Here is a 188,061-nt window from a genome sequence, read left to right as displayed (position 1 = left end):
GAAGGATAAGGTAGCGGCGAAAAAAACCGGAAATCTTCTCGACACACTCTTCGGCCCTGCCGAAACACAAGGGCCGCCAACAAGCGGCCTTTTTGCGTAAGTAAGATCAGACAAACAACGGGATTTTGCGCACGCAAAACCCGGATAAAGCGGATAAATCCCATACGGATTTACCGCGATGGCGCGGGGTGGAGCAGCCCGGTAGCTCGTCAGGCTCATAACCTGAAGGCCGCAGGTTCAAATCCTGCCCCCGCAACCAAATCTCATAACAAAAGCCCGCCCGGAGAAATCCGGCGGGCTTTTGTGCGTTCTAAAGGCACGGAAAACCGAGCAAAGCCGGCGCGAAACTCAACCTCGCTCCTGTGACCCAATGACATCGCGCAGGATGGCATTCAGCGCCAACGGGCGCTCCAGCGAGAGATAAAAGTCGGAAGCTAAAACCGCTCCAGCATTCTCTTGAGCGTCGCGTTCTGCACGCGGAGCTGGTTCGCCAACAATTTTCGAAGGCGACTGTTTTCCGCATCAAGTGCGGCCAGTTCTTCGAGAGACGTCGTTGGCGTCGATCTCGGTTGTGGATCCGAGTCTTTGCCCACGGATGCCAAAGCGGTAGTCGGCGCCGGGCGGGAAGCTTTCTTCCTGGACGTCTGCTTTGGTGCGCTGCGGGTCTTGGGGACCAAGAGCGGGGCGGACGCGGAATCTGCGACTTCGTCATCCGACTGTGCGCCAGCGACCGGGTCAGCCACAGCATGGGCCGGATCGGAGGCTGTCACGACGGCCGGTTCTTCAACGAAACTCGGAACATCAGCATCAGCGGCGTGATCAGTACCACCGTTGCCACCCAATTCCCGGTGGCCGAACAGATGTGCCGATTCGGTCTCAATCTCGCGCGCGAGGGTCTTGAGATCGGTGTTTCCCCATATCGAACCCGTTGGCACTTTTGGCTGACGGCGGCCGGATTTGAACTCAACAACGAACCTGCGTTGTGGCGTTTTCATATAGTTTGAACCCAATGTGGATCGAAGTGCTGCGGCAAGTGTGGTTGCACAAAGTCAGGTGCTTGAATCACAGCCGACCGCTAAAGGAGCAGTGGAGCCACAGCGCTCAGCGTGTGGCTTCTCCCTGCCTCAATCGATGCCGAGCTTCTTGCGCAACTCGGCATTCTCCGCGCGCAACTTTTCCGCCAAGAGCTTTCGCAGCTTCTGGTTCTCGGCCTCGAGCTGCACGAGTTCGGCAAACTCGTCGCCGGCCGAAGCGGATTTGCTGCTCGGCTGATCATCCGCCTTCAAGCTACCCTTCCAGTTATAGTAGGTTTGCTCGGATATTCCGGCACTTTTGATCGCATCTTTCATCGTACTCGCGCCGTCAGCGACCTGTGCCCCGATCTGCCTGAGCTTCTCGAGTTTTTCTTGTTCGCTGAATTTTCTGGACTTGGCGGAGGGCTTTGATGCTGTTGCCTTCGAAGTCGCGCTCTTCGTTTCCCCGGCCGCTTTTTGACGTTTTGCTGTGCTTCGCTTTGCGCGTTCAGGTGTGTGCACAGTCGCTGAGCCCTCGGCAACCAGGGTGGCTGGCGTCGTGTTTTCTTCAGGCATTAGTAATCCTTTTTTTAAGATCGTCCTTTTTTCAACCGAGTGAAGGCCAGAGTCAACACGACTCGCCGGCCGATTTTCGATGCCGATCCAATAGGGTATACGAATTGCCTCGTCGTTCTCGCAGCTGTTGTCGGTGCAGCTCGGCCCGATATCCGCGGGGATCCATATTCACGCTCGCCGTCTAGGCTTCAACTCCACTGCAGGCCTGGCAGTCGTCGATGGTGCGGGAGTTTCCCGCCCCATCGACGGCAGGGTTCAAGACTGAGGCATCGATGGCTGCTTTGCGCCTATGCTTTATCCAGGACTGACGTGACGGCCTCGGCCGCCGCTTTGACGACAATGTCGGCCTCGTCCATGGTGAGGCAAAGCGGTGGCGCAAAGCCGAGGATATCGCCTTGAGGCATGGCGCGGCCGATGACGCCGCGCTCAAGCAGGGCGGCCGCCACTTGCGGGCCGATCTTCTTCGCCGGATCGAAAAAGACCCGGTCGTCCTTGTCCTCAACGAACTCGATTGCGGCCATCAGGCCATCGCCACGCACCTCGCCCACATGCCTGTGATTGGCGAGCGCCTTCGTCAATTCCGCGCGGAAGTAGGCGCCGGTGCTGCCGGCGTTTTCGACCAGTCCCAACTCGTCGATCAGTTCGAGATTGGCGACACCCGCGGCCGCGCAGATCGGATGGGCGGAATAGGTCCAACCGTGGCCGATCGCGCCCAGTTCGTCGGAGCCTTGCACCAGCACCTGCCACATCTTGTCCGATACGATCGTGCCGGAAAGCGGTGCGTAGGCCGAGGTCAGACCCTTGGCGATGGTGATGAGGTCGGGCTTCATGCCATAGTGGTCGGATCCGAACATCGTGCCGAGACGCCCGAACCCGGTCACCACTTCGTCGGCGACGAGCAGGATGTCGTATTTTTCGAGCACGGCCTGGATCTTCTGCCAGTAACCCTTCGGCGGCGGCACGATACCGCCCGTACCGAGGATCGGCTCACCGATAAAGGCGGCGATCGTCTCCGGGCCTTCGCCCAGGATCATTTCCTCAAGCTTGTCGGCGCAATATTGCGAGAACTGCTCTTCATCCATCGAGCGATCCGGGCGGCGGAAGAAGTAGGGTGCTTCCGTGTGCAGGATCGGTGCGCGGGGCAGGTCAAAGGCGGTGTGAAAGAGATGCAGTCCGGTCAGCGAGCCCGTCATGACGCCCGAGCCGTGATAGCCGCGCCAGCGAGAGATGATCTTCTTTTTGTCCGGCCGACCGAGGATGTTGTTGTAGTACCAGATCAGCTTGATGTTGGTCTCGTTTGCATCGGAGCCTGAAAGACCGAAATAGACGCGGCTCATGCCCTCCGGCGCGCGGTCGATAATCATCTTCGAGAGCGTGATCGAGGCTTCCGTGCCGTGGCCGACATAGGCGTGATAGTAGGCGAGATTCTTCGCCTGCTCGGCGATCGCGTCGGCGATCTTCTGCCGGCCGTAGCCGACATTGACACAGTAGAGACCGGCAAACGCATCAAGGCTCGTTCTGCCGCTGGTGTCGGTAATGTACACGCCTTCGCCGCCGCCGATCACCCGGGTCGGTGTTTCGCCGCGCGCATGCATGCCCATATGCGTGGAGGGGTGGAAGAAGTGATCACGGTCCCAGGCGCTGAGTTCGTTGCTTTTTTCGAGCATGGTCTTTCCTTTCGCGTATGAAGTGTGGCGCGCGTTCAGGCGGCCGTGTCGATGCAGAGATATTTGAGTTCGGTGAAGGCCTCGATGCCGTGGCGCGAGCCTTCGCGGCCAAGGCCCGACTGTTTCCAGCCGCCGAAGGGGATCGGTCCGCCGGTGATTTTCACCCGATTGATCGCAACCATCCCGTATTCCAAAGCTCGCGCAAGACGCATCTGGCGTGCGCCGTTCTCGGTGACGACATAGGCGACGAGGCCGTATTCGGTGTCGTTTGCCCGGGCGATCACTTCGCTCTCGGTGTCGAAGGCGGAGACGGCGGCAACCGGGCCGAAGGTCTCCTCACGCATGATCAGCGCTTCGTTCGGTACATCCGTCAAAAGGGTCGGCTCGAAGAACAGAGGGCCTGCCTTGTGGCGCTTGCCACCGGTGAGGCGCTTTGCGCCGCGTTTCAACGCATCGGCGACCTGTTCTTCCACCTTGGCGATGGCACGCTCGTGCATCAGAGGACCGATCTCGGCGTCTGGGTCGAGGCCCGAGGCAACCTTCAGCGCTTCGATGCGAACCTGAAACGCCTTGGTAAAGGCCGCAACGACGGGCCGTTCGACATAGATGCGGTTGGCGGCGAGGCAATCCTGGCCGGAGGTCGCGAACTTCGCGGCGACGGCGATGTCGGCTGCCTTCTCCACATCGGCGTCGGCGAAGACGATCAGCGGCGCATGGCCGCCGAGTTCCATGACCAGCCGCTTCATGGTCTCCGCGCATTGGCCTGCAATCAGCTTGCCGATCTCCGTCGAGCCGGTGAAGCTCATGGCGCGAATGCGCGGATCGGCGTTCATGCGGCCGACGATGGTGGCGGCGTCTCCGGTCACCACATTGAAGACGCCCGCGGGAATTCCGGCCCGTTCGCCGAGTTCGGCAAGGGCGAGTGCCGAAAGCGGTGTTTCGCTGGAGGGATGCGCAACCACCGTGCAGCCAGCCGCGAGCGCGGCAGCGGCCTTGCGTGTGATCATGGCGGAGGGGAAGTTCCACGGCGTCACGATCCCGACGACACCGAGCGCCTCGCGCCGCACGATCATCTCGGCTCCGGGCAGATGGCTGGTGACGCTTTCCGCATTCAGCCGCTTTCCTTCCTCCGCGTACCATTCGATGAACGAGGCCGCGTAGTCGATCTCGCCGCGGGACTCGGCAAGGGGCTTGCCCTGCTCTAGGGTCATCAAGAGGGCAAGATCCTCGCGCGCCTCCAGCATCAGGTCGTGCCATTTGCGCAGGATCGCGGCGCGCTGCTGCGGCAGCATGTTCCGCCAGGCGGAAAGCGCGTCGGCTGCTGCAGAGGTAGCCTCCTCTGTCTGCTCAGCATCAAGTGCCGCGACCCAGGCAAGCGTCGCCGACGAAGCGGGATCTGTCACCTTGAAGCTTGCACCGTCACGCCCGGAGATCCACCGACCGCCGACATAGGCGAGTTCCCTGAGCAGATGAGGATCGGCAAGGCGGGCAAGCGCGTCGTGAAAGGTCGTTCGGGCAAATACGGCGGTCATTGCGGCCTCCTCCTGTTGTCTGGAGGAAGTCTGCCAGAGGGCGCGCGACAGATTGTCTATTGCCGGGGTGGCCACCAGAGACTTTGGCCAAAGGTGGGGGCGGCCGTAGACAATCTCTCTATTCGGAGGCGGGAAGCAATGTCTCCAGCGGAAGCACGGTCTCCTCCTTCACCGTCTTGGTGACGATGTAGGTGAAGTAGCGGTCGATGCCGAGTTCGCGGTCGAGCAGGCTGTCGACAAGACGCTGGTAGGCGTCGATGTCGGGGGCCATGATCTTCAGGATGTAATCGACGCCACCGCCGACCGACCAGCAGGCCACGATTTCCGGCGTTGTCGCGACAGCGCGTTCGAAACGCTCGAAATCCACTTGCCGATGGTTGGCAAGCGTCACCTCCATCATGACGCTGGCAACAGGCGCAACGCGTCTGACGGCAACGCGTGCGTGATAGCCTGCGACGATGCCCGCCTTCTCAAGTTTGCGCAGGCGCAGCCAGCAGGGCGTTGGTGAGAGCCCCGCCCGTTCCGCCAGCGCCAGCTTGGTGATGCGCCCGTTCTCCTGGATCGCCTCCAGGATACGCAGGTCGATGGCGTCGAGTTTCATTCAGGGCGCCCTCCGGGCGGGGATCGTGTCAAAGTGGAGGAAAAGACAATGGGAAACCATTTTGGCGTTGTCAATTGAACTGATTTTTAGCACTGTTAAAATCATGACAAATTGGCGACCCGACATATCCCAGTTGCGCCGGCCGGCTTATCTCTCTCTCGCCGAACAGATCGCTCGCGCCATCCAGGAAGGGCACTTGCCGAACGGGACGCGCCTTCTGCCCCATCGCAAGCTCGCCGACGACCTGAAGCTTTCCGTACAGACCGTCAGTCGTGCCTATGACGAACTGATCCGACGGGGGCTCATTTCCGGCGAAATCGGTCGCGGCTCCTTCGTGCAGACAAGGCCGAAAGAGCCTGAGCCGCCCTATCTGCCCGAGCGTCTTGGCGAGCTTGTCGACCTTTCGATCCTCAAACCCGTGTGCGAACAGCTGCATCTGGAGCGCATGCGCGGAGCCTTCGGCTGGCTGGCGGAAAACCTTCCGTCGAGTTCGGCGCTTTCCTTCCGGCCCAACATGGTTTTCCCTCGCCATCGCAATGTCGCAGCCGAATGGCTGTCGCGTTGTGGACTGGATGTGTCTCCGCTCAATATCAGCCTCACCAATGGCGCCACCTCGGGCATGACAGTGGCGCTGATGAGCGTTGCTCCGCCAGGCTCGACCGTTGCGACGGAAGCGATCAGCCACCACACGCTCGTGCCGCTTTCCAGCTATCTTGGCCTTCATCTCGAGGGCTTGCCGATCGATCGCGAAGGCATGATCCCCGAGGCGCTGGATGAGGCCTGCCGCACGGGCGTCATCCGCGCCGTCTTTCTCCAGCCCTCGGTGATCAATCCGACCGCGGCCTTGATGGGGCCCGAGCGCCGGCAGGCGCTTGCCGACGTCGCACGCCGTCACGATATCGCGATCATCGAGAACGACATTCTGGGGCCGCTTGTGGAAGGTCGCGCACCGCCGATTGCGGCCTATGCCCCGGAGCGCACCCTCTACGTCACCAGCTTCACGAAGATCACGGTACCGGGCCTGCGCATCGGCTATCTTGCCGCCCCGGATCGTTATGTCGCAGCGGTTGCCAACCGCCATCTCGTCTCCAACTGGATGGCGACGCCCTCAATCGCCGAGATCGCGACCCTCTGGGTCAGCGACGGCACGGCGATGGAACTTGTCAATTGGCAGCGCCGGGCACTTGGCGTTCGTCACGCGATCGCCGAGGAGGCGCTCGCAGGCTTGCCCTATTATACCCATCCACAGAGCTTGCATGTGTGGCTGCCGTTGCCGGAAGGGCATACGGAAGACGGCTTCGTATCCCAGGCGCGTCTGCGCGGTGTGGCGATAGCGCCCGGCTCTTCGTTCCGCACGGCCGACCAGGGCTGGCAGCCGGCGGTGCGCATCTCGCTCGGCTCGACCACCGAGCAGGAATTGCGCACCGGCCTTGGCATTCTTGCCTCACTCGCCAGCGGAAACCCGGAAGCGCTGTTGCTCGCGATTTGAGTGATCTGCCTTGCAAATGGGCGATGTCAGAATAATTGTACTGATATTATTATTGACATTGACATGATTTTGATTGCCGCGCATCGTTGCGCCATCACTTGTCTCAATAGGGAGAGACATGCATGGCAGCGCCGATCATCCGCATCGACAACATCACCAAACGCTACGGTCCCTTGACCGTACTCGACGGTCTGTCGATGGACGTGCTGCCGGGCGAAAAGCTGGCGCTGATCGGTCCGTCCGGATCGGGCAAGACAACGATACTGCGCATTCTCATGACATTGGAGGCGATCAGCGCCGGCCATATCGAGGTCGACGGCGACCAGCTCTATCACATGCCGAAGAACGGCAGTCTCGCGCCGGCCGATGACCGCCATCTGCACAAGATGCGCGAGAAGATCGGCATGGTCTTCCAGCACTTCAATCTCTTCCCCCACAAGTGCGTGCTCGACAATGTCACGCTGGCGCCGATGCTGACGAAGGGCATGGCGAAGGCCGCGGCGGAGAAGCGGGCGATGGAGCTTCTCGACATGGTGGGCATGGCCGACAAGGCAAAGAGCATGCCGGCGCAATTGTCCGGAGGACAGAAGCAGCGCGTTGCGATTGCCCGGGCGCTGGCTCTTTCGCCAAAGATCATGCTGTTTGACGAGGTGACCTCGGCACTTGACCCGGAACTGGTCGAAGAAGTGCTGAATGTCATGCGCAAGCTCGCGGTCGAAACAGACATGACCATGCTGCTCGTCACGCATGAGATGGGCTTCGCCCATGATTTTGCCGACCGCATTCTCTTTTTCGACCGCGGCAAAATCGTCGAGGAGGGCAAGCCCGACGAGATTTTCCGCGCACCCAAGCAGGAACGCACGCAGACCTTCCTGCGCAAGATCATCGCGGCAGGGCACCGCGTCTGAGCGGCTTTGCCGCCCGGAAACAAGGCTCCAAACAAAAACCAGGGACAGCCAGAGGAGTTCGCAACTATGAGCATGAGAACCTTTTTGACCATAACCGCCAGCACGGGCGCCCTGGCGGCAATGCTCGCCGCAGCACCAGCCTGGGCCGACGGCAAGCTTGAGGAACTGAAGGAACAGGGTTTCGCCCGCGTTGCCATCGCCAACGAGCCGCCCTTTACGGCAGTCGCCGCCGACGGCAAGGTTTCCGGCGCGGCTCCGGACGTTGCACGGGAGGTCTTCAAACGCCTCGGGGTCGAAGACATCGTCGCCTCGATCTCGGAATACGGTGCGATGATCCCGGGCCTGCAGGCCGGCCGCCACGACGTCATCACTGCCGGCCTCTTCATGAAGCCGGAACGGTGCAACGCCGTTGCCTATTCAGAACCGATCCTGTGCGACGCCGAAGCCTTCGCGCTGAAAAAGGGCAACCCGTTGAAGCTGAAAAGCTACAAGGACATCGCCGATAATCCAGACGCAAAGATCGGTGCGCCAGGTGGCGGTACGGAAGAAAAGCTCGCACTTGAAGCCGGCGTCCCGCGCGACCGCGTTATTGTCGTGCCGGATGGCCAAAGCGGGCTGAAGATGCTGCAGGACGGCCGTATCGACGTCTATTCGCTCCCGGTGCTTTCGATCAACGCTCTTGTCTCCAAGGCGAACGACCCCAGCGTCGAAGTCGTGGCACCAGTTGAAGGCGCTCCAGTCTATTGCGACGGCGCGGCCTTCAAGAAGGGTGAGGAAGCCTTGCGTGACGCCTTCGATGTGGAACTGGCAAAGCTCAAGCAGTCGGGTGAGTTTGCCAAGATCATCGAGCCCTATGGTTTCTCGGCCGCAGCCGCGATGTCGACGACCCGCGAAAAGCTCTGCGCCGCCAAGTAGGAACAGCAACAATTAGGCCTCTTCCCGAGCTGGGGAGAGGCAATCCACTCCCTCGTAGTTGGAAGATCGATGACCGACTGGTCTGGTTACATAGGGCTGATCCTTGAAGGCGCGCTGGTGACGCTTGAGCTTACCGTGCTCGGCTCGATGCTCGCCGTCGTCATGGCATTCGTCGCCGGTCTCGGGCGCGTCAGCCGCTTTCTCGTGGTTCGCGCGCTTGCCACCACCTATATCGAGTTTTTCCGCGGCACGTCGATCTTCGTTCAGCTTTTCTGGGTCTATTTCGTGCTGCCATTCGCCGGCGTCACCCTGTCGCCGCTTCAGGCCGGCGTGCTGGCGCTGGGACTGAATGTGGGAGCCTATGGGGCGGAGGTCGTGCGCGGCGCCGTCAAGGCGATCGGTCGCGAGCAACGCGAGGCCTGCATCGCGCTCAATCTCTCGCGCTATCAGTCGATGCGTTACATTATCCTTCCGCAGGCGCTGCCGTTGATGCTCCCGACCTTCTGCAACAACGCGATCGAGCTTTTGAAGGGCACGGCCGTCGTGTCGCTGATCTCGCTCACCGACATGACCTTTCAGGCCCAGGTGGTCCGCGCCCAGACCGGCAGCACGCTCATTCCTTTCGCAACGATCCTCGTACTCTACTTCCTGATGGCGCTCGCCATCTCCAACGGCATGCGCTGGCTGGAACGCCGGGTAACGCGCGGCCTTGATGGCGTGAGGACCTGACGATGGAATGGGATTGGAATTTCGTCTGGGAAATCATGCCGACCCTTCTTGAGGGCCTGAAGATCACCATTCTGGCGACCGTGTTCGGCGCAGCACTTGCCGCCGTCATCGGCCTCGTCTTTGCCATCCTCCGCATGACCGCGCCCAGGCCGATTGCGAAGGCCACGGGCTTCATCGTGGAGTTCATTCGCGGCACGCCGCTTCTGGTGCAGCTCTACTTCATCTTCTTCGTGTTGCCGGATATCGGCATCCGCCTGCCGGCAATGCTCGCCGGCATCATCGGCCTCGGGCTTCACTATGGGACCTATGCGGCCGAGGTCTACCGCGCCGGTATCGAGAACGTGCCACGCGGCCAATGGGAGGCGGCCAAGGCGACGAACCTCACCGGCCGCCAGACCTGGATCCACGTCATCCTGCCGCAGGCTATCCCGCCGATGATCCCGGCGCTCGCCAACTATCTGATCGCCATGTTCAAGGAGACGCCGCTGCTTTCCGCCATCACCGTGCTCGAGCTGATGAACCAGGCGAAAAGCGTCGCCAACAGCAGCTATCGTTATATCGAGCCGATGACGCTAGTCGGGGTCTTCTTCCTGATCATGAGCCTGATTTCCGTCGTCTTCCTGCGCTGGCTGGAAGAACGCTACGCCCGGGTGGAGGAACGCTGATGCAGACGCTCGACCTTACTCTCGCCTCGCGCATGCCGAAGCTGGATGAGCGTCCGCTCGAAAAGCGCGTCGGGCTGATCATCCTTGCGACCGACCACACCACGGAAGTGGACTTTCAGCGTATGGTGGCAAGCGAGCGGATCGGCGTCTACACAACGCGCATTCCTTACGCGAACCCGGTGACGCCGGAAAACCTGCGCGCCATGCAGCCCTCGCTGACCTCGGCGGCCGCGCTCATCTTGCCGGACGAGCCCCTCGACGTCGTCATGTATTCCTGCACCTCCGCCTCCGTCGTCATAGGCGACGCGGAAGTGGGAGCGGCCGTGCGTGCCGCCAAACCGAATGCCGCCGTCGTCACGCCGACTGCGGCGGCCGTCTCTGGTCTCAAGGCGTTCGGCGCCAAGCGCATTTCGGTGCTCACGCCCTATACGATCGAGACCAGCAAGCCGATGGCCGACTATTTCCTGTCCCTCGGCTTCGAGATCGCCCGTTTCACCTGCCTTGGACTTAACGACGACCGGGAGATGGCGCGCATTTCTCCGGACGAAATCGTTGCCTTTGCGAGGCAAGCGACTGCACCCGATAGCGACGCACTCTTCATATCCTGCACGGCTGTGCGCGCGGCAAGCGTCGCGGCAGAGATCGAGGCCATCATCGGCAAGCCTGTCGTTACCAGCAACCTCGCCACCGCTTGGGCGTGCCTGCGCCTCTGCGGCAATGAAACCGCGCGGCCGGAACTCGGTCGCCTCATGACGCTTGCCTATTCGGACCGGTAGCGATGTCGAACCTTCCCGTAACATTGGCGGATATCGAACAGGCGGCCCGGCGCATCGACGGTCGGGTCTTGAATACCCCTCTCGTATTTTCCGCGTCGCTCTCCGAACGCTGCGGTGTTCCTGTCGGCCTCAAGCTCGAACACCACCAGACGACGGGCAGCTTCAAGCTTCGCGGCGCCACGAATGCCGTGCTCTCGCTGACGCCTGAGGAGCGGGCAAGGGGTGTCGTCGCTGCCTCGACCGGCAATCATGGTCGGGCGCTCGCCCATGCCGCCAGGACTGAAGGTTCGATTGCGACAATCTGCATGTCCAGGCTTGTGCCCGACAACAAGGTGTCGGAGATCCGCAGGCTCGGCGCCAATGTCCGGATCGTCGGCAAATCGCAGGACGAGGCGCAGCTTGAGGTGGATCGCCTGGTTGCTGAAGACGGTCTCGTCATGGTGGCACCCTTCGATAATCGGGTTGTCGTTGCCGGCCAGGGCACGCTCGGGCTGGAGATCCTTGAGGCGATGCCGGACGTGGCGACAGTGCTTGTGCCGCTTTCGGGCGGTGGGCTTGCGGCGGGTGTCGCCGCGGCAGTGAAAGGGCGGTCACCGAAGATCCGCGTCATCGGTCTCACCATGGAGCGAGGGGCCGCGATGAAGGCGAGCCTTGACGCCGGAGGGCCGGTTGCCGTCGAGGAGGTGGCGAGCCTTGCCGACTCCCTCGGTGGCGGCATCGGCCTCGATAACGCCGTGACCTTCGAAATGTGCCGGGCACTGCTCGACGACGTGATCCTGCTTTCCGAAGACGAGATCGCCGTCGGAATGCGGCATGCGTATTCCCAGGAGCGCGAGGTGATCGAGGGGGCAGGGGCGGTCGGCATCGCAGCTCTGCTTTCCCGCCGGCTTGGCGGGCTGGATCGGCCGGTGGCAGTTATCCTCTCCGGCCGCAATGTCGACATGGACCTGCATCGGCGGGTCATCAATGGCGGGGTCGATCCGCTGGCGGAGGCAGCGGCATGGCCACGATGAAGATTCTCACCGAGGCAGAACTGACGCGCATCGTTCCGCTTGATCTTGAAGCGATTGCCTGTGTGGAAGACGCGTTCCGCGCGCTTGCTACCAAGGCGGTCGCCATGCCGCCGATCCTGAGGCTCGACATTCCCGAAGCGCGCGGTGAGGTGGACGTGAAGACGGCTTACGTGCCCGGCCTCGATGGTTTCGCCATCAAGATCAGTCCTGGCTTCTTCAATAACCCGAAGATCGGCCTGCCGAGCACCAACGGCCTGATGGTGCTGCTTTCGACGAAGACCGGCCTGGTAGAGGCGGTGCTGCTCGACAACGGTTACCTGACGGATGTGCGCACAGCGGCCGCCGGCGCCGTCGCGGCTCGGCAGCTTTCGCGCCCGGATGCCACGGTCGCCGCCATCTTCGGCGCCGGCATGCAGGCAAGGTTGCAACTCGAGGCCTTAAGCCTCGTGCGGCCGATCCGCGAAGCGCGCATCTGGGCAAGAGACGTTGCAAAAGCAAAGGCCGCCGCAGCGGACATGACGGTGAAGCTCGGCTTTCCGGTTCGTGCCGAGGCCGACGGCCGCGCCGCTGTCGATGGCGCCGACATCATCGTCACCACCACGCCGTCCGAAACACCGGTGCTTCGGGCCGACTGGCTCCAGCCTGGCCAGCATGTCACGGCCATGGGGTCGGACGCCGAGCACAAAAACGAGATCGAGCCCGCCATTGTCGCCGGCGTCGGCCTCTACGTCGCCGACAGCCTCAAGCAGACGCGCAGGCTCGGCGAACTCCACCATGCCATCGAAGCGGGCCTCGTGACGGAGGGCACGATCTTCCCCGAACTCGGCGAGATAATCGCCGGGCGCAAGCCGGGCCGTAGCAGCCCCGAGCAGATCACCGTGGCGGACCTGACCGGCACGGGCATTCAGGACACGGCCATCGCAACGCTTGCTGCCGCCCGCGCGGCTGCGACGGGCACCGGCACGATCTTCGAGAGTTGAGACCGGCTTTTCGCCGGGTATAGAGGAAAAACCGATGAAACAAGCGAACCTGAAGTTCTCACTTCCGGAGTATGAAACGCGTCTTCAAAAAACGCGGAAAGCCATGGAGGCCAAGGGCATCGACGTGCTGATCGTCAGCGATCCGTCGAACATGAACTGGCTGACCGGCTATGACGGCTGGTCCTTCTACGTGCACCAATGTGTCGTCGTGCCGCCGACGGGCGAACCGATCTGGTACGGCCGCGGCCAGGATGCCAACGGCGCCAAGTTCACCGCCTACCTCAAGCATGAAAACATCATCGGCTATCCGGACCACTATGTGCAGTCCACCGAGCGCCACCCGATGGATTACCTTGCGGCCAAGCTTGCCGAACGCGGCCTCGACAAGCTGACGATCGGCGTGGAGATGGACAATTACTGGTTCTCCGCCGCCGCCTTCGCGTCGCTTGTGAAGCACCTGCCGAACGCCCGCTTCGTCGACGCGACCGCCCTCGTAAATTGGCAGCGCGCGGTCAAGAGCGAGGCGGAAATCGGCTACATGCGCAACGCCGCAAGGATCGTCGAAAAGATGCATGAGCGCATCTTCGACAAGATCGAGGTCGGCATCCGCAAATGCGATCTGGTCGCGGAAATCTATGATGCCGGAACCCGTGGCGTCGACGGCATCGGCGGCGACTACCCGGCAATCGTGCCGCTGTTACCCTCGGGCGTGGAGGCTTCTGCGCCACACCTGACCTGGGACGACCGGCCGATGAAGACAGGCGAGGGCACCTTCTTCGAGATTGCCGGCTGCTATCACCGCTACCACGTGCCGCTTTCGCGCACCGTCTTCCTCGGTAAACCGACGCAGGCCTTCATCGACGCGGAAAAGGCCACGCTGGAGGGCATGGAGGCAGGCCTCGAAAAAGCGCGACCCGGCAATACCTGCGAGGATATCGCCAACGCCTTCTTCGCCGTGCTCAAGAAGTACGGGATCGTGAAGGACAACCGCACGGGCTATGGCATCGGCGTTTCCTATCCGCCGGACTGGGGCGAGCGCACGATGAGCCTGCGACCCGGCGACCGCAGCGAACTGAAGCCGGGCATGACCTTCCACTTCATGACGGGGCTTTGGCTCGAGGACATGGGCTTCGAGACCACGGAAAGCATCCTGATCACCGATAGCGGCGTCGAGTGCCTCGCCAACGTGCCGCGCAAGCTTTTCGTGAAGGATTGAACCATGCGGGAAGCAACGCTTCGTCCGTCGCCGATCAGTTCTACGGTCGATTTTTCGGCCGAAGGCGTTCATCACGGTTTTCTGCGTCTGCCTTACAGCCGCGACGATTCCGCCTGGGGCTCGGTAATGATCCCGGTGGCGGTTGTGAAGAACGGGGAGGGGCCGACGGCCCTTCTCACCGGCGGCAACCACGGCGACGAATATGAGGGGCCGATTGCGCTCTTCGATCTCGCCCGCACGCTGAGGGCCGAGGACGTCACGGGTCGCGTGATCATCGTGCCAGCGATGAACTATCCGGCCTTTTTGGCCGGCGCCCGCACTTCGCCGATCGACAAGGGAAACATGAACCGCAGTTTCCCGGGCGCGCCGGACGGCACTGTGACCCAGAAGATTGCCGACTATTTCCAGCGCACGCTGCTACCGCTTGCCGATATCGTGCTCGACTTTCATTCCGGCGGAAAGACGCTCGATTTCCTGCCCTTCTGCGCCGCCCACATCCTGCTGGACAAGGCACAGGAGGAAAAATCCTTTGACCTCGTCAGGGCATTCGGCGCCCCATGGTCTATGAAGATGCTGGAGATCGATGCCGTCGGTATGTACGACACGGCCGCGGAGGAGATGGGCAAGGTTTTCATCACCACCGAGCTTGGCGGCGGCGGAACGGCGACGGCGAGGAGTGCTGCCATCGCCAAGACAGGCGTTTCTAACGTGCTGAAGGCGGCGGGCATCTTGAAAGGCACTGTCGAAAGCGCAGAAACCACGTGGCTCGACATGCCGGACGGAAACTGCTTTTGCTTTGCCGAGGACAGCGGCCTTATCGAGCCGTTCGTCGATCTCGGCGACCAGGTGAAGAGCGGGCAAGTCGTGGCGCGCATCTATCCGATCGGCCGCACCGGCGCCGAACCGCTGGCCATCAGGGCAAAGATGGACGGCGTCCTCGTCGCCCGCCATTTTCCCGGCCTCGTCAAATCAGGCGATTGCGTCAGCGTGCTGGCAACCATTGTCACTGCTTAACGCTTACGCACCACCGGCGGCCGTGGCTCGCAAGCCATCGCCCCCTCGATGGGGAAGTCCGCGCTCCCGTCGACAAGGCGTGAGCTGGATTTCTAACGCACCCTGCGGAATTGGCTGACGTCAAAGCCGGCCAGTTCTCTCCAGGCGTGCTCGAATTTCGAACTCGCAGATTGCCAGGGTGGCATGGCCCGCCTGGCAGTTACGCGCGCCAGGACAACGCCACCTGCGCGTTCGACAGTCACGATGACGCTACGGTGCCTGTCGTCTTCCGCGATCCCGTCGGCGATCGACCTGCCATTGGTCACCGCCTGACTGTCATTGGCGTGAAACGCCCCATGGTCATCGCGACTGATCCTGCCGGACAGGTGAATATGAAATAGGTATCGGGGCATGTTGCCACTCGAGCAATGATTGCTTTTTCTACTTCTTAGCAGTCTTGCTGATCTATTGCGCGTGACAGTTGCGTGACATGCCTTGTGAGACGTGACGCGAAGCGCGCGGCCCTATTGCGCATTCATAGGATTTTCGATGACCGTGACCGCATGGCGCGGTCGTCCCGGTCGACGGTGGCTGGTTGGCGCGATGAATTGCGTCGCTGCCGTCCGGGTGATGATCAGGCCGGTGCAGCGGTGAGCCTGCGGGCAATGTCGAAAAAGGCGCTGACCAGTTTTCCGTTGCTACGCTCGCGCAAGCAGATGAGTGCTTCGTCCATCAGCATCTCGGGCGCGTCGATCTCGATGGGAATGAGGCGGCTGTCCTGGCCGAACTCTGCCGACGATACGAAGCCGACGCCGCCGCCAGCGGCGACGATCTCGCGCACCGCCTCGCGACCTTCGGCTTCGATGAGCGGCGTCAGTTGCACGCCGCATTGCTGCGACATCGTTTCGAGCTTTTGGCGCGTCTTGGAGCCTTGCTCGCGCATGACCAGGGGGTGTTTCACGAGTTCGGCGAAAGTCACCTTTTTCTTGCCTTGCAGCGGGTAGTCGCGGCTCGCAAAGGCGATGATTGGCGTGGAGTTGAGTTTCAGAATGTCGAAGTCGCTCGACTGCGGGATCTCGCCGAGAACGCCGATGTCCGCTTCATAGGCGTGCAGGCTGGTGATGACGGTTTCGGTGTTGCCGGAATCGATAGAGACCTGGACGGTCGGATAGGTGCGCCGGAAGGCGGCAAGGATATGCAGCAGGTGGTGGGCGGCATCGGCAACGATCCGCAGTTTTCCCGCTCTCAGTGCCCGTGATTCCGACAGGAGATCGAGCGCCTGCTGCTCGACGTCGAACATGCGGCGGGTGACTTCCAGGAGCTGTTGGCCGGCCTGGGTCAGCGTCACCTGCTTCTTGTTACGGTTGAAGAGGAGGACGTCGTACTCCTCCTCGAGCTTGCGCACCTGGTCCGAGACCGCCGGCTGGGTGAGGAAGAGCGCTTCGGCGGCACGCGAGAAGCCGCCGTGGATGGCGACGTTGTGAAACGCGCGGAGCTGGACGTAGCGCATGCGTACGGCGCCTCTTTGAATAGATTTGATCGATGGTTTGATTAAAACGAACGATTTGATTTATGTAAAGCGGGCGCGGATAGTTTTCGGATTCCACCTCTATCCGGAGCGCGCCTCATGAACCTCCCGGCCGTCGTCCTCGAGCTCGCCGCCGCCACCGTCCTCCTGCTCTACGCCGTCAGCCTCGTGAAAAAGGGTGTCGAGGCAGCGGCAGGCGACATCGTCGCGTGCACCGTCGGCGGCGCCGGTGGACGACCGCGTGCGGCCATCTGCGGCTGCGCCGTTGCCATTGCGCTGCAGAGTTCGACCGCGGTCGCCATGCTTGCCGCCGGTTTTGCCGTCAGCGGTGCGCTGGCACTTGATACGGGCCTGGCGGTGCTGCTTGGCGCCGATCTCGGCTCGGCGCTCGTCGTCAAGATCCTGTCCTTCGACCTGCATTGGCTGGCGCCGCTTCTGATCGCCGTTGGCGGTCTCGCGCATCTGAAGGCATCGACCCGCAAGGCGGTGGAGACCGGGCGCGCCCTGCTCGGCATCGGTCTGCTGCTGCTCTCGTTGCAGATGATCGGCCATGCGACGCAGCCGCTCTCGCAGAGCCCGATTCTGCCTTCCATCGTCGCTTTCATCGGCAAGGATGCCTTGACCGTGATGATCCTTGCCGCCGTCTTCACCTGGGCGCTGCACTCCAGCGTGGCGGCGATCCTGCTTATCCTGACCTTTGCCGTGAAGGGCATCGTGCCCCTGGAGGTCGGCATTCCCCTTGTGCTCGGCGTCAACGTCGGCGGTGGGCTCATCGCACTGTGGCTGACCCGCGGCCTGCCGGTCGAAGGCCGACGCCTGCCGCTTGGCAACCTCCTCTTCCGCGCCCTGTTCGGTGCTGCGATCTTCGGCCTTTTTTCGCTGCATTCTCCGTTCGACTGGCTGCCCGGGGAGACCGTGGCGGGCAAGCTCGTCAATCTGCATGTGCTCTTCAACGCTGCTCTGGTGCTAGTCGGGGTGATCTTCTGCGGCCCGATGGCGCGCCTCGTTCGGTTGCTGATGCCGCAGGCCGCCGGTGCCAATGACCGAGCGGCTCATGTGAGCGCCCTTGACCCATCGCTGATCGACAAACCGGCGCAGGCGCTCGCGGCCGCGGCACGCGAGGTGCTCCACATGGGCAATCTCATCGCCCGGATGCTGGAGCCCGTCATGACGGTCATTCACGCGCCGACACCGCAGGCGGTGAAGGTGCTCAGAAGCATCGACGGCGACATCCACGTGGCCCATAGCGCGATCAAGCTCTACATCGCCGCCGTCAACCGCGGCATCCTCACCGAAGACCAATCGCGACGCGGCATCGAACTCACCGAAGCGGCGATCCATCTCGAATATGCCGGAGACGTCGTCGCAAAGAGCCTTCTGCAAATGGCCGAGGAGCGGCTTGCGGGCGCAGGCACCTTCTCGCAGGAGGGATGGCAGGAGCTCACTTTGCTGCATGCGGCCGTGTCGTCCAACGTCAGGCTGGCGGCCAATCTTCTCGTCTCCCCGGACCCGGTGATCGCGCGCGAAATGGTTCGGCAGAAGGAACATGTGCGTCGGTTGGTCGAAGAGAGCAGCAAATGCCATCTGGAACGGCTTCGGCAAGGCATCGCGACCAGCATCCTTTCGAGCGACATGCACCTGGAGATCGTTCGGGCGCTGAAGGAGGTCAATTCGCTGGTGACGACCATGGCTTATCCGCGCCTGCGTGAGAGTGGCGACCTTCTGGAAAGCCGGCTGGTGCCGGCCGCCTAGATGTATAATTTCTATCGATAGATTGATACAAAAGAACGATTTTACAGATAGATCTTTCCGCCCCATTGTCGTTCTCGAACACGCCAACCGCGAGGACGGACAATGCCAAACACCGCTTCTGAAAGAACCATCGCGCCCCTGGAAACGCCAAGGCTGGGCGAGCCTTATCTCCTGACCCCCGGTCCGCTGACCACGGCCTATCAGGTCAAGGAAGCCATGCTACGGGACTGGGGTTCCTGGGATGGCGATTTCCGGGCAATGACCGCCAAGCTCCGCCAGGAACTGCTGGAGATCGCCGGCGATACCAAGGGCGAGTACGATTGCGTGCCGATGCAGGGCAGCGGCTCGTTTTCGGTCGAGGCCATGCTCGGCAGCTTCGTCCCGAAGGACGGCAAGGTGCTGGTGCTGATGAACGGCGCCTATGGCAAGCGCATCGCCCAGACGCTTTCCTATCTCGGTCGTGACCATGTGACGATCGACAAGGGTGACTACATGCCCCCGCGCGGTCCGGAGGTTGCAGCGGCACTCGATGCCGACCCTGCTATCACCCATGTCGTGGTCGTCCATTGCGAAACGAGTTCCGGCATCCTCAATCCACTGAAGGAGATTTCCGACACGGTCTACTCCCGTGGCCGCAAGCTGCTCGTCGACTCTATGAGCGCCTTCGGCGCAGTGCCGGCCGGTATTGGCGATTTCCGCTACGAGGCGATCGTTTCTTCCGCCAACAAGTGCATCGAGGGTGTGCCCGGCTTCGGCTTCGTCATCGCCCGCAAGAGCGAGCTGGAGGCCGCAAAGGGGCGCAGCCATTCGCTCAGCCTCGATGTGCACGCGCAGTGGGACTACATGAACAAGACGGGCCAGTGGCGCTTCACGCCGCCGACCCACGTGGTCGCGGCCTTCCTGGAAGCCTTGCGCCTGCATCGGGAAGAGGGCGGAGTCGCCGGTCGTGGAGCCCGCTATGCCCGCAACCGCGACGTCATGGTCGCTGGCATGCGCGAGGCCGGCTTCGAGACGCTGCTTGCCGACCAGTGGCTGTCGCCGATCATCGTCACCTTCTTCAGCCCGGCGCATCCCGCCTTCGCCTTCGATCGCTTCTACGACCTGATGAAGGACAAAGGCTTCATCATCTATCCGGGCAAGCTGACCGTGGTCGACAGTTTCCGCGTCGGCTGCATCGGCCGCATGGACGAGCATGTCATGCGCCGCGTGGTCGATGCCGCCCGCAACTCACTCTCCGAAATGGGCGTCGACAGCGCCGCTCCCCCGGCCGTCGCCCTTGAAGAACGCCGCCGTCTCGCCGCCTGAACTGAGGAAATTACGATGAACAAAATGTCCAAGATCACCGTTACCGCCAACCGCCGCACCTATCCCTGGCCGAATGTCCCGGCCATTGCCATCTGCCTCGACGGCTGCGAGCCGGCCTATCTCGACGAAGCCATCAAGGCCGGGCTGATGCCGACGCTCGAGCGCATCCGCAAGACCGGCACGGAGCGCACCGCGCTCAGCGTCATCCCGAGCTTCACGAACCCGAACAACCTTTCCATCGCCACCGGCCGTCCGCCGGCGATCCACGGCATCTGCGGCAACTATCTTTACGAACCGCAGACCGGCAACGAAGTGATGATGAACGATCCGCGCTTCCTGCGCGCGCCGACGATCTTCAAGGCGTTCTACGATGCCGGTGCGAAGGTCGCCGTGGTGACGGCGAAGGACAAGCTCAGGGCGCTGCTCGGCCACGGGCTCAAGTACGACGAGGGCAGGGCGATCTGCTTCTCGTCTGAAAAGGCGGACAAGACGACCAAGGCGGAAAACGGTCTCGACAATGCCTCGGCCTGGCTCGGCCGTCCGGTGCCGGAAGTCTATTCGGCCGATCTCTCCGAATTCGTCTTTGCCGCCGGCGTCAAGCTGCTCAAGGAATTCCGCCCAGACGTCATGTATCTGACGACCACCGACTATGTGCAGCACAAATATGCGCCGGGCGTTCCGCAGGCGAATGCCTTCTATGAGATGTTCGACAAGTACCTGACCGAACTCGACGCGCTTGGCGCGGCCATCATCGTCACGGCCGACCACGGCATGAAGCCGAAGCACAAGGCGGACGGTTCGCCTGACGTCATCTATGTGCAGGACCTGCTCGACCAATGGCTCGGCAAGGACGCGGCCCGCGTCATCCTGCCGATCACGGACCCTTATGTCGTGCATCACGGCGCTCTCGGTTCGTTTGCCACGGCCTACCTGCCCGAAGGTGCGGACAAGGAGGAGATCATCGAGCGGCTGCAGGCGATCGAAGGCATCGATGTCGTGCTTTCCCGCCCGGAAGCCTGCGTACGCTTCGAGTTGCCGGACGACCGGATCGGCGATCTCGTGCTGATCTCGTCGGAGAACAAGACGCTCGGCACCAGCGAACATCGCCATGATCTGGCGGCACTGAACGAACCGCTGCGCTCGCATGGCGGCCTGACCGAACAGGCGGTGCCGTTCATCGCCAACCGCAAGCTGCCCGAATTGCTGACATCCGCATCGCTGCGCAATTTCGATGCGTTCTACTACGCGCTCGTCGCCGCAGCCCAGACAGCACACTAGGGAGGGAGCGATGACCAAGGTGGAAACGGCATTTGCAATTCGCCACGAGCCCATGCGCATCGCCGGCAAGGCGGTCGATACCGAGGGGCGCGTCGAGGTGCGCTATCCCTTCAACGATGCCGTCATCGGCACGGTGCCGGCCGGCAGCGCCGAGCATGCCCGCAAGGCCTTCGAAATCGCGGCTGCCTACCAGCCGAAGCTGACGCGCTACGAGCGCCAGCGCATCCTGCTCAAGGCCGCGGACCTGCTCGTTGCCCGCAAGGAGGAGATTTCCGATCTGATCACGTTGGAGCTCGGGATCTCCAAGCAGGACTCGCTCTACGAGGTTGGCCGTGCCTTCGACGTGCTGACGCTTTCGGGGCAGATGTGCATCCATGACGACGGCGAGATCTTCTCCTGCGACCTCACCCCGCACGGCAAGGCGCGCAAGATCTTCACCACACGCGAACCGCTCAACGCCATTTCGGCAATCACGCCGTTCAACCACCCGCTCAACATGGTGGCGCACAAGGTGGCGCCGGCGGTCGCGACGAACAATTGCGTGGTGCTGAAGCCGACCGAGCTGACGCCGATGACGGCGCTGATCTTCGCCGACATTCTCTATGAGGCCGGCCTGCCACCGGAAATGCTCTCGGTCGTGACCGGCTGGCCCGCCGATATCGGCATGGAGATGATCACCAATCCGAACTTCGACCTCATCACCTTTACCGGCAGCGTTCCGGTCGGCAAGCTGATCGCCGCCCACGCCCATTACAAGCGGCAGATCCTGGAGCTCGGCGGCAATGATCCGCTTATCATCCTCAACGATCTCTCGGACGCCGATCTCGCCAGGGCGGCGGATCTTGCCGTTGCCGGCGCGACGAAGAATTCGGGCCAGCGCTGCACGGCGGTAAAGCGCATCCTTTGCCAGGAAAGCGTTGCAGATCGTTTCGTGCCGCTGGTGCTGGAGCGGGCGAAAAAACTGAAGTTCGGCGATCCGATGGATCGCGCGACGGACCTTGGCACGGTCGTCCATGCCAAGGCTGCGGAAGTCTTCGAAAAGCGGGTGCACCGGGCAGCGGAAGAGGGGGCAGAGATCCTCTACGATCCCGGTCGCAAGGGCGCCCTCCTGCCGCCCATCGTCGTCGACCGGGTCAAGCATTCGAGCGAACTGGTGATGGAGGAAACCTTCGCGCCGATCATACCGATCGTGCGCGCACCGGATGACGACGACGCGCTGATCGCGCTCTCGAACTCGACCGCCTTCGGCCTCTCGTCCGGCGTCTGCACCAACGACTTCCGGCGCATGCAGAAGTACATCGCGGGCCTCAGGGTCGGCACGGTCAACATTTGGGAAGTGCCGGGCTACCGCATCGAGATGAGCCCCTTCGGCGGCATCAAGGATTCGGGCAACGGCTACAAGGAAGGCGTCATCGAGGCGATGAAGAGCTTTACCAACGTCAAGACCTTCTCCTTGCCATGGTGATCTGACGCGCTTCCCCCGCAGATTCACCCCTCTGGGAGCTGCCATGGCGGCTCCCTTTTTTATTGAACGCCGGACGGTCGCGGCAGCTCGTTTCCCGCGCAATCGTCGATCTGCCTCTTCGTTTTGCAGGTCGAGCGACATTCTCCTGGGTGTTGCTGATGGCTTCATCGTCTGCCTGCCGGTTTGCCTCGTTTTGCGGCAGAGCATCCATAATTTTTATCTTCTGAACGATAAGAATAATAAATTTTACTTACCAGAAACCGCTGCGCAGAATGGTTCTCGAAGCCGATCACAACAGGGCAGCAGCAAGATTGCCCGCCGTGCTTCCCCGGTATTTCCAGGACTTCAGAGGAGAACTTCAACATGAACAGACGCATGCTCATCATGCTTGCCAGTGCTGCTTCCGCCGTGCTTCCCGCCGTCGCTTTTGCTGAAACCCAGCTGACTGTCTACACCGCCGTCGAGGCCGTCGACCTTGACCGCTACAAGGCGACCTTCGAGAAGGCGCACCCGGATATCAAGATCAACTGGGTGCGCGATTCCACCGGCGTCATGACGGCAAAGCTGCTCGCCGAAAAGGACAATCCGCAGGCCGACGTGGTCTGGGGGCTTGCCGCCACCTCGCTCTTGCTCCTGAAAACCGAAGGCATGCTCGAGCCCTACAAGCCGGCCGGCGTCGAGGCGCTCGACCCGAAATTCGTCGACCAGGACACGCCGCCGAGCTGGGTCGGCATGGACGCCTATGTTGCAGCCCTTTGCTACAACACGGCGGAAGGCGAAAAGCTTGGCCTCAAGCCGCCGACCAGTTGGAAGGACCTGACGAACCCCGAATACAAGGGCCATGTGGTGATGCCGAACCCGGCATCCTCAGGTACCGGCTTCCTTGACGTCTCGGGCTGGATGCAGATGTGGGGTGACGAGAAGGCCTGGGACTTCATGGACAAGCTCCACCAGAACATCTCCGCCTACACCCATTCCGGTTCCAAGCCGTGCAAGATGGCAGGTGCCGGCGAGGCAGTGATCGGCGTGTCCTTCGAGTTCCCGGGCGCCAAGGCCAAGAGCGCGGGTGCACCGATCGACATCATCTTCCCCGCCGAAGGTTCGGGCTGGGAGGCGGAGGCAACTGCGATCATCGCCGGCACGGCAAATCTCGAAGCCGCCAAGACCCTTGTCGACTGGTCGGTCACCAAGGAAGCCAACGAGATGTACAATGCCGGCTATGCCGTCGTTGCCTATCCGGGCGTCGCCAAGCAGGTCGAGCACCTGCCGGACGACATTGCATCCAGGATGATCGTCAACGATTTCGAGTGGGCCGCCAACAACCGCGCGGCAATCCTCAAGGAATGGCAGAAGCGTTACGACGCCAAGTCTGAGCCGAAGAGCTGAGCCTGATCGGCCGGGCGCAGCGCGATTGCGCTGCGCCCGCTCGCATTCTCCTGAGATTCCTCAAGCCAGCGGAGCTTGCAGATGAGGCATGCCCTGTCGATCGAACCGACACCAACCAGCCGTTCGCTGACTGCCGATTACGCGGCGACGGACACCGCCCCCTATCTGCAGATTTCGGACCTGTGGAAGACCTATGGCGATTTCGTCGCGCTGCGCGATATTTCGCTCTCCATTGCAAGGGGCGAGTTCATCTGTTTCCTCGGCCCCTCCGGCTGCGGCAAGACTACGCTGCTTCGGGCGATTGCCGGTCTCGATCTTCAGACCAAGGGCACCATCCTGCAGGACGGGCGCAACATCTCGACACTGCCGGCCTCGAGCCGCGATTACGGCATCGTCTTCCAGTCCTACGCGCTCTTCCCCAACCTGACCATCGAACAGAACATCGCCTTCGGCCTGGAAAACACCGGCCGATCGAAGGCTGGCGTCGCGTCGAGGGTCGCCGAACTCCTGGAAACGGTCGGCCTTTCTGCCCATGGCAAGAAGTATCCGGCGCAGCTTTCCGGAGGCCAGCAGCAGCGCATCGCGCTTGCCCGCGCCATCGCCATCTCGCCGGGGCTCTTGTTGCTAGACGAGCCGCTGTCGGCACTCGACGCCAAGGTCCGCGTGCATCTTCGCCATGAGATCAAGGCGCTGCAGCGAAAGCTCGGCGTCACCACTATCATGGTGACGCACGACCAGGAGGAGGCGCTCGCCATGGCCGACCGGATCGTCGTCATGAACCACGGCGTCATCGAGCAGGTCGGCTCGCCGACCGAAATCTACCGTCATCCCGAGACGCTGTTCGTCGCCGACTTCATCGGTGAGACCAATCAGTTCGAAGCGCGCGTGCTTGGAGATGGCGAAGTCGAGATCGGCCACTCTGCCTTTTGCTGTTCGACGGAGGATTTTTCCGCCGGCCATGCGGCAACGGCGGTCGTCCGCCCCGTCGACATCATTCCCCACGGAGCGGATGCCCATGCCGTCAACGCCAGCGACCGGCCGGCCACACCGCAGAACCTGATCGATGCCGAGGTTCGCGAGATGGAGTTCCTCGGCATGTTCTGGCGTACGCGCCTGACGGCACCCCGTCTCGGCGAACGCACGCTGGTTGCCGACTTCTCCGTCAACGCGGTCAGACGCCTGCGGATCGAAACCGGCGGCGCCATCCAGGTGGAGATACCGCGCGAGCGCCTGCTGCTCTATCCGAGGGGTGCCGGACGATGAACATGGTTCTGGAAGCACCCCACCTTCCCCTGATCGGCAAGCGGCTGCGCCAGGAGTCCTCCAAAGACGATCGCATCAAACTCGGCTTCATGGCGGTCATCGGGCTTTATCTGGTGGTGGCACTCGGCGCGCCGCTCTTTGTCATGCTGTCGAAGTCGCTTTCGACCTATCGGTTCGAGCTCTCATCCTTCGAGTTCCAGGTGAGCGACGAGTCCGGTGCGAACTGGGGTCCAATCGCTAGCGCCGAAGACCTGAACCGTACACTCGCTGCCGTGACGGAAGCCGAACTGTCGGTGAGTTCCGACGGGCGGCTTGCGGCCACGAAGTTCTTCCCGGAGTTCAAATTCCGCAGTCCCGTCCATTACCGCATTCGCGGCACGACTGACGATGCGGCCTTCCTGGTGGGCTCCACGCTGGAGAAGGGCACGGAATGGCGCGAATACGATTCCGGCACGTTCCGGCGTGTTGTGCTCCGGCCTGCGCGCAGCCTCGGCTTCGAGAATTTCAGCACGTATTTCTCGACGCCAGCCCTTGCCCAGTCGATCTACAATTCGGTGCTGATGGCGGTCATCAGCACCGTGTTCACGGTCGCGATCGCCTTTACGCTGGCCTTCGGCCTGACGCGAAGCTGCATGCCGTTGAAGGGGCTCTTTCGCGGCATCCTGACGATCCCGATCCTCGTCCCCTCGCTGCTGCCGGGCATCGCGCTCGTCTATCTCTTCGGCAATCAGGGGGTCTTCAAGGATTGGCTTCTCGGCTATTCCATCTATGGACCGATCGGCATCGTCATAGGCTCGATCTTCTTCACCCTGCCGCATGCCTTTCTGATCATCCTGACCGCCCTTTCCGTGGCTGACGCCCGGCACTACGAGGCCGCGGCTTCGTTGAAGGCCAGCAAATGGCGCACGTTTACAACGGTCACGGTGCCCGGCGCGCGCTACGGGATCGTCTCGGCGGCCTTCGTCGTCTTCACGCTTGTCATCACCGATTTCGGCTTGCCCAAGGTGATCGGTGGGCAATACGGCATGCTCGCGGTCGACATCTACAAGCAGGTGATCGGCCAGCAGAACTTCGAGATGGGAGCCGTCGTCTCCGTCATCCTGCTCGTGCCGGCGGTGCTTGCCTTCTACGTCGACCAGCGCATGCAGAAGCGGCAGGTGGCGCTCCTGTCGGCCCGCGCCGTGCCCTACACGCCCAAACGCAATGCTCGCACGGATACGCTCTGCTTTGCCTTCGCCTGCCTGGTCAGCCTGTTCATTCTCGGCATGATCGCCATGTGCCAGATCGCAGCGGTCGTGAAATTCTGGCCCTATGACCTGACGCTAACAGCGAACAACTTCGCCTTCGACCTGATGGATGGTGGCGGTTGGGCTGCCTATGGCAACTCGATCCGGCTTGCCCTGCTGACGGCGCTCTTCGGTTCGGTCGTCGTCTTTGCCGGCGCCTACATGGTCGAGAAGGCCGATGGCTTCCGCTTCGGCCGTGGCCTGTTTCACTTCCTCGCAATGATGCCGATGGCGGTGCCCGGCATGGTGCTCGGCCTTGCCTATATCTTCTTCTTCAACAACCCGGCCAATCCTCTGCACCCGATCTACGGCACGATGACGATCCTGGTCGTTTCGACCGTGACGCACTTCTACACCGTCGCGCACCTGACCGCGTTGACGGCGCTGAAGCAGATGGACCCGGAATTCGAATCCGTCGCCGCCTCGCTAAAGCAGCCCTTCCACCGGCTGTTCTTTCGGGTCACGGTGCCGGTCTGCCTGCCGGCGATCCTCAACATCGCGATCTATCTCTTCGTCAATGCGATGACGACCGTTTCGGCGGTGGTGTTTCTCTACTCGACCGATACGAAACTGGCGTCGGTTGCCGTGCTCAACATGGATGACGCCGGCGACATCGCGCCGGCGGCCGCCATGGGCATGATGATCTTCTACACCAATGTTGCCGCCAAGCTTGTCCACGCGCTGATCTCGCGCGGCCTGCTCGCCCGCACCCAGGCCTGGCGTTAACCGACTTCGGCCCATCGCAAAGCGCCGCCTTCTTCGCTCTGAAGAGGGTGGCGCTTTTTCCGCGCCCCTCCTTAAGCCACCCGAAGCTCCGCCATCACAGCCTTGCGGCCGCTTCCGGCGCGCAGGCGCTCCATCTCGTTGAGACGCGAACGCTGCGGCGTAAGGCCGTAGCGTTCGCGGTAGGTGCGGGAAAAGTGCGAGGCGGTGGAAAAGCCGCAGGCGACTGCAATCTCGATGACCTGAAGGGACGAGGTGAGCAGCAGCAGGTGGGCGCGCTCCAGCCGCAGGTCGAGATAGTAGCGCGCCGGCGTGCGGCCCATTTCCCTTCGAAACAGGCGCTCGATCTGGCGCCGGGACAATCCGGTCGATGGTGACATGTCGGCGAGCTTCAACGGCTCGGCAAGATTTGCCTCCATCTTTTCGATGACACGGATCAATAGCGGATTGTCGATACCGAGGCGCGCCTGCAGCGGCAGGCGCTGGCGCTCGCCGGTCTCGCGCAGCCGCTCACAGAGCGCTGCCTCGCAGATACGGGTGGCCACGTCCCGACCAAGGTCCGCTTCGATGATGTGCAGGAACATGTCGAAGGGCGCGTTGCCGCCGGCGCAGGTGTAGATCCCGCCGTCGATTTCGAATGCGGTCTGGTGCGCGTCTGCGACGAAGAACCGTTCGGAGAAATCGGGAAAGTGTTCCCAGTGGACGGCGCAGCGACGCTCATCAAGCAGCCCCGCACGCGCCAGGCAGTAGACGCCGCCGCCAAGCCCGGCGAGGCACGCATTGCTGCGCGCGCCTGATCGCAACCAGGCCTCAAGGGCCCTGTCGGCCGGCGGCTTCGTGCGGCCGCCGCAGACGACGATGAAGCCCGTGTCAGCACGACGGACAAATCGGGTGCGTTCGGCCGAGAGCGGCGCCGCTGCCGGGATGCCTGTGCCGCAGGATGAGATGGCAGGTTCGCCATCCGCCGTTACCAGGTGCCAGTCGTATATCGGGCGGCCGACAACGTCATTGGCAAGACGCAGCGCTTCGATCGCTGCGGAGAAGCCATGCAGGGCGAACCCATCGAGAAGGTAGAAGGTGAAGTGGCGGGCCTGTGCACATGCCTGTTGCATTGTCTCTTCCTGATCACGAAAGGCTTCAACTTGGTACGAGTTGGAAAGAATAGTTACATTATGCAACATATATGACCGTTGCCAATCCCGATCTCGCTCAGATTCGAAGAATTTTGCGCCGAATGATGGAGTTAGGTTACCCTTGCGCCTGCGCTGAGGCGTGGACTGGGGTTGCGGCTTGTCAAATGGACAAAAATGGACACAGATAGTCACATGTCAGAACAACAAAACGCTCGCGCTCTTGCTCCCCGTCGTCACGGCGAAATCCTCAGGCGTCTTGCAGCCGATGGTACCGTCGGTATTACCGAGCTTGCGGACTTCTTCGATGTTTCGCGTCAGACCATCAGGCGCGACCTGAAGCTTCTTGCCGATCGCGGCCAGCTCGATCTTGTCCATGGCGGCGCCACCCTGTTCGAGCCGACCGAGGCAGCCTTTGTCGAGCGGCGGGAGGAGAATGCCGGGCCAAAAGCGCTGATCGGCCGTGCGGCAGCAGGGCTCGTGCGCGACGGCATGGTGATCTTCCTTGATTCCGGCACGACGACGCTCGCTGTTGCCCATGCTCTGTCCGGGCGAAAAAACCTAACGATTTGTACGACTTCGTTATCGATCGCGCTTTTGATGTGCCGACAGCCACAGGTGCGCGTCCATATGCTCGGCGGAGAAATCGATCCGGATGAAGAAGCGGCCATCGGTATCGATGCGCTCGAGGCCATCAGCCATTTCCGTGTCGATGTTGCGTTCCTGGGCGGCGGCGGATTGTCGCCGGATGGCGAGGTGACCGACTTTACCCGCAGTGGCGCCGAACAGCGCTCGCGCATGGTGGCAACGGCGGCCAAGGCCTATTTCGTCCTCGACAGTTCCAAATTCGGACGACTGACTCCGCTTCGCATTCCGCGGTTCGAAGCGGCGGCCGGAGTGATTGTCGACCGGCATCCGCCGGAGGCGATCCGCGAGGCGCTTGAGCGCAAAGGTCCAGCCTTGGTCGTCGCAGAATTGTGAAATGTAATATTTTGTAACTTTATGTCTTGTTCTTTGCTCGCGTTTTGTTACCGTGCGGCCTTCCATGGGTTCGGGAGGTCGTTTCATGGCACAGGAATTTCCAACACACGCACAGGTCGTCATCGTCGGTGGCGGTATCATCGGCTGCTCGGTCGCCTATCACTTGACCAAGCTTGGCTGGAACGACGTCGTTTTGCTGGAGCAGGGTCAATTGAGCGGTGGCACGACCTGGCATGCGGCCGGTCTCGTCGGTCAGCTGCGCAGCCACGCCAACATGACGGGCCTGATCAAATACTCGACCAAGCTCTATAGCGAGCTGGAGTCCGAAACCGGACTTGCCACCGGCTGGAAGAATTGCGGCTCGCTCTCGGTTGCCCGCACGCAAGACCGCATGACCGTGTTGAAACGCACGGCCGCCTCGGCCCGTGCACAAGGGGTGGCGATCGAGGTGATCTCGCCGAAGGAGGCGCAGGACCTCTGGCCGGTCATGGCGATCGACGATCTCGTTGGCGCCGTCTGGCTGCCGGGCGACGGCAAAGCCAATCCGACAGACCTCACGCAATCGCTGGCCAAGGGCGCACGCAATCGCGGCGCGCGGGTGATCGAGCGCGTCCGAGTGACCGGTATTTCGACCAAGAACGGCGCCGTCACCGGCGTCGAAACCGATCGGGGCGCCATTGCCGCCGAGATCGTCGTCAACTGCGCCGGGCAGTGGGCGCGCAAGGTCGGCCAGATGTGTGGCGTCACCGTGCCGCTGCACTCGGCCGAGCACATGTATATTGTCACCGGCCGCATCGAGGGCGTGCATCCGGATCTGCCTGTCATGCGCGATCCTGATGGATACATCTATTTCAAGGAGGAAGTCGGCGGGCTCGTCATGGGCGGCTTCGAGCCGGAAGCCAAGCCCTGGGGCATGGCCGGCATTCCCGATGATTTTGAGTTCGCGCTTCTGCCTGACGATTGGGACCAGTTCGAAATCCTGATGCACAATGCGCTGCAGCGCGTGCCGCAGCTTGCGACGTCAGAAGTGAAGAAGTTCTACAATGGCCCGGAGAGTTTTACTGCGGACAACAACTTCATTCTCGGCGAGGCGCCGGAACTGAAGAACTTCTTCGTCGGCGCAGGCTTCAATTCCATGGGCATTGCCAGCGCCGGCGGGGCCGGACGGGCGCTTGCTGAGTGGATCGTCAACCGCGCGCCGACCATGGATCTTTGGCCGGTCGATATCCGTCGCTTCGCCGGCTTCAACAACAATCCGCGTTGGCTGCACGATCGCGTCAAGGAAACGCTCGGTCTGCACTATGCGATGCCCTGGCCAAATCGGGAGCTCGATACGGCGCGCCCCTTCCGCCGCTCGCCTCTCTACGATCGCCTTGCCGCCAAGGGCGCCTGCTTCGGCTCGAAAATGGGATGGGAACGGGCCAACTGGTTTGCCGCACAAGGCGAGCGCCCGGCGACCGAGTATTCCTTCGGTCGGCAGAACTGGCATCAAGCGGTCAGGCGCGAGATGAAGGCGACGCGCGAGGCTGCCGGCATTTTCGACCAGACCTCCTTCGCCAAGCTGCTTGTCCAGGGGCGGGATGCGGCAGCAGCGCTCAATCGCATCTGCGCTGCCGACATCGACGGCGAGATCGGCCGTTCCGTCTACACCGGCCTCTTGAATGCCCGGGGCGGCTACGAGAGCGACCTGACCGTCATGCGACTTGCCGCCGATCGTTTCTTGCTGATTACAGGTTCGGCCCAAGCGGTGCATGATGCGGACTGGATCCGCAAGAACCTTGCCGCGGACGCCCACGTGACGTTGACCGACGTGACGTCGTCCTATGCAGTCCTGGCGCTGATGGGGCCGAAGTCGCGCGACATTCTCGCGAAGCTCACCTCGGCCGATATCTCGAACGAGGGCTTTCCCTTCGCGACCATTTGCGAGATCGATATCGGCTACGCCACGGCCTTTGCCAACCGAATGACCTATGTTGGTGAACTCGGGTGGGAACTGATCGTGCCGACAGAATTCGCCGTCGGTGTTTACGAGGCGCTGCACGAGGTCGGTCGCGCGTTCGGCCTCATGGATTGCGGCTACTATGCGCTTGAGGCGTTGCGGCTGGAGAAGGGTTATCGCGCCTGGAGCCGGGAACTGACACCCGACATCAACCCCTACGAGGCCGGTCTTGCCTTTGCTGTTGCTCTGGGAAAACCCGACGGCTTCGTCGGCCGCGATGCGCTCGTGGCTGCAAAGACCAAGGGCACGCCGTCGCGTCGCATCGTGCAGCTTACACTCGACGATCCGTTGCCGATGCTTTGGGGCGGCGAACTGATCCTGCGTGCGGGAAAACCGGTCGGCGAGGTCCGCTCTGCCGCCTACGGTCACACGCTCGGGCGTTCGGTCGCGCTCGGACTGCTTGAAAACCCTGGAGGCGTGGACAAAACCTTCCTCGAAGGGGAGCGCTTCGAGATCGATCTTGCCGGCGTTCGTTATGCCGCGACGGTGCATCTGGCGCCGGCCTACGATCCGCGTGCGCTGAAGGTCAAGATTTAGACCACCGTCCGCGACACGGCGAATTGCGCGTGTTGGACTTTCCGCGAGCCTGTCTAGGCGGGCTCGCGTTCCAGCAGGAGCTTTGCCGTCTGCCAAAGATCTTCGACCCTGCGGCTGCGCGTTGCAGCGTGACGGTAGAGGCGAATTTCGAGGTCGAGATTCCAGCCCCGATCCGCGGAAGCGGGTACGAGAGCCCCGGCATCGATCGCGTCACGGGCAAGGCTTTCGGGCAGCCAGCAAACGCCGGCACCTGTCATGGCCATGTTCATCAGCCCTGCGCTGATCGTGTTTTCATGCGTGGTGCGACGCCGAAAGGGCGGGCGCCGCAGCATGAGACGCGAAAGGGCGACACCGAAGAAGGAATTGAACCCGTAGCTCAGATAGGGAATGGAGAGGCGCGGCTGCGCCACGGCCCGGTCGAGGATGTGCAGTCCCGCTAGCGTGCCATCGGGGATGGAGACCTTTGCCGCGGCGAGCGGGATCAGCCGGTCATGGGCGATCGTCAACGACGAGAATTGTGCGCGGTCGAGATGGAACGGCACCTCCGAATGCGCATAGGTCAGGAAGAAATCCGCCTCGTCGCCGATCAGGGCATCAAGGTTGGCCTCGATGCCGCCGCGGTCGGGCATCAGCGAGGTGCGCCACCTGCATTTTCCAGCAGTTTGAGCCAGCCCGGGAAGATCGTTACCGTCAGCGTATGGAGCGCGGCAAAGCGGATGAGGCCTTCTTCGTGCGACGGGCGCAGCGACTCGCGTGCTGCATAGAAGGTTCGGATTGCCTCCTGTGCTATGGGCAGGAAACTGCGGCCTGCCGACGTCAGTTCCGCCGGCATGGTGGCGCGGTTGATCAGTGTTGCGCCGAGCCAGCGCTCGAGCTGTTTGATGCGACGGCTGAAGGCAGGCTGAGTCACGTTGCGCAACTCGGCAGCGCGCGAAAAACTCGATGTGTCGGCAAGCGTCACGAAGTCCTCCAGCCACTTGATCTCCATTCCCAGATCTCCCCTGCGTTGCAGCTGAGGGGATCATAAGTCCTTGGAAAGATATCGCTATGCCGATATTGCATCAGCCTTTGCTAAAAGCGAATTAGCCAAACCCCGACAAACCTTCCACGTTGCACCCAAGGCAAACAGTTCTGATTTCGAGGCAGCGAGGAGGCTCACGAAATCAAGCTGATAACAAAAGGGGGATTGTTAATGGCCTTCCAGCTTCACGCTGATCTTATTCTGCACAACGGCCGTATCTGGCGGGGCAGGGAGGAGGGGACCAGCGAAGCCGTTGCCATCTGGCAGGGCAAGGTTCTGGCAACCGGCAGCGATGCCGAGATGGCGAGCCTCAAGGGGCCGCATACCGAGGTGATCGATCTCCAAGGCCGTTTTGCCAGCCCCGGTCTCATCGACAATCACTTGCACCTGATTTCCACCGGCATCACCATGGGCTGGGTCGATGCGACGCCTGCCGCCGCGCCGACGCTTGCCGGCCTTATGGAAAAGCTCGCCGAACGCGCCGCCGCCACGCCGAAAGGCGCCTGGGTGCGGGCGCGGGGCTATGATCAGGTCAAGCTCGATGTCGGCCGGCATCCGACCCGCGAGGAGCTCGACCGCGCCGTGCCGGATCATCCCGTGCTCTTGACGCGCGCCTGCGGCCATGTGGCCATCGCGAATTCGCTGGCGCTGAGCCTGGCCGGTGTCACCGAGGCGACGCCGGTGCCGGACGGCGGCGTGATCGGCACCACGGACGGGCGCCTCAACGGGTTCCTGGCGGAAAACGCGCAGAACCTCATCAAGACGGCCATTCCCGAGGTGACGACGAAGGAGTTGATCGACGGCATCGAGCGGGCCGGGCGCTATCTTCTGTCGCTCGGTATCACCAGCTGCATGGATGCGGCAGTCGGCCAACTCGCCGGCTTTGCCGAAATCCAGGCCTATGAGATGGCCAAGCTTTCCGGACGCTTGCCGGTGCGCGTCTGGTTGACGCTGCTGGGCGATCCCGGCGTCTCGATCGTCGAGGATTCCTGGCGGGCGGGGCTTATTTCCGGCGCGGGTGACGACCTGTTGCGCGTCGGTGCCGTGAAGATCTTCCTCGACGGCTCGGCCGGCGGGCGCACCGCCTGGATGTCGAAGCCCTATCTTGGTGAGCCCGACAATATCGGCGTACAGATGCTGCCGGATGCCGACGTCGAGGCGATCGTCAAATCCTGCCACGACCGGGGTTATCAGATGGCCTGCCACGCGATCGGCGACGGCGCGATCGAGCAGTTGATCACCGCCTACGAAAAAGCGCTGGCCGCCAATCCCGATCCGGATCGGCGTCATCGCATCGAGCATTGTGGCTTCTCGAGCCCCGAGCAGGATCGGCGCATGAAGGCGGCCGGCATTCTGCCGGCGCCGCAGATGGCCTTCATCCACGACTTCGGCGACAGCTACATCTCGGTGCTCGGCGATGAGCGCGGCAAGGCGTCCTACCAGATCGGCACCTGGATGCGCATGGGCCTCAAGCCCTCGACAGGCTCGGACTCGCCGGTCTGCTCGCCCGACCCCTTCCCGAACCTTCACGCCATGATCACGCGCAAGACCGGCAAGGGCACCGTGATGGTGGAGACGGAGAAGCTGAGCCGCGAGGAAGCGTTGCAGGCCTACACGGAGTACGGCGCCTATTCGCAGAAGGCCGAGGGCGTGAAGGGCAAACTGGTGCCGGGCCAATGGGCCGATATTGCCGTCTTCGACAACGACCTGCTGGAAGCACCGGCGGACACCATCCTCTCAGGCACGCGCTGCCTGATGACCCTGCTTGCAGGCCGCGTCGTGCATGACGCGCGCTGACGGCCTGCCGGACTGACCAACACAAAGCCGAAAACGGCACGAGAGGGAAAACAGCATGCTGAAAAGATTGACATTGGCCGCAATGCTCGGCCTCGGGGTGGCAACCGGAGCGCTTGCCGCCGGCGAGCGCCATGGGGGAACACTCGTCTTCACCGCCCCATACGGCTCGAGCTTCGCCACGCTCGACGTTCAGGCAAGCCCGAACACGCAGGAAGAATTCATCACCCAGGCGATCCACCGCGCCCTCTACAGCTGGGATTCGATCCAGAACAAGCCGGTGTTGGAACTCGCGAGCTCGGAAGAGGTGTCCGAGGACGGTACGGTGCACACCTATCGCCTGCGCGACAATGCCGTCTTCCACAACGGCAAGCCGCTGACGGCCGACGATATCATTTACAGCTACAAGCGCATCGCCAACCCGAAGAACGCCTTCCCGGGTGCAAGCTATATTGCCGTCATCAAGGGTGCGGATGAGTTCATCGCCGGCAAGGCCGAGGAGATTTCCGGTCTGAAGAAGATCGACGACCACACGCTGGAGATCACCTATACCGGACCGATCAACCCCGGCTTCCCGCTGATGCAGAACACCACGGTGATCTATCCGTCGAATGTCGAGGATGAATCGAGCTTCGCCAAGACCCCCGTCGGCCTCGGCGCCTTCGTCTTCAAGGAACACGTGCCGGGTTCGCAGGTCGTCGTCGAAAAGTTCGACAAGTACTACGAGGAGGGCAAGCCCTATCTCGACCGCATCAACATCGTGCTGATGGCCGAGGACGCCGCGCGCGACGTCGCATTCCGCAACAAGGAAATCGATGTCTCCATCCTCGGGCCTACCCAGTACCAGGCCTATCAGGGTGAGGACGCGCTCAAGGACCACCTGCTCGAAGTCGCCGAGGTCTATACGCGCAACATCGGCTTCAACCCGGCCTTTGAACCCTTCAAGGACAAGCGCGTCCGCCAGGCGATCAACCATGCGATCAACGCGCCACTGATCATCGAACGGCTCGTCAAGAACAAGGCCTACCCGGCTTCCGGCTGGCTGCCGCTTTCTTCGCCGGCCTTCGACAAGGACAAGGCGCCCTACGCCTTCGATCCTGAGAAGGCCAAGGCTCTCCTTGCGGAAGCAGGCTATGCCGATGGCTTCGAATTCGAAGTGACGGCGAGCCCGAACGAAAGCTGGGGCGTGCCGATTGTCGAAGCCATCCTGCCGATGCTGAAGAAGGTCGGCATCACCGTGAAGCCGAAACCGGTCGAAAGCTCGGCGCTTGGCGATGCCGTGACCTCGAACAACTTCCAGGCCTTCATCTGGTCGAACCTGTCCGGTCCCGACCCGCTCAATGCGCTGCGTTGCTTCTATTCCAAGACGGCGCAGTCGGCCTGCAACTACGCGAGCTATTCGAGCCCGGATTTCGACAAGCTCTATGAGGCGGCCCAGCAGGAACGCGACCCGGCCAAGCAGGGCGATCTGCTTCGCCAGGCCAACAACATCGTGCAGGACGATGCGCCGGTCTGGTTCTTCAACTACAACAAGGCGGTCATGGCCTACCAGCCCTGGATCCACGGCCTTGTCCCGAACGCCACGGAACTGGCGGTCCAGCCCTATGACGAGATCTGGATCGACGACACGGCTCCGGACGCACGCAAATAGCCCTTGAGAGGTTCGGGGCGGCTTCGGCCGCCCCACACATCAGTTGTCCCACCCAGCCGGGTGGCCAAAATGGAACCGCTCATGCTTCGTTTTACCCTGCGCCGCAGTCTGCAGGTCGTCCCGACGATCGTCGTGGTGGCGTTGCTGATCTTCGTTATCTTCTCCGTCGTCCCCGGTACCTTCGCGGCCAGCCTCTTTGCTGACGGCAAGCGCGCCGCCGATCCGCAGATGATCGCTCGCCTCAACGAGGAGTTCGGTCTGAACAAGCCGCTGATGGAGCGCTTCGTGACCTATGTCACGGATCTCGCGCAGTTCGATCTCGGCACCAGTTTCCGCACGCGCCAGCCGGTCATCGACCTCATCGGTGACCGCATGGGCGCCTCGCTTCAGCTGGCCGTTGCCGCCATGGTCTTTGCCATCGTCGTCGGCGTGCCGCTCGGTTTTCTTGCCGCACTCAGGCCCGGTTCGATCCTCGATACCGTGACGATGATCGGCGCGGTTTCGGGCCTCTCCATGCCGCAATTCTGGCTCGGCCTTTTGATGATGTACCTCTTCGCGCTGCAACTGAACTGGCTGCCCAGTTTCGGCTATGGCGACGGCTCGTTGCAGAACCTGATCCTGCCGGCCGTGACCCTCGGCGTCACACCGCTGGCGCTGCTTGCGCGCACCACGCGGGCCGGCGTGCTCGACGTGTTGAACGCCGATTTCATCCGCACTGCCCATTCCAAAGGCATGAGCGAGGCGAAGGTGGTGCGCTGGCATGTGGCCCGCAATGCGCTGGTGCTGATCGTCACCACGGTCGGCCTGCAGTTCGGCTCGCTGATCGGCCAGGCGGTCGTCATCGAAAAGCTGTTCGCCTGGCCCGGCATCGGTTCGCTCCTGGTCGACAGCGTGGCGATCCGCGACATTCCCGTGGTGCAGGGCACGATCCTCGTCATCGTGCTGTGGTTCCTGATCATCAATACCGCCGTCGATCTGGTCTATGCCGCGATCGATCCGCGCATCAAGCAGGAGTGACGCCCATGCGCCTCGGCTTCAACTTCTGGCTCGGTGCGACGCTGACGGCGCTGGTCATCTTCGCCGGTCTCCTTGCCCATTGGATCGCACCCTTCGACCCGGTGCTCGATGCGGACCTGATGAATTCCGAACTGCCGCCGGACGCCACCTTCTGGTTCGGCACGGACGCGCAGGGACGTGACGTCTATACCCGCATTCTCTACGGCGCGCAGATCTCGCTGACCGTCGGCATCGTGTCGCAGGTGATCAACTCGATCATCGGCGTCACGCTCGGCATGACGGCCGGCTATTGGGGCGGCTGGTGGGACGACCTGGTCAACGGCCTGACCAACGTCATGCTCGCGATCCCCTCACTGATCTTCGCGCTTGCCGTGATGGCGGTGCTCGGCCCCGGGCTGCCGTCGCTTTTGATCGCGCTCGGCCTCACCAACTGGAGCTGGACCTGCCGCATCGCCCGGTCTTCGACGCTGTCGCTGAAATCGCAGGGCTACGTGCAGGCCGCCCAGACGCTGGGCTATGGCGACCTGCGCATCATGTTCACGCAAATCCTGCCGAACATGATGGGGCCGATCCTCGTCATGGCGACGCTCGGCATGGGGTCGGCGGTGCTGTCTGAGGCGGCGCTCTCGTTCCTCGGGCTCGGCATCCAGCCGCCGTTTCCGAGTTGGGGTTCGATGTTGACCGATGCCCGCCAACTTATCCAGCTCGCCCCCTGGGCGGCGCTCTTTCCCGGCCTTGCCATCTTTCTTTCGGTGCTCGGCTTCAACCTCCTCGGCGATGGACTGCGTGACAGCCTCGATCCGCATATGAGGACGCGCAAGCCATGACCGCGCCGCTTCTCGACATCAAGGACCTCCAGCTTGGCGTTTCGCTCGGCCGTTCCAGCCACCATCCGCTGCTGAAGGGCGTCTCCTTCCAGATCATGCCCGGCGAAGCCTATGGCCTCGTCGGCGAATCCGGTTCCGGAAAATCGGTCACATCGCTTGCCGTCATGGGCCTTCTGAAACGGCCTCTCGCCGTCACCGGCGGTGAGATACTGTTCAAGGGGCAGAACCTGCTGGCACTGCCGAAGCGTGAGATGCGGCGGCTGCGCGGCAACCGTATCGCCATGATCTTCCAGGAGCCGATGACGGCGCTGAACCCGCTTTCGACGGTCGGGCGACAGATCGCCGAGATGTTCGTGTTGCATCAGGGAAAAAGCTGGGCGGAAGCCGAAAAGCTCGCCGTCGAGGCGCTCGGGAACGTGCGCGTGCCCAATCCTGATCGGCGTGCGAAGAACTACCCGCACCAGATGTCCGGCGGACTGCGCCAGCGGGTGATGATCGCGATGGCGCTTGCCTGCAGTCCGGACCTGTTGATCGCCGACGAGCCGACGACGGCCCTCGACGTGACCGTGCAGGCCGAGGTGCTGCGCCTGATCAAGGAACTCTGTGCGGCACGCGGCACGGCCGTTCTCTTCATCAGCCACGACCTCGGCGTCATCGCCAGCATCTGCCAGCGCGTCGGGGTGATGTATTCGGGCTGCCTCGTCGAGGAGAACGAGACGCGGGCGCTCTTTGAAAGCCCGAAGCACGAATACACCCGCGGCCTGCTCGGCGCTCTGCCGCGCCTTGGCAGCCGCAGCGAACAGGGGCGGCAGCGGCTCGTCGATATCGACAGCATCATCGACGACCGCTCCAAGCTGACGGAAAGCCGCTTCATCACGCCCCGTGAAATGGAAGGGAGCCAGCCATGACCGCTCCGCTGCTAGAGGTGGACGATCTCCACGTCCGTTTCCCGATTTCCGGCGGTGGTCTGCTCGGCAAAGGACGACGTACGCTCCACGCCGTCAACGGCATCAGCTTCGAGCTCGCCAAGGGCGAATGCCTGTCGATCGTCGGCGAGTCCGGTTGCGGCAAGTCGACGACGGCGCTCTCCATCCTCGGCCTGCAGGAACCGACCGAGGGCATGATCCGCTATCGCGGTCAGCCGCTGGCGGGGCCTGGCGCGCCGCACCGGATGGACCGGGCGAAGGCGGTGCAGATGGTTTTCCAGGATCCCTATGCCTCGCTCAACCCGCGCCAGTCCGTGCGCACTTCGCTCGCTGCACCGCTGCGCCTGCACGGTGTTGCCGCCGCCTCGGAAATCGAGGGCCGCATCGAGGCGATGCTGAAGAATGTCGGCCTGACGCCCGAACAGGCCGGGCGCTATCCGCACGAATTCTCCGGCGGTCAGCGTCAGCGCATCGGTATTGCCCGCGCGCTGATCCTCGAGCCTGAAATCGTCGTGCTCGATGAACCGGTCTCTGCCCTCGATGTGTCGATCCGTGCGCAGATCATCAATCTTCTGCTCGACCTTCAGGAAAAGCTCGGCCTGTCCTATCTGATGATCAGCCACGATCTGAGCGTGGTGGAGCATATGAGCGACCGGGTGTTGGTGATGTATTTCGGCGAAGTCGTGGAAGAGGGCGGCTGGCGCGAGATTTTCGAAGCACCCACTCATCCCTACACGCGCCGGCTGATTGCCGCCATTCCCGATCCGGATGCGGCACTGAAGCCGGCGGCGAGGCAGGCGGGCGACGCCGCCGTGCCGCACCTTGCCGGCCGCAGCTTCGTTTCCGATGGCAGCACCGCGCCGGATGTCTTTACTGCCCCCGTGCGATCCGAGCTGATCGAGATCGGCCGAAACCATCGGGTTCGGATGGCTGTGGCCTAACCGATGGCATGTGTTGAGCGAAGCCCCGTTCCGCCCTGCGGTAAAGATGGGCTAGGTTGCTCGATGTCCGAACGTGGAATCTTTGAAATCTAGGATGAGCCAATGAAACGCATGCCGAAGATCGCCGTGATCATGGATGAAAACACCAGTGCGGGTGGCGGGCGCTATGACGTCTCGAGAAACTACTTCTCCGCTCTGCGCCGCGCCGGCGCCTTTGCCTTCGGCATTCCCTATATCCCTGACATCGTCGACCAGGTCGTCGAGGAGTTTGACGGGTTCCTAAGCGTCGGCGGCCGCATCAACTTCCCGAAAAGCTGGTATGTCGAAGGTGACCAATCCCAGTATCCGTCCTCGGATCGACTGGCCGTCGACATGGCATTGATGGAGAGCTTCCTTGCGCGCGACAAGCCGGTGCTCGGCATCTGCAACGGCATGCAGATGCTCGGCTGCCTCAACGGTTGCCGGATGGTTTCCGATGTCCATTCGTCGTGGCCCGGCGCGCTCAATCACGACCAGGCCAATTTCTCGCATGACGTCAGCATCGTCGCCGGCACCAGAATGGCCGAGATCCTTGCCGTCGAAACATTCGCCGTGAACACGTTTCATCGTGAGGCGATCGTCGAGGTCTCCGATGCCGTGACCGTGACTGCCCGAGCCCCCGATGGAGTGGTCGAAGCGATCGAGGTCGCCTCGCAGACCTTTGCCATGGGGCTGCAATGGCACCCTGAAATGCTGGATGCGGACAGCCATCCGGGCGCTCGCGTTTTCGAAGCCTTCGTCGAGGCGTCAAACCGGCACCTTCGATAACCTGCTCCACGGCCTTGTTGCGCTCTTCCGGAAGCACATTTTGCCGTCTCGCGATTGACGTTGGCGGCGCCAGCAAATAGGGCCAAGCCGAGAGGCGTGCCGAACGCCGGCAGACAGCAACAGGAGTGTAGAGTGAGCGAACCGACCGTAGCAGAGGCAACAGATCGCATTTACGCATCGCTGCAGGCAGACAATGCCGACATCGATCTTCATATCGCGACGCTCAAGGCAGCATTGACGCGGGCTGGTTTGAAAGAGGCCGTCTTCGATCCGACCAGGCTCGTGCAAAACAACCGTTCCGGACGGAAGCTGATGCAGGCATACTTTCGGCAGCGCGGCGTAACGGTGAAATTCTCCGCTTAAGGATGTCTTCACTCAGATAGGCCGCGGCAAGGCGGCCTATGGCCTATGAGGTGGCTTGGTCCATGTGGAGCGGTCGGCGAACTAACCCGGCCGAACCTCTCGGCGCGCGACCCTTTCAATCGGTCATCTCGCACGCAATCGGCCCCTGGCCGCATTTGTAGCCGCGTCTGGTAAGCGCACCACGTTCGCGCTTCAGCCCCGCGCTTTGGCGATGGCGTCCTTCAGTCCTTTTTCATCCAGAACGCCGGGAATGATCGCCGAGCCGATGACGAAGGATGGCGTGCCAGCGAAATTGAAGGCGAGTGCCTGGCTGTAGTTGCGGTCGAGCAGTCCGGAAATCTTGGCATTATGCGTGTTCACGGCTGCGGTCAGCTCTTTCATCGAAAGACCTGCGCCGATCAGCGCTTTCTCGATGTCGTCCTGCGACAGCCTCGCCTTGGTCTTCATCAGTGCTTCCATCGCCGGCTGGTACTTGCCGATCTGGGCGGCTCCAAGCACCGCTTGCGCGGCAAAGACAGAGGCCTCGCCCAAGATCGGCCAGTCCTTCAGCACGAGCCGCACGTTGCCGTCGGCCTTGACCACCTTTTCGACCGTCGGATGCACTTTCTTGCAGTAGGGGCACTGATAGTCGAAGAATTCGACGATCGTGACATCGCCCTTCGGATTGCCGAGGACAGGCGCGTCCTTGTCGAAAAACACTTCCTCCTTACTCAATTGCTGGGCGAAGGATGGTAGGCCTCCGACAAGCACGGCGGCGGCGGTCGTGACCGTGGCGGTCAGAACGGTTCTGCGGGTGAGCATCAGATTTCTCCCTGTGCGAATGGGGTGACGCCGAAAGCGACGGCGCGTGTGGCGATGGCAAGGACCATGCCGCGCAGGCAAACGGCGGAAGTCGGAAAGGCTGGAGCAATCATTCTGTCTGCTTCCTGTCCTCAGATGAAAAGGCGGCGAGCCGCTCGGCGATTGCCTCGCGCGAGATTTCGCCGAGATGTGTCGCGGCGAGCGTACCGTCCGGATTGATGAAAAGTGTGGCGGGAAGGCCGATCGCGCCGTAGTGCCGGGATAGGTCCGAGAAAGGATCGAGAAGGATGGTTTCCAGGTCGACGCCGGTTTGGCGCAGATAGGATTCTATCGCAGCGCGGCTTTCGCCTTGGTTCGCGAAGAGGAAGTCGACCTCGGGATTGCCTTCCGCCATCCCCGCCATCATCGGCATTTCCCGCCGGCAGGGCGGACACCAGCTTGCCCAGAGATTGAGAACCGCCGGCCGGCCCTTGCGCTCGGCGATGGCAAGGGTCTCGTCCCGTGCGAGCACAGCATAGGACGTTTCCGGCGCACGGGGTGCCGCGCCGCTATCGGTGAGTGTTGTAACGACGACCCAGACGAAGAGGCCGGCAGCGAGCGGCAAGATCGCCCAAGGTGCGGCTTTTGGTGCTCTTCGCCAGAGGATCACCACGGCGAGGAGAACGCCGAGGAGGCCGCCTGTCGGGGAAAAGCCGCCCTGCCAGATGGCGAGAACGCGCAACGGCTCCTGCAGGAAGCTCTCGGCATGGGCGAGCACATGCCCCGCCCGCGCGCCGACAACGCCCAAAAGTGTGGCCGCCGTCGTAAAGTTGCCAAGCCGGTTGTCGACGCGCGCAGCAAGGAGAGAACCGATCAGCATGAACACGACCAGGCCGACGATCACCGAAAAGCGATCGGCAGAGAAGGCGAAGGGACCAATCGCGATGGCGTTCATTGCGCACCACCCTTGGCGATCCGTGCCGCCTCCGCAAGCGAGCCGGCCGTGATTTCGCCGACGAGGCGCGTACCGGGCGCCTCCTCCTTGCTGCGGTCGAAGAAGATCATGGTCGGCGGGCCGACGACGGCAAGTGAGCGCATCAGCGCGCCGTTCTCCGCATCGAGGGTGGTGACGTCGAGGCTTGCCAGCCGGACGCCGTTGAGGCCGGCAACGACATCAGGCGCCGTCAGCACGGAGCGTTCGATCGTGCGGCAGGTGACGCACCAGTCCGCGGTGACATAAACCAGGGTCGGTTGCCTGTCGGCGGCTGCGGTGTCGAGAAGGCTGGAGAGTGCACCGGCCGAGCCGACCTTGGTAAAGTCCGACTTCTGAATGGTGGCCGTCTGCCCAACGCTCGCTGCCCCCTTGAGCGGACCGAGCGGAGTGAGCGGATCGCTGGCTCCAAGGCCGAAGCCCACCAGCAGGAGACTGCCCCAAATGAGCGAGACGACAGCGGTCAAGCGCGCCAGCACGCCATAGCCGCGCGTCGGGCGCAGCCCGTCGAAAGCGCCCGCGTAGATGCCGAAAGCAAGGGCCAGCACGGCCCAGGGCAGGAGGAGGAATCGCTCCGGCACCAGTGGCGTCACAAGCCAGATCGCCGTTCCCAGAAAGGCAAAGCCGAAGACGTGCCGGACACGTTCCATCCACGCGCCGGTGCGCGGCAACGCCCGGCCGCCGATCGTTGCCATGATGATCAGCGGAATGCCCTTGCCAAGTCCAAGCGCGAAAAGGGCGAGTGCGCCGACCGCAATGTCACCGGTCCGGGCAATGTAGAGGAGAGCGCCGGCGAGCGGCGCGGTGACGCAAGGGCCGATGAGGAAGGCGGAGGAAAGACCGAGCAGGGCGGCAGCACCGACCGAACCGCCCTTCTGCCGGCCGCCGCTTAGGCGGTTGCCGATCGCTGCCGGCAGCTTGACCTCGAAGAGCCCGAAGCTGGAGAGCGCCAGCAGCACGAACAGTGCCGCGACCACGCCGATTGCGACGGGCGATTGCAGCATGATCTGCAGGTTCTGCCCCGACCATGCGGCCGCGATGCCAAGGAGACCGAAGGCGGATGCCAGAGCCAGCACATAGGCGGATGCGAGCACGAAACCGCGTCCTGCGGTCAGTCCCTTTCCCTCTCGCGCGAGCATGGCCGCGACGATCGGATACATCGGGAAGACGCAGGGCGTGAAGGCGAGCAGCAGTCCGAAGCCGAGGAAGCCGGCAAGAAGCAGCGCAAGCCCGCCCCCGGTCATCAGCCGATCGACCGCCGTCTCGCCGGCGTCAGCTGCGATGGAAAACCCTGTATCCGGTGCTTCCACGGGGCGTGCGTCCTTGGCAGGTGCAAAGGCAAAGCCACCCACCGGCTTGCTGATGGTCATCGCGGCGGTATCGATTGTCCGCGTTGTCGGCGGATAGCACAGCCCACCATCCTGGCAGCCCTGATAGGTGAGGCGAACGGTCCGAGGCGCATCGGCGACCCAGGCCGAAGCGCTCCGATAATAGACCTCGGTCGTGCCAAAGCCTGGGTCGTCCTTGACCGTGCCCGGTTCGGTCTGCAGGACGATCGGTTGCTTGCCCTCATCTTCTGCTGCCAGGAAGTCCCTGTAGAGATAGTAACCGTCGGCGATCCTCCATGTGATCGCCAGCCGGCCGTCGTCCTGCCTGGCGATTGCAGGCACGAAGGCCTCATCCATCGGCAGGGGCGCTTCGAGCGCCCGGGCCGGCAGGATCGCCGCAATCAAAACCCAAACCAGTGCCAGCAGACTTGCTTTCCGCATCGTTCTTGCGTCCTCGTCTTCATACGAGGGCGGAGCGATCAAGCCGCTACCTTAAGGCAGCCTTAAAATGACGGATCGGGCAAAAGGATGGGAAAGGGCCGCGCAAACTGGATGCGCGATCCAATGCCCTGAGACGGTGTGGTGTTGGAGATGGGTTGAGCTCGCTAGCAGGCTTGCGTCGACGACGATCTCGCGCTGTAGTTTAGTGTCGGCGACGGGTTCGCTGGACGAGATTGAGAAGTGATTATTAGGTGACCTCCATTCCTTTCAAAGGCGCAAAAATCGCTTTGCTCCACCAAGGGCAATTGATCGCCTATCAGCGTGACAACAAGCCGGAAATTCCGTTTCCGGACATGTGGGACCTCCCCGGCGGTGGGCGCGAAGAGGATGAAAGTCCGCTGGAGTGCGCAATCCGGGAGACCCGCGAAGAATTCGACATCGTGATCGATCCGAAGTGGATCGTGTGGGAACAGCACTATCCAGCCGCCACCCCGACGGAGCCCGGAAGCTATTTCTTCGTTGCCGAGCTTGAAGATGGCTTCGGGTCGATACGATTCGGCGACGAGGGCCAGCAATGGGCCCTCATGTCCATTGCCGAATTCCTGGGCCACCCAAAGGTCGTTCAGAGCTTGAAAAACAGATTGCGCGACTACCTTGTGAAAAACACGTGATCTGATCTTTCAACGCCGCTTTCGCACACTTGCGGCTATGTGCAGGCAACGCTGGATTTCCACTATTCGGATCGCCGCCACCGATGCAGCAAGGGTCAGTCCGTCAAGACCTTGGCGCTGACTTTCTCCAGAGTCGGGTTGTCGCGGACACTGCGGTCGGTCACCAGAACATCGACCGCCGAGAGCGGGGCAAATTTGTAGGCGCCGACGGTTCCGATCTTGTCAGGTGTCGCGATCGCGACCACCTCGGCAGACACCTGCAGCATCGCGGCTTTGACCGCCGCTTCGTCATAGCCGGCGGTGGTCAGTCCGTACTCCTCATGGAGACCATGAACGCCGATAAAGCAGATGTCCGCGCTCAGGGCGTGGATCTGCTCGAGGACACGCGCGCCTAAGGTCATCTGGCTCCGCTTGTCGAAGACCCCGCCGAGGAGGATGACCTCGAGGTTTCGGTGTTCGGCTGTCGCCGTCGCAATGGTTGGGCTGTTGGTGATGACTGTTGCCCTCAAGTCCAGTGGCAGATGCTTGGCAAGCTCGAGATTGGTGGTCCCGCCATCGATCATGATGATCTGATCGGGCAGAACGATCTCGGCGGCGATGCGTGCAAGCTTCGTTTTTACGTCCCTGGCAATCTTGTATCGCCCCTGAAAGGGTTGTTCACCGGGCGTCACCGGGAGGGCAGCGCCATGAACGCGCTTGATCAGGCCGTCGGCTGCGAGTTCCCGAAAATCGCGCCGTGCCGTGTCCTCCGACAGCGAGAAGCGCTCTGCCAAGTCGGCGGTGGAAAGTCGGCCCTTTGACTGCAGTTCAGCAAGAATGAATTTACGGCGCTCGTCCGGGGTCGATTCCAATTTCTTTGCTCCATCCAGATTGCACGATTGTACGTATTCGTGCATATACAGGAATCACAAGATCTCAACAAGGATTATGTGATGAGCGCTTTGGCTATCAAAGGAAATGTCGTCCTCCCGAACAGGGTTCTGGAAAACGCGGTGGTCGAATGCCGCGGTGATCGCATTGCGAACGTTGCGGCCGATTGGGAAATTGGCGAGACCGCGACCGTACTCGACATGTCCGATCACTTTATTTGCCCTGGTTTTGTCGATATCCACATCCATGGGGCCGCGGGCGCAGACTACATGGATGGCACGGCTGAAGCGGTAAGGGCGGTCAATCGCGCCCATGCGCGACATGGCACCACCTCGGTGTTCCCGACAACGACCACCGGATCGTTCGAGCAACTCAATGCGATGATCAAAGCGTGCGAAAACGTGCATTCGAATTGGTTGCCCTCGGATGGTGCCCGGATCGCCGGCGTGCACTTCTACGGTCCCTATTTCGCCGAGGACAAGGTTGGGGTCCATTCTAAGGAAGGCCGCCGGGATCCCGTTCGGGAAGAGTACGAATACTTCCTGACCAAGGAGATCGTCCGGATCGCGACATGCGCATCCGAGCTGCCAGGCGCGCTCGAGTTTTTCGAGTTCGCGCGCCAGCAAGGCTGCTTCATCACCTGCGGCCACTCGAATGCGGCATGGGGCGAGTTGGAGGCGGCGTTCGCGCTTGGCATGCGGCATGTCGATCACTTTTGGTGCGCAATGAGCTCCGTGTCGTCGTTGCGGCAGCGCTTTGGCACGCCGATGCAGGCGGGCATGGAACAATATGTTCTCATGAACGACGAGATGAGCACCGAGGTGATCGCTGATGGCATCCATCTCTCCGACGATCTCTTGCGCTTCGCCTTCGAGATGATCGGCCCGCAAAGGACCTGCCTGGTTACGGACGCGAACCGCGCCATGGATGCGCCTCCCGGCAAGTACAGGTTCGGCTCGGAAGATGACGGCACCTGGGTGTTCAGCGACGGCAATTCGGTCAGAGGCGCCGATGGAAGCCTTGCAAGTTCCATGCACGGGATGGACCGGATGGTTCGAACGATGGCGCATGCCGTCGGACGCGATCTGCCTTCGGTCATTCGGATGGCGTCGCTGACGCCGGCGGAACTGGTTGGCGCTGCCGGCGACATCGGAAGCATCGAGACGGGCAAGATGGCGGACTTCGTGGTGCTCGACCGTGATCTCAACGTGAAGTCGGTGATCATCGGGGGTGTCGTTGCCGTCGGCGATGGTGCAAGCCTCGGGCAACAGATCTGATGCGGGCGCCCGAAGTCGCTCTAGGCATCGATGTCGGCGGCACCAAGACGCGCTGGATGATCGCTCACGACGGAGTCCTTCGGGCCGATCATCAGGTTTCGACGGTTGCCTGGAGGCACGCCAGCTACTCCGACGAGGATTGCCTTCGGTTGAAGCGCCTCGTGGAGGCGACCTTCGATGGGGTTACGCCGTCGAAGGTTGTCATGGGGGCGAACGGCTGCAACGACGAACAGGCACTCCGCCGTTGCGAGACCGCGCTTCGTGATGTGACGGGGTGGAACATCCGGGTCGTGAACGACGCAGAGCTGCTTGCGGCTGCAGGCCATGGGCGAGGCATTTCGCTCATTGCCGGAACGGGGTCCATTGCTGTCGCGAGAGACCGCGCCGGCACGCTGATATCGGCCGGCGGCTGGGGATGGCTCATTGGCGATGACGGCGGCGGGGCCGGTTTGGTTCGGCGCGCCCTTCAGGAGGCACTCGCCGCCGAGGATCTTGGAATGCCGGATCGCCAGCTTTCGCAGGCGCTGATGGAGAGCCTGACGATCCCAAGACTTCTGCGCGCGAACGAGCGGTTGGCGGAGGCGCCGTCTGCGGCTTCCCTGGCATGCCACGTACCGGCGATCTTCGAGGTTGCAGCACGTGGCTCCAGGATCGCCGGGCGCGTTCTGGAGGACGGAGCGTCCAGTCTTGCAGATCTGGTCGGCAGGCTTCACCGGCGTGGGGCACCCGGCCCGGTTTTTGCCGGAGGCGGCCTATTGGAAAGCCAGGCCCGGTTCTTCAGCCATGTGAGCCGCCTGATCCGGGAGCGATACGGCCTCATCGTGTTTCTCGTGCGTGATCCGCCTGTGGTCGGCGCGCTGAAGCTGGCGGGTGGGTGTGGCGCCAGGCACTCGTGAATGCTCGCCGAGCATTGGTCTTGCTTCTTAAGCTGCTGGGAGAGCGGGTGGGGAGATCACTCTCCGGTGGCACTGCGGTCGGGTGTGGCGATCGACCACGCCGAACAGTCGCGCTTGATCGACTGGCGTCTCTAGAGACATCGACATTTGTTCGAAGTCTCACTTGTGCCGGACGAGCACTTTCTGGGCGGCGGGTCGGCGCTCTTCGATCGGGCAGTTGGAGAGGGTGCCGGCCCTTCGAGAGCAAAGGCCAAGCGATCATGGGCATTCAGTCGGCTCACCTGCTGATGAGCACCGGCCCTTCGGCCGGCGCCCAGACTTTATTGCCTGTATTTCCTAGTGGGTTGCACCCGATCCGCCGGCTGCGACGATCGCGAAGGGTTGTCCTTCGACTGCGATCGTGCGGGTTTCCTTCAGGGTATCCGTGTCGATCAGGCGCACCAGGCTCTGGCGCGGATCGGTGATGGCGAGGTGGTTGCCGGCGACGGCCAGGCGGGGCCTTGCGTCGCGCCAGTGACCGTCTTTGCTGTAAGGTTCCGTGACGGTCTCCGATTTGGTGATCACGCCATCCACGACGTCGAGCAGGTGAAGCTTGCCGTCCTCCGTTAGGACGTAGGCGTTGCGTGACTTTGCCGGATCGAGGATGAAGTCGACCCGCCGCAGCGGCAGTTCGACGAGGCGGTAGGGTTCCTTCGCGTCGGCGTCGATCAGCACCACCTTGTCCTCTCCGTAGTTCCCAAGGAAGAACTGCATCGAGGTGCCGCCGAGCAGGGTCGAGACCTTGCCTTCCGGCAGCTTGTCGCCATAGGCGAGCATCTCGAGCTTGGGGCCGTCGAGCCCGCCCGGACGCGCGACCAGGACACCCTCGGCGCAACCGAAGGCGACCAGACGTGCGGACGTTGCTTCACCGTGGAGCCCCGTGCAGGTTGCGACATCGCCGACCTGCTTGCCTTCCTTGTCGAGGACGCGCAGACCCAGGCGAGGAGGAAGCTCGCCTTCCTTGACCGGGGCTTCGAGGTTCGGGACCGAAACGAGAAGATGGTTGCCGGTCGAGACCGCGACGCCATGGTGTGCGGCGGTCGTGTCGTAGGCCTTGAGTTCCGCCTTGCCGTCCAGAAGCGCGCTTTCGCCAAGCAGATCGAACTTGCCGCCGCGGTCGTAAAAGATGGCGAGATCGTCACCATGGGCAACCACGTGGCCCGGCTTTTGTCCGCGGATCGTCGTCTCGAGAAGCCTTGGTTCCTTGACTTCGATGTCTCGGTGCTCGCCGTGATCGGAAAGGGCGATGCCGGTGTCGATGGCATGGATCAGGTTCTGTTCGCCCTGGACGGCAAAGACCGTGCGCCCGGTATCGCTCAGCGAAAGGGCGGCGTAGCCCTCAAGGTCGAAACGGCCGATTTCCTTGTCCGTTTCCAGATCGATGGCGCGGACCACGGGCTTGGTGTGGTCGGCAATGAACATACGCCAGGTCTCGCGCTGCTGTTCTTCCTCGGCATGGGAGGCCAACGGAAAGGCGAGGGTCGCAAGAATGGTCGTGGCAAAAAGCGCGGGCAAACCGGAGCGGGACATAAAATCTCCTATAATGTAATAACGTAACATTCGTTGTGTTATAGCGTTACGTTTCTCTTGTCCAGCGGCAACAACCTGGCGTTTGCATCGGCGTCGGCGAGGACGGCATAGGCGGTTCGCCGTGAGTTCTGCGGTGACCTTGACGTCAAGGACGGTGAGGCTTGGTCGCGCCAAAGCGATGGTCACTTTGTGACTTCGCCTGTGGATGGCGGATGGCGGCCTGTCTTGCCGCCATCCGCCGAAACGTTTGGTTTATTGTTGTGGATTTTGCCGATCTTCCTGGAAGGGCGGGGCGGCGAGACGGACCCAGACCCACCATAGGGCCGCGCATCACGGATGCGGTCGCCAAACGCGGCGGGATCCGGTTATCCTGTTACTTTGCTGCGCCCTCGCTCAAAGGCAGTTTGCTCCCCTGACGCTGCGGCAGGCGGCTGTTCAGAACGATGTAGGCGACAAGGCCGATCACCAGGCCCCAGAAGGCCCCGCCGATGCCGAGCAGCTTGATATTGGCGGCGGAGGCCAGGAACGTGACGAGCGCCGCTTCACGGGAGGCCGGGTCGGTTGTCGCTGCCGCAAGGCTGCCCCCGATCGTGCCAAGCAGGGCAAGGCCCGCAAGCGTGGTGATGAAGGTTGCCGGAAACGCCATGAACACGGCGGCAAGCGTGACGCCGAACACGCCCACGAGCACGTAGAAAAAGCCCGCAGCGATACCCGCGATCCAGCGCCTGGACGGATCCTGATGGGCCTCCTTACCGGTGGCGATCGCCGCCGTGATTGCCGCGATGTTGAAGGCGTGCGAGCCGAAAGGCGCCATGATCAGCGAGCCGAGGCCCGTCGCGGTGACGATCGGGTTGGCGCTGGTCTTGAAGCCGTCATTCCGCAACACCAGCATTCCCGGCATGTATTGGCCGGTCAGCGTGATCAGAAACAGCGGTAAAGCGACCGAAAGCAGCGCGTTCAGGGAGAATTCCGGCATCGTGAAAATGGGGGCCGCGAACTCGAGCTTCAGGCCCGACAGGTCGACCCGGCCCTCTGCGAGCAGGAACAGGAGCCCGAGGACGAGAATGCCCACCACGGCATAGCGGGCGGAGAAGCGTTTCAGGACGACATAGGCGACGATCAGCAGGCCAACGAGCAACGGGTCGACGCTTGCGCCGCCGAATGCGCCGATGCCGAACTGCAGCAAAATGCCGGCGAGCATGCCAGCGGCGATGCCTGGCGGGATCAGCCGGATGACCTTCTCGAAATAGCCCGAAAGCCCGAGCGCGACGAAAGCCAAGGCCGAGATCATGTAAGCGCCGATGGCTTCGGCGTAGGGCGTGGTCGCAAGCGCTGTGACGAGAAAGGCTGCGGCCGGCGTCGACCAGGCGGTGATGATCGGCTCGCGGTAGCGCCAGCTCAGCCAGAGCCCTGTCAGTCCCACGCCGATGGATATCGACCAGACCCAGGACGCCGTCACCGCGGGGCTGAGCCCAGCCACCTTCGCGGCCTGAAAAACCAGGATGAAGGTGCCGCCATAATTGACGATGACGGAGATCAGGCCCGCGACGATGGGATGGGCAAGATCGTTAAAGCGAAGGGATGACGGGGAGACATGGGAGGTCATGATCTATCGGGCTCCTGTATTTTCGGGAAGGACTGGTAAGCGGCGTTGACAAATAGCCAGTCATTGGCCCGATATGCCCATCCATTTTCCTCAATCTGGCCAGACCATTTGTTCAAGCATTCGCAACTCGAGTCCGTGAAGGCATGGATTGCCCAGCCCGCCCAGGCGGGCATGCCGCTTCATGGGCGTATCCAGCGGGCGATCCGACAGCTGATCCTCGACGGTGCGCTTGGGCCGAAAAAGCCGCTCCCGGCTTCGCGGGCGCTGGCCAAATCCCTCGGCGTGTCGCGCGATACGATCGAAGCGGCCTATGGCCAGCTTCATGCCGAAGGCTTTATCGACAGGCGCGTCGGCAGCGGCAGCTTCGTGGCCGAGGTGACGGAGTTTGCGCCCGGCAGGCGCCAGTCTCCAAGACGCACGCAGTCGCTCAACCAGGCGCCGGCCTTGAGCAGGCGCGGCAATGCCATGTTCGGCAGCGGCGGCGTCAGCGAGCAGCTGTTGCCGCGCCCCTTCGCCCATGGCGTGCCGGAGACGCGCAGTTTTCCGCTCGCACTCTGGGAGCGCCTCGGACGGCAGGTCTTGCGGGAAACAGGCAGACGGGCGCTGCTTCACGGCGACCCGCAAGGGATCGAAGAGCTGCGCCGTGCCATTGCCGACTATGTGAACCTTGAACGCGGCGCCCGTGCCACGGCCGAACGGGTGCTGATCCTCACCAGCTCGCAGCAGGCGCTGACCTTGTGCGCCAACATGCTGCTCGATCCCGGCGACCGTATCTTCATCGAGGATCCGGCCTACTACGGCGCACGCAAGGCGTTCGATGCGGCGGGGCTCGAATGTGTGCCGATCCGCGTGGACCGCCACGGCATCGCCGTCGACCAGATCAAGGCGGAGACACGCAAGGTCAAGGCGGTGTTTCTGACGCCCTCGCACCAGTTCCCGGCCGGCGCGACGCTGGCGCTCGATCGCCGTCTGGCGCTGATCGAATGGGCCAGCCGCCATCAGGCCTGGATCATCGAAGACGATTACGACAGCGAATTCCACTATGCCGGCAAGCCGACGGCCTGCCTGCAGGGCCTCGATCCGCACGACCGAACGATCTACATCGGAACTTTCACCAAATCGCTCTTTCCGGGCCTCCGGATCGGCTACGCCGTTCTGCCGCCCGAGCTGGTCAAGCCGATGACCGTCGCGCGCACGCTGCTTGACGGACACTCCGCGCCGATGGCGCAGCTGACGCTTGCGCGGTTCATGGAAGGTGGGCATTTCGGCGCCCATGTGCGCAGCATGCGCGGCATCTATGCGGACCGGCTCGACCTTCTGGCGACGCTCGTCGGAAAACATCTGCCGCAGTTCCTTGAAGCACGGGTGCCCGATGGCGGCCTGCAGATGCCGTGCGCACTGACGGGCGTGATCTCGGAGGCCGTAGCCGTCGATGCCGCGCGACGTGTGGGGATCGAGATCATGGGACTGTCGGCGCTTTACGCCGGCGGCAAGCCCGAGCCCGGGTTTCTCATGGGGTTTGCGGCCTATACGCCAGGCGAGATCGAGGGGGCGGTCCGCAAGCTGGCGAGCGCCCTCCTGGCTGCGGCGAAGTCATAGGCCGTGCGAGCGTCGCCCCAACGCCTCGCCATTCAGTCCTGGATGACGAGCTGGAACCATGTGTCGAGGAATCGGCTGCGCTTGACGGCGTCGAGATAGACGAGCAGCTCCGGTCCCAATTCGATGAATTGCACGTTCTTCATCGTGTCGAGGTCGCGCGACCGGGTCAGGCCGACCTGTTCGAGCGCGCTGTCGGCGCGGTCGGAAAGCAGGAAATCGACCACATCGCCGGCGGTCGAGCGATTGCGCGCCTTCTCCGGGATCAATGCCGTCCAGGGCAGCGCCAGCACGTAGTCTTCAGGGATCACCATCTCGATCGATGCGGCCTTGCTCATCCATTTGCGCACGGCGGACAGGGGCACGTTGTAGCCGATGTCGATGCGGCCTTCCGCCATCGCCTGCAGCAGTTCCTCGTTGCTGTCGAATATGCGGGCCTGCGATGCACCGACAGCACGGGATATGCGCCAGAAGAGCGGCGATCGAAGCGCCTCCTGCGAGGCGAAGGCATAGCTGACATCGTCGATGCCGATGTTGACCAGCCCGACCCGGCGCAGCAGGCGCGCGCGGTTCTGCTCCAGCGTACGCGCAAGCTCGGTTCGGGTGCGCGGGACGTCGGACGGTGCCAGTGCGCCCTTGCGCACGACAAAGACCGCCGGGTCGTAGCCGATGCTGAAGACTTCGCTGCGCCAGTGGGCCTGCTGCTGCGGCCGGTGCTTGACCGCCGAAGCGCCATGCCGCGAGACACTGCCTTCGTTGGCGAGGTAAACGGCAAGATCCGGCGTCGGCAGCACGAGCACGTCGATCGGGTCGGCATCGTCGACGCCCGCCAGCAGCCGCGAAATGATCTGGCTCGGCCGCGCCTGCCTGTACTGGCCCTTCGTGTGTGGCATGTCGGCCCGAAGAGCGTCGAGCAGCGGCTGCATCGTCGGCTGTGCATCGACCCCGACGATGGTCAGCCGTTCCGGAGCGGCCCGCGCCGGCGCCGATGCGGCAAAGAGCACGGCGAGAAGCATGAGCGTGAACCGAGCGATCATGCCGGGGTTCCTCCCTTGGGCAGGCAAACCGCGACCGACAACCCGCCTCCATCCCGATCGTCGAGGCCGATGCTGCCGCCCATGGCTTCCGCGACGGTTCTGGCAATGGCGAGCCCAAGGCCGGAGCCCGGCTTGCTGCTGTCGGCCCGGGAAAAGCGTTCGAACATTTGCTTGCGCATCTCCATGGGAATTCCGGGCCCCCGATCGGAAACAACGAAACGGACCAGGCGATCCGCCTCCGTCACGGTGACCTCGATAGATCCCGGCGCATGCACCAGCGCGTTTTCGACGATGTTGCGTATCATCTCGCGCAGGCTGACGGCCTCTGCCTCGATCTCGACGGCGTTGTTGGGCAGGTTAAGCGAGAGCATGTCGTCGAGGGCGGGATAGGAACCTTCGGCCTGCAGGCGACGGATGGCCTCCCGCACAACGAGGCGCATGTCGAGGGTCTCGCGCAGGCGCGATTCGATGCCGTGCAGCGTGCTTGCATCCGACAGAAGCTGGTTTGCGAGAACGCTGGCATTGACCGAGTTGGCGTGGATGCGGCCGAGAATGTCACGCAATCTGCCCGCCGGCGCTTCGTCGATCGAAAGTTCTGCAAGTGCGCGCAAGGCGGTCAATGGCGTGCGCAACTGATGGGCGGCGTCGGCCGTCACGCTCTTTAAGCCGACAAGCACGGAATCGAGTCGGCCCATGAAGTCGTTCAGCGCCGAGATCAGTGCGCTCACCTCCCTTGGTATCGGGCCGGAGACTGGGCTCAGATCAGACGAGGCTCGGTGGCGCAAATCGGCCTCGACTGTTCTCAGCGGTGCGAAAGCCTGGCGGACCGCCAGCCAGATCAGCAGGAATGCCAGCACGGAAACGGCGATCGCAGGAAGGGCCGCATTGAAGGTCAGGTGCAGCCCAAGCTGATCGCGCGCCTCGCGGGTCTCGCCGACGAGAACGTCGACCCAGCCGCCGCCGGCTGCGTCGGTGCTGTAGCGGGCGACGGCGGCGATGCGGATCCGCTCGCCCCTGTAGGTGCTGTCGGCCAGCCGCAACTGCGGTCCCGTGCCGTGCGGGATCTCCAGGCCGAGGATCGGCGAGCCGGTGATGATCGTGCCGTCCGGGGCCGCCACCCGGTAGAAGATGCGATTGAGCCGGGATGTGCCGAGGATGGCGAAGGCGGAATGCGGCAGGTCGACGCTTGCGGTGCCGTCTTCGATAGAGACCGTGTCGGCAATCGAAAGTGCGGCCGCGCCAAGCACCCGGTCGAAGGCTTCTTCGGCCGCGTTGTGGGCATTCCAGCGCACCATCCAGAACAGAAAAAGCCCGATGATGATGAGCAGGGCAGCGCCGCTGAACAGGATGCGGCGCTCGATCGAGTAATCAGACCGCACCGCTTGCGCCGCTCCCGGTACGCTGGCGCAGCATGTAGCCCACGCCGCGATGCGTGACGATCTCGATGTCGCAGTCCTCGAGCTTTCGGCGCACCCGGGAAACCAGCAACTCGACGGCATTCGGCGTGCCCGTGTCCTCATAGCCGAAGAGCTTTACGACCAACTGCTCCTTGTTGACTGTCGTGCCGGCGCGGGTCGCCAGGGCCTCCAGCACGTCGAATTCGCGGCGGCCGAGGTCGAGCGGGCGGCCTTCGAGCATCACCGCGCGGGCCGAAAGGTCGATGGAGATCGAGCCCAAGCGCAGAACCGATTGTGCAGCCCCCAGGTGCCGGCGGGAGACGGCCCGAATGCGCGCGACGAGCTCGTGCAGGTCGAAGGGTTTGACCAGATAGTCGTCAGCGCCTAATTCGAGCAGGTCGACCTTGTCGGCCACCTGGTTGCGGGCGGTGATGACGATGACGGGACGCGTCAGCCCACCCTGGCGCATGGCACTCAGGATGGCGAAGCCGTCCCGCTTCGGCAGGTTGATGTCGAGGATCACCAGATCGTGCGAGGCGTTGAGGGCGAGCCGCTCCCCTTCCGCGCCGTCGAACGCGGTCGTGACCTCGTAGCCTTCCTTTTCCAGGCGCATGGAAATGGCAAAGGCGATGTCTGGGGTGTCTTCGATCAGGAGAATGCGCATCGCGTTTCCAGGTGACAGGATTGTGACAGTGATACTCCCATACACAGATCAAAAGCAGATGAGAACTATGAAGCTTTCGCCGGGAGAGCGGAGCTTCGGGGAGGGGTAGACATGAACGCGCACAGGCTGTTTTTGGCCGGCCTCGCATTGGCGTGCGTGCTGCTGTTGCCCGTGTCGACAACGGCGAAAGCCGGTTGCGGGACAAGCTCCGATCTCGACGAGCGCTACTGCGACGCCGACAAGGACTTCGTTGCCGATGCGCCGACAGACCCTTCGAAATGGCGGGATCCGCAGACGCTCGTCTGGGCCTATGCTCCGATCGAGGAGCCGGCCATCTACGCCAGCCTGTTCAAGGATTTCACCACCCATCTCGGCGCCTGTCTCGGTCGCCAGATCGTCTATTACCCGGTGCAGTCGAGCAAGGCGGAGATCGAAGCCATGCGCTCCGGGCGGCTCCACTTCGCCGGCTTTTCGACCGGACCGACGGTCGAGGCCGTTAACCGCGCCGGCGCCGTTCCCTTTGCCGCAAAAGGCATCGGCAATGCGGTGCGCGGCTACAATCTGATTGCCATCGTTCGCGCGGACTCCCCGTTCAAGACCCTCTCCGATCTCAAGGGGCGGCGCGTGGCGCACGCGTCCGCGTTCTCGAACTCGGGGCACCTGGCGCCGCGCGCGCTTTTCCCGGGCGAAGGCCTGAGTCCGGGGGAGGATTATGCGCCGATCATGTCCGGCGGTCATGACAAGTCCATTCTCGGGGTGATCTCGGGTGACTACGACATGGCGGCCGTCGCGTCCGACGTGTTGGAACGTTTGATCGAGCGGCGGATGGTCAAGCGCGAAGACCTCCGCGTCATCTTCACCAGCGGCATCTTTCCGACGTCGTCCTTCGCCTATGCGCATGATCTCGCCCCGCCGCTGGTCGCGGCGATGAAGCGGTGTTTCTTCGACTTCGAGTTCACTGCGGAAATGAAGAGCGAGTTTCACGGCGACGAGCGCTTCCTGCCGATCCGCTACGATCGGGATTGGGCAAGCGTGCGCGAGGTCATCGACAAGGCCGGCGCTTCCACTTTCTGACCTCATCCAACAGCCCGACAGGAGACCGATGCGCCGCGTGCGCAGGCCCTGTCGCGCGCCTACCACAAACGTCACCGCAGGCCGGGCCAACCCGCCCGAGGCTGCTGTGCGGCTTCCAACCCACGGGATTGCTATGCGAAACTTTGGCAAAGCCATTTACAACTACAGGGTCCACAACCAGGACCCCACCACGATGGTGGGCGTCGGTCTGGTCGTGCTGTTCGCCTATCTGATTGCCGCGCCCATCCTTCTTCTGCTTTCGGACGCGTTCTTCGTGCAGTTCGCCGACCAGGCCCGCTCCGGGCAATCGATGGGCGAGCTGACGCTTTACTATTTCAACCGCGTCTTCCTGTCGAAGATCGCCGCCGACGTCTTCTGGCAGCCGCTTTTCCACACCGGGACCATAGCCCTCGGTGCGATCGCGGTCGCGCTGGTGGTCGGCATCCCGATGGCCTGGCTGATCAGCCGAACCGACATGCCCGGCAAGAAGTGGTTCGCCACCGTTCTGATCATCCCCTACATGCTGCCGTCCTGGACCTTTGCTCTTGCGTGGCAGACGCTTTTCAAGAACCGGACCACTGGCGGACAGCCGAGCTGGATGGAAGCGCTCGGCTTCGCCCCGCCTGACTGGCTCGCCTACGGCGCCTTGCCGATCACGCTGATCCTGGCCCTGCACTATACGCCCTTCGTCATCCTGCTGTTCGGCAATGCGTTGCGGCAGTTCGATTCGACGCTCGAGGATTCCGCCCGTGTCATCGGCGCCGGCAACGGCGTGATCGCCCGCAAGATCATCCTGCCGCTGATGCTGCCGTCGCTGGTTTCGGCCTGCACGCTGATCTTCGCCAAATGTCTCGGTGACTTCGGCGTCGCCTATATCCTCGGCGTTCCCGTCGGCTACGACGTACTGGCAACCTCGCTGTTTCGCGCCATCTCCACCAGCCAGACCGGCATGGGGGCGATCCTCGCGTTGACCATCGTCGTGCTCGGCACCATCTCGATCACGCTCGACATGTACCTGCTGAAGGAAGCACGTCGTTTCGTGGTCATCGGCTCGAAGGGGTCGATGAACCGCACCACGTCGCTGCGGGGTTACCGGTTGCCTGCAGCGGGGCTCGCCACACTGGTCTTCCTGGTCAGCGCGGTCGTCCCGTTGCTGGCGCTCGCCATGACCACGGTCATGAAGGTGCCCGGCGTCTTTGCGCTCGACAACTTCACGCTCGCCTACTGGATCGGCTCCGATCTCGGCACCACGGTGCTCAAGCAGGGCATCCTCCTGACGCCGGAATTCTGGCAGGCGACGTGGAATACGCTCTGGATCGTCGGCTCGGCTGCTGCCGGCGCAGGCTTCCTCGGGCTCCTCGTCGGCTATGCCGTTACCCGCACGTCCTCGACGATGATTGCCACCTTCCTGCGGCAAGTGACGTTCCTGCCGTATCTGGTGCCGGGGATAGCCTTTGCCGCTGCGTATCTGTCGATGTTCGCGGTTCAGCGCGGACCCGTTCCCGCACTCTACGGTACGCCGATCATTCTGGTGCTGGCGATCCTTGCCGACCAGATGCCCTTTGCCTCGCGTGCCGGTATCTCGGCGATGATGCAGCTCGGGCGTGATCCGGAAGAGGCGGCCCGGATTGCCGGTGCCGGCTGGTTCCGTCGGCTGGCATCGGTCGTCGTGCCGATCCAGAAGGGCGCGCTCGTCACCGGGATCCTGCTGCCCTTCATTTCCGGCATCAAGGGACTGAGCCTCGTCGTCGTGCTCGCCGTCCCCGGGACCGACGTGCTGACGACCTATGCGCTCAGGCTGGTCGACTACGGCTACGGTCAGGCGGCCAACGCCGTGGTGCTGATGATCTGCATCATCGCCTTCGGCGGCACGCTGATCGTCCAGAAACTCACAAAAAGCAAATTGTCCGACGGTTTGGGAGGCAAGTAATGTCAAGCATCAGCATCCGCGATGTCAGAAAGAGCTACGGCAACACGGCGCAGGCGGCTGTCGAGCGGTTGAGCATCGAGATTCCGAAATCCGATTTCCTCTGCCTCCTCGGCCCGTCCGGCTGCGGCAAGACGACGACGCTGCGCATGATCGCCGGCCTCGAGCATCCGACGGCCGGCCAGATTCACCTGGGTGACCGCACCATCGTGTCGGTTGAAGACGGCATCTACGTGCCGGCGGAAAAACGCGGCCTCGGCCTGGTCTTCCAGAACTATGCGCTCTGGCCGCACATGACGGTGGAACAGAACATCGAGTTCGGGCTGAAGCTGCGCAAAGTCGCCAAGCCCGAGCGCGACGCGATCATCGCCGAGGTCCTCGAAAAACTCGCGATCGACCGCTACCGCACGCGCCTGCCGTCGCAGCTCTCCGGCGGCCAGCAGCAACGCGTGGCACTCGCCCGCATGCTGGCGCTCAAGCCCGACATCATCCTGCTCGACGAACCGCTGTCGAACCTCGACGCCAAGCTGCGCCTGGAAATGCGGGCGGAGCTCAAGCGGATCCATCAGGAGCTCGGTTCCACCATCGTCTTCGTGACCCACGACCAGTGGGAGGCGATGACGCTTGCGACCACCATTGCCGTGATGAGCGAGGGCGAGCTGCAGCAACTCGGCACGCCCGACGACATCTACGAGCGTCCGGCCAACCGCTTCGTCGCCGAATTCGTCGGCAACCTGCCGATCAACATCATCGAGCTTGGCAGCGAACGATCCGGCGCCTTGGTCGCCTGGATGCGGGGCCAACTGGCTTCAAGGACATTGCCGCAGCCGGCGGGCTCCGTCGGCATCCGCCCGGAATCCGTGCGCCTGGCGCGCACCAAGGTGGAAGGCGCAAAGCAGGCGAGGGTCGTCGAGGTGGTGCCAACCGGCGGAAGCTGGATCGTCGAGCTTTCGGTCGACGGCGAGCAGTTCTTCGCGATCACCGGCGAGCTGCCGGCGGCTGCCCGCGGCGACACCGTGTTCTTCCACGCCGAGCCCCAGCACCTGCACATCTTCGATACCGAGGGCCGGCGCATCGCCGCCTGAGACGAAGCAATCCCGTACCGACAGAGCAATTGACCGTAAGGAGGATAAAATGCTGTCAATACAAGAAGGTAGTCTGCCAAAATCCATTCGCCGCGCCATTCTGGCCGGCGTGTCGCTGGTGGCGCTCGCCGCACCGGCGGCAGCGCAGGACGCAGCCGAGCTCGGTATTTCCGATGCCGACTATACGCTCGAAGCGCTGATCGAGGCGGCCAAGAAGGAAGGACCGATCACCGTCGTCGATGCGACCGGCAAGATCGTTTCCATGGCCGAGAACTTCACGGCGAAGTACGGCATTCAGGCGACCGGCGTGAAGCTCAGCGGCCAGGACCAGCAGCAGGTCATCCTGCGTGAAGCGGTTGCAGGCAGCGTTCGCTCCGACGTCTTCAACATGAGCAATCTTCCCTCGGTCACCACGGAAATCATTGCACAGGGCGCCGGCGTCAGCTGGATGCCGCCGGACCTGAAGGAGGTCGTGCCGGTTCAGTACCAGACGCCCGCGATCACCAGCCTCAACCCTTGGGTCTGGGCCTACAACACCGACGTGCATGGCGACAAATGCCCGATCGACAACGTCTGGGCGCTGACGACAGAAGACTGGAAGGGCCGCGTCGCCATTCCCGATCCGCTGCTGCGCAACGAGACGATGTTCTGGTTCAACCAGATCGAAACCCATGACGACGAGGCGATGCGCAAGGCCTACGAGGCCTTCTTCGGCAAGCCGCTCGAAACGGAAGAGGCAAGCGCAACGGCCGAATGGGTCAAGCGCCTGGCCAAGAACAAGCCGAGCGTGACCCGTAGCGATACCGATGTCGGCCCGATCATCGGTGCGGCCGGACAGGAAAAGCCGTTCATGGGCTTCCTGAGCTCGGCCATCTTCCGCGACGCGAAGAAGAATGGCTACGGCATGGGCATCTGCGCCGGCCTGAAGCCCTGGGTCGGACAGCTGACCCCGCGCGTGGCCGTCATCGCCTCGGGCTCGAAGAATCCGAACGCGGCCAAGCTCTTCGTTCACTTCATGATGACCGAAGAGGGCATGGCGCCGCAGCTCGCCGACGGCAAGATCTCCTCCAACCAGGAAGCGAAAATTCCGAAGGAAGAAGCCTCCGGCGTCATCGACGTCGTGCATGAACTGTACGTCCCGCATTCCGAGACCTCGGAGGCCGATTTCGCCAAGCTGCAGGATTGGCAGGACTTCTGGATCGTCAATTCGCGATAAGTAGACAGTTTGAGTGCCCCCGCTATGTGCGGTGGGCACTCGCACCTATCGGCCCAACCGACGGCCATTTCGAGGGCGTCATGGCAGCCCACGCGATCTACAAAGTTGTTACCGGCAGCGTGAAGCTTCTGGATCCTGCACCCCGCTCGTTCTGACGGGTCTTGCTCACCGAAAACGAATGCGGCGACGGTCGTCGTTAGCTGACGTCCGTGGGTAAGAGGCAGGCGAGAGCGTAGCCCTTAAGCTTCAGGATATCCGCAAGCTGGCACCGCGAAGCCTTAGGCCGAGGCGGGCGGCGACGCGTTGCGATGAGACGTTGTCTCGATCGGTGCTGTAAAACAGGGAGCGGGAGCGAAGTGTCGGCAGCTGTGACCAGCCGGCCGTCGCAGCGGCGCCGAAACCCCGTCCCCGAAACGCCTTGGCGGTCACAAGTCCGAGTTCGGCCCCCGTATCGGCGAGCCGTGCCGCAAATGCCAGCGAGGCGACCTCGCCGTCGACAATGGCAGCGCACCAGGGCGTCCAGAAGTCGGCCACCTCGCGGAAGCCAAGGTCGAACCAGGCCTTGGGAATCCCGTCCGTCGCCCAGCTTCGCATCATCCCTGCGCCTTCTTCGGAGTCGCTGCCAACGAGCCGTGCGTCGCCTTGATAAGGGGTGTCGTGCGGCAGCTCGAAGACAAGGCCGAAATTATGTTCGGCAGGCCCATTGCCACCAAGCAGCGACAGGTAGCGCTCAAGGTGCACCGGCGTGTTGGGATGGACGAAGGGCGGTTCGGATGCGGCGAGCCCTTCGAGTTCCGCGGCCAGATCGTCCGACAGGTCCTCACGTGTTGCGCACAGGTTTGTCTCCGCGCACCCGGCGAGCCAGAAGCGCGGGCCCGGCGTCTGATCCGGATCGTTCTCGCACACGATCCGCCCGTCGGGGCGTGTTCGAAACAATGTGTGGAAGTCTGTTTTCAGCCAATGGCTTGCTGGAATCATGAGGCGATTGTTCAATAGTTTCCCGCATCCGTCGAGCCTGTTCCATAGAGCCCTGCAGGACGGATGCGCCGATCGGCGAAGCGGGCCTTCGGTCCAGGCGGGATATTTCTTGTCTTGCCAAAGTCCAAAAGCTCGTGGTAACGTTCCCACGAGCTTGAGGCCTGTCACATTCGATGATGGCCCCGGGCCCGGGAGGAAACATGAAGAACGGACCCCGGCAACGGGCCACCATTATCGACGTCGCGGAACGGGCGGGGGTCTCGAAGAGCACGGTTGCGCGGGTTCTGGCCGGTTCTGCCAGTATTTCCGACGAGGCCCGCGATCGGGTGCTGAAGGCCGTTGCGGCCACCGGCTACGAGCGCAATCATCTGGCCGTCGGCATGCGCTCGGGGCGCAGTGGCCTGCTCGGCCTGGTCATTCCCGATATCACCAACCCCTTCTGGGCCGAAGTCGCCCGCGGCGCCCAGGATCGCGCCGCCAAGGACGACATTTCGCTCCTCGTCTTCTCGTCGGACTGGGATGCCGGCAAGGAAGCGACGCATCTGCGCGCCCTGCGCCGCGCCCGCGTCGATGGCGCGATCATCAATCCGGTCGCCGACAATTTCGATGATCTCGATCGCTTCGGCTTGCCCTTCGTCTTCATCGGGTCGAGCGCCGAGCGTTTCCCCGACACCTTGAGCGTCGGTTCGGACATTGCCCAGGCAGTCCGCCTCGGCATGGATATCCTCGTCGAGCGTGGACACCCGGCGCCGGCTCTGATGCTCGGTCCGCGGTCGCGTCTTGCACGCGCGCGGTTTCTGCGCGCCGTACATGAGCATTGCGTGGCGCGCGACCTCGATCCCGACATCCTGCAGGTCGAAGAATCCGACTACACGGTCGAAGGCGGACGAAAGGCCATGGGACGCTTGCTTGCCGGGCCGTGGAGAGGCAGCCGCGCCGTCTTCGTCGCCAACGATCTGATGGCGCTCGGCGCCATGATCGCCGTTCGCGAGGCGGGGCTTCGGTGCCCGGAGGATATTTCCATTCTCGGCTTCGATGGCATTCCGGCGGGCGCCTTCTCCTGGCCGGGGCTGACGACGATCGAAAAACCTGGCCGGCAGATCGGCATTCGCGCGGTCGAATGCCTGCTCGACCAGATTGCCGGTCGCCCGGAGCACGGCCGGATTTTTCTGCCGTGCCGACTGGTCGAGCGCGGTTCGCTTGCCGATGTCTCGGCCTTGGCACCCGTGCGCGCGGCGGCAGGGAGGTAACAATGACCGTAAGCAACGATCTTGTAGCGGATGCAGCCATGCCACAAAGTGGGAACGTTCCCAAAATCCACCGGCAAAGCTTCACGAAAAGCGTGCGGCAATGGTGGCCCTATTACCTGATGATGGCGCCCGGCCTGATCTTCTTCGTGATCTTTCATTATTTCCCGATCTGGGAAGCCAAGATCGCCTTCGAGCAGCTGCGCATCATCCCACCGAACATCTGGGTCGGGATCAAGCATTTCCAGACGCTGTTCTCCTCGCCGATCTTCTGGCAGGTGCTGGCGAACACGCTGATCATCTCGACGATGAAGATCGTCTTCTTCTTCCCGATCCCGATCATCGTTGCGCTTTTGCTCAACGAGATCCGGGGCGGTGCTTTTCGCAAGTTCATCCAGTCGGCGATCTACTTGCCGCACTTCCTGTCCTGGGTCGTCATCGCCGGCGTGTTCATCGCCGTGCTCTCGCCCAGCGACGGTGCGGTCAACGATGTCATTGGTTTCTTCGGCCTGCAGCCCGTCTCCTTCATGACCGATACCGGTTCGATCCGCTGGGTCCTGGTCTTCTCGGAGATCTGGCGCTCAGCCGGCTGGGACAGCCTGCTTTATCTCGCCGCCATCATCGCCATCGACCAGGAGCTCTATGACGCGGCCGAGATCGACGGTGCCAACCGCTGGCAGAAGATCCGCTACGTCACCATTCCGGGCATCGTGCCGACCATTGCGACACTCTTCATCCTGAATGCCGGCATGTTCCTGAACGCCGACCTCAATCAGGTGATCAACTTCTCCAACGACGTGGTGCGCGCCAAGATCGATATCATCGACACCTATGTCTACCGCATCGGCCTGCAGACCGGCGAATACTCACTGGCAACGGCCGCGGGTCTCTTCAAGGCCCTGCTCGGCATGCTGATGATCGTCGCCGCCCACCTTCTCTCGAAACGTCTTACCGGCAAGGGGGTATGGTGATGGCCGCCCACAACGTCCGCAGAACGCCGCTCGAGCGGCTCGAATATGCGATCATCGTCTCGACGCTCATGTTCCTTGTCGTCCTGACGGTGCAACCACTCCTCAACCTGCTCGCCATCTCCTTTTCGGATCCGGGCAAGGTTGCCGGCATGAGCGGCTTGACGGTCGTCCCGAATGGTTTCTCTACCGAAGTCTGGAACCTGCTGATCAACAATTCCGCGGTCCAGCGTGGTCTCTTCAACTCGATCTTCATCACGCTGGTCAGCACCTTTCTTGGCGTCGTACTGACGGCGCTCATGGCCTGGGCGCTTTCGCGTCCCGGCCTGCCGGGGCGGCGCATCATCTTCGTCTTCGTGCTCGTCACGATCGTCTTTGAGCCCGGCATCATCCCGGACTACTTCATCAACAAGCGCCTCGGTCTGCTCGACAGCTACTGGTCGCTGATCCTCTTCAAGGTCGTCAACGCCTGGTACCTGATCATCCTTGTGCGCTTCTTCGAGGAAGTGCCGAAGGAACTGATCGAGGCGTCCGAACTCGATGGCGCCAATCCCTTCCAGATCTTCTGGTATGTGGCGCTGCCGCTCGCCAAGTCGGCGCTCGCGACCATCGCGCTCTTCTACTTCGTCTTCCATTGGAACGAGTTCTTCCGGGCGATGATCTACCTCAACGACCAGTCGAAGTGGCCGCTGCAGGTGGTGCTGCGCCAGTTCGTGGTCGAGGGCGACAAGCTCGCCATGGTCGGGGTCGTCGACAGCAACAACTACACCGGTGCGAGCCAGATCAATATTCGCGCGCTGAAGGCCGGTATGATCCTGCTGACGATTGCGCCGATCCTCGCGATCTACCCACTCATTCTGAAGTTCTTCACCAAGGGCACCATGAGCGGTGCGCTGAAGGGCTGATGATGCAGAACCCAGAGATAAAAGCCAAAGCATATTGGGAGGAACAAACATGCTTGGAAAACTGATCCTTGGCGCAACCGCCGCCATGGCATTGATGGCGAGCGTTGCCATGCCCGCCTTCGCCGATCCGGTGACGATCCGGGTCGTCTCGAAAGACCTGACGACCAGCAATCCGGACGACGTCAAGCTGATGAAGGCCTATGAGGAGGCGTTGAAGGCCAAGGGCACGGACATCCATATCCAAGTCATCGACCTGCCGTCTTCGGGCTATGCCGACAAGCTCAGCGCCATGCTTCTGTCCGGCGATATCCCCGATCTCATCTATTTCCAGGGTGGCGACACCAAGATGGCCGAGCAGGGCGTGCTGGAGGACTGGAACAACTGGCTGCCGAAGACGACCTATCTGAAGGACGCGCTCTTCCCGCACAATGTCGAGAGACTGAAGAACTACCCCTATCTGCTCTATGTCTACCCGCCACGCATGCCACAGCCGGTGATCCGCACCGATTGGCTGGAAAAGTCTGGCGTTGCGGCGCCGAAGACGACCGACGACTACGTCTCGCTCTTCAAGGCGATCAAGGATGGTGACTTCGACGGCAACGGCAAGGCCGACAGCTACGGCGTGACCACCGCCGACAACACCCAGGAACTCGATGCCATCTTCAACCAGGCCTTCGGCGTGACCGGCACCTGGATGAAGAACGAGGCCGGCGAGTGGATCCATGCCCGCGTATCGGCTGCGGAAAAGGCAAAGATCGGCTTCTACGCGTCGCTGCGTGAGCAGGGCCTTTACGATCCGGAATTCATCACCACCAAGTGGGACGTGAAGGAAGACAAGTTCTATTCCGGCCGCGCCGGGGTGATCTTCGGTTCTTCCGCGGAAGTCATCGACATCTATGGCGGCAAGATGCGCCAGGCCCATCCCGGTGTGAACCTGAGCCTGCTTTCACCACCGAAGGGTCCTGGCGGCCAGGGCCTGATGGCGCTCGACGTCTCCAAGGAAGCGCGCGGTCTCGCGATCGCGACGACCTCCGAACACAAGGAAGAGGTGGTCAAGCTGCTCGACTTCATCGCCAGCCCCGAGGGCCAGGCGATCGAACGGCTCGGCTTCGAGGGTGAGCAGTACACAAAGGACGGCGAAACCATCAAACCGACCGACAAGCTCGCCACCTGGTATGCCCGTTTCCTCGTTGCCGCCAACTGGCAGCCACCGGTTCAGTGGCTCAGCGAAGCCGCGCAGCAATCGCTGAAGACGATCTCAGCCGACTTCAAGCCGGACAACGCGTTCGTCTGGCCTGCCGAATACGCCACCGACATCGACGCCACGGAAAACGTCTACCGGGCCTGGGTTTACAAGTTCGTTTCCGGCGAAGCCAAGATGGACCAGTGGGACCAGTTCGTTTCCGAGTGGAACGCCGCCGGCGGCGAGAAAATGACCGAATATGCAAGGACGGTTCTCAATGACAAATGATGCTCAAGGGCTCTCCCTCAAGGGACGGGTTCGGGCGCTTCTCTTTGGCGTCGCTTACGGCGACGCCATCGGGGCGCCGGTCGAAAAACTCTCCGCCGCGGAAATCCGCGAGCGCTATGGCCGGGTGGCGTCACTCGATACCGAGTGGCACCGCATGAAGCAGAGCGAGGCGGCCCGTAACGGCCGTGTGCGTGGCGGCGGCATCGTCACCGACGATACGCTGATGACCCTTTGCGTCATGTCGATCTACGACGACGTCAAGCGCCACCTCGATGCCTGGGACATGGCGTCGGGCATGGTGCGCGAGATCGCCTGGACGCCACGCTGGGTGCCGGAACTGCAGCGCGAAACGATGCTGATCGAGCGGCTGTTCTATCCGGAGAAATGGATCTTCCAGCGCCATCAGCTTTCGGGCTGCGATCCGCGCCAGGGTGGCGTCGGCAACATGGTGAACTGTGGTGCCGCGATGTATATCGCGCCGATCGGCGTCGCCAATGCCTGTGATCCGAAGGCGGCCTATGACGAGGCAATCGCCTTTGCCTCGGGCCACCAGCAGAGTTTCGGCCTGGAGGCTGCCGGCGTACTGGCAGCAGCAGTCGCTGCCGCTTTCGTGCCGGGCACCACGCTCGACACCGTCATCGAAGAAACGCTGGCCGTTGCCAAGGACGGAACGCGAGACGCGATCGCCGATATCGTCGAAGCTGCGCGCTCATTGAAGGGTGCTGATCACGCCACCGTCGTCGCCGAATTCCACCGCATCATCGCGCGCTATTCGCCGATGGGCGACGACGTTCAGCACACGCCGCAGAAGGCCGGCATTGCCACCGACGCCTACCAGCCGTCGCGTCTGCACGCGATCGAGGAACTGCCCCTGGCGCTCGGCTTTGCCGTCGTCAATGACGGTGACTTCTACAAGTCGATCATCGACGGCATCAACTCCGGCCGCGATACGGACTCGATCGGCGTCATGGCCGGCGCGATCCTCGGCGCCATGTACGGCGAAAGCATTATCGACCGGGCGATGGTCTCCCAGCTCGACCGCGTCAACAAGCTCGATCTCTACCGATCGGCCGATGCCTTTACCGCAACGGTGACCGCAATCCAGGCCGCCGACCATAAACGCGAAACGGCGCGGGCCACGGCGCGCGCAGGCCTCTTTGCCGTCCCCGAGCTCACCCAGGTTCCCAGTCTCTAGAATTCGAAAGTATCCGATGCTCAGCACCACAGAAATCTTCGAGCGTATCTATTCCGGCTTTATCGGCAAGGCGATCGGCGTGCGCTTGGGCGCACCCGTCGAGCCGACGATCTGGAGCTATGAACGCATCCGGGACACCTATGGCGAGGTGACGGAATATCTGCGCGATTTCAAGAATTTCGCTGCCGACGACGACACCAACGGCCCGGTCTATTTCATCCGGGCGCTGCGCGACTACGGCCTCGGCGCCACCGCCGAAGAGGTCGGCAAGACCTGGCTGAACTATGCAGCCGAAGAACACGGCATGTACTGGTGGGGCGGCTTCGGCAACTCGACCGAGCATACCGCCTATCAGAACCTGCGTGCCGGCATCCCGGCGCCGCAATCCGGCTCGATCGCCCAGAACGGCACGACGGTTGCCGAACAGATCGGCGGCCAGATCTTCATCGACAGCTGGGGCTGGGTGCATCCGGCCGACCCGAAGAAGGCTGCCGAAGCCTCGGCACTTGCAGCAAGTGTCGCCCATGACGGCGAGGGCCTGCATGGCGCCCGCTTCTGCGCCGCAGCCATCGCCCAGGCGTTTGTTGCGAAGAACATCGAGGACGTCATCGAGACGGGTCTTGCGACGATCCCGGCCGACTCGCTTTATGCCAAGGTTTCCCGCGCGGTGCTTCGCTTCCACGAGGCCAACCGGAACGACTGGCGCGCCTGCCGCGACATGCTGACGGCGGATTGGGGCTATGACCGCTATCCCGGCGTCTGCCACATCATTCCGAATGCCGGCGTTTTGATCATGAGCCTGATCTACGGCCAGGGCGACCTGCCGCGCACCGTCGAGATCGCCACAATGGCCGGCTGGGATACGGACTGCAACGCCGGCAATGCCGGTGCGATCGTCGGCACGCTGCAGCAGGTGCAGCCGGGCTGGGACAAGTACCGCAAGCCGATCAACGACTTCGTCGTCGCTTCGGGCGTGACGGGTACAGTCAACGTCGTCGACATTCCCTCGTTTGCCCGCGAACTGACCGTGCTGGCGCTGCGCCTGCAGGGGCGGGAAGCTCCCGCACTCTGGGTCGAGGATTTCGAGCGCCGCGGCGTTCGCTTCGATTTCAACGCACCCGGTGCCACCCATGGTTTCCGCACCGAGCCGTTCAACCAGATCGCCGTCAAGGCATCGGCGGAGCGTCATACGGACAATGCCAAGGGATCGCTGGAAATCCTGCTCGACCGTCTCGAGCGCGGACATGGTGGACGCATCTTCTGGAAGCCCTTCTATCGCCGCTCCGACTTCGACGACGAGCGCTACCGCCCGATGTTCACGCCGCTTGCCGATGACGGCCAGACGGTGTCGTTCAAGCTCTGGCTCGACCCGTGGAACGGTGATGGCAACCTGCGCGTGGCGCCCTATATCCGCCGCGCCATGAGCGGCACCATCCAGGAAACCGGCGCCTGGCACGTGCCGTCGGCGAGCGGCTGGCAGGACTACGCTTTCACCATCCCCGACGGCAATGGCGAGGCGGTCGACGAGGTCGGCATCCTGGTCGAGTATTTCGGCCGACTGAAGTTCCTCGGCCGGCTGTTCCTTGCGGACTTCTCCGTCTTCGGCAAGGGCCGCGCCGTCATCGATCCGGCGAAGGAAGCGCATGAATGGGGCGGCATCACCCGCTTCACCTGGAACCGCGGCCATTGGAGCCTGCAACAGGGCCGCATCCATGCTCACACGGCAACCGACGCGGACGCCTGGACGGGCAACGCCTATCTCCGCGACGTCAGCGTCAAGGCCGAGCTTCAGCCGCACTCGGGCGCTTCGCACCTGGTGGTGGCACGGGCTCAAGGTACGAGCCGCTTTTATGCTGCCGGTTTTGAGAACGGCGAAGCCGTGATCCTGCTCGAAGACCACGGCACGAAGGTCCTCGCGCGCAGCCCGTTCCGTATCGAATACGGCCGGAGCTATGCGGTCGATCTCACTGTCGAAGGCGGCAAGCTGACGCTTTCGGTCGATGGCGAGCGGGTGCTTCAGGCTGATGATGCGACGCTACGCTACGGCATGGCTGGCCTTCGCATGGCGTCTGCAGGGCGCATGTCGATCGGCAGGCTCGAGGTTGCCGAGCGCTAATTGCGGGCGAAAAGAAAGGGAGGAAACATGTCCGAGATAGAGCTTAGAAGCGTCGGCAAGAGCTACGGCAGTGTTGCCGTGCTCAACGACATCTCGTTGGAAATGGGCGACGGTGAATTCGTCGTGCTCGTCGGCCCCTCGGGCTGCGGCAAGTCTACGCTGTTGCGCATGATCGCCGGGCTGGAGGATATTTCAGCCGGCGAGATCACCATCGGCGGCAAGGTCGTCAACGACATGCCGGCCAAGGAGCGCGACATCGCCATGGTCTTCCAGTCCTACGCGCTCTATCCGCACATGAAGGTCGCGGAAAACATGAGCTTCGCCTTGAAGCTCGCCGGCGCGCCGAAGGCGGAGATCGAGAAGCGGGTGACCCAGGCGGCCGAAATCCTCGGTCTGGAAAAGCTGCTCGACCGCCTGCCGCGCGAACTCTCCGGCGGCCAGCGTCAGCGTGTCGCCATGGGTCGCGCCATCGTGCGCGACCCGCGCGCCTTCCTCTTCGACGAACCTCTGTCGAACCTCGATGCCAAGCTGCGCGTGAAGATGCGCAGCGAAATCAAGAAGCTGCATCAGCGGCTACGCCGCACGATGGTCTATGTCACCCACGACCAGACTGAGGCCATGACCATGGCCGACAAGATCGTGGTCATGAACGGCGGAAAGATCGAGCAGGCGGGCGCCCCGCTCGACCTCTACAACGATCCCGCCAACCTCTTCGTCGCCGGCTTCATCGGCTCGCCGGAGATCAACCTGATCGAGGCGATCTCCGAGGGTGAGACGGCCTTGACCCGGGATGGCGTCTCCTTGCCGCTCGGGCGAAAGGTGGAGGCGGGCAAGCGGGTCGTCTGCGGCATTCGCCCGCAACACATCACGCTTGGAACAACGGGCGTGCCGGGCCGCATCAGCCTGGTCGAACCGACCGGCGAGGACCAGGAAATCGTCGTTGACATGGGCGGCCAGGATATCACGGTCGTCGTCCACGGCGGCAAGCTGCTTGCAGCCGGTCAGGACGTGACGCTGACGATCGATGCAGACAAGGTTCTGCTCTTCGACAAGGACACCGGGGAGCGCCTTCGATGAGCGGATTTGCCAAGCGACAATTCGATCCCGATGCCAAGGGACCGCTTGCAGGCACGAGGGTCCTTGATCTTTCCCGGCTCGTTGCCGGCAACATGCTGTCGCTGCAACTGGCCGATGCCGGCGCCGACGTCATCAAGATCGAGCCGCCAGCAGGCGATCCGCTCCGCGACTGGAAGGACGATGGCCACTCGCTCTATTGGAAGACCTATAGCCGCAACAAGCGCTCCGTCGTTCTGAACCTCAGGCAAGAGGCGGCGATGACGGCGCTTTGGGCGCTGATCGATACGGCCGACGTCTTCATCGAGAACTTCCGGCCGGGAACGCTTGAGCGCATGGGGCTTTCGCCGGAAGCGCTGCACGGCCGCAATCCCAACCTGATCATCGTGCGTATTTCCGGTTTCGGCCAGACAGGGCCTTACGCGCAATTCCCAGGCTTTGGCACCATCATCGAAGGCATGAGCGGTTTTGCTTACCGCACCGGCTTTCCCGATCGCGAGCCCGTGCTGCCGCCGCTGGCGCTTGCCGACATGATCGCCGGTGTCTATGGCAGTTCGGCCACCGTGACCGCGCTGCTTGCGCGCGACCGCGGTTACGCAAAAGGGCAGGTTATCGACCTGTCGCTGCTGGAACCGATGTTCTCGGTGCTCGGGCCGGAGGCGGCGATCTATCAGACGACCGGCAAGATCAAGGAGCGTGTTGGCAGCGCCTCCAACACGGCCGCCCCACGCAACGTCTACCGCTGCCGCGACGGAAAGTACGTGGCGCTGTCCGGATCGACGCCCCAGGTCGCACGGCGGATCTTCGAGATCATCGGCCGCGCCGACATGAACCAGGACCCGCGCTTTGCCACCAATTCGGAGCGCGTCAAAAACCGCGATCTGGTCGACGAGGCCGTTGGCGGCTGGTTTGCCCGGCATGACCATGACGAGGCGCTGAAGATCATGCGCGACGCCGGTGCGACGGCCGGGCCGATCTACAATATTGCAGACGCCGCGTCCGACCCCCATTTCGCCGAGCGCGAAATCATCGTCGATGTCGAGGACGCCGAGTTCGGCAGCCTGCCGATGCACAACATCGTTCCGCGGCTTTCTGAGACGCCGGGTGTCTGGCGGAGGCCTGCACCAGCGCTTGGGGAGCACACGGCCGAAGTTCTGGCTGAGGCGGGACTGGATAGCGGCGCGATCGCGACGATTGTCCAAGGGGAGGCCGCGTGAGGCTTCGCTCCCTTCTCTACGTCCCGGCCTCGTCCGAGACGTTCATCGCCAAGGCGCACGAGCGCGGCGCGGATGCGATCATCCTCGAGCTGGAGGATTCGGTCGCCCTGGAGCAGAAGCAGGCCGCTAGGGATGGGCTGAAGGACGCCGTGGCGCAGGTGGGACGCGGTGGCGCGACCGTCTTCGTCCGCATCAATTCGGCGCTGGAACTGCGAATGGCGGATGCAGAGGCTGCCTGCCTTGCCGGCGCCTTCGGCCTCTATGTCGCAAAAGCCCGGTCGCCGCAGGAGCTAGAGGATATTGCAGCGCATCTAGCGCCGATTGAGCAGCGGATCGGCCGGCCGCCGGTCGCCTTCGTGCCGCTCCTTGAGGATGCAGGCGCCGTTCTCGATGCGCGCGCGATTGCGCGCGTCAGCCGTGTGATCGGCCTTGCTGCTGGTGGCGAAGACATTGCGACCAGCATGGGTGCAGAACCCCTGCCAGACGTATTGCGCCTTCCGAAACTGATGGTCCACCTTGCCGCCAAGGCGGAAGGCAAGCTCTCCTTCGGGATGCTTCTGACGGTTGCCGATTACAGGCGGCTGGATGCCTTGAAGGCAGCCGCTCGTGAGGCAAAGGCCCACGGGTTTGACGGCGCGAGCTGTGTCCACCCGTCCGTGGTCCCGGTGCTGAACGAGGCCTACTCACCGAGCCCAGAACGGATCGCCTGGGCAAAGACCGTGATCGACGCAGCAAAGACGGCTCAGGCAGACGGCCGTGGCGCCTTTGCGCTCAACGGCGCCATGGTCGATGCGCCGATCATCGAGCGCGCGCGTCATATTCTGCAACAGGCAGGTGGCTGACTCCGGCCTGGCGGAAACGCAGCCACGATCGTGAGGTCCGCAGGTGCGCGCCGCGATTTCGTGTCTTGCGGTTGCACCTGTCGCCGAATGTGCAATGATCCTGAAATTGTACGACTTTAACCGGCTGAAAACGCGGGACGCCTTTGTCGTCACGGCCCGTTTTCAGTGGCACTCCGGCATGCAGGGATTTCGAACAGCTTAGACACCCAGGAAGGGAATGTGATCATGCGTAGACTTCTTGCGTACCTGACGATCGCTTCGTTCTTCTCAACTTCAGCCTTTGCAGATCCTGCCATCCTGACTGCAAACGTGAACTTCAGGGTGGGCCCGGGAACCGGATTTGACGCGATGCGCGTGATCCCCCAGGGCGAGGAAATCGACATCAAGGAATGCGACGCAGAAGCCTCCTGGTGCGCCGTGAGTTATGCCGGGGCAAACGGCTTCGTTGCCGGCAAGTATCTCAACCAGTCCGATGCCACCGCGCCGGCCTGGCCAAGGATGTTCACCACCGAGAAGGGCGCGACGATCACGCTCTTCCAGCCGCAGATCACGTCCTGGAAGGATTTCAAGGAGCTCGAAGCCCTTGTCGCCACCGAGCTCAAACCATCCGCCGACGCCAAGCCGATCTATGGCATCATCGGGCTTTCGGCCAAGACCGTGGCCGACGAGGCAACGGAAAACGTCACGCTGACGGATGTGCGCACCACGCGGCTCGATTTTTCCGCCCTGGACCGGCAGCAGCTTGCGGACCTTGCGCTCGACATCGGCAAGCTTGTCCCGACCGATCCGATCGTCGTGTCGCAGCAACGCCTGGCGGCAAGCCTTGCGGACTTCCAGCGCCTCGCCGATATCCCCGATATCAAGGCCGATCCGCCGCCGATCTTTGTCAGTGAAACGCCGGCCATCCTGGTGCAGACGGACGGCAAGCCGGTGACGGCTCCCGTCAAGGGCGTCGAAGGCCTCTCCTTCGTGGTCAACACGAACTGGGATCTCTTCAAGGTGGATCAGTCGGCAGACTATTATCTGCGGAGCGAAAAGAACTGGCTGACGTCGAAGGCCCTGGAGAGCGGCTGGGTTGCGGCGGCAGCGGTGCCGGACGTCTTTTCCAAGCTGCCGGAGATCGACAACTGGAAAGGGGTAAAGGCCGCCCTTCCGCCCACGCCCTTCAGCGATAATCAACTTCCGAAGGTCTTCTATTCGGAGAAGCCTGCGGAGCTTCTGATCTTTGAGGGAAAACCGGCCCTCGAACCGATCGCGGGTACAGGGCTGGATTGGGTAGCCAACACGAGCAGCTCGGTGTTTTTCCATCGGACCAGCAAGACGTGGTACACGCTTCTGTCCGGACGGTGGTTTTCATCCACGTCGCTCGAAGGTCCCTGGACCTTTGCCACGCCTGACCTGCCCGATGATTTCGTGAACCTGCCCGACGACGCCTCCTACTCGGCCGTGCGCGCGTCGATCCCCGGCACGTCCGAAAGCGCAATGGCGCGTCTGCGGGCGAGCATTCCGAAGCTCGCTCGGGTTTCGACCGATGGAACGCTGAAGGTGGATGTGCACTACAATGGCGAGCCGAAGTTCGAGCCGATCGAAGGCACGTCGATGTTCTATGCCGTCAACGCCAACGAGCAAGTCATCAAGGTTGCGGACAAGTACTTCGTTCTGAAAGACGGTATCTGGTTCGTCGGCGATACGCCGACCGGGCCCTTTGCCGTTGCCCGCGCCGTTGCCGATGAGATCTACACGATCCCATCGTCGTCTCCGGTCTATAACGCGACCTATGTCCGCATCTACGACACGGAGCCGGATGCCATCTGGTACGGCTACACGCTCGGCTATCTCTATACCTACCTTGCCTGGGACACCGTCGTCTGGGGCTCGGGCTGGTATTATCCTCCCTATTGGGACTATTACGACGACGATTGGCCCTATTATCCGCCGCCGATCAGCTACGGGTTCGGCGCCTCATACAACCCGGCCTACGGTACGTTCGGGCGCTATGGCTACGCCTATGGCCCGGAAAGGGGCCTGGTCTTCGGCGCCGCCTATAACCCTGTCACGGGCACACGGTTCCGGGGCGGCGCGGTGGCCGGCCCCGGCGGCGAGCGCGGTTTTATTTCTGCCTACAATCCACGCACGGGCAACGCGATGGTCGCGCGGGGCGGGCAGAATGTCTACGGCTCGTGGGGCAGTGTAGCCGTCAAGCACGGCGGTGAGTTTGCGCGCATCAGCGGCGGATCGACCGGGAGCGCCGGCGGCTTGCGCTGGCGAAATTCGGAAGGCGACAAGGGCTTCATCGTCGGCAGCAAGGGCGGCGACGTCTATGCCGGCCGCGATGGCAGCGTCTATCGCCGTCAGGACGGCCAATGGCAGAAGCACACACCGGATGGCTGGCAACCGGTTCAGCGTCCGAACGGGGAAAACCTGCGCAATGCCGCCCAAGGCGCGATATCCAACCGGCCCCAAGCCGCACAGCGTATCCAGAACCGGGCCGAGACGAGAACGACACCGCGGCGCAGCCCGCAGGTTCGCCAACGGGCACCGGATCATCTGTCCTTCGATCGTGCCGGGCGACAATTCGGCAATCAGAACGAACTCAGCCGCAATTATGGGCGGCTCTATCAGGAGTCCGGCCGGAACTTCCAGAGCTTTGACCGTGGCGGCGGCGGCTACAGCGGCGGCGGTTTCCAGGGTGGCAACCGCGGCGGCTTCCACGGAGGTGGTGGTCGCGGCGGCGGAGCTGCCTTCCGCGGTGGCGGTGGCGGGCGTGGTGGCGGCGGTCGCGGTCGCTGAGGAAACACGGCCGTTCGGGCACGTTTTCCCGAGCGGCCGCGATAGGCGCGGCAATGGCGGGTGCGGGGTCGCGCCTGCTCAGGCGAAGAACAGCGGCGTGATCATCGGATCGTCTGCCGGTGTGGCGCAGGCTTGGTGGTACGGCGGACCCGACCATCGAGCCTTGAGCGCTGACAATCGGTCCGGTATCAGCCGTCCGACCAGAAGCGCTCCTTGTTGAAGCTCTTGTCTTCCTTGCCCGCCGGGGACGCGCGTTTCGGAACGCGCGGCGTATCGTCGGCGCTTGCCACCGAAAGCTCCAGGTTCGCCGGAAGGGCCAGTCGCTCAAGCTCCTTGGCCGGCGCCAGTGCCCATTTGAAAAGCGCGGCGTCGCGAATTGTCCATTCGGCTTTTGCTGGCGACGGGCCGGTGAGGCTGCTTTCGCCTGCAGCCGGATGGCGCATCATGCCCACGCCAAGCGCGACCTTGAACGACGAGGAGGGAACGAAAGCCGAGACGTTCGTGGGAAGCGCGCGCTCGGGCGTGGGGGTGGGCGTAACGGTCGCGGCGGTCGCCGTGGCGCGCAGCGTCGGCAGCGGGACGCTGATCGCCGCAAGGTCGAAGAACGGCGACTTTTCGGCAGCTTCCTTCCGCATGGTTTGAAGCTCGAGGGCTTCTTCTCCGCGGCTCTTGCGGGTCGGAAGCATCGCGGTCAACAGCGTGTTGTCGGAGGTTTCTCTGCCTTTGACTTTTGCCGGACCGGCGCTGTTTGCAGCGACGATCGAAGTTGCCTTGACCCGTCGCTTGTAGTCGGCCATCGCCTGGTCATAACCTGGCAAAGCCCCGCCGCTGGCGGGAAGATGGAGGGTCTTTCCGTTTGGGAAGACGCGGGCCAGTTCCTGGCGCGACATCCGCGGCCACGCGCGCACATTTCCGACGTCGAGATGCACGAAGGGTGATCCTGACGTGGGGTAGTAGCCCACGCCGCCGACCTGCATCTGCATGGCGATTTCCCGCAGCCGGGTAAGCTTCACGCCCGGGATATAGAAATCCATCGCCTTACCCAGCATGTGCTGGCTGTTCTTGGCGACCCCGGTGCTGCGCGAGCGGCCGCGCAGCATGCTGTTGGTGGCCGGCGAACGGTAGGCCGAGACGACGTTGATGTAGTCCTTGCCACCGGCGCGCTGATAGACCTCCCAGACGAGATCGAGGAGACGTGGGTCCATGCGGGCAGGCTCGTTCCTGCGCCAGTCGCGCAGGAAACGGTTGATCTGCGCCAGCCCCTTCTGGTCGTATTTGCCGTCCCGTTTGAAGGTGATCGTCGCGCGCTCGCCGGTGTGCGTGAAGAACAGCTTAAGCGAGCGGACTTCTGCCGACGCCGCAGTGCTGCTGAACGCCATGGCGGACGCTGCAAGGGCGGTGACTGCGGCCGCTCGTGCGGCCCACCGGGCGATACGCTTGACGCCTCTGACGACGGCAGGCGAGGCAGGTTCTGGATACGCAGTTACAGGATACTCAGACACAGCGGCTTCCGATTCAAACGAGGTACAATCCACCGGCGGTAGCGACCGGCGGCTCGGCTCTTCAACGGAGATTATGGTCAACAAAGGATTAAGAAGCGGTTGATGCGATTGGACGTGTTTCCCGGTGACGCATTTTTGGGACGCCACCGGATTTCAGCGCCTCGGCTTGCCCATGCCAGAACGGTCGCGTGAGGGTGTTGGCTCTTGTTTTCCGCAATCCATACATTAGTTACTATGAATGGATGAGTTGGTTGCACCGCGGTACTTGCATCGCCAAGGTGTCTCATGAAAAGCACGAAAGACGTCATTGCCGAACTGACCCGCGCCGCGCGCGATGTTCACATGCTGACGGAGGGCGAAAAGCTCCGCCTTGTCTCCCGGGCTTATGTCACGATCAAGGAAGGTTGGGAGCTGCTGGGGCAGCCCGATCGCATCGTGGAGTCAGCCGAAACGATGGACGTCATCCGCGCCGGCGGCATGCCGGTGCATCTCTACGACGACGAGATGCGGGCGATCCTCCAGGAGGCCGTCAAGGTCATCAAGCAGATCGAAGCGGCGATGGAAGCCAAAAATGCTCGAGCACCCGCGTCCGGCGAAGATACCAGCCAAGAGTCGTGAACGAGCCCGAAGCAATTCGAGCGATGGCCGCCGACCTCAATTCGTGCGGCGACGTTCTAATTGGCGAGTTCGGTCAGATGGCCGTCGGGGATCTGATCCACGGCGCGCTACATCGCAATTCGATTGGATGTGAGGATCAGAATAATCGCCGGGCCCGCCAGGAAGGCGGCGAGGAAAAGCGCCGACAAGATCGAGCGCAGGAGGAAGCGCAGCAGGGGTCTCCGGGTCATTGGGCGGCCCCATACGCATTGCGCTGATCGACAGTTTGCAATTCCGTTCCGGAAGCGCACTCCGCTTTTGACGCCATCATGCTCCCTGTTCCTTTCCGGTTCGTTGAAGGCCGGGCCCCTATGTTGCGAGGGCGGCTCGCCGCGTTTGCTAGGTCCCAACAATTGCAGCAATGTTACGCTCGGCCGCCCCGTGGTTTCCGTAATGCTGCTGTAATTCTTGCGGCAGATTCGGAAGGCCGAAGCCATGGGGTGCCGATGCGGATATTGCTGATCGAAGACGAGAGGGAACTGGCGGCGGCGCTGGCTGTGGCGCTCAGCAAATATGGCATCGTCATCGACCATACGACCCATCTCGCCGACGCAGCCGAGCTTGCCCGTCAGAACGACTACGGCGCTATTCTTCTCGACCGCCGTTTGCCCGACGGCGAAGGGCTCAGCTTCATCCCGCAATTGCGGCGCATTGGCCAGGATGCGCCGATCATCGTCTTGACGGCGCGCAACGAGCCGATGGAGCGGGTTGAAGGCCTCGACATCGGGGCGGACGACTATCTCGGCAAGCCCTTTCTCGTCGAGGAACTGATGGCACGCCTGCGTGCCGTGTTGCGCCGTCCCGCGGCACTCGCTGAGCTTGAGATCAAGGTCGGGCGCATGGCGCTCGACCCGCTGAACCTCACAGTGACCGTCGATGACGTGAAGCTCGACGTCCCGAGGCGCGAACTCTTCGTGCTCCAGGCGCTTGCCAGGCGCAGGGACAAAACCGTTCTTCGCTCGACGCTCGAAGCTGCCGTCTACAACTACGAAGAAGAGATCCAGTCGAACGCGATCGACGCCCACATTTCGAGGCTGCGCAAGCGGCTGGCTGATGCTGGCGCCGGCGTCTCGATCCACAACATCCGTGGGGTCGGCTACCTCCTGAAGGAAGAGTGATGATGGGCCAGGAGGCAAGACGCAATCCATCGCTCTGGTGGCGGCTCAGCTGGCAGTTGAGCCTCGTGATCATCGCCGTCGTCGCCTCGGTGATCATTGGGCTCTGCATCTGGGCAACCACGATCATGTCGCCGAACACGGCGATGGAAGGGACGGTCGTCGCGGTCGTGTCCGGTGCCGTAGGCCGGGGCAGCGATGGTGCAATGCAGCTTTCCGAGACCGACGACCTGGCGGCGCTCAAGGCACAAAACAGCGCCTTGTGGTTCGTGGTCGCCACCACCAGTGGTGCCTTCGCCTCCTATGGGTCTATTCCGCCCGCCTATGCCGCACTGCCCCAGGTAATCCACCTGTTCGACGAAGCCGATATCAGGGGAGCCGCAACCACCCGCGAGATTGCGACGATCGAAAACGCGAAGACACCGGCCGGCGAAGTGCGGATCCTGTTTGGCGGCGTGGCGGACAAGGGCTGGGGTGCCCTGGCTCTCTTGGCGAAGGCCTATCCGATCTACCTGTCTTTGATCGCCAGTGCGCTTCCGGCGATTTTTCTTGCTGTTCCCCATATCGTCGGTCGCGCGCTGGCGACGGTGAGCGAGGTTGCCGACGAAGCATCGCGGATCGATCCGCGCCGCCACGGGACGCGCCTGCCGCTCGCGGGTATCCCGAATGAGGTCGCCCCGGTTCTGGTCGCCTTTAACGGCGCACTCGAGCGCCTCGAAGACGAGGCCAGGAAGCGACGGCGCTTTCTGGTCGATGCGGCCCACGAACTGCGAACCCCCATTGCCATCATGCAGACGCGCATCGACGGCATGGCGGTGGGCCGGGAGCGAACGCGCCTGATGGACGACGTTGCCCGGCTCGCAGAAACGGCGGAGCAGCTTCTGGATTTCGAGCGCAACGACCAGGCGCTCGTTCTGGATGAGCCGATGGATCTGGTCGACATCGCGCGATCGGCCGTCGCCGATCTCGCCCCGCTGGCGATCGCGGGAGGTTATCAGGTGTCATTCCACAGTGACGTGGAGACGCTTACGCGAAAGGGCAACCCGCCTGCCGTCTTGCGCGCGGTCACCAACCTCGTCCGAAATGCCATCGATCACGGCGGCAATGCCGGCCTGATTGCCGTCTCCGTCTCAAGCGATGGGCGCGTCGAGGTTTCCGACGAAGGACCCGGCATACCTGCCGAGCATCAGGAACTCGTCTTTGAGCCGTTTTACAGGGTTTCTCCCAAAGAAACGGGCGCGGGTCTTGGTTTGAGCCTTGTGAAGCAGGTGGTTTCCAACCACGGGGGCCGCGTCAGCCTCACGAGTTCAACGGACGGAACCAAGGTTGCCGTCCACCTCTGATCGGCGACAGGCTTCCACACTGTGTCAGCGTCACCCTTGCGCCCGGGCCTTTCGTCACGACAGCATTTCCCGGTGACAGCTCGAACCAGCTTGTAATTCTGTAGCAATTGTCCATCCCCAAGGTCGCCGTTGCATGCCAACGGAGATCATGGAACGTGCTAAAACAATATTTGATTCAATCTCTTAACAGGCTTTCTTCATCACTCGTCCTTCCCCGCGCGGTGGGTCTGGCGGGACTACTCTCGGTGGCCCTGGCCGGATGCCAATCGGTTCCGCTGAAGGAGGCGGGGACGCTGACCTCCTATAGCAAGCTCGGCCCGTCGAAAGGCATGGTGGCGAAGAAACGCCTCTACGTCGACGGACAACGCCTGGCCGGCGTAAGAACCATCCGCATCGCGCCGACGATGTTTTCCTTTGCCGCCGCCTCCAAAATCAAGTCCGGTGCCGATCGCGATCTGGTCTCGAACGCTCTCGACCGGGCGCTCTGCGTCGCGCTCAGCGACAGGTATCAGATGGTTTCCGCCGATCAGCCTGCTGATCTGACGGTTCGCTCCGTGGTCGCCGATATTGTTCCGACAGACAAGGCGCTCGCAGGGGTCTCGACGGCCGTGACCGTTGGCACCGGGTTCGTGCTCCCCGTCAGCGTGCCGCGATTGCCTGTAGGCCTCGGGGGCCTGGCCGTCGAGGCCGAAGCTGTCGATGCCGGTGGCGCGCAAAGCGCTGCGATGCTTTGGGCGCGGGGCGCGAATTCGATCTTCGACAAGCCCCGTGTTTCCGAAGTCGGCGACGCCTATGGCTTTGCGACGAAATTCGCCAACGAATTTTCGCAGGTGCTGATTTCCGGCAAGGAACCGAAGGCATTGGATATCGCGCTTCCGACCCGGCAGCGCGTGCAGTCCTGGTTGGGTGGCAAACCCAAATATGCCGCATGCGATGCCTTCGGCCGGGCGCCGGGCCTGGTCGGCGCGATCGCAGCCAAATACGGCGCGCCGCCTCAATGGACTGACAAGAAGCGGAAAGCCGGGGCCGAGCAGGCGCTCAAGCCTCCCATTGCGCGATAGCTCGCCGTCGGCGCTCCCTACTTCACGCCGCCATGGGCAAGCCCGCTCACGAGGTAGCGTTGCATGAACAGCGCGACCAGATAGACCGGTGCTATGCCCGCCAGGGAAGCGGCTGCCATCTGGCCGAAATTCACCAGCCGGTCGCCCTGGAAGAGCGAGATGCCGACCGGCAAGGTCCGCGTGGCGTCGGAGAAGGTGAAGGCGGAAGCAAACAGGAACTCGTTGTAGGACAAGACCGTGACGATGATGAAGGTTGCGACGATCCCCGGCGCGATGATCGGCACGACGATCTGCAGCAGCGTGCGAAACGGACCGGCACCGTCCATCGCCGCTGCCTGCTCGATTTCGATCGGCATGCGACGCAGGAACGGCATCAGCAACCAGAAGGCGACGGGTACGTTGGCGAAGCCGTAGATGAGAACAAGCCCGGCGCGCGTATCGAGCAGTCCGGTTGTCTTCAGCAGGAAAAACAGCGGGATCAGCGCCACGATCGGCGGGGCCATGTAGCTCGAGAGCGTAACGTTCGACAGCCACTTGCCACCGATCTTCAGCCGCAGGACGGCATAGGCCGACGGCAGCGCCAGTGCGATGGTGACCAGGCCCGAGACGAGCGACACGACCACGGAATTCAGAATGAAGCCGAGGATGTTGGCCGCTTCGAAGGCCGCCGGCCAGTTGGCGAGCGTCGGCGCCGTCGGCCAGAAGCGGCCGTTGAGCACGTCGTCCTTCGTCTTCAAGGAAACCGCGATGAGATAAAGGAAGGGCAGGGCAAAGAAGCTGACGACGGGAGCTGCCGCAAGCCCGAGCCACAGATGTCGCGCGGCGGGCTTCATAGTTCTCGTCTTTCGAAGTGCTGGTGCAGTCGCACGACGGGCAAGGTCACAAGTCCGATGACCAGCGCGTAGATCATCGTCTCGGCTGCGGCGCGGCCGACGTCGAACTGTTCGATTGCCCGCCGATAGATGGCAAAGCCGGCCGATGTCGTCGCAAAGCCGGGCCCGCCGAAGGTCAGGATGTAGACGAGGTCGAAGAGCTTGAACGATAAAATGAGCTTCAGCAGATAGATCGACGAAAGCGGTGCGGCGACCAGCGGCAGGGTGATGTGCCAGAAACGCTGCCAGCCATTGGCCCCGTCCACCATGGCCGCCTCGTGAACGCTCTCAGGCACCGTGGAAAGGGCCGCAAAGCAGAGAATGACGATGAAGGGCGTCCATTGCCAGAGATCGGCGACGCCGATTGCCAGCCAAGCGAGCGTCGGGTGGCCGAGAATGGAAATCGGCTCGGAGATCACGCCATAGGTGATCAGGGTGCCGTTCAAGAGCCCGCCTGCCGGCGCGAAGATCAGCTTCCAGGCGATGCCGACCATGACCGGTGGGGTCATCAGCGGCAACAGCACGAGGCTCATCAGGAAGCGGCCGGCCTTCAACAGGGACGTAAAAAGCAGCGCGATCAGGAAGCCGAGGGCAAGCTGCACCAGCGAGGTGGCAAGTGCATAGGCGACGCTTCTGCCGATGGCTGCAAGGAAGATCGGATCCTGAAGCGCCGTTGCAAAGTGCTTGATGCCGACGAAGCCGCGGAACGGCTTTCCGAGCGTGCTCTTGCTGAAGGCAAGCGCCAGCAGAAAGACGGTCGGGTAGAGCGTCGTGACGACCAGCGCGACGAGGACCGGCGCGATCCAGGCGAGCCGACCGAGACGCGCCCGAAGGGCGCGGCTGCGCGCGGCGACACCTGCCGCACCGGCGGGTTCCAGCACCTCGACGGCAAAGGCGGTCATGCGGCCTCGGCCAGATCCGGGCGCGTCGGCCCGCTGCCGGCCCGGGTCGCGAGCAACATGTCCTCGATATCATCGAGATCACGAGGGGTGAGCTCCAGGGTTGCCGCATCGATCCAGCCATCGATCTGCAGCGGTTCGCGCGCGCCGATGATGGCCCCGGTAACGCCGGGCCAGGAAATCGCCCAGGCGGCAGCGATCGCAGCAACGGTCGTTTCGTGGCGCGCGGCAATCGGCCTCAAGCCTTCGGTAAAGGCGAGGTTCCGGTGAAGCGCTTCGCCTGAAAATTCCTCGTCGCGCGATCGCCAGTCGTCCTGCGGAAGGGCCCGGGCGCGCGCCGGCGTAAAGGCGCCGGTGAGCAGGCCCGATTGCAGCGGGCTGTAGGCGATGACGCCGCTGCCATGCGCCTGCACCCAGGGCAGCTCTGCTCTGGCGAACTGGCGCTTGATCGCCGAAAAGGGCGGTTGCACGACATCGACGGGCGCGACCGTTGCCGCGCGCTCGAGAAGCGCCCGATCGTGGTTCGAAAGCCCGATGGCCCTAACCTTGCCCTCTTTCTTCAATTCGGCAAACGTCGCCCAGTAGTCCTCGACCGGCGTGCCGTCATTGGTAGGCCAGTGCACCTGGTAGAGGTCGATGGTATCGACGCCGAGCCGCTTCAGGGAAGCCTCCAACTCGCGGCGAATGGACCGGGCATTGCCGACGCGAGCCGGAAGGGCGTTGCGGTTGTCCGGGTCCCAGATCAGCCCGGCCTTGGTGAAGATCAACGGACGTTCGGATCGCGGGATGGTCGAGAGCGCCTCGCGCACGATCTGTTCGGAATGGCCGAGGCCATAGACGGGTGCCGTGTCGATCCAGTTGATGCCGCGCTCGACCGCATGACGAATGGCGGCGATCGACCGGGTATCGTCCTGGCTTCCCCATCCCCACCCCCAATCGGGGCCACCGATGGCCCAGGCGCCGAAGCCAACGGGCGTGATGTCGAAATCGGTTCGGCCGAGCCTGCGCTTCGGCAAGGATCTTGCACTCATGGTCTTTTGCCTCGTTGAAAGAAAGTGGCGGGGCGGCGCCGGGAGGAAGCGCCACCCCGCAAGCAATCAGCCGTTGGTCTCGATGATTTCGGTCCAGGCCTGGTGGGCGTCGGCGATCGCCTGTTCCGCGCTTTTGGTGCCGGCGAGCGCCAGGGCCAGTTCGTCGGTCAGTGCATTTTCGAGTTTCGGCGCGTAGACGGCGGTTGGCCAGGCCAGGCTGTTTTCCAATGCGCCATCATCGAGCAGCGGTTGCACCAGCGGCTGGAAGTCCTTGAACTTCTGCGATTTCAGCCCCGATTGGCGGTCCGGGTCGATGCCCGAGCCGGTGAGCGCCAGAAGCTCCTGGTGGTAGTCCTTGCCGGTCGCAAACTTGATCAGGTCCCAGGCGACATCCTTGCTCTTCGATCCGCTGGTGATCGCAAAGCCAAAGCCGGCATTGAAGGCGAGGCGGGGTGTCTTGTTGCTGCCGCCGACGGGAATGCGCGCCACGCCCCACTTGTCCACGATTTTCGAGCCCTTGGGATCCTGCGCATAGCCGCCGAGATCGGTCCAGAAGTCGATCTGCGCTGCCTTGCCGTTGAGAAAGGCGGGCAGCCCCTCTTCGAAGCGGGTTTCGACTGGGGTCGGCAGCGCGTGGGGCGCCGACGCAAGCAGCGACTTCAGGGCCTCGACAGCCTCAGTGCTGTCGAGCGCCGAGGTGCCGTCCGCTTTCAGGAAGTTGCCGCCGAAGCCGGTGAGCCGGTTGGCATAGGTGGACAGAATGATGACCGGGATCTTCGCGCCCAGAACCGCCGCACCATAGATCCCGTTCTTCGATTCCGCCTCGGTAATCACCCGGGCGTTCTCGTTGTATTCGTCCCAGGTGGCCGGCGCCTTCAGGCCGTAGCGGTCAAACAGCTCGCGGTTATAGAACAGCAGATGGCTGTCACCGTCATAGGGCAACCCATAACGGCGGCCGTCATGCAGCGTGTACTGGTCGTAGATGGTCTGGATGAAGTCTTCCGGCTGGATCTCCGCCTTGTCACGCTCGATGAGATCGGTGACGTCCTCGATCACGCCATCGTCGGCCAACTGCCCTTTGTAGGTATAGAAATAGTCGATGACGTCGAACTGGTTGGCGCCCGACTGCACGTCCAGCGTCGCCTTGACGCTGACCTGGTCGTAGGGCACCGCCGTGACGTTGACCTTGGCTCCGGTCAGCCTCTCGAAATCCTCGGCGATCTTCTTGCCCGTCACGACATGCGGCTGGATGATCAGGAGATTGACCGTGCGGCCGGCATATTTGGTACCGGATGCAAGCGCCGTCGAGGAGGCAAGCGGCGTGACGAAGGGCAGGGCGCCGGCAGCGGCGAGCGTTTTCAGCACATTGCGGCGGCGGTACGCCTGGCTGAAAATGGAACTGGACATGGGATCCTCCGTCGAAATCTGGGCTTGGCCAGCGTTGTCATCCGTCGCGGGCGGAGCGGGCCCGGCTCACGTGTTGCCAGCATCATGCGCGAGAAATCTCGATCATTACACATATAGTCTATGTGTTTTATATATTATTGTGGGATGATTTTGCTGCTCTCTCCCCGTAGCTGGAGTAGGAATTTCTTCGAGAGATCGTCGACCCGCTGGACGGGGCGACAGCCGCCCCGATCCGCCCGGCGGAAAGAATGCGATCCGCTCGCCACGACTCCGATGGTCCATCAGCCTTGGCCAGTGGCTAGACGTTGCGCTTTCAACACAAGCAGAATCCCGAGGGACGGCAGGATGCCCGCCAGGAGCAGGTTGGTGCCGAGATCGAACTGATCGACAATGCGCCCTCCGGCAAAGGATCCGACGGCAATGGCGATGTTGAAGATCGCGACGAACAGCGCCGTTGCGACTTCGACGTCGGAGGGTGCCGACTTCATCATCCAGGTTTGCAAGGCGACCGAGACGCCACCATAGGCGATGCCCCACAAGATGAAGACGACCGCACCGCCAAGTGGCGAGTGTCCGAAGAGGGCAAAACCGAAGAGGACGGCGGCAAGGGCAGCGGCAATGCACAGCAAGGTCGCGCCGGTGCGCCTGGCGGCGACAGGGCCGGCAACAAAGTTTCCGCCGATCCCGGCTGCTCCATAGGCAAACAGCATGAGCCCGACCCATTCTGTGCCGATGCCTGAAACAACTTCCAGAAGCGGACGTATGAAGGTGTAGGCCATGAAATGCCCTGCAACGAACAGGAACGTGATGGCCAGGCCAAGTTGGATTCGGCGGTTCGAGAGCTGATTGCTGAACTGGCCGAGCCGGACGGACTGATGGACAGGCAGAGGAGGCAATGCGCAGAGATTGACCAAGAGCACGATCCCACAAAAGACCGCCATCGCGGCAAACGCGAAGCGCCAGCCCGCCGCATCACCGATCATGGCTCCGACCGGAACGCCAAGAACCGACGCTGCCGCAACGCCACCGAAGATGATTGCCGTCGCGACGCCAACGGACCGGCCCGGCACCAGCCGTGGCGCAAGGCCGCCGGCAACGGCCCAGATGCCGCCCATGCAAAAGCCGACAAGGATGCGCGCCGCCAGAAGCAAGCCGATGGTGTTGGCGAGCGCCGAAACGATGTTCGCAGCAACGAGCAGCAGCAGAAGCGTGGTCAGGATGCGCCTTCTGTCGATCCTGCCGGCCACGAGCACGACGGTCGGCGCAAAGAGTGCGGCAAGCAGTGCCGGCAGCGAGAGCGTCAGGCCGGCAGTCCCCATCGACGTTTGAAGGTCGTGTGCGATCGGCGTCATCAATCCGACGGGCAGCATCTCGGTCGTCACGACGCAGAAGGTCGCCAGGCCGGCGGCATAGACCGGCAGCCAACTTTCCCTCTTCGGGCGTCCCTTTGATTGCAGACCTTCGGTTTCTTCCTGGAGTTTCATTCGCTTGCCTCTTTCATTCGGGGGCAGGCCGCGATGTCGCGCCGCGCCTATCCCATGTCCCGTTGCCGGGCCCGAGGCATTGTTTACTGTTTCCGAAAATTGGATAAACTGTCATTCCATGGAAACAAAAGGGACGATTTGTCCCCAATAGGATCTTGCGATGCTGGACCATCTCGGCGATGTGCGCGCCTTTGTTCGTGTCGCCGACGACCAGAGCTTCACCCTGGCGGCCGAGCGGCTCGGTCTTTCCCGTTCGGCGGTCGGCAAATGCGTCGCGCGTCTTGAAGACAATATGACGACGCGGCTCATTCATAGGACAACGCGCAGCGTCAGCCTCACCGAGGAGGGCCGGCTCTTCTACGAGCATGCGATCAGGATCCTGTCGGAAGTGGACGACGCGGAGTCCGCCTTGGCACAACGGCACCAGGCGCCAACAGGGCGCCTTCGCATCGACGTGCCGATCGCCCTCGGCAGGCTGCATATTCTGCCCGTTCTCCAGCGCTTCCTGAACCGCTGGCCCGAGGTGGACGCAGAGGTCTCGTTTTCGGATGAGTATCGCGACATCGTCGGCGACGGCATCGACGTTGCCGTTCGTATCGGCGGGCCGACGGACAGTCGCCTCGTGCGGCGGGTCCTGGCCTCGCATCGGCTCATAACCTGCGCCGCGCCTGGCTATTTGCAGCAACGCGGAACGCCGCGCACGATTGACGAGCTGACGCGCCACGACAGGATCGGCTTCAAGCACGCAAGCGGACCGGTGCCGTGGCACTACAAGGTGGGCGGCGAAGACCGGGACGTCGGTGTTCAGGGAAACTTGCGTCTCGGAAACACCGAAGCCATTCGCGATGCTTGTCTCGCCGGAATGGGGCTTGCGCAACTGGGCGCATTCCTGGTGGGCCGCGACATCAGGGAAGGCAGGCTTGTGCCCCTACTCGAAGAATTCGAGCGCGACGAGCCGCCGGTTTGCGTCGTCTATCCAACGCGAAAGCATGTTTCTCCAAAAGTCCGCCTTTTCATCGAGGCCATTCGGGCGGAATGGGCGGCCGGTGCGCCCTGGGCATAACTCCGGACGCTGTCCTGCCTTCGGCTTTGCGGCTCGCAACTTGTGAGCCGCAATCGCGCGCACTACCTGTGAGGCGTGAAAAGCAGCCGCCGCAACGGCATGTCCTTGAGGTGATGATGAAACTGCCCCAGCAAGCCGGCGCTCCGTCTGCGAGCAATCCCGACGTGTTCGACGCTTCCTGCTCGGCCCGGCACGCGCTTGAACTAATATCGACGAAATGGGCGATCCTCATCATGTCTGCGCTTGCGGCGGGTCCGATGCGCAATGGCCCGTTGCTGCGCAAGGTCGAGGGCATTTCGCAGAAGATGCTGACCCAGACGCTGAAGGACCTCGAGCGCAACGGGTTGGTGCAGCGTCACGATCAGCAGACGAACCCGCCGCATGTGGAATACAGCCTGAGCGCCGTCGGCCTGTCTCTCAGCGAGACGCTGATCAGCCTCGACCGATGGGCGGAGCGGAACTTTCCGGAGCTGGACCGTTTCAGGGAAAAATACGATACGGCCGCGAGCGAGGCAAAGGCAGCCAGGCGGCGCAAGATTCGCTTGCCTTAGCGGAAGGATATTGCGCGCCGCGAAGGCGGCTCATGCCCAGACGCGGCCCGATCGCGGCGTGTCGATCTGGTAGTCGGAGGTGTGAGCGCTGAAGAAGGTCCGACCGAAGTGGCGCGCCCGCCCGATCGGGTCGCTCGGATCGCGGTGTATGTCGCTGCGTGCGTTGCCATGGCCGTGCACCACGCCAACGAAGGTCGAGCGCGTGTAGCGGCTGAATTCCTGGAACTGATGCTGCGGACCGGACGAAACCGTGGGGTAGGTCTCTTCCGAGCTGAGGACGAGGCCGATCCGTTTTCCGGTCATCTGCGCGACCACGGACGCCGATTGCGGATACGACGCAGCGACGTAGCAGAACATTCGATCGAAGAACGCCTTCAACTGCGCAGAGACGCCATACCAGTAGATCGGGCTTGCGGCGATGAAACCGTCAGCGGGTAGGTAGGAACCGAAGAACGCCCGCCGGAAACCATCGTCGATCCCGCGCGCGCCATCGGGCATGCGACACTGGCGACAGTCTCGAAGCAGCCCCGACAGGATGTCGTCGGCCAGCACCGTCTCGACTTCGTGGCCCGCCTCGAGCAGGCCTTCGGCGACGGCATTCGCCATTGTCGCCGAGTTTCCGTCGCGTCGCGGGCTGGAGCAGAGAACCATTGCCTTCATCGATATCATCCTCAAACAGCGGGTGACCTGGAAAGTGAAACTCCAGGGCTTTGCTGCAGGCGTATCGGGCGCAGGGGCCGCCTTACAAGTACGCACCTTGGGGTGCCTATGTCGCGGGCGCTCCCGCTCTTCCGCTATTCGGTTCCTGCCGATGCTAGGCCGAGCCTCCGCGTGAAAGCGGGGCAAAGGCGGTCGCCTTGATTTCCACCAAGCCGCCCTCCGGGTTCAGTTCCGCGACGGCCAGTTCGACACATGCCGGGTAGGGCGCCGGGAAAAAATCGTCCCGGACCTCGGCGATCGTGGCGAGTTGCCCGCCCTTGTCGAGCGCCAGCCGATCGCTGCCGAACACATGGAACATCTGCAATTCCACAACATCGCCAAGACCCGCCTGAGACGCTTCCAACAGTTGCTCCATGAGCGTGAACACATGGCGCAGTTCGGTGCGGAACTGCTCGGCATCCATCGGCGTCGGCTGCCGGTTGCAGGCGACAATGCCCGACAGAAAAACAAAGTCTCCGGCGCGCCGCGCCGGGGCGTAGTGGAATTGATCGACATCGTCCTTGAGTACGGCAGGCACGACGACCTGGCCTGTTGCTGTCGCATGGGTGTGAATGGTGACGATGTTTTGATCCTTCATGGTTTTCTCTTTCAGGATTGTTTGTGGGGTGCGCGCCTTAGGGTCGTCCGTTATGAGAGCGCGACCATCGATGGGGCGATGAGGGCCTGCAATTCGTCCCTTGTGGCGCCGTCGCGCGCCTGCATCGAGAGGCCCTGCATGATCGTGGCGTAGTACCTGGCCAAAGCCTGAACGTCGGCCGATGGCCGCAGATCACCCTCGGCGACGCCGCGCCGCAGCCGGACAAGAATATGGTTTTCGGTCTCCTTGCGAACCTGTCTGAGAAGGTCGCGCAGCGGCAGGGAGTCGGTCTGGCAATTGACCACGCCGAGGATCAGCAGGCAGCCCCCCGATTGCGGCGCGCCGAGTGCCGCGTCGATGCTGGCCGATAGCATCGCAGCGATCGCCTCGCGGGCGGTCTTGCCGGCATCGAGTGCGCGCCGGGTGCCCGAACCGACGGTTTCGACATAAAGATCGACCGCCTCGCGAAAGGCTGCGTCCTTGGAGCCGAACGCGGCATAAAAGCTCGGAGGCGTGATCCCGAGCGCGGCAGTCAGATCGTTGAGCTGGGTCGCCTCATAGCCCTTCGACCAGAACACTTCCATGATCAGGCGAAGCGCGTGATCGCAGTCAAAACTTCGCGGTCGTCCGCGGATCGCCATGATGTCCGCCCGTCGTGATTTATGTAGTGAGATTTATATAAAAAGCCCTGCGCGGGAAACAAGCGGATGCGCAGATTTTATGTAGTCAGGATTATAGAATTCAGGATCGGAGCAAATGGCACGAAGCGGTCGCGGATACGAACGGGGGTCGCCGCGTTCGCCCCATGGGCCTCAATTCAGGCCCAGGATCTCGCGCAGGTTCACATTCTCGCCATCGGACTGGGTGTCCAGCGAGGCTTTCAGTTGGCCTATCCGCTCGCGGACAAGGGCAAGTGCGCCTGCCGCATCTCCATCTGTCAGGCGGGCGAGGATCTGCCTGGAGTAATCCGATTGCCTGCCTGCCGGTTGCACGCTCTGGTGAAGCGAAAGTGCGAGCGCGAGGCAGGAGGCGTTTCGTTCCCATTCTCGGGCAAGCGTCCCGTTGCCATGAACCAGGCAAAGCAGGCTTCCAAACTCGATGTCGTACCGGCGCAGAAGCCGGAAATCATGGCCTGCCTCGGCCTTCTCTTCCGCCTTGGCGTGTTGCGCGATCCGGTCGAACTGGGAGGCGGTGATGGATGCGTGGTTCGCCGCGATTTTCTGGACGACGAATGTCTGCAGCGCCTCGCTCATTTCAAGCATCTCGAAAGCCGATTGCAGCGATGGGGATGCGACGTAGGCGCCCTTGTTGGGCGGCAGGAACACCAGCCCATCCTGTTCCATGATCATCAGAACCTTGCGCATGACCGTGCGGCTGATCCCGTAGATGTCACACATCACGAGCTCTTCCAGCTTGACCCCTGGCTTCAGCTTGCGGTCGATGATGGCGTTCCAAAGGTCAACGTGGATCTTCGCCTCGATGCCACTCAAGGATGCACTTTGCATCAAGGCGGCATCTTCGCTCTGCAAGGCGGGAGAGAGATAGTTGAACTTTGGCATCCGGGACCCGATTTCCGTAAGGCGTTCGATAAGCTTTACATGGTTCAGCAGCAGCAAATCAATCGCTGTCGGATGTATTGCGCCAAACTGTATCGATGGATTCCGATTGCGAGATGGGAGGAGGACTATCCCGGTGGCGTGGTTTCGGATCGAGTGAACGGGCCAAACACAGGAAGTCTTGCTGAAAGGTCCACGAAAATATGCCCACAACCGATACAGATTGCGGGCATATTGTCTTTGTTTACTCTCTTCCGTTAGAAGCTACGCTGCAGGCGGACGAAGCCCGACACGTAGTCGTCGTTCTTGGACTTGCTGCCCTTGAAGGTGTCGTTGTAGTCGACCTTGACGTAATTTACGGTTGTACGGACATCAAGACCTTCGGTGATCTTGTAGTCTGCAGTGACGCCGACCTTCCAGGCATTGCCGTTGCCAAAGCTTTCGTTGGGCGATGCAGCGCCTCTCCAGGCCGCGTTGAAGAGAACGTTCCGGCGCAGATCGCCGAAATACTGAGCGCCGGGCGTGATCGCCAGCCTGTCAGTGACGTTGAGGCGATAGGAGGCCGCAACGCTCCACTTGGACGTGGACCAGTAGGAGTTCGGGTCCGACGACCAGACGGCAAAGCCCTGAAGCACGCCCGGGCCGAGATCCGCCGACACCAGGCCGCGGATGGCGCCCTGCTTCACCTCGGTGTCGTAACCGCCGAGCAGGTCGAAGGATGCGCCGCCGAGCGAGACCGAAACGATGCCTTCGACGCCAACGCCGTTGTTCTTGGAGGTTAGGCCTTCGAGCTCGTCGATGGCGATACCTGCCTGGAACGCCCCGGCGTCATAGGTGTAGGAGATCGAGTTGAAGACGGTCGTGTCGTTACCGCTGATGTCGGTTTCGCCGTTCAGACCCTTGTCCCACCAGCTGGCGAAGTGACCAGCACGCAAGCCCGCGAGCTGGATGTAGGCTTCGTCGAGCTTGAAGTTGTTGTGGGCGTCGTTGTCGGTATCGGCCTGCATGGCGATGTAGCTGGTGAGCGCGCCGTATTCCGTATCGTTCTTCGCCTCGAGGATCAGCTGCGCGCGGGCAAAAGCATCCCAGTCTGAAGTCGACTGCTTGCCTTCCCAGCGACCAGCGCTTTCGCGCGGACCGAAGTTCGTCTGGAAGCGTACATAACCGCCGATACGCAAGCAGGTTTCGGTTCCGGGAATGTAGAAGAAGCCGGTGCCGAATGCGTCGCAGACACGGACATATTCCGTCGGCTCCGGTTCGGCCGCGATGATTGCGTCTGCCGCCTGGACGCTGGACGTCGCCGCGATCGCGGCAGCCGATCCCAAAAGTATGCTTTTCATCGTCATGGGAAAATCCCTCTCATTGTTCGAACAGGCAAGACGGCCGCATCACCCCATCGATGTGGATCCGCGACCTACTTGCTTCGCGCTGTGGTTGTTGGCGCCATCCGATCTTCGGCTGGCCAGCGCATGCAATCGGGTATCACGATTTTCCCGAAAGTGAATTCATAAAATTTAGAATCTCAATTCAAATTTACAGCATGATCGATTCATATTGCAAAATTGCTACATATTAGCGTTTCGCCACGCTGAATTCCGTTGGTGAGGAGTTTGCTTTTATGGTGACTATAATCTCAATTGAGATTCTTATTTTTATGTATTGACTTTGAATCGTGCGGTGTTAGAAAAACGCTGCCTTGAGAAGAAGGCGATCTCCAAGTGGTCAACGCCGCCAGTCCATCCCTGCGACTGGCGGCGTTCGCTTTTGGCTCCGCGGCAACGCGAATCGTCTAGCCTTGGCACCTTGCTGGAGTGGCGCATGCGGGCGGCAGGGAACGGGCTCTGGCCATCGGCCGACGCTGCAGATCGACGAGGGCAGGCAGCAAGCGCCGCCCAAAAGATGGCGTCCGGTTTGCCGGAACGGTTGTGCCGGTTCTAATCGGAGAGCTTCGGGATCGGGCAGGCGTTGTGCTGGTGGAGCGCGAACGCGCGGACACGACTGCAACCGCAGCCGTGTGGGCGGAAGCCGTCTTTTTCAGCCCAGGCGGTCTACGGCCATTCGGGCATGCTCATAGGGGCTGTAGCATTCGGATCCCTGCAGGCGCGCGACGATGGCTATGGGATCCCAGATCGGCTTCGTTTGCGCCGTGAAAAGATCGGCAGACAGATGATGATCCTGTGCCTTGAAGTGGCCGTCGCGGACGCCGTTTTCGATGATACCTCCGACGATGCCCTGAAGCCGTCGGAGGTGTTTGCGGGAGACCGGTCGATCGATGGCGAGAAGCAGGGCTTCGCGGCGAGGCGATGCGGCCGTCAACACGTGCAGGCTCAGGAAGTGCAGGCTGAGGCGGTGCTGGTCGAGAAGGTGGTCGACGAGCTTGTCCGGCGCTTCGACCGGTCGGCGCGCGTTCGCCGTTGCAACGGCAATCCGTTCTTTCAGCATTCTGAGAATGACGGCATCAAGGTGGTGTCCGGCGGTCAAGGTGTTGATGGAGAGCACGCTCGAGATCCCGAATGGTGGCTCTTTACGAGCCGCTGCTGCACATGTCCGGGATCGCAGGGATCCCGACCGTCTGCATGCCATGACCCTACGGCGATGGAGAGATGCCGTGCCGATTGCCAATACTTGGCGAAGCGGCTTGCGGATCGAGTTGCAGTCCGCAACGCAGCTGAAGCTGGAGGTTCATACTTGACCAATGCATAGCTGGATGGCTATGTGTCGTGCATAGCCATTCGGGTATGGGCTCCGTGACCGTGTCGCAGGATCCGACCCGCGACGAACTGACGGAACAGTCGAGGTCCGCGCATGTCTGAGAAGAAAGTCGGAAAGAACGCATTGAAAGCTTCTTCCGCTGCGCCAAGGGCAACGAGCGGACGCAAGACGCCGCCGACAAAGTCGGCCGATGGCGTCGTCCTTCTGACCGGCGGCAACCCGCAGATCGCCAAGGGCTATGGAGACGCCCCGATACAGCAATACATCGCTGCGATGCCGGGATGGAAAAGCGATCTGGGCAAACGTCTTGACCGGCTGATCGTTGAGGCCGTTCCCGGTGTCGAAAAGGCGGTCAAATGGAACTCTCCCTTTTATGGCATGGAAAAGGATGTCTGGTTTCTCGGCTTTCACTGCATGACGAAATACGTGAAGGTCGCTTTCTTCCGCGGCGCGCAGTTCAGCCCCATGCCGCCCGGCACGTCGAAACAGCCGGATGTGCGCTATCTCGACATCTATGAGGCCGACGAACTCGACGAGGCTCAGTTCCTGGACTGGGTCAAACAAGCCAGCGAGCTGCCGGGCGAAAAAATGTAAAGCGTCGCCGCAGCGCGAATCCGCGGGCCCGGCTTGCTTCCCCACAAGCGGCACCTCAATCGGCATTGCCCACCATGAGGACCTGCATGACTGCGGCCATTGCAGGGTCGGTGCCGGCGGCATAGTCGGCAAAGCTCGTCGAGCGCGGGATGTCCGGCTGAAGCGGGCCTGCCGGAACGTCATAGGCGTAATTCAGGAGGAAACAGGTCCTGATCTCCGACAGGCTGCATCCGTGCTCCCAGTTGTGATAGGCCGTCGAATAGCGGATAGTGATATTCGAGTTCGGCAAAACCGTGCGGCCGCCTTCACCCCAGAACTGCAGCCGGTCTCCCATCGGCTCGCCGACAAGCACCGTGCGCGTGCCGCCGAAATGCCTCAGGCGCGCCGCCGTGCTGATCGCCGCCGAAAACGTGTTTGCGCTGGTCAGCACGAACAGTCGTCCGTCAGGCGGCAGGATGGCCGGGAGCCTTTGCGAGAAATCGGCGGTCAATTCGTAGTTGCCGCCATTGTTGAACCTGAGATCGACGACTGCATTGCGTATGGGTTTTTTCTCCGCTTCATCCAGCACCTTGGCGAGCCCCTGCGACAGGCCCTCCGGCGTGGCATCCCTGATGCGGTTGATCTGGACATAGAGCACATCGGGCAAGGGATAGTGGTGCCAATAATTGGCGTCGGGGCGCGTGAGATAGGCCGGCAGCGTGACGTCGTAAGCACGTGCCGCCACCCGGCGTCGCGACCCGTCTGCGACAGGGGACTGAAATCGCGTCGTGGCCAGACATGGGCGGTTAACGGTTCCGGCGCGCCGGGCGTGGCAAGAAGAGGGATTTGCGCGACGTTTCCATCCTTAAGGCGGATGAGATAGGCGCTTTCACGCGGGCTTTCGGCAAGGCCGGTGGCATGGAGCAGTTCCGGCGAAATTGCGACATTCGGGACGAATTCCCTGGCGAGATTGGCGGGTCCGCCGAAATGGGGCCGCAGCGCATCGACAAAAGCCTCCGTCGCCCGTCCATTCACCTCAAGGATCTCTCCGCCCAGAAGGTGCGATTGCTCGGCTGTCGCTGCGATCACGAACAGGTCTTCGGCAAACCAGCCGAGGCGGATCGGAACCGCATTGAAACTGTGACCGCCGACAAGCCCGACGACACTGGTGTGCCCATTGTCGGCGAGCGCGACCGCCTTTGCAGCCGCCATCGCCAGACCGGCGCGGTCGAGATCGCCGGCCCGTTGTTCGATCGCATCAAGGGAGCCCGTAAACGCTGCCTGGGCGGCTGGCGAGAAGCTTCGGTCAACCTCGATCAGGCGCCGCAGATGGGCAAGGTCCTGTCTGTTGCGTTCCAGTTGCGAGGCTGCGGCCGGAAAGTCGCTGCGGGGATAGGTCTTCAGCGTTGGGTAGAGAATGACGGCAAGCGGCGCGACCACCAGGAGAAACAGGGCGGCCAACGTGGCCGATGCAATCCGAACGCCGCGTCGCCGCCAAAACCTCTTGCCGCTCGGTGGCGGACCGTCCTTGCGGTTTTGCGTCTCGTTTCCCATCGATTGCCGCCCCCATCGGCGCGCCTCTTAGAAGCGCGATCCATCCCCACATTCAGCGCTCCCTGCCGGGCCGGCAGCATCCCTTCACTATTGCCGCGATCCCTGTTCGGGGGCGCGACAATGACGCAGGTCTGGCGATCGGCCAGACAAGACGTAGGAACGGCGGCTCGACAATTCCATGCTCGCCGCCGCAGAAAATCAGAAGGCCGGTTCGGTCCCGTATTCGTCGTGCCGCCGGTTCCAGACATATGGTTCTGTCTGCGGCCATCCCGCGGGAGAGGCTTCCCATGTTTCCTGGCGACCGTAGGGCGTCAGATCCAGATAGGTCCACATGCTGCCGAGATACTCGACGCCACGCGCACCGTTGAAATAGGTGCGGTAGATATGATCGCCGTCCCTGAGGAAGACGCTGACGCCATGGCGCTCGCTGGTCCTTGTCGGGTCATCCGGATCGGCGACCGTGGCTCCCATGTCGTGGTTGAAGTCGCTCGCCGTGGACGAGTACCAGACCGGGTGCTGCCACTGCATCCGGGCCTGGTATTTCTGCAGCGTCTCCAGCGGCGCGCGCGAAATCAGCACGATGGACGTATCGCGTGCGTTGAGATGGGCCGGATGGGTCATCGCGTCCACGACCCAGGAGCAGCCATCGCAGCCCGCCTTCCATCCGGGCGCGAACATGAAGTGATAGACGATCAGTTGCCGCCGTCCGTCGAAGAGGTCGGCGAGGCTTACCGTGCCTTCGGGCCCCTCGAACGAATAGTCCTTGTCGATCCTGACCATCGGCAAGCGCCGGCGCTCGGCACTCACTCCATCGCGTGCGCGGGTGAGTGCCTTCTCCCTGGCAATCTGTTGTTCGAGTGCGGCTTGCCACTCATCCATTGAAACGATTTTAGGCAGCATTCTCAATCATCTCCCTTTTGGGCGGTTTGCTTGGACGTGTCGGCGGAAGGCTGAACTCCGATCGACTGCGTCCAGCCATCAGGCTCGGTTGGAGTGCTCGCGAAAGCTCGCAAACCGGTCTCATCGGCGCCGTCTCCGTTGCGTCCAGTTTCAATATGTTGTAAAAACATAACATGTCAAGCAAGCAGGAAGACGATCTGGTTTTCAAGGCATTGGCTCACCCGCGCAGGCGGGCGATGCTCGATCGTCTCAAGGGCGAGGCGCAGGCCACGGGCATGCTCTGTGCGGCCTTTTCAGACATGGATCGCTGCACCGTGATGCAGCATCTGAAGGTGCTGGAGGACGCCGAGCTGATCATCGTCAGGCGGGCAGGACGCGAGCGCTGGAACTATCTCAATGCGCTGCCGATCAAGCACATTCACGACCGCTGGATCAGCGACTATGCCGCCCATGCCGTGACCATTCTCGACAGGCTGAAGACTGGCCTTGAAGGGTAAGTCTGAAGATGGTGTGAATTACGGATCACTTAAACAGTATTCATTTGTGTATAGTTTTCGACAATCGGCAATGTTCTCCCTATTTGAGGGGAGTGATATTTAGTGAAATTACGAGACTCGAAAGAATTTCTACCTTTCTTGGCAGGTGGTTTCGAAAGCGCCGCTTTCATGCTTGCGCTCCACTCGCTCGTTGAGTAGGGAGTTCTCGTCGGTTTCCGAAAGGAAATAACAGGGAATTCGCCGCGGCTCGCCGCGAAACGAAACTGCCCCCGCAACTGTAGGCGGCCAGTCCTCTCTCGAAAATGCCACTGGGCGATGGTCCGGGAAGGCCGAGAGGGAGCCAAGACCCGTCAGTCAGGAGACCTACCGACACCTGTAACTGAACAAGCCGGGCGGGGTGTCCGGGGAGGTTGTCGATGTCGTTGGCCGCGCCACAAGTGCCGGCTGTCGATGTTCTCTAGAACATCGGTTCGATCATTGCGTCCTGGCTCGTCCCCTCCGATCCGCGCGATCAACAGATCGGAGACAATGTGCCATGACCGCTTCGCGTTTCCTGCTTGCCGCCTCTGGCTTCGCCTTCTTCGCCACCGCCGCTGCTGCCGAACCCACCGCCTATCCGCTGACCCTGGACAATTGCGGCGAGACGATCACCTTCGACAAGGCGCCGGCGACCTCGGCGACCGTCGGGCAGGCGGCAACCGAGGTTCTCTATTCGCTCGGCCTCGGCGACAAGGTTACGGGCACGTCGGTCTGGTTCAATGACGTGCTGCCGGAATTTGCCGAGGTCAATGCCAAGGTTCCGCGCCTGGCGGACAACGACCCGAGCTTTGAAAGCGTCGTCGCCAAGAAGCCGGGGCTCGTCGCCGTGCAGTTCGTCTGGCACGTCGGGCCCGAAGGGATCGTTGCGACCCGAACCCAGTTCCACGAAGTGGGAATTCCGACCTATGTCCTTCCGGCCGACTGCGTCGCCAAGGACAACTCGGTGGGTGTGGACGGCACGCGCAGCGCGCTCTTCTCGACTGCCAGCATCCATCAGGGCGTGCGTGAACTCGCACAGATCTTCGATGTTCAAGACAAGGGCGAGGCATTCGTCGCAGAACTCGCCAAGCGTGAGGCCGACGCCATCGAGCAGGCTAAGGCGCTCAATTTGAAGGATGTGTCTGCGGCCTTCTGGTTCTCCAGCGCGGAGATGGACATTGATCCCTATGTGGCTGGCCGGAAGGGAGCGCCTGCCTACATGATGGATAAGCTCGGCATCCGCAACGTGGTCGGCTCGGACGAAGAATGGCCGGTCGTCGGTTGGGAAACGATCGCCAAGGCCAACCCCACCATGATCGTCATCGCCAAGATGGATCGCCGGCGCTTTCCGGCCGACGACTACCTGAAGAAGTTCGAGTTCCTGAAGACCGATCCGGTTGCCAGCCAGATGGACGCGGTGAAGAACAACCGCATCGTCGTCATGGATGCGCACGCGATGGACGCCACCATCAGAACGGTCGCCGGCATCGAAGTTCTCTCAGCTGCGCTTAAGGACTTCGGGTTGGCGAAGTGAAGACCGGACTCTCGCGGCGCGCCCCTGCTTCCCGGCTTGGCCGGGCAGCCACGGGGACATTGGCTCTGTTTGCCGCCGTTCTTGCCGGAACCTGCATCGGTGAAACGCCGATACCCGTCTTGACGGTTCTCCAGACCTTGGCGAACAAGATTTTCGGCGCGACCTATGGGCTCGATCCCATCGATGTCGGGATCATCTGGAACTACCGCCTGCCGCGGGCGATCGTTGCTGCCTGCTGCGGGGCGGGCCTCGCGGTTTCGGGCATGGTGCTCCAGTCCCTCCTGCGCAACGCCCTGGCGGATCCCTACCTTCTCGGCATCTCCGCCGGCGCCTCGACCGGCGCAGTGGCTGTCACCGTCGCCGGCCTCGGCGCCGGCGCGGTCTCCATGTCGCTCGGCGCCTTTGTCGGCGCCGTGACGGCTTTCCTCATGGTGGCGATCCTCGCCCGTGCCGCCGGTGGCGGGGTCACCCTGCGCGGAACAGGGCAGATCGTGCTTGCCGGCATCGCCGGATCGCAACTGTTCAACGCACTGACCTCTTTCATCATCACCAAGTCGGCCAATGCGGAGCAGGCGCGGGGAATCATGTTCTGGCTGCTCGGCAACCTCAGCGGTGCGCGGTGGCCGGATGTCTGGCTGGCCGTGCCCGTGGCCCTTGTCGGGCTCGGCGCCTGCATCTGGTATGCCCGTGCGCTCGACGCCTTTTCCTTCGGGGCGGAATCCGCCGCCTCGCTCGGCGTGCCCGTGCGGGTCGTCCAGGTGGTGCTGATCGGCCTTACCGCGCTGGTGACGGCCGTGATGGTCAGCATCGTCGGCTCCATCGGCTTCGTCGGGCTCGTGATACCGCATGCGGCCCGTTTCCTGGTTGGTGTGCGTCATGGCCGGCTCGGCCCGGCAACCGCCCTCATCGGGGCGGTCTTTCTGATCGCGGCGGATATCCTGTCGCGGACGATCGTTCCTGGCCAGGTGCTGCCGATCGGCGTGATCACCGCCCTGGTTGGGGCACCGGCCTTTGCCCTGATCCTTATCCGTGGGAGGCGCCGATCATGATCCTGGAAGCACGCGATCTCGGCTGGTCCGTCCGCGGCAAGGCGATCGTTTCCCATGTCGATCTCGCCGTGCGGCAGGGAGAGACACTCGGCCTCGTCGGCCCCAACGGCTCCGGCAAATCGACCTTGATGCGGCTGCTGGCCGGCATCGTCCGGTCGACGTCTGGCGAGGTGCGGATCAACGGGCAGATGCTGCACGCCATGCCGCGCCGCCAGGCTGCCCAGTTGATCGCCTTCCTCGAGCAGCAAGCCGAGACGACGGAAGCGATCTCGGTTCGCGATGCGGTCGAACTTGGCCGCACGCCCTGGCTCACGCCGCTGCAGCCCTGGTCGGCCGAAGACGACCGGATCGTCGGGCAAGCGCTCGACGATACCGATATGGCGGGCTTCGAAAACCGTTCGTGGGCAACACTTTCCGGCGGGGAACGCCAGCGGGTTCACCTGGCGCGGGCCTTGGCGCAACAGCCGCAGGTTCTGTTGCTCGACGAGCCGACAAATCACCTGGATATCCAGCACCAGCTTTCGATCCTGAAGCTGGTGGCTGACCTGCCAATAACCTCCGTGGTCGCCTTGCACGATCTCAACCAGGCCTTTGGCTGCGACCGCGTCGGCATGATGTCCGTCGGCCGGCTGGTGGCGCTGGGGCCGCCGCGTGAAGTCCTGACCGTCGAACGGATCGCCGCTGTCTTCGGTGTTCGTGCGAGCATCGTCGTCGACCCCGAGGACGGAACCTCCATCTTCCGCTTTCATTCAGCCTAGCAAGGATTTACATGCGCGTGCTTCTCCTCGGATTGTCCCTGTTTCTCACCGCTTTTCAGTTCGCCCAAGCCGAAATGCACGAGGTGAAGATGCTCAACCGTAACGCTTCGGGACCGATGGTCTATGAGCCGGACTTCCTCCAGGTCGCCCCCGGCGACACGGTGAAATTCATCGCTGCCACCAGCGGCCACAACGCGGCGACGGTCGACGGCATGGTTCCCGAAGGTGCCGCTGGTTTCAAGGGCGGGATCAACGAGGAGATTGAGATCCGGTTCGACGCGGAAGGGTTTTACGGGATCAAGTGTTCGCCCCATTTCGCGATGGGAATGGTTATGGTGATCCGTGTCGGCGACGCGAAGGTCGACACCGGCTTTGCGGCGGCCAAGGTTCCGGCGCGGGCGCGCAAGCGGTTTGACGAGATCCTTGCCAGGAACGGTTTCGGAAAGTGACGAACGACACCGAAGAAAGGGCAGGGCGCGCGAATTTTCATCTGAAGGAAGCGATCCGCAGCTACTGGTCGGAGCGCGCGAGAACCTTCGATCTCGCTTTCGGCCACGGTATCCTGTCTGAAGCCGAGTTTTCCGCCTGGCAGGAACCGATCCGCACCACCCTTGGCGTGAAGCCGCTGCGCGTGCTCGAACTCGCCTGCGGCACGGGCGAGGTCACAAGGCTCATCCACGATCTCGGTCACGACGTCACGGCGCTGGACTTCTCCGAAGCGATGCTTTCCGTCGCCAAGGCGAAACACGCCGGCAAACCGCGGCTGCGCTTCATCCTTGCCGATGCCGAAAACACCATGGAGCCGGACGCCGCCTATGACGCGATCGTTTGCCGCCACCTCGTCTGGACGCTTATCGAGCCCGAGGCGACCTTTCGCGAGTGGCACCGGCTGCTGCGACCGGGTGGGAAGCTGGTGATCTATGACGGGGACTGGGCGCAGCCTTCTCCGATCGGGCGTCTCGCCGAACGCCTGGTGGCCATGATCGACAGGTTTTCCGGGCCCGATCCCTATTACGACGGGTCGTTGAGCCAACGCCATGCCGAGATCATGCGTGCCCTGCCTTTCGGTCGCGGACTGCGGTTCGAGCAGCTTTCCGGTCTGTTGGAGGAAGCGGGCTTCAAAGGGATCGAGAAAATGTCCCATGCGCCGGTCGCTCGTGCCCAGCGCAAGTCGGCCAACCTGCGAAACTGCCTCCGCACCTTCGTCTACAGGCGCTTCATCCTGACCGCGCATTCGTCGGCTGCTCGCTAGACCCCAGCGCCCCGAACCGCGAGGCGCCGGTTCAATCGGAGACGCCGCACCAACCCGGCAGGAAGCTGGCGGACTTGCCGTGGGCAAGATCGAGCGCGTCGTGCACGGCCTTATCGATGTCATTGGCGATGCGTTTTGCATCGATGCGCGAGCGCAGGAAGTTTGCCCACATGAACTCGCTGTAGGGCGTTGCGTCCTTGGCGTAACCGCCGGCGCGGCGGAGCGCGCCCGCAAGCGACCGGTAGGGATCGTCGACGAGGCCGGCGATCGTGCGCGGCAGGTCCTGGTGCGATCGCCGCAGGCCCTGTGCGTCGAACGGATACATCCAGTGGCGGTGGTCCATGACCGACCAGAACTCGTCCTTTGACAGGTGGCTGAGATCGAACACGATGCTGGTCAGCACATGCGCGACGCCTTCCTCGTGCAGGGCGCGCACGAGATGATGATGGTCGACCAGATACGGTCGCTCCTTCGGGCCGAGCACGACCGGCACCATATGATGTCCCAGGAATTCCGCGCCATGCCGCTTGGCAGTCTTGCGCCATTCGCGTCGTTTTTCGGTGACTTCGAGGAAGCCGACGGTGATCTGCGTCGGGCGAAGTTCGGCGATGTCGATCGGTTGCAGTTGCGGCTCATAGTTTGGGGTCATCGAACGGCTCCGGGCAGGGACGCGGTCGTTTCGGGTTGGGAGGCGGCAGCTACGGCATCATCGACGCTGTAGCTGAGGTAGGTGAGAAGCGGGGGAGCGGCCAAGGCGATCATGTCGCGGACCCGGTCATGCACCCGTGCATAATAGAGGTGCTTGCCCTGGGCGCGCACAAGCGTGTCGAATTCGATCAGCGCATCGAGCGCGGTGCTGTCGAGGTCGAAGCTTTCCTCAAGGCTGAGGATGACGGCGCGTGCTGTCTGGTCGTGGCCGATCCGTGCGGCCGTCTCGGTCAGGATGGCATCCGCATTGGCAAAGAACAGCGGTTGCGCCGGACGCCAGATGGCGATGCCCGGCATCGTTTGCGCGTCCGCGTGGCGGGCGATGTCGACGAAGTCATGGCCCTGTCCCAGGCGACCAAGGGAGGCGACATAGGGCGTGGCCAGCCTGTGCAGCAAGACGGCGAGCGAAAGTGCGACAGCGATGGTGATGCCGTTGACGACGCCGAAGGCGATGACCCCGACTGCCGCTGCCAGGGCGATGACAATGTCGTGTTTCAGTTTCCACAGCCGCAAAAGCGGCCTTGGATCGAGCGCATGCGCCAGGGCGGCTATGACGACGGCAGAAAGGACCGGCTCGGGAAGGCTCTGAAGCAGATCGGCGCCAAGGACGACGAGCAGCGCAAGGCCGACCGCGGCGACGAGCGCCGTCACTCGGGTTTGCGCACCAGCAGCCTCGGCCGCGGAGCCCGCCGAAAAACCGGCGCCGACGGGCATGCCCTGCGTGATGGCACAGGCGGCATTGGCAGCGCCAAGCGCCAGCAGTTCTCGATTGGCCGTCACGCTTTCGCCGTGACGCAAGGAAAGCGACCGGATCGTGCCCCAGGATTCGGCAAAGAGGATGAGAACGAGCGGCAAGGTGTAGGGCACAAGCTGCCGGATCTGGCTCCATTCGACGAGCGAGAGCGACGGCAAGGTCATCGAGATAGACATCGGCCCGACCACCGCCACGCCGTGGCCGGCAAGGTCCAGCAGCCTGGAAGCCAGGATGCCTGCGCAAAGGACCAGAAAAGCGCCGGGAAGAAACGGAGCGCGCCGCAGCAACAGGAGGGCGGCAAGGGCCGCGACGCCGACGGCGATGCTCACGATGTTCCATCGGGGCAGCGCCGCAAAAAGCCCGGCGATTTGGTGGATGATGTCGGTTGCCGGCACCTCAATGCCGGTAACGGTGGGCAATTGCCTGACGATGATGGTGACCGCCAGCCCGAAGGCGAAGCCACGAAGGACGGGGCGGGAGATGAAGCTTGCGAGGTTTCCAAGCCGCAGCAGGAAGGCCGCGACGAAGAGCAGACCCGTCAGCGCCACCATCACCGTCACCAGCGCCATCTTGTCCGCCGTCGAACCGGGCAGCGCCGCGATCGTCGCTGCAAGAATGGCGGCCGACGACGATGTCGGGGATACGATGGCAAAACGGCTGCGGCCGAGGATGGAATAGGTCAGGCAACCGACGATAGCCGCGACGACGGCGTGCTGCGGTGGCAGGCCGGCGATTCCGGCATAGGCAACAGCTTCGGGCAGCATCAATCCGGCGACGGACAGACCCGCAATCCAGTCCCTGTTGCCCACGCTCGTCGCAACCTCTTCCGCCATGTTTTCCTAAAGACTCTAGCGGAATGCAATCTGAAATCCATAGCGCGGCCCGAGCATGTCGTGGGCTTGCCAGCCGACCGCCGAGGCGATGCCTCGGCGGCCTCCCCAGAAGTCAGAACTGACGGCTCGCCCGGGCGCGTCCGCCGACGGATTTTTGCCCGTCCTCCTCGATGTCGAAGAGCAGCCCGAAGTCGAGCAGCCACAGGTCTGCGGTCGAAAGCGAGACCCCGGCCGTCAGATTGCCGAAGACGCCGGATCCGTCGAGCCCCGAATAGCCGGCGGTGGCACCAAGTTTCGGCGTCAGCGTCGAACCGTTGTCGAGCGTGAAGGATCGCTCGACCTCGGCGCCGAGGCTGACGCGGAACTGCTCCTCGTCGAAGCCATCGATGGTGATCTTGTCGCCCGCACTGTTGTGCACCGTGTAGTCGTCGACCGTTTCGGAGAAGTAGACGGCGCGCAGCTTCGGTGTCAGCACCGTCGCCTCGTCGAGGCTCCACTGGCCCTTGATCGCCGTGTCGACCATCCATCGTGTGGTGTCGAACGTTCCGTCCCAGAAGGTGGTGTCGATGTCGTTGGAGGAGCCGCCATAGAGCAGGCTTGTATCCCAGAACACACCCTTGCCGAGTTCCAGCGACGCATTGGGGCCGAAGAGCCAGCCGTTACCGGTCAGTTCCGCATCGGCATCGGTCGGGTCGGTCATCCGGTCAAAATGGAAGGACAGGCCGATCAGCGCCTTTTTCGAGACCAGATAGTCGGCACCGACGTTGAGCATGGCGAAGCTGCCCCATTGGCTGTCGTTCTCGTCCCGGTTATGGGCGAGGAAGGCGAGATCGATCCAGGCATTGAAGGCGCGCAGTTGCGCGCCGGTTATCCCATCGGCGCTGTCGCGGGCCGCGTCGAGCTGTGCGAGGCTGGTGCTGAGGTTTCCCGTCATGCCGTCTTCGGACGGCGTCATGCGCGCCGTCACCGGGTCCGTCGCCCCACCCATGCGGCGGCGCTCGAGGAGCCCCGGCACAAAGATGCTCTCGCTGATCAGGTTCTGCCTGGTCGAGACGAAGCCCCGCACAAGTCCGTCGATGTCTTCGGCGACCTGCGCTGCGGCAAAGCCGAGATTGTAGGTGACGGTGCCAGTGTTGGAGGCGCCGAGCGCGCTCGTCAGGCGGAAGCCCACCTTTGCCCTGCCGGAAAAGCCGGGGTTCGGCGTAAACTGCAGGTACCAGCCGATGGGTGTGCCGACCGGCCCGGCCTGGGCGAGCTGACCGCGAATGATCGTCGCCTTGCCGGCGTTTGCCGGTTCCACGAAGGTCAGCTCGGCGTCGGTGAACGGCCCGCCGGTTGCCCCGCGGTTGAGGTAGACGTCGGCCGGTGTGGAGCCGGCGGGCACGTCGACGATCTGATCGCTGACGGTGGTCTGGCGCGGCGTCACCTTCAACCCATAGGTCGCGCTTCCGGTCGCGCGGTTGCTGTCTTCCGCGCGGATGGTGAACGTGTAGTCGCCTTCGCTCGCCGCATCGAGCGGGCCGGTGAGCTCGCCGGTCGAGACGTTGAGCACCATGCCCCGCGGCAGGGTGCCGGAGGCGATGCTGTAGAGCATCGGTGCGCGACCGCCGAGCGCCGTGATCTGCTGCCGGTAGTCCTCGCCCGCCATCGCGCTGGCAAGGGTTCCAGCCGCCGGCGAGAACGTGAAGGCGGGTGCAGTGACCGTGATGCTGACGGTCGCGGCCGTGGACGTGCCCGCCGCATTGGTGGCGGTGTAGGTGAAGCTGTCCGGGCCGGAATAGCCTGCCGTCGGCGTGTAGTTGATCGTCGTGCCCGAGGCATTCGCCGTGCCGTGTGATGGCGCGCTGGCGACCGCAACGCTGTCAGGGGTATCACCACTGAACTGCAACGGGATCGCATTGGCCGAGGAGTTGGCGGCGACCGTTGTCGAGACCGCGTTGGAGATCGGCGCCTGCAGGGACGGGACGATCGTCAAAGCATAGGTGGCGGCGCCGCTTGCACCATAGGCGTCGGTTGCCGTGATCGTAAAGCCGCTATTGCCGGCCGTTGTCGGTGTGCCGCTGATCGCGCCGGTTGCGCCATCGAGCGTCAGTCCGGCCGGAAGAAGGCCGCCCGAGATCGCGTAGCTGTAGGGAGAAGTTCCGCCCGAAGCGGAAATCGTCTGGCTGTAGGCCGTCTCGGTGGTGCCGCCAGGCAACGCGCCGGCCGCCGGCGTCACGGCTATGGTCGGATAGGCGACGGTCAGCGAGTAGGCTGCATTGCTCGATGCGCCGTAGGCATCTGTTGCGGTGACCGTGAAGCTGGCGCTGCCGGTCGCCGTCGGGGTACCGCTGAGGGTGCCTGTCGCGCCGTCGAGCGCCAGTCCCGAAGGCAAGATTCCGACTGAAATTGCATAGTTGTAGGGTGCGGATCCACCGGACGCCGAGAAGGTCTGGCTATAGGCAAGACCGGTCGTGGCACCGGGCAGAGCGCCGGCTACGGGCGTCATCGCAAGTGAAGGAAAGGCAACGCTCAGCGAATAAGCTGCATTGCTCGATGCACCATAGGCATCTGTTGCGGTAACGGTGAAATTGGAGGTCCCGGTTGCCGTCGGCGTGCCGCTGAGTGTGCCTGTTGCCCCGTCAAGCGTCACGCCTGTCGGCAAGGTTCCGGTTGCGGCATAGCTATAGGGTGCGGTTCCGCCGGACGCGGAAATGCTCTGGCTGTAGGCGATGCCGGTCGTGCCGCCGGGCAGGGCGCCTGCCGCCGGCGTTAGGTTGACCGCCGGGTGCGTGATGGGAAGTGTGTATGTCACGCCCACAGCTGCGCCATAGACATCCGTCGCGGTGATCGTGAAGCTGGAGCTGCCCGCCGCCGTAGGCGTGCCGCTGAGCGTGGCCGTTGCCGCATCGAAGGTCACGCCTGCCGGCAGAAGGCCTCCCACGAGAGCATATGTATATGGGGCGGATCCGCCGGAAGCGGAGATCGTCTGGCTGTAGGCCACGCCGGTTTCTCCGCCGGGCAACCCGTTGGCTGCCGGGGCCAGAGTGATCGCTGGAAACGCCACGTTGATCGAATAGTATGCAGTGAAGGGGCAACCGTACACATCGGTGAAATCAAGCGCGAAACTGAGTGATCCAGGCTGTGTCGGCGTGCCCGAGAGCGTGTTGGTTGCGGGGTCGAAGGTCAGCCCGGAAGGAAGCGGCACATTACTGCTGAAGGTGAAGGATGATCCCCCCGTCGTTCCGGAGGCCGAAAACACCTGATTATAGGGCACGCCGGTGGTGCCGCTGAAAGCAGTTCCGCTCGACGGCGTGAAGGCAACGGCCGGGCAGACGGTGGTTATTTGATAGGCTCTGTCGCCGGTCGCGCCGTAGTGATCGGTCGCCTTGATCCTGAAATTGAACGTGCCTGTCGCCGTCGGCGTGCCGGCCAGTTCGCCGGTGCTCTGATCCAGGCTCACGCCCGGAGGGGTCGCGCCGGCGATCAACGTGAAGGTATTGGGCGCAGTTCCGCCGGAAGCCGAGACGGTTTGACTGTAGGGCGTACCTGCGACCCCGTTTGGTGTCGAGGCCGGCGTCAGATCCAGCACCGGCGGCGTTACGGTGACCGTCACCGTCGCCGCTGTGGACGTGCCGGCGACGTTGGTGGCCGTGTAGGTGAAGCTGTCCGTTCCCGAATAGCCGGCCGTCGGGGTGTAGGTGATCGTCGCGCCCGAAGCGCTTGCCGTCCCGTGGGTAGCGACGGCATCGATCGCAACGCTGTCGGCCGTTCCCCCTGCGATGTTCAACGCGATCGCGTTGGCCGTCGAGTTGGCAGCGACGGTGGCGGAGGCAGCATTGGCGACCGGCGGTTCCACATAGGTGAACTGGTCTGCCGCTGAGGTCGCGCTGGTCCCGCCGACGGTGATCACCCGGACATCGACAGTGCCTGCGGAGCTAGCGGGAGCGGTGGCGGTAATCTGGCTTCCACTGTTCACCGTGAAGCCCGTTGCCGCCGTTCCTCCAAAGGTAACCGCGGTTGCGCCGCTAAAGTTGGTGCCAGTCACGACAACGCTCGTGCCCCCTGCCGTTGATCCGTTCGTGGGACTGACACTCGTCACCGTCGGCGACGGGACATAGGTAAACTGGTCCGCCGCCGAGGTCGCACTCGTTCCGCCGGCGGTCGTCACCCGGATATCGACCGTGCCCGCGAAGTGCGCGGGAGAGGTGACGGTAATCTGAGTTGCGCTGTTGACCGTGAAGCCCGATGCCACCGTCCCGCCAAAGGTGACAGCGGTGGCGCCGCTGAAATTGGTGCCGGTCAGGATGACGGTTGTCCCGCCCGCCATGGGTCCGCTCGTTGGAGTGACACTCGTCACCGTCGGGGGCGCAACATAGGTGTATTGATCCGCCGCTGAGGTCGCGCTCGTTCCGCCGACAGTGGTAACCCGGATGTCGAACGTGCCCGCAGCGTTGGCAGGCGCCGTTGCGGTGATCTGGGTTCCGCTGATAACCGTGAAACCCGCTGCCGGCGTCGCCCCAAAGGTGACCGCCGTGGCGCCGCTGAAGTTGGTGCCGGTCAGGATGACGGTTGTTCCCCCTGCCGTCGGACCGGATGTGGGGCTGATGCTGGTGACCGTCGGCGGCGGAATATAGGTGAATTGATCCGACGCGGAGGTCGCGCTGGTCCCGCCGACGGTGGTAACCCTGACGTCAACAGTGCCTGTACCAGCGGGCGCGGTTGCGGTGATCTGGTTTGCGCTGTCGACGGTAAAACCCGCTGCTGCCGTCCCGCCAAAGGTGACAGCGGTGGCGCCGCTGAAATTGGTGCCGGTCACGATGACGGTTGTTCCCCCTGCCGTCGGACCGGCTGAGGGGGTGACGCTCGTGACGGTTGGCGGCGGAACATAGGTGAATTGATCCGCCGCCGACGTCGTGCTGGTCCCGCTCAAGGTGGTAACCCGGATGTCGATCGTACTGGATACATGGCCGGGCGCGGTTGCGGTGATCTGGTTCGAACTGTTGACCGTGAAGCTCGCTGCAGGCGTCGCCCCGAAGGTGACAGCCGTCACGCCGGTAAAATCGGTGCCAGTGAGGATGACGCTCGTTCCCCCTCCGGTCGGACCGCTTGAGGGACTGACGCCCGTCACCGTCGGCGGCGGTGTGACGGTGAGGGCCGCACCGTACGAGGCCGTAACCGGCGTGCATACGCCGACGGCAATGACGCGGTAGACGTAGCCGTTCATGCCCGTGGTCGCGCCGGTGATGGACAGCGTTGCCGATGTCGCGCCGGAATAAAGGGCGTTGTTCGTGATGCTGGTGTAACCGGCTCCCTGATCCACCTGCCACTGGTAACCGGTGGCGTTGGCAACCGTGGCGACGAACGTCGTGTTGCCGCCGGCATGGATTGTCGAAGCAGACGGGTGCCCCGTAACCTGGGGGGAACTGTTGACGGTCAGCGTCGCGGGATTTGATTCGGCGTCGGGCGTGGCCGCACCTATCGCCATGGCGCGATAGGCATAACCATTCAGCCCCGCCGTCGCGCCGGTGATGAACAACGTTGCTGTGGTTGAGCCGGCATAGGGCGCGCTATTGTTGATGTTCGTGAACCCGGATCCTTGATCCACCTGCCACTGATAGCTCGTGGCGTTGGATGCGGTAACACTAAAGCTGGTGTTGGCGCCGGCGCAGATCGTCGAATTGGAGGGATTCGCCGTAATCAAGGGAGGAGACGCCGCGCGGGCGCTGTCGGGCAGTGTCAGAACCGACGACACCAACAGAAGTATGGTCGCCGCGACCCGAAAGACATGCCCGCAGGCCGTTTCGATGCGCACAGACGCCTTTTCGCCGCGCACGAGGAGCGCTGCGAAAATGATGGAAACTGCCACGCGCAGAAACCCTGCGGCGCAAGATGCACCGCTTGCAATGAAATGCATGCCGACCCCACTTACTCCCCCGCGGGGAGCCCCCTCAATAATCACCGTTGCCGCGCATCCGCGTTTCGAGTCGCCGCTGCGTTGCAACTAAATAGTCACGAATCCTGCCGAACCGAGGTCCGTGCCGGAGCAAGAGGACGCGTCCCAGATCGCCTCTCGTCCGTTCATCGAAGACCGAATCCGCGACGACATCCCCGCCATACCGCGTGCCGCGATCCGGCGCTTCTCATTCAGCGCAGAGGCGCAACGATCGTCGGCCCGGCGCCGGAAGACTCTCATCGCGATCTGGCGGTGGAAGCCCTTGTCCCGCCGGGGGAAAAGCCTGACAAACCAAGCTCCCGGACCATTCGCCTTCAGCCCAAAAATGGTGGATTGGTTCTGGCTGCCCCGAACCCGCGCTGCAGATCGACATATGCGTGCTCGGAATGAACGGATTTGCCAAGGCTCGTCGGACGCGGCAGGCATGTGCGACCTCGTTCTGCGCTGGCGAAGATGGCCTGGATTGCACGCCTGGCGGGAGGTTGCCGCGCTTGATTCGCGCGTTAGCGGCGCGATACCACCGGGGCAGCCGGCGCGAACCGGCGTAGGGGAACACGCCGGAACACCATGATCCGCTTTTCAACCGACGATATTGCTCCGCAAGACCGTTTCGACCAATGGCGCGAGGTGCGCGGCAAGAGCCTGTTCGGCGTGACGATCGAACTGCCGGCGGCAAAGCGCAGCGCCTTCAAGGGATCCTTCCAGGCGCATCGTGTCGGCAGCGCCGTGACGTCGGAGATGCGCGCCTCGGCCTACCATGTCAGCCGGACCGAAGCCGACATCGCCCGCATCGCCGGCGACAGCCTCTGCATTGCCTTTCAGGTGAAGGGCGGGGGGCTTCTCGATACGGGAAGCGACCGCGTCCAGTCCTTCAAGGACGGTGACATGGCGATCAGCTATTCCGATCTGCCCTACCGCGCGACGCCGGGCGGTCATGACGAATTTCACTTCCGGGTGATCACGGTGCCGTTCGACCAGGAGCTGATGCTCGGTGGGCAGACGCGCGACCTGCTTGCCACCCGGTTCACCGAGACCGCATACGCACGGCCGTTTCGGGCGCTTTTCAACGCAATCAGCGAAAGGCATGCCCATTTGGCCAACCCTGACGCGGAGGTGGCCCATATCGCCAGGTTGGCGGTCATGGCGCGCGGTCGGCTGGCGCCCGGCATGCCCGAAGTACGCGCAGCCCTTCGTTCGGGCCTGCGCTATGCCGCCGAGGAGATCATGGCGCGGGACAAACACCAACAGAAACTGACGCCGGCCAAGGTAGCGCTCGAGCTCGGTATTTCCGTGCGCCAGCTGCATGTCGTGTTCGAACACGCGGAATTGACCTTTGCCCGCACGCTGGCATCGATGCGGATTTCAGAGGCCCGGCGGCTTCTGGTCGAGCGGCCCGCCTTGCCTGTCACCGAAGTCGCCTATGCCTGCGGATTCGATAGTCTTGCAACGTTTTATCGACTTTTCGCGGGCGCTTACGGGATCGCGCCGGGCGAGTTCCGGGCGTCTGGCTCGCTCCATTAGGCCCGGGTAGAAGCTTGCCTTGCCGGAAGGCCGGTCCCGACACCGGATCAATCCGGTTGCCAAAAAGCCATAATTGCTTCACCTAGATCCTCTTCGACACTCGGCATTAAGAATTGGGTCAACGCTGAATGCGCATTTCATACGTCTTCCTTGGTGCATTTCTTGCAATCGCGCCGGCCGCCTATGCCGACGTTGCCTCGCCTCCTGTTCTGGAGCCGCTGAAGCAGCAGGCACAGGCCGCGCAGTTGAGCGCAAAATTTCTGACGCGTTACAGCTACAAGCCCGTTCCGCTCGACGACGCCCTGTCGGCCAAGATCATGGACAGCTTCATCGATTCTCTCGATCCGGATCGCGGGCTCTTCCTGCAGGCCGACATCGACAGTTTCAAGCCTGACCGCAACGAGATCGACGATGCCATCAAGCACAAGGACCTGAAGATCCCGTTTGCGATCTTCAACGTCTACGGCAAGCGTGTTGTCGACCGCATGAATTACGCGCGCGAGCTGCTGAAGCAGGACTTCGATTTCACGAAGCAGGAGGATTACTCGGTGCTGCGGGACAAGGCGCCTTGGCCGCAGTCGGAAGCCGAGAGCAACGAACTGTGGCGCAAGCGCGTGAAGAGCGACTGGCTTCGGTTGAAGCTCAGCGGCAAGACCGATGCCGCCATCCGCGAAACGCTCGACAAGCGCTATGCCAATGCGCTCGAGCGCGCTTACAAGTATAAGAGCGACGACGTCTTCCAGTCGTTCATGAACGCCTACACGACCGCGGTCGACCCGCACACGGACTATTTCGGCGCCAGCGCCTCGGCCGATTTCGATATTGCGATGAAGCTTTCGCTGGTCGGCATCGGCGCGGTGCTGCAGGAGCGCGACGACTACACGACGATCCGCGAACTCGTGCCCGGCGGGCCGGCACAGCTTTCCGGCAAGCTTGCGGTCGGAGACCGCATCACCGGCGTCGGGCAGGGCCACGACGGCCCGATAAAGGAAGTGGTCGGCACGCGCATCGATGAAGTCGTGCAACTGATCCGGGGCAAAAAGGGATCGGTCGTGCGTCTGGACGTCCTGCCGGCGGATGCCGGAGCAGATGCCGCCCATCGCATCATCACCCTGGTGCGCGACAAGATCAGCCTCGAAAAGCAGGCGGCGCAGAAGACCGTCTTGTCCGTGAAGGCGGGCGATGCCACGCGCAAGATCGGGGTGATCACCCTGCCGGCCTTCTACGAGGATTTCGAGGCCCGACGCAAAAGAGAGAAAGACTATCGAAGCGCAAGCCGCGACGTCGCAAAGCTTCTCGAAGAGTTGAAGCAGGAACAGGTCGACAGCGTGCTGATCGACGTGCGCAACAATGGCGGCGGTTCGCTGGACGAGGCGATTGCCCTGACCGGCCTGTTCATCGGCTCTGGTCCGGTCGTTCAGCAGCGCAGCAGCGACGGCAAGGTCGTGGTCTCAAGCTCGGAGTTTCCCGCGCCGATTTGGACGGGCCCTGTCGGCGTCCTGATCAACCGCGGCTCGGCGTCTGCCTCCGAAATCTTTGCCGCGGCGATCCAGGATTACGGTCGCGGTGTCGTCATCGGCGAACCCAGCTTCGGCAAGGGCACGGTTCAGACCGTCGTCGATCTCGACCAGATGGTTCGCAACAGCAAACCCGCATTCGGCGAGCTCAAGGTGACGATCGCCCAGTTCTTCCGGGTCAATGGCGGCACCACGCAGCTGCACGGCGTAACGCCCGATATCAGCCTGCCGGGGCTTTCCGACCCGACGCGCTTCGGCGAGACGAGCTACGACAATGCCCTGCCGTGGTCGGAGATCAAGCCGGCAGACTATGCGCCCGCCAACACCGTCACGGCGCTGCTGCCCACGCTGCAAGGTCGTCATGATGCCCGTGTTGCAAGCGACCCGGAATTCCAGCGCCTGCTGGAAGACATCGCCGACATCAAGGCGCAGCGCGAAAAGGGCACTATCTCCCTCAACGAAGCCGAACGTCGTAAGGAGATGAAGGATCGCGAAGCGCGGCTCAAGTCTCGGCAGGGAAGCGACGCGGACGATGCCGGTGACGACGATGGTCTGAACGCCGACGAGCGCAGCCTGAGTGCCGATATCGCCATGGAGAAAGCCCGCAAGAACGTAAAGGATGTCCTGCTGACGGAGGCGACAGCCATTCTTGCCGATGAGGCCGATCTTCAGGAAGGCGAACTGAAGGCGGTCACGCAGCCACCGGCAAGCGCGACCGGAAAATAATCTGCCCGGCTGATGGCCGCGGCGATGCGCAGGCACAAAGGAAAGGCCGACAAAACATACGTTTTGTCGGCCTTTTTGTTTCTTGGCGTTCAGGCAGCGTGGTTGCCTGGCATGAGCGCGTCAGTCTCTCTGCTGGATGGGCCTCGACCCCGGACGCGTTCGAGTGTCTGGGCGAGCCAGGCTTCACCTCTATTGATTTGTAGGACCGTCCTGCCTCTAATTGAAGGCATAGCCGCTCAACTCTCAGTATCGTTGGCCGTTTTTCATTTCCGCAGGATTTGCCTGCCCGTGCCGTGCAAGACTTTCTATGATTTTAAGCATGACAAGGGCCCCTTATGCGCAATCAGGAAAGCTACAACAAACGCCTCAACCGGGTCGTCGATTACGTCTATGCCCACCTTGAGGATGATCTTTCCTTCGATCGGCTGGCGGAAGTCGCTTGCCTTTCGTCCTATCACTGGAGCCGCATCTATTCGGCCATGCGTGGAGAAACCATTGTCGCGACGATCCGCAGGTTGAGGCTCCAGCGCGCTGCCGATCGGTTGGCCAATTCCGACCTCGAAATCGAGGCGGTCAGCGCGCGTGCCGGGTATAGCTCGACCGACACATTCGGGCGGGCTTTCAAGGGCGCCTTCGGCGTGAGCCCGGCCGCCTACCGTGAGGCAGGCTCGCACGCTGCCTTTAGGGCCGCACATGCTACCAGCGAAGCAGCCGCCTTTCCCGTCGTGGTGGAGAGCTTGCCGGAACGCCGCTGCGCCGGAATCAATCACATCGGTTCCTACATGGAAATTGACCACGCCATGGCTCGGCTCTTTGCCGCGCTTGTCGACCGCCATTCCCTGCCGGCAGAGCCCGCCATGCTTGGAGTGTTCTTCGACGATCCCGATCTTGGACCCGAGGCGGAGTTGCATTCGCGCGCCTGCCTGCCTGTGGCAAAATCCGACACGATCGATGCGCCACTGGTGGAGACGGTTCTGCGCGGCGGGCCATATGCGAAGCTGCGTTACAAGGGACCCTATGCCGATATGCGCGGCGCCTATCGGTGGCTTCTGGGCGTATGGCTGCCTGCATCTGGTTATGAGCCGGACGATGCGCCGATCTTCGAAGCCTATCTCAACGATCCGCGCGAAGTGCCGCAAAACGAACTGCGCACCGATATTCACCTGCCCCTCAAGGCAGTGTCATGAAGGCGCCACCTCTCCCCCGACCCGTTGCCGAAGCGTTATCGCGCTACCCCGAACCGGTGCGAGCGCGTCTGTTGGAGATCCGTGAGATTGTATTTTCGGTAGCCGCAGAAACGAAAGATATCGGCGCGCTCACCGAAACGCTCAAATGGGGCGAGCCGGCCTATCTGACCGAGGCAAGCAAGAGCGGGAGCACCATCAGGCTGGGCACCACCAAATCGGAACCGGACAAATGCGCGGTGCTTTTCAACTGCAAGACAACGCTTGTTGAGACGTTCCGGGCGCATTTTGCCGATGACTTCGCATTCGAGGGCAATCGCGCCCTCATCGTGCCCGCCACGGGCGCTCTATCGCGCGAGCCACTGATGCTCTGCTTGCGCGCGGCCCTGACCTATCATCGGTCGAAGGCCGGGTTTCTGTAAGAGGTAGCGCCGGTGGTTTCCTGCCGCCGACATGGATTCTCGCCGTCCGAGACATCCGATGTCCAGGATGGCGGGACGGTCATCAGTCCTACCAGATGGGGTCTGCTTGTCGTTGTGCGTTCGTTTCGCTAAGTTCCAAGTAAATAGAGCATGAACTCAGAAATAAGATGCGGAATACGATCAAGGCGCTAAAAAACATGAAGAGGTACATGAATATACTCCAGGTAAAAATCACTGTGCATCTTTGTCTTATTGTTCTCTTGCCGGAACATTACGCTATCCTATGGCTGATTTTCTGAATTCTGGATCTCGAATTCAGGTGGGCGTCAGTTTGATCGATCTGAATTCGTAATGTTTTCACAAGGTGCAAGGCCCCAATCGGCGCTCGTTTTAGACAACGAGGATTTCGGGCAAATGACGTGCGGTGAGACGAAGAACAGCGGCAAGCTGGCTAGAAAAAGGGCACATGCGGCGGGCGGTCGGGGGATCGCAATATTGGTGCCGATCATGCTCGTGCTTGGGGGATGTACGACCGTTCCTTTGACGGAAGCGGGGACGCTGACTTCCTACAGCAACCTCAGCGCGCCCAAGGGGAAATTCGAGAAGAAAAGGGTCTACTTCAGCAAGGACGGCCTGAAGGACGTCAAGACCGTGAGCATCGCGCCGACGGCTTTGGCCGCGGCTGCGCAAAAGCGTGTCGAGAAGCAGAAGGACCGCCTGCTTTTAACGAACGCGATCGACCGCGCGATTTGCATCACCATGAGCGAGAAGTATGAGATCGTTCCGTTCGGCACGCCCGCGGATCTGACGGTTCGAACGGCCGTTACGGACATCGTCCCGACCGAGCCGTCGGTCGCCGGTGCCGCCAAGGCGATTTCCATCGGCAGTTCGCTGGCTCTGCCGGTCGGCTTACCGCGACTGCCCTTCGGGCTTGGCGGGCTCGCGGTCGAAGCGGAAGCCGTGGATCGAGACGGTAAGCAAAGGGCTGCGATCGTTTGGTCGAAGGGCGCCAACTCGTTTACAAGCGAAGCGCGCGTTTCGCCGGTTGGCGACGCCTACGACCTGGCCGCCGCGTTCGGCAAAGATTTCTCAAGAATGATCGTCGCCGGCAAAGAACCCGGAAATTTCGATCTGCGCCTGCCGTCCGGCTACGACATTCGCACGTCGTTTGGCGGGAAACCCGGTTCTGCGATCTGCGAGAACTTTGGCCGTGCGCCGGGTGTCGTCGGCATGATCGGCGCCTCGATCGGCGCGCCTCCGTCCTGGACGGACAAGGGAGGCAAGCTCCCCGTGACTGCGACAGATGCAGCCGATTCTGCCGAAAAAACAAAGCCTTCCATTGGCAACCGTTGAGGCGGACTGCACGTACGTCTCGTAACATTGTCACAAGGTGGCAGTGGGATCTAGGCACCCACAAGATGAGAAATAATCGAGGTCACTTTATGCGTCTTTTTATTGCAGCAGGCCTGCTGATCGTGCTGGCGGGATGCGAAACCGTAGAATACAAAAACCGCTGTGCGGAGTACGGATTCGTGCCGGGAACCGATGCTTACGCCAATTGCGTGCAACGTCTTGATATGTCCGATGAACGCCGTAGAGGACGCGATTACGATCCTCCGGTGTATGCCTACGATTAATCCGCAGGGACGCCAGCTGTTTTAGAGAAAACTGTTTCAATTGGGCGACTGCGACATGACCTATGGCATGTTGTTTAGAGCTCTCTTTTGTTTTCCTTAAAAAAGCTTTGCGCCTTCAGAACTCAATTCTAGTCGATATTGGTAGGCAACATGCGAATTCTGATCGTAGAAGATGATCGTGAACTGGCGTCTTCGCTCAAGGCCATGCTGGAAGCCGCGATCGGCGTTGCGGATGTGTTTGAGACGCTTGCGGATGCCGAGGCGGCATTGCTTGCCTTCAAGTTCGATCTCGTCGTCATCGACCGCAACCTTCCTGATGGGGACGGTCTGTCGCTGCTGCCGACGCTGCGACAGCTCCGTCCGAGGCCGGCAACGCTCGTTCTGACGGCATTGGACGACCCGACCGATATCGTGTCTGCGCTCGACAAAGGCGCAGACGAATATGTCGGCAAACCCTTCGAGCCGATGGAGCTGATTGCGCGGGCGCGCGCCGTGCTTCGCCGCTACAGCCTGGATGAGACCGGCGCCACGCAGTTCGGCAATCTGTCGTTCGATCTCGTCAACCGCTCCGCCATGATCGGTGAGAATGCACTGTGTGTGCCAAGGCGCGAACTCGCCGTTTTGGAAGCGCTAATCCGGCGAGCGGGCCGCGTCGTACAGCGCGATAACCTGGAAGCGGCCGTCTACAACATCGACGAGGAGATTGAGTCCAACGTGCTCGATTCCCATGTCTCGCGGCTCCGCAAACGGCTGCGTGAGGGCAACTGCAACGCAACGATCCGGACCATTCGCGGGATCGGCTACATGCTGGTGCAGGAATGATGAAACGTCAAAATTCGATCGCCTTTCCGGTGGCGAGCGTGCTCGTTTTGGGCATGGTGCTGGTGATGGTGATCAGCACTGTCCTCACCATCACGGTATCCATGGTGATGGATGCGCAGAGCAGGAAACAGGTCGCACTCGACATCGTCGTCAAACTTCTCCAGGACGGAGTGAGTTACGACCAGACCGGGAAGTTTGTTCTTGAGGTGGATGGGGTCATCGTCGAGAAGATCCTCAGGCTCTCCAAAGAGCAACCCGAATTCTGGTATTTTCTCAGTGACGGAAAGCAATCGATCGTACATGGCACCGTGCCGGAGACGGTGCGAAACATCATCGAAACCACCTCTCCTCAGGTCTTTTCCTCTCAGTTTTATTATAAGAAGGGCGATGAGCAGTTTCTGGGTCTGCGAAAACTGAGCGCAGAAGATCCCCCCAAACTGGCTGTTATCGGCGGAGTGACATTTTCGAACGCTGAAACGCTGCTCGTGATCCTGCGCGAAATTTGGCCGCAGGGGCTCTATCACCTTCTGGGTATTGTTCTCGTCGCCACGACCACGATTGCTGTCTTCGCGGTCAAGCGCACCATCGCAATCCCGGTAAAAAGGGTTGTCGATTCAGCCGAGCAGATCGATGGTCTGCCGGGTGGTCGCCGGATATCGGACCGCGACACGCCCGTAGAACTGAAGCCGATGGTGGCCGCGTTCAACAACGCGCTCAGTTGCATCGACAACGCGTTCGAAGCGCAGCGACACTTTCTTGCCAATGCATCCCACGAGCTGCGGACGCCGCTGACCAAGCTACGATTAAAGCTCGACCTGGTTCAGGACCCGGAGGTGAGGGAGGTCCTTGTTCGCGACACGGCGCGCCTTGGGTCTATCGTCACGACGTCCTTGCAGCTGGCGCGTCTGTCCGGCCAGGCATTGACTTTCACCATGATAGATCTCGCAGCCATTGCGCGCGCGGTCATTGCCGAACATGTGCCCTTGGCGATGAAGCAAGGCATGGAGATAGAGCTCAAGGCGGAAGGGCGGGTCATGGTCTCCGGTTCCGAACCGGCCATCCGCGTGGCCCTCGATAATTTGATCATCAATGCAATGCGACACGCACGCGGGACGGAGGTGCTCATGGTCGAGGTTCTCCAATCCCGCCTCGTGCGCGTCACCGACGAAGGACCGGGGATCCCGGCTGCTGAGCGCGAGAAAATGCTGAAGCCGTTTGTGCGCGGGAACACCAACGCCAGCGAGGGAACAGGCATGGGGCTGGCCATCGTTACCCAGATCATGATGGCGCACGGCGGCTCCGTCGAACTCGCAGAAGCAGCGGCCGGCGGCCTGGTGGTAGATCTGGCGTTTCCGAAAATCGCGAAGGAGACCGCGGCAGCGTGATGTGCCTGGCTTTCCGGAGCTGACAACGCAGCAATCTTCCTGAGTGGTCAGCCCGCCAAATATTCTCGCAGTAGCAGGCGTGCGCGGTGCAGTCGCGCCTTCACCGCCTGTCGCGAAAGATGAAGCGTCGTGGCGATCTCGTCGATCGTCATCTCCTGGAGGTCGCGCATCAGAGCGACGTCTCGATACTGCGGCGGCAGTGCCTCGAACGCCGCTGCAAGATCGAGACGCAACACGTGTTCCGGCCGCTGCACCAGGCTTGTTTCAAGCGCGTCTTCATCGATGTCGGCGACCAAACCGCTGCGTCGGGCGAGCCTCAGGCACTCCCGCCGGACCACGCTGAACAACCAGTTCGACAGGGTCGCGAGTGCCCGGATCGCGCCGACATGGCGCGACAGAAGCCAGAGCGCCTCCTGCGTCGCGTCGTCGACATCGGCGGTGCGGCAAGTTGCCCGGGCGTAGCGGCGAATGTCAGGCTGGGTCCGCTCGAGCAGCCGGACGATCGCATTGCGATCGCCGTGGCGGGCGGCTTCGAACGTTTCGGTCGTCACCGCCTTGGTGTTCATGGCTTGCTCCGATCGTGGAGCCCGGCAACGGCACAGGCCGGGCAGTAGCCGATGAGGCCCGTGAGGACGAAGGTGAGGGCCGATACGCCCACCAGGAGGGCGATCCAACCACTCAGGAAACTGTATGCCAGCACAGCGGCACCGATCCCAAGGCCAATCCGCACTGTCTGCTGCGCTCTACCGATATTCTTGCGAAAAAATGCCATGCAACACCTCCGGTGCAAACCGAGACCCGTCGTCTCAGTCATAAGAGGCGCCGAACCCGAAGAAGGATTCGCGGCGGCACGATATTTTTTCGCGAGGGGTCCGGCGGCGACAAATTCAAGGGGCGCTATCCCTGCCGATCCCGTCGGCCAAACGCCGCTCGGTTGCTCGCCATCCCTTGACGCCGCCCGACGAGCGTCGGCGTGCCCTCGATCCGGATTGTCGCGCCTGCTGGCGCGCGATCCGGCTTCCCAACGGAGATACCTGTTCGATGAAACGCATACTGGTGGCCCTGGTTGCAATGATTGCGCCGATTGCCATGGCTGAGGCTCAGGCCGAGCCGCTTTCAAGTGCCCTGGCGAAGGCTTACCGCAATAACCCGACGCTCAATGCAGCGCGCGCCGGAGCACGGGCGAGCGCGTACGACATCGACATCGCCCGGTCGGCGATGCATCCGAAAATCGCCTGGCGCAGTGGGATCGGCTACGATTCGAGCGCGGCCACCAATCGCGGCACGTTCGGCATCGTCCTCGACCAGACCCTCTTCGACGGACTGCAGACGACCAACAATGTCGAGGTCAACAAGGCGCGGCAGCGCGCCGCCGAGGAGAACACGCGCAACACCGAGCAAAACATCCTGTTCGAGGCGACCGAGGCCTATATGGACGTGGTGTTGGCGCGCCGCATCGTTGTGCTGCGCAAGCAGGACCTCGATTTCCTCAAGGAACTCAAGCGATCCGAGATCGCCCGCCACCAGGCCGGCGAACGCACCCGAACGAACATCGCGCAAGCCGAGGCACGCCGCGCCGCGGCCGAGGCGGAACTGAGCCTCGCTCATGCCGAAGCCAAGCGCGTCCAGGCGACCTACAGGCAGATCATCGGCGACGAACCGGGCAAGCTCACGGGCGGAAAGGTCCCCATGAAAATGCTGCCCGCCAATCTCGATAAGGCGCTGGCGATCGCCGCCAAGCAGCATCCCGCCCTTCTGGCGAAGCGGCACCTCGTCGAAGGCGCGGTGTTCAATGTCGCCGTCAGCGAGGGAAAGCTCCTGCCGACCGTCAAGGGTGCGATCGGGATCGGCAGAGGCGAACGCAACAGCGCGATCGACGCAATGGCGTTCGACGGATCGGCGACCGAGCAAAAGGCGGGCATCGAGCTCAAGGTACCCATCTATCAGCGAGGGAAGGTGGAGGCCGAGATACGGCGCTCGAAGGAAGACCTCGGCAAATCGAACTTCACCGTCGACGTTCAGCACGCCGAAGTTCAGGCGAAGGCGGCCTCGGCCTGGGCGCAATACCAGGGAGCCCTCGCGACCGCGTCCGCCAACCGGGCATCCGTCAAGGCGGCAACAATGGCCAAGGACGGCATGATGGCAGAACAAGCAATCGGCCAGCGCACCCTCCTCGACGTGCTCCAAGCCCAAGCTGAATTGATCAAGGTCCAGGTAAAACTCGCCAATGCCGAGCGCGATACGGTGGTCGGAGCTTATCGAATCCTCTCCGCCATCGGCAAACTAGGCGCCAAGGACTTAGGGCTTGTTGCCCGACGGGCGGATACCGAGACGCGCTGAACGGCTCGCCGATGTTACGCCGCGGCCTTGGCCGCGGCGGACGGGCTGGACGCTTCTTTCTTAACCGGCCGCCTATCCAAATGTCTCGATACCCTCTGTCAGATCATACCAGCTGTGCCGGCGCGAGGCCCAGAAGATGGCGGCCGGTGGCGGGAAGTCCGGATCGGCAAAGCAGCCCGCGGAGATCACCACCGCGTCCGTCAGTGCCTCCGCCTCCATGTAGACGAGCGTTCCGCATGTCGGGCAGAAGGTCTGGTCCACCCAGCGGCCGGCGTCGCTGCCGCGTCGCCACACCCGGCGTTCCCCTTCGATGGCGATGGACGCCCTGGAATATCGGGCGCGGTAGGCGAAGCCCGATCCCGTCGCGCGCTGGCATTCCAGGCACGCGCAGGCGTAAACGCGGGCAGGGGCGCCGCTCACGGTCACCTTCAGGCCACCGCAGGCACAGCTTGCCGTTCTCTTGCCGGCGCGTTCCGTGTCCTGCGGCCGCCCATTGTCTTGCAGGCGATCGCTTGTGGTCATGGCGCATACCTCGCCAAGACCGCGAGTTCATCCAGCGGATAACTTGCTGCAGATATCCGCGCGCGCGCGGGGCCAGTGCGCCCACCGCCGGCAACACCTATATTGATCATGAACGACAACTCCGATTGAAAGCTGCCGTCTAATAGGAGCGGTTTTCGGAGCCTGTAAATTACGCACTTTAAAGTAAGCGGTAAGCCGGAAGTGGAGCATGGCGCGTGAAACGGTTGCAGCAGGATGAATGTGGCTTTGCATCGGCGTTGAATGCCATCGGCGGCAAATGGAAGACGCTCATATTGTGGGAGGTCAACATCGAGCCGCGCCGGTTCGGCGAATTGCGACGGCTCCTCCCGGGGATCAGTGAAAAGGTGCTGACGCAGCAACTTCGCGAAATGGAAACCGATTGCCTGGTTCGCCGCGAGGTTTTCCCGGGCGCCGTCCAAAGGGTCGAGTATTCGGTGACGGAGTTTGGCAAGACCCTCAACGACGCGGTCACGGTCCTGTCGACGTGGGGCAAGGAACATGAGGCAAGGCTTGCCGCAATGGGCGAAGGACGCGGCGACGTCGGTTCGCGAATCCTCGTCGACGATGAGACTGTTATCGTTGCGTGATGAGGAGGGTCGGTTCCAGCGGAGACCGCGCTGCGGGATGGGGTGTCCTGCCGTATGCGGCGGCCAGGGATGCATTTGACCGCCGCCGCACTCTCTGTACGACTCCACAGGCTGGAAAGCTCAGGTGTCCCTGCCAGGCCTGTGTGTAAGAGCCACGCTACGAGTCGTAATGCTCGGGCATTTCCTTGAGTTGGTCCTTGGTCCACGTCGTCACGGCGTGGACGTCGCCGTCTTCGTCACGCATGAAATCGAGATCGGCAAGCGGCACGGCAACGGGTTTTGCGCCGATGCCCAGGAAGCCGCCGACGTCGATGATGACGGTGCTCGCCGTGCCGACGCCGTGGATGTGGTCGACCGTGCCGACCTTATCGTCGTCCGCTCCGTAAACAGTCGCCCCTTCCAAAATCGCCGGCGTCAGTTCGGTGGCTGCGAGGCGTACGTGACCAGTATGATCCATCTTCGTTGCTCCTTTGACTTCACACGGGGAGAACCGATTTGAGCGCAAACGGTTCCATCGCGACGTCAAAGGCGCGGGGGCAGTGGATCATCGCCGGAAGCCCGGGCAGCCGTTTTCAGAAGGGATGGGAATGTCGCGTCATCGCCGTGCCGGCGGCGGGCCGACGGAGTTGCGGATCACCAGGTCGGGGCGCAGCAGGATTTCGGTTTCGGAGGCTGCGCGGTCCGAGAGCAGCTCCAGAAGCAGCGCCATCGCGTGCTTGCCGATGGCGGTGCGGGGCTGGCGTATGGTCGTCAGCGAAGGCGTCATGAAACTTGCTTGCGGGACATCATCAAAGCCGGTGACGGAAAAATCGTCGGGGATGTCGTAGCCGCGGGCCCGCAGGCCAAGCGTCACGCCAAGCGCGGTCTGGTCGTTGACGCACATGAAGGCGGTCGGCAGGTCGTCGCGCATGAACAGTTGCTCGAGCGCCAGCCTGCCGCTTTCCACGGTGCCGTCGCCTTCCATGATGAGACGCCGATTGATGGCGATATCGGCTGCCGCAAGCCCGGCTTCATATCCCTGCCGCCGCCGACCATAGGCGAGGCGGGTGTTGGAATCGCCGATAAAGGCGATGCGCCGGTGCCCTTCGGAGATGAGCAGGTCGACGACCTTGCGCGCACCCTCGACGTCATCGACCCCAACATAGGGGATGCCGCCATTGAAGACCGGCTCGAAGACGCCGACCGTCGGCGGCAGGCGGGCCGTCAGCGTTTGATGGCCAAAGGGAAGGATACCCGTAAACAGGATCATGCCCGCGGCCTGGTTGGAATTGAAGAACTTCAGATATTCGAGGCCACGTTGGGCGTCGTTCTGCGTATGGCCGATCAGCACGCCGTAACCATGGGCGCGCGCTTCGTTTTCGAGACCCACCAGAATGCTGGAGAAGTTCGGATCGCCGATATCGGGCGCGACCACGAGGATCATGTTCGAGCGGCCGAGCCGCAGGCTGCGCGCCATCGCATTGGGTGTGTAGCCGGTGATCGCGATCGCCTGGTTGACCTTGAGGCGGGTCGATTTGGCAACCTTTTCCGGCATGTGGATGGCCCGCGATACGGTCGCGATCGACACCTCGGCGATGCGTGCGACGTCTTCAATGGTTGCGGGCTGGGAATTGGACACGCTTGGCCTCGGGATTTGCTGCGTGGACGTTACACAGGTTCGCCCGACGGTCAAACGAAGAAGCCAAAAAAATTGTCGAGCAAGCATGATGTAAACCTTTACATCGGCGAGTGTAAAGGTTTACATCATTGAAATAGCGGTGGAGGCCGCAGGGAGGGGATAATGAGCACGGAGCATGTCGACGGGGCTCCCGTCGTGCTGTCGGCGCGCCGCATCAGCAAGTCGTTCAGCGGCGTGCAGGTGCTTTTCAGCGTCGATTTCGAGCTTCGCCAGGGCGAGATTCATGCGCTCATGGGCGAGAACGGCGCTGGCAAATCCACGCTGGTGAAGATCCTGTCGGGCTTCGAGCAGCCGACATCGGGAGAGATCCTTCTCGACGGCAAGTCGACGAAGCTGCCGGCTAATGGCGCGGCCGAAGCACTCGGCATCGTCATCATCCACCAGGAATTCAATCTGGCCGAACATCTGACCGTCACCGAGAGCCTGTTTCTCGGCCGCGAGGTAACCCGTTTCGGGGTGCTCGACCGCAAGTTCATGCGAGCCGAGACCCGTCGTGTGCTCGATCTCCTCGGTTCGCATGTCGATGAGAGCGCGATGATCGGTTCGCTGTCGATCGCTGAGAAGCAGATGGTCGAGATCGCCAAGGCCATCAGCCGCGATGCGCGCGTCGTGTTCATGGACGAGCCGACCGCCGTGCTGTCGCGCGAGGAGACGAACTTCCTGTTCCGATTGGTGCGCAAGCTGCGCGATAAGGGAACGAGCTTCGTCTTCGTGTCGCACAAGCTCGACGAGGTGATGGAACTGACCGATCGCGTGACGGTGCTGCGCGACGGCCAGTGGATCAAGACGTCGCCGACATCCATTCTCGATGGCGAGGCGATTGCCCAGCTGATGGTCGGGCGCGAACTGTCGAGCCTCTATCCCGCCAAGAACGAGCCCGATGTCGACGAAGAGGTGGTTCTGCGCGTCGATGCCATTTCGACCGGCTATGTTCGCGACGCAAGCTTCGATGTCCGTCGCGGCGAAGTCCTTGGCTTTTCCGGCATGATCGGCTCGGGCCGGACGGAGCTGATGGAGGCGATTGTCGGCTTGCGCGCGCGCACGGCCGGCGAGGTGCTGGTTCGCGGTGAGCCTGTGCCATCCGGCGACGTGCATGCGGCCAATAAGGCCGGTCTTGCCTATATGACGAAGGACCGCAAGGCCAAGGGTCTGCTGCTCAATGCCGGTATGATGGCGAACCTGACGCTGCAATCGCTCGGCCGTCATAGCCGTCTTGGCTATCTCGACCCCGGCAGCGAAGAGGTAGCCCTGGTCAAGGCGCGCCGTCGTTTCGACATTCGCGTGCGGGACGACAGGATCGTCGCCGGGCGCATGTCCGGTGGCAACCAGCAGAAGCTGCTTCTCGCCAAGGTCATGGAAACCGACCCCAGCATCATCATCATCGATGAGCCGACGCGGGGCATCGACGTCGGCACGAAACAGCAGATCTATCATTTCATCTCGGCGCTCGCCCGGGACGGCCGCTCGATCATCGTCGTCTCCTCCGAGATGCCGGAGATCATCGGTCTTTGCAGTCGCGTCGCGGTCATGCGGGAAGGTCATATCGCCGGCATTCTCGAAGGCGACGAGATCTCCGAACAGGAAATCATGCGCTACGCCGCAGGTTTGAAGAAAAAGACGGCGGCTTGAGCCGCGTCAGCGGCGCGGCCGCCGGCAACGACAACAACAACAAGAATCCCGACAGATGGGGGAGGTTCGATTGGACATGAGCGTGAACCAGGAAGGCAGCCAGGAAGCCATCCGCCGCCGCAGCTGGCGTGACATCGATCTGAGGGCCGTGGCGCCGTTCGTTGCGCTGGCGTTGCTTCTCCTGGTCGGCGCGCTGGTCAATCCCAACTTCATCAGCATCACCAACCTCGCCAATGTCGCGACCCGAAGCGCCTTCATTGCCATTATCGCGGTTGGCGCGACCTTCGTGATTTCATCCGGGGATCTCGACCTTTCCGTTGGCGCCATGGTCGCCTTCATCGCCAGCCTGATGATCCTGTTCATGAACTCCGGCGTCATCGCCGATCCGGTGCTCATGCTCCTGGCGGCAATCCTCTTTGCCATCGTGGCCGGTGCACTCTGTGGCCTCACTAACGGCCTCATCACGACAGTCGGCAAGATTGAGCCCTTTATCGCCACACTCGGTACCATGGGCATCTATCGCGGGCTGACGACCTGGCTCTCGCAGGGCGGCGCCATCACGCTCAAGGAGCCTGAGCTTCAGGAAATGTATCGGCCGGCCTATTTCGGCACGATCGCCAGCGTGCCGGTTCCGATCGTCGTCATCCTTGCGGTGACTGCTGTTGCTGCCTTTATCCTCTACCGTACGCGCTACGGCCGCCACGTCGTTGCCGTCGGCTCCAACCGCGACGTTGCACGCTACTCGGGCATCTCCGTCAATCGCGTGCGCACCATCGCCTTCGTCATTCAAGGGCTCTGTGTGGCGGTCGCCGTCCTCCTCTACGTGCCGCGCCTCGGCTCGACTTCGGCGACGACAGGCATTCTGTGGGAGCTGCAGGCGATCACCGCCGTCGTTGTCGGCGGCACGGCGCTCAAAGGCGGCGCGGGCCGCGTCTGGGGCACGATCTGCGGCGCGTTCATCCTCGAGTTGGTCGGCAACATCATGCTGCTCTCCAACTTCATCAGCGAATACCTGATCGGTGCCATCCAGGGCGCGATCATCATCATTGCGATGCTCGTCCAGCGCTCGCTGGTGCGGAAGTCGTGAGACGGCCGGGCCTACAGGTCTCCCGGCCTTGAACAGGCTGACCTGAAATTTGGGAGGAACTTAATGAACAAGAAGCTATTCGGCCTGACCCTTGCGGCGATGACCGCCTTTGCCGGCGTGTCGCACGCGCAGGAGGAAAAGAAGGTAACCATCGGCGTGTCGATCCCGGCTGCCGACCATGGCTGGACGGCCGGCGTGGTGTTCCATGCCGAACGGGTCGCCAAGATCCTGATGGAGCGCAATCCCGGCCTGAACGTCATCGTCAAGACCTCGCCGGATCCGGCAAGCCAGGCCAATGCCGTGCAGGATCTGGAGACGCAGGGGATCGACGCGCTCGTCATCCTGCCGACCGATCCGGATCCGCTGGTCAACGCCATCAAGGAAGTGAAGGGCAAGGGGACCTTCGTCGCTCTCGTCGACCGTGCGCCGAGCGTCAACGACAACTCGGTGCGTGACCTCTACGTTGCCGGCAACAACCCGGCGCTTGGCCAAGTCGCCGGCGAATACATCAAAGCTACGACGCCGGAAGCTGAAGTCGTCGTCATCCGCGGCCTGCCGATCCCGATCGACCAGCAGCGCCAGGACGGCTTCGACAAGGGCATCGAAGGCTCGAAGGTCAAGGTTCTCGACCGCCAGTACGGCAACTGGAACCGCGACGACGCCTTCAAGGTCATGCAGGATTACCTGACCAAGTACCCGAAGATCGATGTTGTCTGGTGCCAGGACGACGACATGGCCGTCGGCGTGCTGCAGGCGATCGAGCAGGCCAAGCGCACCGACATCCAGTATGTCGTTGCCGGTGCCGGCTCGAAGGAAATGATCAAGAAGGTCATGGACGGCGACAAGATGATCCCGGTCGACGTGCTCTATCCGCCGGCAATGGTCGGCACGGCGCTCGAAATGACCGTCGCCAACTTCTACGGCCAGGTTCCGGTTCGCGGCGTCTACACGATCGATGCAACGCTCGTGACCAAGGACAATGCGAAGGACTTCTACTTCCCGGATTCGCCGTTCTGATAAAGCTTCGATGCGAAGGCGGCCCGCGATTTGCGGGCCGTCATCAGCTCCACAAAGCCTGAAAATGTTGCCTCGCGGACTGCCGTCTTTCCGGCCGTTTAATTGCATTAGCGTCCTGTTGAATTTCACCCTCACTCGTCATAAAACTGTCACATAGCCGCCTGACCCTCTCTTGGCCTCCAGTCAGTTCAATATGTGAACGATGATGCAAACATCCGCTGTGTCACGTCTGTCATCTGACGCGATTACCGTTTCCGACGCAGAGCCGGTCGTCGTCGACCAGGCCGGTGCGATCTGCTTTCGCAAGGAAGCGGATGGGGACCGGTTTGAAGTGCTGCTCATTTGCGGCCGCACCACCGGGCTCTGGGGCATTCCCAAAGGGCACCTGGAATATGGCGAAGACACCCTTGGCGCTGCCGTCCGGGAGGCGTTCGAAGAGGCTGGCGTCATCGGAACGGCGTTGACCGACGAAATCGGCGGCTACACCTACAGCAAGGTCGGCAAGGCCGCCGTCTATCGCGTCCAGGTTCACCTGATCGCCGTTGCGTCGATGGCGCCCGACTTTCCGGAAAAAGGTGCGCGCACGATGCGGTGGGTGCCGGCATCCCTGGCGGCGTCGCTTGTCGGACAGCCTGGCCTTAGAACCCTCCTCACCGAACGGCTGGGCGAGCTTGGCGACGACAACCTCGCGCGTTGCGCCGGTTAGTCACGTGCGGTCCCGCCTTCGTCGCAGTTCGGCGGCGATCATGGCCTCGTCGCGCCGAAGACTGAGGTGCTGCGCGGCCGCCATGCCGTCCTTCCACACGGACATCGCGCCCGCCTCCTTGCCCTCCAGCCAGAGTGATACGCCCGACCAAAGCGCAAGCTGCGGCACGCCGATCGGGAAAGCTCGAGCATAACGTTTGAGTTCGCGTAGCGCCTGGCCCTCCCAGCGCGGCCATTCCTCGTAAGCATGGGCGAGCCCGGCTTCCCGGCCGCGCAGGAAAACCTCGGCGGCGCCGGAAATGCCGACCAACGTGCTGTGGGACGAGGGGCGGCGCATCAATTTTACCAGTTGCAAGGTTTCGGCGGCCGCCTGGACACTCTCCGCATGCCGCCCTGTGCGCGCGAGCGCCAGTGCAAGCGCGCCCTTTGCCGATATCTGTGCCGCCAGATCGACCGAGCCGAGCATCGCCGAGGTGATCAGCCGGAGAATGTCGACGGCCTCGCGCGGCTGATCCGTGTGCAGCACGCACAACGCCTTGCAGCGCAACGCCCAGATTTCCTGCTGGATGTTGCCGGCATTCTGCGCGCGCGAGAGCAAGGCGGTCGTCGTCGGTTCGAGCGCGGCCTGCTCACCGCGATAATAGAGCGACCAGAAGCGCATGCCCTGGGCATTGCACCACCGCAATTGATCGCCGGACCGAAGGCAGAACTGCTGGCCCTGCTCCAGCCTTGCGTCCACCCCCACCCATTCGCCGCGCCCGAGCTGCCAGAGCGCGTCGAGATTGCAGACATGCGCATGGATCGCGGTGTCTGCCAGTTCAGTGGCGATCCGCTCGGCCCTTTCCATGAAATAGCGGCACCCCGAGCGCCAGCCCATCATCCCGAAGCCGCAGCCGAGCTGCGAGGCGGCAACCGCCATTTCGATGGTCCGTCCGGTCCGTTCCGCGCGCGCCACCGCGCCGACGAGATTGCACATTCCGCGGGTGAAGCGCAGCTCGAAGTAATCCACCAGCGCTGCCTGGTTCAGGCAACGCGCCATTTCCCTCTCCCACGACAATCGGTCCTCGCGGTGGGCAAGCTTCGCCGTTTCGGGCAGCAGCTGCTGAACCGCAAGCCGCAGGCTGCGGGCGGCAAGCCGCATCAGGGTCCCGGACGAAGAGACAGGGACCGGTTGGCCGGCCGCCTTCAGCGCGTTCCTGACGGCAATGCCCTGTGCGTGAATGTCGCCGCGGCTGTAGTGCGCCTCGGCCAGTTTGCGCCGCCAGCGAACCGCCTGCAGCCGCTGTTCCGGTGTCCAGTCCTGCGGCTTCGGCTCGTGCGCCATGCAAATGCCGAGAAAGGACTCGACCTCCCGGAAGGCGCCGACCTGCAGGGCTCTGGCCGCCGCCAGATCCGCATATTTTACGACCTTCTCCTTGTTGTCGGCTGCCTCGAAATGCTGGACGAGAACGGCCAGATCCCCACCCATCGCCTCGATGCGGCTGCGCTCCAGCCAGTGGGCGAGCGATGCGTGAAGACGGCTGCGCAGGTCACCCGGCATCGATCCGTAGACCACGTCGCGGGTCTGGTCGTGGCGGAACTCGTAGCTTCCGGCATGGCCGAGCCGACGCACCAGATGGGCATCGACCAGCCGCTCGACGGCGGAGCCGAGCCCTTCTGCGTTCAGCTCGTCCTTCAGCAACGCCTCCAGCTCAGCGAAAGTGAACGAGCGCCCAATGACGGCCGCCGCCTTGATCACGTCCTGCGATATCGAGTCGAGACGGTCGACCCGTTCCCGGATGACGCGCTCGACGCCCTCGAAATACTGCAGGTCCTCGAGCGGGCGGATCGAGCGCCAGAGGCCGTCGCGCACGGCGATCAGGCCTTCGCTCTTCAGCGTCAGCGCGATCTCCTCGGCAAAGAAGGGGTTGCCTCCGGCGAGGGCGGCGACCCTGCGCGCGAGTTCCTGTTGCGGCGGTACCTCGCCAAGGGTGCGCGATACGAGTTCGCAAACGGTGCCGTCGTCGAGCTCTTCAAGTTCGAGGATGCGGTAGCGTCGGGCCGGCTCCTCCGCCTCGGTTCCGGTCTCGCCTGCCGCCTCGACCCGTCGGCGCAATTGCTTCAGATCCTCGGGCACCTCTTCGGAGCGCACGCAAAGCACCAGCAGCAGCGACGGCACGGAGCCGAGCACCCATTCGACCAGTCGCCAGGAGGCGGAATCCAGCCATTGGCTGTCTTCGAGCACGAGGGCGAACGGGCGAGGCGCCAGGACGCCGAGGATATCGCCGAGCAGGCGCATGGTCGCATCGGCGCGGTGCGCTCCTTCCAGGTGGCGCGTTCCCTCGTTCTGCTCGATCTCGATCGCGAGCAGGTCGTTGAGGAGGGGCAGGCGGTCGGCGATCCATGACGCCGTGCGGATGCGCGCGGTGATGCTTTCGAGCAGGACGAGGCCATCGCTTTCGGCAGGCAATCCCAAAAGCGTTTCAAGGACGCGCCGCCAGGCCAGAAGCGAGCTTCGCCGGTCGTCCCGTTCGGCAAGCGTCACGGCGATCGCAACGCCGGCTGCGTGAAGATTGTCGGTAAAGGTGGCCGCCAGCCTGCTCTTGCCGATGCCCGGTTCGCCCAGGATGACGACAAGGCGGCTCGAACCGCCGCGCGTCTCCTCGAAAGCATGTTGCAGGAAGGCGAGTTCCCGCTCGCGGCCGATCAGCGTCGTAGCGGGCAGGGCCCGCGACCGCGGTTCGAGGGGACGAAAGACGGGCGCCACGTCGCCCAGTCCCGCCAATTGGACGGTTCCGCGTTGCTCGAAATCGAAGGACGTCCGGCTTGCCCTCTCGGTCGGCGCATCGCACAGCACATCATTGGAGACGGTCGTGACGAGGCGCGCGGCGCGGTTGACCGGCGTGCCGAGAACCATCAGCTGCCGACGGCGCGCGCTGCCGACGACGCGAAACAGGGCCTCGCCCGTCGCCACGCCGACCGAGACGGCAAGCCCCATCTCCGCGATGTGGCGACCGATGGCGCGGGCGGCATCCACGGCGCGGGCCGGGTCGTCGCGGTGAAACGTCCCGCGTGTCCCGAAAACACAGAGATAGACGAGCCCCTTGTCGTCGAAGAGCAGCTCGCCCGGCGGGCCGCCGCAGCGGTGCGAAATCGCCTGAAGCGTGGCGCAGAGGTTCTGGTGCTGGACGAGCGCCTGGGCATCCTGGTGCTGGAGACCGATGATACGCACGAAAACGACGGACACCGGCCTGATCTCTGCAAGCGTGTCGAGCCGCGCATCGCGATGGAGATTGCCTTCGGCCGAGGTTTTGGGGGATGGGGGTTCTATTGCCGGCTTCGTCGGCGAGGGGCCAAGCAGTTCCTGAAGCTGCATCGGGAGGAACGCGACGAGCCATTCGTGCGCGATTAGCGCGTGCGCTGGTGCGACGACGGGCGCACGCGTTTCGTCACCATCGGTCAGCGTCCTTGCCGCCTCTGGCGACAGAACGACTTCCCAGCGGTGGGCGAGTGTCTGTGCGCTTGCAGCCTGGACGACGGCATCGCCCCCGGCGACAAGGTTCCATACCGGCTGGCCGCCGATGGCAGCCGCCCAGAGCTGCCCGGCGCCGATACCGATATGCAGCGTCGGTCCGATTTCGCCTGCGCCCGGATCTCGCCGCTCGCGGCTCTCCTTGCAGATAGCCTCGGCGCACTCGGCCGCATTTTTGACCGCGCGCGCCAGACCCGTTTCGTCGGCGGGCCAATAGCCCAGCAGCGAGTCGCCCGCAAAGAGGAGGACTTCGCCGCCGCGGTCGCAGATATGGTCGGCACAGCGCGCATAGGAAAGACCGAGCAGCTTCGGGATCTGTACCAGCCCTTCCTTGCCGCGTCGCGCCAGTTGCTCGACGAGGGCCGTATAGCGCGACACGTCGACAAAGATCACGGCGGCCGGAAACTCGACCGCCGCCGGCCGCTCTCCGTCAGAGCCGTAAAGTCGGCCAAGCAGGTTCAGCGGCAAAAACCCTTCGAGCGATTTTGCGACCGTCTCCATGTTTCCTTCGCGCGGTGATTGATCACGAAATGCGCGAAACAGGGGCTCTCTTCGCGCAGAAGTGCATTTATCCCTCGCCGATTTGCTGACTCTCGCATATTATTTAGCAATCGCTAAGAGGGCTAGCCGACTTCGATAGATCGGCATTGGCGCAAACCGCACACGCTTCGGATTTTTGCATTCTTCCCGGATGTCGACGCCTCCTCTTGGGGGCACCGAAAGACATGAGCCATCGCGGCTCGCACACCGAGTTCAGGCGTCAGACGCATCTTATGGAGAGCGTTATGTCCGATTGGAACTACGGATACCCGCCTTGTGCCCGAGACCAACCTCCGGGAGGCGACCATGGCCGGTGCTGATTTCGACAACACCTCGCATACAGCCTGGATTTCCCAGGGTTTCGAAAGGCTGGTCGACCGGGTTCGAAAGGCGCCGGCCGCACTCCACTTCGACGTCCTCATCGTCGGCAGCGGTTATGGCGGCGCGATCGCTGCCGCCACCATGGCCGGCCGCACGAAGGGGGGCGCCCCGGTCAAAGTCGGGGTGCTCGAACGTGGCAAGGAGTATCTGCCGGGCTCGTTTCCGACGGGCCTTGCCGAGCTTCCCCGCCATATCCGTCGCGATCGCAACAAGGAGGGGCTGGTCGATGTACGGATCGGCCCGGAGGTCGTCACGGTGGTCGCAAACGGCGTCGGTGGCGGTTCGCTGATCAATGCCGGTGTCATGGAAGTTCCCGACGAGAACGTGTTTCACACGCGCTGGCCCGATGACCTTAAGGACCTGACGACCTGGCGGCAGTACTATGATCGTGCAAGCGAGCTTCTGGGGGGCACCGCAAACGGTGTCCCGAACTCCATCTCGAAGCATCCCGACGGCATACCCCAGAAACACAAATCCTTCCGCAACATCGCAACGGCAGGTTTCCGCGAGGCGGCGATTACGGTCGCCATGACCGACACGGTAAGCTCGGGAAATGTCCAGCTTAACAAATGCGTGCGCTGCGGCGACTGTGCAACGGGCTGCAATTTCGGCGCAAAGAACTCGCTCGACGTCAACCTGCTCGTCACGGCGCTACGCAAAGAGGCGGAGATCTTCAGCGGCGCGACCGTGCTCGGCGTCAAGCCGGACGGCGGCAACTGGATCGTCGATTGCGTCTATACCGACGCGGCCCTTCGCGGACGCGACCGCGAGGTGCTGCAGGTGCGCGCAGGCAAGGTGGTACTGGCGGCGGGCACGCTCGGCTCGTTCGAAATTCTGAAGCGCTCACAGGCCAAGGGCCTCAGCCTCTCCGTGCATTTCGGCAATCACTGCTCGACTAATGGCGACATGCTGGTGACCGATTATGCCACATCAAATCCGGTCAATACCGTCTCGGACGAGGCCGTGCAGCCCTCCAAGCGTGCGATCGGTCCCACGATCACCGGCGTGCTCGATCTTCGAAAAACGGCCGGTGTTCTGATCGAGGAGCTCTCTGTTCCAGCCGGCCTGCGCCTGGCCTTTACCGAGATCTTTGCGACGCTCAACACGCTTCACGGCCTCGACCGGATCGACTGGTCGACGCATACGCGGGGCTTCCCGGACGATGACGCCTATGTGGCGCCGACCGGCAGGATAGAACATTCCGCCGTCTATGCCGTCATGGCCGATGACGGCGCCGCCGGGCGTATGGAACTGGATGGTTCGGCTTCCGACGACAACGACGGCACCGCGCGGATGCGCTGGGACGACCTGCCGTCCCAGCCGGTCTTCGACAGCGAGGTCGAGGCGCTGGCGCGGCTGGCGAAGAATACGGGCGGGCGTATCATCGCCAATCCCGTCTGGAAGCTTCTTCCCGCCAGCCTGAACTGGTTGCTGCAGAACAAGCGCGGTCCGCTCACGACCGTGCACCCGCTCGGCGGCTGCGTAATGGGCAACACCGGCGCGACGGGCGTCGTCGACCATCTGGGGCGCGTCTTCAAATCGGAGTTCCCGAACGACTTCCACAATGGTCTTGTGGTTCTCGACGGCTCGATCATTCCGACGGCGCTTGGCACCAATCCGGCGCTCACCATTGCGGCAGTGGCCCTGCGCGCCTCCGAAATGCTCGCAGCAGCCTGGGGTTATGTCGCCCCGGCTCCTGCGGCGCCCGGCCTTGCCCTGGTTCGCCCGGTGTTTCGTGAAACCGATGCCGCCGCATCGGCCCCCGATGCCGATGCCGAGATCATTGAGCGCCTTGCCGGCCGGGTCAGGTTTTCAGCGGCCGGGGCAGCCGCTGAAACGAGAGTTGTCGAGCTCACGCTGCGTTTCAAACCGAAGGCGCTGGCCGATCTGGCGCCAAGCAATGGTGGCGATGGCACCCTTGAGGTCGCGACCGATGCCACAGCGCCGCTGGCCCGGAGCATGATCCGCATCTTTCCTGCGGATCAGTGGGACAATCTTCATCAGACATGGGCGCCTGCCGGCCTGATGGAGCAGAAGCTCGAGGCGATCGCCACCTTCACTGCGCCCCTGACCGGCAGCCTGCGGGTCCTCGAACGCCAGTCGACGTGGGTCGGCGGCAGGATCTGGCGTGCCGGCAAGGCCTGGGTGCTCAATCGCGGCCTGCGCGACAGCTATCAGGCGATCGTCGATGGCGACGGTGGGCCCGGCTTCGTTGAGCGCGTCCGCTCGGGTCTTGCCATCGCCAGCCGGTCCGGCGAAATCCGCGCCTTTGTCTATGATCTGAAGATCGGCACGCCGGACCCGATCACCGGCGGCATCTCCCTTGTGGGCGACCGGATCGTCGGCAGCAAGCGCTTCACCTATGATCGGCGCTCCAATCCCTGGCGTCAGCTCATGGAAGTCGCGCTGGAGCAATTTCCGGGGTTGGAGGCCGCGTCCGGTAGCCGCGTGCTGACGCTTGACCTCGACTATCTCGCCCGCATCGGCGTCCCGCTCGTGCGCATCACGGAACAGCGCGACGGCGTCGCCGCCATCGGAGCGCTTCTGACTTTCCTCGGGTATTTCCTCCGCCTGCTTTTGGGCATGCATATCTGGAGTTTCCGTGCGCCCGACAAGGACAAGGACCCGGCGAACGACGTGGTGGATTTCCGCCCGCCGGCGCAGTTGAAGATCAAGGGAGGCGGCACGGTCTCAGCGCAGCGACAGACGCTCGTCGTCGGAACGAGCAAGCCTCAACTCGGCGGCCCGCCGGTTCTCGGGAAAGTCCTGCTGACCCGCTATCCCCATCCCGGCACGACGAAGCGGCCGCTGGTGATGATCCACGGATACAGCGCCGGCGGGACAACCTTTGCCCACCACGCCGTCAATCCCAACTTCGCCAGCCATTTCTGGAAGACGGGGCGTGAGGTCTGGATCGCCGACCTCAGAACCAGCCCGGCGCACCCGACCGCAAGTGCTGCCTGGAGCTTCGACGAAATCGGCAAGGAAGACGTGCCCTTGGTCCTGCGGACGATCGCCACACAGACCGGCGCGCCGAAGCTCGACGTCATCGCCCATTGCATGGGCACGATGGTTTTCAGCATCGCCACGCTGGAGGGCAAGATTACCGATCTCGTCGATCGGGTGGCCTTCACACAGGTCGGTCCGCTGGTGGTCTTTACGCCCGCCAACATCTTCCGCGCCTATGCGGTGCGCTACCTTCTCGGCTTCCTGCCTGACAGCTACAGCTTCAATCCGGATAAACCGACGCTCGCCGACGACCTCTGGGACCGCGTGCTGTCGACGCTTCCTTACCCGGTCGAGGAATTCGACGTTGAAAACCCGGTTTGGCCCTGGAAGCGGACGCCGTGGACAAGGACCCGGCACCGGATGGACGCGCTCTATGGACGCGACTTCAACGTCGCCAACATGGAGCCTGAAATGCTGCGCTTCATCAACGAGCATTTCGGCGCGCTCAGCCTCAACACGGTTTCCACGACGGTGCATTTCGTGCGCAACGCCATGCTCACGGACTACAGGGGGCAAAACCGGCTGGTGTCGCGTGAACTCCTGCGGGATAATTGGAAATTCCCCACCTTCAGCGTCCACGGATCGGGCAACGGTCTGACGGATCCCGCGACCGTCGACCGCATGCGCCGCGTCTTCGACGATGCGGGGCGTGTCTACCTGGAACCCTATCTCAACCCGGGTGCCGGCCACCAGGACGCGCTTGTCGGAACGACGCGATACGCGACCTTGCAGAAGATCGAAGCATTTCTCGACAAGAACATAACGCAGCAGCCGGTCGCCGCGGCCACCACGATGACGGCCTACCCGCCCTGGATCGGGCCGATCATCACGGAGGAATTCGGAGATCTTGTCATTCGCGTCGGCTCGCTGCCGGCGCTCCGCCAGACCGAGGGCGTGATCATGCTGCGTGTTCAGGTAAGTGGCGACGATATTCTTCGTCCCGATGGCCTGCCCTGGGATCTGCCCTATGTCCTCAGCCACATGATGGTCTATTGGTCGCCCGAGTTGCGCGACAATCGCTGGGACGCATTCCAGGCGCCGCTTCCAACGTCAATGCCGGGGTATGATCCGAACTATCCGGGAAACGCGTTGCTCGTCCTGCTCGCCTACGCGGAGGAAGATACTCTGGCGCCTCCCGGGGCGGCAAAAGCCCAATACTATGCACTAGCCAAGGACGGTGTCGTCTACCGAGCAGACCTTCGGCATTCGAACGCGAACCCGGAAGAGAAGCTGCAAGATTTGCGCTACGAGCGCTTCGAACAGATATCGAGCGCAATATCGGATGCGATGAAGGCGCCATTGCCCGACATCAATCCGGGCAAGGTGACAAAATTCTCGCCGAACCGCCTTGTCTACAAGGGCATGACACCGACCACGAATTTGACGGTTGACGCGGTTCCGCAGTCAACGGCGTCTGCCAGTACGTCGATGACGCTCAACTTCCTGATGGGCGATGCGGCGCTGGAAAACCTCATCGAGCAGGATCGGGGGCTGATGGACGGCGTGATCCCTTATGATTCTCCGCTCGTTCCTGCGGCGCTCCCTTCGCCCGCCGGCACCAGCTTCATTCTGGGCTCGTGCCAGTACCCGGCCGGTTTCATCGACGGCAAGGTTGCCTATCGCTCCTACGGGCGCGTTGCCGACAGGATCGGGGTAGGGGCGGGGATCCAGCCGAAGTTTGCTCTCTTCGTCGGCGATCAGGTCTATGTCGATCCGACCGCCGGGCTCTATGATCCGGCGACAAACGACGACCGGTATCGCCTGCCTTACGAGGCGTGGCTGCGCGAACGCAACGTGCGCGAGGTGTTGCGCCGCATTCCGTCGTTCATGCTTCTGGACGACCACGAGATTGACGACAATTGGGAGCCGCTGGCGTCTCCGAAAGATATCGATTCGAATGCAAAGCTGAAGAAGGATGGTTTTGCGGCTTTCGAGAAGTACCAGCGTGGACTGGACACCAAGCTGAACGTTCAGCACAACACCTTCGACTACGACGGCTTTCACTTTTTCCTGCTCGACACCCGGACAGAAAGAACGCACCGCAAGGTCGGCGCAGGGCTTGCCAACGCGACCCTGTTCGATCCGGGGCTGGCCGTCGGCCAGACGATGGGCAAGCTTGTGGCGTGGCTTGCGGCCGCAGGCCCGAAATTCATCGCGTCGCCATCGATGTTCCTGCCGCGTCATCGCCGTGCGGTTCAACGGGACACAAGTCTCAGTCCGGACAATCTGAGTGCGCTGCGCTCCGACGGCTGGGACGGGTATCCAAACAGCCTGCGCGACGTGCTTGGGGTAATCGCCGCCGGAAAGATCAAGCATGTCGTGTTGCTCTCCGGTGATGAGCATCGGGGCTGCATCGCAACCGCGCAGCTGACGGAAATGGACGGGACACCGATCACGACCGTTCATTCGATCCATACGGCGGCGATGTATGCGCCCTATCCTTTTGCAAACGGCATCGACGAGGACATCGTTGAACAGGAGACGTTCGAATTCGACTACAACGCCACGCGCTATCGTTGCATCGTCAATGCGACGAGGCCCGATCCCGGCGATGGGGCGACGTTCCTGCGCGTCCGCCAGGAGGGCGCCGATTGGAAACTCGACTGCGAATATGCGGGGACTGTGCAGACGCTCACGCTTTGATCGCATCTCCAGGTGCAAAGGTGCGTGATCGGCACCTTCAGAGCGCCTTTTCGCGGGCCCCGTGTGCTTGCGTGCTTCAGGCTTGAATCCTTAAACGAAAGCTCGATCCGGCAGGTTCACGAGGACGTGTCGTGGCGGTCACTTCATGCGGCCTTGTCGCCCGATGCCGTCGCTTGACAGTCGGTTCAAAATAAACTTAACATGTTAATGGATTGAGGCTTTCCGATGAGGAGCAAAGGGAAGTTTCAAGCGACCGGGGAGATGTGCCCGCCGGATAACCTTCACGTGAAGGATCAGGCGCAGGCATGCGATGTTCGCCCGTGAATATGGGGTCGACAGGGAGGAACCTATGAAACTGAGCAGACGGAATATGATGAAGACCGGCGCTGCCTTGCTTGCAGCACCCTTCGTTCTGAAAATGGGTGTGGCGCGCGCCCAGGAAACTATCACGCTGAAACTGCACCATTTCCTGCCGCCGGCATCCAACGTTCATCAGCGGCTGTTGACGCCGTGGGCGAAATCGCTGGCAGACCAAAGCGGTGGCGCGCTGAAGGTCGACATCTTCCCGGCCATGCAACTCGGCGGAAAGCCGCCGCAGCTCTACGATCAGGCGTCGAATGGCGTCGTCGACATCGTCTGGACCTTGCCCGGCAACACGCCTGGACGCTTCCCATCCACCGAAGTGTTCGAACTGCCGTTCGTCGCTGCCAAGGAGGCGACCGTCAACGCACAGGCCTGCCAGGAATATGGCCAGACGCATGTGCTGAAGGAAACCGGCGACACCCAGCTCCTGTGCTTCTGGGCGCACGACCAGGGCCTGATCCACACCAACAAGGAAGTGAAGTCCAGCGCGGATCTCGCCGGGCTCAAGCTTCGCAATCCCACACGCCTTGCCGGTGAGGCACTCGCGGCGCTGGGTGCGACGCCGGTCGGCATGCCCATTCCGCAGGTGCCGGAAGCACTGGCCCAACGGTCGATCGACGGCTGCGTACTCCCGTGGGAAGTGGTTCCCTCAATCAAGGTGAACGAGCTCACCAAGTTCCACACCGAGATCCCGGGCTCGCCGACGCTCTATACCGCGACCTTCTTCCTGGCGATGAACAAGAGCAAGTACGAGGCATTGCCGGCCGACCTCAAGGCCGTGCTGGACGCCAACAGCGGCATGGCCTTCGCCAAGAAGGCCGGTGAGATGTGGGACAGTGTCGGCGCAGAAGTGCGCGCCGCGATCGAGGCATCCGGAGAAGGCACAATCAGCACGATCAGCGAGGACGAGAAAGCGAAGTGGGTGGAGGCGACCAGGCCCGTCCACGACAAGTGGATCGAGGACATGAAGGCTAAGGACCTCGACGGCAAGGCGCTGATCGCCGCAGCACAGGCGCTCGTCCAGAAGTATTCGGGCGCCTGAGCGCACTGCCGGCCGCACTCGCCTGAACGTGGCGCCTGAACGCGCCGCTGCATGAACCAACAGCTCGAGGCCTCAACAATGGAAGACGTAGGATACGAGGACGCGGCGAGGGTGCCGCGCCGCAGGGAAGTCGAACGCCTCGCGGCCGGTTTGGCACTCATCGGCGGCACGCTTCTTTGCCTTGCGGCGGGACTGGTCACCGTCAGCGTGCTGGGCCGCTGGCTGTTCAATCGGCCGGTTCCGGCCGATTACGAACTGGTGGAGGTGGCGGTCGGTGTCGCCGCCTTCTCCTTTCTCGCATACACGCAGGCCCGCAATGGCCACATTGCCGTCGATACCTTCACGATGGCTCTTCCTGCACGCGTCACCCGGGTCATCGACGGCCTGTGGGACCTGCTTTTGGCCGGATGCCTGGCGTTTTTTGCCTGGGGGCTGTTTACCGGTGGCCTGGAGGCGAGGGGATATGGGACGACCCTCATCCAGCTGCCCTGGCCGATCTGGCCGGTCTATCTGACCTGTGCCGCGCTGGCGGCGCTTGCGGCCGTCATCGGACTTTCCGTTTCCCTCTTGAAAATTGGAGGCGGCCGATGAGCGGTTTTGCCATTGCCTTCGTCGGCTTTGCGGCCATGCTGCTCTTGATCGCCATCCGGATGCCGATCGCTCTTGCCATGCTTGCGGTCGGTGCTGCCGGCTATGCCTATCTCTCCGGCCCGCATGCGCTGGTCTACTATCTGCAGACCAACACCTATAGCCAGTTTGCCAGCTACACGCTTTCGGTCATCCCGCTCTTCATCCTGATGGGCGCGCTCGCCGAGCAGTCGGGCATTGCCGCAACGCTGTTTCGCGTCGCCGAGCGGGGCTTCGGACGCTTCAAGGGCGGAATGCCGATGGCGGTCATCGCCGCCTGCACCGGGTTCGGCGCGATCTGCGGCTCGTCGGTCGCGACCACGGCGACCTTCGGACGCGCGGCGCTGCCGGAACTGCGCCGAGCCCGGGTCGATGTCGGGCTTGGCACCGGGACGATTGCCGCCGGCGGCACCCTCGGCATCCTCATTCCGCCATCCGTTATCCTGGTGGTCTATGCGATCACCGCCGAGCAGAACATCGCCAAGCTGTTTCAGGCAGCCCTGGTGCCGGGGCTGTTGGCGGCTGCCTTCTACCTGATCGCGATTGCGATCGTCGTGCGGCGCAGGCCCGACCTCGCGCCGCCCGTGACGGCGACCGAGACGGTTCGAACGCCTCGTCCTTTCTGGGCGAGGCCGCTGGGGCTGGTCATTCTGGCCGGTGGCGTCATCGGTTGGCTGGTCGGCTCGCTCGGGACGGTCGGCGGGATCTTGCTGGCGATATTCGGCCTGCTGCTGCTGGCTGCGGACTTTGCGATCGTGCCGGCGGCGGCCGTCGCCGTCACGGTGGTCGGCGGCATCTATGGCGAGGTGTTCACGCCGACGGAAGGTGCCGCGGTGGGGGCTGCAGTAACGCTGCTGGTCGGCCTGCTGCAGAGGACCTTGAGCCTCGGCGTCCTGAAAAACGCCCTGCTGCAAACGGCCGAAACCAGCGGAATGATCTTCCTGATCCTGCTCGGCGCGGAAGTCTTCGGCGCGTTTCTTGCGCTGACGCAGATGCCGGCGACGCTTGCCGCAATGGTCGGACAGTCGGGCCTGCCGCCCTATGTCGTCATTTGCGGAATGCTCGTCACCTATCTCGTGCTTGGCGCCGTCATGGACGAATTGGCGATGATCCTGCTGACGCTGCCGGTCTTCATTCCGATCATCCTGACACTGGATCTGGGCATGCCGACCGAGGATGTCGCCATCTGGTTCGGCATTCTCGTCCTCATCGTCGTCGGCATCGGACTTTCTGCCCCGCCGATCGGCCTCAACGTCTTCATCATCAACAAGCTGGCGACGGATGTCCCGATCGTGCAGACCTACCGCGGCGTCATGCCCTTCGTCATTGCCGACCTCATCCGATTGGCGATCATCACGCTGTCGCCCGGCGTCGCTTTGGCACTGGTCCGGCTTTTGAATTGAGAGGAAGCAGACGGGGCGCGCCCTCTGCCTTGGGCGGCGCGCTTACAGATCCTTCCAGCTGTGGAACATGGCGGCCTGGCCGGCATGTTCGCCGTTGGCGCACACCAATTGCCAGACGATGGCGTTCTCGATCCAGAAGCGGCGTCCGGATTTGGCGATCCGAAGGCCGCGATAGTTGTCGATGAAGCCCTTGGTGGAGACGCTGTCGAGAAGACGCTGCCGTTCCTCGCGGTTCGGCGCCTCGGCCGAGAGCCGCGACGGCATCCCGATGAACTCCTGCCAGCTGTAGCCGAAGCAGGCCTGGGCGGTTTTGTTGGCGTAGAAGAAACGCGGGTCCTCCGACCGGTCGTGCGCCAAAAGCGCAAAGGGTGCGCTCTCGTAGAGCCAACGGCCGTCGAACGGATGGTCGACCAGCGCCTTGCCGGTCGCCTGGCGGAAGCTTGCAACGATCAGGGAGAAGGCGTCATCGGCATCATATTCGGTTGTCATCGCCCTTCGTCTCCATGGCCCAGGGTGGGGGCGTCAGGCGTTCAAGGACGGAATGAACTTCCCGTCATAACGCACGCGGAAATTCCGGCGTTGCGCATCTTCCTGGAAGCAGACAAACACCAGTTCGAGGTCATTTGCACTGCTGCGCCTTCCAAGCAGGCTGAGGGTGATGACGACCACGCCGCCATAGGTGCGGGTCAGGGCGATCGCTGCCCTTCGAATTTCGTTGGTGCCAGCGTCGTCCCGCTCTTCGCGGCGCTCATAGACCTGCCAGAAGGGCGAAGCTTCCCAGGCCGCGCGCAGCGCCTCGGTGATCTGGTCCTTGAACTCCTCGACGGATCTGCCCTTACTCCACGAGACGGTCTTTTCGGTGTAGTCGGCAAAAATGTCGAGATAGCCGTCATAGTCGTTCGCATCAGAGAAACACCGCTCGATCATCCCGAGCGCCGTTTCATCGGAAATTCCTGCCTTGAAGTATATCGTCATCGAATCGCCAACCCTGCCTTGAACGTCTATCTAGTCAAAGCGCCAGGGATGTATCTAGTCCCCAGAATGCCAGATCGGTGGCGCCGGAATGGCTTTCCGTCGCGAGCGCGAGCTTGAGAAGGACCACAAAGCCGTCATCCTTGCCAAATTTTGCCATGATCGCTAATCTTCCCCCATGAGCACGATGAACATATCCCTTCCGCACCATCTGAAAAGCTTCGTCGATGAGCAGGTCGCCGGGCGAGGCTATGGGACGAGCAGCGAGTATATCCGGGAGTTGATCCGCCGGGATCAGGATCGGCTCAATCTGCGCCGGCTGTTGCTCGACGGCGCCGCCTCCGCGCAGGCCGAGCCTGCCGACGCCGACTATTTTGCCGGCTTGCGTGACCGGGTTGGCGGCCGACGGCCGAAGTGAGCGGCAAGCCGATCATTCCACGCGAACTGGCCCGCAACGATGTCGAAGCGGCCATCGATCTTTACGCAACCGAGGCGGGGCCGGACGTCGCTCTCGGATTTATCGACGCGCTTCAGGCCGCGTACGACCTGATCGGCACCCATCCGGAGGCCGGATCGTTGCGATATGCCTACGAATTGACACTCCCGGATCTGCGCAGCATCGGGTTGAGGACATATCCCTACATCGTCTTTTACCGTCCACAGGCCGACCATGTCGACGTGTGGCGCGTGCTGCATGCCAAACGGGATATCCCGCAATGGATGCAAGGCCCCGACGGGTCCTGACACTTCAGTCGCCGACTATAAGCTATTGGTTGCCTTGGGAAAGCTGAGGCAAAAACTCCGCTAAACGGAGCGGAAACGAGACGAAATTTCTAAGGCTTGGCACAACCAGGGTCCGCGTTCCCTCGCGCTCCCACACGCCTGCCGATACGTTCTCGGTCAGCATCAACACCGGAGAACCGCATGAAACGCCTCCTCATTCTCGGCGCCACCCTTGTCGCGCATTTTGTGACCCCTGCGCTGGCACAGGAGCCGACGAAGCTTCTCAACGCCTCCTACGACGTTTCGCGCGAACTCTTCGTGGCCGAGAACGAGGCCTTCATCAAGCAGCATCCGGGCGTGACGATCGACCAGTCGCATGCCGGTACGTCGAAGCAGGCCCGCTCGATCCTCGAAGGCCTGGAAGCCGACGTCGTCACCTTCAACCAGACCACCGATATCGAGTTCCTGGCCAAGAACGGCTTTGTCTCCAAGGACTGGGCGAAGGCGTTCCCGAACAATGCCTCGCCGTTCTATTCCTTCCCGTCCTTCCTGGTGCGCAAGGGCAACCCGAAGAACATCAAGGACTGGTCCGACCTTGCCCGTGACGACGTTCACGCCGTCTTCCCCAATCCGAAGACCTCGGGCAATGCGCGCTACACCTACCTGGCGGCCTATGCCTGGGCCAAGGAGGCCTATGAGGGCGACGAGGCGAAGATCGAGGCCTACATCACCAAGATCTTCGACAACGTTCCGGTGTTCGACACCGGCGGCCGCGCCTCGACCACGACCTTCGTCGAGCGCGAAACCGGCGACGTCCTGATCACCTTCGAGGCCGAGACCCGCAGCATCGCCAAGCAGTATGGTGCCGACAAGGTTGAAGCCGTCATCCCGTCGGTCAGCCTGCTTGCCGAATTCCCGGTCGCAGTCGTCGACAAGGTTGCCGAGAAACACGGCACGCAAGCGCTCGCCAAGACCTATCTCGACTTCCTCTATACCGAGGAAGGCCAGCGCATCGCCGCCGAATTCGGCCATCGCGTTCGCAACGAAAAGGTTGCCGGCGAATTCAAGGCGCAGTTCCCGGACATTCGCCTCGTCAATGTCGACGACGTCTTTGGCGGATGGAGCAAGATCCAGTCCGAGCACTTCGCGTCCGATGGCATCCTGGACAAGCTTTACGGCAGCCGCTGATCGCTCTTTGACCTCGCAATCAATCAGCCCGGCAGACGAACCGTCTGCCGGGTTTCACCATGACATGACAAGGAAATGAACGCTTGAGACGCAATGTCCTGCCCGGGTTACGCCTGTCGCTGGGGGTGACGCTGCTCTATGTGAGCCTGATCGTCGTTCTGCCGCTGGCAGCCCTCGTGTTCAAGGCGGCGAGCCTCGGCCCTCTCGATTATTGGCAGATCGTCTCGTCGCAGCGGGCGCTCGCAAGCTATCGCGTCACCGTGACGGCCGCGCTTGGCGCGACGCTATTCAATCTCTTCTTCGGCCTGGCGCTCGCTTGGGTCCTGGTGCGCTACCGCTTCCCGGGGCGGCGCATCGTCGATGCCATGGTCGACCTGCCGTTCGCTTTGCCGACGGCCGTTGCCGGTATTTCGCTGACCGCACTGTTCACGACCAACGGCGTGTTCGGCTCGATCCTCGAGGACTATGGCATCAAGGTCGCCTATACCCCTATCGGCATCATGATCGCCATGTGCTTCACCTCGCTGCCCTTCATCGTGCGCACGGTGCAGCCGGTGCTGGAGGATCTTGATCCGGCGCTGGAGGAGGCGGCACAGTCGCTTGGCGGCTCGGATATCGCGATCTTCCGCAAGGTCATCCTGCCGCTCTTGACACCAGCACTTCTCGCCGGCGTCTCCCTGTCCTTCGCCCGCTCGCTCGGCGAGTTCGGTGCGATCATCTTCATCGCCGGCAACCAGCCGATGTCGACCGAGATCACCGCGCTGCTGATCTTCATTCGGCTGGAGGAATACGACTATCAGGCGGCGGCAGCGATCGCGTCCGTGCTGCTGCTGACGGCCTTCCTCATGCTCGCCGTGACCAACTGGCTGCAGGCGCGGGCGCTGCGCTACACGCGGAGGTCCTGACCATGCGTTTCAAAAAGACCGCACGCACGCTGCCGCGGGTGGGCGACGGACCTGTGTTCCGCCGTGCCCTGATCGGCATCGTGCTGATCATCGGCGCGTTCCTGATCCTCGCGCCGCTGCTGATCATCGGCGTCGAGGCCTTTGCCAAGGGCTGGCAGGTCTATCGCGATACGATCCTGCATCCCGACACGCGCCACGCGATCATGCTCACCGTGCTTGCCGCGCTGATCGCCGTACCGGTCAACACCGCCTTCGGCGTGGCCGCTGCCTGGGCGATCACCAAGTTCGATTTCCGCGGCAAGGGTTTCCTGCTGGTGGTGATCGAGATCCCGTTCTCGGTTTCGCCGATAGTCGCGGGTGTTGCCTATCTCTTCGTCTATGGGCTGCAGGGCCTGTTTGGCCCGACGCTCGATGCTTATGGCATCAAGATCCTGTTTGCCGTTCCCGGCATCGTGCTCGCCTCGATGTTCGTCACCGCGCCGTTTGTCGCCCGCGAACTCATTCCGCTGATGCAGGCGCAGGGGAGGGACCTCGAAGAGGCGGCCGTTTCCCTCGGCGCTTCCGGCTTTCGCACCTTCTTCTCGGTGACGTTGCCCAACATCAAATGGGCGCTGCTCTACGGCGTCGTCCTTTGCAATGCGCGCGTGATGGGCGAGTTCGGCGCGGTTTCGGTCGTGTCGGGCAACATCCGTGGCCAGACCAACACCCTGCCGCTCCATATCGAGCTGCTCTATCACGATTATCAGGCGGCGGGCGCTTTTGCGTCGGCGTCCATTCTGGCGCTCATTGCCGTCTTCACCATCATCGCCAAGGTCGCTCTGGAGCGCCAAGGGGCGGGCCGCGTCCGCCCAGTTGCCAATTCCGCGGAGAATGCATCATGAAGATCCGCCTTGACCACGTCGTCAAGACTTTCCAAACCTTCCGTGCCGTCAAGGACGTGTCGCTCGAGATCGAAAGCGGCGAGCTCGTCGCGCTGCTCGGGCCCTCCGGTTCCGGCAAGACGACGATATTGCGCATGGTTGCCGGGCTCGAATTCGCCGATGGCGGCCACATCTATTTCGGCGACCAGGATGCGACCGACATCCCGGTGCGCGATCGCGGCGTCGGCTTCGTGTTCCAGCACTACGCGCTTTTCCCGCACATGACCGTGGCGCAGAACATCGCTTTCGGCATGGAGGTCTCGAAGGTCAAGCGCGACAAGGCGGCGATCCAGGCGCGGGTCGCTGAACTGTTGCGGCTCGTCCGTCTCGAAGGGCTCGGCGAACGGTTTCCGGCGCAGATCTCCGGCGGCCAGCGCCAGCGCGTCGCCCTGGCCCGCGCGCTTGCCGTCGATCCCAAGGTGCTCTTGCTCGACGAGCCCTTCGGCGCGCTCGATGCCAATGTCCGGCGCGAGCTGCGGCGCTGGCTGCGCGAAATCCATACCCAGCTCGGCATCACCACGCTCTTCGTCACCCACGACCAGGAAGAGGCGCTCGATCTCGCCGACCGCGTGGTGATCCTGAAGGATGGCCACATCGTCCAGCAGGGAACGCCGGAGGAGGTCTGCCGCGAACCGAAATCGGCCTTCGTCATGAAGTTCCTTGGCGATGCCAACATGCTGCCCGCCGAAGTGCGTGACGGTCGGGCCTACGCCGATGGCGCGGTCATCGATGCTGCAGGGATCGCCGACGGCAAGGCCGAGCTTTACGCCCGGCCGGTCGATCTCGATTGGGCGATCGGAGGCCCTGGCATCGCTGCCAATATCAGCCGGGTGATGGATCGCCCGGGCGGCCGCCGGGTGGTCGCGACGACCGAGCGCGGCGTGCCGTTGGAGCTGGACCTGGAGCCGGAGCGGGTCGTGAAGGCCGGCGACACCGGCTACGTGACGCTGCGCCGCGCAACGGTGTTTGCGATATAGATTGGGCGTGGAAGCCGCCGAGGATGTCCGCAGCTTGTGACGCGGGCGGCGCCTGGGTTCACAGGCACGAAGCCGCAGCGGGCTCCGGCCGCCGTCAGGCGAAGCGGAGGGCGTTCCGTGCGCGCGCCTTGGCCGCTTCTTCCTCGCGGTTGCGTGGAGGCTGTGACGTCTCGAGTGCGTCGAGCAGTTCCTGCGCGCATGCAGCAATCGAATTGACGGCATGCTCGAACGCGGCTTCGTTCCGCTTGGACGGCTTGTTGGTTCCGCTCAGCTTGCGCACGAACTGCAGTGCAGCGTCATGCACCTCGGCGTTCGTCGCCGGCGGCTCGAAATTGAACAGGGGTTTGATGTTTCGGCACATGGCGGGCTCCCGGTCCTCTTCGTTCTCGCTCCTGTCGAAGCCCGGATCTTAGTGCCCGTTCCTCGTCGGCGAAAGACCTTTACCGTCGGCTGCCCGCAATCCGACCGTTGGCCGGCTCCGCTCAGGAGTTCCGGCCGTTCTGTGCCAGGCGCATGCCGGCCGCGCGTCCGCCGCTCGGCACCACGACGATCTGCTTGACCTTGCCCTGCTTGAAGGCGGTGAGAAACCGCGGATAGTCGGCGAAGGCGACGCAGCCATGGGATTCCGCGCGCTTGCCGCGCAGCAGGTAGCTATGCGTCAGGAAACCGTCGCGGCCGTGCTTGTTCCGTCCGTCGACCGGCAGCATGCGGATCGCCTCGACCCCGTGGAAACGGGTTTCGCGCATCCTGAGATTATAGGTGTGCGGCGGTGTCGGCCCGGTCATCTTGACGTCGACGTAGCGTGGGTTGTCGGCCATCTTACCGATACCGGAATGGGCCTCGAGCACGCTGCCGTCAGGCATATAAACCTTGGCAGCGGTGATGTCGTAGACGGCGACGCCGTTGCCGGCTTTCGCTCCGCCGCCAAACATGTTGCGCAGCGCCTGGCCGAAGCCGGTGCCGGCACTGTTTTCGGTCGGATCTTCCGGCCGCGCATAGGCAAGCTTCTGCTTCTTCGGCGCTTCGTCCGCGTCGGCCTTGGCGGTCTCTTCTTCCTTTTTCGCCGCCGCGGCTTCCGCCTGCTTGGTCGCAGGTTTTTCGTCTTCGGCGGGCGGCTTTTCCGCCTGAGCGGTGCGGGGGCGGAATTGCGGCATGGGACCGACCGAGGGCGTGTCCTCATGGCTCGGCAGGGCGGCCGTGTCTTCAGTCTCGTCCTGGTCCTGGTCCGGCTGTTCGGCGAGATCGTCCTCGGACGGCGCCGTCAACAAAGCCGAAAATGCGCTGCCTTCCACGTGGCTCTGGGAGGGCGTGGCGTAGGCGAGTTGGACCGGATTCTTGGCCGCGGCAACGCTGCCGATCGGCGCGAAGCGTTCGGGCGCCGGCAGGCCAATCGCTACGGCCTGACGGTGGGCCTCGGTCGAGGGAGTGGAGTTGCTTGCGACTTTCTCAGACGCCCGTACGGCCTTTTTCACCGCAGCTGCGATCCGGGCACTTTTGCCGATCGTTTCCGCGTCCATCGGGAACAGGGGATCGGACGCGAACCTCGCCTCGCTGGGAACGAGGCTTGCGACCATGACCGGCTGCGCCGCGGCGGCGGCCACGAGCCGCGTCGCCTGGTTGGTTCTGGCGTGTTTGTCCCAGACGCGCTCTTTGGTCTTCTCAGCCAAATGCAGCTGCGGCTTCGGCAGCAGGCGGCCGGAACCATGCGCGTAGGAATTGCCGATCGCGGCCATGCCGACAAGCGACCACGCAGCCGCGCCGACGAGGGCGGTGCCGCAGCAAGTGATCAGCAATGGGCGCAACAGACGGTGCAAAGACTGTGGGCGAATGATCTTACTCAACAACGCAAATCAAGCCAGAAAATCTCACAAAGGCTCTCACCCCGGCGAGCGAACGCCGCTGCGCGATTTCTGGATTGTCCCCTTCTTGACGACTGATGGACAAAAGATGGAGAAGTATGGTTAAATTTTGCTTTCCAACCGCCGAAATAGACCCCAGATCGATTTTCTTTCGTCGAAAAGGCGGATTTTGACCGCTTTCCGGACCGTTTTCACGCGCACGACGTTCAAACCTGCCTGTTGCAATACCGTGGATTGCAGCTCAGATGCGCGCGCCTTGGAACGCCAGCCGGAAGCAGGCGCCCCCGCTCGGGGCGGTCAGGATGCTCACACGGCCATTGTGTCGCTCGGTGATCTGCAGAACGAGATTGAGGCCAAGACCAGCGCCGCGTTCCCGTGGCTTGACGCGGTAAAAGGCCTCAAAGACGCGCTCGCGTTCCGCCTCCGGAATGCCGGGGCCGTCGTCGCTGACTTCGATCACGCCGTCCGGCTCGACCCGCACGACGATCACGCCCTGGTTTCCCGCATGCTCGATCGCGTTCTGAACGAGATTGGTAACCGCGCGTTCGAGCGAGACTGCGTCTCCCTGTATCATCGACTGCTGCGTGTTTTGCTCGAACGACAGATCGTAGCCCTCGTCGATGGCGAGCGGAGCGAGGTCCGCGGCGACGTTGCGGCAGAGCGCGACGAGGTCGACGGACGTGAACGGCCTGGCATTGGCTTCCAGCCGCTGCAAGTCGAGCAGCTGTTCGGCGAGCGCCGATATCCTCTCGCAGTCGGAGATCAGCCGGTCGCGCTCCGGCCCTGAGGCGAGCAAGTCGAGGCGCGCCTGAAGAATGGCCACGGGCGTTCGCAGCTCATGGGCGGCGTCGAGGATGAAGCGCTGGTGTTGGCCGTAGGATTGATCGAGCCGGTGGAGCGCGCTGTTGATGCTGCGCACGAGCGGACGGACCTCGCTTGGCACCGCCGTTTCGGCCAGCCGGTGGCTTCGGTGCGTCATATCGATCTCGTCCGTTTCGCGCGCGAGATCGGAGATGCCCCGGATCGCCCGGTTGACGATGCGCGGCACCGAAAAGATCGTGACGAGCGCGAGCAGCACCAGCATCGGCGCGACGAACAGGCGAGAGAACGAAAAGATGAGCGAAGGTTGGCTCAGCAACGTTCCCTGTCCGAATACGGTGAAGCTGCCTTCCTCGCTTGTCATGCGCCGGATGACGGCAAGATAATCCGATGGCGGGCCGTCGTCGCGGATGTCCGAATAGGTCATCCGGTCGAGCGCCACCGTCATGCCGCGGTAGATCTCCGGCACGTCGCCGGACTGGACGATTTCGCCCTTGTCGCTGCGCGCGATGAACCAGAAATGCGGTTGTTCGCGATGAACGCGCGCCAGGTCCGCGGTGTCAGCAAGTTCGAGCTTGCCGCTATCATTCCGCTTGATTGCGCGGAACGCCGTCTCGACCGGGGTAGGGCTGACGAGCGCGCCGCCTTCGTCAGCGACCACGAGCAGCGTGACGAAGGACAGGCCGAACGCGAGAAGCACCGCCAACTGCAGGACCAGCAGGTGCGCGATGAGACGTTGCTTGAGAGACCGGGGCCAGAGCTTCCACACCATCCGCACCATGTTTGTTGGACCGGCTGCGCCGTTCGGCTGACGCTTGTTTTGACGCGGCAAAAACCGATGCCAGTAAAACCGTGCGGAGACGATTGTAAACAGGAGGTTGCACGGACATTACGCGGACAGCTTGGGCGCCCTATACCTCAGCGCGCTGACCTGTCCCGGACCCTGGCGAAATCAACGAATGCCCTGAGTGCTGCCGGCATTTGCCGCCGGTTCGGATAATAGAGGTAGAAACCGCTATAGTAGGGGCACCAGTCTTCAAGCACGCGAACCAGCTTTCCCTCGTCGATCAGCGCGCGAACCTGGTCCTCGAAGGCAAAGCCGATCCCCGCGCCGAGAAGGGCAGCGTCGACCATCATGTCCTGGTCGTCGACGATGAGGGAACCGGTCACCTCGACCTGAACTTCGACACCGCCGCGCTCGAACTCCCAGGCGTAGAGGCGTCCGCTGCCAAAGCGCAACCCGATGCAGGGCAGCGCCTTCAGATGCTCGGGCGTGATCGGCCTTGCGTGGCGCTCAAAGAAGGACGGTGTTGCCACGATCGCGGTACGCTGGCGCGGACCGATCGGCACGGCGATCATGTCCTGCGCGACGATCTCGCCGAAGCGAACGCCGGCGTCGAAACCCTCCGACACCATGTCGACCAGGTCGTTGTCGACGACGATCTCGATGTTGACCTTCGGATGACTTTCGAGAAATCGCGCGACGAGGGGCAGAAGCACCATTTTTGCCGAAGCGCGTGCCGTGTTGAACCTCAGCCGCCCGATCGGCGCCCCCCGAAAATTGTTGAGGTCGTCAAGCGCGTCCTCGATGTCGCGGAAGGCGGGCGCGACACGGGTGAGCAGAAGTTCCCCCGCTTCGGTCAGTGCGACGCTGCGGGTGGTCCGGTTGAAGAGCCGAACGTCCAGGCGCTCCTCCAGTGCCTTCAAGGCATGGCTGAGCGCGGACGGCGTGCAGCCGATCTCGTCTGCCGCACGGCGGAAGCTCTGGTGGCGGGCAAGCGCCAAGAAAGGTGACAGGTCGGACGGCGATATGGTTCGCATTGATGAAAAGCTCTCATCAGCTCAACGAGAATCCAGTCGATTATCTCAGTAGACGTCTCGCAGTACAACCTCTTCAGCCGCCGACGATGGAGCGGCGAAACAAACCGGAGGCTCACATGCATACGTGGTTCATCACTGGCGCATCCCGTGGATTTGGTGCTCTTATCGTTGAAAAGGCCCTGGCCAAGGGCGATCAGGTGGTCGCGACGGCGCGCAATCCGAAGGCAATCGCGGACCGCTTCGGGGACCATCCCAATCTCTTGGCCGTTGCGCTCGACGTCACCGACGAGGCCCAGGCGCATCAGGCTGTGGCCCAGGCGATCGCGCGCTTCGGGCGCATCGATGTCCTGGTCAACAATGCCGGCTACGGCCTGCTGGGCGCAGTCGAGGAAGCAACCGGCTCCGAGATCGAAGCGCTCTACAAGACCAACGTCTTCGGACTTCTGGCGGTCACCCGCGCGGTCCTGCCGCACATGCGCCGCCAGCGCCATGGGCGGATCCTCAACTTCTCTTCCGTCGGCGGCTACCGCAGCGGCCCTGGTTTCGGCGTCTACTGCTCGACGAAGTTTGCCGTCGAAGGACTGACCGAGGCCCTGGCGGCGGAACTCGCGCCGCTCGGGATTTACGCGACGGCGATCGAGCCCGGCTACTTCCGCACGGATTTTCTCGACTCGACGTCGCTGAGCGTCAGCTCGATCGAGATCAGCGATTATGCGGAAACTGCAGGTGCCGTTCGCAGCAAGGCGAAGGAGATCAGCCATAACCAGCCGGGCAACCCCGACAGGCTTGCCGACGTGCTGATCTCATTCGTCGATGCGGAGCAGCCGCCGGTCCGGCTTCCGCTTGGCAGCGACACGGTGGCTGCGATCGAGGCCAAGCACGCTTCGGATCGCGACCTTCTTGCCCGGTGGCGCACGGTTTCCGTTTCGACGGATTTCGAACAGGCGGTTTGAGCGAAGAGCGGACACCGAGCTCCTTCGCAATGTCGATGTCCGCAATCGGGACACACAGAGGCAGTTCCGGGCTCACCATCCGAGGTCGACCTCCCCGGGCATGCAGGAAATGCCTCGACCAACACGACGACTACCGCCAGGCCAGCCGCCGCACCGTTTGAGGAAAACGGCGCGGCGGCTGGCCGTTCCGCATGGTCTGTGCTGGATCCGGTGGCCGGCTCTGCCGATGTTCCAAGAAACCATCTGACCCAAGCTGGACCAGCGCTCAGAAATCCGCATCGATCCGACTTTAGAATGCATTAGCGCTGTCGAACGGAAGCCGCTCTTCTCCTCTTCGCGAACTAGAGTAAAAGTCGCATCTCTTTCACGTGATGCAACCAAAGGGAGCGGAGTGAGCGAGACAACCACAGAGTTGCCGCGCCAGACGGGTAGACCAGACCCGTACCCCAGTTTCCGTTTTGCAACCTCCGGCAGGGACGCTCCCTTCGAAGCCTGGCGATCCGTTCTCGACATCCTGTTCGAAAGCGCGCCGGCGAAACATTTGCCACCGGCGGCATTTCGGGCGAACCTCGTCGTTCATCATTTCGGGACCTTTCTGCTTTGCCGCAGCAATGCTGACGGTGGGCGATATCGGCGCACCGATTTGCGTCTCGCCCGCGACGATCTCGACCACATCGTCATTTCGTGCGTGATCGGCGGGCGCATCGGATTGACCGCGCCACGGCTGAGGCGCCTTCGACCGGGCGATGTGGCCGTCTCTGATCTGTCAACGCCCGTGGCCTTTTCCATGCGGGCGGCCGAAGCCGTTCACCTGATCGTGCCGCGGGCACTGCTGCCGGCCGCTGTCGCGCCCCCACAGCCGATCTCCGGGCGCATTCTATCCCATGGCAGCGCGATCGCCGTCTTCGTTTCAGGCGTCGTCCAGGCCCTGGCCGAAGCCGCACTCCGCTTCGGTGCCAACGAACTCACGTCGCTCGGGTCGATCATCCCGGATCTCCTGGCGTCCTGCCTTGGCCCCGCAGATGGCGGCAAGCCGGGCGGCCGCACCGGGGACCTTGGTCGCCGCCTGCGCCGCCACATCGAAGACAATCTGCATCATCGCGACCTGACCACCGCCCGGCTCGCGCGGGAGCTCGGCGTCTCCCGCAGCCAGCTGTTCCGGCAATTCGAAATGACGGGCGGCGTTGAAACCTACATCCGCAGGCGCCGGCTGCGCCGATCCCTGTTTGCATTGTGCGATCCCCGCCACGCCGATCGCCGCATCGGCGACATCGCCTTCGATATGGGGTTTGCCGACGAGGCGCATTTCAGCCGCCTGTTCCGGCAGACCTTCGGCCTTTCTCCACGCGCGGCCCGTGACCAGGCGCGGAACAGAGAAGGCGCAACTCTAGGGGGCATGCTGCTGCCGTTTACGCTCGGAACCTCCTTCTCCGAATGGATAACGGAACTGAGGAGCATATGAGCCCGCTGGGACGGTCGTCCAAGTTTTTGGGATGGTCACCCAAAGACAACCAATGGGGATGTTGCTATTTTTTCTGCACCCATAGAGAGTGAATTGCGGAGCCGGATGGCTCGTGAAAAGGGATCTCTGGCATGTCGAAGCAGATCGCAGATCAAGCCTCCACCGCGCCGGGTGATACCCCGCCTCCAGCAACTCCGACCACGTTCACGCTGAGCGCAACGAATGGATCGAGCGTCGTGGGCGTTTCATATTTCAGCGTCTTTCCGCCACCGCTCAAGAGCCCCGCAGTCAGCGTGCAGGTGCTGACTGCCCTAATCTCCAACGTGACGAGATCAGGTCAAGGGGAGACGACGCTCACCTGGAACGGCGGGAGCGGCGCCTTGGCCCTCCTGGCGATTGCCGGCAACGGCAAAGGCGACCCCGCAACGGCTGAAAAGACCCCGGTGACGCTCGGAGGCAAGGCCACCGTCACCTTTGCAAATGGCACCTATGCCATAGCAGTTTCTACCGGAGGGCCGGCGAATTCGATCGAGGTCGACTTCGATCGCAGCGTCCCGCCGGCCAGCCTGGTCGGCCTTGTCGTCGGTCCCGCTGCAATCCTACTTGCACCGCCGGCCGGGATGGGCCCGTTGATCCTCGAGCCGGACCTGTCGCAGACGGTCACCGTGGTCTTCGGCACGGCCTGCACATATCCGCCACCTGCAATTTCCGATGTCGATCAGGGCTCGACGGTCATGTTCGCATCGAGTGGCGCCAGCGCCGCCAGCGCGCAGATCAAAGTCGGACCGGACAACCTGATCGTCCAGACGGGCTGACGTTTCCACGAACTTGCCCGGCGACACCTCCCTCGTCGGGCAATCCCCCTCGCTGCCCTTTTGTCCCTTCCCCTTGAGCGGGCAGCGAGGGGCTGGTCGGCGCCGCTTCAGCCCCGGAGGCGGTGCCGGCCACCATGTGATCCCGGGCGCAATTCCAGAAACGAAAGGTAACACCGATGACGTCATACTCTTTGACTTGCGTGAACAACTCGCAGCTGACCGGTAGCTTCGCCGTCTTTCAGAAAGCGCCGCCGACGACGACCCCCGGCAACGTGTTCTCACTCGCCTGGTTCGCCCGTCCGACCGCGCCGGGAAGCCGCGTGACCTTTACCTGGGGTCTCGACTACAGCTTCGTCTGGTCGGAGACCGGCGTGCTGCAGCCGGGCATCAACTTCTCGGCGACGCAGGTGCGCTCGGCAGATCCCAACGGCCAGAACCTGATCCAGCTGACCCAGGACTCGGCCGGTGCGACGACCTTCGTCAATCCGAGCGTCAACGGCGCTCTCGGCTCGCTGACGATCCAGCAGCTTTCGAACGTCGCGCCCAACCGCACCTCCGTCGGTATCGGCATGGCGGGTTCCGGGACCTTCGCGGTCCAGGCGGCGCCGAACATGACGGCGGTTTTCTCGCCGCATCCCAACTACTGGGTGATCTTCGGCAACTATGAGACCGGCGATGTCATCGACATCGAAGACGTCACCGGCGCGGTCGAAGTCACCTATGGCGGTGCCCTGACGTCGCGCACGGCGCTGCTCGGTCTCGACAACCTGATCTCGGTTTCGTGACGCCGCGGGCGGCGGCTGAAACCAGCCGCCGCCTCTTCCTCTCACCGCTCAGGGAGACCCGATATGTCCGAGTATAGGCTTACCTGCGTCAACAATTCGAGTTTGCATGGCAGCTTCGCGCTCTACCAGGTTCCGCCGTCCGCCCCCGGTCCGACGGGGCCGGCATGCCTGGCGTGGCTTGCGCGTCCGGCGGCACCCGGCACCCAGGTGCGCTTCTCCTGGTCGACCGAAGTCGGCTTCATCTGGGGCGAACGCGGGACCTTTGGCGGACGCACGACCTTTACCGCCTACCAGTATGTCGCTGCGGACCCCGAGCGCGAAAACCTCATCGACTTCGGGTCCGACAGTTTTGGTGCCCCGACCTTCCAGAACCTGAGAACGGGGGGTGCGCAGGGCGCACTCACGATCCGCCAGCTCAATGCGACCTTCGACTTTCCGATTCACCTCGGCATCGCGCTTGGAAAGTCGCCCATCTACACCGTGGATTTCAACGTCAATGTTCTCGGTGCCTTCATCCCTCACCGAAACCGCTGCTGGGTCGTGTTCGGCAGCTATACCGCCGGAGAGGCGATCGATGCCGAGGCCCAGACCAATGTTCAGGTCGTCGACTTCAACCCGTCTTCGCCGGCGCAACGCGTCGAGTTGAGCCCGGAAAACATCCTGCGATGCACGTCTGCGCCAAGCGCCGATGCGCCTTTCGGCTGACCGCAGGCTCAAGCCTCGCATGACTGTTCCCCTTCCTGACGAAAGGAAGCCAGCATGGAAACGACCAGACCAACCATGGGCCGCCGAGCCCGCATGCTTGCCGCATGCCGAGGGCGCCCACCGCCGCAAATGCCGTGAGCCGCCTGTCAATGCACTGCTCGACCCAGCAGTTGCGGAATTTTCCGCCCCTGTCAGATCGAGGCCGCATCTTCATCGCCAATGTCTTCTAGAAGGAGTTCGAAATGACCACAGTTCTCCATCCGCCGCCACTCGTTCCGCAAGGTTCGGCTGCATGGTGCTTTGCCGCTGCCGAGGCGATGGTTCGCAGTTTTCGCAACCTGCCCGCCGTGTCACAATACGACATTGCCCGTCGGAGCACCTTCGCGCTGGCTTCGCTCGACCCCGCGGTCCAGGAGCGCCTGCAAATTGCCCAGGCGCTCGACCTCTCCACCGACCAACTGGAAAATGACGGCGCCAATCGGAATAGCCAGGTCGTGCAATTGGTCAGGACCCAATGGAACGCTTTCGACAACGCGACGACCGGCGGTCATTTCCTCAATGTGGTCCTGACCGCTCAGGCCGTCAAAACCGAGATCGATAACAACCGCATCTTCGTGATCGGCAACGCCTATCACTATTATGTCGTCTACGGCTACGAGAACGACGGCAACACACTGCTGCTGCGCGATCCCTGGCCGGAAGGGGTGGGCGGATTGACACCGCAAATGTCGCTCGCAAACTTCCTGCAACTCCCCGGACGTGTCGCGATCCTGTTTGGATAAACGCTTGAGCGCCGGCGTCGGATTGCCCGGTTTCTCCGCGCATCCGGTGCCGGCGATCATGAAGGCGACCGTGCTTGTTATTCGCGGACGGTCCGGGTTCGTGCCGTGCCTTGAGCCGGTTTGATCTGCAAAATCTGCAGCCATTTTACCCAAGGCGCTTGCTGGGTGATTAAACATGAGTATAAAAGACAAGTATTAGCCTGCGGCATCAATCAAGCCGCAGGATCCCCCGCGAAGTTTGCGCCATGCCCGTCGAAATCCACTCCCAAGACCGCCGCGTCGCGCTTCGCTAGGAAGGGCAGCATGGTGGCAAGTTCTCTCAATCACTGGCTCGGCCTGCTCTTCAAGCGCCATCACAAGGAGGTGGTGCGCTACGCCTCGCGCCTGATCGGCAATCGGGACGACGGTGAGGAAGTGGTTCAGAACGCCTATCTGCGCATGGTGAGGGTCGACCGCCGCAGCGTCGAGCATCCGCGTTCCTACCTGTTCAAGGCAGCCCGAAATGCGGCCATCGACTTTCGCATCAAGCTGGAGCGGGAGTGGTCGCGCCGGGTCGAACTGGACCAGGCAGACCGCCTGTCGTCGTCGGACGACTTTGCGCTGCGGCTGGAATTTCGCGACAAGGTCGCAGCCCTTTCCGTTCTCTTGAACGAACTGCCGATCGCCTGCCGGACGGCTTTTATCATGAACAAGGTCGAGGGCCATTCGCATCGGGAAATAGCCGAAACACTTGGCATCTCGGTCAGCATGGTCGAAAAGCACATGCTGCGTGCGCTGTGCCATTGCCGCGACGTGCGGCGCGAGATGGACCATGTCTGACAGGGCGATGAAACCCGCATCGGCGGCAACGCATTGTCCAGCGAAAGACATCTCCGACGCGGCGCTCGGCTGGGTCGTCCGGCTCCATTCCGGTGAGGCGACCTTAGACGACCAGCGCGCCTATGAGGCGTGGCGTGGACAAAGCGTGGTGCACGAGGCGGCAGCGGTGGAAGCGGAAGCCTTGTGGGACGATGCGGCACATCTGCGCCGCGATCGCCGCACCGGCCTCATCTATCCCGGCCGCGACACCGCGCTCCTTTCACGCCGCCGCCTTCTGACCGGCGCGGTCGGCATCGCTGTCCTGGGCGGTGGGCTTGCCGCTTCGCGCCCCTGGCTGCGCATCCTCGGCTCCGATTACGCGACAGCCACGGCAGAGACCCGTTCGATCGGCCTGCCTGACGGGTCACGGGTGATCCTCAACGCGCGCACGGCCATGGATGTGGATTTCGACGAGCAGGCCCGCCGGGTGGTTCTGAAGGAAGGCCAGGCATTTTTCGACGTGGTGGCGGACGCGCGGCCGTTTCAGGTTGCCTCAGGTGAAACCATCGTCACGGCCCTTGGAACCGCTTTCGATGTGGACGCCAATGCCGCCGATGGTTCGCTCGGCATTGGCGTGACCCGTCATTCCGTTCGCGTATCGCCAATGGCTGGCGGTGACCTCATGGGCGTTACGCTCGCCGAAGGGGAGCGTGTGTCGGTCGGTGGTGACGGCGCCATCGGCAGCCCTGTCGTGCAGGATCCGGCCATCGCGCTCGCATGGCAGTCCGGCATGTATGTCGCCGAAAACCGCAGGCTCGGCGACGTTGTCGCGGCCCTCAGCCGCTATCACGGCGGCTGGATCGTCTTCAGTCACGACCGCTTGAAATCGACGCTGGTCAGCGCCGTTTTGGACTTGAGAACGCCGGACGCCTCGCTTGCAGCGCTTGCGTCCGGCCTGCCGATCCGGGTCACACGCATGACCCGCTTCGTGACGCTGATCTCGGCGGTCTAGCCGGTTTCATTTTTTTTCGAACGCCGTTGCGGATTTTTGAGTGGCGCATCGTCTCGGCTTTTGAGGGATGTGTCCTGCCAGCAGGAATACCGGTCCCTCGCTCAAAGCATGGGAATAGGGATCAGATGTCCAGACAAACGGGGCGAAACAAACTTCTCGGCGCGGTCGTGGTCGCAACCACGGCGGTCGGTTCACTTCAAACGGCAGTGCCGGCTCTGGCACAACAGGAGCGGTCGGCCCGTTCCGGTGCCATCACTTTCGACATTCCGGCGCAATCCCTGACCGCGGCGCTTACGGCATTTGCGCGGCAGTCGGGGATGAAACTCGCCTATTCGGCATCGCTGACCCAGGGGAAATCCGCGCCTGCGGTCAGCGGGCCGATCGCCCCGACCGAGGCGCTGTCGCAGCTTTTGTCCGGCACCGGCCTCTCCTATAGCCTGAGCGGCGGGACCGTCACGATTACCGAGCGCGTTTCCGGTGCGCACGCGGTCGGTGCTGCCGACGGCGCAACGATGCTTGCGCCGATCGTTGCCGGCGGCGGCATCATCAATCCGGTCGATGCGCCCTACGAAACGGCTGCGCCGACCGCCTACATCTCGGAAGAAAACATCGACCGCTTCCGCGGCTCGAGCCCGGCAGACATTTTCCGCGGCACGCCGGGCGTGCTCTCCGGCGAAGCGCGCAACGGCGCGGGCGCCGTCGACGTCAACATCCGCGGCATGCAGGGCATGGGGCGTGTCGCCGTCACCGTCGACGGCGCCAGCAATTCGGCCACGGTCTACCAGGGTTATCAGGGTATCTCCAACCGGACCTTCGTCGATCCGGATTTTCTGGGCGGCGTCGATATCACCAAGGGCTCCGACGTTGCATCGAGCGGCATCGCCGGTACGGTGGCGATGCGCACGCTGGACGCCGGCGACATCGTGAAGGAGGGGCGGACATTCGGTCTCCGGGTCAAGGGCGGGTTTGGCACCAACACCTCCACCCCACCGCCGGCCGGCACCACCGCCGGCTATGCCTGGCCCGGGGGCACCTGGGCGCCGCCGGTGGCTACGGCAAAGAGCGACGGAATGGACCGCCCCTCGTTCTTCGATCCGACCAGCGCCTCGGGCAGCATCGTCGGCGCGATGCAGGAGGAAAACGTCGACCTCCTTGCCGGCTACGCCTATCGCCGCCAGGGCAACTATCATGCCGGCAGCAACGGACCTTCGGCAGTGCCAGTGAGCATGGGGCCGCGACCATTCTGCTATGAAAGCGGCGTATGCCTGCCGCCGGCCCGGGGCTGGAAGGACTACATCGAGAACATCGGCATCGCCAACTACCGGGCCGGCGAGGAGGTGTTGAACACCCAGCTCCAGACAAAGTCCTATCTCGCCAAGGGCACTGTCCGTTTCGAGGACGGTCACAGTTTGCAGTTCGGCTACAACGGGTTTCGCAGCGAGGCCGGCGACCTCCTGGCGTCGCGCCTGACCTCGGACCGGGGCCAGGCCATACAGCAGGGCCAGACCGCCGGAACGAAGGTCGATGCCGGCACGCTTCGCTATGGCTGGAAGCCTGACGACAATGACCTGATCGATCTCAAGGCCAATCTCTGGGCTACGCGGCTGGAACTGCGCAATCCCCGGCGGAGCGGCGTGCTCTATCCGCAGCCCGGAGATTTCGGCCTGCCGGCCGATTTCCGCACCGGCTCCGATACCTTCATGTGGGGCGCCGATGTTGCAAACACGTCGGCCTTGACGACCGACTACGGCCCGCTCGACCTGACCTACGGCCTGTCGTTCCTGAGCGAGGATACGCGACCGAGCAAGTTCACGCCGGAACTTGAGACATGGCTCGACCTTCGCGACGGCACGCGGCAGGAGGCGGCCGCCTTCGCCAAGGCCGCCTGGAAAGCCACCGATTGGCTGACGATCAATGGTGGCCTGCGCTACCAGCACTACTGGACAGAGGATCGAAACGCCCCGGAACAGGTCCGCCCTGGCTACACCTACGACACGGCGCTCAGCGAAGGCGGCTTCAGCCCGTCGGTGGGCGTGACGCTGGAGCCCTTCGACGGCACGCAGTTTTATGTGAACTACTCGAACGCGCTGCGCTCGCCGAGCATCTTCGAGGGTGTTTCGGCCTTCACCATGAACGTCAATTCCAACCTGCGCCCGGAACGGTCGAGCAACTGGGAGGTGGGCACCAATCTCAGGCGTGACGGCGTGTTTTCTGCCGACGACCAGGCGATGATGAAGCTCGGCTTCTTCGACTGGAATGTCGACAACTACATCTCGCGCGAATGGTATACCGATCCGCGCGGTATCTCCGGCATGCGCATCCACAACATCGCCGGAGCGCATTTCCAGGGCATAGAACTGTCCGGTCGCTATGAACGCGGCGGCTTTACCGCCGAACTTGCCGCCAACTACTACACCGATGTCGAGTTTTGCCGGACGGCGACCACCTGCGGAAACAAGTCGCTCTATGCCGATTACGCCACCAACCAGGTGCCGCCGGAATACACGGTCGCGTTGACGCTGTCGCAGACGTTCCTCGACGACGCCTTGACAGTCGGCGGGCGGATTTCGCGCACCGGATCGCGCGCGATCGGCCATGGCGACGTGACCGCCCAGGGCGCTTCGCAGTTCATCTCGCTGATTAACTGGAAGCCCTATACCTTGGTGGACGCGTTCGCAGAATACCGGATCAACGAGAGCCTGACGGCGAGCTTCCGCATCGAGAACCTGACCGACGCCTATTATGTCGATCCCTTGAGCCTGGTGCAGCAGCCAGGCCCGGGACGTACCTTCTACGCGTCGCTGAAGGCGGAGTTCTAAGCCCGCGATCCGATTGATGGCCGCGCCGGGACAGGTGCGGCCATCAGCGGTGCTGCTACTCGACCGCAGCGGCCACCGCGGTCTCGTCGCGACCGCGCAACGGCTTTTCCGGCATGAGATGAAAAAGCGCGAGCGCTGCCGCCATCGCTGCAGCGCTCGCGATGAAGATATAGGTGAAGGGCACGGCCGACGTAACCGTCGCGCCGAGCGCTTCCACCCCTTCGCCAGCGAGCGGCAGGCCGTTGCCAAGGGCGATCGCGCCGAAGGCCGCAACGCCAAGGGCGCCGCCGAGCGATCGCAGGAAGGTCAGGACCCCGGTCGCGACGCCAAGATGCGTCTGGTCGACGGAATTCTGGACCGAAATCGTCGCCACCGGGAAAGTCATGCCCGAGCCGAAACCTGCGGCGAATGTCAGGAGTTCAAGGACGACGAGCGAGGTCCGGCCGGCGAGAGCAGCAAGGGCCGCCAGGCAAAGGAAGGCAAGCGCGCCGCCGATCAGCGCGATCCTCTTATAGTGGACGATGCGCGGTATCGTCCGCCCGCTGGTTGTCGCTCCACAAACCGTTCCAAGCAGCAGGCCGAGCATCACCACACCCGAACTGCTGGCCGACAGGCCGTGGAACGTCTGCGCGTAGACGGGGATATAGACCGAGAGCCCGACATTGGCGCCCTGCGCCAGGAACATGGCGAGCGTTCCGTAGCGGACGATGGGATTGGCAAGCACTTCCAGCGAGATCAGCGGTTCGCTTGCCCTGCGCAGCCGCAGCGCAAACGTGACCCAGAGGACGACGGAAGCGCCGAGCAGGCCGAGTATGACGGCGGAGAGCCATGGATAGCGGCTGCCGCCCCAGTTGAGCGCAAGCAGTAAAAGCGACGTCGCAGCGACGAGCAGTAGGGCTCCGGCCCCGTCGATCCGGTGTGCGCGGGCGACGGTTGGCAGCTTCCTCAGCGGCTTGTTGATGATCGCCATCGCCACCAGCCCCAGCGGGATGTTGATCCAGAAGATCAGCGACCAGTGCAAATGCTCGGCGAAGGTGCCGCCCAGGAGTGGACCGGCGATGCTCGCGACTGCCCAGGTTCCCGATATCCAGGCGGCGTAACGCGCCCGTTCGCGGGGCGGTACGAGGTCGCCGATGACGGTCTGCGCCAGTGCGAACAGGCCGCCACCACCCAGGCCCTGAACGGCGCGGCCGACGATCAGCGTCAGCATGTTGGGCGCCAGCGCGCTAATTAGTGATCCCGCAAGGAAAATGATGATGGCCGCAAAGATCGTCGGCCGTCGTCCGTAGATATCGGAGATCTTGCCGTAAAGCGGGGCCATGGCTGTCGCGGTCAGCAGGTAGCCGGTCACCACCCATGGCAGGTAGTCGGCGTGTCCCAGAGCCTTGCCGATGGTCGGCATCGCCGGCGCCACGATCGTCTGGTCGAGTGCCGCCAGAAGCATGGAGAGAAGAACGCCGCCGATGATGATGTTCTTTTCCGGTTCGGAAAGGGCGGGGGCCGTCGCGGCCATTCCATTTCGTTGAGACGTCTCGGTCATTCACGCAAGTCCGATGCAATCAGTCGTTTAATGTGTCGTGACGGTATTCAGAGAGGTTGGCACCTCGATAGTCAACCGTCGTGACGATCGGGTAGGCCCTGAGAACCGCGTTCGGCCGGCGGTATCGCGGTGTCGGAGGAGTTCCGCGCGACGTCACGGAAGGCAGGTTCCTGGTTTGACAAACTTTGCCAAATTATGTCATTCTTCCAGCAGCAATGGAGGCCGACATGGCGACGATGAACGTATCCCTGCCTGATCCGATGAAGGACTGGGTGGAAGCGCAGGCACGCACGGGTCGTTATGCCAATGCCAGCGACTATGTGCGCGACCTCATCCGTAGGGACCAGGAGCGCAACGACAAGGTTGCGGCAATGCAGCGCTTTGTCGACGACGGCCTTAACAGCGGCGTCGGATCGCGCTCCAAGGATGCGCTCTTTTCTGCGGCGCTGGCGCGCGCTGAGGCGCCGCGCGACCGCAAGTAATGGCATTTCGACTTTCCGTCGCGGCGGAAGAAGACGTCATCGCAATCGCCGCGGATGGCGTGCGCCTTTTTGGTTCCGCCCAGGCGAGGCGGTATCACGATGAACTTTTCGACCTCTTCGCCCTCATCGCGGTCAACCCGCGCATGGCGCGCGAGCGCACGGAGCTGTCACCGCCGATGCGCATCCACCCGTTCAAGGCACATCTGGTCGTCTACAGGATCGATGCGGATGGTGACATTCTCGTTGTTCGCGTCCGTCACGGGCATGAAGACTGGATCAGCAACGCGTTGTAACCTACGCATGATAGGACAAGGGACGGCGCATCGGCGCCGTCCCTTTTTGCTTTATCGAGCGAGTGGATCTTTCGCCGACCGCGGCGTCAGACGCTCTTTCGCGTGACGAAGCGTGTTTCGAGATAGGCCTCGATCGCCTCCGAGCCGCCCTCTGTACCGTAGCCGGAATCCTTGATGCCGCCGAAGGGGACTTCGGGGAGCGCCAGGCCCAGATGGTTGATCGAGATCATTCCGCTTTCGACCTCGCTTGCCAGACGATGGGCGCTGCGCTCCGATCCGGTGAAGGCATAGGCGGCAAGACCGAAGGGCAGGCGATTGGCCTCGTTGATCGCCTCATCGAGATCATGGAAGCGATTGATGATCGAGACCGGGCCGAACGGCTCGTCATTCATGATCCGGGCGGAAAGCGGCACGTCGGCGAGAACCGTCGGCTCGAAGAAGTAGCCGCGGTTGCCGATGCGATGGCCGCCGGTTGCCAGACGAGCGCCATGCTCGACGGCGTCGGCGACCAGGCTTTCGATCGCCGGGATGCGCCGCTCGTTGGCAAGCGGCCCCATGTCGATACCGTCTTCGAGACCGTTGCCAACCTTGATCTTTTTCGAGGCGGCGACGAAGCCGTCGAGGAACTGATCCGCCACGCGCTCCTGCACGAGGAAGCGGGTCGGCGACACGCAAACCTGGCCGGCATTGCGGTATTTGCTGGCGGACATGATGGCGACGGCGCGCTCGACATCGGCGTCATCGGTGACGATGACGGGCGCATGCCCGCCAAGTTCCATCGTCGCGCGCTTCATGTGCTGGCCGGCAAGGGCCGCCAGCATCTTGCCGACCGGCGTCGAGCCGGTAAACGACATCTTGCGGATCACCGGATGGGAGATCAGGTATTCCGAGATGACGGCCGGCACGCCGTAGACGAGGTTGACGACGCCTGCGGGAAGCCCGGCATCGACGAAGCAGCGGATGAGTTCGGCAGGCGACGCCGGTGTTTCCTCGGGCGCCTTGACGATGATCGAGCAGCCGGTGGTCAACGCTGCCGAAAGCTTGCGCACCACCTGGTTGATCGGGAAGTTCCAAGGCGTGAAGGCGGCAACCGGACCGACCGGCAGCTTGACCGTCATCTGGGTGACGTCCGGCGCGCGCGGCGGAATGATCTGGCCGTAGGCGCGTTTTCCTTCCTCGGCGAACCACTCGATGATGTCGGCGGCGCCAAGGATCTCGCCTTTCGACTGGGCAAGCGGCTTGCCTTGCTCGCGGGTCATCAGCCAGGCGATGTCACCGGCCCGTTGGCGCAGCAGGGCGGCTGCCGACCGCATCACCTGGGCGCGGTCGAAGGCGGACGTAGCCCGCCATGTCTTGAAGCCCTTCTCGGCCGCCGCAAGCGCCTCATCCAGGTCTTCCACTTCGGCCCAGGCCACCTGGCCGATCGCTTCCTCGCTGGCCGGGTCGATGACGGGAATGGTCTTGCCGGATCGCGCCGGCCGCCAGGCGCCGTCGATATGAAGCAGGATGTCTGGATAGTGAGCCATGGGAAACCCTTTACTGAATGAAATTCGTCGCTTTGCGCGCGACGCGATAAGATCAGGTCGATGGGGAACAAGCCGCCCGGCCAGGCGACCATGAGATCTGGAGATGGGGACGTGGCTGCCCCGTTGCAAGGCGGCAGCCCTGTTCGGGGGGAACTGAAGACGCTCCACTCGCAGACGTCAACCCCCTGGATGCCTTCTCGCTCTCGCCGGAGTATTGCTGTCCCAATCAGGGGAGCGCCGATGTGGCCTGCCGCTGACCGCGAAAGTGCGCAAGCATGAGCCCGCACAGGCTTTCCATAGCGGGGCCGCAGACCCGATCGATCCGGCGGATCGTGTAGAAGGGGAGGAGCGGACCGGGAAGACCGTTACGGGCCGCAAGCGGCACCTCGCAGAGCCGCCCTTCGCCAAGATCTGCCGCGATCAGCCACAGGGGCAGATGACCCCACCCGGCCCCGGCAAGAATGAGCGCGTGTTTGGTCGCAAGGTCGCTGACCCTCAACGTTTGCTGCGAGAACACCGCGTAGCTCACCGCCTGCGTATCGGCTGCGGGATCGGCAACGACGATCTGCAGATGGTCGGCAAGATCGACCGCCGTCAGGCCGGCGGAGCCGTCGCGGGGGCCGGCGAGGGGATGACCGCCGGCGCAGACCGGCACCATGCCCGGAAAAGCGGCGACGGCCTCGCTGGCGATATGTGCGTCCGTTTCCTGCGCGGCCGTCAGGCCAAGGTCGCAGTCGCCGTCAAGCACCAGGCTCAACGCCATGGTCATTGGCGCTGTCACGAGTTCCACCCGCACGCCGGCATGGGCGCGGGTGAAATTGCTGATCACCCGGGCGATATCCGGCAGTGGAAGCAGCGGGTCGAGCGCTACGCGCAGGGCCGATTCCATGCCCTGATGGAAACCGTTCGCCTTGGCCCGCAGTGCGTCGGCCTTGATCAGCAAGGTCCGGGCCTCTGCAAGCAGCGTCGCTCCGGCCTTCGTCAACTCGGGGCGGTGCTGGGAACGGTCGAACAGCGGCAGGCGCAGTTCCGTTTCGAGGTTGAGGATGGCGCTGCTGAGGCCGGACTGGGCCCGTCCGAGCGCGCGCGCCGCCGCCCGGAACGAGCCGTGGTCGACGACGGCGACGAATATGCGCAATTGGTCGAGCGTCAGCGCATCCAGCATGATCGGCTATCCTGATCAAAGTGATCGATATTCGAGCAATTACATCGATCATCTAAATCGGGCAATGCTCCCCCCACGGGGCAAGGGAGCAAGGGAATGAAACGGCCGATCGTCAATCACACCTCCGGCACGCAGGAGGCGCACGACTGTGATTGCATCACCGTCCGTTCCGACACTCCTCCCGTCCCGTGCAACGTCGATGAAGCCTCTATCGCCGGCCGGCCGCCGGACGAGGTTTTCCTGCTGCTAGGGCCTGGCGCGGATCCGGTATTTCGCACCCACGTTTCCGGATCTGTCGCCCAGGCCCTAGCGGTCGGGGACCGCACCATCGGGAGTACGCCGTGATGCCGCGCTTGCGCCCCATTCCTGCGATCGAACAAGCCGGCGGCGTGTCGCCTCCCGATGCCCGCGATGTCACTGCCGTTCTCGCACTTGTTGCCCGGGTCGAAGAGACCCAATGGCTCCGGGACGTCGACGGCTTCGTCTCATTGCTGGCGCCGGAGGCCGTATGGACGACCGCGTTCGGACGCCGGATCGTCGGCGCACCGGCAATCCACGCCTTCACCGCCGCCGTACTCCCAAGCCTGTTTCGCGATTTTCAGGCGCTCTACGACGTCGAGCGCATCACCTTCCTGCATGAGGATGTCGCCGCGGTGAACGTGCGGCAAATTCCGGTTAATGCCGACGGCAACCGCCGGGCGGGCGAGGACGAAGGACGGCCGCTCTACATTCTTCGACGCCAGGATGACGCCTGGAGGATCATCGTCGCGCAGAACACCACGCATCAGGGCGAAAAGATCGCCGCCCAGCAGCGGGCGGGGGATGAAGCAACCATCAGCGAGACCCAAGCGCATGAATGAAAGATCCGTCCGCCACGCCACCTTCGTCATTCGCCGCAGCTACGCCGCGACCCCGGCGACCGTTTTCCGTGCCTTTGCGGATCCCGCCACAAAACGACGCTGGTTCGTAGAAGGGGAGGGGTGGACGGTCGAGGAATTCTCCGCGTCTTTCGAAGTCGGCGGCCGCGAGCACAGCCGCTTCCGTTTCGGAAACGGCCCGGTCATGCGCAACGACACGATCTATCTCGAGATCGTTGCGAATGAGCGCATCGTCTTTTCCTACACGATGACCGTTGCGGGACGGCGGATTTCGGCGTCTCTCGGCACTCTCGAATTTGCCGCTGAAGGCGAGGGAACACGCCTCAACTACACCGAGCAGGCCGCCTTCCTCGATCGTCTCGACGAGCCGGACGAACGCGAGGTCGGGTTTCGCGAATTGTTTCAGGCGCTTGCCGCCGCAGTCGAGCGCGCACCGCTCGACGCTTGAGGGACCAAGCAAGCGTCACTGCTGAAGCCTTGATCGCCAGACGAGGTGAAAGGCATCCGAAGATGAACAATTTTTAATTGTTTTTCAGGGTGTTGCGCCATTGAAGCGGCCACATTTGGGCCCAGCTTCCGATTGTCGGCACCACCTATTGCCGCGTGCCGACAGCAAGGTCTGCGGAGGCGCGCTGATGGTCAGCCGATCAAGTCTCACCTGTCGTATTGCCGTCGTTCTTCTCTCGATCGCCGCGATCGGGTTCGTGGTGGCGCGCAAGCCCGTGCCGACCGAGGCGAAACTGCCGGCCAACACGGCCGCCAGCGCGAGGCGCGGCGGCGCCGTATCCGTGCAGACGGCGACGGTGACGCTCAAAGACGTTCCTGTGGTCGTCCATGCCCTGGGCAACGTGCAGGCGCCCGACACCGTGGAAGTGGGCGCGCGCATTGCGAGCCAGATCACGGCCATCCACGTCAAGGACGGGCAGATGGTCAAGGCGGGGGACCTGCTGTTTACGCTCGACGACCGCACGATAAAGGCCGGGCTCGCCCGCGACCAGGCGATCGTCGCCAAGGATGCCGCACAGCTTGCCGACGCCAACACGGAACTCGAGCGCGCCAAGACCTTGCGCGACGACAAGACCGGCACGCAGCAAAGCTATGACACCGCTCTCTCGCTGCAACAGGCGGCGCAGGGGAACCTGGACGCTGACCGCGCGACCGTCGATGCCGATCAGGTCGCGCTGAGCCTGACGGAGATCACCGCGCCGATCGGTGGACGCCTAGGTGCCGTGCAGGTCGCGCTTGGCGATCTTGTCGGCCAATCGGGCGCGACATCGAACAATCTCGTGACGATTACGGCGATCGAGCCGATCGACGTTACCTTCCGCCTGCCGGAAGAGCGCCTGCAGACGTTCAAGGATCTGATTGATCGCGGCACGCCCCCGCCGGTTCGCGCGCGGTCAAGCGGCACGCAAACGGTCATCGGCCAAGGCATGCTCGATTTCATCGATTCCGCCGTCGATACCGCCTCCGGCACCATCGCCATGCGCGCGACCTTCCCCAATGCCGCGCAGAAGCTCTGGCCGGGCCAGTTCGTGGATGTCGATATCGACCAGGCACAACTGCATCAGGCGGCTGTTGTGCCGAGCGTTGCGGTCCAGCCGGGACAGGATGGCCCGTTCGTCTTTCAGGTGAAGGACGACAACACGGTCGAAACCCGCGGCGTGTCCGTTCTGGCTGACGACGGCAAGGAGGCTGCGATCGGCACGGGCCTCGCCGCCGGTGACCGGGTCGTCGTCGAAGGGCAGGCGCGGCTGAAGCCGGGAGATGTCGTTGTCGCTGCCAACGCGGCCGGTCAGGCCGCGACGGATTAGGTTTTGTCCATCATTCGGGAGTGCGTGAAATGCCGCTGTCCGAGTTCAGTATCCGTCGTCCGATCGCCACGGTCTTGCTGTCGGTCGCGCTCATCCTTGCCGGCGTTTTCAGCTATCTGGTCCTGCCGATCGCCGCGCTCCCGCGAACGGATTTCCCTGTTATCAACGTTTCTGCCTCGTTGCCCGGCGCCTCGCCTGAGACCATGTCGACGTCGGTCGCCATCCCGCTGATCAAGCAGTTCGCCACCATCGCCGGGATCGACACGATCTCGACGACGAATGCACTCGGCTCGACCTCGATTTCGATCGAGTTCGTGCTCGGGCGCAACATCGATGCCGCCGCCGCCGACGTGCAGGCCGCCATCACCCGGACGCTCAGGTTGCTGCCACAGGACATGCCGGCACCGCCAAGCTACCGGAAGGTCAATCCGGCGGACGCGCCGGTTCTGCTCCTGGCGCTGAAGAGCAGCACCGTGCCGCTCACCGACCTCGACGCCATTGCACAACAGGTGATTTCGCCGACCCTTTCGGTGCTCGACGGGGTGGCGGAAGTGTCCATCTTCGGCAGCCAGCAATATGCCGTACGCATTCAGATGCATCCTGATGCGCTTGCCGCGCGCGGCATTTCCGTCGACCAGCTGAAGACGGCGGTTGCGGCGGCAAACGACAATTCGCCTCTCGGCACCGCGCAGACCAGCGACCGGCAGGCAGCGATCGTTGCGGACACGCAGCGCATGAATGCCGCCAGTTTCGCGGATATCATCGTCAAGAGCGTCGATGGCAAGCCCGTGCGGCTCGGCGATGTCGCGACGGTGATCGATTCCGTTGCCAACAACCAGACGGCAAGCTGGCACGACGGTTCGCGGGCGATCATCCTGGCCATCCAGCGGCAGCCGGATGCCAATACCGTTGAGGTCGTCGACCGGGTGCAGGCGCTGCTGCCGTCGCTCCGCCAGTCGCTTCCGGCCGCCGCCTCGATCGAGACGCTCAGCGACCGGTCCATGTCGATCCGCGGGGCGGTGCACGACGTCCAGTTCACGCTGATCCTCACCGTCGGCCTGGTGATCCTCGTCATCTTCGCCTTCGTTCGCCGCCTCTTGGCGACGCTTATTCCGGCGCTCGCCGTGCCAATCTCGATCATCGCCACCTTCGCGGCGATGTATCCGCTCGGCTTTTCGATCGACAACATCTCGTTGATGGCACTCACGCTTTCCGTCGGGCTGGTGGTGGACGACGCCATCGTCATGCTGGAAAACATCGTGCGGCACATGGAGGAGGACGGCATCGATGCCTTCTCGGCGGCGCTGATCGGTTCGCGCGAGATCGGCTTTACGATCATCGCAATCTCTTTGTCGCTCGTCGCGGTGTTCATTCCCGTGCTGCTGATGGGCGGGGTGATCGGCCGTATTCTCAACGAATTTGCAATCGTCGTCACCGTTGCCATCCTCGCCTCCGCCTTCGTTTCGCTCACGCTCACGCCGATGCTGGCGGCCCGGCTTCCGGCGAGGACGGATGGACAGGAGAAGGTGCGCTGGCTGCAGCGCCTGGATCTCGCCTTCGAGCGAGGCTTCGAGGGGCTGCTGCGCGCCTATGAGCGGTTGCTGTCGCTTTGCATCAACGCGCGCCCACTGGTGCTTCTGCTCTTCCTGTTGACCGTCGTGATCACGGGCTACCAGATCGCGACGATCCCGAAGGGGTTCTTCCCGCAGGAAGACATCGGCCAGTTGCAGGTCACGACCCAGGCGCGCCAGGACATTTCCTTCGCCGCCATGTCGAAGCTCCAGTCCAATGTGGAGGCGGTCTTTGCCAGTTCGCCCTATGTGGCCCATGTCGCAAGCACGATCGGCTCGGGTGGCACGTCGAGCGCGCTCAACTCAGGCCGGCTTTTCGTCGAGCTGAAGCCGAAGAGCGCGCGCCCGCCGCTTGAAACCGTGCTTGCGGATCTGCGCCGCAAGTTGGCGGCGATCCCCGGCATCCAGGCCTTCATGTCGCCGGTCCAGAACCTCTCGGTTGGATCGCGCGCGTCGGCCAGCCAGTACCAGCTGGTGCTCCAGAGCCTTGATCAGCCGCTGATGAATGAATGGGCGCAGAAGCTCCATGACGCCATGAGCGCGGATCGGGCCTTCTTCACCGACGTCAACAGCGACCTCCAGATCAACGCGCCACAAACGCGCCTGGTGGTCGACCTCGACAAGGCGGCAACGCTGGGAGTCGACGCGAGCGAGCTGCGCACCACGCTCTATGGCAGTTTCGGTACCGAGCAGATCTCGACAATCTATACGGCGGGCGACAGCTACGAGGTGATCCTCGAGCTCGATCCCTCGATGCAATGGTCGGCCGACAAGTTCGACGAACTGCGTGTCGGCAGTGCCAATGGCGGCCTTGTTCCGCTCGGGGCCTTCGCCCGTGTCGAGACCGTGTCCGGACCGCTCACCATCAACCAGCTGGGCCAGCTGCCGGCGGTCACGCTTTCCTTCAACCTGCCGGCCAAGGTCGCACTCGGTGACGCCCTCGCGGAGGTCGATCGGCTCAAGGCAGAAATCGGCATGCCGTCCGAGGTGACGACCCGCAATTACGGCACCACCCAGCTGTTTAAAGACGCCGCCGCCAACCAGGGTCTTCTGGTGTTGGCGGTGATCGTCACCATCTACCTCGTGCTCGGCATTCTCTATGAAAGCCTGATCCATCCGCTGACCGTGCTTTCGGGGTTGCCATCAGCCATATCCGGGGCGCTGCTGGCGATCTATTTCGGCGGCTTCGACCTTTCGATCATCGCCATCGTCGGCGTGCTGATGCTGATCGGCATCGTCAAGAAGAACGCTATCATGATGATCGACGTGGCGCTGACGCTGCAGCGCGCCGGTTCGCCGGCCGCTGACGCCATCCACAAAGCTTGCGTGATGCGCTTTCGCCCGATCATGATGACGTCCGTTGCCGCGATCATGAGCACGCTGCCGATTGCGATCGGCAGCGGCGCCAGCGCGGAACTGCGCCAGCCACTCGGCGTCGCCGTCGTCGGCGGCCTGCTGGTGTCGCAGCTTGTGACCCTCTTCGTGACGCCGGTCATCTATCTCTACATGGACGATTTCATGCGGGTCGTTTCCCGCCTGTTTCGCCAAGGGCTGCAGATGACCAGGGGCGAACGGCCGCCTTCGGTCGACGATCAGCCGAGGCAAAGCTTGGGCCCACCCTTTCTGCGGTGATGCGCCCGTCAGGCGGATGAGGCGGATGTGAAGACCGCAAGCTGCGCATCGAATGCGCGCCTGTAGGCCGGCCGCGCCTTGCCGCGCGCGACGTAGGCGGAAAGGCTGGGATATTCGTCGAGCAAGCCCGAACTTTCCAACCTGCGGAGCACCGTCACCATCAGCAGGTCGCCAGCACTGAAGGCGCCGTCGAGCCAGTCGGCCTCGGCAAGCCGCCGCGACAATTGGGCCAGTCGGACGCGGATGCGATCTTCGAGCATCAGCAGGCGCTCCTGATACCAGTCCTTGTCGCGCTCCACGTAGGTGGTCGCTTCGCGCTCGAGGATCGGCGGCTCCACGGTGTTGAGCGCGGCGAACATCCAGGTGATTGCCCGCGCGCGGGCATCGGCGTTACTCGGAAGCAGGCCTGTATGGCGCTCCGCGACATGGAAAACGATGGCACCGGTCTCGAACAGGGAAAGGCCGCCTTCCTGATAGGTGGGGATTTGCCCGAAAGGCTGAAGCGCGATGTGGGCCGGTTCCTTCATGGTCTTGAAGGTAACGAGGCGAACCTCATAGGGCTGCCCCACTTCTTCGAGCGCCCAGCGAACGCGCATGTCGCGCGCGAGACCTCGGCCGCGATCCGGTGATTTTTCAAAGGCGGTAATGGTTATCGTCATCTTGTCCTCCACAATTTGCCTGTCCTGAAGACGATTGGCCAACGGGGATGCCGACATGCGCAGCCGCCTTTCAACGATGAAGGCGGAATTCACGGCGGCAGTGGCAGATAGGGGATCTCCTCTGCGGGTGCGAAACACGTGGTTCACCGCAAGAAGGCGTACGCCTCGTTGAGATTAGCCCGAATGGACAGCTTGTTTCGGCGATCGCGGAGAAGTATAAATATTTCATAAACGTAATTGTCGAGCGCATTTCAATTTGATGCTGGCAATGACGTATCGCTTTCGACTTTTGACCATGGATGTACTGGCAGAAGCCTTGAGAGCGAAAAAGAAAAGAAGGCCGGGGCCAGTGCGCTCCGGCCTTTTTTACTGTCTGCTTGTCGCTGCGATGCGCAATCCTATTGGCGCGGCGCCTGCGCCTTTTTGCGGTCACGCATTGTTCCTGCCCCACCGGGGTTAATCCGGGGTAGGTTTCCCCCTTTCGTCCTGTGGATGTTCGCGCCCCGTTCGCGACGTTCAGTTTAAGTGCTGCGATGCCGTGCCATCAGCTTTGCCTGAAGCACGACGACGACGAGCAGGAAGGCGCCGCGGATGACGGACTGCCAATAGGCCGAAAGCGAGATCCAGCCGAGGCCGTTTTCGAAGTTCAGGATGTTGAAGACCATGGCAAGAAGCAGCGCGCCGGCAAGCGTCGCGCCGACCGAGCCGGAGCCCCCGGTGAGAAGCGTACCGCCGACGACGACGGAGGCGATGGCGAAAAGTTCCCAGCCGACGCCCTCGGTCGGCTGACCGGCGCCGAACTGCGAGGCGAGGATGACGCCGGCCAGCCCGGCAAGCGTGCCCGAGGCGAGATAGACGCCGGCAAGCGCACGCTCGACCTTCAGGCCCATCAGTCCGGCCGTCGCCTCGCCGTCACCGATCGCCAGGATATGCCGTCCGACGGGGAGCTTTTGCAGCACTAGCCAGCCGAGCACATAGGCAGCAAGGGCGATCCAGGCGGGAATGGGGAAGCCCAGGAAATCGTCCTGCCCAATGACCGTGAAACCGGTGTCATAGGAGACGGAGACAGACTGGTTGTCGGCCAGCAAAAGGCCGGTGCCGTAGGCTGCGAGCATTGTCGCGAGCGTGGCGATGAACGGCTGGATGCGCATCTTCGTGATGATGAAGCCGTTGAGCGCGCCGACGGCAAGGCCGGCCGCCATGCCGCCAAAGAGCCCGGCCGCCCAATGATAGGGGGAGAACAGAGCCGCCACGACACTTGCCATGGCCGCCGTGCCGCCGACGGACAGGTCGATGCCGCCTGTCATGATGACGAAGGCCATGCCGAGCGCGATCAGCGCGAACATCGAGTTGTAACGCAGGAAACTCAGGATGTTGTAGGGCGACAGGAAGTTGTCGTAACGCAGTGCCCCGAAAAGGATGAGGCCGGCCAGCGCCAGGATGACGCCGAGGCGGGCAAGGTCGCCGGAGTTCTTGACCAGGAAGAGGCGGAGGATCGGTTGCATCGGGGTTGCCTCTAATGTTTGCTGGCGCGCTGCTGGATGAAGACCGCGGTGACGATCAGCCCGGCCTTGACGATGAGCGCGGCCGCATCCGGAACGCCATTGGCAAGCAGCGTGTAACGCACCAGCTGGATCACGAGGGCGCCGAGCACCGTCCCGACGATGTTGGCCCGCCCGCCTGACAGGAGCGTGCCGCCGACGGCGACAGCGGCGATCGCATCGAGCTCCATGCCGAGGCCGACGAGGTTGGCGTCGCTTGCGGAGTTTCGGGCAACGACGATGAGACCGGCGACCCCGGCAAGCGCGCCGCTTATCATGTAGACGAAGAGCTTGACCCTTGTCACCGGGATGCCGGTCAGGCGGGCCGCCTTTTCGTTGCCGCCGACGGCGATGATCTGCCGACCGATGACGGTGTAGCGGATCATCGCGAACGCGGCCGCAACAATGATCATCATCAGCACTACCTGGGCCGGAATGCCTGCGATGCGGCCGAGTGCGATGAACTGGAATCCCTCGTTCTTGAAAACCTGCAGATTGCCGTTGGTCATCACCTGGGCGATGCCGCGCCCGGCGATGAAAAGCACCAGTGTCGCGATGATCGGCTGGATCGAAAAGCGGGTGACGAGGAACCCGTTGAACAGACCGAACAGGGCCGCGACGGCGACCGGCAGGAGAAAGGCCAGCGTGACCGCGAGCGCCATGTTGTCCACCGGCCAGAACTGCCCCATGAAGATCATCGGCGCCAGTGCGCCGGCGATTGCCATCAGCGACCCCACCGAAAGATCGATGCCGCCGGTGGCAATAACGAGCGTCATGCCGGTCGCGACGATGACGATTGTCGCAACCTGGGTGAGGTTCACGTTCAGCGTCTGCAAGGACAGGAAGTTCGGCGTGATGGCAACGTTGAAGAGGATCAGAGCCAGGAAGGCGACGAAGGTGCCGTAACGGCTGGCGAGCGTCAAAAGCCTGTTGCCGGACGAAAGCGTTCCCGACGGCTGCGGGGCAGGGGTCTCGATCGTCGTCATGTCATTCTTCCTGCTGGGCTTCCTGGTGGGCCATGGCGGCAAGCAGCGCGGTCTCGCTCAAATCCTTGCGCGACAGCGTCGCGACGGAAGTGCCGTCGCTCAAGACCGTCACGCGGTCGGCCGCGGCAAGCAGTTCTTCGAGTTCCGACGAGATCATCAGAACGCTCAAGCCCTCGTCGGCGAGACTGCGAAGGAGTTTGAGGATTTCCGATTTGGCGCCGATGTCGATGCCGCGCGTCGGCTCGTCGACGATCAGCACCCGCGGGTCTGTGGCCAGCCATCGGGCGAGCAGCACCTTCTGCTGGTTGCCGCCGGAAAGCTCCTTGATCGGCTGATCCGGGGAGGCGCATTTGACGCCAAGGGCGCGGATGTAGCGACTGACGATCTCATCCTGGCGTGCGCGGTCGACGATGCCGGCTTTCTTCAGCTTCGGCAGCAAGGCGAGCGTCATGTTCTCGCGGATGCTCATGTCGGGCACGATGCCGTCGATCTTCCGGTCCTCGGACACGAGGCCGATGCCGTCGGCGATCGCGTCGGCCGGTTCGCGGTAGCTGCGGTCCTGTCCCTGCAAGCGGATCGTGCCGCGTTCCATCCTGTCGGCGCCGAAGATCAGACGCGCCGTCTCGGTGCGGCCGGAGCCGAGCAGGCCGGCAAGGCCGGAGATTTCGCCCTCCCGCACGGCGAGGCTGACGTCGCGCACCCGCACGCCCGCGCCGGCCTTGTCGACCTCGAGGCGAACGGGCCGCACTGGCGCGTCCTTCTCCGGTGCCATGGCCTGAAAGGCGGCAAGTTCCTTGCCGAGCATATGGCGCACCAGCGCCATTTTCGGCATATCCGCCATCGGGCTTTTGGCAACCGTCTGGCCGTCGCGCATGATCGTAACGCGGTCGCAGATCTCGTAGAGTTCGTCGAGCCGGTGGCCGATGAAGATGACGGCGACGCCGGAGTGTTTCAGCGTGCGGATCGTTTCGAACAGGATCGCGACCTCGCGCTCGTCGAGCGAGGAGGTCGGCTCGTCCATGATGACGAGGCGGGCGCTCTGCGTCACCGCGCGGGCGATCGCCACCATCTGCCGCGTTGCCGCATCGAAATGCGCAACAGGACGGTCGACGTCGATCGTCAGGTTGAAGGTTTTGAGCACCGCTTCGGCACCGCGCCGCATGGCGGAATGGTCGATCATGCCGAACCGTTTCGGCTCGCGGGAGAGATAGATGTTCTCCGCCACCGAGCGCTGCGGGGCGAGATTGATTTCCTGGTAGATCGTCGCGATCCCGGCGGCCTGCGCCTCGGCCGGCATCGAGAAATCGACATCCCGACCGTCGAAGGCGATGCTGCCTTCGTCCCGCCTGTAGACGCCGGTCAGGATCTTGATGAGCGTCGATTTGCCGGCGCCGTTCTGGCCGACAAGCGCCACGACCTCCGCCGGCTCGACCTCGAGCGAGGCGGATTTCAGGGCCGGCACGCCGGCAAACGCTTTGGAAATGCCCTGCATGGACAGAAGCATGGGTCTCCTCCCTATCTTCGCCATCCGCCGCCCCATCTGGGGTGGGCGTCATCAGCCTACACTTGAACGGGCCGAAGGTCATGCTGCCGTCAAAAAGACGGCCGAGACGGTTGCGCCGTCCCGGCCGCGGAGGCTCGGGAGATTGGATCAATAGGCGTTGGCGAGTTCTGCAGCCGCGTTGGAGGCGTCGTAGAACTTGTCGTCGTTGATGATCATCGCATCGATTTTCTCGCCCTTGGCGTAGCGCATCATCGTCTCGAAGGCCTTCGGCCCGAAGCGTGGATTGCACTCGACGACTGCTGCGATCTTGCCGTCGACGACCGCCTGCACGGCTTCCTTGCCACCATCAATCGACAGCACCAGCACGTCCTTGCCCGGCACCTTTCCGGCCGCTTCGAGTGCGGCGATCGCGCCGATCGCCATCTCGTCGTTGTGGGCGTAGATCACGTCGGCATCCGGATGGGCCTGGAGCAGTGCTTCTGCCACCTGGCGGCCCTTGTCACGGGCGAAATCGCCGGTCTGCGAAGCGACGATCTCGAAACCGCCGGCCGCCTTGATCGCTTCGTCAAAACCCTTCTTGCGGTCGTTGGCCGGCGACGACCCGGTCGTGCCTTCGAGCTCAATGATCTTCGACTTGCCGTTGGCGTTCTTTGCCAGCCACTCGGCAACACGCTTGCCCTCTTCGACGAAGTTCGAGCCGATGAAGGTCAGATAGTCTTCGCCGGCCTTGGCCAGCGACGGATCGACCGAGCGGTCGAGCAGGATCACCGGAATGCCGGCCTTCTTCGCGGCCATGACTGCGGGGATCAGCGGCTTTTCTTCGCGCGGTGCGAGAAAGATCACGTCGACGCCTTGAGCGATCATCGAATTGACGTCGGCGACCTGCTTGGCGGCGGAGCCGGCGGCATCCGTATAGACGAGTTGGAAGCCGAGCTTTTCAGCTTCGGCCTTCATGCTGTTCGTCTGGGCGATGCGCCAGGGATTGTTGGATTCGGTCTGCGCGAAGCCGACCTTGTATTTGTCCTTCTGCTCAAGCTTCGGCACTTCGGCGATCGCGACACCCGCAAGGGCGAGCGCGCCGACGGCCGTTGCCGCAAGCATGAAGGTGCGACGGGAAATCATGGTCATAATCGGGTTCTCCTCCCAGATTGGCCGGTGCTCCTCTACCGGACGTGAGCGTTTTTGCGCTTCACATCTCCAAATCTTGCGCTAATAATATTAGCAGTCAAGGCCAAAAATTATGAGCACTTGCAAAAGCCTGCGTGCAGTGCAATGCACGCGGGAGGGTAGGGAGCACGCATGGCCAAGGGAAACGGGCGGAATCTGGAGAAAAAGGGCGAAGGGCGCCCGACAATGACGGATGTCGCCAGGATCGCCGGCGTGTCCCAGTCGAGCGTCTCCCTGGTACTGAACGAGATGTCCGGCTCGCGCATCTCGCCCGAAACGCAGCAGAAAGTGCGCGAGGCTGCTCATAAAATCGGTTATAGACTGCCGGCGACCCGAGGCCCAGTGGCAGCCGCCCCGGCGGTCGAGAAGGACACGATCGCCTTCATCGTCGATGAGATCTCGACCAGCCCGCACCCCGTGGTCAGCCTCGACGGCATCCGCGACTATGCCTTCGAGCAGGGCATGCTGGTTTCGGCGCACGTCACCCGCTCCAATCCGGAACTCGAAGCCGCAGTGTTGCGGTCGGTCTTGCGCGACCCCTCCATCGCCGGCGTCATCTACGCCACCATCTTCACCCGCAAGGTTGCGGTTCCCGAGGCGCTGGCGCCGCTGCCGACCGTGCTTCTCAATTGCTACTGCGAGCCGCGCCAGCACGTGGCGATCGTGCCGGGCGAGGTCGCAGGCGGTTTTTCTGCCACGGCGCATCTGACGGCGCTCGGCCACAAGCGCATCGGTTTCATCAACGGCGAAAGCTGGATGGATGCCGCCGCCGACCGTCTCAAAGGCTACAAGCAGGCGCTTGCCTCCGCCGACATCGCCTTCGACGCGGCGCTGGTGCGCGACGGCGACTGGCTGCCGCTTCGCGGCTACGAGGCCGGGCTCGACCTGCTCTCCATGCCCAACCCACCGACCGCCATTTTCTGCGGCAACGACCTGATGGCAATCGGCGTGATGGAGGCAGCCCAGGAGAAGGGTCTGCGAGTGCCCTCCGATCTCTCGGTCATGGGCTATGACGACCAGGAACTGGCGCGCTACACCCACCCGCCGCTCTCGACCCTGGTGCTGCCGAACTATGAAATGGGCCAGAAGGCGGCTGAACTCCTGATCGACATGGCGATCCACGGAAAGCACATGCGGCCGATGACGATCAAGGTCGACGGACCGCTGGTGGTGAGGGATACAACCGCCCTCCTGTCCGCGGCCAAACCTTCCAGGAATGCTGGCTAGGGCATCGCCAGGGCCATACTGAGGTGCGCTGGTCTAGGCTGGCCGTGAGGCCGTACCAAGAACCGCTGTCATCGAACGCGCCGGTGGCCCCGAGGTGCTCGAGTTGCGAGACATTCCCCCGGCCAATGTGAATGCTGATGAGGTGAGGATCCGCGTGCACGCATTCGGCCTTAATCGCGCCGAGGCCTACCTGCGCGCAGGCAAGATGGGCACGATAAGCGCTCCGCGAGTGCCCGGGATCGAGGCCGTCGGCGAGATCATGCACGACCCGTCCGGAACCTATCGGACCGGTCAGCGTGTCGCCACGGCCATGGGCGGGATGCAGTTCAGCCGCGCCGGCAGCTATGCCGAGGAGGTTGTGGTCCTGCGGAGCAACGTGGTCGATCTCGACGGGGTCAGCCTGCCGTGGGAGGAACTCGCGACTTTGCCTGAAGCCTATCTGACGGTTTGGGGTGCGCTCACGAAAACGCTAGCGATCGAGAAGGGACAGACCCTCCTTGTCCGCGGAGCAACTTCCTCGGTCGGGTTGGCGGCAATTGTCTACGCCAAGGCGCTTGGGCTTAGCCGTGATCGGCACGACAGGTTCCAGCCAAAACATTGAACGACTGCGCGAAATGGGCGCCGATCACGTCGTCATCGACACCGGCAGGATTGCCGAGCAGGTTCGCGCCCTTGTCCCGGCGGGCATCGACGCGGCGCTGGAAATCGTCGGGGGCCCACCGTTCGCGACACGATCAAGGCGCTCAAGCCGTTTGGCTGGTTCTCCACGGCGCATGGCCCAAGCAATCGAACCGGCGCTGAGCACTGACGCGTGCCAAAGTCGCTTCACCCAACGTGCGGAAGGACCGCTCGGATATGGCCGGCGAGTGCCGAGACCACGGAGGAGGGGCGTGGCTCCGCAAGCTCGAGCGCAATGCCGATCGTCGGGAGTTCTGGTAGAAGGCCTGCAGAGATGACATGAAGATCGGCAGGGACGGCGGTTTCGGTCAACACGCTGATGGCATGTCCTGAACGCGCGATCGCGATGAGACCCGCCAGACTGTTGCTGGCGAATGCGACGCGGTACCGACGACTGATCCCCTCCATGGCGCTGCAGGCGGCTCGGAAGTCGAGCGTCGTTGGGGCGGACAGCGCCAAGGGAAGGGCGGTGCGGCTCAGGATCTCAGGTTCAGCGCTCTTGCCGACCCAGACGAATCTTTCGCTCCGAATGACCTCGCCACTTGCCGCGTCGGGAACCGAAACGAGTGCGATGTCGATTTGCCTTCGCTGGAGGAGCGGTCGCAGTTCGGTGGTCGGCGCACAGACCATGCGCAATTCGACATCCGGATGACGCTCAAAGAAGCCCTCAAGCACCGCGGGCAGGAAGGCGATGGAGTAATCCTCCGGACAGCCAAGCGTGACCGAGCCCTTGAGTCCCGAGCCACCCATGTCGGCGAGGATCTCATCGTGGCCGGCGAGCAGGTGCTCGGCATGTACCAGCAGCTTTTCACCGGCCGCCGTCAGGCGCACGCCCGATCCGGTGCGGTGGAAAAGGGCCTGTTCGAGAAAATCTTCGAGCCGCTGCATCTGCATGCTCAGCGTCGACTGGGTCCGTCCCACCTGGAAGGATGCAACGCTGATCGAACCCGCACGGGCAATGACGGTGAAGTTGCGCAGCAGGGAAAGGTCGAGATTTCGCATGATATCGAAATATCCAATATCTGATCGGAATACTATCAATTTGCATGAAGTTACGGCCGGCGCTAGCCATTGATAATCGTCAAAAGAGGAGCCACCCGATGTCGCTCAATTCCGATCCTCAATTCTGGGCGTCTGCCAACAAGCACCTGACGCGTTATGGCCCCGACTTCGAAACCATCATCGTGGAGCGAGCCGAGGGAAGTTTCGTTTATGATGCGGATGGTCGGGCGATCCTGGATTTCACCTCGGGGCAGATGAGCGGCGTTCTCGGCCACACGCACCCTGATATTGTCGCCACCGTCGACCGGCAGATGCGGACGGTTGCTCATCTCTTCAGCGGCATGCTGTCTCGGCCGGTCGTCGATCTAGCGTCCCGTCTTGCCGCACTGGCGCCTGGGCTGGACCGGGTTCAGCTTCTGACGACGGGGGCTGAATCGAACGAAGCAGCCATTCGCATGGCAAAGCTGGTGACCGGTGGGCACGAGGTCGTCGCCTTCGCGCAGAGCTGGCACGGCATGACGGGTGCTGCGGCCTCGGCGACCTACAGCGCCGGCCGGAGGGGTTATGGCCCGGCCGCTGCCGGTTCGTTCGTGATACCGGCCCCGAACGCCTATCGCCCGCGTTTCACGCACAAGGACGGCAGCAACGACTGGCAGACGGAGCTCGACGACGCTTTCTCGCTGATCGACCGGCAGTCGACGGGCGGGCTTGCCGCCTTCATCGCCGAGCCGATCCTGTCGAGCGGTGGTATCCTCGAACTACCGCTCGGCTATCTCGCAGCACTCAAGCGCAAATGCGAGGAACGGGGTATGCTCCTCATCCTCGACGAGGCGCAGACGGGCATCGGCCGCACCGGACATATGTTCGCCTTCCAGCGCGACGGCGTAACGCCCGACATTCTCACCCTGTCGAAGACGCTCGGTGCCGGCCTGCCGCTTGCGGCGGTCATGACGACCGAAGAGATCGAGCGGAAGGCCCATGAACGAGGCTTCCTCTTCTACACTACCCATGTCTCGGATCCTCTGCCCGCTGCGGTTGGCGTCACGGTGCTCGATGTGGTCGAACGCGAAGGGCTCGTCAACCAGGCGGTCGCCCGCGGCGAACGGCTACAAAGCGGTCTTCTCGGGCTTCAGCAGAGGTTCGAATGTGTCGGCGACGTTCGTGGCCGCGGGCTTCTCCTCGGGCTCGAGGTGGTCGTCGATCGGCAAACGAAGGCGCCCGGATTCGAGCTCGGCGCCCGGATCATGGAGGAGGCAATGCGGCGCGGCCTCAGCATGAACATCGTCAAGCTTCCCGGCATGGGGGGCGTGTTCCGCATCGCGCCGCCACTGACGGTGTCGGACGAGGAGATCGACCGAGGGCTGGAAATCCTGTCGGACTCGATCGGCACGGCAACCGGCGCGCGCTGAGCGTGAAAGCCAGGGGGCTTGCACTCGTGAGGGCCGTCACCACTCCAGCAGGAAGTTGGACGGCCGTCACGTTCCTCGCGCCGGAGGAGGGGTGAGATAACCCCAGTTTTGGAGATTTGGGACCTGAAGACAACTACAGGGGAGCCTGCTAATTATTCTGCACTCTTGAGGAGTAAAACGAGGAGCCGGGGGCAGATCCTATGACGTCATATTCTCTGACATGCGTAAACAACTCACAGCTTGCGGGCAGCTTCGCCGTTTTCCAAAGGGCGCCAGAGACGACGCCGGAAGGCGTGCTTTCGCTCGCCTGGTTTACCCGTCCGACGGCACCAGGAAGCAGTGTGACCTTTCACTGGCGTCCGGACCTCAACTTCGTCTGGTCCGAGACAGGTGCGCTGGATTCGGGCATCACTTTCAGGGCTACGCAAGTGGAGCCGGCCGATCCCAACGGCCAGAACCTGATCCAGCTCACCGAGGATGCGAACGGCGCGACGACATTCGTCAACCCGAGCAACAGCGGTGCGCTCGGTTCACTGACGATCGAGCAATTATCGAATGTCGTTCCCAATCGCACGTCGGTCGGGATTGGCATGGCGGGTGCGGCAACCTTTCTGGTCCAGGCTGCCCCCAACATGACGGCGGTCTTTACTCCCCACCCCAACTACTGGGTGGTCTTCGGCGACTACAGCAGCGGCGACATCATCAACTTCGAGGAGATCACGGGCGCTGTCGAGGTCGCCTATGGTGGGGCCTTGACGGAAAGGACCGCGTCGCTCGGCCTCGACAATCTCATTTCCGTTACGTGAGCATTGCGGGCGGAACAGGTCGAGTGCCGCGTGCGTGAATTGGGTGGTGGCGGATCGCATAGGTCCGCCACCGGTTCCACGCAATTGTTCAGGTCGATTAGCTTGTCTGATGGAGCAGTTGTTGCATTTGAAAACGGAATCCGCCCAGTGTGAGTTCAGGGCGAACTGCGACTTACGCAGGTGATGCTATCCAGCACGCCGCATCTGCGCGAGCAGTTTCTTGCGGAAGACTTCCGCCGGCGTTCGGTAACCGAGGCACTTCCGAGGCGTCGAGTTGAGCCGATCACAGATGTCTTTTAGGTCACCATCGGTGATGGAAAGGGGATCGACGTCTCTCGAAAGCCATTTGCGAACACGACGATTGGTGTTCTCGACCGTGCCTTTCTGCCAAGGTGACTGTGGGTCGCAGAACCATGTCTGTGTTCCGATACCGGCCTGCAGATACGGCCATTCGGTGAATTCTGTGCCGCGGTCAAAGGTAATCGACCGGCGGGCGAGATGGGGCAGGGATTGCAGCGTTTGGATCAGCCCGTCCATGATCGGTCGCGACTGCCGGTCGTTGTTGCGCAGGAAGACGGCAAAGCGGCTGACCCGCTCGACCAGCGACGTCACGTTGGCCTTGCCGAACTTCTTGCGAAACTGAATGAGATCGCACTCCCAATGACCGAACTGCTTGCGCTCGGCGACGATGTCCGGACGGTGGAGAATGTTGAGTTCCGGGCTGAAACGGCGGTCGTAGCGACGCCTGGCATGCCGCGGGCGACGTCTCGCGCGACGTTCCGGCAGATGCCGCCACAGTCTGATGGCAAGGCCGTCTGCTGAATAGGCGAATTTGTAGATCGTCTCGTAACTGACGGAAATCGGATGACGCTCCAGCCGCATGCGACCGGCGATCTGTTGTGGTGACCAGCCATGCATGATCCGCTCGATCACCGACCGACGCACATGCGCAAACCGAGCAAGCTTGCGCAGCTTGGCTCTGCGGTCGCGCGCCATCTCGTTGGCCGTGACGCAGTAGTAGCCGCTGAGCTCCGGCATCTGCGCGTCTTCAAAAGCATTGCGGCTGAGTTCACGGAAAATCGTCGAGCGATGCCGTCCAAGCTTCTCGGCGATAACCGTGGCGCTCAGGCCGGCCGTTCGCCACTTGGCGATCCTACGACGCTCATCCATATCGATTTGGGAGTAGGTGCGTCTCATGAGACATTCCTTGCGAGTGACAACCCATTGGTATCTATCGCAAGTCGCACTTCATCCTTGAACCCACCCAGCTAAAGCTTGTGTGGCGGCAAGGTTGAACTGTCCGCCGCTGCGCAAAGTTAAAATGTCACTTCAGGCTGCCACACGGCGCTATGACCAGGCCCGATCTGACCGGCTGATCCGGTTGCAAGATCAGATCGGGGCGGGTGAAGGGCACCCCTTCGGCTTTCGCTTTGAGACTTTGTGGTGACCGGTCACTCCGCAGCATTAAGTCGGGAAAGTGCCTTCTCGCGCCGCGCGATCACCACCGGGTCGTTCATGAAATCCGTCCGCTTACCCGGCTTGCGGCCCCGCGGTTTGTAGCCAATCTTGTCGCTGTTCGTCTTCACGGCTGGTTTCGTCTGCCGGTCCTGACGGTCTCTGATGTAAGCCAGGACATCGGAAAGGCGCTTGTTCTCGGTGATCGCCGCATGCGTCACCCGCTGGTCCTTGTCGAATATCGTGTAGGGCAGGGAATGTCCCTTCCAGCGCACATCCAATCGACCGTCCGCATAGGCATAGGTCTCGACATAGCGACCAGCCAACCCACGCGTCACCTCGGTCTCCTCAAGCATGATCCGCTGGCGCTCGAACGAAAACGTCAGCTGCGATCCGACATAACGCTGCTCGCGTTTGCACAGGATCTCGGCCAGCCGATCCGGCGCCAGGTTCACCGGCCGGTGCAGGTCGTCGGACCGGGCAGGGACAATGGCAAACCGGGCGTTATAGTGCTCCATGAAGCCAGGCAGAAACGCATTGCCAGCCTCCATGTCATCGATACCCGCCAGCCTTAATTCCTTGACAAGGCGATCCTGCAGCGTCCGGTTCATCCGCTCGACACGACCTTTGGCTTGACTGGAATTTGCGCAAAGAATCTCGATGTTTAGCTCGCAAAGCGCCCGCCCAAACTGGGTCATGCCCTGACCGCCCTTGGCATCCTTCTTCGCCACCCGGAACACCGAATGCTTGTCGGAATAGAAGGCTACGGGAGCACCATGCGCCTTCAGATAGAGCTCGAGCGCCTCGAAATAGCTGAACGCGCTTTCCGAGCGCATAAACCGCAACTGCATCAGCTTGCCAGTCGCATCATCGATGAACACCAGCAATGAACAGGG

At 62.8% G+C, this 188,061-nt stretch carries 162 protein-coding genes, 1 tRNA gene, 2 pseudogenes and 1 riboswitch; of the genes and pseudogenes, 104 read left to right on the top strand and 61 right to left on the bottom strand.

Annotation, left to right across the window (positions count from 1 at the left end; genetic code table 11):
- The first annotated feature begins 182 nt into the window (after window positions 1–182).
- A tRNA-Met gene (locus ACIQUG_RS31760) sits at window positions 183–259 on the top strand.
- Between the two features lie 175 nt (window positions 260–434).
- Here ACIQUG_RS31760 and ACIQUG_RS31755 read toward each other — a convergent pair.
- From ACIQUG_RS31755 to ACIQUG_RS31735, 5 genes are all read right to left on the bottom strand, one after another.
- Window positions 435–995 carry a hypothetical protein gene (locus ACIQUG_RS31755; protein WP_402326243.1) on the bottom strand — a complete coding sequence of 187 codons (561 nt, stop codon included), beginning with the start codon at window positions 993–995 and terminating at the stop codon, window positions 435–437.
- 129 nt (window positions 996–1,124) lie between these two features.
- Complete coding sequence (locus ACIQUG_RS31750) at window positions 1,125–1,589, bottom strand: transposase (RefSeq protein ID WP_402326242.1); 465 nt, start codon at window positions 1,587–1,589, stop codon at window positions 1,125–1,127.
- Window positions 1,590–1,876: 287 nt separating this feature from the next.
- Complete coding sequence (locus ACIQUG_RS31745) at window positions 1,877–3,256, bottom strand: aspartate aminotransferase family protein (protein WP_402326241.1); 1,380 nt, start codon at window positions 3,254–3,256, stop codon at window positions 1,877–1,879.
- Between the two features lie 35 nt (window positions 3,257–3,291).
- Window positions 3,292–4,788 carry an NAD-dependent succinate-semialdehyde dehydrogenase gene (locus tag ACIQUG_RS31740; protein WP_402326239.1) on the bottom strand — a complete coding sequence of 499 codons (1,497 nt, stop codon included), beginning with the start codon at window positions 4,786–4,788 and terminating at the stop codon, window positions 3,292–3,294.
- Between the two features lie 118 nt (window positions 4,789–4,906).
- Window positions 4,907–5,389: an Lrp/AsnC family transcriptional regulator gene (locus tag ACIQUG_RS31735; RefSeq protein WP_402326237.1), complete on the bottom strand. Its 483-nt coding sequence runs from the start codon at window positions 5,387–5,389 to the stop codon at window positions 4,907–4,909.
- 67 nt (window positions 5,390–5,456) lie between these two features.
- Between ACIQUG_RS31735 and ACIQUG_RS31730 the strand changes: the two genes are divergently transcribed.
- The 10 genes from ACIQUG_RS31730 (at window position 5,457) to doeB (ending at window position 15,094) form a co-directional block, all read left to right on the top strand.
- On the top strand, window positions 5,457–6,878 hold the full coding sequence (locus tag ACIQUG_RS31730) for a PLP-dependent aminotransferase family protein (RefSeq protein ID WP_402326249.1): 1,422 nt from the start codon (window positions 5,457–5,459) through the stop codon (window positions 6,876–6,878).
- Between the two features lie 122 nt (window positions 6,879–7,000).
- Window positions 7,001–7,786 carry an ectoine/hydroxyectoine ABC transporter ATP-binding protein EhuA gene (gene ehuA / locus ACIQUG_RS31725; RefSeq protein ID WP_402326235.1) on the top strand — a complete coding sequence of 262 codons (786 nt, stop codon included), beginning with the start codon at window positions 7,001–7,003 and terminating at the stop codon, window positions 7,784–7,786.
- A 72-nt stretch (window positions 7,787–7,858) separates the two neighbouring features.
- Window positions 7,859–8,701, top strand: coding sequence for an ectoine/hydroxyectoine ABC transporter substrate-binding protein EhuB (ehuB, locus tag ACIQUG_RS31720; protein ID WP_371742580.1), 843 nt, complete (start codon window positions 7,859–7,861; stop codon window positions 8,699–8,701).
- A 69-nt stretch (window positions 8,702–8,770) separates the two neighbouring features.
- Window positions 8,771–9,430 (top strand): ectoine/hydroxyectoine ABC transporter permease subunit EhuC, encoded by a 660-nt coding sequence (gene ehuC / locus ACIQUG_RS31715; RefSeq protein ID WP_192448350.1) that lies wholly within the window; start codon window positions 8,771–8,773, stop codon window positions 9,428–9,430.
- A 2-nt stretch (window positions 9,431–9,432) separates the two neighbouring features.
- Window positions 9,433–10,095: an ectoine/hydroxyectoine ABC transporter permease subunit EhuD gene (gene ehuD, locus ACIQUG_RS31710; protein WP_402326234.1), complete on the top strand. Its 663-nt coding sequence runs from the start codon at window positions 9,433–9,435 to the stop codon at window positions 10,093–10,095.
- Complete coding sequence (gene eutA / locus ACIQUG_RS31705) at window positions 10,095–10,871, top strand: ectoine utilization protein EutA (protein ID WP_402326233.1); 777 nt, start codon at window positions 10,095–10,097, stop codon at window positions 10,869–10,871. Before ehuD ends, eutA begins: the two co-directional genes overlap by 1 nt.
- 2 nt (window positions 10,872–10,873) lie before the next feature.
- A complete protein-coding gene (eutB, locus tag ACIQUG_RS31700) occupies window positions 10,874–11,884 on the top strand; it encodes a hydroxyectoine utilization dehydratase EutB (RefSeq protein WP_402326232.1) in 1,011 nt (336 codons plus the stop codon).
- Complete coding sequence (eutC, locus tag ACIQUG_RS31695; RefSeq protein WP_402326231.1) at window positions 11,872–12,864, top strand: ectoine utilization protein EutC; 993 nt, start codon at window positions 11,872–11,874, stop codon at window positions 12,862–12,864. Before eutB ends, eutC begins: the two co-directional genes overlap by 13 nt.
- A 34-nt stretch (window positions 12,865–12,898) precedes the next feature.
- On the top strand, window positions 12,899–14,080 hold the full coding sequence (gene doeA / locus ACIQUG_RS31690; protein ID WP_192448355.1) for an ectoine hydrolase DoeA: 1,182 nt from the start codon (window positions 12,899–12,901) through the stop codon (window positions 14,078–14,080).
- A gap of 3 nt (window positions 14,081–14,083) precedes the next feature.
- Window positions 14,084–15,094 (top strand): N(2)-acetyl-L-2,4-diaminobutanoate deacetylase DoeB, encoded by a 1,011-nt coding sequence (gene doeB, locus ACIQUG_RS31685; protein ID WP_402326230.1) that lies wholly within the window; start codon window positions 14,084–14,086, stop codon window positions 15,092–15,094.
- Window positions 15,095–15,186: 92 nt separating this feature from the next.
- Here the strand turns inward: doeB and ACIQUG_RS31680 are convergent, their stop codons facing one another.
- Both ACIQUG_RS31680 and ACIQUG_RS31675 read right to left on the bottom strand, forming a co-directional pair.
- A complete protein-coding gene (locus tag ACIQUG_RS31680) occupies window positions 15,187–15,486 on the bottom strand; it encodes a DUF6894 family protein (protein WP_402326229.1) in 300 nt (99 codons plus the stop codon).
- 221 nt (window positions 15,487–15,707) lie between these two features.
- Window positions 15,708–16,583 (bottom strand): LysR substrate-binding domain-containing protein, encoded by an 876-nt coding sequence (locus ACIQUG_RS31675; RefSeq protein WP_192448366.1) that lies wholly within the window; start codon window positions 16,581–16,583, stop codon window positions 15,708–15,710.
- Window positions 16,584–16,700: 117 nt separating this feature from the next.
- Here ACIQUG_RS31675 and ACIQUG_RS31670 point away from each other — a divergent pair, with 117 nt between their 5' ends.
- From ACIQUG_RS31670 to ACIQUG_RS31635, 8 genes are all read left to right on the top strand, one after another.
- Window positions 16,701–18,353 carry a Na/Pi cotransporter family protein gene (locus ACIQUG_RS31670; RefSeq protein ID WP_402326228.1) on the top strand — a complete coding sequence of 551 codons (1,653 nt, stop codon included), beginning with the start codon at window positions 16,701–16,703 and terminating at the stop codon, window positions 18,351–18,353.
- Between the two features lie 102 nt (window positions 18,354–18,455).
- A complete protein-coding gene (locus ACIQUG_RS31665; RefSeq protein ID WP_402326227.1) occupies window positions 18,456–19,658 on the top strand; it encodes a 2-aminoethylphosphonate--pyruvate transaminase in 1,203 nt (400 codons plus the stop codon).
- Between the two features lie 15 nt (window positions 19,659–19,673).
- The gene (phnA, locus tag ACIQUG_RS31660; protein ID WP_402326226.1) at window positions 19,674–20,936 is read left to right on the top strand and encodes a phosphonoacetate hydrolase; all 1,263 of its coding nucleotides are present in this window, start codon (window positions 19,674–19,676) and stop codon (window positions 20,934–20,936) included.
- Window positions 20,937–20,946: 10 nt separating this feature from the next.
- Window positions 20,947–22,401, top strand: coding sequence for a phosphonoacetaldehyde dehydrogenase (gene phnY, locus ACIQUG_RS31655; RefSeq protein ID WP_402326225.1), 1,455 nt, complete (start codon window positions 20,947–20,949; stop codon window positions 22,399–22,401).
- Window positions 22,402–22,444: 43 nt separating this feature from the next.
- Window positions 22,445–22,768, top strand: a complete 324-nt coding sequence (locus ACIQUG_RS31650; RefSeq protein ID WP_402326224.1) for a hypothetical protein — start codon at window positions 22,445–22,447, stop codon at window positions 22,766–22,768.
- A complete protein-coding gene (locus ACIQUG_RS31645) occupies window positions 22,765–23,787 on the top strand; it encodes a putative 2-aminoethylphosphonate ABC transporter substrate-binding protein (protein WP_043616072.1) in 1,023 nt (340 codons plus the stop codon). The genes ACIQUG_RS31650 and ACIQUG_RS31645 overlap by 4 nt, the downstream gene beginning before the upstream one ends.
- An 81-nt stretch (window positions 23,788–23,868) precedes the next feature.
- On the top strand, window positions 23,869–25,050 hold the full coding sequence (locus tag ACIQUG_RS31640) for a putative 2-aminoethylphosphonate ABC transporter ATP-binding protein (protein WP_402326223.1): 1,182 nt from the start codon (window positions 23,869–23,871) through the stop codon (window positions 25,048–25,050).
- Between the two features lie 2 nt (window positions 25,051–25,052).
- Window positions 25,053–27,062: a putative 2-aminoethylphosphonate ABC transporter permease subunit gene (locus ACIQUG_RS31635; protein ID WP_402326248.1), complete on the top strand. Its 2,010-nt coding sequence runs from the start codon at window positions 25,053–25,055 to the stop codon at window positions 27,060–27,062.
- A gap of 71 nt (window positions 27,063–27,133) precedes the next feature.
- On the opposite strand, the gene ACIQUG_RS31630 is transcribed toward ACIQUG_RS31635, so the two are convergent.
- Window positions 27,134–28,171 (bottom strand): GlxA family transcriptional regulator, encoded by a 1,038-nt coding sequence (locus tag ACIQUG_RS31630; RefSeq protein ID WP_402326222.1) that lies wholly within the window; start codon window positions 28,169–28,171, stop codon window positions 27,134–27,136.
- A 213-nt stretch (window positions 28,172–28,384) separates the two neighbouring features.
- On the opposite strand from ACIQUG_RS31630, the gene ACIQUG_RS31625 reads away from it, so the two are divergent.
- Window positions 28,385–29,170: a DeoR/GlpR family DNA-binding transcription regulator gene (locus tag ACIQUG_RS31625; RefSeq protein WP_402326221.1), complete on the top strand. Its 786-nt coding sequence runs from the start codon at window positions 28,385–28,387 to the stop codon at window positions 29,168–29,170.
- Between the two features lie 85 nt (window positions 29,171–29,255).
- On the top strand, window positions 29,256–31,706 hold the full coding sequence (locus tag ACIQUG_RS31620) for an FAD-dependent oxidoreductase (protein ID WP_402326220.1): 2,451 nt from the start codon (window positions 29,256–29,258) through the stop codon (window positions 31,704–31,706).
- Window positions 31,707–31,759: 53 nt separating this feature from the next.
- Here ACIQUG_RS31620 and ACIQUG_RS31615 read toward each other — a convergent pair.
- A pseudogene (locus tag ACIQUG_RS31615) lies at window positions 31,760–32,694 on the bottom strand (LysR family transcriptional regulator).
- A gap of 204 nt (window positions 32,695–32,898) precedes the next feature.
- Here ACIQUG_RS31615 and ACIQUG_RS31610 point away from each other — a divergent pair.
- The 8 genes from ACIQUG_RS31610 (at window position 32,899) to ACIQUG_RS31575 (ending at window position 41,053) form a co-directional block, all read left to right on the top strand.
- Complete coding sequence (locus tag ACIQUG_RS31610) at window positions 32,899–34,524, top strand: amidohydrolase (protein WP_402326219.1); 1,626 nt, start codon at window positions 32,899–32,901, stop codon at window positions 34,522–34,524.
- 55 nt (window positions 34,525–34,579) lie between these two features.
- A complete protein-coding gene (locus ACIQUG_RS31605) occupies window positions 34,580–36,172 on the top strand; it encodes an ABC transporter substrate-binding protein (RefSeq protein ID WP_205239551.1) in 1,593 nt (530 codons plus the stop codon).
- An 81-nt stretch (window positions 36,173–36,253) separates the two neighbouring features.
- Window positions 36,254–37,189 (top strand): ABC transporter permease, encoded by a 936-nt coding sequence (locus ACIQUG_RS31600; RefSeq protein ID WP_402326217.1) that lies wholly within the window; start codon window positions 36,254–36,256, stop codon window positions 37,187–37,189.
- A gap of 5 nt (window positions 37,190–37,194) precedes the next feature.
- A complete protein-coding gene (locus tag ACIQUG_RS31595) occupies window positions 37,195–38,016 on the top strand; it encodes an ABC transporter permease (RefSeq protein ID WP_043620630.1) in 822 nt (273 codons plus the stop codon).
- Window positions 38,013–38,924, top strand: a complete 912-nt coding sequence (locus ACIQUG_RS31590; RefSeq protein WP_402326216.1) for an ABC transporter ATP-binding protein — start codon at window positions 38,013–38,015, stop codon at window positions 38,922–38,924. The genes ACIQUG_RS31595 and ACIQUG_RS31590 overlap by 4 nt, the downstream gene beginning before the upstream one ends.
- The gene (locus tag ACIQUG_RS31585; protein ID WP_402326215.1) at window positions 38,921–39,883 is read left to right on the top strand and encodes an ATP-binding cassette domain-containing protein; all 963 of its coding nucleotides are present in this window, start codon (window positions 38,921–38,923) and stop codon (window positions 39,881–39,883) included. Before ACIQUG_RS31590 ends, ACIQUG_RS31585 begins: the two co-directional genes overlap by 4 nt.
- Before the next feature lie 102 nt (window positions 39,884–39,985).
- Window positions 39,986–40,690, top strand: coding sequence for a gamma-glutamyl-gamma-aminobutyrate hydrolase family protein (locus tag ACIQUG_RS31580; RefSeq protein WP_402326214.1), 705 nt, complete (start codon window positions 39,986–39,988; stop codon window positions 40,688–40,690).
- A 132-nt stretch (window positions 40,691–40,822) separates the two neighbouring features.
- Window positions 40,823–41,053 carry a hypothetical protein gene (locus tag ACIQUG_RS31575; RefSeq protein WP_192448382.1) on the top strand — a complete coding sequence of 77 codons (231 nt, stop codon included), beginning with the start codon at window positions 40,823–40,825 and terminating at the stop codon, window positions 41,051–41,053.
- A 192-nt stretch (window positions 41,054–41,245) separates the two neighbouring features.
- Here ACIQUG_RS31575 and ACIQUG_RS31570 read toward each other — a convergent pair whose 3' ends face one another.
- The 3 genes from ACIQUG_RS31570 to dsbD form a co-directional block, all read right to left on the bottom strand.
- Entirely contained in the window at window positions 41,246–41,854 is a 609-nt protein-coding gene (locus ACIQUG_RS31570; protein WP_402326213.1) for a DsbA family protein, read from the bottom strand.
- 109 nt (window positions 41,855–41,963) lie between these two features.
- Entirely contained in the window at window positions 41,964–42,788 is an 825-nt protein-coding gene (locus ACIQUG_RS31565; protein WP_402326212.1) for a prolipoprotein diacylglyceryl transferase family protein, read from the bottom strand.
- The gene (dsbD, locus tag ACIQUG_RS31560; RefSeq protein WP_402326210.1) at window positions 42,785–44,593 is read right to left on the bottom strand and encodes a protein-disulfide reductase DsbD; all 1,809 of its coding nucleotides are present in this window, start codon (window positions 44,591–44,593) and stop codon (window positions 42,785–42,787) included. The genes ACIQUG_RS31565 and dsbD overlap by 4 nt, the downstream gene beginning before the upstream one ends.
- Window positions 44,594–44,844: 251 nt before the next feature.
- On the opposite strand from dsbD, the gene ACIQUG_RS31555 reads away from it, so the two are divergent.
- Entirely contained in the window at window positions 44,845–45,264 is a 420-nt protein-coding gene (locus tag ACIQUG_RS31555) for an NUDIX hydrolase (RefSeq protein ID WP_402326209.1), read from the top strand.
- A 95-nt stretch (window positions 45,265–45,359) separates the two neighbouring features.
- Here the strand turns inward: ACIQUG_RS31555 and ACIQUG_RS31550 are convergent, their stop codons facing one another.
- Complete coding sequence (locus ACIQUG_RS31550) at window positions 45,360–46,115, bottom strand: DeoR/GlpR family DNA-binding transcription regulator (protein ID WP_402326207.1); 756 nt, start codon at window positions 46,113–46,115, stop codon at window positions 45,360–45,362.
- An 81-nt stretch (window positions 46,116–46,196) separates the two neighbouring features.
- On the opposite strand from ACIQUG_RS31550, the gene ACIQUG_RS31545 reads away from it, so the two are divergent.
- Together ACIQUG_RS31545 and ACIQUG_RS31540 are read left to right on the top strand one after the other, a co-directional pair.
- Entirely contained in the window at window positions 46,197–47,411 is a 1,215-nt protein-coding gene (locus ACIQUG_RS31545; protein WP_402326206.1) for an N-acetylglucosamine-6-phosphate deacetylase, read from the top strand.
- A complete protein-coding gene (locus tag ACIQUG_RS31540) occupies window positions 47,411–48,307 on the top strand; it encodes an N-acetylglucosamine kinase (RefSeq protein WP_402326205.1) in 897 nt (298 codons plus the stop codon). The genes ACIQUG_RS31545 and ACIQUG_RS31540 overlap by 1 nt, the downstream gene beginning before the upstream one ends.
- 336 nt (window positions 48,308–48,643) lie before the next feature.
- Here the strand turns inward: ACIQUG_RS31540 and aztD are convergent, their stop codons facing one another.
- A complete protein-coding gene (gene aztD, locus ACIQUG_RS31535; protein ID WP_402326204.1) occupies window positions 48,644–49,876 on the bottom strand; it encodes a zinc metallochaperone AztD in 1,233 nt (410 codons plus the stop codon).
- A 373-nt stretch (window positions 49,877–50,249) separates the two neighbouring features.
- Window positions 50,250–51,482, bottom strand: coding sequence for a benzoate/H(+) symporter BenE family transporter (locus ACIQUG_RS31530; RefSeq protein ID WP_402326203.1), 1,233 nt, complete (start codon window positions 51,480–51,482; stop codon window positions 50,250–50,252).
- Window positions 51,483–51,590: 108 nt separating this feature from the next.
- Here ACIQUG_RS31530 and ACIQUG_RS31525 point away from each other — a divergent pair, with 108 nt between their 5' ends.
- Complete coding sequence (locus tag ACIQUG_RS31525) at window positions 51,591–53,081, top strand: PLP-dependent aminotransferase family protein (protein ID WP_402326202.1); 1,491 nt, start codon at window positions 51,591–51,593, stop codon at window positions 53,079–53,081.
- A 32-nt stretch (window positions 53,082–53,113) separates the two neighbouring features.
- Here ACIQUG_RS31525 and ACIQUG_RS31520 read toward each other — a convergent pair whose 3' ends face one another.
- The 3 genes from ACIQUG_RS31520 to ACIQUG_RS31510 are packed head-to-tail and all read right to left on the bottom strand — an operon-like array spanning window position 53,114 to window position 56,176.
- A complete protein-coding gene (locus ACIQUG_RS31520) occupies window positions 53,114–54,115 on the bottom strand; it encodes an ABC transporter substrate-binding protein (protein ID WP_402326200.1) in 1,002 nt (333 codons plus the stop codon).
- A complete protein-coding gene (locus ACIQUG_RS31515; protein WP_402326199.1) occupies window positions 54,112–55,494 on the bottom strand; it encodes a sensor histidine kinase N-terminal domain-containing protein in 1,383 nt (460 codons plus the stop codon). The genes ACIQUG_RS31520 and ACIQUG_RS31515 overlap by 4 nt, the downstream gene beginning before the upstream one ends.
- Window positions 55,484–56,176, bottom strand: coding sequence for a response regulator transcription factor (locus ACIQUG_RS31510; protein WP_043620592.1), 693 nt, complete (start codon window positions 56,174–56,176; stop codon window positions 55,484–55,486). Before ACIQUG_RS31510 ends, ACIQUG_RS31515 begins: the two co-directional genes overlap by 11 nt.
- A gap of 111 nt (window positions 56,177–56,287) precedes the next feature.
- Here ACIQUG_RS31510 and phnD point away from each other — a divergent pair, with 111 nt between their 5' ends.
- The 4 genes from phnD (at window position 56,288) to ACIQUG_RS31490 (ending at window position 61,478) form a co-directional block, all read left to right on the top strand.
- Window positions 56,288–57,250, top strand: a complete 963-nt coding sequence (gene phnD, locus ACIQUG_RS31505) for a phosphate/phosphite/phosphonate ABC transporter substrate-binding protein (RefSeq protein ID WP_402326198.1) — start codon at window positions 56,288–56,290, stop codon at window positions 57,248–57,250.
- A gap of 133 nt (window positions 57,251–57,383) precedes the next feature.
- Window positions 57,384–59,180 carry an ABC transporter permease gene (locus ACIQUG_RS31500; protein WP_402326197.1) on the top strand — a complete coding sequence of 599 codons (1,797 nt, stop codon included), beginning with the start codon at window positions 57,384–57,386 and terminating at the stop codon, window positions 59,178–59,180.
- Complete coding sequence (locus ACIQUG_RS31495; protein WP_402326195.1) at window positions 59,180–60,262, top strand: ABC transporter ATP-binding protein; 1,083 nt, start codon at window positions 59,180–59,182, stop codon at window positions 60,260–60,262. The genes ACIQUG_RS31500 and ACIQUG_RS31495 overlap by 1 nt, the downstream gene beginning before the upstream one ends.
- Window positions 60,263–60,311: 49 nt before the next feature.
- Window positions 60,312–61,478, top strand: coding sequence for an ABC transporter substrate-binding protein (locus tag ACIQUG_RS31490; RefSeq protein ID WP_402326194.1), 1,167 nt, complete (start codon window positions 60,312–60,314; stop codon window positions 61,476–61,478).
- A 246-nt stretch (window positions 61,479–61,724) separates the two neighbouring features.
- Here the strand turns inward: ACIQUG_RS31490 and ACIQUG_RS31485 are convergent, their stop codons facing one another.
- Window positions 61,725–62,471 carry a GNAT family N-acetyltransferase gene (locus ACIQUG_RS31485; protein WP_402326193.1) on the bottom strand — a complete coding sequence of 249 codons (747 nt, stop codon included), beginning with the start codon at window positions 62,469–62,471 and terminating at the stop codon, window positions 61,725–61,727.
- A gap of 185 nt (window positions 62,472–62,656) precedes the next feature.
- Here ACIQUG_RS31485 and ACIQUG_RS31480 point away from each other — a divergent pair, with 185 nt between their 5' ends.
- The 10 genes from ACIQUG_RS31480 to ACIQUG_RS31435 all read left to right on the top strand — a co-directional run bounded on the left by ACIQUG_RS31480 (window position 62,657) and on the right by ACIQUG_RS31435 (window position 76,281).
- The gene (locus ACIQUG_RS31480; protein WP_192448403.1) at window positions 62,657–63,706 is read left to right on the top strand and encodes a LacI family DNA-binding transcriptional regulator; all 1,050 of its coding nucleotides are present in this window, start codon (window positions 62,657–62,659) and stop codon (window positions 63,704–63,706) included.
- Window positions 63,707–63,708: 2 nt separating this feature from the next.
- Window positions 63,709–64,674 carry an ABC transporter permease gene (locus ACIQUG_RS31475; protein ID WP_402326191.1) on the top strand — a complete coding sequence of 322 codons (966 nt, stop codon included), beginning with the start codon at window positions 63,709–63,711 and terminating at the stop codon, window positions 64,672–64,674.
- Window positions 64,674–65,576 (top strand): carbohydrate ABC transporter permease, encoded by a 903-nt coding sequence (locus ACIQUG_RS31470; protein WP_291151043.1) that lies wholly within the window; start codon window positions 64,674–64,676, stop codon window positions 65,574–65,576. The genes ACIQUG_RS31475 and ACIQUG_RS31470 overlap by 1 nt, the downstream gene beginning before the upstream one ends.
- 49 nt (window positions 65,577–65,625) lie before the next feature.
- Entirely contained in the window at window positions 65,626–67,047 is a 1,422-nt protein-coding gene (locus ACIQUG_RS31465) for an extracellular solute-binding protein (protein ID WP_402326190.1), read from the top strand.
- The gene (locus ACIQUG_RS31460) at window positions 67,037–68,242 is read left to right on the top strand and encodes an ADP-ribosylglycohydrolase family protein (protein ID WP_402326188.1); all 1,206 of its coding nucleotides are present in this window, start codon (window positions 67,037–67,039) and stop codon (window positions 68,240–68,242) included. The genes ACIQUG_RS31465 and ACIQUG_RS31460 overlap by 11 nt, the downstream gene beginning before the upstream one ends.
- 16 nt (window positions 68,243–68,258) lie before the next feature.
- On the top strand, window positions 68,259–70,358 hold the full coding sequence (locus ACIQUG_RS31455) for an ADP-ribosylglycohydrolase family protein (RefSeq protein WP_402326186.1): 2,100 nt from the start codon (window positions 68,259–68,261) through the stop codon (window positions 70,356–70,358).
- 27 nt (window positions 70,359–70,385) lie between these two features.
- Complete coding sequence (locus tag ACIQUG_RS31450; RefSeq protein WP_402326184.1) at window positions 70,386–71,435, top strand: ABC transporter ATP-binding protein; 1,050 nt, start codon at window positions 70,386–70,388, stop codon at window positions 71,433–71,435.
- On the top strand, window positions 71,432–72,649 hold the full coding sequence (locus ACIQUG_RS31445; protein ID WP_402326182.1) for a CaiB/BaiF CoA transferase family protein: 1,218 nt from the start codon (window positions 71,432–71,434) through the stop codon (window positions 72,647–72,649). Before ACIQUG_RS31450 ends, ACIQUG_RS31445 begins: the two co-directional genes overlap by 4 nt.
- Complete coding sequence (locus ACIQUG_RS31440) at window positions 72,646–73,491, top strand: HpcH/HpaI aldolase/citrate lyase family protein (protein ID WP_402326181.1); 846 nt, start codon at window positions 72,646–72,648, stop codon at window positions 73,489–73,491. Before ACIQUG_RS31445 ends, ACIQUG_RS31440 begins: the two co-directional genes overlap by 4 nt.
- Window positions 73,492–73,716: 225 nt before the next feature.
- The gene (locus tag ACIQUG_RS31435) at window positions 73,717–76,281 is read left to right on the top strand and encodes an SH3 domain-containing protein (protein WP_402326179.1); all 2,565 of its coding nucleotides are present in this window, start codon (window positions 73,717–73,719) and stop codon (window positions 76,279–76,281) included.
- A gap of 188 nt (window positions 76,282–76,469) precedes the next feature.
- Here ACIQUG_RS31435 and ACIQUG_RS31430 read toward each other — a convergent pair whose 3' ends face one another.
- Entirely contained in the window at window positions 76,470–77,660 is a 1,191-nt protein-coding gene (locus ACIQUG_RS31430; RefSeq protein ID WP_402326178.1) for a DUF882 domain-containing protein, read from the bottom strand.
- A 408-nt stretch (window positions 77,661–78,068) separates the two neighbouring features.
- On the opposite strand from ACIQUG_RS31430, the gene ACIQUG_RS31425 reads away from it, so the two are divergent.
- The 4 genes from ACIQUG_RS31425 to ACIQUG_RS31410 all read left to right on the top strand — a co-directional run bounded on the left by ACIQUG_RS31425 (window position 78,069) and on the right by ACIQUG_RS31410 (window position 81,959).
- A complete protein-coding gene (locus tag ACIQUG_RS31425; protein ID WP_402326177.1) occupies window positions 78,069–78,401 on the top strand; it encodes a hypothetical protein in 333 nt (110 codons plus the stop codon).
- A 485-nt stretch (window positions 78,402–78,886) separates the two neighbouring features.
- Window positions 78,887–79,558 (top strand): response regulator transcription factor, encoded by a 672-nt coding sequence (locus ACIQUG_RS31420; protein WP_043612112.1) that lies wholly within the window; start codon window positions 78,887–78,889, stop codon window positions 79,556–79,558.
- Window positions 79,558–80,898 carry a sensor histidine kinase gene (locus tag ACIQUG_RS31415; RefSeq protein ID WP_402326175.1) on the top strand — a complete coding sequence of 447 codons (1,341 nt, stop codon included), beginning with the start codon at window positions 79,558–79,560 and terminating at the stop codon, window positions 80,896–80,898. Before ACIQUG_RS31420 ends, ACIQUG_RS31415 begins: the two co-directional genes overlap by 1 nt.
- A gap of 221 nt (window positions 80,899–81,119) precedes the next feature.
- Window positions 81,120–81,959: a DUF3313 domain-containing protein gene (locus ACIQUG_RS31410; RefSeq protein ID WP_402326246.1), complete on the top strand. Its 840-nt coding sequence runs from the start codon at window positions 81,120–81,122 to the stop codon at window positions 81,957–81,959.
- Between the two features lie 17 nt (window positions 81,960–81,976).
- Here ACIQUG_RS31410 and ACIQUG_RS31405 read toward each other — a convergent pair whose 3' ends face one another.
- The 5 genes from ACIQUG_RS31405 to ACIQUG_RS31385 all read right to left on the bottom strand — a co-directional run bounded on the left by ACIQUG_RS31405 (window position 81,977) and on the right by ACIQUG_RS31385 (window position 87,652).
- On the bottom strand, window positions 81,977–82,792 hold the full coding sequence (locus tag ACIQUG_RS31405; RefSeq protein WP_402326174.1) for a carbohydrate ABC transporter permease: 816 nt from the start codon (window positions 82,790–82,792) through the stop codon (window positions 81,977–81,979).
- Window positions 82,789–83,733 carry a carbohydrate ABC transporter permease gene (locus ACIQUG_RS31400; RefSeq protein WP_402326172.1) on the bottom strand — a complete coding sequence of 315 codons (945 nt, stop codon included), beginning with the start codon at window positions 83,731–83,733 and terminating at the stop codon, window positions 82,789–82,791. Before ACIQUG_RS31400 ends, ACIQUG_RS31405 begins: the two co-directional genes overlap by 4 nt.
- Window positions 83,730–84,761, bottom strand: coding sequence for an aldo/keto reductase (locus ACIQUG_RS31395; protein WP_402326171.1), 1,032 nt, complete (start codon window positions 84,759–84,761; stop codon window positions 83,730–83,732). Before ACIQUG_RS31395 ends, ACIQUG_RS31400 begins: the two co-directional genes overlap by 4 nt.
- 66 nt (window positions 84,762–84,827) lie before the next feature.
- Entirely contained in the window at window positions 84,828–86,168 is a 1,341-nt protein-coding gene (locus tag ACIQUG_RS31390; protein ID WP_402326170.1) for an ABC transporter substrate-binding protein, read from the bottom strand.
- A 281-nt stretch (window positions 86,169–86,449) separates the two neighbouring features.
- Window positions 86,450–87,652, bottom strand: a complete 1,203-nt coding sequence (locus ACIQUG_RS31385; RefSeq protein WP_402326169.1) for an MFS transporter — start codon at window positions 87,650–87,652, stop codon at window positions 86,450–86,452.
- A 160-nt stretch (window positions 87,653–87,812) separates the two neighbouring features.
- Here ACIQUG_RS31385 and ACIQUG_RS31380 point away from each other — a divergent pair, with 160 nt between their 5' ends.
- Together ACIQUG_RS31380 and ACIQUG_RS31375 are read left to right on the top strand one after the other, a co-directional pair.
- Window positions 87,813–88,715 (top strand): LysR family transcriptional regulator, encoded by a 903-nt coding sequence (locus ACIQUG_RS31380; RefSeq protein ID WP_402326168.1) that lies wholly within the window; start codon window positions 87,813–87,815, stop codon window positions 88,713–88,715.
- 116 nt (window positions 88,716–88,831) lie between these two features.
- Window positions 88,832–89,266: a winged helix-turn-helix transcriptional regulator gene (locus ACIQUG_RS31375; RefSeq protein ID WP_402326167.1), complete on the top strand. Its 435-nt coding sequence runs from the start codon at window positions 88,832–88,834 to the stop codon at window positions 89,264–89,266.
- 30 nt (window positions 89,267–89,296) lie between these two features.
- Here ACIQUG_RS31375 and ACIQUG_RS31370 read toward each other — a convergent pair whose 3' ends face one another.
- The 6 genes from ACIQUG_RS31370 to ACIQUG_RS31345 all read right to left on the bottom strand — a co-directional run bounded on the left by ACIQUG_RS31370 (window position 89,297) and on the right by ACIQUG_RS31345 (window position 94,618).
- Window positions 89,297–89,926: a flavodoxin family protein gene (locus tag ACIQUG_RS31370; RefSeq protein ID WP_402326165.1), complete on the bottom strand. Its 630-nt coding sequence runs from the start codon at window positions 89,924–89,926 to the stop codon at window positions 89,297–89,299.
- Window positions 89,927–90,080: 154 nt separating this feature from the next.
- On the bottom strand, window positions 90,081–90,563 hold the full coding sequence (locus ACIQUG_RS31365) for a Rid family hydrolase (RefSeq protein WP_402326164.1): 483 nt from the start codon (window positions 90,561–90,563) through the stop codon (window positions 90,081–90,083).
- A gap of 50 nt (window positions 90,564–90,613) precedes the next feature.
- Window positions 90,614–91,204: a TetR/AcrR family transcriptional regulator gene (locus ACIQUG_RS31360; protein WP_402326163.1), complete on the bottom strand. Its 591-nt coding sequence runs from the start codon at window positions 91,202–91,204 to the stop codon at window positions 90,614–90,616.
- Between the two features lie 171 nt (window positions 91,205–91,375).
- Entirely contained in the window at window positions 91,376–92,179 is an 804-nt protein-coding gene (locus ACIQUG_RS31355; RefSeq protein ID WP_402326162.1) for a GntR family transcriptional regulator, read from the bottom strand.
- Between the two features lie 197 nt (window positions 92,180–92,376).
- The gene (locus ACIQUG_RS31350) at window positions 92,377–93,465 is read right to left on the bottom strand and encodes a porin (protein WP_402326160.1); all 1,089 of its coding nucleotides are present in this window, start codon (window positions 93,463–93,465) and stop codon (window positions 92,377–92,379) included.
- Between the two features lie 688 nt (window positions 93,466–94,153).
- Entirely contained in the window at window positions 94,154–94,618 is a 465-nt protein-coding gene (locus ACIQUG_RS31345) for a hypothetical protein (RefSeq protein WP_402326159.1), read from the bottom strand.
- Window positions 94,619–94,924: 306 nt separating this feature from the next.
- Between ACIQUG_RS31345 and ACIQUG_RS31340 the strand changes: the two genes are divergently transcribed.
- Window positions 94,925–95,425, top strand: a complete 501-nt coding sequence (locus ACIQUG_RS31340) for a DUF1801 domain-containing protein (RefSeq protein ID WP_402326158.1) — start codon at window positions 94,925–94,927, stop codon at window positions 95,423–95,425.
- Window positions 95,426–95,480: 55 nt separating this feature from the next.
- On the opposite strand, the gene ACIQUG_RS31335 is transcribed toward ACIQUG_RS31340, so the two are convergent.
- The 3 genes from ACIQUG_RS31335 to ACIQUG_RS31325 all read right to left on the bottom strand — a co-directional run bounded on the left by ACIQUG_RS31335 (window position 95,481) and on the right by ACIQUG_RS31325 (window position 97,858).
- A complete protein-coding gene (locus tag ACIQUG_RS31335) occupies window positions 95,481–95,855 on the bottom strand; it encodes a hypothetical protein (RefSeq protein WP_402326156.1) in 375 nt (124 codons plus the stop codon).
- Between the two features lie 56 nt (window positions 95,856–95,911).
- Window positions 95,912–96,958: a hypothetical protein gene (locus ACIQUG_RS31330; protein ID WP_402326154.1), complete on the bottom strand. Its 1,047-nt coding sequence runs from the start codon at window positions 96,956–96,958 to the stop codon at window positions 95,912–95,914.
- Between the two features lie 198 nt (window positions 96,959–97,156).
- Entirely contained in the window at window positions 97,157–97,858 is a 702-nt protein-coding gene (locus ACIQUG_RS31325; protein WP_402326153.1) for a DUF899 domain-containing protein, read from the bottom strand.
- A 173-nt stretch (window positions 97,859–98,031) separates the two neighbouring features.
- On the opposite strand from ACIQUG_RS31325, the gene ACIQUG_RS31320 reads away from it, so the two are divergent.
- From ACIQUG_RS31320 to ACIQUG_RS31295, 6 genes are all read left to right on the top strand, one after another.
- On the top strand, window positions 98,032–98,355 hold the full coding sequence (locus tag ACIQUG_RS31320; protein ID WP_402326152.1) for an ArsR/SmtB family transcription factor: 324 nt from the start codon (window positions 98,032–98,034) through the stop codon (window positions 98,353–98,355).
- Window positions 98,356–98,547: 192 nt separating this feature from the next.
- Window positions 98,548–98,741, top strand: a riboswitch (cobalamin riboswitch).
- A gap of 149 nt (window positions 98,742–98,890) precedes the next feature.
- Entirely contained in the window at window positions 98,891–99,907 is a 1,017-nt protein-coding gene (locus tag ACIQUG_RS31315) for an ABC transporter substrate-binding protein (protein ID WP_402326150.1), read from the top strand.
- Window positions 99,904–100,956: a FecCD family ABC transporter permease gene (locus tag ACIQUG_RS31310; RefSeq protein WP_402326148.1), complete on the top strand. Its 1,053-nt coding sequence runs from the start codon at window positions 99,904–99,906 to the stop codon at window positions 100,954–100,956. The genes ACIQUG_RS31315 and ACIQUG_RS31310 overlap by 4 nt, the downstream gene beginning before the upstream one ends.
- Entirely contained in the window at window positions 100,953–101,714 is a 762-nt protein-coding gene (locus ACIQUG_RS31305) for an ABC transporter ATP-binding protein (RefSeq protein ID WP_402326146.1), read from the top strand. The genes ACIQUG_RS31310 and ACIQUG_RS31305 overlap by 4 nt, the downstream gene beginning before the upstream one ends.
- 11 nt (window positions 101,715–101,725) lie before the next feature.
- Window positions 101,726–102,163 carry a pseudoazurin gene (locus tag ACIQUG_RS31300; RefSeq protein WP_402326145.1) on the top strand — a complete coding sequence of 146 codons (438 nt, stop codon included), beginning with the start codon at window positions 101,726–101,728 and terminating at the stop codon, window positions 102,161–102,163.
- Window positions 102,160–102,966 (top strand): class I SAM-dependent methyltransferase, encoded by an 807-nt coding sequence (locus ACIQUG_RS31295; protein WP_402326143.1) that lies wholly within the window; start codon window positions 102,160–102,162, stop codon window positions 102,964–102,966. Before ACIQUG_RS31300 ends, ACIQUG_RS31295 begins: the two co-directional genes overlap by 4 nt.
- 31 nt (window positions 102,967–102,997) lie before the next feature.
- Here the strand turns inward: ACIQUG_RS31295 and ACIQUG_RS31290 are convergent, their stop codons facing one another.
- The 3 genes from ACIQUG_RS31290 to ACIQUG_RS31280 all read right to left on the bottom strand — a co-directional run bounded on the left by ACIQUG_RS31290 (window position 102,998) and on the right by ACIQUG_RS31280 (window position 111,109).
- The gene (locus ACIQUG_RS31290; protein WP_402326142.1) at window positions 102,998–103,615 is read right to left on the bottom strand and encodes a ParB-like protein; all 618 of its coding nucleotides are present in this window, start codon (window positions 103,613–103,615) and stop codon (window positions 102,998–103,000) included.
- Window positions 103,612–105,261 carry a SulP family inorganic anion transporter gene (locus ACIQUG_RS31285; protein WP_402326140.1) on the bottom strand — a complete coding sequence of 550 codons (1,650 nt, stop codon included), beginning with the start codon at window positions 105,259–105,261 and terminating at the stop codon, window positions 103,612–103,614. Before ACIQUG_RS31285 ends, ACIQUG_RS31290 begins: the two co-directional genes overlap by 4 nt.
- Before the next feature lie 112 nt (window positions 105,262–105,373).
- Entirely contained in the window at window positions 105,374–111,109 is a 5,736-nt protein-coding gene (locus ACIQUG_RS31280) for a putative Ig domain-containing protein (protein WP_402326139.1), read from the bottom strand.
- A 714-nt stretch (window positions 111,110–111,823) separates the two neighbouring features.
- Here ACIQUG_RS31280 and ACIQUG_RS31275 point away from each other — a divergent pair.
- The 8 genes from ACIQUG_RS31275 (at window position 111,824) to ACIQUG_RS31240 (ending at window position 120,410) form a co-directional block, all read left to right on the top strand.
- Entirely contained in the window at window positions 111,824–112,717 is an 894-nt protein-coding gene (locus ACIQUG_RS31275) for a helix-turn-helix transcriptional regulator (RefSeq protein WP_402326245.1), read from the top strand.
- Window positions 112,718–112,845: 128 nt separating this feature from the next.
- The gene (locus ACIQUG_RS31270) at window positions 112,846–114,960 is read left to right on the top strand and encodes a carboxy terminal-processing peptidase (RefSeq protein WP_402326138.1); all 2,115 of its coding nucleotides are present in this window, start codon (window positions 112,846–112,848) and stop codon (window positions 114,958–114,960) included.
- Window positions 114,961–115,295: 335 nt separating this feature from the next.
- Window positions 115,296–116,147 carry a GyrI-like domain-containing protein gene (locus ACIQUG_RS31265; RefSeq protein WP_402326137.1) on the top strand — a complete coding sequence of 284 codons (852 nt, stop codon included), beginning with the start codon at window positions 115,296–115,298 and terminating at the stop codon, window positions 116,145–116,147.
- Window positions 116,144–116,566, top strand: coding sequence for a DUF1801 domain-containing protein (locus tag ACIQUG_RS31260; RefSeq protein WP_402326136.1), 423 nt, complete (start codon window positions 116,144–116,146; stop codon window positions 116,564–116,566). The genes ACIQUG_RS31265 and ACIQUG_RS31260 overlap by 4 nt, the downstream gene beginning before the upstream one ends.
- 507 nt (window positions 116,567–117,073) lie before the next feature.
- Entirely contained in the window at window positions 117,074–117,919 is an 846-nt protein-coding gene (locus ACIQUG_RS31255) for a DUF3313 domain-containing protein (RefSeq protein ID WP_402326244.1), read from the top strand.
- Between the two features lie 89 nt (window positions 117,920–118,008).
- Window positions 118,009–118,203 (top strand): hypothetical protein, encoded by a 195-nt coding sequence (locus tag ACIQUG_RS31250; RefSeq protein ID WP_192448441.1) that lies wholly within the window; start codon window positions 118,009–118,011, stop codon window positions 118,201–118,203.
- A 150-nt stretch (window positions 118,204–118,353) separates the two neighbouring features.
- Window positions 118,354–119,025, top strand: coding sequence for a response regulator (locus tag ACIQUG_RS31245; protein ID WP_402326135.1), 672 nt, complete (start codon window positions 118,354–118,356; stop codon window positions 119,023–119,025).
- Entirely contained in the window at window positions 119,022–120,410 is a 1,389-nt protein-coding gene (locus ACIQUG_RS31240) for a sensor histidine kinase (RefSeq protein WP_402326134.1), read from the top strand. The genes ACIQUG_RS31245 and ACIQUG_RS31240 overlap by 4 nt, the downstream gene beginning before the upstream one ends.
- Before the next feature lie 47 nt (window positions 120,411–120,457).
- Here ACIQUG_RS31240 and ACIQUG_RS31235 read toward each other — a convergent pair whose 3' ends face one another.
- Together ACIQUG_RS31235 and ACIQUG_RS31230 are read right to left on the bottom strand one after the other, a co-directional pair.
- Complete coding sequence (locus ACIQUG_RS31235; protein ID WP_402326132.1) at window positions 120,458–120,976, bottom strand: RNA polymerase sigma factor; 519 nt, start codon at window positions 120,974–120,976, stop codon at window positions 120,458–120,460.
- On the bottom strand, window positions 120,973–121,182 hold the full coding sequence (locus ACIQUG_RS31230; RefSeq protein ID WP_205239610.1) for a DUF2892 domain-containing protein: 210 nt from the start codon (window positions 121,180–121,182) through the stop codon (window positions 120,973–120,975). Before ACIQUG_RS31230 ends, ACIQUG_RS31235 begins: the two co-directional genes overlap by 4 nt.
- Before the next feature lie 176 nt (window positions 121,183–121,358).
- On the opposite strand from ACIQUG_RS31230, the gene ACIQUG_RS31225 reads away from it, so the two are divergent.
- A complete protein-coding gene (locus ACIQUG_RS31225; RefSeq protein WP_402326130.1) occupies window positions 121,359–122,750 on the top strand; it encodes a TolC family outer membrane protein in 1,392 nt (463 codons plus the stop codon).
- Window positions 122,751–122,822: 72 nt separating this feature from the next.
- On the opposite strand, the gene ACIQUG_RS31220 is transcribed toward ACIQUG_RS31225, so the two are convergent.
- Window positions 122,823–123,272, bottom strand: a complete 450-nt coding sequence (locus ACIQUG_RS31220; protein ID WP_402326129.1) for a GFA family protein — start codon at window positions 123,270–123,272, stop codon at window positions 122,823–122,825.
- A 215-nt stretch (window positions 123,273–123,487) separates the two neighbouring features.
- Here ACIQUG_RS31220 and ACIQUG_RS31215 point away from each other — a divergent pair, with 215 nt between their 5' ends.
- Window positions 123,488–123,880 carry a winged helix-turn-helix transcriptional regulator gene (locus ACIQUG_RS31215; RefSeq protein WP_402326127.1) on the top strand — a complete coding sequence of 131 codons (393 nt, stop codon included), beginning with the start codon at window positions 123,488–123,490 and terminating at the stop codon, window positions 123,878–123,880.
- Between the two features lie 157 nt (window positions 123,881–124,037).
- On the opposite strand, the gene ACIQUG_RS31210 is transcribed toward ACIQUG_RS31215, so the two are convergent.
- Complete coding sequence (locus ACIQUG_RS31210) at window positions 124,038–124,337, bottom strand: PRC-barrel domain-containing protein (protein ID WP_043612058.1); 300 nt, start codon at window positions 124,335–124,337, stop codon at window positions 124,038–124,040.
- Between the two features lie 138 nt (window positions 124,338–124,475).
- Window positions 124,476–125,498 carry a LacI family DNA-binding transcriptional regulator gene (locus ACIQUG_RS31205; protein ID WP_043612055.1) on the bottom strand — a complete coding sequence of 341 codons (1,023 nt, stop codon included), beginning with the start codon at window positions 125,496–125,498 and terminating at the stop codon, window positions 124,476–124,478.
- A gap of 162 nt (window positions 125,499–125,660) precedes the next feature.
- Between ACIQUG_RS31205 and ACIQUG_RS31200 the strand changes: the two genes are divergently transcribed.
- The 4 genes from ACIQUG_RS31200 to ACIQUG_RS31185 all read left to right on the top strand — a co-directional run bounded on the left by ACIQUG_RS31200 (window position 125,661) and on the right by ACIQUG_RS31185 (window position 129,997).
- Window positions 125,661–127,187: a sugar ABC transporter ATP-binding protein gene (locus ACIQUG_RS31200; protein ID WP_402326126.1), complete on the top strand. Its 1,527-nt coding sequence runs from the start codon at window positions 125,661–125,663 to the stop codon at window positions 127,185–127,187.
- 76 nt (window positions 127,188–127,263) lie between these two features.
- Window positions 127,264–128,274 (top strand): ABC transporter permease, encoded by a 1,011-nt coding sequence (locus ACIQUG_RS31195; protein ID WP_402326125.1) that lies wholly within the window; start codon window positions 127,264–127,266, stop codon window positions 128,272–128,274.
- A gap of 63 nt (window positions 128,275–128,337) precedes the next feature.
- A complete protein-coding gene (locus ACIQUG_RS31190; RefSeq protein ID WP_043612049.1) occupies window positions 128,338–129,291 on the top strand; it encodes a substrate-binding domain-containing protein in 954 nt (317 codons plus the stop codon).
- A gap of 205 nt (window positions 129,292–129,496) precedes the next feature.
- On the top strand, window positions 129,497–129,997 hold the full coding sequence (locus ACIQUG_RS31185; protein ID WP_402326124.1) for an NUDIX hydrolase: 501 nt from the start codon (window positions 129,497–129,499) through the stop codon (window positions 129,995–129,997).
- On the opposite strand, the gene ACIQUG_RS31180 is transcribed toward ACIQUG_RS31185, so the two are convergent.
- Complete coding sequence (locus ACIQUG_RS31180) at window positions 129,998–134,008, bottom strand: AAA family ATPase (protein WP_402326122.1); 4,011 nt, start codon at window positions 134,006–134,008, stop codon at window positions 129,998–130,000.
- Between the two features lie 345 nt (window positions 134,009–134,353).
- Here ACIQUG_RS31180 and ACIQUG_RS31175 point away from each other — a divergent pair, with 345 nt between their 5' ends.
- From ACIQUG_RS31175 to ACIQUG_RS31160, 4 genes are all read left to right on the top strand, one after another.
- On the top strand, window positions 134,354–140,080 hold the full coding sequence (locus ACIQUG_RS31175) for an alpha/beta fold hydrolase (protein ID WP_402326120.1): 5,727 nt from the start codon (window positions 134,354–134,356) through the stop codon (window positions 140,078–140,080).
- 349 nt (window positions 140,081–140,429) lie between these two features.
- Window positions 140,430–141,485: a TRAP transporter substrate-binding protein gene (locus tag ACIQUG_RS31170; protein ID WP_402326118.1), complete on the top strand. Its 1,056-nt coding sequence runs from the start codon at window positions 140,430–140,432 to the stop codon at window positions 141,483–141,485.
- A gap of 78 nt (window positions 141,486–141,563) precedes the next feature.
- Window positions 141,564–142,076 carry a TRAP transporter small permease gene (locus ACIQUG_RS31165; protein WP_402326116.1) on the top strand — a complete coding sequence of 171 codons (513 nt, stop codon included), beginning with the start codon at window positions 141,564–141,566 and terminating at the stop codon, window positions 142,074–142,076.
- Complete coding sequence (locus ACIQUG_RS31160; protein WP_402326114.1) at window positions 142,073–143,515, top strand: TRAP transporter large permease; 1,443 nt, start codon at window positions 142,073–142,075, stop codon at window positions 143,513–143,515. The genes ACIQUG_RS31165 and ACIQUG_RS31160 overlap by 4 nt, the downstream gene beginning before the upstream one ends.
- Window positions 143,516–143,557: 42 nt before the next feature.
- On the opposite strand, the gene ACIQUG_RS31155 is transcribed toward ACIQUG_RS31160, so the two are convergent.
- The 3 genes from ACIQUG_RS31155 to ACIQUG_RS31145 are packed head-to-tail and all read right to left on the bottom strand — an operon-like array spanning window position 143,558 to window position 144,647.
- Window positions 143,558–144,004, bottom strand: coding sequence for an MEKHLA domain-containing protein (locus ACIQUG_RS31155; protein WP_402326112.1), 447 nt, complete (start codon window positions 144,002–144,004; stop codon window positions 143,558–143,560).
- Window positions 144,005–144,037: 33 nt separating this feature from the next.
- Window positions 144,038–144,490 carry a hypothetical protein gene (locus ACIQUG_RS31150; RefSeq protein ID WP_043612036.1) on the bottom strand — a complete coding sequence of 151 codons (453 nt, stop codon included), beginning with the start codon at window positions 144,488–144,490 and terminating at the stop codon, window positions 144,038–144,040.
- Window positions 144,491–144,524: 34 nt separating this feature from the next.
- Window positions 144,525–144,647 carry a hypothetical protein gene (locus ACIQUG_RS31145; RefSeq protein ID WP_256436944.1) on the bottom strand — a complete coding sequence of 41 codons (123 nt, stop codon included), beginning with the start codon at window positions 144,645–144,647 and terminating at the stop codon, window positions 144,525–144,527.
- Window positions 144,648–144,665: 18 nt separating this feature from the next.
- Between ACIQUG_RS31145 and ACIQUG_RS31140 the strand changes: the two genes are divergently transcribed.
- The 6 genes from ACIQUG_RS31140 to ACIQUG_RS31115 all read left to right on the top strand — a co-directional run bounded on the left by ACIQUG_RS31140 (window position 144,666) and on the right by ACIQUG_RS31115 (window position 149,200).
- Window positions 144,666–144,905, top strand: a complete 240-nt coding sequence (locus tag ACIQUG_RS31140) for a type II toxin-antitoxin system ParD family antitoxin (RefSeq protein WP_192448455.1) — start codon at window positions 144,666–144,668, stop codon at window positions 144,903–144,905.
- Window positions 144,902–145,231: a type II toxin-antitoxin system RelE/ParE family toxin gene (locus ACIQUG_RS31135; RefSeq protein WP_402326110.1), complete on the top strand. Its 330-nt coding sequence runs from the start codon at window positions 144,902–144,904 to the stop codon at window positions 145,229–145,231. Before ACIQUG_RS31140 ends, ACIQUG_RS31135 begins: the two co-directional genes overlap by 4 nt.
- 180 nt (window positions 145,232–145,411) lie before the next feature.
- A complete protein-coding gene (gene cysP / locus ACIQUG_RS31130; protein WP_192448457.1) occupies window positions 145,412–146,398 on the top strand; it encodes a thiosulfate ABC transporter substrate-binding protein CysP in 987 nt (328 codons plus the stop codon).
- 83 nt (window positions 146,399–146,481) lie between these two features.
- Window positions 146,482–147,303: a sulfate ABC transporter permease subunit CysT gene (gene cysT, locus ACIQUG_RS31125; RefSeq protein ID WP_402326109.1), complete on the top strand. Its 822-nt coding sequence runs from the start codon at window positions 146,482–146,484 to the stop codon at window positions 147,301–147,303.
- Between the two features lie 2 nt (window positions 147,304–147,305).
- Window positions 147,306–148,184 carry a sulfate ABC transporter permease subunit CysW gene (cysW, locus tag ACIQUG_RS31120; protein WP_402326108.1) on the top strand — a complete coding sequence of 293 codons (879 nt, stop codon included), beginning with the start codon at window positions 147,306–147,308 and terminating at the stop codon, window positions 148,182–148,184.
- Window positions 148,181–149,200: a sulfate/molybdate ABC transporter ATP-binding protein gene (locus ACIQUG_RS31115; protein ID WP_402326107.1), complete on the top strand. Its 1,020-nt coding sequence runs from the start codon at window positions 148,181–148,183 to the stop codon at window positions 149,198–149,200. Before cysW ends, ACIQUG_RS31115 begins: the two co-directional genes overlap by 4 nt.
- Window positions 149,201–149,294: 94 nt before the next feature.
- Here ACIQUG_RS31115 and ACIQUG_RS31110 read toward each other — a convergent pair whose 3' ends face one another.
- The 4 genes from ACIQUG_RS31110 to ACIQUG_RS31095 form a co-directional block, all read right to left on the bottom strand.
- On the bottom strand, window positions 149,295–149,561 hold the full coding sequence (locus tag ACIQUG_RS31110; RefSeq protein WP_043612018.1) for a DUF2277 domain-containing protein: 267 nt from the start codon (window positions 149,559–149,561) through the stop codon (window positions 149,295–149,297).
- A gap of 121 nt (window positions 149,562–149,682) precedes the next feature.
- Entirely contained in the window at window positions 149,683–151,002 is a 1,320-nt protein-coding gene (locus ACIQUG_RS31105) for a DUF2778 domain-containing protein (RefSeq protein WP_402326106.1), read from the bottom strand.
- A 298-nt stretch (window positions 151,003–151,300) separates the two neighbouring features.
- Complete coding sequence (locus tag ACIQUG_RS31100; RefSeq protein ID WP_402326105.1) at window positions 151,301–152,650, bottom strand: sensor histidine kinase; 1,350 nt, start codon at window positions 152,648–152,650, stop codon at window positions 151,301–151,303.
- A gap of 146 nt (window positions 152,651–152,796) precedes the next feature.
- Window positions 152,797–153,699, bottom strand: a complete 903-nt coding sequence (locus ACIQUG_RS31095) for a LysR family transcriptional regulator (protein WP_402326103.1) — start codon at window positions 153,697–153,699, stop codon at window positions 152,797–152,799.
- Window positions 153,700–153,815: 116 nt separating this feature from the next.
- On the opposite strand from ACIQUG_RS31095, the gene ACIQUG_RS31090 reads away from it, so the two are divergent.
- From ACIQUG_RS31090 to ACIQUG_RS31050, 9 genes are all read left to right on the top strand, one after another.
- A complete protein-coding gene (locus ACIQUG_RS31090; protein WP_402326102.1) occupies window positions 153,816–154,652 on the top strand; it encodes an oxidoreductase in 837 nt (278 codons plus the stop codon).
- Between the two features lie 688 nt (window positions 154,653–155,340).
- Entirely contained in the window at window positions 155,341–156,114 is a 774-nt protein-coding gene (locus ACIQUG_RS31085; protein ID WP_402326101.1) for a helix-turn-helix domain-containing protein, read from the top strand.
- Between the two features lie 131 nt (window positions 156,115–156,245).
- Complete coding sequence (locus ACIQUG_RS31080; protein ID WP_402326099.1) at window positions 156,246–156,929, top strand: hypothetical protein; 684 nt, start codon at window positions 156,246–156,248, stop codon at window positions 156,927–156,929.
- Between the two features lie 176 nt (window positions 156,930–157,105).
- Complete coding sequence (locus tag ACIQUG_RS31075) at window positions 157,106–157,714, top strand: hypothetical protein (RefSeq protein WP_043612005.1); 609 nt, start codon at window positions 157,106–157,108, stop codon at window positions 157,712–157,714.
- A gap of 63 nt (window positions 157,715–157,777) precedes the next feature.
- Complete coding sequence (locus ACIQUG_RS31070; protein WP_043612003.1) at window positions 157,778–158,419, top strand: hypothetical protein; 642 nt, start codon at window positions 157,778–157,780, stop codon at window positions 158,417–158,419.
- Window positions 158,420–158,661: 242 nt separating this feature from the next.
- Window positions 158,662–159,201: a papain-like cysteine protease family protein gene (locus tag ACIQUG_RS31065; RefSeq protein ID WP_402326098.1), complete on the top strand. Its 540-nt coding sequence runs from the start codon at window positions 158,662–158,664 to the stop codon at window positions 159,199–159,201.
- 303 nt (window positions 159,202–159,504) lie between these two features.
- Window positions 159,505–160,020 carry a sigma-70 family RNA polymerase sigma factor gene (locus ACIQUG_RS31060; RefSeq protein WP_402326097.1) on the top strand — a complete coding sequence of 172 codons (516 nt, stop codon included), beginning with the start codon at window positions 159,505–159,507 and terminating at the stop codon, window positions 160,018–160,020.
- Window positions 160,013–161,011, top strand: a complete 999-nt coding sequence (locus ACIQUG_RS31055; RefSeq protein WP_402326096.1) for a FecR family protein — start codon at window positions 160,013–160,015, stop codon at window positions 161,009–161,011. Before ACIQUG_RS31060 ends, ACIQUG_RS31055 begins: the two co-directional genes overlap by 8 nt.
- 125 nt (window positions 161,012–161,136) lie before the next feature.
- Entirely contained in the window at window positions 161,137–163,830 is a 2,694-nt protein-coding gene (locus ACIQUG_RS31050) for a TonB-dependent receptor domain-containing protein (protein WP_402326095.1), read from the top strand.
- Window positions 163,831–163,885: 55 nt separating this feature from the next.
- Here the strand turns inward: ACIQUG_RS31050 and ACIQUG_RS31045 are convergent, their stop codons facing one another.
- Window positions 163,886–165,343, bottom strand: a complete 1,458-nt coding sequence (locus tag ACIQUG_RS31045) for an MDR family MFS transporter (RefSeq protein ID WP_402326094.1) — start codon at window positions 165,341–165,343, stop codon at window positions 163,886–163,888.
- Window positions 165,344–165,597: 254 nt separating this feature from the next.
- Here ACIQUG_RS31045 and ACIQUG_RS31040 point away from each other — a divergent pair, with 254 nt between their 5' ends.
- Together ACIQUG_RS31040 and ACIQUG_RS31035 are read left to right on the top strand one after the other, a co-directional pair.
- Window positions 165,598–165,852, top strand: coding sequence for a type II toxin-antitoxin system ParD family antitoxin (locus tag ACIQUG_RS31040; RefSeq protein ID WP_043612157.1), 255 nt, complete (start codon window positions 165,598–165,600; stop codon window positions 165,850–165,852).
- A complete protein-coding gene (locus ACIQUG_RS31035) occupies window positions 165,852–166,145 on the top strand; it encodes a type II toxin-antitoxin system RelE/ParE family toxin (protein ID WP_402326092.1) in 294 nt (97 codons plus the stop codon). The genes ACIQUG_RS31040 and ACIQUG_RS31035 overlap by 1 nt, the downstream gene beginning before the upstream one ends.
- Window positions 166,146–166,231: 86 nt before the next feature.
- Here ACIQUG_RS31035 and ACIQUG_RS31030 read toward each other — a convergent pair whose 3' ends face one another.
- Entirely contained in the window at window positions 166,232–167,671 is a 1,440-nt protein-coding gene (locus tag ACIQUG_RS31030; RefSeq protein WP_402326091.1) for an NAD-dependent succinate-semialdehyde dehydrogenase, read from the bottom strand.
- Between the two features lie 226 nt (window positions 167,672–167,897).
- A complete protein-coding gene (locus ACIQUG_RS31025) occupies window positions 167,898–168,836 on the bottom strand; it encodes a LysR family transcriptional regulator (RefSeq protein WP_402326090.1) in 939 nt (312 codons plus the stop codon).
- Window positions 168,837–169,180: 344 nt separating this feature from the next.
- Between ACIQUG_RS31025 and ACIQUG_RS31020 the strand changes: the two genes are divergently transcribed.
- From ACIQUG_RS31020 to ACIQUG_RS31005, 4 genes are all read left to right on the top strand, one after another.
- Window positions 169,181–169,696, top strand: coding sequence for an SgcJ/EcaC family oxidoreductase (locus tag ACIQUG_RS31020; protein ID WP_402326089.1), 516 nt, complete (start codon window positions 169,181–169,183; stop codon window positions 169,694–169,696).
- Complete coding sequence (locus tag ACIQUG_RS31015; RefSeq protein WP_402326087.1) at window positions 169,689–170,162, top strand: SRPBCC family protein; 474 nt, start codon at window positions 169,689–169,691, stop codon at window positions 170,160–170,162. Before ACIQUG_RS31020 ends, ACIQUG_RS31015 begins: the two co-directional genes overlap by 8 nt.
- 187 nt (window positions 170,163–170,349) lie before the next feature.
- Window positions 170,350–171,528 (top strand): efflux RND transporter periplasmic adaptor subunit, encoded by a 1,179-nt coding sequence (locus tag ACIQUG_RS31010; RefSeq protein ID WP_402326086.1) that lies wholly within the window; start codon window positions 170,350–170,352, stop codon window positions 171,526–171,528.
- A gap of 29 nt (window positions 171,529–171,557) precedes the next feature.
- Window positions 171,558–174,731: an efflux RND transporter permease subunit gene (locus ACIQUG_RS31005; RefSeq protein ID WP_402326084.1), complete on the top strand. Its 3,174-nt coding sequence runs from the start codon at window positions 171,558–171,560 to the stop codon at window positions 174,729–174,731.
- An 8-nt stretch (window positions 174,732–174,739) separates the two neighbouring features.
- Here the strand turns inward: ACIQUG_RS31005 and ACIQUG_RS31000 are convergent, their stop codons facing one another.
- The 5 genes from ACIQUG_RS31000 to ACIQUG_RS30980 form a co-directional block, all read right to left on the bottom strand.
- The gene (locus ACIQUG_RS31000) at window positions 174,740–175,390 is read right to left on the bottom strand and encodes a glutathione S-transferase family protein (RefSeq protein WP_402326083.1); all 651 of its coding nucleotides are present in this window, start codon (window positions 175,388–175,390) and stop codon (window positions 174,740–174,742) included.
- Between the two features lie 521 nt (window positions 175,391–175,911).
- Entirely contained in the window at window positions 175,912–176,895 is a 984-nt protein-coding gene (locus ACIQUG_RS30995; protein WP_402326082.1) for an ABC transporter permease, read from the bottom strand.
- 11 nt (window positions 176,896–176,906) lie between these two features.
- Complete coding sequence (locus ACIQUG_RS30990; protein ID WP_402326080.1) at window positions 176,907–177,917, bottom strand: ABC transporter permease; 1,011 nt, start codon at window positions 177,915–177,917, stop codon at window positions 176,907–176,909.
- A gap of 1 nt (window position 177,918) precedes the next feature.
- A complete protein-coding gene (locus tag ACIQUG_RS30985; protein ID WP_402326078.1) occupies window positions 177,919–179,421 on the bottom strand; it encodes a sugar ABC transporter ATP-binding protein in 1,503 nt (500 codons plus the stop codon).
- A 147-nt stretch (window positions 179,422–179,568) separates the two neighbouring features.
- On the bottom strand, window positions 179,569–180,549 hold the full coding sequence (locus tag ACIQUG_RS30980) for an ABC transporter substrate-binding protein (RefSeq protein WP_043611966.1): 981 nt from the start codon (window positions 180,547–180,549) through the stop codon (window positions 179,569–179,571).
- A gap of 171 nt (window positions 180,550–180,720) precedes the next feature.
- Here ACIQUG_RS30980 and ACIQUG_RS30975 point away from each other — a divergent pair, with 171 nt between their 5' ends.
- From ACIQUG_RS30975 to ACIQUG_RS30965, 3 genes and pseudogenes are all read left to right on the top strand, one after another.
- Window positions 180,721–181,815, top strand: a complete 1,095-nt coding sequence (locus ACIQUG_RS30975; RefSeq protein WP_402326076.1) for a LacI family DNA-binding transcriptional regulator — start codon at window positions 180,721–180,723, stop codon at window positions 181,813–181,815.
- 94 nt (window positions 181,816–181,909) lie between these two features.
- Window positions 181,910–182,416, top strand: a complete 507-nt coding sequence (locus ACIQUG_RS30970; protein ID WP_402326075.1) for an alcohol dehydrogenase catalytic domain-containing protein — start codon at window positions 181,910–181,912, stop codon at window positions 182,414–182,416.
- Window positions 182,417–182,429: 13 nt separating this feature from the next.
- Window positions 182,430–182,489: pseudogene (locus ACIQUG_RS30965) on the top strand (hypothetical protein); the annotation flags it as partial.
- A gap of 151 nt (window positions 182,490–182,640) precedes the next feature.
- Here ACIQUG_RS30965 and ACIQUG_RS30960 read toward each other — a convergent pair.
- Window positions 182,641–183,495 carry a LysR substrate-binding domain-containing protein gene (locus tag ACIQUG_RS30960; protein WP_402326073.1) on the bottom strand — a complete coding sequence of 285 codons (855 nt, stop codon included), beginning with the start codon at window positions 183,493–183,495 and terminating at the stop codon, window positions 182,641–182,643.
- 98 nt (window positions 183,496–183,593) lie between these two features.
- On the opposite strand from ACIQUG_RS30960, the gene ACIQUG_RS30955 reads away from it, so the two are divergent.
- Complete coding sequence (locus ACIQUG_RS30955) at window positions 183,594–184,904, top strand: aspartate aminotransferase family protein (RefSeq protein ID WP_402326072.1); 1,311 nt, start codon at window positions 183,594–183,596, stop codon at window positions 184,902–184,904.
- Window positions 184,905–185,245: 341 nt separating this feature from the next.
- Window positions 185,246–185,710 (top strand): hypothetical protein, encoded by a 465-nt coding sequence (locus ACIQUG_RS30950; RefSeq protein WP_402326070.1) that lies wholly within the window; start codon window positions 185,246–185,248, stop codon window positions 185,708–185,710.
- 186 nt (window positions 185,711–185,896) lie between these two features.
- Here the strand turns inward: ACIQUG_RS30950 and ACIQUG_RS30945 are convergent, their stop codons facing one another.
- Both ACIQUG_RS30945 and ACIQUG_RS30940 read right to left on the bottom strand, forming a co-directional pair.
- Window positions 185,897–186,907, bottom strand: a complete 1,011-nt coding sequence (locus ACIQUG_RS30945; RefSeq protein WP_402326069.1) for an IS30 family transposase — start codon at window positions 186,905–186,907, stop codon at window positions 185,897–185,899.
- A gap of 254 nt (window positions 186,908–187,161) precedes the next feature.
- Window positions 187,162–188,061 (bottom strand): ISNCY family transposase (locus ACIQUG_RS30940; protein WP_402326068.1); only part of this gene is annotated, 900 nt, incomplete at its 5' end.

Source organism: Ensifer sp. NPDC090286 (assembly GCF_044769565.1).
Taxonomy (GTDB): Bacteria; Pseudomonadota; Alphaproteobacteria; order Rhizobiales; family Rhizobiaceae; genus Ensifer.
Note: the sequence above shows the minus strand (reverse complement) of the source record. Positions and strands in the feature narration are given on the sequence as shown.

What these genes read in the sequence shown, in the direction of transcription:
- ACIQUG_RS30980 (WP_043611966.1), bottom strand. Translation starts at nt 180,549, where the DNA reads ATGACCATGATTTCCCGTCGCACCTTCATGCTTGCGGCAACGGCCGTC.
- ACIQUG_RS31315 (WP_402326150.1), top strand. Translation starts at nt 98,891, where the DNA reads ATGACCGCTTCGCGTTTCCTGCTTGCCGCCTCTGGCTTCGCCTTCTTC.
- ACIQUG_RS31600 (WP_402326217.1), top strand. Translation starts at nt 36,254, where the DNA reads ATGCTTCGTTTTACCCTGCGCCGCAGTCTGCAGGTCGTCCCGACGATC.
- ACIQUG_RS31595 (WP_043620630.1), top strand. Translation starts at nt 37,195, where the DNA reads ATGCGCCTCGGCTTCAACTTCTGGCTCGGTGCGACGCTGACGGCGCTG.
- ACIQUG_RS31250 (WP_192448441.1), top strand. Translation starts at nt 118,009, where the DNA reads ATGCGTCTTTTTATTGCAGCAGGCCTGCTGATCGTGCTGGCGGGATGC.
- ACIQUG_RS31565 (WP_402326212.1), bottom strand. Translation starts at nt 42,788, where the DNA reads ATGAACGCCATCGCGATTGGTCCCTTCGCCTTCTCTGCCGATCGCTTT.
- doeA (WP_192448355.1), top strand. Translation starts at nt 12,899, where the DNA reads ATGAAACAAGCGAACCTGAAGTTCTCACTTCCGGAGTATGAAACGCGT.
- ACIQUG_RS31665 (WP_402326227.1), top strand. Translation starts at nt 18,456, where the DNA reads ATGCCAAACACCGCTTCTGAAAGAACCATCGCGCCCCTGGAAACGCCA.
- cysP (WP_192448457.1), top strand. Translation starts at nt 145,412, where the DNA reads ATGAAACGCCTCCTCATTCTCGGCGCCACCCTTGTCGCGCATTTTGTG.
- ACIQUG_RS31680 (WP_402326229.1), bottom strand. Translation starts at nt 15,486, where the DNA reads ATGCCCCGATACCTATTTCATATTCACCTGTCCGGCAGGATCAGTCGC.
- ACIQUG_RS31145 (WP_256436944.1), bottom strand. Translation starts at nt 144,647, where the DNA reads ATGGCAAAATTTGGCAAGGATGACGGCTTTGTGGTCCTTCTCAAGCTC.
- ACIQUG_RS31230 (WP_205239610.1), bottom strand. Translation starts at nt 121,182, where the DNA reads ATGGCATTTTTTCGCAAGAATATCGGTAGAGCGCAGCAGACAGTGCGG.
- ACIQUG_RS31245 (WP_402326135.1), top strand. Translation starts at nt 118,354, where the DNA reads ATGCGAATTCTGATCGTAGAAGATGATCGTGAACTGGCGTCTTCGCTC.
- ACIQUG_RS31520 (WP_402326200.1), bottom strand. Translation starts at nt 54,115, where the DNA reads ATGATCGCTCGGTTCACGCTCATGCTTCTCGCCGTGCTCTTTGCCGCA.
- ehuC (WP_192448350.1), top strand. Translation starts at nt 8,771, where the DNA reads ATGACCGACTGGTCTGGTTACATAGGGCTGATCCTTGAAGGCGCGCTG.
- ACIQUG_RS31190 (WP_043612049.1), top strand. Translation starts at nt 128,338, where the DNA reads ATGAACAAGAAGCTATTCGGCCTGACCCTTGCGGCGATGACCGCCTTT.
- ACIQUG_RS31450 (WP_402326184.1), top strand. Translation starts at nt 70,386, where the DNA reads ATGTCCGAGATAGAGCTTAGAAGCGTCGGCAAGAGCTACGGCAGTGTT.
- ACIQUG_RS31080 (WP_402326099.1), top strand. Translation starts at nt 156,246, where the DNA reads ATGTCGAAGCAGATCGCAGATCAAGCCTCCACCGCGCCGGGTGATACC.
- ACIQUG_RS31385 (WP_402326169.1), bottom strand. Translation starts at nt 87,652, where the DNA reads ATGAAACTCCAGGAAGAAACCGAAGGTCTGCAATCAAAGGGACGCCCG.
- ACIQUG_RS31200 (WP_402326126.1), top strand. Translation starts at nt 125,661, where the DNA reads ATGAGCACGGAGCATGTCGACGGGGCTCCCGTCGTGCTGTCGGCGCGC.
- ACIQUG_RS31170 (WP_402326118.1), top strand. Translation starts at nt 140,430, where the DNA reads ATGAAACTGAGCAGACGGAATATGATGAAGACCGGCGCTGCCTTGCTT.
- ACIQUG_RS31330 (WP_402326154.1), bottom strand. Translation starts at nt 96,958, where the DNA reads ATGGGAAACGAGACGCAAAACCGCAAGGACGGTCCGCCACCGAGCGGC.
- ACIQUG_RS31035 (WP_402326092.1), top strand. Translation starts at nt 165,852, where the DNA reads ATGGCATTTCGACTTTCCGTCGCGGCGGAAGAAGACGTCATCGCAATC.
- ACIQUG_RS31740 (WP_402326239.1), bottom strand. Translation starts at nt 4,788, where the DNA reads ATGACCGCCGTATTTGCCCGAACGACCTTTCACGACGCGCTTGCCCGC.
- ACIQUG_RS31640 (WP_402326223.1), top strand. Translation starts at nt 23,869, where the DNA reads ATGAGGCATGCCCTGTCGATCGAACCGACACCAACCAGCCGTTCGCTG.
- ACIQUG_RS31350 (WP_402326160.1), bottom strand. Translation starts at nt 93,465, where the DNA reads ATGACGATGAAAAGCATACTTTTGGGATCGGCTGCCGCGATCGCGGCG.
- ACIQUG_RS31405 (WP_402326174.1), bottom strand. Translation starts at nt 82,792, where the DNA reads ATGAAGCCCGCCGCGCGACATCTGTGGCTCGGGCTTGCGGCAGCTCCC.
- ACIQUG_RS31545 (WP_402326206.1), top strand. Translation starts at nt 46,197, where the DNA reads ATGAGCGCTTTGGCTATCAAAGGAAATGTCGTCCTCCCGAACAGGGTT.
- ACIQUG_RS31040 (WP_043612157.1), top strand. Translation starts at nt 165,598, where the DNA reads ATGGCGACGATGAACGTATCCCTGCCTGATCCGATGAAGGACTGGGTG.
- ACIQUG_RS31605 (WP_205239551.1), top strand. Translation starts at nt 34,580, where the DNA reads ATGCTGAAAAGATTGACATTGGCCGCAATGCTCGGCCTCGGGGTGGCA.
- ACIQUG_RS31300 (WP_402326145.1), top strand. Translation starts at nt 101,726, where the DNA reads ATGCGCGTGCTTCTCCTCGGATTGTCCCTGTTTCTCACCGCTTTTCAG.
- ACIQUG_RS31365 (WP_402326164.1), bottom strand. Translation starts at nt 90,563, where the DNA reads ATGAAGGATCAAAACATCGTCACCATTCACACCCATGCGACAGCAACA.
- dsbD (WP_402326210.1), bottom strand. Translation starts at nt 44,593, where the DNA reads ATGCGGAAAGCAAGTCTGCTGGCACTGGTTTGGGTTTTGATTGCGGCG.
- ACIQUG_RS31375 (WP_402326167.1), top strand. Translation starts at nt 88,832, where the DNA reads ATGAAACTGCCCCAGCAAGCCGGCGCTCCGTCTGCGAGCAATCCCGAC.
- ACIQUG_RS31675 (WP_192448366.1), bottom strand. Translation starts at nt 16,583, where the DNA reads ATGCGCTACGTCCAGCTCCGCGCGTTTCACAACGTCGCCATCCACGGC.
- ACIQUG_RS31735 (WP_402326237.1), bottom strand. Translation starts at nt 5,389, where the DNA reads ATGAAACTCGACGCCATCGACCTGCGTATCCTGGAGGCGATCCAGGAG.
- ACIQUG_RS31155 (WP_402326112.1), bottom strand. Translation starts at nt 144,004, where the DNA reads ATGACAACCGAATATGATGCCGATGACGCCTTCTCCCTGATCGTTGCA.
- ACIQUG_RS31100 (WP_402326105.1), bottom strand. Translation starts at nt 152,650, where the DNA reads ATGGTGTGGAAGCTCTGGCCCCGGTCTCTCAAGCAACGTCTCATCGCG.
- ACIQUG_RS31265 (WP_402326137.1), top strand. Translation starts at nt 115,296, where the DNA reads ATGCGCAATCAGGAAAGCTACAACAAACGCCTCAACCGGGTCGTCGAT.
- phnD (WP_402326198.1), top strand. Translation starts at nt 56,288, where the DNA reads ATGAACGCGCACAGGCTGTTTTTGGCCGGCCTCGCATTGGCGTGCGTG.
- ACIQUG_RS31030 (WP_402326091.1), bottom strand. Translation starts at nt 167,671, where the DNA reads ATGGCTCACTATCCAGACATCCTGCTTCATATCGACGGCGCCTGGCGG.
- ACIQUG_RS31185 (WP_402326124.1), top strand. Translation starts at nt 129,497, where the DNA reads ATGCAAACATCCGCTGTGTCACGTCTGTCATCTGACGCGATTACCGTT.
- ACIQUG_RS31050 (WP_402326095.1), top strand. Translation starts at nt 161,137, where the DNA reads ATGTCCAGACAAACGGGGCGAAACAAACTTCTCGGCGCGGTCGTGGTC.
- ACIQUG_RS31195 (WP_402326125.1), top strand. Translation starts at nt 127,264, where the DNA reads ATGAGCGTGAACCAGGAAGGCAGCCAGGAAGCCATCCGCCGCCGCAGC.
- phnA (WP_402326226.1), top strand. Translation starts at nt 19,674, where the DNA reads ATGAACAAAATGTCCAAGATCACCGTTACCGCCAACCGCCGCACCTAT.
- ACIQUG_RS31455 (WP_402326186.1), top strand. Translation starts at nt 68,259, where the DNA reads ATGCTCAGCACCACAGAAATCTTCGAGCGTATCTATTCCGGCTTTATC.
- ACIQUG_RS31645 (WP_043616072.1), top strand. Translation starts at nt 22,765, where the DNA reads ATGAACAGACGCATGCTCATCATGCTTGCCAGTGCTGCTTCCGCCGTG.
- ehuA (WP_402326235.1), top strand. Translation starts at nt 7,001, where the DNA reads ATGGCAGCGCCGATCATCCGCATCGACAACATCACCAAACGCTACGGT.
- ehuB (WP_371742580.1), top strand. Translation starts at nt 7,859, where the DNA reads ATGAGAACCTTTTTGACCATAACCGCCAGCACGGGCGCCCTGGCGGCA.
- ACIQUG_RS31070 (WP_043612003.1), top strand. Translation starts at nt 157,778, where the DNA reads ATGTCCGAGTATAGGCTTACCTGCGTCAACAATTCGAGTTTGCATGGC.
- ACIQUG_RS30945 (WP_402326069.1), bottom strand. Translation starts at nt 186,907, where the DNA reads ATGAGACGCACCTACTCCCAAATCGATATGGATGAGCGTCGTAGGATC.
- ACIQUG_RS31635 (WP_402326248.1), top strand. Translation starts at nt 25,053, where the DNA reads ATGGTTCTGGAAGCACCCCACCTTCCCCTGATCGGCAAGCGGCTGCGC.
- ACIQUG_RS31530 (WP_402326203.1), bottom strand. Translation starts at nt 51,482, where the DNA reads ATGACCTCCCATGTCTCCCCGTCATCCCTTCGCTTTAACGATCTTGCC.
- ACIQUG_RS31090 (WP_402326102.1), top strand. Translation starts at nt 153,816, where the DNA reads ATGCATACGTGGTTCATCACTGGCGCATCCCGTGGATTTGGTGCTCTT.
- ACIQUG_RS31745 (WP_402326241.1), bottom strand. Translation starts at nt 3,256, where the DNA reads ATGCTCGAAAAAAGCAACGAACTCAGCGCCTGGGACCGTGATCACTTC.
- ACIQUG_RS31585 (WP_402326215.1), top strand. Translation starts at nt 38,921, where the DNA reads ATGACCGCTCCGCTGCTAGAGGTGGACGATCTCCACGTCCGTTTCCCG.
- ACIQUG_RS31260 (WP_402326136.1), top strand. Translation starts at nt 116,144, where the DNA reads ATGAAGGCGCCACCTCTCCCCCGACCCGTTGCCGAAGCGTTATCGCGC.
- ACIQUG_RS31180 (WP_402326122.1), bottom strand. Translation starts at nt 134,008, where the DNA reads ATGGAGACGGTCGCAAAATCGCTCGAAGGGTTTTTGCCGCTGAACCTG.
- ACIQUG_RS31160 (WP_402326114.1), top strand. Translation starts at nt 142,073, where the DNA reads ATGAGCGGTTTTGCCATTGCCTTCGTCGGCTTTGCGGCCATGCTGCTC.
- ACIQUG_RS31460 (WP_402326188.1), top strand. Translation starts at nt 67,037, where the DNA reads ATGACAAATGATGCTCAAGGGCTCTCCCTCAAGGGACGGGTTCGGGCG.
- ACIQUG_RS30995 (WP_402326082.1), bottom strand. Translation starts at nt 176,895, where the DNA reads ATGCAACCGATCCTCCGCCTCTTCCTGGTCAAGAACTCCGGCGACCTT.
- ACIQUG_RS31750 (WP_402326242.1), bottom strand. Translation starts at nt 1,589, where the DNA reads ATGCCTGAAGAAAACACGACGCCAGCCACCCTGGTTGCCGAGGGCTCA.
- ACIQUG_RS31475 (WP_402326191.1), top strand. Translation starts at nt 63,709, where the DNA reads ATGACCGTAAGCAACGATCTTGTAGCGGATGCAGCCATGCCACAAAGT.
- doeB (WP_402326230.1), top strand. Translation starts at nt 14,084, where the DNA reads ATGCGGGAAGCAACGCTTCGTCCGTCGCCGATCAGTTCTACGGTCGAT.
- ACIQUG_RS31445 (WP_402326182.1), top strand. Translation starts at nt 71,432, where the DNA reads ATGAGCGGATTTGCCAAGCGACAATTCGATCCCGATGCCAAGGGACCG.
- ACIQUG_RS31570 (WP_402326213.1), bottom strand. Translation starts at nt 41,854, where the DNA reads ATGCTCACCCGCAGAACCGTTCTGACCGCCACGGTCACGACCGCCGCC.
- ACIQUG_RS31060 (WP_402326097.1), top strand. Translation starts at nt 159,505, where the DNA reads ATGGTGGCAAGTTCTCTCAATCACTGGCTCGGCCTGCTCTTCAAGCGC.
- ACIQUG_RS31430 (WP_402326178.1), bottom strand. Translation starts at nt 77,660, where the DNA reads ATGGCGTTCAGCAGCACTGCGGCGTCGGCAGAAGTCCGCTCGCTTAAG.
- ACIQUG_RS31420 (WP_043612112.1), top strand. Translation starts at nt 78,887, where the DNA reads ATGCGGATATTGCTGATCGAAGACGAGAGGGAACTGGCGGCGGCGCTG.
- ACIQUG_RS31240 (WP_402326134.1), top strand. Translation starts at nt 119,022, where the DNA reads ATGATGAAACGTCAAAATTCGATCGCCTTTCCGGTGGCGAGCGTGCTC.
- ACIQUG_RS31115 (WP_402326107.1), top strand. Translation starts at nt 148,181, where the DNA reads ATGAAGATCCGCCTTGACCACGTCGTCAAGACTTTCCAAACCTTCCGT.
- aztD (WP_402326204.1), bottom strand. Translation starts at nt 49,876, where the DNA reads ATGTCCCGCTCCGGTTTGCCCGCGCTTTTTGCCACGACCATTCTTGCG.
- ACIQUG_RS31045 (WP_402326094.1), bottom strand. Translation starts at nt 165,343, where the DNA reads ATGGCCGCGACGGCCCCCGCCCTTTCCGAACCGGAAAAGAACATCATC.
- ACIQUG_RS31480 (WP_192448403.1), top strand. Translation starts at nt 62,657, where the DNA reads ATGAAGAACGGACCCCGGCAACGGGCCACCATTATCGACGTCGCGGAA.
- ACIQUG_RS31165 (WP_402326116.1), top strand. Translation starts at nt 141,564, where the DNA reads ATGGAAGACGTAGGATACGAGGACGCGGCGAGGGTGCCGCGCCGCAGG.
- ACIQUG_RS31755 (WP_402326243.1), bottom strand. Translation starts at nt 995, where the DNA reads ATGAAAACGCCACAACGCAGGTTCGTTGTTGAGTTCAAATCCGGCCGC.
- phnY (WP_402326225.1), top strand. Translation starts at nt 20,947, where the DNA reads ATGACCAAGGTGGAAACGGCATTTGCAATTCGCCACGAGCCCATGCGC.
- ACIQUG_RS31175 (WP_402326120.1), top strand. Translation starts at nt 134,354, where the DNA reads ATGGCCGGTGCTGATTTCGACAACACCTCGCATACAGCCTGGATTTCC.
- ACIQUG_RS31025 (WP_402326090.1), bottom strand. Translation starts at nt 168,836, where the DNA reads ATGCTGGATGCGCTGACGCTCGACCAATTGCGCATATTCGTCGCCGTC.
- ACIQUG_RS31075 (WP_043612005.1), top strand. Translation starts at nt 157,106, where the DNA reads ATGACGTCATACTCTTTGACTTGCGTGAACAACTCGCAGCTGACCGGT.
- ACIQUG_RS31470 (WP_291151043.1), top strand. Translation starts at nt 64,674, where the DNA reads ATGGCCGCCCACAACGTCCGCAGAACGCCGCTCGAGCGGCTCGAATAT.
- eutB (WP_402326232.1), top strand. Translation starts at nt 10,874, where the DNA reads ATGTCGAACCTTCCCGTAACATTGGCGGATATCGAACAGGCGGCCCGG.
- eutC (WP_402326231.1), top strand. Translation starts at nt 11,872, where the DNA reads ATGGCCACGATGAAGATTCTCACCGAGGCAGAACTGACGCGCATCGTT.
- ACIQUG_RS31015 (WP_402326087.1), top strand. Translation starts at nt 169,689, where the DNA reads ATGAATGAAAGATCCGTCCGCCACGCCACCTTCGTCATTCGCCGCAGC.
- ACIQUG_RS31285 (WP_402326140.1), bottom strand. Translation starts at nt 105,261, where the DNA reads ATGGCGGAAGAGGTTGCGACGAGCGTGGGCAACAGGGACTGGATTGCG.
- ACIQUG_RS31320 (WP_402326152.1), top strand. Translation starts at nt 98,032, where the DNA reads ATGTCAAGCAAGCAGGAAGACGATCTGGTTTTCAAGGCATTGGCTCAC.
- cysW (WP_402326108.1), top strand. Translation starts at nt 147,306, where the DNA reads ATGCGTTTCAAAAAGACCGCACGCACGCTGCCGCGGGTGGGCGACGGA.
- ACIQUG_RS31400 (WP_402326172.1), bottom strand. Translation starts at nt 83,733, where the DNA reads ATGACCGCCTTTGCCGTCGAGGTGCTGGAACCCGCCGGTGCGGCAGGT.
- ACIQUG_RS31590 (WP_402326216.1), top strand. Translation starts at nt 38,013, where the DNA reads ATGACCGCGCCGCTTCTCGACATCAAGGACCTCCAGCTTGGCGTTTCG.
- ACIQUG_RS31425 (WP_402326177.1), top strand. Translation starts at nt 78,069, where the DNA reads ATGAAAAGCACGAAAGACGTCATTGCCGAACTGACCCGCGCCGCGCGC.
- ACIQUG_RS31670 (WP_402326228.1), top strand. Translation starts at nt 16,701, where the DNA reads ATGAACCTCCCGGCCGTCGTCCTCGAGCTCGCCGCCGCCACCGTCCTC.
- ACIQUG_RS30960 (WP_402326073.1), bottom strand. Translation starts at nt 183,495, where the DNA reads ATGCGAAATCTCGACCTTTCCCTGCTGCGCAACTTCACCGTCATTGCC.
- ACIQUG_RS31290 (WP_402326142.1), bottom strand. Translation starts at nt 103,615, where the DNA reads ATGACCCCAAACTATGAGCCGCAACTGCAACCGATCGACATCGCCGAA.
- ACIQUG_RS30985 (WP_402326078.1), bottom strand. Translation starts at nt 179,421, where the DNA reads ATGCTTCTGTCCATGCAGGGCATTTCCAAAGCGTTTGCCGGCGTGCCG.
- ACIQUG_RS31325 (WP_402326153.1), bottom strand. Translation starts at nt 97,858, where the DNA reads ATGCTGCCTAAAATCGTTTCAATGGATGAGTGGCAAGCCGCACTCGAA.
- ACIQUG_RS30975 (WP_402326076.1), top strand. Translation starts at nt 180,721, where the DNA reads ATGGCCAAGGGAAACGGGCGGAATCTGGAGAAAAAGGGCGAAGGGCGC.
- ACIQUG_RS31395 (WP_402326171.1), bottom strand. Translation starts at nt 84,761, where the DNA reads ATGAGTGCAAGATCCTTGCCGAAGCGCAGGCTCGGCCGAACCGATTTC.
- ACIQUG_RS31270 (WP_402326138.1), top strand. Translation starts at nt 112,846, where the DNA reads ATGCGCATTTCATACGTCTTCCTTGGTGCATTTCTTGCAATCGCGCCG.
- eutA (WP_402326233.1), top strand. Translation starts at nt 10,095, where the DNA reads ATGCAGACGCTCGACCTTACTCTCGCCTCGCGCATGCCGAAGCTGGAT.
- ACIQUG_RS31065 (WP_402326098.1), top strand. Translation starts at nt 158,662, where the DNA reads ATGACCACAGTTCTCCATCCGCCGCCACTCGTTCCGCAAGGTTCGGCT.
- ACIQUG_RS31490 (WP_402326194.1), top strand. Translation starts at nt 60,312, where the DNA reads ATGCTGTCAATACAAGAAGGTAGTCTGCCAAAATCCATTCGCCGCGCC.
- ACIQUG_RS31390 (WP_402326170.1), bottom strand. Translation starts at nt 86,168, where the DNA reads ATGTCCAGTTCCATTTTCAGCCAGGCGTACCGCCGCCGCAATGTGCTG.
- ACIQUG_RS31610 (WP_402326219.1), top strand. Translation starts at nt 32,899, where the DNA reads ATGGCCTTCCAGCTTCACGCTGATCTTATTCTGCACAACGGCCGTATC.
- ACIQUG_RS31380 (WP_402326168.1), top strand. Translation starts at nt 87,813, where the DNA reads ATGCTGGACCATCTCGGCGATGTGCGCGCCTTTGTTCGTGTCGCCGAC.
- ACIQUG_RS31625 (WP_402326221.1), top strand. Translation starts at nt 28,385, where the DNA reads ATGTCAGAACAACAAAACGCTCGCGCTCTTGCTCCCCGTCGTCACGGC.
- ACIQUG_RS31630 (WP_402326222.1), bottom strand. Translation starts at nt 28,171, where the DNA reads ATGCAACAGGCATGTGCACAGGCCCGCCACTTCACCTTCTACCTTCTC.
- ACIQUG_RS31010 (WP_402326086.1), top strand. Translation starts at nt 170,350, where the DNA reads ATGGTCAGCCGATCAAGTCTCACCTGTCGTATTGCCGTCGTTCTTCTC.
- ACIQUG_RS31540 (WP_402326205.1), top strand. Translation starts at nt 47,411, where the DNA reads ATGCGGGCGCCCGAAGTCGCTCTAGGCATCGATGTCGGCGGCACCAAG.
- ACIQUG_RS30990 (WP_402326080.1), bottom strand. Translation starts at nt 177,917, where the DNA reads ATGACGACGATCGAGACCCCTGCCCCGCAGCCGTCGGGAACGCTTTCG.
- ACIQUG_RS31055 (WP_402326096.1), top strand. Translation starts at nt 160,013, where the DNA reads ATGTCTGACAGGGCGATGAAACCCGCATCGGCGGCAACGCATTGTCCA.
- ACIQUG_RS31210 (WP_043612058.1), bottom strand. Translation starts at nt 124,337, where the DNA reads ATGGATCATACTGGTCACGTACGCCTCGCAGCCACCGAACTGACGCCG.
- ACIQUG_RS31370 (WP_402326165.1), bottom strand. Translation starts at nt 89,926, where the DNA reads ATGAAGGCAATGGTTCTCTGCTCCAGCCCGCGACGCGACGGAAACTCG.
- ACIQUG_RS30955 (WP_402326072.1), top strand. Translation starts at nt 183,594, where the DNA reads ATGTCGCTCAATTCCGATCCTCAATTCTGGGCGTCTGCCAACAAGCAC.
- ACIQUG_RS31020 (WP_402326089.1), top strand. Translation starts at nt 169,181, where the DNA reads ATGCCGCGCTTGCGCCCCATTCCTGCGATCGAACAAGCCGGCGGCGTG.
- ACIQUG_RS31415 (WP_402326175.1), top strand. Translation starts at nt 79,558, where the DNA reads ATGATGGGCCAGGAGGCAAGACGCAATCCATCGCTCTGGTGGCGGCTC.
- ACIQUG_RS31620 (WP_402326220.1), top strand. Translation starts at nt 29,256, where the DNA reads ATGGCACAGGAATTTCCAACACACGCACAGGTCGTCATCGTCGGTGGC.
- ACIQUG_RS31495 (WP_402326195.1), top strand. Translation starts at nt 59,180, where the DNA reads ATGTCAAGCATCAGCATCCGCGATGTCAGAAAGAGCTACGGCAACACG.
- ACIQUG_RS31305 (WP_402326146.1), top strand. Translation starts at nt 100,953, where the DNA reads ATGATCCTGGAAGCACGCGATCTCGGCTGGTCCGTCCGCGGCAAGGCG.
- ACIQUG_RS31500 (WP_402326197.1), top strand. Translation starts at nt 57,384, where the DNA reads ATGCGAAACTTTGGCAAAGCCATTTACAACTACAGGGTCCACAACCAG.
- ACIQUG_RS31005 (WP_402326084.1), top strand. Translation starts at nt 171,558, where the DNA reads ATGCCGCTGTCCGAGTTCAGTATCCGTCGTCCGATCGCCACGGTCTTG.
- ACIQUG_RS31650 (WP_402326224.1), top strand. Translation starts at nt 22,445, where the DNA reads ATGGCGGCTCCCTTTTTTATTGAACGCCGGACGGTCGCGGCAGCTCGT.
- ACIQUG_RS31435 (WP_402326179.1), top strand. Translation starts at nt 73,717, where the DNA reads ATGCGTAGACTTCTTGCGTACCTGACGATCGCTTCGTTCTTCTCAACT.
- ACIQUG_RS31340 (WP_402326158.1), top strand. Translation starts at nt 94,925, where the DNA reads ATGTCTGAGAAGAAAGTCGGAAAGAACGCATTGAAAGCTTCTTCCGCT.
- ACIQUG_RS31580 (WP_402326214.1), top strand. Translation starts at nt 39,986, where the DNA reads ATGAAACGCATGCCGAAGATCGCCGTGATCATGGATGAAAACACCAGT.
- ACIQUG_RS31220 (WP_402326129.1), bottom strand. Translation starts at nt 123,272, where the DNA reads ATGACCACAAGCGATCGCCTGCAAGACAATGGGCGGCCGCAGGACACG.
- ACIQUG_RS31000 (WP_402326083.1), bottom strand. Translation starts at nt 175,390, where the DNA reads ATGACGATAACCATTACCGCCTTTGAAAAATCACCGGATCGCGGCCGA.
- ACIQUG_RS31255 (WP_402326244.1), top strand. Translation starts at nt 117,074, where the DNA reads ATGCTCGTGCTTGGGGGATGTACGACCGTTCCTTTGACGGAAGCGGGG.
- ACIQUG_RS31360 (WP_402326163.1), bottom strand. Translation starts at nt 91,204, where the DNA reads ATGGCGATCCGCGGACGACCGCGAAGTTTTGACTGCGATCACGCGCTT.
- ACIQUG_RS31510 (WP_043620592.1), bottom strand. Translation starts at nt 56,176, where the DNA reads ATGCGCATTCTCCTGATCGAAGACACCCCAGACATCGCCTTTGCCATT.
- ACIQUG_RS31095 (WP_402326103.1), bottom strand. Translation starts at nt 153,699, where the DNA reads ATGCGAACCATATCGCCGTCCGACCTGTCACCTTTCTTGGCGCTTGCC.
- ACIQUG_RS31140 (WP_192448455.1), top strand. Translation starts at nt 144,666, where the DNA reads ATGAGCACGATGAACATATCCCTTCCGCACCATCTGAAAAGCTTCGTC.
- ACIQUG_RS31110 (WP_043612018.1), bottom strand. Translation starts at nt 149,561, where the DNA reads ATGTGCCGAAACATCAAACCCCTGTTCAATTTCGAGCCGCCGGCGACG.
- ACIQUG_RS31150 (WP_043612036.1), bottom strand. Translation starts at nt 144,490, where the DNA reads ATGACGATATACTTCAAGGCAGGAATTTCCGATGAAACGGCGCTCGGG.
- ACIQUG_RS31235 (WP_402326132.1), bottom strand. Translation starts at nt 120,976, where the DNA reads ATGAACACCAAGGCGGTGACGACCGAAACGTTCGAAGCCGCCCGCCAC.
- ehuD (WP_402326234.1), top strand. Translation starts at nt 9,433, where the DNA reads ATGGAATGGGATTGGAATTTCGTCTGGGAAATCATGCCGACCCTTCTT.
- ACIQUG_RS31465 (WP_402326190.1), top strand. Translation starts at nt 65,626, where the DNA reads ATGCTTGGAAAACTGATCCTTGGCGCAACCGCCGCCATGGCATTGATG.